Genomic DNA, 222,557 nt, shown 5'->3' with positions numbered 1-222,557 from the left:
GCGGTACGCGCCGGGGTCGGAGCGCACGCCCGTGGCGAGGGCGTCGAACGCTTCGCGCAGACGCTCGTCGGCGTCCGGTGTGTTCATCGGCGCTCCTCGAGCGTGCGTGACAGCGCGGCCATCCCCCGCGACACGTGCACCTTCACCGATCCCGCGGAGATGCCCATCGCGTCGGCGATCTCACTCTCCCGCAGGTCCAGCCAGAATCGGAGCACCAGCGCCTCCCGTTGCCGGGCCGGCAACGCGCGCACCGCGTCCACCAGCGCCTTCTGGTCATCACGCAGCACCGCCCGGTCCTCGCCCGAGGCGACGTGGGGCGGCACCTCGTCGGTACGGGCGGCGTGCTTGCGCACCACCTGCAGGTGGCGGATGCGCATCCGCGTCAGGTTCACCACCACCGAGCGAAGGTAGGTCGCCGCGGCCTCCGGGCTGCGCAGCCGCCGCCACCGGCGGTAGAGCTGGTAGAACGCCTCGGCCACCACGTCCTCGGCGTCGTCGGCGCCCAGCAGGACCGCCAGCCGCACCAGCGACAGGTGATGGGCCTCGAAGAGCACCGCGACGGCGCGTTCCCGGTCGAGCCCGCGCAGGTCGACCGCGGCGTGCACGGCCGTGCCGGTGTCCTTCACCCCGTCACCCCCGCCCTCGACGCGCCCCCGCGGGCGAACCCGGGCGTGAGCGCCGTGGCCACCGCCAGGTTCACGGCGAGCGCGACGACGGCGACGTAGAGCAGTACCGGCCCCACCGCGACGACGGAGGTGTACCCGCCCGCCACCGCGAGGACGGTGCCGGTGACCATGCCGGCCGCCCAGCCTGCGAGCAACGCGGAGCGGTGCCACCAGCCGGAGAAGAGCCCGAGCACGACCGCGGGGAAGGTCTGCAGGATCCAGATTCCGCCCAGCAGCTGCAGGTTGATCGCGTCCTGCTCGCGCAGCCCGAAGACGAACGCGAGGGCGGCGACCTTCGCCAGCAGCGACACCCAGCGCGCCACCCGCACCTCGTGCTTCGGGGTGGCGTCCGGGTGGAAGAACTCGACGTAGACGTTGCGGGTGAACAGCGCGGCGACCGCGACCGACATCACCGCGGCCGGCACCAGGGCGCCCACCGCGAGGGCCCCGAACACCGCGCCGCTGGCCAGCTCCGGCAGCAGCTCCCGGATCAGCAGCGGCACGGCGACCTCGGCGTTGCCCAGCGGTGCGGCGACGCCCGCGGCCAGCGCCGCGATCCCGAGCAGCCCGAACAGGCCGAGCACGAACGTCCAGGCGGGCATGGCGACGGCGCTGCGGCGCAGCGTGTCCGGCCCGGCGGCGGCGAAAGCGGCGGTGAGCACGTGCGGGTACATCGGCAGGGCCAGCGCGGATCCCAGCGCCAACGTGGCGAACGCCGGATGCAGCGCCGGGTCGAGCAGCAGGCCACCGCCCGTGCCCAGCTCGCGCTCGGCCCCGTCGAACACGGCCGGGAACCCGCCGAGACGGCCGAGCGCCACGCCCACCACCCCGAACGCGGCCCCGAACACGAGCACCCCCTTGACGATCGAGATCACCGCGGGCGCTCGCAGACCGCTGCGGAACGTCGCGCCGGCGAGGACCGCGAACACGGCGGTCAGGGCCAGGTCCCCGGCCGGGCCCTGCGGGTAGAGCCCACCGGCGTCGAGGACGGCGCGCACGCCGAGGAGCTGCAAGGCGATGTAGGGCATGGTCGCGAGCACCCCGGTGAGCGCGACCACGAGCATCAGCGCCGGCGAGTCGTACCGCGCGCGGACCCAGTCGGCCACCGTCACCGCGCCGGTGCGCCGCGCCGCGGTCCACAGCCGGGGCAGCAGCACGAACAGCACGGGGCAGAGGATCACCGTGTACGCGAGCGGGAAGAAGCCCAGCGCACCCGTGCCGTACGCGAGGCCGGGCACCGCGGCGAACGTGTAGGCGGTGAAGATCGAGCCGCCGAGCAGGAACCATGTGACACCGGTGCCGAACCCGCGGTCGGCCAGCGCCCACCCCGCGAGGTGGGGCAGCACGTCGCGGCGGTGGAACCAGCGCGCCGCGAACGCCAGAACCGACGTCCCGCCGAGCACGGCGATGAACGCGGAGGTGGCCAGCGGCTCGTCCATGGCCCCCACACCTCATCAGGCCGTACCCCCGGTGTCCACACGCCGTTGGGATCTCGTGCCGCTCGTCTGTCAACCGTCGGCGGTGCTCGGGCAACCAATGCTTCGTAGTCGCGGCGAGGGCGCCGCGGAGGGTGCGAGGAGAGCTGATGTTGGAAAGACTGGAACGGGTGCTCGGGCCGGGAGGGGCGGCATGACGCTGCGCGAGGCACGAGCGCGGCTGAACCCGCGCTCGGTGCTGATCTGGACGGCGATCGCGGTCGTCAGTGCTGTGGCCTGGGGCGTCCTCGCAGTCGCCCGCGGCGAGAACGTCTCCGCCATCTGGCTGGTGGCGGCCGCGCTCGGCTCCTACGCGATCGCCTACCGCTTCTACGCGCGGTTCATCGTCAGACGCGTCCTGCGGGCCGACGACAACCGCGCCACCCCTGCCGAGCGGCTGGACAACGGCACGGACTTCCAGCCCATGGACCGGCGCGTGCTGTTCGGCCACCACTTCGCCGCGATCGCAGGCGCGGGCCCGCTGGTCGGACCGGTGTTGGCCGCGCAGATGGGCTACCTCCCCGGCACGATCTGGATCATCTTCGGGGTCATCTTCGCCGGCGCCGTGCAGGACATGGTGACCCTGTTCTTCTCGATGCGGCGCAACGGGCGCAGTCTCGGGCAGATGGCGCGCGACGAGATCGGCGTGGTCGGCGGCATCGCGGCGCTGGTGGCCGTGTTCGCGATCATGATCATCCTGCTCGCGGTGCTCGCGCTCGTCGTCGTCAACGCGCTGGCGCACTCGCCGTGGGGCACGTTCTCCATCGCCATGACGATCCCCATCGCGCTGTTCATGGGCTTCTACATGCGCAGCATCCGGCCGGGCCGGGTCGTCGAGACCAGCGTCATCGGTGTGGCGCTGCTCCTGATCGCGATCATCGCGGGCGGCTGGGTGCAGAACTCGAGCTGGGCCGACGCGTTCACGCTCGAGCCCACGACGCTCGTGTTCTGCCTGATCGTCTACGGGTTCGCGGCGTCGGTGCTGCCGGTGTGGATGCTGCTCGCCCCGCGCGACTACCTCTCCACGTTCATGAAGATCGGCACGATCGGGCTGCTCGCGCTCGGCGTCGTGTTCACGGCCCCGGTCATGAACACCCAGGCGTTCACCGAGTTCGCGTTCACCGGCGCGGGCCCGGTGTTCGCAGGCTCGCTGTTCCCGTTCGTGTTCATCACGATCGCGTGCGGCGCGCTCTCCGGCTTCCACGCGCTGGTGGCCTCCGGCACCACGCCGAAGCTGATCCAGAAGGAGTCGCAGGTCCGGCTCATCGGCTACGGCGCGATGCTCATGGAGTCCTTCGTCGCGATCATGGCGTTGATCGCCGCCTCGATCCTCGACCCCGGCCTCTACTTCGCGATGAACGCCCCCGCCGGCGTCCTCGGCAGCACCGTGGAGTCGGCTTCCGAGGCGGTGAACAACCTCGGGTTCACGATCACGCCGGAGGCGCTCGCCGGGGCGGCGGCCGCCGTGCAGGAGAGCACGCTCGTCGCGCGGACCGGTGGCGCACCCACGCTCGCCGTGGGCATGTCGGAGATCTTCTCCGGCGTCTTCGGCGGCGACGCGATGAAGGCGTTCTGGTACCACTTCGCGATCATGTTCGAGGCGCTGTTCATCCTCACGACGGTGGACGCGGGCACCCGCGTCGGGCGCTACATGCTGCAGGACACCCTCGGCAACGTCTACAAGCCGTTCTCGGACGTCAACTGGAAGCCGGGGCTGTGGCTCACCAGCGCCGTGGTCGTCGGCGCGTGGGGGTACTTCCTCTACGTCGGCGTCACCGACCCGCTGGGCGGGATCAACCAGCTCTTCCCGCTGTTCGGCATCGCGAACCAGCTGCTCGCGGCCATCGCGCTCACCGTGTGCACGACCATCTTGATCAAGTCGGGGCGCGCGAAGTACGCCTGGGTGACGTTGGTCCCGCTCGCCTGGGACGCGGCCGTGACGCTCGTCGCGAGCTGGCAGAAGGTGTTCTCGCCCGACCCGAAGCTCGGCTTCTTCGCCCAGCGCGCGCGCTACGCGGACGCGCTGTCCCGTGGTGAGGTGCTCGGCCCGGCCAAGGACATCGACGACATGCGGGCCGTGGTCGTGAACTCGACCGTGGACGGGGTGCTGTCGATCCTGTTCGCGGTCCTGATCATCATCGTGATCGCGAACGCGATGCTGGTCTGGTACCGGGCCCTGACCACGTCCGAACCGCTGCCGAGCACCGAGGCACCCGCGGAACCGTCGCAGATCGTGGCGCCCGCGGGGCTCATCGCCACGGCGGAGGAGAAGCGGGCGCTGGCTGCGGCGGGCGAACGGACATGAGCACGCTCGTCCGCGCCTGGCGCGGCGTGCACTGGTACCTGCGCGAGCTCACCGGCGAGACGCAGTACGAGCGCTACCTGGAGCGGCACGCCCGCGAGCACCCGGACGCGCCGAAGCTCTCGAGGAAGGAATTCGAGAGAAGAAGGATCGCAGCAGCAGACGCGAAACCAGGCAGCCGCTGCTGCTGACGCCCCACCCATCCCGCACCTTGGAGCCTTACTGCTGTCCCAGGCGCCAAAAACTGCAGTATGGCTCCAAGGTGCGGTCTTCGGTGGCTACAGCGCTTTGAGCTCCTCCGTCACTTCGCTCACGCTCTTCTTCGCGTCGCCGAAGAGCATCGACGTGTTGTCCGCGTAGAAGAGCGGGTTGTCGATGCCGGCGAAGCCGCTGCTCATCGAGCGCTTGAGCACGATGACGTTGCGGCTCTCGTCCACGTTGAGGATCGGCATCCCGTGGATCGGCGAGCTCGGGTCGGTGCGGGCCGCCGGGTTCGTGACGTCGTTCGCCCCGATCACCAGCGTGACGTCGGTGCGGGCGAACTCGCCGTTGATGTCGTCCATCTCCTTGAGCGCGTCGTAGGAGACGTCGGCCTCGGCCAGCAGCACGTTCATGTGCCCCGGCATCCGCCCGGCCACCGGGTGGATGGCGTACTTGACCTCCACGCCCTTGGACTCGAGCAGCTTCGCCATGTCCTTGACGGCGTGCTGCGCCTGCGCGACCGCCATCCCGTAACCGGGCACGACGATCACCTGCGACGCGTAGGCCATCTGGATCGCCGCGTCGGCCGCGGACATCGACTTGACGGTGCGCTCGACGCCGTCGTCCGTGCCGGGCACAGTGGCGGTGCCGCCGAAGCCGCCGGCCACGATCGCCGGGATCGAGCGGTTCATCGCCTTGGCCATCAGGTTGGTCAGGATCGAACCGGACGCGCCGACGATCATGCCGGCGACGATCATCGCGGTGTTGTCGAGCGCGAGGCCCGCCGCCGCGGCCGACAACCCGGTCAACGCGTTGAGCAGCGAGATCACCACGGGCATGTCGGCGCCGCCGATCGGCAGCACCACCAGCACGCCGAGCACCGCGGCCAGCACCAGCAGGCCGATGATCCAGATCTGCGGCGCTCCGCCCAGCCCGGCCACCACGGCGCACGCGACCGCACCCAGCAGCAGCAGGCCGTTGACCGGCTGCTGCGCCTTCCCGAGCCCGATCGGACGGCCGGGCAGGATCTCCTGCAGCTTGCCGAACGCGATCAGCGAACCCCAGAACGAGATCGAGCCGATGATCGCCGCGAAGAGGGACGCCACGACGACGTGCCCCGGCTCCGTGGAGAACCCCCCGGTGCTGCGGAACTCCGACCACGCGATCAGCGCCACCGCGCCGCCACCGACGCCGTTGAACAGCGCCACCATCTGCGGCATCGCCGTCATCTTCACCTGACGCGCGGACGGCACACCCAATGCCGTACCGATCACCAACCCGACGATGATCAGCAGCCAGTTGTGCTCGACCTGCAGCAACGTGGCGACCACGGCGAGCGCCATGCCGGCCGCCGCGATGAGGTTGCCGCGCACCGCCGTCTTCGGGCCGGTGAGACCCATGAGGCCGTAGATGAACATCGCGAACGCGATGATGTAGAGGATCGGGACCAGGACGTCCATCACGAGCCCTTCCCGTTCGACGCGATCTTCTCGGCGGGCGGCGACTGCGGCTTGGCCTTGAACATCGCCAGCATGCGGTCGGTGACGAGGAAGCCGCCGATCACGTTGATCATGCCGAACACGATGGCGACGACCAGGATGATCGCGTCGACCACCGACGGGTTCTCCAGGTGCCCGAGCACGATCAGCCCACCGAGCAGCACGATCCCGTGGATCGCGTTGGTGCCCGACATCAGCGGGGTGTGCAGGGTGTTGGGCACCTTCGAGATCACGGCGAAGCCGACGAAGCCGGCCAGCACCAGGATCGCGAGGTTCGCCAGCAGACCGGTCTCCATCACTTCTCCCCTCGGGTGACGCACGACTTCGCGAGCACCTCGTCGTCCCAGTCCGGGGCGAGCGCGCCCGACTCGTCGAGCATCAGCTCCAGCAGCGCCGACACGTTCCGCGCGTACAGCTCCGACGCGTGCTCCGGCATCGTGGCCGCAAGGTTCAGCGGCGCCGCGATCGTGACGTCGTGCTTGACGACGACCTCGCCCGGCTCGGTGAGCTCGCAGTTGCCGCCGCTCTCCCCGGCCATGTCGACGACCACGCTCCCGGCCCGCATGCCCTCCACCGCCGCCGCGGTGACGAGCGTCGGCGCCGTGCGGCCCGGCACGTTCGCCGTGGTGATGACGACGTCGAAGCCGGTGATCGCTTCCTCGAGGCGCTTCTGCTGCTCGGCGCGCTCGTCGGCGGTCAGCTCACGCGCGTAGCCGCCCTCGCCGACGGCCTCGATGCCGAGATCGAGCCACTGCGCACCGAGCGAGCGCACCTGGTCGGCCACCTCGGGTCGCACGTCGTAGCCGGTGGTGCGGGCGCCGAGCCGCTTCGCCGTGGCGAGGGCCTGCAGCCCCGCCACCCCGACCCCCAGGATCAGGGCCTGAGCGGGCTTCACCGTTCCCGCAGCGGTCGTCAGCATCGGGAAGAACCGCGTGGACCGCTCCGCTGCCAGCAGCACCGCCTTGTAACCGGCGACGTTGGCCTGCGACGACAGCGCGTCCATCGACTGGGCACGGGAGATCCGGGGCACGGCCTCCATCGCGAAGCCCTGCACACCCGCCTCGCGCAGTGCCGCGACCGTGTCGGGAGACGTGAGCGGGGCGAGGAAGCCGATCAGGGTGGCGCCGCTGCGCAGCCGGCCGATCTGCTCGCTCGTCGGCGGCGTCACCGTCACGACCACGTCGCAGCCCCACGGATCCCCGACCGTGGCGCCCGCGTTCGTGAACAGCGCGTCCGGGATCAAGGCCCCGTCGCCGGCCCCGGCCTCGACCACGACCTCCACGCCCCGCGACCGGAGTTTCTCGACGACCTTGGGCACCAGGGCGACACGGCGCTCTCCAGCGGCAGACTCGCGCGGCACCCCGACGGCCGTCCGCCGCGGTACTGTGGATTCTGTATTCACAAGACCGGACTCTAGCCCAGCAAGCGCCCACTGAGGCGACGAGTGTGACGCGGGCGTGAATCGGGACCGATCCAGGCGCGCGGAGCCGGGGTCAGAGCGGGAGCGTCAGGATCCGCGGGCCGTCCTCCATGATCGCCACACTGTGCTCCCAGTGCACCGCACGGCTGCCGTCGGCCGTGACCACGGTCCAGCCGTCCTCGAGCTCACGGGTCTCCGGGTCGCCCGCAGTGAGCATCGGCTCCACGGCCAGCGCCATCCCCGGAACCAGCCTCGGGCCCTGGCCCGGCTCGCCGAAGTTGGGGAGGAACGGATCCATGTGCATCGAGGTACCGATGCCGTGCCCGCCGTACTCGGCCACGATGCCGTACTCCACGCCGTCCTGCTCACCGGCCGCCTCGCAGGCCCGCTGCACGGCGTGGGAGATGTCGGAGAGCCGGCCACCGGCCTGCACTGCGGCGATCCCGGCGTGCAGCGCCGCCTCGCACGCCGCCGACAACGCGAGATCCGCGGCGGACACGGATCCGACCGGGATCGTGACCGCGGCGTCGCCGTGCCACCCCTCGAGGATCGCGCCGCAGTCGACCGAGATCAGGTCGCCGTCGGCCAGGACGTGGGCGGCGTTCGGGATGCCGTGCACGATCTGCTCGTTCACCGATGCGCAGATCGAGGCCGGGTAGCCGTGGTAGCCGAGGAACGAGGGCACCGCTCCCGCCTCCCGGATGGTCTGCTCGGCGACCGCGTCCAGGTCGGCGGTGCTGACGCCCGGCCGCGTCTCCTTGATGACGGCCGCCAGCGTGCGCGCCACCAGGCCGCCCGCGGCGCGCATCGCCTCGAGCTCGCCCGGCGTCTTCAGCTCGATGTCCCGCCCGCGCCACCGGGCGATGATCCCGCGCACGCCCCCGCGCCCCCCGGTCATCGCACGGCCTCGCTGCGCTCGGCCGGCGCTTCCCGCAAGGGCTGTGACATTGATTCGCTCGCAAGCTCGCTCATCGCGACCGGAGCGCGTCGGCCACGCGGTCGGTGATCTGCTCCACGGACCCGACGGCGTCGATCGTGATCAGCCGGTCGCCGTAGTGCGCGAGCAGCGGGGCGGTCTCGTCGCGGTAGACCTGCTGGCGCCGCCGGATGACGTCCTCGGTGTCGTCGTTGCGGCCGCGGCCGAGGAGCCGCTGCACCAGCTCCTCCTCCGGCACCTGGAACTCGACGACCGAGTCGATGGCCTCCCCGCGCTCGGTGAGCAGCTGCTCGAGCGACGAGGCCTGGCTCAGGTTGCGCGGGAAGCCGTCGAGGATGAAGCCCTTGCCGGCGTCGTCCTCGGCGAGGCGCTCACGCACCATGGCGACCGTGACCGCGTCCGGAACGAGGTCACCGGCGTCCATGTACCGCTTGGCCTCGAGCCCGAGCGGCGTCTCCGCACCCGACTGGAGGTTGGCACGGAACAGGTCACCCGTGGAGATGTGGGGAATGTCCAGACGCTCCGCGAGACGCACCGCCTGGGTGCCCTTGCCCGCGCCTGGTGGACCGACCAGAACGAGACGCACGCGACACCGACCTCCTGAACTCGACACCCGAACCGAACACGACCGACCGATCCCAGAACGCTAACGCAGGAAGCCGTCGTACTTGCGCTGCATGAGCTGGCTCTCGATCTGTTTGACGGTGTCGAGGCCCACACCAACCATGATCAGCACGGCTGTGCCCCCGAAGGGGAAGTTCTGGTTCTGGCCCGAGCCGGTGATGCCGAGGAAGAAGTTCGGCAGCACGGCGACGATGCCGAGGTACAGCGAGCCGGGGAGCGTGATGCGCGAGAGGACGAACTGCAGGTACTCGGCGGTGGGCCGACCGGGCCGGATGCCCGGGATGAAGCCCCCGAACTTCTTCATCTCGTCGGCACGTTCCTCGGGGTTGAACGTGATGCCGACGTAGAAGTACGTGAAGAAAATGATCAGCGCGATGTACAGGAGAATGTGCACCCAGCTCGACTGGTCGACCAGATAGGTCTGCACGAACTGCTGGAAGCCGCCGCCACTGGTGCCGGCGAGCCGCGAGACGAGGTCCGGCAGGTACAGCAACGACGAACCGAAGATCACCGGGATGACGCCGGCCTGGTTGACCTTCAGCGGCAGGTAGGTGGACGTGCCGCCGTACATGCGACGACCCACCATGCGCTTCGCGTACTGCACCGGGATGCGGCGCTGGCCCTGCTCGACGAACACGACGCTCGCGATGATGGCCAGCCCGAAGAAGCAGATGCCGGCGAAGACGAGCCCGCCCTGCTGGAGGATGTTGGCGCCCTCGGCCGGGATGCGCGCCGCGATCGAGGCGAAGATCAGCAGCGACATGCCGTTGCCGATGCCGCGCTCGGTGACCTGCTCGCCCAGCCACATGATGATCGCCGTGCCCGCCGTCATCACGATGACGATGACCGACAGCTGCCAGATCGTGGATTCGGGGATCACCGGCAGGGAGCAGTTCGCGAACAGCTGGCCGCGATCGGCGAGCGCGACGATGCCGGTGGCCTGCAGGATGGCGAGCGCGATCGTGAGGTAGCGGGTGTACTGGGTCAGCTTGTTCTGACCCGACTGCCCTTCCTTCTTCAGCTGCTCGAACCGCGGGATGACAACGGTGAGCAGCTGGACGATGATGCTCGCCGTGATGTAGGGCATGATGCCCAAGGCGAAGATCGACAGCTGGAGGAGCGCGCCGCCGGAGAACAGGTTGATCAGCGAGTAGACGCTCGAGTTGTCACTCTGCTCCACCTGATCCAGGCACTGCTGGATGTTCGGGTAGGAGACACCGGGCGACGGGATCATCGCCCCGAGCCGGTATACCGCCACGATGCCGAGCGTGAAGAGGATCTTCTTCCGCAGGTCCGGCGTGGTCAGTGCCGATCGCAAAGCGCTGAGCACTCGGTGATCCTCCTGTACTGGTGGCCCGGTCCACTCCGAACCCGTTGGTCGCGAGCGGACGCGACGCCCGCCCGGCGGTCACCTGACGGCAACGGGATCCGGGCGGAACCGACTCTAACAGCGGCCCTCCGACCCGCACGGCACGGACCGGCGTGGACACACGCCGGTCCGCACCGAACGGACAGGGCCTACTAGAGCTCCGTGACCGTGCCGCCGGCGGCCGTGATCTTGTCACGGGCACTGCCGGAGAACGCGTGCGCGGTGACGGTGAGCGTGACACCGTCCAGGTCGCCGGTGCCGAGCACCTTGACGAGCTGGTTGCGCCGGACCGCGCCGGCCGCGACCAGGTCGTCCGGGCCCACCGTGCCACCCTGCGGGAACAGCTGGGCGAGGTCGCCCACGTTCACCACCTGGTACTCCACACGGAACCGGTTCTTGAAGCCCTTGAGCTTCGGAAGCCGCATGTGCAGCGGCATCTGGCCACCCTCGAAGGCGGGCGAGACCGTCTTGCGAGCCTTCGTTCCCTTGGTGCCGCGCCCGGCGGTCTTGCCGCGCTTGCCGCCCTCACCGCGTCCGACGCGGGTCTTGGCGGTCTTGGAGCCCGGCGCGGGGCGAAGGTGGTGGATCTTGATCGTGGGCTCGGTCATGATGAGCTCACCTCCTCGACCGTCACCAGGTGGCGAACGGTCTTGATCATCCCGCGGATCTGCGGGTTGTCGTCCCGCTCGACCTGCTGGCGGATCTTGCGCAACCCGAGCGAGAGCAGGGTGGCGCGCTGGTTCTGCTTGCAGCCGATGGTGCTGCGGACCTGCGTGATGACGAGCTTGGCCATCACGACCTCGCACCCTGGGCCGCGGCCGCCCGGGCACGCAGCATGTGGGCCGGGGCGACGTCCTCGAGCGGCAGGCCGCGACGGGCCGCCACCTCCTCGGGACGCTGGATCTGCTTCAGCGCGTCCACCGTGGCGTGCACGATGTTGATCGCGTTGTCGCTGCCCAGCGACTTCGAGAGGATGTCGTGGATGCCGGCGCACTCCAGCACGGCGCGCACCGGACCGCCGGCGATGACACCGGTACCGGGGCTCGCCGGGCGCAGCAGCACGACGCCGGCAGCGGCCTCGCCCTGCACGCGGTGCACGATCGTGCCGCCGATGCGGGGGATGCGGAAGAAGTTCTTCTTCGCCTCCTCCACGCCCTTGGCGATCGCGGCCGGCACCTCCTTGGCCTTGCCGTAGCCGACACCGACCATGCCGTCGCCGTCGCCGACGATCATCAGCGCGGTGAAGCTGAAGCGCCGGCCGCCCTTGACGACCTTGGCCACGCGGTTGATCGTGACCAGTCGCTCGATGTACGGGGTCTTGTCCTGGGCCGCCCCGCCACGGCCTCCGTCCCGGCGGTCCCGGCGGTCGCGGTTGTCGCCGCTGCCCCCGGGGCCTCCGCCGTCACGCCGTGCGCGTCCCGGCATCAGACGTTCCCTTCAGTACTCGTGGTCCGACCCTGAGAGCAGGTCGTCCGTTCGGTGATCATCAGAACTCCAGCCCACCTTCGCGGGCGGCGTCGGCAAGCGCCGCGATGCGACCGTGGTAGTCGTAGCCACCCCGGTCGAAGACCACGGCGGTGACGCCGGCCTCGCGGCCACGGGCGGCGAGCAACTCGCCGACCTTCGCCGCGCGGGCCTTCTTGTCGCCGTCCAGCGCGCGGACGTCGGCCTCGAGCGTCGAGGCCGCCGCAAGGGTGCGGCCCGCGACGTCGTCGACGAGCTGCACCACGATGTTGCGGGCGCTGCGGTGGACTGCGAGGCGCGGCCGCTCGGCACTGCCGATGACCTTCTTGCGCAGCCGGGTGTGCCGACGGGAGCGTGCGGCACGGCGCTTGGCCGACACCTGGGAAGCAGTGCGCTTCCGGGCGTTGGCGGAAATCGTCTCGGCCATGATCACTTACCCGTCTTTCCGACCTTGCGACGGACGTTCTCGCCCGCGTACCGCACACCCTTGCCCTTGTACGGCTCGGGCTTGCGGATCTTGCGGATGTTCGCCGCGGTCTCGCCGACCAGCTGCTTCTCGATGCCGCTCACCGAGAACCGGGTGGGCGACTCCACCGCGAAGGTGATGCCCTCCGGCGGCTCGATGACCACCGGGTGGCTGAAGCCCAGCGCGAACTCGAGGTTCGAACCCTTCAGCGCGACGCGGTAACCGACGCCGTGGATCTCCAGCCGCTTCTCGTAGCCGGAGGTCACGCCGACGACCAGGTTGTTGACGAGCGTGCGCGACAGACCGTGGTAGGCCTTGCTCTTGCGCTCGTCGTCCGGACGGTTCACGACGATGCTGCCGTCGTCCCCGCGCTCGACCGTGATCGGTTCGATCACGGTGTGCGACAGGGTGCCCTTCGGACCCTTGACGACCACTGTGCGACCGTCGATGGTGACGTCCACCCCGGACGGCACGGTGACGGGAAGCTTCCCGATACGGGACATGTCTCCTACCCCCTCACCAGACGTAGGCGAGGACTTCCCCGCCCACGCCGTTCTTCTTGGCCTGCTGATCGGTCTGCAGACCGCTCGACGTCGAGATGATCGCGACGCCGAGGCCACCGAGGACCCGGGGCAGGTTCGTGTTCTTGGCGTACACCCGCAGGCCGGGCTTCGAGACTCGTCGCAGACCGGCGATGCTGCGCTCACGGTTGCGCCCGTACTTCAGCTCGACGACCAGGGACTGGCCGACGGTGGCGTCCTCGACGTGGTGCGCGGCGATGTAGCCCTCCTTCTGGAGGATCTCCGCGATCGCCACCTTCAGCTTGGAGTGCGGCATGACCACCTGGTCGTGGTAGGCCGAATTGGCGTTGCGCAGACGCGTGAGCATGTCTGCGATGGGGTCGGTCATCGTCATGTGACGTCACTGCTTTCCCACCGTGGTTCCCCTCGCGGGGCCTGCAGTGTTCAGAGGGGGTGGCTTACCAGCTGCTCTTGTGGACGCCCGGCAGCTGACCGGCGTGCGCCATCTCGCGCACGCAGATCCGGCAGAGACCGAACTTGCGCAGGACGGCGCGCGGCCGCCCGCACTTCTGGCAGCGGGTGTACCCGCGGACCGCAAACTTCGGCTTGCTCGCGGCCTTGATTCTCAGAGCCTTCTTGGCCATCTCACGCCTCCTTGAACGGGAAACCGAGCTTGCGCAGCAGCGCCCGGCCTTCCTCGTCGTTCGTGGCCGTGGTGACGACCGTGATATCCATGCCGCGAGGCCGGTCGATCGTGTCCGGGTCGATCTCGTGGAACATCGACTGCTCGGTCAACCCGAAGGTGTAGTTGCCCCGGCCGTCGAACTGCGTGGGCGCGAGCCCGCGGAAGTCGCGGATGCGGGGCAGCGCGATCGTCAGCAGACGGTCGAGGAACTCCCACATGCGGTCGCCGCGCAGGGTCACCTTCGCCCCGATGGGCATGCCCTCGCGCAGCTTGAACTGGGCGATGGACTTGGTGGCCCGGCGGACCTGCGGCTTCTGGCCGGTGATCGTGGCCAGGTCGCGCACGGCGCCGTCGATCAGCTTGCCGTCGCGGGCGGCGTCGCCGACGCCCATGTTGACGACGACCTTCACGACGCCGGGGACCTGCATGACGTTGGCGAAGGAGAACTGCTCACGCAGCTCGCCCTTGATCTCGTCGGCGTAGCGCTGCTTGAGGCGGGGCGCGACGCGCTCGGCAGCCACATCGGTGGGTGCGGTCATTACAGCTCCTTCCCGGAACGCCGGGAGATCCGGACGCGCTTGCCCTCGTCCGTGACCTTCTTGCCGACGCGCGTGGGCTTGCCGTCGCCGTCGACCAGCATCACGTTCGAGACGTGGATGGCGGCCTCGGTGGTGACGATCCCGCCGGACTGCGCACCGCGCTGGTTCTGCGTGACCCGGGTGTGCTTCTTGATCCGGTTCACGCCCTCGACCAGAACACGGTCCTTGTCCGGGTAGGACTGGATGACCTTGCCCTTGGCGCCCTTGTCCTTGCCGGCGATCACCTGCACGGTGTCGCCCTTCTTGATCTTCATGTCAGAGCACCTCCGGGGCGAGGGAGATGATCCGCATGAACCGCTTGTCGCGCAGCTCACGACCGACCGGGCCGAAGATGCGGGTCCCTCGCGGCTCGTTGTTGTCCCGGATCAGCACAGCCGCGTTCTCGTCGAACCGGATGTAGCTGCCGTCCGGGCGCCGCCGCTCCTTGACGGTGCGCACGATGACGGCCTTGACCACGTCACCGCGCTTCACCCCGGCGGCCGGGATCGCGTCCTTCACCGTGGCGACGATGATGTCGCCGATGCCTGCGTACCGGCGTCCCGAGCCACCCAGCACCCGGATGCACAGGATCTCCTTGGCACCGGTGTTGTCGGCGACACGCAGCCGCGACTCCTGCTGGATCACTTCGCCTTCTCCACGATCTCCACCAGCCGCCACCGCTTGGTGGCAGACAGCGGGCGGGTCTCCATCAGCCGGACGCGGTCACCGACGCCGGCCGTGTTGGCCTCGTCGTGCGCCTTCACCTTGCTCGTCCGGCGGATGACCTTGCCGTACATGCGGTGCTTCACGCGGTCCTCGAGAGTGACCACGATCGTCTTGTCCATCTTGTCGGAGACGACGAGGCCCTCACGGACCTTGCGCTCCGCACGCTCCACCGTCTTCGGCGGCGTGTTACCCGTCTCGCTCATGCCGCGCCCTCGTCACTCTCATCGGGGGCGGCCGAGAGGCCCAGCTCGCGCTCACGCATGATCGTGTAGATCCGCGCGATGTCGTGCCGGACGGTACGCAGCCGCCGGTTGTTGTCCATCTGCCCGGTGGCCATCTGGAACCGGAGGTTGAACAGCTCCTCCTTGGCCTCCCGCACGCGGAGCACGAGCTCCTCGTCGGAGAGCTCACGCAGCTCGGCGGCGTTCGTCGTCGACGCGGCCATCAGATGTCACCACCCTCACGGGTCACGATCCGGCACTTCATCGGCAGCTTGTGGATCGCGCGGCGCAGTGCCTCGCGGGCCGTCTGCTCGTTCGGGTAGCTCATCTCGAACAGAACCCGGCCGGGCTTGATGTTGGCCACCCACTTCTCCGGCGAGCCCTTGCCGGAACCCATGCGGGTCTCGGCCGGCTTCTTCGTCAGGGGGCGGTCCGGGAACACGTTGATCCAGACCTTGCCGCCACGACGGATGTGCCGGTTGATGGCGATACGGGCGGACTCGATCTGCCGGTTGGTGATGTAGGCAGGCTCGAGCGCCTGGATCCCGAAGTCACCGAACGACACGCGAGTGCCGCCGGTGGCCAGGCCGGTGCGGTGCGGGCGGTGCTGCTTGCGGTGCTTGACCTTGCGGGGGATCAGCATGGCTCAGCTCCCCCCACCCTGCTCGGGCTCCGCCGTGGCGGTGGCGGTGCCGGTGGCGGTGGCCGTGCCGATGGACTGCTCGGCTGCGGCGCGGCCGGCCTCGGTGCCGCCCGAACCCGTGGTGCCCGAGGCACCCGAGCGGCGCCGCTGCGGGCGCTCCCGGCGGGGACGGTCGGGAGCCGCAGCGGCAGGAGCGCCTTCACGGCGTCCGCCGACCACGTCGCCCTTGTAGATCCACACCTTCACGCCGATACGGCCGAACGTGGTGCGGGCCTCGAACAGGCCGTAGTCGATGTCGGCGCGCAGCGTGTGCAGCGGCACCCGACCCTCGCGGTAGAACTCCGAGCGCGACATCTCGGCGCCACCCAGGCGGCCCGAGCACTGCACGCGGATGCCCTTCACCTGCGGCGAGCGCATGGCCGACTGCATGGCCTTGCGCATCGCGCGGCGGAAGGCCACACGGTTGGACAGCTGCTCGGCCACGCCCTGCGCGACGAGCTGCGCGTCCGACTCGGAGTTCTTGACCTCGAGGATGTTGAGCTGGACCTGCTTCTTGGTCAGCTTCTCGAGCTGGCCGCGAATGCGGTCGGCCTCGGCGCCACGGCGGCCGATCACGATGCCCGGACGGGCCGTGTGGATGTCCACACGCACGCGGTCCCGGGTGCGCTCGATCTCGACCTTGGAGATGCCGGCCCGCTCCATGCCCTTGGAGAGCATGCGGCGGATCTCGACGTCCTCCTTGACGTACTCGGCGTACTGCTTGTCGGCGTACCAGCGCGACTTCCAGTCGGTGGTGATCCCGAGCCGGAAGCCGTGCGGGTTGATCTTCTGACCCATTACCGGGCCCTCCCCTTCGCACCGCGAGCGCCCCTGCCGGCCTTCTTCGCATCCGGCTGGGACTCGACCTCGACGGTGATGTGGCTCGTGCGCTTGCGGATCCGGTACGCGCGGCCCTGGGCCCGCGGTCGGATGCGCTTGAGCGTCGGGCCCTCGTCGGCGTAGGCCGCGGCCACCACGAGGGTGTCGCGATCCAGGTCGAGGTTGTTCTCCGCGTTGGCCGCAGCGCTCGCCACGACCTTGAACAGCGGCTCCGCCGCGGCCTGCGGCGAGAACCGCAGGATGTCCAGAGCCTCCTGCACCGACCGGTCCTTGATCAGCGCAACGACGCGCCGAACCTTGGTCGGCGACATGTGCACGTACCGCGCCACCGCACGCGCTCGAGCTGGCTCGAGCGCGGCAGGGCTCTGGCTGGTTGTCTCAGCCATGTCTCTCCACCCTTCCTAGTCGCTACTCGGTTGCCAGCTCAGCGCCTACGCGCCTTGCGGTCGTCCTTGATGTGGCCCCGGAAGGTCCGCGTGGGTGCGAACTCCCCCAGCTTGTGGCCCACCATCGAGTCCGACACGAAGACCGGCACGTGCTTGCGGCCGTCGTGCACCGCAATCGTGTGGCCGATCATGTCGGGGATGATCGTGGACCGACGGGACCAGGTCCTGATGACGGTCTTCTTGCCCGACTCGTTGAGGACGTCCACCTTCTTGAGCAGGTGGTCATCCACGAACGGGCCCTTCTTCAGGCTGCGCGGCATCTTTTACCTCCCTGCTCAGCGCTTCTTGCCGGTGCGACGCCGGCGGACGATCAACTTGTCGGACGGCTTGGTGCGGCGGGTGCGCCCCTCGGGCTTGCCCGCGGGGTTGACCGGGTGGCGACCACCGGAGGTCTTGCCCTCACCACCACCGTGCGGGTGGTCGACCGGGTTCATGGCGACACCGCGGACGGTCGGGCGCTTGCCCTTCCACCGCATGCGGCCCGCCTTACCCCAGTTGATGTTGGAGTGGTCGGCGTTGCCCACCTCGCCGACGGTGGCGCGGCAGCGCACGTCGACGTTGCGGATCTCGCCCGACGGCATGCGCAGCTGCGCGTAGGGGCCGTCCTTGGCCACCAGCTGCACGCCCGAGCCGGCCGACCGCGCGATCTTCGCGCCGCCGCCGGGGCGGAGCTCGATCGCGTGGATCACGGTGCCGGTCGGGATGTTGCGCAGCGGCAGGTTGTTGCCGACCTTGATGTCGGCACGGGGACCGGCCTCCACCTTGTCGCCCTGCTTCAGCCGGGCAGGCGCGAGGATGTAGCGCTTCTCGCCGTCGGCGTAGTGCAGCAGCGCGATGCGGCTGGTGCGGTTCGGGTCGTACTCGATGTGCGCGACGGTGGCCGGAACGCCGTCCTTGTCGTTGCGCCGGAAGTCGATCAGCCGGTAGGCGCGCTTGTGCCCACCGCCCTGGTGCCGGGTGGTGACCCGCCCGTGCACGTTGCGGCCGCCCTTGCTGTGCAGGGGGCGGACCAGCGACTTCTCGGGCGTCGAGCGCGTGATCTCGGCGAAGTCCGAGACGCTCGAACCGCGGCGACCCGGGGTCGTCGGCTTGTACTTACGGATGCCCATATGTGTCGTCAGCCCCTCAGCTCGCCCGGCCGCCGAACACGTCGATCGTCCGGCTCTCCGCGGAGAGCGTGACGATGGCGCGCTTGGTGTCCTTGCGCTTGCCGTAGCCGGTGCGGGCGCGCTTGCGCTTGCCGGGGCGGTTCAGCGTGTTGACGCTGAGCACCTTGACCCCGAACACCTTCTCCACGGCGATCTTGATCTCGGTCTTGTTCGCGTGCGGTGCCACGACGAAGGTGTACTGGCGCTCCTCGAGCAGCCCGTAGCTCTTCTCCGACACCACCGGCGCGAGCAGGACGTCGCGCGGGTCGGGGATCACTTGTCAGCCTCCTTGCGCTGCGACGGCGGGGCCTGGAAACCCGCCGCCTCCGCTGCCTCGGCGGAGGCGAACCACACCTCGGCCTCGGTGCGGGCGTAGAACGAGCTGCCCGGCACGTGATAGAGCATCGAGTCGGCGTTGCCCTTCACGGGGAAGCCCTCGGGCTGCGACCCGTCGGCCAACGGCGCGTGGCTCTGCGGCCCGTGCGGACCCTCGGCCGGCGCGCTCTCGGCCGCCACCTCGCTCTCGCGGGCGATGGCCTTGGCGACCGCCGCCTTCGGCGTGGCGATCGGGCCGGCGAGGAACGCGTCGAGCGCCTCGCGCGTGAAGACCACCGAATCGTTGACCAGCACGTCGTAGGTGTTCAGCTGGTCGGGCGTGATCAGGTGCACCGTCGGCAGGTTGCGCAGCGAGACCCAGCTGGTCTCGTCGTCGCGACCGACCACCACGAGCACACGCAGCGCGACGTCGCCGGTGACGGCCTCGATCGCCTTGCGGGCGGCCTTCGTGGACGGCGTGTCGCCGGTGACCAGCTCGGAGACGACGTGGACCAGCCCGGCACGGGCGCGGTCCGACAGGGCGCCCCGCAGTGCGGCGGCCTTCATCTTCTTCGGGGTCTTCTGGGTGTAGTCGCGCGGCGTGGGGCCGTGCACGACACCACCGCCGGCGAACTGCGGGGCGCGCGTGGAGCCCTGGCGCGCCCGGCCGGTGCCCTTCTGGCGGTACGGCTTCTTGCCGCCGCCGCGGACCTCGCCGCGCGTCTTCGTGTCGTGCGTGCCCTGGCGGGCCGCGGCCTGCTGGGCCACGACCACCTGGTGCATCAACGGCACGTTGGCCGTGACGTCGAAGACGTGCGCGGGCAGCTCGACCGAGCCGCCCTTCTTCCCCTCGGGGGACAGGACATCGACCTTGCTCACTGCACACCACCCTTCGCAGCCGTCTTCACCAGCAGCAGGCCTCCACGCGGACCGGGGACGGCGCCCTTGATCAGCAGCAGGCCGTTGTCGGAGTCGACGCGGTGCACCTTGAGGCCCTGCGTGGTGGTGCGCACGTTGCCCATGCGCCCAGCCATCCGCACGCCCTTGAACACCCGGCCAGGGGTGGCACAGCCACCGATGGAACCCGGCGAGCGGTGCTTGCGCTGCGTGCCGTGGCTGGCACCGAGGCCGTGGAAACCGTGGCGCTTCATGACGCCCGCGGTGCCCTTGCCCTTGCTCGTGCCCACGACGTCGACGACCGCGCCCGCGTCGAACACCTCGGCGCTGACCTCCTGGCCGACGGTGTACTCGCCGGCGTCGGACGTGCGCAGCTCGACCAGGTGCCGGCGCGGCGTGGCGCCGGCCTTGGCGAAGTGCCCTGTGCGCGGCTTGTTCACCTTGCGCGGGTCGATCGCGCCGTAGGCGAGCTGCACCGCCCTGTAGCCATCGGTCTCCGGCGTGCGGACCTGCGTCACCACGTTCGGGCCCACCTGGACCACGGTGACCGGGACCACCCGGTTGTTCTCGTCGAAGACCTGGGTCATCCCGAGCTTCGTGCCCAGGATTCCGGTGATCTTTGATTCCGTCATCGGTCCAAGCCCTACTGGATGTTGACGTCGACGCTGGCCGGCAGGTCGATGCGCATGAGCGCGTCGACCGTCTTGGGCGTCGGGTCGAGGATGTCGATCAGCCGCTTGTGGGTGCGCATCTCGAAGTGCTCGCGCGAGTCCTTGTACTTGTGCGGCGATCGGATGACGCAGTAGATGTTCTTCTCCGTCGGCAGTGGCACCGGCCCGACGACCCGAGCCCCCGTGCGCGTGACCGTCTCGACGATCTTGCGCGCGGAGGCGTCGATGGCCTCGTGGTCATAGGCCTTGAGCCTGATGCGGATCTTTTGTCCCGCCATGGTCGTCGGTCGTCCTCTTCTTCCTGCCGCTCATGTACGCGAGTCCGGGGTGGTGCACGCACGAGGAGCCCGATTCCGGTCTCACCCGTGGTGGCTCCGGTCCACGAGGTCGGGTGTGTCGCGTCCTGACCTCATACCGGTCCCCGGGCCATTTGCGTCCCCCCGGAGGGGTGGCTGTGCTCAGGGGCTGTACTTCCAGGGCTCCGCGCGGGCGCGGCGCACTCGAACGCTCGATCCAGGGGACCGAAAAGTCCGGGCGCGCCGCAGCCCTACGCGCAACCCGTCAAGGATGCCATACCGCAGTACGACGTCCTCAACCGGGGCCTGCTACTTGTTGATCTTCGTAACCTGACCGGCGCCCACGGTCCGGCCGCCCTCACGGATGGCGAGCTGCAGGCCCTCCTCCATGGCGATCGGCTGGATCAGCTGGACGCTGATCGCGGTGTTGTCGCCGGGCATGACCATCTCGGTGCCCTGCGGCAGCGTCACAACGCCGGTCACGTCCGTGGTCCGGAAGTAGAACTGCGGACGGTAGTTGTTGAAGAACGGCGTGTGCCGGCCACCCTCGTCCTTGGACAGGATGTAGACCTGCGCCTCGAACTCGGTGTGCGGGGTGATCGAGTTCGGCTTCACGACGACCTGGCCGCGCTCGACGTCCTCGCGCTTGATGCCGCGGAGCAGCAGACCGACGTTCTCGCCCGCGCGACCCTCGTCGAGGATCTTGCGGAACATCTCGACACCGGTGACGGTGGTCGAGGTCGACTTCTCGCGGATGCCGACGATCTCGACGGTCTCGTTCACCTTCACGATGCCGCGCTCGACCCGACCGGTGACCACGGTGCCGCGGCCGGTGATCGTGAAGACGTCCTCGACGGGCATGAGGAACGGCTTCTCGGTGTCGCGCTCCGGCTCCGGGACGGCCTCGTCGACCGCATCCATGAGCTCGAGGATGTTCTTGCTCCACTCGGCGTCGCCCTCGAGGGCCTTGAGCGCCGAGACGCGGACGATCGGCAGGTCGTCGCCGGGGTAGTCCTGCGAGGAGAGCAGCTCGCGAACCTCGAGCTCGACGAGCTCGAGGATCTCCTCGTCGTCGACCATGTCGGCCTTGTTGAGCGCCACGACGATGTAGGGCACGCCCACCTGACGGGCGAGCAGCACGTGCTCACGCGTCTGCGGCATCGGGCCGTCGGTCGCGGCGACCACCAGGATCGCGCCGTCCATCTGGGCGGCACCGGTGATCATGTTCTTGATGTAGTCGGCGTGACCGGGGCAGTCGACGTGTGCGTAGTGCCGCTTCTCGGTCTGGTACTCGACGTGCGCGATCGAGATCGTGATACCGCGCTGGCGCTCTTCCGGCGCCTTGTCGATCATGTCGAACGCCGACGCCTCGTTCAGCTTCGGGAACTTGTCGTGCAGAACCTTGGTGATTGCCGCCGTCAGCGTGGTCTTGCCGTGGTCGATGTGACCGATCGTGCCGATGTTGACGTGCGGCTTGGTCCGCTCGAACTTCGCCTTCGCCACTGGGGGATCCTCCTGGACTGGTGTTCTTGTCCGCCGTGCTGACGGCAGGTCGGTGGGTGGTACGGGCCGCGGACGCTACCGGTCCGCGGCTCGCGCCTCTTACTCGCCCGTGGCCTTGGCGATGATTTCCTTGGCCACGTTGGTCGGGACTTCCGCGTAGGAGTCGAAGACCATCGTGTAGTTCGCCCGGCCCTGGGTCCGCGACCGCAGGTCGCCGACGTAGCCGAACATCTCCGAGAGCGGCACCAGCGCCTTGACGATGCGCGCACCGGACCGCTCCTCCATGGCCTGGATCTGGCCACGGCGGGAGTTGAGGTCGCCGATCACGTCACCCATGTAGTCCTCGGGCGTGGTGACCTCGACGGCCATCATCGGCTCGAGCAGCGCCGGGGAGGCCTTGCGTGCGGCCTCCTTGAGCGCCATCGAGCCGGCGACCTTGAACGCCATCTCGGAGGAGTCGACCTCGTGGTACTGACCGTCGAGCAGCGTCAGCTTGATACCGACCAGCGGATACCCGGCCACGACGCCGTACTGCATGGCGTCCTGGGCGCCTGCGTCGACCGAGGGGATGTACTCCCGCGGGACGCGACCGCCCGTGACCTTGTTCTCGAACTCGTACAGCGCGCCGTCGCTCGCCGACGTGTCGAGCGGCTCGAGCTTGATGATGACGCGGGCGAACTGGCCCGAGCCACCGGTCTGCTTCTTGTGCGTGTACTCGTGCTTGGCGACCGTGTTGCGGATCGTCTCGCGGTAGGCCACCTGCGGCTTGCCGATGTTGGCCTCGACCTTGAAGTCGCTCTTCATGCGGTTGACCAGCACCTCGAGGTGCAGCTCACCCATGCCGGCGAGGATGGTCTGGCCGGTGTCGTCGTCCAGGCTGACCTGGAACGTCGGGTCCTCCTCGGCCAGCTTCTGGATCGCCGTGGAGAGCTTCTCCTGGTCGGCCTTGGTCTTGGGCTCGACCGCCACCTGGATGACCGGCTCCGGGAAGGTCATCGACTCCAGCACGATCGGCGCCTGCCCGTCGGACAGGGTGTCGCCGGTGGTGGTGTCCTTCAGCCCGATGACCGCGTAGATGTGGCCGACCATGGCCTCATCGACCGGGTTCTCCTTGTTGGCGTGCATCTGGAAGATCTTCCCGATGCGCTCCTTGCGGTCCTTGGTCGAGTTGACGACCTGGGAGCCCGCGGCGACCCGGCCCGAGTACACCCGGATGTAGGTCAGCTTGCCGAAGAACGGGTGCGTCGAGATCTTGAAGGCCAGCGCCGAGAACGGCTCGCTCTTCTCCGGCTTGCGGCTGGCCGGGGTCTCTCCGTCGGTGAGGAAGCCCTCCACCGGCGGCAGGTCGATCGGCGACGGCAAGTAGTCGATCACGGCGTCGAGCAGGGGCTGCACACCCTTGTTCTTGAACGCCGAACCGCACAGCACCGGGTAGGCACTGCGGTTGTTCACGATCGCCCGGATACCGAGCTTGATCTCCTCGATCGAGAGCTCCTCGCCACCGAGGTAGCGCTCCATCAGGTCGTCGTCGGTCTCGGCGACGGCCTCGACGAGCGCCGTGCGGTACTCCTCGGCCCGCTCGCGCAGGTCGGCCGGGATCTCCTCGACCGTGTAGTCCTCACCGATCTTGACCTCGCCGCGCCAGGTGAGCGCGCGCATCCCGATGAGGTCGACGACGCCGATGAACTCGCTCTCGGAGCCGATGGGCAGCTGGATCGGCAGCGGCTTGGCACCCAGGCGCTCCTGGATGGTGCGCACGGTGAAGTAGAAGTCCGCGCCCAGCTTGTCCATCTTGTTGACGAAACAGATGCGGGGGACGTCGTACTTCGTGGCCTGCCGCCAGACCTGCTCGGACTGCGGCTCCACGCCTTCCTTGCCGTCGAAGACCGCGACCGCGCCATCGAGCACCCGCAGGTTGCGCTCCACCTCGACGGTGAAGTCGACGTGCCCGGGGGTGTCGATCAGGTTGATCTGGTGGTCTTTCCAGAAGCAGGTGGTGGCGGCCGACGTGATCGTGATGCCGCGCTTCTGCTCCTCCTCCATCCAGTCCATGGTGGCGGCGCCGTCGTGCACCTCACCGATCTTGTAGTTGATCCCGGTGTAGTACAGGATCCGCTCGGTGGTGGTGGTCTTGCCGGCGTCGATGTGCGCCATGATGCCGATGTTTCGGACCTTGCTCAGGTCCGTCAGCACGTCGCGTGCCACAGTTCAGCTCTCCTGAGTCATTGGCGCGGACGGTCGGCCCGTCACCAGCGGTAGTGGGCGAAGGCCTTGTTGGACTCCGCCATCTTGTGCATGTCCTCGCGCCGCTTGACGGCGGCGCCCAGTCCGTTGCTCGCGTCGAGCAGCTCGTTCATCAACCGGTCGACCATCGTCTTCTCGCGGCGCTGGCCGGCGTAGGACACGAGCCAGCGCAGGGCGAGGGTGGTCTGCCGGACGGCGCGCACCTCGACGGGGACCTGGTAGGTGGCACCACCGACGCGGCGGCTCTTCACCTCGAGAGCCGGCTTCACGTTGTCCATGGCGCGCTTGAGCGTGACGACCGGGTCGGTGCCGGTCTTCTCCCGAGTGCCCTCGAGCGCTGCGTAGACGATGCGCTCGGCCAGCGAGCGCTTGCCGTCCTGCAGCACCTTGTTCACCAGCTGGGTGACCAGCGGCGAGCTGTAGACCGGGTCCGAGACCAGCGGGCGCTTCGGCGCCGCTCCCTTACGGGGCATCAGCTCTTCTCCTTCTTCGCGCCGTAGCGGCTGCGGGACTGCTTGCGGTTGCGGACTCCCTGGGTGTCCAGCGAACCGCGAATGATCTTGTAGCGCACGCCGGGCAGGTCCTTCACCCGGCCACCACGCACCAGCACGATCGAGTGCTCCTGGAGGTTGTGCCCCTCACCCGGGATGTAGGCCGTGACCTCGATCTCGCTGGAGAGCCGCACGCGCGCGACCTTGCGCAGCGCCGAGTTGGGCTTCTTCGGCGTGGTGGTGTACACCCGGGTGCACACGCCGCGCCGCTGCGGGCTCCCCTTGAGCGCTGCGGTCTTGGTCTTGCCGACCTTGTCCTGACGGCCCTTGCGGACCAGCTGCTGGATCGTGGGCATGAACCGTCTGCTTCTTCCCGTCGGTGTACTTCGTGTCTGGTGCGTTCGTGCTCGTGGTGCTCGGTTTGTGGTGCTCGGCGTGCTTCCGGTGCTGGTGCGAGCGCCTGCGGCCCACCCCCGAGGTCGGGCGTGTCCCGCCATCGGACGTACTGCTCCCTGGCACCGGAGATGAGATCGGGGACCTCACGGGGACCTGGGCCCACGCGCCCCACGAGCCGTTCCTGCACCGGAGTGCGGGAGCAGCGGCCACAGGGCACACGGATCGGCCCGACCGCGGCCGAGCGCAAGACAACAGGGTACCCGCCCCGCCGAAGGGGGGTCAAAACGGGTCCTGGTCAGCGGCTGTCGGTACCGGGCAGCGTGCCCGAAGCCCGCCGCGCCCGCAAGAGGACGCGCCCGTTTACCGCGTGACAGGTTCCGCTCGTCGCAGCCGCGGAGCTCACACCCGCGAACGCTCCTCGCCCGTCCCCGGCAGGTTACCGTGCGGTAATGCGGTTGCCTCGCGCTGTCGTCCGGGGGGTCACCCGTGTGATCGTGCGCCCATTGCTCTCCCCTCGCCTCCCGCTCGGCGTACGGCGACCGCTGCTGGACACCACCGGCTACCTCGCTCCCGCCCCGCGCGGTACCCGGCGCAGCACGGGTCCCCTGGGTGGCGTGCCGACCGAGCGGGTGGTCGCGCGGGGTGCCCGCGGACCGCACCAGGTGCTGTACGTGCACGGCGGCGGCTACCAGCTCGGCTCACCCACCTCGCACCGCGGGCTCGCCGCGCACCTGAGCCGCGCCGCCGGCGCCCCCGTGCACCTGCCGCACTACCGGCGGGCCCCTGAGCACCCCTACCCCGCGGCCGTGGACGACGTGGCCGCCGCGTACCGCGCCCTGCGTGCGGCAGGCCACCCTGCCCAACGCATCGCGGTGGCCGGCGATTCCGCCGGCGGCGGCCTGGTCATGGCGCTCCTGCTGCGGCTGCGCGACGCGGGCGAGGAGCTTCCGGGGTCCATCGGGCTGATCTCGCCGTGGCTCGACCTCGACCTCTCCTCCCCGCTGCTGCACGCCAACGCGGCCACCGACGCGATGCTGGACCCCGGCTGGCTCACCGACGCCGCGGCCGCCTACCGCGGTCCGGTAGACCCGGACGACCTGCGTCCCCTGCAGGCCGATCCCGGCGGGTTCCCGCCGGTGCACGTCGTCGCCGGGGCCGAGGAGGTGCTCGTCGGCGACTCCGACGCGCTCGTCGAGCGGATCCGGGCCGCCGCGGGCACGGTCACGTACCGGCGCGTGGAGCACATGTGGCACGCCTTCCCCGCGTTCCCCGGGATGCTGCGCGAGGCCGACGAGGCCATCGCCGAGCTGGGGGCGGCCATCCGCCGGGACTGCGGTGACCGCCTTCCGCGGGTGGCGGTCGTGGGCGCCGGGTTCGGTGGGATCGGGATGGGCATGGCGCTGCGCGCCGCCGGGTGGACCGACCCCGCCGAGCTGACGATCCTCGACCGCGCGGAGGGCGTCGGCGGCGTCTGGCGCGCGAACACCTACCCGGGCGCCGCGTGCGACGTCCCCTCGCACCTCTACTCGTTCGCCGGTGCGCCCGGGATCGAGTGGAGCCGCCGGTACGCGCCGCAGTCCGAGATCCTGCGGTACCTGGAACGCCTCACGCACGAGCACGGCCTCACCGAGCACCTGAGGCTCGGCACCGAGGTCACCGAGGCGCGCTGGGACGACGCGCGGGCCGTCTGGCAGCTCTCGCTCGCCGGAGGGGAGGCGCTCGAGGCGGACGTGCTGGTCCCGGCGTGCGGCCAGCTCTCCCGCCCCGTCCGCCCGGCGGTCCCCGGGCTCGACCGCTTCCCTGGTCCCGTCTTCCATTCCGCGGAGTGGGACCACGACATCGACCTGGCCGGACGGCGGGTCGCCGTCGTCGGAACGGGCGCGAGCGCGATCCAGTTCGTGCCGGCCATCACGGACCGGGTCGCGATGCTGACGTTGTTCCAACGTTCCGCGCCCCACGTCGTCCCGAAGCCGGACCGGACCTACCGCGGGCGCCGCCGGCCACGGATCGTCCGAACGGCCGCCCGCGCGGTCTGGCACGTCTTCTACGAGGCGGGCGCGATCGGCCTGACCTCCCTGCGCGCCGCGGCGCTGCCGTTCCGCCTCGTGTCCGACGGGCTGCGGCGCGCCCAGGTCACCGACCCCGACCTGCGCGCCCGCCTCAGGCCGGACCACGTGATCGGCTGCAAGCGCATCTCGACCTCGTCGGACTACTACCCCGCACTCACCCGGCCCCACGTCGAGGTCGTCACCGCGCCGATCACGGAGGTCACAGCCACCGGCGTGCGCACGGCGGACGATGCCGAGCACCCGGCCGACGTGATCGTCCTCGGCACCGGATTCGCCTCCACCGAGTTCCTCGCGCCCATGAAGGTGCTCGGCCGCGGCGAGCGTGAGCTCTCCGAGCAGTGGCGCGACGGCGCGAGCGCTCACCTCGGCATGGCGGTGCCCGGCTTCCCGAACCTCTTCCTGCTCTACGGCCCGAACACCAACCTCGGCTCGGGCTCGATCGTCCACATGCTCGAGTGCCAGATCCGCTACGTCCGGCAGGCCGTCGAGCTACTGCGCGACGGCCGGCGCACCCTGGTGGTGCGGCCGGACGTCGCCGACCGGTTCGACGCCGAGGTGCAGCGGCGCCTGTCCCGGTCGGTCTGGACGGGCTGCCGCAGCTGGTACCGCACGGCGAGCGGCCGGATCGTCAACAACTGGCCCGGCACGATGCGCGAGTACGCGAAGCGCACGCGAACGCTGGACGTATCGGAGTACCGCACCACCTGATGCGCTGACCAGCTGTACGGGAATGCGAACGGGGCCGGATACCTCCACGGGAGAGAGGTGTCCGGCCCCGTTCAGGGCATCGGGTGTCCGGACCCGGAAGGCCGTCGCCCCCCGGTCCGGATTGCTTCTACCTAGCGGTAGTCGCGCCCGAAGTCGTAGTCGTCCAGCGGCACCGCGGCACCGGTGCCGGTGCCGAACACGTCGGGGCTGTAGTAGCCGTCGTCGTAGCTCGGCAGCGCGTAGGCGGCCGCGCGGGCCTCCTCCGTGGGCTGGACCTGGATGTTCCGGTACCGGTTGATACCGGTGCCGGCCGGGATCAGCTTGCCGATGATCACGTTCTCCTTGAGCCCGACGAGCTTGTCGCGCTTTCCGTTGATCGCGGCATCGGTGAGGATCCGGGTGGTCTCCTGGAACGAGGCCGCGGACAGCCACGACTCCGTGGCCAGCGAGGCCTTCGTGATCCCCATCAGCACCGGGCGGCCGGACGCGGGCTCGTTGCCCTCGGCCACGACGCGCCGGTTCTGCGCCTCGAAGTCGGCCCGCTCGGCGAGCGCGCCGGGCAGGAACTCCGTGGCACCCGAGTCGATGATCGTGACCCGGCGCAGCATCTGCCGGATGATCACCTCGATGTGCTTGTCGTGGATGTCCACGCTCTGCGTGCGGTACACCTTCTGCACCTCACGCACGAGGTGCAGCTGCACCTCGCGCGGGCCCATGACGCGCAGCACCTCGTGCGGGTCGGCCGTGCCCTCCAGGAGCAGCTGGCCCACGTGCACGTGGTCGCCGTCCTGCAGCGGCCGCTCCTGACCGTCGGCGACGGTCATGGCGAGCCACTGCCGCTTCGACAGCTTCTCGTAGACGATCTCCTCGCCACCGTCGTCCGGTGTGAGGGTGATCTTCCAGAAGCGGTCGCCGTCGTCGATGGCGATACGGCCGTCCACGTCGGCGATCGGCGCCTTGCCCTTCGGCACGCGAGCCTCGAACAGCTCGGTGACGCGGGGCAGACCGGTGGTGATGTCGTCGCCGGCGACGCCGCCCTGGTGGAACGTGCGCATCGTCAGCTGGGTGCCGGGCTCGCCGATCGACTGCGCCGCGACGATGCCGACGGCCTCGCCGACGTCCACCAGCTTGCCGGTGGCCATCGAGCGGCCGTAGCACATGCCGCAGATGCCGGTGGCGGACGCGCAGGTGAGCGCGCTGCGCACCTTGATCTGCTTGATGCCCGCGGCGACGAGCGCGTCGAGCGCCGGGTCGCCGAGGTCGTCGCCACGCCGGACGATGATCTCGCCGTCGGGACCGGTGACCTCCTCGCCGGAGGTGCGCGCGTACACCGAGGTGCGCAGGTAGCGGTGGGCGATCCGGCTGCCGCCGGTGCCCTCCTCGGTGACCGGCATCGTGATGCTGCGCTCGGTGCCGCAGTCGACCTCGCGGACGATGACGTCCTGCGACACGTCCACCAGACGACGGGTCAGGTAGCCCGAGTCGGCAGTACGCAGCGCGGTGTCCGCCAGACCCTTTCGGGTGCCGTGGGTGGAGATGAAGTACTCCACCACCGACAGGCCCTCACGGAAGTTGGCCTTGATCGGACGGGGGATGTACTCGCCCTTCGGGTTGGCCACCAGACCACGCATACCGGCGAGCTGCCGGACCTGGGTCATGTTGCCCGCCGCGCCCGACTTCACGATCGTCGGGATCGGGTTGTCCTCGGGGAAGTTCTCCTCCATGGCCCGGGCGACCTCTTCGGACGCCTGGGTCCAGATCTTGACCATCTCGTCGTTGCGCTCCTGGTGGGACAGGGCGCCCCGCTGGTAGCGCTTGTTGATCTGGTCGGCCTTGGCCTCGTAGCCGTCGAGGATCTGCTGCTTGTTCGGCGGCACGACGACGTCGGAGATGGCGAGGGTGACGCCGGAGCGCGTGGCCCAGTAGAAGCCCGCCTCCTTGAGGCGGTCCAGGACCTGCGCCACCTCGGTCATCGAGTACCGCTCGGCCAGGTCGTTGATGATCGCGGCCTGGCGCTTCTTCGGGAGCGGCTCGTTGACGAACGGGTAGTCCACCGGGAGCAGGTCGTTGAACAGCACCCGCCCCAGCGTGGTCTCCGCCAGCCACGGGGAGCCGGGCTCCCAGCCGTCGGCGCTCAGCCGAGCGGCGACGTCGACGGGCGGCGCCCCCTCGGAGAGCCGGATCTTGATCGGCGCCTGCAGGTGGAGCACCTTGCGGTCGTAGGCCATGATCGCCTCGGACAGCGAGGAGTACACGTTGCCCGCACCGTGGGCCTCGTCGCGCTGCCGGCTCAGATGGTACAGCCCGGTGACCATGTCCAGACGGGGCATGGCCAGCGGACGACCCGACGCCGGCGACAGGATGTTGTTGCTCGAGAGCATCAGCACCCGGGCCTCGGACTGCGCCTCGGCCGACAGCGGCAGGTGCACCGCCATCTGGTCACCGTCGAAGTCGGCGTTGAACGCCTCGCAGACCAGCGGGTGCAGCTGGATGGCCTTGCCCTCCACCAGCTGCGGCTCGAAGGCCTGGATGCCGAGGCGGTGCAGGGTCGGCGCGCGGTTGAGCAGCACCGGGTGCTCGGAGATGACCTCTTCGAGCACGTCCCACACCTGCGAGCGGCCACGCTCGACCATGCGCTTCGCGGACTTGATGTTCTGCGCGTGGTTGAGGTCGACCAGCCGCTTCATCACGAACGGCTTGAACAGCTCCAGCGCCATGCCCTTGGGCAGGCCGCACTGGTGCAGCTTGAGCTGCGGGCCGACCACGATGACCGAACGGCCCGAGTAGTCGACGCGCTTGCCGAGCAGGTTCTGGCGGAACCGGCCCTGCTTGCCCTTGAGCAGGTCGGACAGCGACTTGAGCGGGCGGTTGCCCGGACCCGTGACCGGCCGGCCGCGGCGGCCGTTGTCGAACAGCGCGTCGACGGCCTCCTGCAGCATCCGCTTCTCGTTGTTGACGATGATCTCGGGCGCGCCGAGGTCGATCAGTCGCTTGAGGCGGTTGTTGCGGTTGATGACCCGGCGGTACAGGTCGTTCAGGTCCGAGGTGGCGAAGCGGCCACCGTCGAGCTGCACCATCGGGCGCAGGTCCGGCGGGATGACCGGGACGCAGTCCAGCACCATGCCCATCGGGCTGTTGCCGGTCATCTGGAACGCCGCCACGACCTTGAGCCGCTTGAGCGCGCGCAGCTTCTTCTGGCCCTTGCCGCTGCGGATGGTCTCCCGCAGGTTCTCGGCCTCGGCCGGGATGTCGAAGTTCTGCAGCAGGGTCTGGATCGCCTCGGCGCCCATCGCCCCGGTGAAGTAGTCGCCGTAGCGGTCGTAGAGCTCCCGGTAGAGGCCCTCGTCCGCGATCAGCTGCTGCACGTCGAGCTTGGTGAAGGTGGTCCAGATCTCGTCGAGCCGGTCCAGCTCGCGCTGGGCGCGGTCGCGGAGCTGGCGCATCTCGCGCTCGCCGCCCTCCTTGACCTTGCGGCGGACGTCGCTCTTGGCGCCCTCCGCCTCCAGCTCGGCGATGTCGGCCTCGAGCTTCTGGGCCCGGGCCTCCAGGTCGGCGTCACGGCGGTTCTCGACCCGCTTGCGCTCCACGCTCATCTCGTTCTCGAGCGTGGACAGGTCGGTGTGCCGCAGGTCCTTGTTCACCGACGTGATGACGTAGGCCGCGAAGTAAATGATCTTCTCGAGGTCCTTGGGAGCCAGGTCGAGCAGGTAGCCCAGCCGGCTCGGGACGCCCTTGAAGTACCAGATGTGCGTGACCGGGGCGGCCAGCTCGATGTGGCCCATCCGCTCACGACGCACCTTGGCGCGCGTGACCTCCACGCCGCAGCGCTCGCAGATGATGCCCTTGAACCGGACGCGCTTGTACTTGCCGCAGTAGCACTCCCAGTCGCGGGTGGGACCGAAGATCTTCTCGCAGAAGAGCCCGTCCTTCTCCGGCTTCAGGGTGCGGTAGTTGATGGTCTCCGGCTTCTTTACCTCGCCGTGCGACCACTGACGAATGTCCTCGGCGGTGGCCAGGCCGATGCGAAGCTCGTCGAAGAAGTTGACGTCGAGCAAATTCGTGTCCTTCGTTCGTATCTCGGCTTCGGGCGTGATCAGTTGACGACGTCGTCGACGGTCATCGAGTCGGACCCGGGGCGGCTGGACAGGTTGATGCCCAGGTTCGCCGCGGCCCGCTCGAGGTCCTCGTCGTCGGTGTCGCGCATCTCGATCGCCGCGCCGTCGCTGGAGAGCACCTCGACGTTCAGGCACAGCGACTGGAGCTCCTTGAGGAGCACCTTGAACGACTCCGGGATGCCGGGCTCGGGGATGTTCTCGCCCTTGACGATGGCCTCGTACACCTTCACGCGGCCCACCACGTCGTCGGACTTGATGGTGAGCAGCTCCTGCAGGGTGTAGGCAGCGCCGTACGCCTGCATGGCCCAGCACTCCATCTCGCCGAACCGCTGGCCGCCGAACTGGGCCTTACCGCCCAGGGGCTGCTGCGTGATCATCGAGTACGGGCCCGTGGAACGCGCGTGGATCTTGTCGTCCACGAGGTGCGCCAGCTTCAGGATGTACATGTAGCCGACGGCCACCGGGAACGGGTACGGCTCGCCCGAACGCCCGTCCAGCAGCGTGGCCTTGCCGTCGGGACCGACCATGCGCTCGCCGTCCCGGTTGGGCAGCGTGGAGCCGAGCAGCCCGGTGATCTCGTGCTCCTTGGCGCCGTCGAAGACCGGGGTGGCGGTCTTCGTGCCGCCGGGCACGGAGTGCAGCTCCTCGGGCATCTTCGACGCCCACTCCGGCTTGCCGTCGATCTCCCAGCCGGACTTGGCGATCCACCCGAGGTGGGTCTCCAGCACCTGGCCGATGTTCATCCGTCGCGGCACACCGTGCGTGTTCAGGATGATGTCGACGGGGGTGCCGTCCTCCATGAACGGCATGTCCTCGGCCGGGAGGATCTTGCCGATGACGCCCTTGTTGCCGTGGCGGCCGGCGAGCTTGTCGCCGTCCTGGATCTTGCGCTTCTGCGCCACGTAGACGCGGACCAGCTCGTTGACGCCCGGCGCCAGCTCGTCCTCGTCGTCGCGGGAGAAGACGCGGATGCCGATGACCTTGCCGTTCTCACCGTGCGGCACCTTCAGCGAGGTGTCGCGCACCTCGCGCGCCTTCTCACCGAAGATCGCGCGGAGCAGGCGCTCCTCCGGGGTGAGCTCGGTCTCGCCCTTGGGCGTGACCTTGCCGACCAGGATGTCGCCCGGCTGCACCTCGGCACCGATGCGGATGATGCCGCGCTCGTCGAGGTCGGCGAGGACCTCCTCGGAGACGTTCGGGATGTCCCGGGTGATCTCCTCGGCGCCCAGCTTGGTGTCGCGGGCGTCGATCTCGTGCTCCTCGATGTGGATCGACGTGAGCACGTCGTCCTGCACCAGGCGCTGCGAGAGGATGATCGCGTCCTCGTAGTTGTGGCCCTCCCACGGCATGATCGCCACGAGCAGGTTCTTGCCCAGGGCCATCTCGCCGTTCTCGGTGCACGGCCCGTCCGCGATGACCTGGCCGACCTCGACGCGCTGACCCTCGTCGACGATCGGCTTCTGGTTGTTGGACGTGCCCTGGTTGGAGCGGCGGAACTTGTTGAGCCGGTAGGTGGTGCGCGTGCCGTCGTCGGCCATGACGGTGACGAAGTCGGCGCACAGCTCCTCGACGACACCGGCCTTGTCGGCCACCAGCACGTCGCCGGCGTCGACCGCGGCACGCAGCTCCATGCCCGTGCCGACCAGCGGCGACTCGCTGCGCAGCAGCGGCACCGACTGGCGCTGCATGTTGGCGCCCATCAGGGCGCGGTTGGCGTCGTCGTGCTCGAGGAACGGGATGAGCGCGGTGGCCACCGACACCATCTGCCGCGGCGACACGTCGATGTAGTCGACGCCCGTGGGCAGGATGAGGTCGACCTCGCCGCCCTTGCGGCGGACGAGGACGCGGTCCTCGGTGAAGGAGCCGTCGTCGTTCAGCGGCGCGTTGGCCTGCGCGACGACGAAGCGGTCCTCCTCGTCGGCGGTGAGGTAGTCGATGTCGTCGGTGACCCGGCCCTCGACGACCCTGCGGTACGGCGTCTGGATGAAGCCGAACGGGTTGACCTGCGCGAACGTGGACAGCGAACCGATCAGGCCGATGTTGGGGCCTTCAGGGGTCTCGATCGGGCACATCCGGCCGTAGTGGCTGGGGTGCACGTCGCGGACCTCGAAGCCGGCCCGCTCACGGGACAGACCACCCGGGCCCAGCGCGTTCAGGCGGCGCTTGTGGGTGAGCCCGGCCAGCGGGTTGTGCTGGTCCATGAACTGCGACAGCTGCGACGTGCCGAAGAACTCCTTGATCGCCGCCACCACGGGGCGGATGTTGATCAGGGTCTGCGGCGTGATCGCCTCGACGTCCTGCGTGGTCATCCGCTCGCGGACGACGCGCTCCATCCGGGACAGGCCGACGCGGACCTGGTTCTGGATGAGCTCGCCGACCGTGCGGATGCGCCGGTTGCCGAAGTGGTCGATGTCGTCGGTCTCGACGGGGATCTCGACCCCGCCGTTGCCCTCGGCGTCGGCGCCCGAGTTCATCATCGTCTCGCCGGCGTGCAGCCGGACGAGGTACTCGATGGTGGTGGCGACGTCTTCCTCGGTGAGCGTGCCCACCGACTTGTCGACCGTCAGGCCCAGCTTCTTGTTGGCCTTGTACCGGCCGACCTTCGCCAGGTCGTAGCGCTTGTCCTTGAAGAACAGGTTCTCAAGCAGCGTCTGGGCGCTCTCACGGGTGGGCGGCTCGCCCGGGCGCAGCTTGCGGTAGATGTCGAGCAGCGCCTCGTCCTGCCCCGCGGTGTGGTCCTTCTCGAGCGTCGCCATGATCGTCTCGGAGAACCCGAAACGCTCCTGGATCTGCTCGGCGGACCACCCCAGGGCCTTGAGCAGCACGGTGACCGGCTGCCGGCGCTTGCGGTCGATGCGCACACCCACGGTGTCGCGCTTGTCGACGTCGAACTCCAGCCACGCACCCCGGCTCGGGATGATCTTGACCGAGTAGACGTCCTTCTCGGTCGTCTTGTCGATCGCGTGGTCGAAGTAGACGCCCGGCGAGCGGACGAGCTGGGAGACGACGACACGCTCGGTGCCGTTGATGATGAACGTGCCCTTGCTCGTCATCACCGGGAAGTCACCCATGAACACCGTCTGGCTCTTGATCTCGCCGGTGGTGTTGTTGGTGAACTCCGCGGTGACGAACAGCGGGGCGCCGTAGGTCATGTCCTTGTCGCGACACTCCTCCTCCGAGGCCTTGACCTCGTCGAAGCGGGGGTCGGAGAAGGACAGCGACATCGAGCCCGAGAAGTCCTCGATCGGCGAGATCTCCGTGAGGATCTCCTCGAGACCGCCAACCGGGTTCTCGTCGCCGGCATCGATCCGCCGCTGGAACCAGGCCTCGTTGCCGACCAGCCACTCGAACGACTGGATCTGCACGTCGAGGAGGTCGGGGACCGCGAGGGGCTCACGGATCTTCGCGAAGGTGACCCGGGTGGGAGCTCCGGGGAAGCTCGGGTTCGCCGTGACGGCAGCGGGCGCGGGGGTGGCGAGGGGGCTGGTGGCGCGGGACGAAGCCAAGATGCGTCCTTCCGAGAACTGCGCTCTCGTCTGGCGGGCACCGGCTTCCGCGCGCTACCGTCTGCTCGTCCGCCCCGGGCGGGAGGTCCGGGGCGAGCGGGCCGACGGATGCGGGATCCGGCGCACGCCGTCTGTTGTCGTGGCGCAGCCACCGCCGGCGGCACGCGAGCCGCGGAGGGGAACTCCCTAGCGGGAGAGGACTCCTCTGAGCGCGCGCGAAGCTGGACGAGGGCAGCGCAAAGAGGCAGTCTAGCTGCAAATGCAGCCGCTGTCGAGACAGGTCGCCGAGACAACCATCGAGACCTAAGGGTGACTTGACGCGCGCATCCCGTCAAGACTCTACGCGCCGGTAAGTGGTCCTTTTCGCGGGACGAACGGTCCGCGCCTGCTGTTCCAGGGGCTGATCCACCGTCCGCCGCCCGGATCGGACCCGTCCGGAGGACCGCCCATCGGGCGCTCGCCACGCCGCAAGCTCACGTCCGCATCACACGGGCGTCGCCGCCCGGGTTCCGCTCGCGGGCTCGGACCGCGCCTTGACACCGTCTCACGGCCGAGCCGACGATCAGCCGGCGGGGCGGACGGGATCGAACCGGCCTGGCGGGCCGCCCGTTCCAAGGGCCGGCAAGCCCGCCGCAGCGCAGCGGAGGCAATCGAACACGGAGGACGAGGATGTCCGGCTACGACGATCGGCCCTGGCTCGCCCGCTACGACGAGGGCCGGCCGCACGACCTGGTGGCCGAGCACGGCGACGCGCTCGCGATGTTCCGCGCGGCGGTGGCGCGCAACCCCGACGGCGACGCCCTGCGCTACTTCGACGGCCGGATCACGCTGCGCGAGCTCGACGAGCTCACCGACGCGTTCGCCGTGGGCCTGCGCGACACGGGCCTGGAGGCCGGTGACCGGGTCGCGCTGTACCTGCAGAACGTCCCGCAGTTCGTCATCGCGCTCGTCGGCACCTGGAAGGCGGGCGGCATCGCCGTCTCGATCAACCCGATGAACCGGGAGCGCGAGCTCGCGTTGCTGCTCTCCGACTCGGGCGCGCGCGTGCTGGTGTGCCTGCAGGGCCTGTACCGCGACGTCGCCGCGCACGTCGTCGGGAGCACCGGCGTGCAGACGGTCGTGACGACGTCCGAGCTCGAGTACCGGACCCGTGACGACCCGCGGGCGTTCGGCGACACCGGCGGCGCGGCGCGCGGGAGCGAAGCGGAGGCCGTCGAACACGACATGGCCTCGCTCATCGCGCGTTTCCGCGGCCAGATGCCCCCTCCCGTGTCGTTCGCCCCCGACGACACGGCGGTGCTCACCTACACGTCGGGGACCACCGGCCCGCCGAAGGGTGCGATGAACACGCACGGCAACGTCGTGTTCAACAGCCAGACCTACCGGGAGCTGTGCGAGCTGGGGCCCGACGACGTCGTGCTCGGCGTCGCCCCGCTGTTCCACATCACGGGGATGATCGGCCACGTCGGCGTCGCCCTGTTGCTGGGAGTTCCGCTGGTGCTGTTCCACCGGTTCGAGCCCGCAATGGCGCTCGAGACGATCCGCTCCGAGCGCCCGACGTTCACGGTCGGATCGATCACCGTGTTCATCGCGCTCATGAACGCCCCGGACGCGCAGGCGGACGACCTCGCCTCGCTGACCAAGATCTGGTCGGGCGGCGCGCCGATCCCCCCGTCGACCGTCACGGCGTTCTCCGCGACGTTCGGCCAGTACATCCACAACATCTACGGGCTCACCGAGACCACCTCGCCCTCCCACGGGGTGCCGGCGCACGCGCAGGCCCCGGTGGACGAGGCGTCCGGCGCGCTGTCGGTCGGCGTACCCGTCTTCAACACCGTGTCGCGCATCGTCGACGACGACGGGCAGGACCTGCCGCCGGGTGAGGTCGGCGAGATCGTCACGTCGGGCCCGCAGATCGTGTCGGGCTACTGGAACAAGCCGGAGGAGACGGCGCGGGCCATTCCCGGCGGCGCCCTGCACACCGGCGACGTCGGCTACATGGACGAGGCCGGCTGGTTCTACATCGTCGACCGGAAGAAGGACCAGATCAACGCCGGCGGCTACAAGGTCTGGCCGCGTGAGGTCGAGGACGTGCTCTACGAGCACGGGGCCGTGCGCGAGGCCGCGGTCGTCGGGGTGCCCGACGCCTACCGCGGCGAGACGGTGAAGGCGTTCGTCAGCCTCCGCCCCGGTCGCACCGCCGACGAGGCGGAGCTGGTCGCGTTCTGCAAGGAGCGGATGGCGGCCTACAAGTACCCGCGGCAGGTCGAGTTCCTCGACGAGATCCCGAAGACGGTGACCGGCAAGCTGCTGCGCCGCGAGCTGCGCGCCCGCGAGCAGCAGGCCTAGTCCTGGGTCCCGGCGGAAGCCCAAGATCCGAACTATCGGTTGCTCATTGTCGTGACGACAGCAATGGGCAACCGATACTGCGGATCTTGACGCGGCAACGCCGAAGGGCGGCACCCGAACCCGGGTGCCGCCCTCCGTGCTGCGCTGGCGCGGGTTGTCAGCTCAGGCTGACCTTGGCGCCGGCGTCCTCGAGCTTGGTCTTGGCGGCGTCGGCCGCGTCCTTGGCCACGCCCTCGAGGATCGGCTTCGGGGCGCTCTCGACGAGGTCCTTGGCCTCCTTCAGGCCCAGGCCCGAGACGAGCTCGCGGACGACCTTGATGACCTGGATCTTCTTGTCGCCGGCGGCGTCGAGGACGACGTTGAACTCGTCCTTCTCCTCGGCGGCCGGGGCGGCGTCGGCGGCGGGGCCGGCAGCGGCCACGGCGACCGGGGCGGCCGCGGTGACGTCGAAGGTCTCCTCGAACTTCTTCACGAACTCCGAGAGCTCGATGAGGGTGAGGTCCTTGAAGGCCTCGAGCAGCTCGTCGGTGGACAGCTTCGCCATGGTGGTGCCTCTCTGGGGGTGGTGCTGAGCAGTGGGGTGGGGTCAGCTCTCGGCGTCGGCCGAGGCCTCGGTGGTGTCGGGGGCGGCCTCCGCGGCGGCGGCGGGGGCGGGCTCGCCGCCCTCCTCCGCGCGCTTGTCGGCCAGCGCCTGGGTCATCCGGGCCACCTGCGACGCCGGGGCGGCGAACAGGCCTGCGGCCTTCGCCATGGTGCCCTTCATCGCGCCGGCCAGCTTGGACAGCAGGACCTCGCGGGACTCCAGGTTGGCGAGCTGGTTGACCTCTGCGACGGTCAGCGCGCGACCGTCCATGTAGCCGCCCTTGATCACCAGGCCCGCGTTGGTCTTGGAGAAGTCGCGCAGGGCCTTGGCGGCGTCGACGGGCTCACCGGTGATGAACGTGATCGCCGTGGGGCCGACGAGCAGCTGCTCGAGCCCCTCGACTCCTGCGTCCTCAGCGGCCCGCTTGACCAGCGTGTTCTTGGCGACGCGGTAGTTCGCGCCGTCGCCGAGCGACCGGCGCAGCGTCGTCAGCTGGGCCATGGTGAGACCGCGGTACTCGGTGACCACCGAGGCGGACGCGCCCCGGAAGTGCTGGGCGATCTCCTCGACCGCCGCGACCTTGTCGGGTCGGGCCATCCTCGCCTCCTCTCGTCGTGGTCGGTCTTTCATGTCGGGGTGGATCCACTTGCGGTTCGCAACCACCGACGACCTCGGAAACGACGAACGCCCCGGCGCAGGAGCGCACGGGGCGTAGCAGGCGCGAAATCCGAGCGCCTCGCGATGACCTCGTCCTCCTGCGCGGGCCGCCCGCGGATGCGGGGCCTTCGTACGCCCGGCGATCACTCGCCGCGCGCAGACCTGCGGTCTTCGGTGGAACCGTCGTCCAGGATACGGCACCTCGTCCCGGGCCCGACCGGGGGCCTCGGGTCAGAGGGGCGTGACCGTGGCGATCTTCCAGCGGCCGTCGACCTTCTCGCCGGTCACGGTGAGTCGGCCGGCTGCCGCGAGCTGCTGGGATTCGGCGTCCGGGGCGGCGCGCGTGGCCTGTTGGTCGACGAACGCGACCATCACGGCGCGGTCCGCGGTGAGCTCCTTGACCGCCGACATGGTGACGGTCGCCGACACCACGGCTTGCTGCTCCGGGGCCCGTGCGCGGACCTCGGCGAAGAGGCGGTCGAACTCCGCCGCGAACTCGGGGGTGATCGCGGCGCGGGCGGCGTTCTCGTTCTCGTCGAGGCGGGCGAAGTCGAACGAGTACACGGTCTCGATCGCGTCGGCGAGCTGCCCCGACGCCTCCGCCGTGGCGCCGACGTCGACGAGCGCCAGGTTGGTGGCCGCGGGGGTACCCCGCAGCCGCGCGTCGAGGACGCCGAACACCGCGGCTGCCGCGGCGAGCACCACGAGCGCGGCGACGAGCAGGGGCACGGCGTGGCGGCGCAGCGCGGCGGTGATGCCTGCGGGCTCCTCGGCAGCCTCGTCGGGTGTGCTCGCCGGCTCCGCGCCCGCGTCGACGTCCGCCTCCTCCGGCTCGTCCTCGCTCTGCTCGGGGGCCGGCTCCGGGGCCGGACGCGCCTTCCGCGTCGGGACGGCGCCTGCGCCGGAACGCTTGCCGGACGGGGTCGGTGCGGCGCCTGCGGGCTCGCGCTCCGCATCGGGACGGGCGCCGCGCGCGGGCTCGGCCGGCGCGGTCGTCGGGATCGCCGCCGTGGTCTCGGTGGCGCCGGCGGTCTGCTCGTCGGTGAGCCCGGCCGGGCGGGCCGGAGCGTCGGGACGGGCGGCGGCGGGCGCCAGGCCCGCCACGCGCGGGCGGCGGGCCGGGGACGTGCGGGGGCGGGGAGTACGGGGACGGGGCGGCATCGCGGTCACCTCCGGGGCTCCTGTGTCGGCTGATCTCTCAGTTCGGGGTACCGCTGTTCGGGGTGCGCACCGGGGCCACCCGGCTCGCCTTCCAGCCGTCGTCGGTGCGGGTCATCTCCAGTTCCAACCGCTGGCGGGTCATCACCGGGTCCTGCCCCTCCGGGCGGACCTCCACGTCGAGCCCGACGAGGACGCGCGCGATACCGGCCCGCACGTCGAGCTCGGCGACCGCCGCGTCCTTGACGGTGGCGACGGTGACGCGCCGCGCCTGCGTGACGACCTGCTCGTATTCGGCGCGGTGGGCGCGGAACTCGTCGAGGAGCGTGCCGGTGGAGGTCTGCTCCCACAGGTCGAGCCCGGCCGCGACGTTGGTGTGGTCCAGGCTGTTGAGGTTGATCGCGGCCTGGCGCCCGTCCACGAGCGCGGCCTCCCGCTGCGCCGCCAGTTCGAGGCCCTCGTCCCCGAGCGCGAGCACGAAGCGTCCGCCGAAGAACAGTGCGACCACCGCGGCGAGCGCCACCAGCGCGGCGAGCGCGGTGACCGGCGTGAGCGCCGGGCGACGCCGTGCCGCGGACTTACCGGACTTCTCGGAATCCTCGGTGCGGTCTTTCTCGTCGAGAACGGTCATGCGGCTCTCCGTCGGGGGTCGGGTCGCGCGGGACGTTCGCGTCTCGGGTGGGTCAACCGAGCAGGATCTGGGCGAGGGAGCTGAGCGGCGGCGCCGCGACGGCCCGGTCCTGCTCGGCGGGCACCGTTCCGGCGGGCAGCCCTTCCTCCGGGGGACCCGACGGGGCGTCGGCCGGTGGCATCGGGGTCTGCGCTCGTGGCACATTCTGCGCGCCACGCACGTTGATCTCGCTGCCGGGGGGCTCCGCGCAGTAGGCCTCCCGGTTCTGCGACACCTCCTCGACGTCGTTGCCGGCACGGCGGTCGGTGCTCTCGTACCCGCGCGTGCAGGCGTAGGGGTCGAACAGGTTGATCGCGAGCCCCAGGTGCACCGAGGCGTCGCCCGGGGCCACCGTGTAGGTGTTGGCGGCGACACCTGGGTAGGTCACGAGCAGCTGCTGGAGCCCGTCCTGGCGCGGCTGCGCCACTCGGGAGACGGTGAGCAGGTCTGCGACGAGCTGCCCGATCTCGCTGCCACTGTCGCGCAGCAGCGCCCGGACCTCGGTGGAGGCCTCGGGACCGGTCTCGATCAGCCGGCGCAGGTCGGGGTCGGACTCGGCCAGTTGGTCGGCGAGCAGCGCGAGATCGCTGCTGAAGCTCTTGAACGAGCCGGACACCTCGTTCTGCGTGGTGAGCACGGTGCGCCCGTCCTGGATCAGCCGCACGGTCTGCGGCAACGCCTCGACGGCGTCCTCGGTGAACAGGTCGGTGGTGTCGAGCAGCTTCTGCAGCGGCTGCGCGGTGTCGGCGAACCCGACGCCGAGCTCGTCCACGACGGTCCGCAGCGAGTCCAGCGGCACCGAGCGGACGAAGTCGTCCAGGCTCACGACCAGCTCCTCCACCGGCACGGGCGTGGTGGTCCGCGACACCGGCACCACCGATCCGGCCTGCAGGTACGGCTCGCCGTCGCTGGTCGGCTGCAGGTCCACGTACTGCTCGCCGATCGCGGAGAGGTTGCGCACGGCCGCGTCGACGTCGGCGGGGATCGCCGGCGCGTCCTTGCGGATGTCCAGCTGCACCTCGACGCCCTCCGGCGTGAGGCTCAGCGGCCCGACGCGGCCGACGCTCACGCCGCGGTAGGCCACGTCGGCACCGGTGAAGATGCCGCCCGACGCTGCGAGCTGCACGCGCACCGGGTAGGTGGTCATGCCGAACAGGTCACCGAAGCCCGCGTAGCGGAACCCCGCGTAGCCCACTCCGGCGATCGTGACCACCAGGAACGCCACCAACTGCAGCCGGACGATCTTGGTGATCATCGGTCACCTCCGAACAGGCCGCCCAGCAGACCGCCGCCCTCGTCCTCGTCCTCATCCTCGGGACCCGACGTCGGCGCGGACGTCCGGTCCTCCGGCGGTATGGGCGAGCCGGAGCTCGGCTGCGGCTCGACCTCCCCCGGCAGCGGCAGCAGGTCACCCTCGCCGAGCAGCGGGAAGTCCGGCAGTGACGGGCTCGTCGGCCCGAGGAGCGGACCGAGCAGCTGCGAGGTGGGCGGCAGCAGCCCCGGCAGCCCGTCCGGGCCGGGGAAGGGCTGCCCGGAGCGCGCGAGGTTCTCGAGGACGTGGGACAGGTCGAGGTCGGCCTTGACGTACAGGTTGGCGTAGTCGCCCCCGAACGCCTCGACGGAGTTGTCGGTGAACGGGAATGTCGGCAGCAGCGGCAGCGCGTCGACCAGGTCGGGCCCGGCCTCGGTCAGCTTCGCGAGGACCGGCCGCAGCGCCTCGAGGTCGGCCACCACGTCGGCCTGGCTGCGGTTGACGACGTCGGTGGCCACGCCGGAGAGCCGGTCGAGCGACTGCAGCAGGTCGACCAGCTTGCCGCGCTGGGCCTCCAGCTCGCGCAGGCCCGGGGACAGGTCCTCCAGCACCGTGCTGATCTGCTCGCGCCGGTCCTTCAGCGTGCCGCTGAGACGGTTGATCTCGTCCAGGGCGCGGGTGATCTCGGACTTGCGGTCGTCGAGCGCGCCGACCAGCGTGTCGAGGTCGTCGAGCAGGGCGCGGATCTCGGTCTCGTTCCCGGTGAGCGCCTGGTTCAGCTCGTTCGCGATGGTGCGGATCTGCGCGATTCCACCGCCGTTGAGCAGCAGCGACAGGGCGCCGAGCACCTCCTCGACCTCGGCGGCGCGCCCCGTGCGCAGCAGCGGGATCGTGGCACCGTCGGCGATGCGGCCGGCCGCGGCGTTCTCCGGCGCCAGCAGCTCCACGAACTTCTCGCCGAGCAGGCTCGTGGTGCGCACGCGGGCCCGCGCGTCGGGCGGCAGCGCGACGTCGCCGTTGACGAGCACGGTGACCTGGGCCGTCCAGTCCGGGCCGACGGCGATGTCGCTGACCGTGCCCACCGGAACGTCGGCGACCTTCACCAGCGACTGCGGCACGAGGTCGACGACGTCGGTGAACTCGATGGTGAGCTGGTACGGGTCGTCGCCGAGATCGGCGCCACCGGGCAGCTCGACGCCGCGCAGGCCCCCGCTCAGCACGCCGCACCCGCTGGTCAGCAGCGCCGCGGCGGTGGCGACGGCGGCCAGGCGGACCGGCAACCGGCGGCTCACGAGCCACCCCCGAACAGGCCGGACAGGCCGCCGCGCTCGCGTTCGGGCTCGTCGTCCCCGGACGGTTCGTCCGCGTCCCCGGACTCCGTCGGCTCCGCGGAACCGGTGGCCTCGTCGCCCTCCGCGGGCCGGGACGTCGCGCCCGGCTCGGTGGACTCGGCGCTCGCGGGCGGCTCCTCCCCCGTGCCCGGACCCACCGGCAGGCCGGGCAGTCCGGGCAGGCCGGGCTGCCCCGGCGCGGCGGGTTCGGTCGGCAGCGCCAGGCCCGGCACGGGCGGCGGCTTCCCGCTCTGCAGTGCGGTGATCACCTCGGCGGGGCTCGGCAGCGGCAGCGCGCCGTCCAGGACGGGCGCGAGCTTCCCGCACGCGGTGGACAGGCCCTGCGGCAGCCCGTCCGGGGTGCCGCGGCGCACCAGCTCGCAGACCAGCACCGGGACCGGCAGGGTCAGCTCGTTGATGTTCGCCCTGGTGTCGAGGGTGCCGGACGCGCCGTTGTAGGCCAGCGCGAGGTTGCCGAGCGCGGCGGGAGCGACGTCGAGGACCTCCTCGAGCGCGTCGCGCTGGTCGACCAGCACGGCGGTGACGTCGGTGAGCCGGTCGACGTTGGACCCCACGAGCTCGCGGTTGTCCCGGACGAAGTCGGCCACCTCGCCGAGCGCGATCGACAGCTCGCGCACCGCGGTGCCCAGGTCGCCCCGCTCCTCGGCGAGGAACCCGGCGACGTCCTCCAGCCGCCCGTTGAACTCGCGCACCTCGTCGTCGTTCGCGGCGAGCGTCGAGACGAAGGACTGCAGCTCGGTGACGGTGCCGAAGAGGTCTTCGCGGGAGTCGGCGAGGGTGCCGGACAGCTCACCGAGGTTGTGGATCGTGTCGTTGAGCGCCTGGCCGTTGCCGCCGAGGTTCGCGGCGCCGACGTCGAGGGCGTCGGACAGCACCCCGTCGGCGTTGAGACCGTTGGGTCCGAGTGCGTCGGCGAGCTCGTCCGCGGTGCGGGCGAGATCGTCGACGCCGAGCGGTACGGCGGTGCGCTCGAGCGGGATCACGGCCCCGTCCTGCAGCTCCGCACCACCCGAGTAGGTGGGCGTGAGCTGCACGTAGCGGCCGGTGACCAGGCTCGGGGAGATCACGACGGCCCGGGCGTCGGCCGGGAGTCTCAGGTCCGGGTCGTCGATGCGCATCTCGACCCGCACGCGGGTGCCCTCCGGCGCCACCTCCACGATGTCGCCCACGGGCACGCCCAGCACCCGCACCGAGTTGTCCTCGAACACCCCGGTGGCGGAGGTGAAGTAGGCCGTGACCATCTTCGACGGACCCTGCAGCACGACGTAGAGCCCGCTCGCCACCAGCACGGCGATCACCGCGACGAGGCCGGTGAACTGCAACTGGCGGCGGTCGGTGGTGGTGAGCGGCATCAGCAGCCCCCCGGGTTGATGGGACCGAGGGTCGGTGGGACCAGCGCGCAGACGTAGTTGTCGAACCACTCGCCGCTGCCGGTCGCGTTGGTGAAGTAGCGCAGGAACACGGACAGGTCCCCGACTCCCTTGCCGAGCGAGTCCTTGTTGCGTTGCAGCAGCGCGGCCACCCGGTCCAGTTGCTCCAGCGTGGGTCGCAGCTGCTCGCGGTTGTCGGCCACCAGCCCGCGCAGCTGCTCGGACAGCGCGATCGTGCCGTCGAGCAGCCTGCTGATCGCCTCGCGACGGCGCTGGAGCTCGGCGAGCAGCAGGTTGCCGTCCTTCAGCAGCTTCTCGACCTCGGCATTGCGGTCGGCGAGCACCGCGGAGAGCTCGTGGGTGCCGGCCAGCAGTGTGCGGATCTCCTCGTCACGACTGGCGATGGTGGTGGACAGTCGCGACAGGCCGTCGAGAGCGCCCCGCACCTCCGGCGGGGTGTCGCGGAAGGTCTCGGAAAGAGTACCCAGGCTCCGCGCGAGCTGGTCGGTGTCGAGCGCGTCGAGCGTGCCCGACAGCCCGTCGAACGCCTCCACCACGTCGAACGGCGACGCCGTGCGCTCCAGCGGGATCGGCCGGTCCGGGTCGAGCTGCTCGTCGCCCTGCGGATCGAGGGCCAGCCTCTTCGCGCCCAGCAGGGTGCGGATCTCGATCGACGCCGACGTGCGGTCGCCGACCCACGCCTCGTCCACCGTGAACGTGACGAGCACGCGGTCCCCCGCCAGCTCGACGGAGTCGACGCGCCCGGCCTCGACACCGGCCACGGTGACCATGTCGCCGTCGGCGAGGCCCGCGGCCTCGGCGAACTCCGCGCTGTACGTGCTGCCGCCGCCGAAGATCGCCGGCCCGTTGAAGGCCAACCCCGTGACCAGCGCGATCGCCAGCAGGCCGATGATCGCGATGGACACAGGGCTGCGGGTGCCGGGCATCAGCCGCCACCACCCTGGGACAGGTCGGGCAGGCGCAGCTCCGGCAGCGGCAGCTCGGGCAGCGGCCCGCCGTCGGGCAGGCTCGGCGGGATCCCGCCGAGCAGCTCGGGCCGCTCGTCCTGCACGCCGTTCGGGTCCGAGCCGCAGCGCGGCGCCGAGCTGGTGAAAGCCGGGATCTCGAAGGCAGGGAGGTAGGGATCCAACCCGATCTCGCCGGACAGCCCGCAGAGGTAGAAGTTGAACCAGCTCCCGTAGCTGCCGGCGCGCGTGACGGTCTGGAGCTTGCCGGGCAGGTTCTGGATCGTCTGCTCGAGCTCCTCGTCCTGCGCGTTCAGGTTCTCCGACAGGTCGCCCAGCAGCCCGATGTCGTCGCGCAGCGGGGGCCGCGCGTCGGCGAGGAAGCCGGCCGTCACGTCCGTGAGCTCGCCGACCGACACGATCGCCTCCCCGATCGGCTCGCGGTCCTCGGACAGCCCGGAGACGAGCGCCTGCAGCGAGCTGATCAGCTCCGACAGCTGCCCGTCGCGGGCGTTGACCGTCTCGAGCACCGCGTTCAGGTTGTCGATGACCTGACCGATCACCTCGTCGCGGTCGGCGATCGTGTTGGTCAACGAGGCCGTGCTGGCGAGCAGGCTCTTCACCGTGCCGCCCTGCCCCTGCAGAACCTGGATGATCTCGAAGGAGAGCTGGTTGACCTGCTCCGGGTCGAGCGCGGTGAACAGCGGCTTGAACCCGTTGAACAGCACGGTCAGGTTGAGCGGGGGCCGGGTGCGCTCCACCGGGATGGAGCCGCCCTCGGGCAGCTGCTCCCCCGTCGGTCCCGCACCCTGCTCCAGCGCGAGGTAGCGCTGCCCGATGAGGTTGCGGTAGAGGATCGAGGCGTTCGCGGTGGCGGGCAGCGGCTGGTCCCGGGCCACGCTGAACTCCACCTCGGCGAGACGCCGGTCCACGATCCGCACGTCGTCCACGCTGCCGACGACGACACCGGCGATCCGGACGTCGTCGCCGCGCAGCAAGCCGCTGGCGTCGGTGAACCGGGCGGTGTAGGTGGTGCGCTCGCCACCGGAGGCGTTGGCGATGGTCAGGGCGAGCACGGTGGTGGCCATTGCCACGACCACCGCCAGCGTCAGGAACTTGACCAGCGGGCCGAACGGGATCCGGGTCATGTCACCGTCACCTCGGTCCCCCGGTACAGCGGACCCACGAGCATCGTGCTCCACGCCGGCACCGCGTCGGGCGACGTGCCGTCCTGGACGGCGAGCAGCTCGGCGACCATCTGCTGCTCACCAGGGGAGTTCGGCACGCCCATGCCGGTGCCGCCGAAGGACGTCGGCACCGCGTCGAAATCCTCCGCGTCGCCGTACAGGGTGCCGATCGACGGGTTGTCGTGCGGCTTCGTCCCGTCCTCGAACGGGCCGTCGGGGGGCTGCTCGGGGCTCAGCTCCATGATCGGGTAGCAGCGCGGACCACGGTCGTCGAGGTAGCGCGGCTCGTCCTGGTCCGGCACGTACTTGCCCTGGTTGGCGACGATCTCGAGCGTGACGCGCAGCCCGGGCCGGTCGCTGCCGGCACCGAACGCCTCGTCGAGCCGAGGCACCAGACCCGCGACCTGGTCGAGCAGGCACGGGAACTCCGGGGAGTACCGCGCGAGGGTCTCGAGCGTCGGGCGGGCCGAGTCGGCGAGCCCGATGATGTTCTCGCCGTTGGCGTCGAGGAAGCCGCGCAGGTCGTCCGAGGCCCCGGTGAGGCCGGTCAGCAGCTCGCGCAGCTGCTCACGCTGCTCGACGACCGTGCGGCTGGTGACGGTGAAGTCCTCCAGCGCGTCGAGCAGGTCGGGCGCCGCCTCGTCGAGGTTGCCGGAGAAGTCGGCGAGCTGGGTGATGTCCTCCTGCAGGTCCGGGATCGCCGGGCGGAGCCCGCCGGTCAGCTCCTGCAGCCGCACCAGCGTCTCGCCCAGGTCCTCGCCCCGCCCGGCCAGCGCCTGCGACAGCGCCCCGAGGGTGGTGGCCAGGTCCTGCGGCTCCACGGCGGTGAGCAGCGGCAACAACCCGTCCAGCACACGCTCCACCTCGCGGGCGGCGTCGCTGCGGTCCATCGGGATGACGTCACCGGCCGCCAGCGGGGCCGACCGCGATGCCGACTGCGGCCCGTCGGGCAGCACGAGCGAGACGTACCGCTCGCCGAACAGGGTCTTGGGGATCAGCCGCGCCGAGACGTCGGCGGGGATCTGCCCGACCTTGTCCGGGTCGATGCGCAGCTCGACGGTGGCGGCGTCGCCGTCGGTGCTCACCGACTCGACCTCGCCGACGTTCAGGCCGCGCACCTTCACGTCGGCGCGCTCGCCGAGCTGGTTGCCCACCCGCTCGACCTGCAGCGTGACCGGCACGCCGGCGTCGAACGCGCCGGCGTACTCGCCGACGGCGAGGCCGCTCAGGGCGAGCAGCACGACCACGAACAGCAGCCCCTGCAGACGACGCTTGATCATCCGGAAACCCTCACCGACGTCTCGGTGCCGTACAGGACCAGCGTGAGGAAGAAGTCCATGATCGCCGTGCTCACGATCGACAGCCGCACCGAGCGGCCCACCGCGATCCCGACGCCCGAGGGGCCGCCCCGCGCCGTGTAGCCGTAGTGGCAGTGGATCAAGATGACCATGATCGCGAACACGATCACCTTGAGGTAGGAGTAGAGGACGTCGCTCACCGGCAGGAACAGGTTGAAGTAGTGGTCGTACGTGCCGCCGGGCAGCTGGTTGATCACCGTGACGTTCAGCCGCGACGCGACGAAGCTCGCCAGCAGGCCGATCGTGTACATCGGGATGATCGCGATGACGCCCGCGATCACGCGCGTGGTGATGAGGAACGGCACGCTGGGCACCGCCATCACCTCCAGCGCGTCGATCTCCTCCGAGATCCGCATCGCGCCGAGCTGCGCCGTGAACCCGGCGCCGAGCGTGGCCGTCAGTGCTGCCGCGGCCACCAGCGGGGCGATGTCGCGGGTGTTGAAGTACGCGGTGATGAAGCCGGTGAGCGCCTCGACGCCGAGCGAGTCGAGGGCGCGGAAGCCCTGCAGGCCCACCAGGGAGCCGACGAACAGCGACAGCGACAGCATCACGCCCGCCGTGCCGAGGATGACGATCAGCGCGCCGGACCCGAAGCTGACCTCGGCGAGCAGCCGGCCGATCTCGCCCCGGTAGCGGCGCAGGGTGCGCGGCGTCCAGGCGATGGCGCGGGCGTAGAGCGAGAGCTGGTCGCCCAGCTCCTCCAGCGCGTTCAGCGGCACCTCCGCCAACCGCCGCGCACGACCGCTGCGCAGTGCCACGTCACGACCCCTTCGGCGGGACGAGCTCGAGGTACAGGCCCGTCAGCACCAGGTTGATCAGGAACACCAGCACGAAGGAGATGACCACCGACTGGTTCACCGCGTCCCCGACGCCCTTCGGCCCCGGCGGCGGGTTGAGCCCCCGGTAGGCCGCCACGACACCTGCCGTGAAACCGAAGAGGAACGCCTTGAGCTCGCTCACGACGATGTCGGACACCTGGGCCACGGCCGAGAAGCTGGCGATGTACGCGCCCGGCGTGCCGCCCTGCACGATGACGTTGAAGAAGTAGCCGCCGCCGACGCCCACCACGCTCGCCAGCCCGTTGAGCACCACCGCCGTCGTGGCCATCGCGAGCACCCGCGGCACGACGAGGCGCTGGATCGGCGAGATCCCGAGCACCTTCATGGCGTCGATCTCCTCGCGGATCGTCCGCGCGCCCAGGTCGGCGCAGACCGCGCTGCCGCCGGCCCCGGCGATCAGCAGCGCGGTGACGATCGGGGCGGCCTGCTGCACGATCGCGAGCACCGCGCCGGCGCCGGTCTGGCTCTGCGCGCCGAACTGGCGGGTGAGCTCGGCCAGCAGCAGCGCGATCGTGGCGCCGAACGGGATCGTGAACAGCGCCGTCGGCAGCGCCGAGACCTTCGTGACGAACCAGGTCTGCTCGATGTACTCACGCAGCTGGAACGGCGGCTTGAACGACGTGCGCACGATGTCGATGGCGAGCGCGAACAGCCTGCCGACCGGCGTCAGCGCACGGGTGATCGGGGCGGGAGAGGTCATCGACTACCTCAGCGCCTGCGCCAGCGGGGGCGGGACGCGGGTGAGGGCCGCAAGGACTGGGTGGCGTCGTAGCCGGGGTCGTACCCCTGCAGGTCGGTGACTTCGGGAGCGGCGTAGGCCATGCCCGCGGACCTCTTCGGTGGCAGGCCCGGCTTCTGGATCGGGCCGGTCGGCGGCTCGTACGGGAGCGGGTCCTCGGCGTAGCTGTCCCGGATGGCCTGCTGCGCCGCGGGCGGCAGCGTGTGCAGCATCTGCAGCACCCGGTCGCGGCGGCGGCCGACCGCCATGCGCTCCCCGACACCCGGGCTGGGCTGGAGCTGGGGCTTGAGCGCCGGCAGCCCTTCCAGCTGGCCCGCCTCCTCCATCTCCCGGGCGGCCTGCGCTGCGTCCTTCTCCTCCGCCATGCCGATCGGGCCCTGCGTGCGACCGTTGAGGAACTGCGCCACCGCCGGCTCCTCCGACGTCAACAGCACCTCGCGCGGGCCGAACATCGCCAGGCGCTTGCGGTAGAGCATGCCGATGTTGTCCGGCACGGTCTGCGCGGTGTTGATGTCGTGGGTGACGATCAGGAACGTCGCGTCCGTCTGGGCGTTCAGGTCGACGATCAGCTGGTTGATGTAGGCCGTGCGCACCGGGTCGAGTCCCGAGTCCGGCTCGTCGAACAGGATGATCTCGGGCTCGAGCACCAGCGCCCGCGCCAGGCCGGCACGCTTGCGCATGCCGCCGGAGATCTCGCCGGGCAGCTTCATCTCGTCGCCGGTGAGCCCGACCAGCGCCATCTTCTCGTCGACGATGTCGCGGATCTCCGACTCCGACTTCGAGGTGTGCTCGCGCAGCGGGAAGGCGATGTTGTCGTAGAGGTTCATCGAGCCGAACAGCGCGCCGTCCTGGAACAGCACGCCGAACAGCTTGCGCAGCTCGTAGAGCCGCGACTCCGAGCAGCGCACCAGGTCGGTGTCGTGGATGACGATCGACCCCCGCTCGGGCTTGAGCAGGCCGATCAGAGTCTTGAGGAACACCGACTTGCCCGTGCCCGAGGGCCCGAGCAGCACCGAGACCTCGCCGGGCGGCAGTGTCAGGGACACGTCGGACCAGATGTTGGCGCGCCCGAAGGACTTCGAGAGCCCTTCGACCTTCACCTCTACGCCCGCCACCAAGGCCTCCCGAACCGTTCCGAGGGGCTCGCCGGCACTGCCAACGCTCGGGCGGCCGGCTGCCCACAACCGCACAACGACATCCCGTGGGGCGGGTTACTCGCGAGTTAGGTTCGGATCGGAAGTTGCTCCGAATGGAGCGGAGCGCGTCACCCAGGCGTAGTACGCAGCTCGCTCTCCGTCCGAGGGTCGCGCGCGAGAGTGCCGGTTCCCGGCGGGATCGCGGTGGGAGGCGCGCCCCGATCGTGGGCCGGTGATCAGCGCCCCGGAACCGCGGGCGGCGGGGGCGGCGCCGGTGCCGAGGGCGGCTGCGGGTCCACGGGCAAGGCGGCTCCAGGGGGCAGCTCGCCGTCGCACGCCGCTGCGGCGGCTCGGTAGACGGACGAGAACGGGTCGATGCCCCCGGCACCGGGTTCCAGCTGCAGCCGGCCGTCCTCGGTCACGGTGCCGTCCGGGAAACCGGGCAGGCCGTGGGCGCGCATGCACGCGACGTAGCCGTCGACCGGATCGGCGGTCGCCTCCGGGGCCACGGCCGAGGCCGTGACCGTCAGGATCGTGGTCGCGGCTGCGACGACGGCGATGGTGCGGGCGGGTGTGGTCATGCTCGATCCTCCGTTCGGTGGGAGGGCCATCAGAGCGTCCGGCCGGTTTCGGCGCGGGAACGGCGGTTGTGACCCCACCGCAACCCGGCACCCGGGATGCTGCAGACGTGCGCGTGCTGATCGTCGAGGACCACGAGGAACTCGCCGGGACCCTGGCCACCGGGCTGGCCCGCGAGGGCATGGCCGTCGACGTCGCGCTGGACGGCGGCACCGCGCTCTACCGGGCCGGGATCCACGACTACGACGTCATCGTCCTGGATCGCGACCTGCCCGGTGTGCACGGCGACGAGGTCTGCCGGTCCCTCGCCGCCCGACGGTGCGACGCGCGGGTGCTCATGCTGACCGCGGCCGGCACCATCGCCGACCGCGTGGCGGGCCTGGGGCTCGGCGCCGACGACTACCTGCCCAAGCCCTTCGCCTTCGCCGAGCTGGTGGCCCGGATCCGCGCGCTGGGCCGGCGGTTGCAGCCGGCACTGCCGCCGGTGCTGGAGCACGCGGGTCTCCGGCTGGACACGGCCCGCCGGGTGGCCACCCGCGACGGGCGGCGTCTGGGGCTGAGCCCCAAGGAGTTCGCCGTGCTGGAGCTGCTGCTGTCCGCGGACGGCGCCGTCGTGTCCGCCGAACGCCTCCTGGAGAAGGCGTGGGACGAGGCCGCCGACCCGTTCACGCAGTCGGTGAAGGTGACCGTGAGCCGGTTGCGCCGCAAGCTCGGGGACCCGCCGCTGATCGAGACGGTGCCACAGGCCGGGTACCGGCTCTGATGCCGCCGGCGCCCGGGCGGCCCACCGGTACCGTCCGGCTCCGGATCACCGTGCTCTACACCGGGCTGTTCCTGACGACCGGGATCCTGCTCGTCGTGCTCGTGTACGTGCTGGCCGCGCACGCGCCACTGCCCGAGATCCCGCCCGCACCGTCCCCGCCCCCCGCGCCGCCGGCACCCGACGGGAGCGGCGCGATCCCGCAGCCCCCGGCGCCCCCGCCGACCGCGGCCGTTCCCGAGGGCCGGATCGGCGGGCAGCGCACGATCGACGTGCAGCGGCTCCTGGTCAGTTCGGTGCTCGCGCTCGCGGTCATGGGCGTGGCCTCCCTGGCGCTGGGCTGGCTGGTCGCCGGGCGCGTGCTCCGCCCGCTCGCCACGATGACGGCCACCGTGCGGCGGATCTCCGCGGACGACCTCGACCGGCGGCTCGCCGCCACCGGCCCCGACGACGAGCTGAAGGAGCTGGCCGACACCTTCGACGGCCTGCTGGATCGGTTGGAGCGCGCGTTCACCGCGCAGCGGCGGTTCGTCGCCGACGCCTCCCACGAGCTGCGCACGCCGTTGACGCTGCAACGCACCACGATCGAGGTGGCACTGGGCGACCCGGGAGCGACGTCCGGCTCCCTGCGCGACACGCTGCGACGGCTGCTCGCCTCCGGTGAGCACCAGAACCGCATCATCGAGGCCCTGCTCACCCTGGCGCGCAGCCAGCAGGGCCTCGACCACCGGGAGGAGGTCGACCTGGCTGCCGTGACGCGGACCGCGCTGGACGCCGACCGCGAGTCACCCGCGATCCGCATCGACGCCGCACTCGCCCCCGCCACCGTCGCCGGCGATCCGGAGCTGCTCGCACGGCTGGTCGTCAACCTGCTCTCCAACGCCGAGCGTCACAACGTGCCCGGCGGCTGGGTGCGCGTCTCGACCTCGAGCGGGCGGGACCGCGTGGTGCTGACCGTGACCAACAGCGGTCCGGCCGTCCCGCCCGGGCGGGCTGCGGACCTGCTCGAGCCGTTCCGCAGGCTCGGCCCGGCGCGCACCGGGGACCGCGGGCTGGGGCTCGGGTTGTCCATCGTCGCCGCGATCACCCGTGCGCACGGCGGCGCGATCGACCTGCACCCGCGCCGGGAGGGCGGGCTGCAGGTGCGGGTCACCCTGCCCTCGAGCGCCGCCGGCTGACGGGACGTCCGGCGGGTGCAGGTCCTCGACGTGGAGGCGCGCGTCCCGCCTCGACCGGGGGTCGCGGTCAGGTCCCGGGCGACACGGCCGCGGCGAGCGCCGCGACGCGGGCCGTGCGCTGTCCGCGACGCCAGCACAGCACCCAGCGCACCGAAGGCGAGCCCGGCGCGAACGGCACCATGGCCAGGCTCGGGCGGGCGAAGTAGTCCGCGGCGTGCGCGGCCAGCGGGCAGACCCCTTCACCTGCGGCGATGAGCGCCATGAGGTCCAGCAGGGTGGCGGCGGTGCGGTCGGGCTCCCGCCGGTACGGCGCGGCGCGGCGGCCGGCCCGGAAGACGGTCTCGCCGTCGAGGTCGGGCAACGCCACCGTTTCCCGCGCCGCCAGGCGGTGCGCCCGCGCCATCGCGAGCACGGCGGGCTCGCGGTACACCTCGGGGCCCTCCTCGAACCCGTCCTCGTCGACCGGCGCGTTCGTGACGGCGACGTCCACGTCCCCGGCGCGCAACAGGTCCAGCGGGTCGGTGAAGCCGGTCTCGCGGAACACGACCTCGACACCGGGGTGCCGCGCCCGGAAGCGGGCGAAGGCGCCCGCGGCGAGCTCCGCCACCGCCGGCGCCTCCAGCCCGACGGCGAGCGTGCCGGTGACCCCGCGTCCCGCGGCGACCGCCGCGGCCACGCCCTTCTCGATGCGGTCGTGGCCGGCGCGGACGTCCGTGTAGAGCGCGGCGCCGACCGGGGTGAGGGCGACGCGCCGGCTCGTGCGCTCGAACAGGGAGACGCCGAACCGCCGCTCCAGCTTCGCGATCGTCTGGCTGACGCGGGCCTGGGAGACGAGCAACCGCTCCGCCGTACGCCCGAAGTGCAGCTCCTCGGCGAGGGTCAGGAAGATCTCGATCTCCCGGCGTTCCATAACTCTCAGATTATCAGTCCATGCTGACCCCGTCATTGTTCCCGCAGGTCAACGCGCAGATAGTCGAGGCATGACGAACTTCCTCTCACCCGGCGATCAGGGCTACGACACCGGGCGCACCGGCTACAACCTCGCTGTCGACCACAAGCCCGAGGTGGTCGTGCCCGCAGCCTCCGTCGACGACGTCGTCGCTGCGATCCGCTACGCCACCACGCGCGGCCTCGGCGTGGCCGTGCAGGCGACCGGCCACGGGCCCTCCCGCAGCGCCGACGGCAGCGTCCTGATCAACACCTCCCGGATGGACGGCATCACGATCGACCCCGTCGCCCGCACGGCGCGGGTCGAGGCGGGCGTCCGCGGGAGTGCGCTGGTCCGCGCGGCCGCCGAGCACGGTCTGGCCCCGCTGAACGGTTCGTCGCCCGAGGTCGGAGTGGTCTCCTACCACCTCGGCGGCGGCATCGGGATGCTCGGACGCAGCCTCGGCTGGGCCGTGGACCACGTCCGCGCACTCGAGGTCGTCACCGCCGACGGCGTGCTGCGCCGGGCGAGCGCCACCGAGGAGACCGAGCTGTTCTGGGCGTTGCGCGGGGGCGGCAAGGGCACGCTCGGCGTCGTGGTCGCGATCGAGATCGACCTGCACCCGGTGGCACGGCTGTACGGGGGTGGCATGCACTTCGCCGCCACCGACGCCGAGCGCGTCCTCACCACCTGGGCGGAGTGGGCGCGCACCGCGCCCGAATCGATGGGCTCGTCGGTGCTGTTGATCCGGATGCCGGACCTGCCCGTCCTGCCCGACGCGCTGCGCGGCCGGTACGTCGTCCACCTCCGGTTCGCGTTCACCGGCAGCGCCGAGGAAGGGACGCGGCTGGTGCGGCCGTTCCGCGACCTCGTGGGCGGTGGCCGGCCGATGAGTGACACCGTCGTGGAGATGCCGTACTCGGCTGTCGGGTCGATCCACGCCGAGCCGACGACACCGGTGCCGTTCCACGCCCGCAACACCATGCTCGCGTCCCTCGACGCCGCCGCCGTGGCGGAGCTGCTGCGCCATGCGGGGCCCGACGCGGACGCGCCGCACCTGGTCGAGTTGCGGTTGATGGGCGGGGCGCTCGCCCGGCCCGGGGCGGTGCCGAGCGCGCTCGCCCGCCGCGACGGCGCCTTCGTGCTGTACGCGGGCGCGACCGCGGAACCCGAGCGGGTCCCTGCGGTGCACGCGGCCTACGACCGGCTGTTCACGGCGATGGCGCCGTGGAGCACCGGCGGGGCCTGCGTGAACTTCCTGTCCGGGCCGGACGTGACCGCCGCGCAGCTCGCCACCGCCTACCTACCGGCCGATGTCGACCGGCTCGCCGCGGTCAAGCGCGCCGTCGACCCCGGCGACGTGTTCCGCACCCATCACGGGCGCGCAGACCGACCCGGCGCGATGTAGTGATCACCTGCTGTGGTGCTCAGCCCGGCGCCCCCGCCGTGGCCAGCTGCGCCGAATCCTCCGTGTGGAAGCGCTCCTCGAGGGCTTCCGGGCTCGCGTCGACATCGATGACGCGCAGGTCGGCACCCCGCGCCGACTCGATCGCACCCAGCCGGCGGCCGAGCTTGTCCATCGCGTACTCGGCCATCTCGTTGAGGTCGATCGCGAACGGCGGAGGACCGGAGGCCGGGTCAGCGCAGTTGATGTCAAACGTGCCGGTGACCACGCCCATCGCGGGCACCAGCAGCTCCTGCATCCGCTCGTCGACGGCGTCCCAGAGCGCGTCGTCGGCGGCGACGTGGCGGCGGCAGGTGAAGGTGCCCCAGGCCATGTGCCGGCGCTCGTCGTCGCCGATGTGCTTGATGATCCTCTGCATCCCGGGGAGGATCCCGCGGCTCGCACAGATCTTCTGCCACGAGAAGTAGCCGGTGAGGGCGAGCGTGCCCTCCACGATGTGGTTGTAGGTCACCGACGCGCGGATCTGGTTGCGCGGCGACGGGTCCTGCGCGAGCGCCTGCAGGCTCTCCGGCAGCTCCTTGGTGAAGATCTGCAGGTAGTGCTCGTTGGCGGCGATGTAGGGGTGCAGGTCCTCGGTGAGGCCGACGGCGTCGAACCACCGGCGGAAGGCCTCGGTGTGCTTGGCCTCCTCGTACACGAACTGCGTCAGGTACATCTCGTCGCCCAGCCGGCCCTCCGCGGCCATCGCGCCCAGGAACGGCTGCAGGTCCTGCGTGACCGACTCCTCGCCCGCCATGAACTGCGCGGCGAGCGAGCAGGTCCACCAGCGCTCGTCGTCGGTCATCGCCGCGACGTCGCGCGCGTCCTGGCTCAGGTCGATCTCGGCCGGGTTCCACTGACGGCCGTTGCCCTTGCTGAACAGCCGCATCGGGAACGAGTCGAAGTTCAGCCCGCGCGGGCGCAGGCTGGTGAAACCGGTGCGTGCGGACATCGTCGTCCTCCTGGGTTCAGAAGCGGATCAGGCCACGGATGTTGCGGCCCTCGCGCATGTCCTGGTAGCCGGTGTTGATCTCCTCGAGGGAGTACTCCCGGGTGATCAGCTCCTGCAGCTTGAGCTGGCCGAGGTTGTGCATCTCCAGCAGGCGCGGCACGTCGTGCTGGCCGTTGGAGCTGCCGAACAGCGCGCCGCGCACCTGCTTCTCGTAGAGCGTGAGCTCCAGCAGCGACATCGACACGGTGTCCTCTCCGGGGTGGCCCAGCGCCGTGACGACCACGCGCCCGCGCTTGCCGACCAGTTGCAGCGCCGGCTGCAGCTGGGCCCCTTCCGCCACGCTCGTCGTCAGGATCGCGGCGTCCGCGAGCTGGCCGCGGGTGATGCTCGAGACGGTGTTCCACGCCTCGTCCATGCTCGCGGCCACGTGCGTGGCGCCCAGCTCGAGCGCCTTCTCGCGCTTGAACTCGACCGGGTCGACCGCCACGACGTGGCGGCAACCGGCGATCCGGGCGCCCTGCACCGCGTTCGCACCGATCCCACCGATCCCCACGACGACGGCAGTGTCACCCGCGCGCAGCTCCGCGGTGCGCACCGCCGAGCCGAAGCCCGTGGTGACACCGCAGCCGACGAGCGCGGCCAGGTGCAGCGGGAACCCCTCGTCGATCTTCACGACGGACTTGACCGGCACCACCGTGTGCTTCGCGAACGTGCCGAGCAGGCACATCTGCCCGACGTCCTCGCCGCGGGCGTGGAACCGGTAGGTGCCGTCGAGCTGCGGGCCCAGCGTCGCACCCGCGCCGTCGTCGCACAGCGCCGTGTAGCCGCGCACGCAGTAGCTGCAGCGCCCGCAGCTGGGCAGGAACGTCATGACCACCGGATCGCCGACCGCCACCTCGGTGACCCCCGGCCCGACCTCCACGACACGGCCGGCGCCCTCGTGGCCGCCGACCATCGGGTACGCCACCGGCATGTCGCCGGTGACCAGGTGCTCGTCGGAGTGGCACAGCCCGCTCGCCGCGAGCTCCACCAGCACCTCGCCCGCACGCGGCGCGTCGAGCTCGACCTCCTCGACCTCCCACTTGCCGCCGAGTTCCCAGAGCACCGCTGCCATGGTCTTCATGGGGCCAGCATGACGACGATCACGCCCGGCCACAGCGGGCCGCGGGTTCCAGCGCTGGCCCGCAGGTGCCAGCCCCGGAAGTTCAGGAAAGCCACATTCCTGTCCTGCACGTTCATGAATGTGGCTTTCCTGAACCGTCGGCGGGGACCGGGAGCTCCAGGTGGGCCACCAGGCCGCCGCCCTCCCTCGGAGCCAGCCGCAGCTGGCCGTCCATCGCCGCCACCAGCGCTTCGACGATCCAGAGCCCCAGCCCGGCCGTGCCACGCCGCTCCCCCAGCGCCACGCCCTTGGCCGTGACCACCCCCTCCTGGCCCGGAGGCAGGCCGGGACCCCGGTCGCGGACCTCCGCGACGAGCCGGCCGTCGACGTGGCGCAGGTCCAGCTCGACGGCGGCGCTCCCGCTGTGGCGGGCGGCGTTCTCGACCAGGTTGGTCAGCACGCGGCGCAGCCGCTGCGGGTCGCAGCGCACCGCGGCGTCCGGCGGCTCGACGTGGGACACCCGGCGTTGCGGGGCGACACCCGCCGCGTCGAGCACGGCGACGGCCAACTCCCCCAACCGCACCGGACGCTCGCGCACCCGCCCGAGCGGGCTGCCCTCCTGCACGGCGACGTCGGCGAGGCCGTCGAGCATGTCCCGCAGGTGCACGGCGTGCTCGGCGAGCAGTGCGGTCGCGGCGTCCCGGGAAGCGCCGGCGAGCCGGCCGGCGGCCAGGTCGGCGGTCAGGGCCGTGAGCGACGCGACCGGCGTGCGGAACTCGTGCAGCACCACGCGCACGCCGTCGAGGCGCGCCTGCTGGGCGGCGAGCAGCCGCGAGCGCAGGTCCCGCTCCTCCAGGAACGCCTCGTGCTCGGCCCGTGCGCGCGCCCGCGATTCGGCGGCCGCCTCCAACTGGCGCTCCAGCATCCGCAGCAACACCCCGACGAGGACGGCCGCCGCGACGAGGTAGCCGGTCCACCAGGCCCCGGCCAGCCACCGGTCGAGCACCGAGACGTGCGGGTCGGAGCCCGCGAGGGCCGCGACCGTGAACCCGGCGCCCACGGCCAGCGCGCCCAGGCGGCCCAGGACGACCCCGCCCCGCACGGCCCCGGCGATCACCACCAGCGGCAGGATCGCCACCATCACACTGTCGGCTCCGCCGGTGAAACCGCAGGCCACCAGGGCGAGCACCGCGTCGAACGACGTCGCGAGGCGCGGCGGGACCGGGTGCCTCCCGCGCCACTCGGCCGCGGCGAGCACCAGTGCGTAGAGCAGCGTCGCGGCGACGAGCGCGCCGAGCGCCGCCGCACGGCCGCGCGCGATCCCCGGCTCCACGAGCAGCGCCGCGCCGACCGAGCAGACGACGAGCAGCCGGATGACGACGGCCGTGCGCTCCTCGAGGACCTGCAGGGCCGATCGCGGGCCGTCGGTGTGCACGGCGCCAGCATCTCCCACCGCAGCCCCGCGGTCGGCGCACGCGCCGGTGCTCGTCGCGGTGGTGGCGCAACTCCCGAGCGCCACCGGTTGCGCGGCCGCTGCGGGCCGGCGCGGTGCGCACCCGCGTGTCGACGCGGCTCCGCACCGCACCCACGGGCGGCCGCCGTTAGAGTCCCGACCCGTGCGCGACGGCCGGTACGTCGTGGTCATCGTCGACGACCACGCCCTGTTCTCGCAGGGCCTCGCGCTGCTGCTCGAGTCGCGGGCGGGCGACACGTTCGTGGTGGCGGGCGCGACCACCGCGGGCGAGGACGCGGTGGCGCTGGTCGGCCGGGAGGCCGCCGACATCGCGATCATCGACCTCGCCCTCCCCCCGCTCGGTGGCGTGGAGACCATCCGGCGCGTCACCGCGGCCTACCCCCGCACCCGGGTGCTCGCGCTCTCCGGGACCGAGGACCTCGGTCTGGCCACCGCCGCGCTGCGGGCGGGGGCGGCCGGTTTCCTGGGCAAGTCGGCCGACCCCGAGGTGCTCGTCGCGCCCCTGCTGACGATCGCGGCGGGTGTCCGGGTGGTGCACTCCGACCTGCTCGACGCCCTGCTGGCGGCCGGGGACCGCGCCGGCGACGGAGTGCTCGAGCGCCTGGACGAGCGCGAGCTGCAGCTGTGGGCGCTGCTCGCCCGCGGCCTGGAGACGAGTGAGATCGCCAAGCCGATGCTCGTCTCCGAGCGGACGGCGAAGCGGATGATCGCGAGCCTGCTGCACAAGCTGGGCGCCGCCAACCGCATCGAGGCCGCCGCGCTGGCCGGCCGCTACGGCCTGTTGGACGAGCAGCCCCACCGGGGCCGCTGAACCGGCTCGCACACCGACATCGCCGACGACGAGTTCGGTGTGCCGTGGCCCGCGCGGGCCGTCGGTGGCCCGGCGGAGGGGTCGCCTGCCGCGTCGTCGTCGGCCAGACTCCCGGCGTCGACGACGAGAGGGGCCGGCATGACGGCGTTCACCGACGAGGCCGAGGTCTACGAGTTCCTCGGTGGCGTCTTCCGGCAGGGGATGCAGGATCCGGCGCTGGTGGAGAAGTTGCGCCCGACGGGGATCGTGCTCCGGATCACCTACACGGACCCGGACGCCGTGCTGACGGTCGACATGCCGAACACGCAGCTCCACGAAGGCGCGGGCACCGGGCCCGAGCCGAACGTCGAGCTGTTCATGACCGCCGACACCGGCAACCGCTTCTGGCTGGGCAAGGTGATCCTCCCGGTCGCGCTGGCGAAGGGGCAGGTCCGCGCCAAGGGGCCGGTCGCGAAGCTGCTCACTGTGCTGCCGGTGGCGAAGAGCATGTTCGGCCCCTACCGGGAGCAGTTGCAGGCTGCGGGCCGAACGGACCTCCTCGACGCCTGATGCCCGGAGCAACTCACCCGTACGGGTGGTCTGTGCGTCGCCCGAACGGATCGTGGTGATACTCCGAACTGTGGACACAGTGTGGCTCGACGTCCAGATGTGGACCGGCCTGCGTGGCAACTTCCACCCCTTCAAGGACGTGGCCTGCGAGGTGGGCGACCCGCCCCCGGCCATCGCGGGCGAGTGGCAGCAGTGGGCCGACTCCTACCTGAGCGCCGTCGCCCAGCAGGAGGCCTGGCAGCCCGGGCGGTACGCCTACAGCGCGGAGCGGCGCGACGACGACGGCCACATCCTCGAGGTCCTGACCCGGGGCCAGTGGGAGTGGAGCACGAACCGGGCGATCTGAGCCGGGCCACCTCGTAGGATCGGCCTGCTGACGCAGGGCCGATCCGCGGGGGGTGGCATGGACCGGAACGGGATCGAGCGCCGGATCGGCGCCCCCAGCTTCGGACGGTTGCTGGGCGACTGGCGCCCACCGGACGGGAGAGGGCTGGCCGGCGCGCTGTCGGAACGGATCCGGCTGCTCGTGCTCGACGGCCGGCTCCCGCTGCAGACGCGGCTGCCCGCCGAACGCGAGCTCGCGGTGGCCCTCGCGGTGAGCCGCACGACGGTGGCCACCGCCTACGACACCCTCCGGCAGGTCGGTGCCCTGCACAGCAGGCGCGGTGCCGGCAGCTGGACCCGCCTGCCCGAGGGGCCGTCCCACGACGCGAGCACCTCACCGTTCTCCCCGCACGGTGACAGCACGCTCCACGACCTCGCCCACGCCGCGCTGCCCGCGCCCTCGGACGCCATGCGTCGGGCGACGGCGGCCGCCGTCCAGGACCTGGACGCACACCTCGCGGGCCACGGGTACGACCTCCTCGGCCAGTGGGCGCTGCGCGCCGCCGTCGCCGAGCGCTACACCGCCCGTGGCCTCCCCACGCGGCCCGACCAGGTGCTCGTCACGGCGGGAGCGGTGCACGCCATCACTCTCGCGCTCACACTGCTCGCCGGGCCCGGGGACCGCGTGCTCGTGGAGCACCCCACCTACCCGAACGCACTCGGCGCGCTGGCCGGCCGCGGCGCCCGAGCCGTCCCGGTGCCGATGGCGCCCGGCCCCGGAGGCAGCAGCCGCTGGGACCTGGAGCTGCTCACCGCTGCCGTGCGCGATGCCGCGCCGCGGCTCGCCTACGTGATCCCGGACTTCCAGAACCCCACCGGCGCCCTGCTCGCCGACGCCGACCGCGCCCGGCTCGTCGAGCTCTCCCGCCGGACCGGCACCACGTTGCTGGTGGACGAGACGCTCGCCGAGCTCCCGCTCGACGGGCAGGTGGTCACCCCCCTCGCCGCGCACGGTGCGGCCGACTCGCCGCTCGTGCTGAGCGTCGGGTCGGCGAGCAAGACGTTCTGGGGCGGGCTGCGGGTGGGATGGATACGCACGTCCGCGCCCATGGTGCGCCGTCTCGCCGCAACCCGGGCGAGCGTCGACCTGGGCGGCCCGGTGCTCGAACAGCTCGTGACCGCGCGCCTGATGGCAGAGACAACGGCGGTCGCGGAGGCCCGGCGCCCCGAGCTGGCTGCTGCCCGCGACCACCTGCTCGGGCGACTCGCCCGCACCTTCCCGCACTGGAGCCCCTCTCGGCCGGGGGGTGGGCTGAGCCTGTGGGTCGACCTCGGGCGCGGCGTCTCCAGCCGGTTGACCGCCGCGGCCCGGCGCCACGACGTGCAGCTCGCGGCCGGCCCGCGGTTCGGCCTGGACGGCGCCTTCGAGCACTACCTGCGGCTGCCGTTCACGCTGCGGCAGGACCGGATGGTCGAGGCGCTGGACCGCCTGGCAGCGGCCTGGGGCGACCTCGACCGCCTCGGCCTCGGCGCAGAGACCGAGCCGAGCGCCGTGGCCTGACCGCGCGCAGGACGGACCGCCGGGCAGTCAGAACTGACTGTAGGGTGCGCGACGACGAGCATGGGAGGGCGCGTGGAGCACCGGAACGGTCCGCTGGCCGGGCTGAAGGTCGTGGAACTGGCCGGGATCGGGCCCGGCCCGCACGCCGCGATGATCCTCGCCGACCTCGGCGCCGACGTCGTCCGCGTCGATCGGCCGTCCGGCGGCCTCCAGCTGGGCACGACCGGCGCGCCCGACCCGACGCTGCGCGGACGGCGCCGGGTGGCGGCCGACCTCAAGGACGCTGCGGGACGCGAGACCGTCCTGCGGCTCGTCGAGCACGCCGACGTGCTGCTCGAGGGCTACCGCCCGGGCGTCACCGAACGGCTCGGCGTCGGCCCCGCCGAGTGCCACGCCCGCAACCCGCGCCTGGTGTACGCGCGGATGACCGGGTGGGGTCAGGACGGGCCGCTGGCCGCCCGCGCCGGCCACGACATCAACTACATCTCGCTCACCGGTGCGCTGCACGCGATCGGGCGCGCCGGCGAGCGACCGGTGCCGCCGCTGAACCTCGTCGGCGACTTCGGCGGCGGGTCGATGCTGCTCGTCACGGGCGTGCTCGCCGCGTTGTGGGAGGCGCAGCGCTCCGGTCAGGGGCAGGTCGTCGACGCCGCGATGGTCGATGGCGCGTCTCTGCTCGTGCAGATGGTGTGGGGCATGCGCGGGCAGGGCGCCTGGAGCGACGGCCGCGGGGAGAACCTCCTCGACGGCCACGCCCCGTTCTACGACACCTACACCTGCTCCGACGGCCGCCACGTCGCCATCGGCCCGCTCGAACCGCAGTTCTACGCGGCGCTGCTCTCCGGGCTCGGCCTCGACGGCGAGGACCTGCCCGCGCAGTACGACCGGGCGGGTTGGCCCACGCTGCGAGCCCGGTTCACCGAGGTCTTCGCCTCGCGCACCCGGGACGAGTGGGCGCAGGTGTTCGCCGACTCCGACGCCTGCGTCACACCCGTCCTGGCCTTCAGCGAGGTGCCCGGACACCCGCACCTCGCGGCCCGGGACACCGTCGTCGAACGGGACGGCGTCGCGCAGGCCGCCCCGGCCCCCCGGTTCTCCCGCACCCCGGCGACGGTCCCGCCCGCCCCCACCGATCCGGAGACGGTCGACCAGGTCCTCACCGACTGGACCCGCTGACGAGCGAGTCGAGCCCCCACACCCGCGAGCCGCGGCCCCACACCCACGAGTCGCGGCCCCACACCCGCGAGTCGGGGTCCACCACCCGCGAGTCGCGGCCCCACACCCGCGAGTCGCGGCCCCACACCCACGAGCCGCGGCCCCACACCCACGAGTCGCGGCCCTACGCTCACAGGTCGAGGCCGATGACTCGCGAGTCGGGGTTTGGCGCCCGCGATTCGGGCCTTCGGCACCGGGAGTCGCGATTTGAATGGGCCGACCCACGTGATCACCGGGATCGGGATGTGAGCTGCATCAGGGGGTTGCCGAATCGGTCACGGCAGCGCCGCTCCCGCACGGCGCATGCTGGCCGGGAGGCGACCCGCGGTGATCGATCCGATCGGTACCTGGGTGCGGACGCTGCGACAGCGGCGTACTTGTCGGAATGATCACGGCCTGGTGATCGGTCCGAGAAGTGCGTAAGTGCTGCCGCGACGGCGGCCAGGCACTTCTCGCAGTGATCACCATTCGGCATCCCCGACGGATTCGGCAACGCGCTCGCGGTCGGACCGCTCGTCCCCACCGCGCTCGGGGCGGTAGATCGCGCGCACCACCACCCGACTCACGCCCATCACGACCCGACTCGCACCCAGCGTGACGACGCGCGGCTCGCGGCCCCCACGCCGCGACCCGCAGGGGAGGCAGCACGACTCACGGTTCCCACGCCGCGACCCGCGAGAGGTGCGGCGCGACCCGCGAGGGCCCGACTCGCGGTTCCCACGCCGCGATCCGCGGGGAGTGCGGCACGACCCACGGGGGCGGCCCGACTCGCGGTTCCCACAGCGCGACTCACGGTTCCCACGCCGCGACCCGCAGGGAGTGCGGCGCGACCCGCAAGGGCGCGACTCGCGGTTCTCACGGCGCGACTCGCGGCGAGTGCGGCACGACCCGCGGGGAGTGCGGCGCGACCCGCGGGGAGTGCGGCGCGACTCGCGGTTCCCACAGCGCGACTCGCGGGGGGGCGGCGCGACTCGCGGTTCTCACGGCGCGACTCGCGGGGAGGTGCGGCGCGACTCGCGGGGGGTGCGACTCCGGGGGCTGCAGGTCCGGACACGACGAAGCCCCCGGCGCGGTGCGCCGGGGGCCTCGTGCGGGCGTGCGTCAGGCGGACGGGGTTTCGTCCACCAGCAGGTTGCGCGTGCGGTTCGGGTCGACCGGGATGCCCGGGCCCATGGTCGTGGAGACCGTGATCTTCTTCACGTAGCGGCCCTTGGCGGCCGACGGCTTGGCCCGCAGGATCTCGTCGAGGGCGGCGCCGTAGTTCTCCACCAGCTTGTCGGTGTCGAACGAGGCCTTGCCGATGACGAGGTGCAGGTTGGCCTGCTTGTCCACGCGGAAGTTGATCTTACCGCCCTTGATGTCCTGGACCGCCTTGGTGACGTCCGGGGTGACGGTGCCGGTCTTCGGGTTCGGCATCAGGCCACGCGGGCCCAGGATGCGCGCGATCCGGCCGACCTTGGCCATCTGGTCCGGCGTGGCGATCGCCGCGTCGAAGTCCAGCCAACCGCCCTGAATGCGCTCGATGAGGTCCTCGGTGCCGACCACGTCAGCGCCTGCGGCCTCGGCCTCGGCGGCCTTGTCACCGGTGGCGAACACGATGACGCGCGCCGTCTTGCCGGTGCCGTGAGGCAGGTTCACGGTGCCGCGGACCATCTGGTCGGCCTTGCGGGGGTCCACGCCGAGCCGCATCGCGACCTCGACGGTGGCGTCCATCCTCGCGCTGGACGTGTCCTTCGCCAGACCGGCGGCCTCGAGCGGGGTGTAGAGCCGCTCCTGGTCGATCTTCTCGGCGGCCTGGCGGTACGCCTTGCTGCGCTGTGCCATTGCTCTGTCCTCTGTTCCGGATCAGGTCGTGGTAGGAGCCGCGCCCGGCTCTCCCACGCGAACGTGCGGCTGTATCAGCCGTTGACGGTGATGCCCATCGACCGGGCGGTGCCGGCGATGATCTTCGCGGCCTGGTCGAGGTCGCTGGCGTTGAGGTCGCGCATCTTGGTCTCCGCGATCTGGCGCACCTGCTCCATGCTCACGGACGCGACCTTCTTGATGTGCGGCTCGCCGCTGCCCTTGTCCACCCCGGCCGCCTTGAGCAGCAGCTTCGCGGCGGGCGGCGTCTTGAGCTCGAACGTGAACGAGCGGTCCTCGAACACCGAGATCTCGACGGGCACCACGTCGCCGCGCTGCGACTCCGTGGCGGCGTTGTAGGCCTTGCAGAACTCCATGATGTTGACGCCGTGCTGGCCGAGCGCGGGGCCGACCGGCGGAGCGGGCGTCGCGGCGCCCGCCTTGATCTGGAGCTTGATGATCGCGGAAAGCTTCCGCTTCTTGGGAGGCATGTCTATTCCCTGTCGTGGTTGTGCGCGCCGCGGCCCTGCCTGCCGCAGCGGGGGTCAGATCTTCGAGACTTGACTGAAAGCCAGCTCGACGGGGGTCTCGCGGCCGAAGATCGAGACGAGCACCTTGAGCTTCTGGGCGTCGACGTTGACCTCGTTGATGGTGGCCGGGAGGGTGGCGAACGGACCGTCCATCACCGTGACCGACTCGCCGACCTCGAAGTCCACCTCGACGGTGGCCTTGCCTGCGGCCCCGGTACCGGAATCGGCCTTGGTGCCGCCACCGGCGCCCGCCGCGGGCTTCGGCTCGACCCGCGGGAGCAGGAACTTGATGACCTCGTCGTGCGTCAGCGGGGACGGACGCGAGGTGGCGCCCACGAACCCGGTGACGCCGGGCGTGTTGCGGACCGCGCCCCACGACTGGTCGTTGAGCTCCATCCGCACCAGGATGTAGCCGGGCAGCACCTTGCGCTGCACCTGCTTGCGCTGCCCGTTCTTGATCTCGGTGACCTCTTCGGTGGGCACCTCGACCTGGAAGATGTAGTCCTCGACGTCGAGCGTCTGCACGCGCGTCTCGAGGTTGGTCTTCACCTTGTTCTCGTAGCCGGCGTAGGAGTGCACGACGTACCAGTCGCCGGGTGCGCGCCGCAGCGCCGCGCGCATCTCCTCGATCGGGTCGGCCTCGGCCTCGGGCTCTGCGGTGTCCGCAGCGCCCTCGCCCGCCTCGTCGGCGTCGGTCTCGTCGGTGTCGCCCTCGTCGGAGTCAGCCTCGTCGGTGTCGCCCTCGTCGGCGTCGCCCTCGTCGGCGTCGGCCTCGTCGTCGGCCGCCTCGTCGGCGTCACTGTCGACCGCCTCGTCGGCGTCGGCCGCGTCGACGGACGCGTGCTCGGCGGCTTCGGCCGCGGACTGCTCCTCGATGCCCTGCTCGGCTTCCGCCGTGGCATCGAGCTGGTCGGCCTCGCGCTCGGTCACGTGCCTCTCGCTTCCTTCGTCGTGTGGTGCGTGCCGGTGGTCACGTGCCGAACAGGAACAGCACACCCTGCGCGAACACAAGGTCCAGCAGCCAGACCAGCGCGACCATGAACGACACGAAGACCAGCACGACGATCGTGTAGGTGACCTGCTGCTTGCGGGTGGGCCAGATGACCTTCCGCAGCTCGGCGACCACCTCGCGCAGGAACCGTGCGATCCGGCTGAACAACGACACGCGTGCCGGCCGGGCCTCGCGGACCGCGGACCGCCCACCCCTGCCGTCGCCGGTGGGCGCCGGGCCGGAACGCCGACCTCGACGGTCGGCGGCGGTGCTCGGGCGTTCCCGCCCGTCGCCGCTCGCCTCGCGTTCCTCAGTCACGCCGCATCCTCCAGCTCACCCGCGGCTCGGCCGCCGTTCGTTCCTCACGTCTCGATCCAGCACATCCTGCAGTGGCAGGGGTGACAGGACTTGAACCTGCAACCTGCGGTTTTGGAGACCGCTGCTCTGCCAATTGAGCTACACCCCTAGACCAATCCCCGCCCGGAACTCCCGGTCCACGGACGGAGGGACACATCGCGGAGCGACGTACCCAGCCTGTCCGAGTGTACGGCACCTCGTGGCGGCTCCCGACACGGCACACCCCGCACGCCCCCGGGTCCGGGCGACGACTGCTGGGGGCAGGATGCCAGACATGGCTTCGAGCACCTCGACCACCTCGCCCGTCCCCGCCGGCCGCGGCCGGATCTCCGCTCGGATCGGCGGCATCGCCGAGTCCGCGACCATGGCGGTCGACGCGAAGGCGAAGGCGCTCAAGGCCGCGGGCCGGCCCGTCATCGGCTTCGGAGCGGGCGAGCCGGACTTCCCGACCCCCGCGCCCATCGTCGCCGCCGCCGAGGCCGCCTGCGCCGACCCGCGCAACCACCGCTACACCCCCGCGGCCGGCCTCCCCGAGCTGCGGGATGCGATCGCCGCGAAGACCCGTCGCGACTCCGGCCTCGACCTCGCGCGCGAGCAGGTGCTCGTGACCAACGGCGGCAAGCAGGCCGTCTACCAGGCGTTCGCCACATTGCTCGACCCCGGCGACGAGGTGCTGCTGCCCGCCCCCTACTGGACCACCTACCCCGAGGCGATCGCCCTCGCGAGTGGCGTCCCGGTGCAGGTCACCTGCGGACCCGAGGCCGGCTTCCTGCCCTCGGTCGCCCAGCTCGACGCGGCGCTCACCGAGCGCACCAAGGTGCTCGTCTGGTGCTCGCCCTCCAACCCGACGGGCGCCGTGGCCTCCCGCGAGCTCACCGAGGAGATCGGGCGCTGGGCCGTCGAGAACGGCGTCTGGGTGGTCACCGACGAGATCTACGAGCACCTCGTGTACGACGGCGCCGAGGCGGTCTCGATGCCGGTGGTCGTGCCCGAACTGGCAGACCGCTGCGTGGTGCTCAACGGAGTGGCGAAGACGTACGCGATGACCGGGTGGCGGGTCGGCTGGCTCGCCGGCCCCACCGACGTCGTCACCGCCGCCACCAACCTGCAGTCGCACCTGTCGTCCAACGTCTGCAACGTGGCGCAGCGGGCGGCGCTGGCGGCCGTGTCGGGGTCGCTGGACGCGGTCGTCGACATGCGCACGGCCTTCGACCGCAGGCGGCGCGCGATGGTCGAGTTGCTGCGGGCGATTCCGGGTGTCGACTGCCCCACACCGCGCGGCGCGTTCTACGCCTACGCCTCCGTGCAGGAGCTGCTGGGCCGGGAGCTGCGGGGCGCGCGCCCGCAGACGAGTGTGGAGCTGGCGGCGGCCGTGCTGGAGCACGCCGAGGTCGCCGTGGTGCCCGGCGAGGCGTTCGGCACCCCCGGGTTCTTCCGGCTCTCCTACGCCCTCGGCGACGACGACCTGCGCACCGGCGTGGAGCGGATGGGCGCGCTACTGGCCGAGGCGCGCTGACCCACGGCCGGGCCCGTCGCACGGGCCCGGCCGCGTCGGATCACTTGTCGAGATCGGCGAGCGCCACGAGCGCCGCGGCCCGGGTGGCGTACTTCCACTTCCCCAGGTCTCCGACGGTCTTGATGCCGAGCGCCTTGAGCGCCTCGTCGTGCTTCTCCGTGAGCCCCTCGAGGGCGGACGGCGGCGCCTTGAGAACCTCGGCCGCCGACTTGTCCTCCCACGCCTTGTCCACGAGCTTGCCGAACTGCATGTCGCGATCCTTCCGTGTCGCCGAACCTGCCACTGGCAGGATCGACCCGACCGCCACTGCGGGCAAGCGGAGAGCCCGACACCACCTGGTCGGTTTCGTCCGGCGGCAGGGTGAGCGCGGTCGGAGGACGCGAGAAGACCATCGCGGGCTCCGGGGAGGGGCCGGATCAGCCGGCGGGGGTGGACCCCGATCCGAGTGCGACCTCGGCCACGGCACGGCCCAGGACCGTCTTGCCCTCGAACGCCGCGGTGATGGCGACCTTCGCGATGCGTTCGCCCTCGTCGGTGTCGGTGATCGCGGTGACCTTGCCGCTGAGTTCCACCAGTGCACCCTCGTCGTCGTCGGGCACGACCACGGGGCGGGTGAAACGCACGCCGTAGCTGCGCACCGCGGCCGGGTCGTCGACCCAGCCGGTGACGAGCCGCCCGGCCAGCGCCATCGTGAGCATGCCGTGCGCGATGACGCCCGGCAGACCGACGCCGGTGGCGACGCGGTCGCTCCAGTGGATCGGGTTGAAGTCCCCCGAAGCCCCCGCGTAGCGGACGAGGTCGGCGCGGGTGACGCGCACGGACAGCGGCGGCAACTCGGTGCCGACCGCGGTCATGACGTCTCCTCCGCCGCGGTGACGAGCAGGAGGCGGGTGGTGGCCACCGGCTCGCCCGCGGTGTCGGCGACCTCACAGCGCAGGGTCAGCATGTGGCTGCCGCCGCGGGTCCTGAGGTCCTCGACGTGGACGGTGGTGACCAGGTCGTCACCGCCGTGGATCGGGCGCCGCAGGGTGATGGACTGGTCGCCGTGCACCATGCGCGAGTAGTCCCACCCGAAATCGGGGTCGCGCAGGAACGCCTCGATCGCCGGCATGGTGAACGTCACCGCGAAGGTGGGCGGCGCGACGACGTCGGGATGGCCGGCCGCACGGGCCGCCTCGACGTCCCGGCAGACGGAAGCGCCCTCGCCGATGGCGAGGGCGAACTCCCGGATCTTCTCGCGGCCGACCCGGTACGGGGCCGTCGGTGGCAGCGCCGTGCCGACGTAGGCCGTGTTCGGCACGCTCAGCGCGTCTCGCGGTGCTCGCGATGCGTGCCGCAGTTCGGGCAGAACTTCTTGATCGCGAGCCGGTCGGGATCGTTGCGCCGGTTCTTCTTGGTGATGTAGTTACGGTGCTTGCACTGCTCGCACGCCAACGTGATCTTCGGCCGAACGTCGGTGGCCTTGGCCATCGCGGGTGCCTCCTGCTGTGTATCTCTTGAGTCTGGTAGCGGTGGCCGGACTTGAACCGGCGACACAGCGATTATGAGCCGCTTGCTCTACCGACTGAGCTACACCGCTTCGCGTAGCTGACGACGCCAGCTCGCCGAGCCCCTTTACGGAATCGAACCGTAGACCTTCTCCTTACCATGGAGACGCTCTGCCGACTGAGCTAAAGGGGCGGCAGGCCGAGCGGACGGTCACTCCCGCACGGCCGCAGACGATGCTACACAACCCCGTGACCGGGGTGCGCAGGGGACCCGGTCACCAGCTCGACTTGCGCACCCCCGGCAGGTAGCCCTCGTGCGCGAGCAGCCGCACCCGGACCCGGGAGACCCCGAAGGCGCGCAGGTAGCCGCGGGGACGGCCGTCGACGGAGTCGCGGTTGCGCACGCGGGTGGGGCTCGCGTCCCGTGGTTGGCGAGCCAACTCGCGCTGCGCGTCGGCCTGCTGCTCCGGTGTCGACGCGGGCCGGGCGATGATCGCCTTCAGCTCCGCGCGCCGCTCCGCGTGGCGCGCCACCACCGCCTTCCGGTGCTCGTTGCGCGCGATCTTCCCCTTCGTGGCCATCAGACCTTCCCCCCTCGGGCCCTGATCCGCGCGACCGCGGCGGCGACACCGATCCGGTCGATCGTGCGGATCGCGTCGGCGGTCACGCGCAGCCGCACGTACCGCCCCTCCTGCGCGAACCAGTAGCGCTTGGACTGGATGTTCGGGTCCCACCGGCGGCTCGTGCGGCGGTGGGAGTGCGAGACGGACTTGCCGAACCCGGGCTCGGCCCCGGTGAGCTGGCAGCGCCGGGACACCTCAGCCCCTCCCGGCGCGCGGGTAGGGCAGCAGCGCCATCTCGCGGGCGTTGCGGATGGCGACGGCGACGCGCCGCTGCTGCTGGGGCGTCAGGCCGGTCACCCTGCGGGCGCGGATCTTGCCGCGGTCGGAGACGAACGTGCGCAGGAACGTCACGTCCTTCCAGTCGACCTCGGTGATCCCCTTCACGTGCAGCGGGTTGGCCCGGCGCTTGAGCGTCCGCCGCTCCCGGTCGGGCATCAGCGCTCCTCGCGGAACTCGACGTGGCGCCGGATCGCCGCGTCGTACTTGCGCAGCACCATCCGGTCCGGGTCGTTGCGCCGGTTCTTGCGGGTGACGTACGTGGTGCCGGTGCCCGCGGTCGACCGCAGCTTCACGATCGGCCGCACATCGGTGCGAGACATGGACCCTCCTCAGTAACGACATCCATTTTCATCTAGGGTAGCCCAGACCGACCGAGGAGGACCACGTGACCCGACCAGAGCTGCTGGTGCTCACCGGGCTGCACGAGCCCGGCGTGGAGGCCACCGCCGCCCGGATCAGAGCGCTCGACCCGGACGTCGCCGTGCTGCACCACGACCTGCGCGACATCGGCGCCGGCCGGGTGCGCCGGCGCCTGCGCCACGGCAACCGGGACGAGCACACGGTGCTGGAGCTGGCCCACGGCTGCGTCTCGTGCACCCTGCGCGAGGACCTGCTGCCGCAGCTGCACGCGCTCGCCGGCCCGGGCGGGCCGCGCCGCATCGTGCTGCACCTCGACCCCGCGCTGGAGCCCGAGCAGGTCTGCTGGTCGCTGCTGCACGTGCTCGTCGACGGCGCGCCGATCATCGACCGCGTGGACCTGCGGGGCGTGCTCACCTGCGTGGACGCGGGCACCTGGCTCGACGACGCCACCGGCGACGCCGCTCTGCCCGAGCGGGGGCTGGCCGAGCTGCCCGACGACGAGCGCACGGTGGCGCAGGTCGCCGTCGGCCAGGCCGAGTTCGCCGACCTGCTGGTGCACACCGGCACGGCGGACGCGTGGCAGCTCGCGCGCACCGACGCGGTGCTGGCCCGGCTCGCGCCCTCGGCGCAGCGGGTGCACCTGGCCGGGCTCGACGAGCGGGCGTTGCTCGCCGACCTGCCGCCGTCCGCACGCCGGGGCCGTCCCGACGACGTGCACGCGCCGCTGCTGCGCGGGCAGCCCTCGCTCGCCCGCGACTGCGGGGTGCAGTTGCTCGTCCTGGCCGCGCGCCGCCCCTTCCACCCCGAGCGCCTGCACGAGGCGATGGACGTACTGCTCGACGGCGTCGTGCGCACCCGTGGGCGGATCTGGCTCGCCACGCGGCCGGACGCCGTGCTGTGGCTGGAGTCGGCCGGCGGCGGGCTGCAGATCGGGCACGCGGGCGAGTGGCTCGACGGCGCGGACGACCAGGTGTGGGCGGCGGCGTCCCCGGAACGGCGGGCGCTGGCGTCGCTGGGTTGGCACCCGCGGTTCGGTGACCGGGCGCAGGACCTCGTCGTGCTCGTCCACGACTCCGACCCGGCCGAGGTCGAGGAGCAGCTCACCGGCGCCCTGCTGACCGACGCCGAGCTCGCCGCGGGCGAGGAGGCCTGGCGCACCCTGCCCGACCCCTTCGGCTGGTGGCACACCGATCCCTGCGGGACCCCGGCCGGACTGCCGGCCGCCCCCGCGCAGACCGAGCAGGAGGAACACTGATGGCCGTCCCGAAGCGCCGCACGTCGCGCTCGAACACCCGCAGCCGCCGCGCGCAGTGGAAGGCGACCCCACCGGACCTGGTCCCGGTGACGATCGCCGGCCGCCGCCACCTCGTCCCCCGCCGCCTGGTGCGGGCCTACCAGCGCGGGCTGCTGACGCCGGAGTGACCGCCGCCGACCGGTGATCCGCACGAGCCGTGCTTTACGACCGCCGTGAGGTGCGCCCCGCCGCGCCGGGCGCAGCTCAGGGCGCCGTAAGGGGGGAGCCCGATCCCTTACCCCGCGCCGGGCCTCAGGACGACGTGAACGTCCGATGCCGGGATCCGGCCCTCAGGCCGAACCTGGTCGCATGTTCACCGACGCCTCGACGCTGTCCGTCCAGTCCGAGTCCCACCGTGCCGACCTGCTGGCCGACGCCGAGAACTTCCGGCTCGCCCGGCTGGTGCGCCGGGCCGGGCGCCGCGGGCGGGCGTCGCCGGTGCCGGAGCCCGCACCACCGGGGCCCGATCGCCCAGAGCGCACTGTTGCACCCCGCAACGACGACGCGGAACGTCGGTACGCCGTGCCACGATGACCGGCGTGGCGCGGTTGGGGGTCGGCATCGAGCTGGTGGGGCGCCGGCACGAGGTGTCGGCACTCTCCGCAGCGCTCGATCGCGCGGCCTCCGGCACACCCACCGGAGTGCTGGTGGCGGGCGACGCCGGGGTGGGCAAGTCCCGGCTGGTCGCCGAGGCGACGGCCCGCGCCGCGGCCGCCGGCTTCACCGTGCTGGTCGGCCGTTGCCTCGACACCGCCGAGTCCGCCCTGCCGTACCTGCCGTTCACAGAGATCGTCGGCACCCTGGCGGCCACGCATCCCACGCTGGTCACCGAGCACGTCGCGCTGCGCCACCTGCTGCCCGGTGGGTTCGCCCGCGCGGGCACCACCGGCGAGTGGCGCGACCTCGGCCAGCTGCAGGTGTTCGACGCCGTGCTGTCCGTGCTCCACGAGCTCGGCGCGGCCGCACCCGTGCTCCTCGTCCTGGAGGACCTGCACTGGGCCGATCGCTCCAGCCGCGATCTGCTCGTCTTCCTGCTGTCGCGGTTGCGGGGGCAGCGCCTGGTCGTGCTCGCCACCTACCGCAGCGACGACCTGCACCGGCGCCACCCGCTGCGGCCCGTGCTGTCGGAGCTGGTCCGGCTGCCCGCGGTCGAGCGCATCCAGCTCGACCCGCTCGACCGGCACGAGGCGCTCGAGCTCGTGCGCCGCCTCGCCGACGGCAGCCTCGCCGAGCCGGTGCTGCACAACGTGGCGCGCCGCAGCGAGGGCAACGCGTTCTTCGCCGAGGAGCTGGTCAGCGCGGCCGGCGACGGGCTGCCGCACGGCCTGGTCGAGGTGCTGGTAGCGCGCATCGAGGGGCTCGCGCCCGCCACCCAGCGGGTGCTGCGCATCGCCTCGGTCGCCGGGCGGCGGGTGAGCCATCCGCGCCTGGCCGCGGTGTCCGGTCTCCCGGTCGACGAACTGGAACAGGCGCTGCGCGAGGCCGTCGCGCACCACGTGCTGGTGGCCGCGGAGCACGATCCGAGGGCGGCCGGCGCCGACGACGCCTACGCCTTCCGCCACGCGTTGCTGCGCGAGGCCATCTACCACGAGCTGCTGCCCGGCGAGCGCAGCCGCCTGCACGCCGCCTACGCCGCGCTGCTCGCGGTCCCCGGCGGCACCGGCCCGCGCGGTGTCGCGGAGCCGGGGCTCGCGGCCGAGCTCGCCCACCACGCGATGGCGGGCCACGACCTGGCACTGGCGCTGGCCGCGTCCGTGCAGGCCTCCTCGGAGGCGGCCGACCGCGAAGCACCCGCCGAGGTGCTGCTGCACGCCGAACGGGCCCTCGAGCTGTGGTCGGCGGTGCCCGACGCCGCGGCGGTGGCCGGTGTCGGCGAGGGCATGCTCACGCGCTGGGCGGCATGGGGCGCGAGCAGCACCGGCGATCCCGACCGCGGCATCGCGCTGGGCCGACGCGCGCTCGAGCTGGTCGACGAGCGCCAGGACCCCGGACTGAGCTCGGCGATCGGGCGCCGCTACGCGCTGCGCCTGCTCGACCTCGCCGGTCACGAGCAGGAGGCCCTCGCCGCGGCCCGGCACGCGGTGGGGCTCATCGCCCACGAGCCGGCGTCGGCCGAGCAGGCTTGGGCACACGCCGTGCTGGCCCGGGTGCTGAGCAAGTTCGACCACTTCGCCGAGGCCGTGGCCGAGGCGGAGGCCACGCTCCGGGTGGCCCGCCAGGTTCCGGCCGATCCCGACGGCGACGCCCACGCCGCCAGGGCCGACGCCCTCGTCACCCTCGCCGTCTGCGCCGAGTACGGCGGCGATCCGGAGCGCGCCCGGGAGCTCCTGGCCGAGGCGAAGCCGCTGGCGAGGCGGTCCGGCGACCTCTCCGTGGAGCTGCGCGCCTTCTACGCGGTCGGCATCTCGTTGCTCGACGAGGGCAGGCTCGCGGAGGCCGCGGCCGAGTTCGCGGCGGGTGGCGAGCGCGCCGACGCCACCGGCACCACGTGGAGCGCCTACGGCCTCGAGCTGCGGGTGGCGCACGTGCTGAGCCGCTACATGCACGGTGAGTGGGACACCGCGGAGGCCGCAGCCGAGATCGCGGGGGGCTCGGTGTCGGCCACCGTGGCGTTCCGGCTCGCGGCCGCGGGGCTGCTCACCACGGTCGGGCGCGGCCGGTTCGCGGCAGCGCGGCGCCGCCTGGCCGAGCTGCGCGAGTCGGCCCCCGTCGACGAGCAGGTGATCATGCTGGTGGGGCAGTCGGGCGCGGAGGCCGCCCTGTGGCAGGGCCGCCCCGACGAGGCGGCCCGCTGCGTCCGCGACGCGGTGGCGGGGCTGAACACCGGTGCCTACTCCGATCTCGCCCCGCACCTGGGCCGCATCATGCTCGGCGCGCTGGGGGCCGCCGCTCACGCCGACATGGCCGCAGCCGGCTCGCAACCCCACGACGAGGCCGTCGCGGCGGCGCGGGAGATGGTGCGCATCGCCGAGGAGGCCGCCGAACGCGGGTTGCCGCGGGCCGGGCGGCTCGGGCCCGAGGGGCGCGCGTGGCTCACCCGGGCGCGGGCGGAGCTCACCCGCCTGGCCGGCCCGGCCGACCCGGGCGTGTGGCGGGAGGTCGCCGCGGCCTTCACCTACGAGACCGACGCCCACGGCGACGGCGACGCACTCGTGGGCTACCGCCAGGCGCACGCGATGTGGCGGGGCGCGGAGGCCGCGCTGGCCGCCGGTGCGGCGCACGCGCTGGTCGGGCCCGACCTGCACCGGGCCCGTGCCACGGCGCTGGCCCTCGGCGCCGCACCGCTGGCGGGCGCGCTGGAACAGCTGGGACAGCGGGCGGGTGTGGTCTGGGAGGACACGGCGCGCCCGGAGCCCGTCGGGCCCGATCCGCTCACCCCGCGGGAGCGCTCCGTGCTGGCGATCGTCGCGCAGGGGCACACCAACCGGCAGGTGGGCGCCGAGCTGTTCATCAGCGAGAAGACGGTGAGCGTGCACCTGTCGCGGGTGATGGCGAAGCTCGGGGCGAGCAGCCGCACCGAGGCCGTCAGCCTCGCCTACGCCCGCGGGCTGCTGGCCCCGACGGACCGCGAACTGGCGCGTTCGGACCCTTGAGCCCTACCTCGGGGTAACTAGGGTGGTTGTGATCGGGACCACCCCACCACGAGGAGGCTCGGCGATGGCGCCGACGGGCACGAGCACCGAGGACAGCACCTGGACCGGGCGGCCGGACCTGTCCGACATCCCGAACTTCTGGACGGCCCCGATCGCGGAGCGCGCGGCCGCCTTCGCCGCTCTGCGCGAGCGGGAGCCGGTGCCGTTCTACGAGGAACCGGAGAGCGGCTTCACCCGCGGTCCCGGGTTCTGGGCGCTCACGCGCCTCGACGACCTCACCGAGGCCAGCCGCACCCCGTCGGTGTTCACGTCCGGCAAGGGCGCCACGAACGTGGCGGACATGCCGCCGGAGTTCCTCGAGTTCTACGGCTCGATGATCAACATGGACGACCCGCGGCACGCCCGGCTGCGGCGCATCGTGTCCCGCGGGTTCACGCCGAAGCGGCTGGCCGGGCTCACCGAGGAGGTGCAGCGCACGGCGCGCACCATCGTCGACGACGTGATCGACGCCGGTGGGTGCGACGCGGTCACGGCGATCTCGGCCCGGCTTCCGTTGAAGATCGTGTGCGACATGATGGGCGTGCCGGCGAGCCGGTACGAGTTCGTGTTCGACCGCTCGAACATCATCCTGGGCGCCAGCGACCCGGAGTACGTGCCCGACGCGGACAACATCGTGGCCGCGCTGCTGCAGGCCGGGCACGAGCTGGCCGAACTGATGCGCGACCTCGGCAGGCACCGCATCGAGAACCCCACCGACGACGTCACGTCCGCGCTGGTGAACGCGGAGGTCGACGGTGAACGGCTCACCCCCGACGAGCTCGCGAGCTTCTTCATCCTGCTCGTCGTGGCCGGCAACGAGACCACGCGCAACGCGATCAGCTGGGGCCTGCACCTGCTCACCGAGCACCCGGAGCAGCGGGCCGTGTGGCTCGCCGACCTCGACGGTGTCACCCCCACCGCGGTGGAGGAGATCGTCCGTTGGGCGTCACCGGTGATCTACATGCGCCGCACGCTGGCCACCGACGCCGTGCTCGGCGGGCAGCAGATGCGCGAGGGCGACAAGGTCGCGCTGTACTACTGGGCAGCCAACCGGGACCCTGCGCACTTCCGCGACCCCGACGCGTTCGACGTGCGCCGCTCCCCCAACCCGCACGTCGGCTTCGGGGGTGCGGGCCCGCACTTCTGCCTCGGCGCCCACCTGGCCCGCCGGGAGATGACGGTGATGTTCCGCGAGCTGCTCACCCGGGTGCCCGACATCGCGGCCACCGCGCCGCCGCGGCGCCTGCAGTCGATGTTCATCAACGGGGTCAAGAGCCTGCCGGTGACCTTCACGCCCGGCGGTTCCCGGTGACGGCCGCGTCCCTGGACTACCCCGAGGTGCCGGTCGGCGCGTTGCTCGCCGGCGCGGCGCGGCGCTTCGGCCCGCGCACGGCCGTGCACTACTACGGCCGCGAGCTGACGTTCGCGCAGCTGCAGGAGCGCGCCGCGGCGTTCGCGAACGCCCTGATCGCGGCCGGGATCGGACGCGGCGACGTCGTCGCGATCCACCTGCCGAACTGCCCGCAGTACCCGATCGCCTACTACGGCACCCTGCTCGCGGGCGCCACGTTCTCGCCCGCCAACCCCTTGCTGCCACCCGCCGATCTCGCCGCACAGCTCGCCGACTGCGGCGCGGCAGCCGCCGTGACCTGGGGCCCGGCCGCGCCGACGCTGGCCACGGTGCGCGACCGCACCGCCGTGCGGCTCGTGCTGGTCACCGACCGCGCGCAGGCGCTCGACCCGACGCACCGGGTCGATCTCGACGCCGTACCCGGCGGGCAGGACTTCGAGGAGTTCCACGCCGGAGCCCCGACCACGCCTCCGGACGTGGCGATCGACGTGCGCCACGACCTCGCGCACCTGGCGTACACCGGCGGTACGACCGGACGCTCGAAGGGTGTGCAGCTCCCGCACCGCAACGTGGTGGTCAACTCGCTGCAGTACGCCTGTGGGGGCAGCGGCTCTGTGCCTGCCCGCGACGACGCGGGCGGCGTGGTGCTCGACCAGGTCGCGCCGGCCGAGGAGCACCCCGTACGGCTGGGCACCGGGGTCGCCATCAACCTCACCCCGTGGTTCCACGCCATGGGCACGATCGGCGGGCTGAACGTCCCGATGCTCGCCGGCAGCACCATCGTGCTGCACGACCGGTTCGACCCGACGGCCTACCTCGCCGACGCCGAACGCTTCGCGGTCACCGGTATGGGCGGCGCGCCGCCGCTCTACGGCGCCCTCGTCCGGCACCCGGACTTCGCCACCCGCGACCTGTCGCACGTCCGCGGCATCTCCTCGGGGGCGGCTCCGCTCCCGGTCGAGCTGATCCAGGCGCTGCAGCGCCGGTTCGGCGACGACGTCGTGATCAGCGAGGGTTACGGCCTCACCGAGGTGACGATGGGCGCCACGATCGGCCCCGGCGCCCGCTCGGCGGTGCGCAAGGTGGGCACCGTCGGGGTGCCCGTGCCCGACACCGAGGTCCGCATCGTCGACCCGGCGGGCACCGATCTCGCACCGCTGCCCACCGGCGAGCCGGGCGAGGTGTGCATCCGCGGCCCCCAGGTCATGACGGGGTACCGCAACCGGCCCGAGGAGAACGCAGCCGTGCTCGTCGACGGGTGGCTTCGCACCGGCGACATCGGCGTCCTCGACGAGGACGGCTACCTCTCCATCGTCGACCGCAAGAAGGACATGCTGCTCTACAAGGGCTACAACGTGTACCCGCGGGAGCTGGAGGAGCTGCTCTTCGCGCAGCCCGGTGTCACCGGCGCCGCCGTGGTCGGGCGGCCGGATGCGCTGGTCGGGGAGCTGCCGGTGGCGTTCGTCGTGGCCGCAGGCCTCGCGGACGGGGACGGGACCGCGCTGATGGACGCCGTGAACGCCCAGGTGCTGCCCTACAAGCGGTTGCGGGAGCTGCACCTGGTGGACGAGATCCCGGTCTCGGCGGCGGGGAAGGTCCTCAAGCGGGCTCTGCGCGACCAGCTCAGCGGCGCACGCTAACGACCGGGTAACGGGCTGCGATACCCCGGGCATGTCCGCCCCTGCAGTCCTCCCCCGTTCCTCCGCACAGGCCCGCGGACGCAGGGCCGTGCGGATGCGCATCGGCGTCGAGGTCGTCGGTCGGGTCGGCAGCCTCGTCGCGCTGACCGCCCTGCTCGTGCTGGCGGCCACCGCCGGGGCGCTCGCCGACGGTGTCCCGGCCGGCGACGCGACGGTGACGGCAACGTACGAGCGGTAGTCACCCGGCGACCGGCCACGCCTGCGTCAGGCGGCGTCCTGCTGCGGGATCGGCGCCTTGAGCACGTGGTCGACCAGGCGCATGACGAGCTGCTCGCCACCCAGGCGGTACCCGAACTCCTCCCAGGTGAGCAGCTCGCGGGAGAGCAGCTCTCCGACGGGGCCGGGGTACAGGCGGGTGGCGCGGAACGCCGCCGCCCGCAGCCGCATCTTCTCGTGATGGTCCATCGGCGCGGGATCCATGTCGGACTCACCTCCAGCGTTGCGGTTCGACGCTCGGCGGTGAGGCGCGACCGTGGGGGCACCCATCGTGACCCGGCCACCACGACCATCCGGAACATCGAGTGACCGATGTCTCACCAGCCTTCCCGACACGCAGAGCGGCAAACGGACGGGTTCCGCACGGGCCGCGCGCGGCCGTAGCGTCGGGTCCATGGTGACCCCGGCCCCTTCCACCCTGCGCACCCGCGACGTCCTGTGGGCGGACGTCGAGGACGTCTACGCCGCGATCCTCACCCACCCGTTCCTGACCGGGCTGGCCGACGGCACGCTGCCGCGCGAGTCCTTCCGCCACTACATCGTGCAGGACGCGCACTACCTGCGGGGATACGCGCGGGCGCTCGCGATCTGCGCCGCGAAGGCGCCCGACGAGGACGGCACGGTGATGTTCGCCGAGCACGCCGCGTCGGCGATCGCGGCCGAGCGCGACCTGCACGCGGCGCTGATGGGCGAGCTGGGCTCGTCGCCGGAGGAGGCCGCCCTGGAGCCGGTGGCCCCCACCACGCAGGCCTACGTCAGCTACCTGCTCGCCACCGGCTACGGCGGGTCCTTCGCCGAAGCGCTGGGCGCGGTGCTGCCGTGCTACTGGATCTACGCGCGCGTCGGCGACGAACTGCTGGCCCGCAGCTCACCCGACCCGCTCTACGCCCGGTGGATCGCCACGTACGGCAGCGAGGAGTTCCAGGCGGTCGTCGATTCGGTGCTGGACCTGACCGACCGCGTCGGTGCGACGCTGTCCGACGGGGAGAACGAGCTACTGCGCCGGCACTTCCGCCGGACCTCGACGTATGAGTGGATGTTCTGGGACGCCGGGTACCGCCGGGAGACCTGGCCCGTCTAGCGCTGGTCGAGCCGGTCGGGGATGAGCACGTGCAGGACGAACCCGACCACGGCGACCACGATGGCCCCGAAGAACGCCGCGCCGAAGCCGCCGACGGTGAACGGCAGCCCGATGCCCTCGGCGATGTAGCCGACGAGCAGGAACAGCAGGGCGTTGACGACCAGCCCGATCAGGCCGAGCGTCAGGATGTAGAACGGGCAGCCGACCACCTTGATCAGTGGCTTCAGCACGGCGTTGACCAGCCCGAAGATGAGCGCGACGACGACGAGCGTGCCGATCCGCGAGCTGGTGGTGCCGGCCGTGTTGTCGATCCCGGGGACGATCAGGGTGGCGATCCACAGGCTGACGGCGACCACCACCACCCGGATCGTGAGCGCGAGCGCGTTCGACACGGCTCAGCCCACCAGCGCCTGGTTGACCAGCGACCGGAGCTGGGGGCGGATCGGGTACGCGCTCGAGGGCATGAGCTGCGTGAAGAACATCGCGGTGACCTCCGCAACGGGATCGACGTAGAACGCGGTGCTCGCGAGCCCGCCCCAGGCGAACTCGCCGTCGTGGGTGACGGATTTGCCCGCGGCGGCGTCGGTGACCACGGACACCCCGAGCCCGAACCCGACGCCGCGGAACGTCGACTCGGCGTGCAGGGGCCTGCCGAACGTCTCGAGGTCGGCGCCGCCGGGCAGGTGGTTGCGCGTCATGTAGGCGACGGTGTGCGGGCCGAGCAGCCGGGCGCCGTCGAGCTCGCCACCGCGGGCGAGCATCTGGGTGAAGCGGTGGTAGTCGGCCGCGGTGGAGATCAGACCGCCGCCACCGGAGAGGAAGCTGGGCTCGCGCGTGGCGGCGTCACCCATCGCACCGTTGCGCAGCAACCCGCCCGCCGGGTTGACCACGTACAGCGCGGCGAGCCGGTCGAGGTTCTCGGGCCGGGCCCAGAACGCCGTGTCGTCCATCCCGAGCGGTCCGAACACCTCGTCGGACAGGAACGCGTCGAGCGACTTGCCGGAGGCGACCTCGACGACGCGGCCGAGCACGTCGGTGGCCACCGAGTAGTTCCACTCGCTGCCCGGCTGGAACATCAGGGGCAGGCCCGCCCAGGCCGCGCAGGCACCTGCCAGGTCCATCCCACGAGGTGTCCCGAACTCGAAACCCTTGGCCCGGTACACCTCGTCGACGGCGTGGGCGTGGTGCCAGCCGTAGGTCAGGCCCGCGGTGTGGGTGAGCAGGTGCCAGATGCGCACCGGCTCGACGGCCGGCACGGTGCTCGGGTTGGCCGCCGACCCGGCAGCGTAGACGCGGGCGTCGGCGAACTCCGGGATGAAGCGCGACACCGGGTCGGTGAGCTCGAACGCGCCGCGCTCGTAGAGCATCAGCGCGGCCACCGAGGTGATCGGCTTGGTCATCGAGTAGATGCGCCACATCGTGTCGTCCACGACCGGCCGCTGCGCCTCGACGTCGGCGAGCCCGTAGTGCTCGAGCAGCGCCACCCGCCCGCGCCGCGCGACCGCGACCGTCCAGCCGGCGAGCTTCCCGTCGTCGACGTACCGGCGGAAATGCGAGCCGACCCGCTGCAACCGATCCGCGTCGAACCCGACCTCGCCCGGTTCCACGTCCACCTCGAGCTTCGCCACGTCATCGACCCTACCGCCGGTGATCGCCGCCGCGCGGCCGTGAGTGGATACGAGTGCGGGAGCACGCGTATCCACTCACGACCCCGGAGGGGCGAAACCGCGGGCGGCGTCGTCGACCACGAGGACCCAGTCCGACTCCTGCGGCGGGGCGAACTCCACCGACGCCCCGCGTTCCGCCGGTCCGGCGTCGGTCGCGGTGCCCGTGCGCGGGTCGAACCACCACGCGCGCAGCTCGCCGCCCGTGAGCACCGTGGTGTCGACCGTGAACGCCGCCCCCTCGGTGGCGTAGGCCATCAGGTAGGAGCCCTCGGAGTCCCGCGTGGCGCGCACGCCCTCGCCGTCGACGACCGACTGGTCGGGGATCCGCGTGAGGTAGGGCCGCGACTCCACGAGCGCGCGCACGTGCCGCATCTGCTGCCCCGCCGGGAAGTCGAGCGCGTCGGTCCACGTGCCCCGGGCGCCGAGCGATGCGTCCCCGTCCTCGGTGAGGAACTGCCAGACCGCGTGGTGGCCGTAGGTGTGCCCGGCCGCGCCGCCGAACACGCTCCAATAGGCGTTGCGGCGCACGTCCTCCTCCGTGGAGAAGCCGTCCTCGGGCTTCCAGCAGATCGGGTGGTCCTCGTAGATCGACTCGCCGTCGAGGAACGGTTTGGGCGGCGTGCGCGCGTAGTTGCCCTCGATCAGCCCGAGCAGGTTGTCCCAGCGCCGGCAGTGCCCGCCCTGCAGCATGTTGAACGAGAGCCACTCGTCGTCGTGGAACCACTCGGCAGAGGTCTGGTCGCCGCGCGGGTGGTAGGTCATCAGCAGGCCCGTGTAGTCGGCACGGCCGTTGGCGCCGACCGCCACACCCTCGGCGAGCGCGCGCCAGACGTCCTCCACACCGTCGGCGCCGGAGTCCCCACCCATGATCCACACGACCCGGTCGCCGTAGCGGGCCCCGAGGAACTCGCCGTACGACCCGGCGTTCTCCGTGGTGACGAGCTCGCCCGCCTGCGTGTCGGCCCATACCGGCAGCAGCCCGATCCGCAGGCCGCGCTGGGCGGCGGCGTCGATCACGAAGTCGACGTGGTCCCAGTAGTCGTCCCCGGAGTCGCTCACCGCAGGTGTCATCCCGTCGGCGAGGGGATCGTGCCCGTACCGGTTCGGGCCCGGGCCGCCTGCCTGCGGGAACACCGCCACCGCCTGGATCACGGTGAACCCCTGCGCCGCCCGGGCGTCGAGGTAGCGCTCGACCTCGCCGCGGTCGAGGTTGACGAAGATGCTCCACGCGGTGTCGGCGAGCCAGAAGAACGGCGTGCCGTCGGCGTGGACGAAGAACCGCCCGTCGTCGCTGACCTGCACCGGTGGCAGCGCCTGGGGCGCCGGGCGCTCCTGCTCGGGCCCGGACGGTGCGCCGAGGACGGCGGCGAGCAGCGCGGACACCAACGTCATTCCCGCAGCGCGCATCCCCCGATCCTGCGACGCCCGCTGCGGCCGGTGTGCCGGTTTCGCGAAGATCGACCCGATCGGGCCCGCCGCCGGCGCGGGTGCGGCAGGGTGGGGCCGGTGGAGCCCACGCTGAGCGCCGTCGTCGTCCCCGTGCCCGAGGCCGAGCCGCGGGTGGGGGCTCTGCGTGCGGAATCGGACCCGTCAGCCGCACTCGGCGTGCCGGCGCACGTCACGATCATGTTCCCGTTCCTGCCCCCGGCACGTCTCGACGACGGCGCGCGGGCCGCCCTGGGCGCCGTGCTCGCCGGGGCACCCGCGTTCGACGTGGCGTTCGAGCGGGTCGCCTGGTTCGACGAGGACGTCGTGTGGTGGGCGCCGGAGCCGGCGGACCCGTTCGTGGCGCTGACCCGGGCGGTGTCCGCGCGGTTCGGGCTGCAGCCCTACGAGGGCGTCCACGGCGACGACGTGACGCCGCACCTCACGATCGCGCACTGGGCGCCGCTGCCACGGCTGCGGGCCGCGGCGGCCGAGGTCGCGGCCGGGCCGCCGCTGCGGGCGACGGTGCGCTCGGCGGTGCTGATGACCGGGTCGCGGGAGCCCGGATCCTGGACGACGGTGGCCGAGCTCCCGTTGGGCGGGGGATGATCCGCCGGTGACGGTGTCGCGAGGCGCCGGGCAACCGCCGGCTGCGGCCGTCCTGCCGGGCGATGTCGAGGTCCTGCACGCCCTCCTGCGCAGGAGGCAGCGCGGCGACCGGGCGGACGGGCACCGGATCGCGCTCGTCGTGGCCGGTGGCGGGATGCGCGGCGCGTACGCGGGCGGCATGGTGCACGCGCTCGACGACGCCGGGCTCGGCGGCTGCTTCGACGTCGTCTACGGCAGCTCGGCCGGGGCGTTCGTCGGCACCGGGCTGCTGCTGGGCAGCGGCCGGGGTTCGGCGGCGATCTTCTACGAGGACATGGCGTGCCGGGCGTTCATCGACCCGCGCCGCTTCCCACGCAGGCCGCTGGTGTCGCTGGACCACCTCCTCGACGACGTCCTCGTCCACTCGAAGCCGCTGGACTGGGACCGGCTGCGCGACTCGCCCGTGCCACTGCGCGTGGTCGCCACCGCGCTCGACGACCTGACGCCCCACGTGCTCGAACCGCGCACGTCGCGGGAGTGGAAGCTCGCGCTGCGGGCCACGGCGTCGATCCCGCTGCTCGCCGGGCCCGCCGTGGAGCTGCACGGCGCCCGCTGGATCGACGGGTCGGTGAGCGATCCCCTGCCGGTGCTGCGCGCCCTCGACGACGGCGCCACGCACGTGCTGGCCCTCGTCACGCGCACGGCCACGGAGCTGCGCAGGGGCGCCCCCACCGGGGGCCCTGCCCGCTGGGCCCGCGCACTGGACCGGCTCTCCCCCGGGCTCGGGCGGATGGCGCAGGGGGACCACCGGCACGCGCCCGCGCTCGCGGTGCTCGACGACGCCGCGCACCCGTCGCGGGGCGGGGCGCACCTGCTCGCGCTCGTGCCGGAACGTGACGAGGGGGTGCAGGGCCTGACCGTCGACCCCGCACGCGTCGCACGGGCGGCCCGCGCCGGCTACGCCGCGGCCGCCGACGCGCTGCAGCGCGCGCAGGCGGGTGCTTGACCGGCTCCCCCGGCGCCAGGAGGGTGATCGGATGGACGCCGACGTCATCGTGGTGGGTGCCGGCCTCGCCGGTCTGGTCGCCACCGCGGAGCTGGCCGACGCCGGCGCCACCGTGCTGCTGCTCGACCAGGAACCGGAGGCGAGCCTCGGCGGGCAGGCGTTCTGGTCGTTCGGCGGGCTGTTCCTCGTCGACTCGCCCGAGCAGCGCCGGATGGGCGTGCACGACTCCCTCGACCTCGCGATGCAGGACTGGCTCGGCACCGCGGGCTTCGACCGCGGCGTCGACGACCCGGCGGGCGAGGACTTCTGGGGGCGCCAGTGGGCCACCGCGTACCTGGACTTCGCGTCCGGACAGATGCGCGCCTGGCTGCACGGGATGGGAGTGCGCTGGTTCCCGGTCGTCGGCTGGGCCGAGCGCGGCGGTCACCTCGCCGACGGGCACGGCAACTCGGTGCCGCGCTTCCACGTCACCTGGGGCACCGGTCCGGGAGTCGTCGCACCGTTCGAGCGCCGCGTGCGCGAGGCCGTCTCGGCGGGCCGGGCCGGGCTGCGATTCCGCCACCGCGTCGACGGCCTGTCCGTCACCGACGGCGTGGTCGACGGCGTCCACGGCACGGTGCTCGAACCGAGCACGGCCGCGCGGGGGACGGCCAGCTCGCGCACCCCGGCCGGCGAGTTCGCGCTGCGCGCGCAGGCCGTGATCGTCACGTCCGGCGGGATCGGCGGCGACCACGACCTCGTGCGCGCCAACTGGCCGTCCCGCCTCGGTTCCCCGCCGAAGAACATGATCTCCGGGGTGCCCGCGCACGTCGACGGGCGGATGCTCGGCATCACCGAGCAGGCGGGCGGCCGCGTGGTCAACCGGGACCGGATGTGGCACTACACCGAGGGCGTGCGCAACTGGGACCCGATCTGGGCGCAGCACGGCATCCGGATCCTCGCCGGGCCCTCCTCGCTGTGGTTCGACGCCAGGGGACGCCGGTTCCCGGCACCGTGCTTCCCCGGCTTCGACACCCTCGCGACGCTGGAGGCGATCACGGCCAGTGGCTACGACCACTCCTGGTTCGTGCTCACCCAGAAGATCATCGAAAAGGAGTTCGCGCTGTCGGGTTCCGAGCAGAACCCCGACCTCACCGGCAAGGACCTGCGCAAGGTGCTCACCCGTGTCCGGCAGCGCACCGCGCCGGCCCCGGTCGAGGCGTTCAAGGAGCACGGCGCGGACTTCGTCGTGGCCGACACCCTGCCCGAGCTCGTGGCCGGCATGAACAGGCTGACCGAGGAGCCCCTCCTCGACCTCGCCGACCTGCAGCGCCAGATCGTGGCCCGCGACCGCGAGATCGACCACCCGTTCACGAAGGACCTGCAGGTCACCGCCCTGCACGGGGCGCGGCGCTACCGCGGTGACCGGCTGGTCCGCACCGCCGCCCCGCACAAGATCCTCGACCCGCGCAACGGGCCGCTGATCGCGGTGCAGCTGCACGTCCTCACCCGCAAGACCCTCGGCGGCCTGCAGACCGACCTGTCCGGGCGGGTGCTGCGCGCGGACACCACCCCGTTCCCCGGCCTCTACGCCGCCGGCGAGGTCGCGGGCTTCGGCGGTGGGGGCGTGCACGGCTACCGCTCCCTGGAGGGCACCTTCCTGGGCGGCTGCCTGTTCTCGGGGCGCCGAGCCGGTCGGGCCGCGGCACTCGCGCTCTGAGCCCCGATCGGCTCGGACGGGCGCGCCGGCTCACCCGGCTCGGGTCCGGCCCTCGAGCGCGACACACGCGCACCCGGACCCCGACTCGCGGAGTGGGGGGAGCGGCCCGGTCCTGTCGGGCCTGGCCCGAGCGTCCGGCAGGATCGGGGCGTGGACGAGCAGGCGGTGTCCCGGGCCTCGCGACGGTTCTGGGCGCTCGGCGCCGAGGTGCTCGACCTGGGCGGCGCCGTCGCGGTCCGGAACCCGGCCGCTCCCGGGCACCCGTTGGGCACCTTCCTGTGCGAGGTGCGCACGGCCGACCCTGCGGCTGCGCTCGCCGAGCTCGCCCGGCGGACGGGCGCGCCGTGCCGCCGCGTGCTCGTCGACCCGGACACCCCGCCCGCCGCCGAGGCGCAGCTCGCCCTGCACGGCTGGCGGCTCGACATCGTGCTGCAGCTCGTCCTGCCCGCCGACGACGCGGTGGCGGCCCCGACGGAGAGGGCGCGCCCGGTCACCGACGACGACGGGTGGGCGCACGTCCAGCGGCTGTTCCGGATCGACCACCTCGAGGAGGACGCGCGCCTCGCCCGGCCGGCCCGGTCCGAGGCGGACACCGCCGCCGCGGTGGCGCTGCGCCGCTGCCTCGGCGTCACCTACCTGCTCGCCGAGCGCTCCGGCCAGGTCGCCGGTTGCATAGCCGCCTGGCCCGGCGACGAGGGGATCGGGATGGTCGAGGACGTGTTCGTGCACCCGGACCACCGGCGTCTGGGGGTGGCCACCGACCTGCTCCGGCACGCCGTCGGGCACGCGAGGGCCCACGGCGCGGGCCCCGTGCTCATCGGCGCGGAGGTGGACGACACCCCCAAGCACCTCTACGCGTGGTTCGGCTTCCGCCCGACGGCCGTGGCCCGCGCCTACGAGGCCCCGCCGACCTGGCCATGATCGTTGCGAGGGTCGATCGACGAACGCGGAGCCGCGGCTACGAGCGGACGGCGTGCGCGTCCAGCTCGGCGGCCACCCGCGCCAGGACCGTGGACAGGACCGTGAGCGTGCCGTCGAGATCGCCGGGGCGCTCGAGCGAGTGGTCGGCGCCCGGCACCTCGAGGACCGCGGCCCCGGTGGCGCCCGCCGCCGCTGCGTCCCAGTACGGATCGGCGGTGCCCCCGATCAGCAGGGTGCGCGCGGCCGCGCGGGCGGCGGCCCGCCGCACGTCCTCGATGCCCAGCAGGGGCGAGAGCCAGATTCCCGCCATCCCCCGCTCCGCGGCGGCGGGCAGCGCGAGGGAACCGAGCGACTTGCCGATGACGAGGTCGCGTGCGGGATCGGCCGTGGCGAGGACGTCGGCGGCGGCAGCGCGCACGGCCGCGTGGTCGGCCGGGTCGAAGCCGGGCACGCGCTCCCAGTGCAGTGTGCGCACCGACCAGCCACGGCTGCGCAGCAACAGGCGCGTGTAGTAGAGCAGCGGGGCCTGTGGCCCGTAGCCACGACCGGGCAGCAGGGTCGCCACGGGCGCGTCGGGCGCAGCCCGCTCCGTCTCGACGGCGGCCATCCTCGAAGAGTGGCACAACCGCACCGGTCTGCACAGGGACCTGATCACCTACTGTCGGGTCAGTGGCTCCTCGGCGCGCACGGGTCGGCGTCTCGATCGTCTTCCTCGTCTGCGGCGCCGCCTTCGCCACCTGGGCCGCGCGCGTGCCCGCCGCCCAGGAACGGCTCGGCCTGAGCGAGGGCGCACTCGCGCTCGGCCTGTTCGGGCTCGCGGCCGGATCCGTGCTGGCGATGCTCGCGGCGGGCCCGATCATCACGGTGATCGGGAGCAGGCGGACCAGCATCGCCGGCGCCGCCGTGGTGTGCGCCGCGCTGCCCGGCGTCGCCGCGGCGCCCGACCTCGGCCTGTTCGTCGCCGCCCTGGCCGTGCTGGGGGTGGGGAACAGCCTGCTGGACGTCGCCATGAACGCGCACGCCGCGCGCGTCGAGGACGCCTACGGACGGCCGATCTTCGCGAGCTTCCACGCCTACTGGAACGTGGGCGGGCTGGCCGGTTCCGGGCTCGCTGCCTGGCTGGCGGCGGCGGGCGTGCCGATCGGCGTCCACTTCCCGGTCGCCGCGGTCGTGCTGCTCGTGGTCGCCCTGGCGGCCACCCGGGCGTTCCTGCCCGGGACCGACCCCGGCGCGGACGGTCCGGCGTTCTCCCTGCCCGGCCGCGCGCTCGTCCCGCTGGGTGTGATCGCGTTCTGCGGCTTCCTCGCGGAGGGCACGGTGAACGACTGGAGCGCGGTGCTGCTCGCGGCGGAGACGGGAGCGTCCGGATCCGTCGCGTCGCTCGGCTACTTCGCGTTCTCCATCACGATGATCGGCGTCCGGCTGGCCGCGGACCGGTTCGTGGCGCGGGCCGGCGCGGTGGCCGTGACCCGGATCGCGGCAGCCGTCACCGTGGGGGGCTTCGCGATCGTGGTCCTCGCTCCCGCACCCGCCGTGGGCATCGTCGGCTTCGCCGTGGTCGGGCTGGGCGTGTCGGCCGTGGTGCCCGTGGCGTGGAGCGTGGCAGCCCGGAAGGAGCCGGAGGCGCCGGGGCGGGCCATCGCCGCGGTCGCGACGTGCGGCTACCTCGGCTTCCTCGTCGGCCCCGTCCTCGTCGGCGCCCTCGCCTCCGCGGTCGGGCTGCGTGCCGCGGTGGCCGTGGCGGGTGCCGTGATGGTGCTCGTGCTCCTCCTCGCTCCCGCCCTGCGCCTCCCGACGGGCCTCACGGCTCGAGACCGAGCTTCATCCCCTCGTGCGAGGCCATGAAGCCGAGGCGCTCGTAGAACCGGTGGGCCGAGGTCCGGCTCTTGTCGGTGGTGAGCTGGACGAGCGCGCACCCGCGGCGGCGCGCCTCCTCGATCGCCCAGCCGATCATCCACGCCCCGACACCTTCGCTCCGGAGGTCCTGGTGCACCCGGACCGCCTCGATCTGCGCGCGCCACGCGCCACGCCGCGCCAGACCCGGCAGGAAGCTGAGCTGCAGGGTGCCGACCGGGCGCGTGCCGTCCGCGGCGACGAGGAGCAGCTGCCCCGGGTCGGCCGTGATCGCGTCGAACGCCTCCCGGTACGGGCGTAGCACCTCGGGCGAGGTCGAGCGTCGCGAGATCCGGCATGCATGCGATCTTGCCCGCCCGCGCTCAGTGCCAGTACTCGTTGCGCCGCCACAGCATGGCGGCCAGCATCAGCGGGAACATGATCACATGCCCTGCGGTCATCAGGGCCGGCCCGGACAGGACGCCGAACCAGTACGGCACCAGCAGGGCCACGAAGGGCAGGAACATCACGGCCGACATCTCGGCGATCCGCGGCCACGAGTGCCGGCGGATCCCCATCCAGAGCGCCATCGGGAGCGTCATGTTCGTGGCCATCACGAGCGCGTGCACGTCCGCCCACACCACCCACCCGGCGGGCCAGAGCGGGGCGAGCGCCACCATCCCGATGAGCATGGCGGCGACCATCTCGAGGTAGTGCCCGGTGAACCGGGCGAGCTTGCGGGTCGTCGAGCGGGTGGTGGGTTCGACGGTCGTCATGGCGGTGGCCTCCTCGGCGTGTTCTGTCGAGGAGGAGGGTCGCGCCGGAACGCGCCCGTGCCCCGTGCCGGAGGTCATGGACCGGGGTCACCTCCGGGCATGACCACGCCGTCACAGCAGGTCGAGCGCCCGGGCGCGCAGCGCCGCCTGCGTGCGGTCGCGGGCGCCGAGCTTGGCCAGCACGTTCGTCACGTGGTTCTTCACCGTGCCCTCCGCGAGGAACAGCGCGGCGGCGATCTCCCGGTTGCTGCGGCCGTCGGCCAGCAGCCGCAGCACCTCCAGCTCGCGCTCCGACAGCGGCACCACCAGCGGCTGCGGCCGCGGCTGCGGCGCCGCGTCGGGGAGCTGGGCGAACCGGGCCACGACCTTCGCCGCCACCGAGGGCTGCAGCACCGACTCACCCCGGGCCGCGGCCAGCACGGCCTCGACCAGCCGCGCCGAGGAGACGTCCTTGAGCAGGTAGCCCACCGCGCCCGCGCGCAGCGCCGCGAACACGTCCTCGTCGTCGTCGAAGGTCGTCAGCGCGATGACGCGGACGCCGGGCTGCTCGACGCGCAGCCGCCGCGTGGCCGCGATGCCGTCGAGCACGGGCATGCGCAGGTCCATCAGCACGACGTCGGGGGCGAGCTCGGCGGACGCCCGCAGCGCCGCGTCGCCGTCCCCCGCCTCGCCGACCACCTCGATGCCGTCGTGGACCGCCAGGAGCGTTGCCAGCGCCTCGCGGAACAACGCCTGGTCGTCGACCAGCAGGACCCGCACCGCGCTCACCCCGGCACCTCCATGCGCACCGTGCAGCCCGCTCCCGGCGCCGACTCCACCTGCAGCCGGCCGCCGAGGTTCGCGGCCCGCTCCCGCAGGCCCAGCAGGCCGAACCCGTTCGCCGCCCCGTCGTCGGCGCCCTTCCCGTCGTCCCGGACCTCGACGCCGACCACGCCGTCCGCGTAGCCGAGCACGAGACCGGCGCGGGTGGCACCGGCGTGCTTGCGCACGTTCGTCAGTCCCTCCTGCGCGGCGCGGAACAGCGCTTCCCTGGCCTCGTCGGGCACCGCGCGCTCGACACCGCGCACGGTGAGCTCGGTGGGGATGCCCGCGGCGGAGGTCTCCTCGGCCAGTGCCCGCAGCGCGTCGCACAGCGGCGGCAGCGGCCGCGGCTCCCGCAGCGCGCTCACCGACCGCCGCACCTCGGCCAGCGCCTCCTCGGACTGCTGCTGCGCTTTGGCGAGCACGGCGTCGGCCCGCTCGACGTCGGTGCGCAACACCGCACGCGCGGCCTTGACCTGCATCTGGACGACCGTGAGCACGTGGCCGAGCCCGTCGTGGATGTCGCGCGCCACGCGGTTGCGCTCCTGTGCCGTCGCCAGCCGCTCCGCCTGCGACGCGTAGTCACGCAGTTGCTCGTGCGCCGCGGCCAGTGCGCGCCGGGTCTCCTGCTCCCGGCGCAGCAGCTCGGTGACGACCGCCGCGAACAGCACCGACGCCAGCAGGCCGGAGCCCTCGCGCAGCGCCTCCTCCCACGGCATCCCGGCGTGCAGGAACGGCACGAGCGCGACCACCACGGCGGTGCCCGGGAGCGGGAGCAGCAGCGCGCACTGGCACACCAGCGCGACGATCAGCAGCGTGGCGCCGACGCCCGGGTCGTGGGCGAAGACGGCGACGGCGAGGGCCAGCTGGACGACGACGTAGGCGACGGCCCACCCGAGCCCGCCCCGCCTGCGCACCCGGAGGAAGCCCGCCGTGCCCAGCGCCGTGAACACCCCGCCGAGCAGCAGCAGCGGAACCGGGTCCGCCGAGCCGAGGGACCCGAGCACCAGCGCGAGGTACGCGCCGACGGTCAGCACCGCGAGAGCGCGGTTCACCGGGACCTCACGCGGTCACTGTGGGGTGTCCTCGGCCGCCGGTCAACGGCGTCCGCTGCTCCGCTGTCCGCGTGACCACCGCCTGGCCACCACCCGGCGGCCGCTACCGGACGGCCGGTCCGCGGAGCAGTCCCTCGAGATCGCGCTCGCCGTCGCGGGTCTGGGCGCCGTGGGCCAGCCCTCCGCGGATCAACCGCTCGGCCGCGGGGCGCACGATCTGGCCCGCCCAGGCGTCGTGTTCACGCAGGAAGCCCTCGGACAGGTCCTCGGGGAGGATGGCGCGCTTGGCCGCGGCGACCACGCCGTCGGGCAGTGCGGCGATGTTGCGGGCGAGGCGGTCGACGACGTCGTCGAGCTCGTCGGCGGGGACGGCCCGGTTGACCCAGCCGTAGCGTTCGGCGGTCTCCGCGTCGTACAGGTCCGCGCCGAGCACCGCCTCCAACGCGCGGTTGCGGCCGATCCGGGCCGCGAGGTACTGGGTGCCCCCGCCACCGGGGACGATGCCCATGAGGGCCTCGATCTGGCCGATCCCGGCGCGGCCGATCGCCGCGAACGCCATGTCCGCGGCCGCGACGAACTCCGCCCCTCCGCCGCGCGCCAGACCGGCGAGCTTGACGACGGTCACCTGGGGCTGGTGCCGCAACAGCTCCCCGAGGGCCTGGAAGACGTTGAGGCCTTCGGGCACGTCGGCCGCGAGTCCGTCGAAGGCGTCCGGCGCGTCGACGAGGGACATGTCGACGTGCGCGATGAAGAAGTCGGGGTCCGCGCTGTCGAACACGATCACCCGGGCCGAGTTGTCGTCCCGCAGCGCTGCCAGCAGGTGCCGGAGCTCGGACATGAGTGCGACGTCCAGGACGTTGACGGGCGGGTTGTCGAGCGTGACCCGGACGATGCCGGCCTCCTGGCTCACGCGCAGGGTCGTGTAGGCGACGTGGTGCATGGAGAGAACTCCGATTCGTATCCGGCAGGCATCTAGGTTCCTGATGTATACCTAGACTCTGGCGCCGCACTGCGGACGTCAAGAACGCACTTTCGACATCCCAGGGATCACGGGGGATACCGACATGGCCGCTCCGGACACCGACAGCGGGATCGTCTACCGGTCCGACTGCCCCAGCCGCCCGATCCTCGACCAGATCGCCGACAAGTGGTCGATGATGGTGATGGCCGTCCTCGACAGGCCCCGCAGGTTCAACGACATCAAGCGCCGCCTCGAGGGCGTGACCCAGCGGGTCCTCACCCAGACCCTGCGCCGCCTGGAACGCAACGGGATGATCAGGCGGCGGGTGCTGCCGACCTCACCGGTCGGGGTCGAGTACTCCCTCACCCCGCTCGGCGAATCCCTGCGGCAGCCGTTCGGTCATCTCTACGGCTGGACGGTCAGCCACTCCGACGAGATCCGGAACTGCCAGGAGAGCTACGACCGGCAGCGCGGCGCCGAGCAGTCGTAGCGTTGCGTCCACGGCGGTCACAACCGTGCGACGAGCGAGTCGGGGCCTCCAGCCCGCGAGACGCGGCCACCGACCCGCGAGTCGCGGCCACCTACCCGCGAGTCGGGCCTCCTACCCCGCGAGTCGGGGCCTCCTACCCGCGAGTTGGGGTTTGACTGCGCGGGTGTCGCGTTCCGGGCGGCGCGAGCCGGAACCTGGGTGCGTGATCGTCGATCGGGTGCAACAGCGGCGACATGATGCCGCCTCTGCACCCGGCACCGGCGCGGGGATCGACGCCTGCCTGCACGTCGTCCGGGACGACTTCGGCGCCACCGCCGCCGACGGCGTGGCGAAGGACGTCGTGTCCGCCCCGGCCCGCGGGGCCACCGAACCGCAGTACCCCGCCGGACACGTCCCCTCGCGCACCGACCTGCGCGCCACCCGGTAACTGGGTGATCGGCAACATCGGCTCGCCGATCACCGTTCAGGCCATGGCCGACCGCAGCAACCTCTCCCGCCGGACCTTCATCCGGCACTCACCGCCGAGACCTGCATGCCGCCCATGCGCTGGGCCCTCGGGCAGCGGGTCATGAGCGCCCGTCGCCTCCTGGAGACGTCCGACCGGTCGATCGAGCAGATCGCCGCTGCGACCGGCTTCGGCGCGGGCGCGAACCTCCGCCACATCTTCCGCAGGAGGACGGGCTTCACCCCGACCGCCTACCGGAGATCGAATGCTGCCCAGGGTGCCCGGTGAACGGTCCGCACGGTCCGGCGCAAACAGTGCCGCACAACGCGCTGGGGCACCCCTCAGAGCGGCAGTATCGGGGCCGCGCTCGGACTGCCACCGGGGGCGGGGTCAACCTGACCAAGATTGCCACAGCCAGCGTAAACGAGTGCCACCGGACACAACGGGCCTGTTAGCGTTCACTCAGTCGCTCGGGTCCGCCTTGGCCCGGGCCTGACTTTTCTGCTCCGCCCGGTGTCGGGGTGGCGGTAGGGGCGTGTGTCCCGTCCCACCGCAGTCCTGGATGCCCTCCGGCGGGCCACGGGTCGCACTTTCTGCAGTACTCAGGCGCCGGCGACCCCGGGTGGCCCGCCCCGCCGGGCGGCCACGAAGGACGCTCGCATGTCCCGAGCCGCAAACGGCTACCGTCCTCTGCTGCGCACTCCCGGTGCTGCTGCCTTCTTCCTCGCCGCCGCTGCCGGCCGCGTCGGCATCGCCATGACGGGCCTGGGCCTGGTCTGGCTGCTCCACGCCCGAACCGGCTCGTACACGACAGCAGGCTTCGCCAGTGCCGGATTCGCTCTCGCCGAAGCGCTGATCGGGCCACATCTGGCCCGATACATCGACCGGTTCGGTCAAACCCGCATGCTGCCGGTCCACCTCCTCGCCCACGGCGCCGCCATCGTCGGTGTCCTGGTGTCGGCCACCCCCACTGCGACGATCATCTTTGCGACCTGCGCCGGTGCGGTGCTCCCGCAACTCGGTGCTCTGTCCGCAGCCCGCTGGGCCCACCTGCTGCGCGGGGAACGAGCCGATGAGCTACCCAGCGCCTTCTCCCTGGAATCGCTCGCCAACGCCACCGCCTTCCTGTTCGGGCCCGTTCTGGTCACTGCGCTCGGCGCCGCCGGGGACACCGCGCTGGCCAGCGGTATCGCTGCTTCCCTGATCCTCTGCGGAGGAGCGGCGCTGGCCGCCCAGCGGCGCACCGCGCCCCCGCCTGCTGACCGGAGCGTTGACAGCTCTCGCCAGGAAACGGCGTCGCTGCTGCGGCCGGCCTTCCTCCTCCTGGCCCTGCTGAACCTGGCCATAGGGCTGCATTTCGGAACCATGGGGGTCGCGATCACTGCCTTCACGATCGGCCAGGGCGTGCCCGATGCGGCTGCGCTGATCGTCGCGGCCTCCGGCCTCAGCGGGCTGCTCTCCGGCTGGCTCTACGGACTGCGACGGCACAAGACCCCTGCGCGCCGGCAACTCGTCATCGCATCGGCGTACCTGACCGGCGCGGCGCTCCTGCTCCCACTCGCACCGTCCGCGGTGTGGCTCGGCGCCGCCGTGGTGCTCACGGAGGCCGCCGTACCCCCCGCGCTCGTCCTGCTGAGCGTGCTGACCGTGAGAGTCGTCGGACCAGCAGCCCTCACGCAAGCTTTCACCTGGGGCAACTCGGCTAGCGCGACAGGCTCGGCGCTGGCTGCCTCTCTCGCCGGCCGGGTGAGCGACACGTGGGGCCCTTCCGCAGCGCTCGCACAGGCCCCATTGGCTGCCCTCCTCACCCTCTCCCTCGCCCTCACCTTCTGCGGCGCCGTCCGAGGGCGGGGGTGAGCGCAGGGCCCGCGATCGCAGCCCTCGTCGAGGTGCCGCTTCGCCTCCGCCGGTCGGCTCCCGTCGAGCCACGCCGCGGCGGACGGGGCACCGGGCAGACGAGAACCTGAGAGGCGACATCCCGCAGCACGGAAGATGGTTCTCGGATACCGAACCAGCAGGCTCATCAACGCTCGCGCAGTGAGCCGAAGACCTTCGCCAGCTCCGCGTAGGACTCCCGGGGGTCTTCCCCCAGCGCGGTCTTCTGCGCCCGGGTCGACGGATCGGCGACCACCTCGAACGCGTCCGCTTCGACACCGTCGAGCGCCGCGCGCACCACGTCGGCCGGATCGCCCTTCGGGATGTCGTGGCCCGCCAGCATGTCGGTGTCGGTGGCGGAGAAGTGCAGCGACGTCACCAGTGTCCGCTGCCCGGCCAGCTCGTGGCGCAACGCGTTGCTCATGTTCCAGTTGGCGGCCTTCGAGACCGCGTAGCCGCTGTTGCCCGGGACCGCGGCCCATGAGGCGATGGACGACGCGACATTGAGGAAGGCGCCGCCGCCGTTGGCCGCCAGGACGGGTGCGAACGCGCGGACGACGGTCAGCGCGCCCCAGAAGTTCACGTCCATCTCCGCCCGGACCGCGTCCAGGTCGCCGAGCAGGGTGGCGCCGAGGAACAGCCCGGCATTGTTCACCAGGAGGTCGACGTCGGCCGCCGCCTCGGCCGCGACCGCCACCGAGTGTGGGTCCGTGACGTCGAGAGCGAGGGGGTGCACGCCCTCGAGCGTGATCGAATCCGGGTTGCGGGCGGTCGCGTAGACCTTCGCCCCGCGAGCGAGCAGCTCGCGCACGAAGTGGTGGCCGAGGCCGCGGCCTGCGCCCGTGACGAGCGCCGTGGCGTGGGAGATCCGCATCCGGGGAACCTATAAGTTCACGCTGGTGTGAAGTTCAAGTACCGAGACGGAGATCACGATGCGCATCGGTGAGGCCGCCAAGCGTGCGGGTGTCAGCGCCCGCGCGCTCCGCTACTACGAGGAGGAAGGCCTGATCGAGCCGGCCCGCTCTTCGGGCGGGCACCGGACGTACTCCGAGGCCGTCGTCGAGCAGGTGCTCTTCATCCGCTGCCTGCAGGCGGCCGGGCTGCCCGGCCGGACCATTCTGACCCTGCTGCCGTCGGTGGACACCGGCTTCACCACACCCGACATGGTGCACCGGCTGCGCACCGAGCGCGACCGGATGTCGGCGCAGATCGTGTCCATGGTCGAGGCCCGGGAGCGGCTCGACGAGCTGATCGCGGACGCGGTGCGGTGCACCGTCACCGACCACCCACGGCCCGTGACGGGCCGTCCAGGTTCGCGATGATCCGCTCGACGATGCCGCCGCTTCAGCGCGGGCCCGATGACCTCGAGCTCGGAGTCGGTGAGCGCGTCGAGGAAGTGCTGCCGGACGGCCGCGACGTGCGCGGGAGCCGCAGCGACGATGGCCGTGCGGCCCGCGTCGGTGAGCCGTACCAGTGACAGCGCGAGTGAGAGCCGTTCGGACCTGCCACCCAACCGCCTCAGACCAGGCAGAACGTTTGCGACAGCCCTCCGGCGCCAGGTATGCGGACCACCAGCTCGGCGCGCAGAGCCGCCGCATCCTCGCCTGTGGACCTGGTCCACGGACAGCCGGTCACGGCCGATGCGAGCTGGACCAGTCGGACAGACGAGAACGGCCCCCGACCCGCGTCTCCGCTGGTCAGGGGCCGTTACCCCGGGTGTGGCAGGTGAAGGATTCGAACCTTCGTAGGCTAAGCCGACGGATTTACAGTGGAGCGCCAACCCTGCCCACTCTTGGCCCCTGACCTGCACAAACGTCAGCAACCGAGCATCTGGCCAGCTGCGTCTTGCCACGCATTTGCCGCGCGGCAGCCTCATTTCCCGGTCGGTGCTCACCCAACGAGCCGTCTCTGCGGCCCCCTCCGATGCGGCTGTGACCCTTTCAAGGGGAGCCGTCCCGTCGACGTGATCACGCCCCCCGACCTGGCGGAGGCTCGAAGCAGGAGCCCGCACAACTTTGTTCCCGGCGCGGCCACGAGGTCCAGTAGAGACCGTATCTAGTACTGCAACGGCAGTCGATCAGTCCGGTGGTCGCTCGCCGCGGCGGCGGTAGTGGCAGTCGCGGGCCTGGTGCTGGTGTGCGCGTCGCCACACCGCGCTGCGCGGTTCGAGCGAGAATTTGCAAGTTTTTGACCATGCAGTCGACAACGTATCCTGGGGCGCATGGCGCGCCCCCGTAAGTTCGTCGAACGTGACGTCATCAGCAGTGCCAACGAGGTGTTCGTCGTGAACGGCCTCGCCGGCACGACCCTGGACGATCTGGTGCAGGCGACCGGGCTGGGGAAGCAGAGCCTCTACAACGCGTTCGGCGGAAAGCGGGAGCTGTTCCTGCGGGCGCTCTCGGAGGATCGCGAAGAGGCGGCGCGGGCCGTCTCGGAAGCGCTCCAGCACGGCGACGCGTCCCCGCTGGAGGGGATCCGGGGCCACATGCTGCGCATGGCGATCGAGTTCAGCCGCAGCGACAGTCGGGTCTCACTCGCCACGCGTGCTCTCGTCGAGTCGACCGGCGAGCAGGATCAGCTCTCGACGGTCACCAGGGCCGGCATCGAGGAGCTCGCCGGGATCTACGCACACTGCCTTGAGGACGCCCAGCAGAACGGCGATCTCCCGGCGGACGCGAACCTGCCGTCGCTGGCGATGTACTTCGTCGCCGTCACCCGGGGGATGGAGTTGCTCGGCCGAGCGGGGGTCGGTCGTGCCGCACTCACCGCTGTCGCGCTCGACGCACTTCGCGTGCTCCCTGGCCGGGCGGACGCGGATCTCGCGCAGGCATAGAGCCCCCACCGCTCCCCTCCGCTACCCATGGCGTCGGTCACACCTCTGACCTAGTTATTGCCTTCTTGGTCAAAAATTGGTTTTATTGACCAGCTAGACAAAAACTAAGGGAAGAGTGATCATGAACGTGCTGAAGGACAAGGTCGCTGTCGTGACCGGCGGAAATGCAGGCATCGGCCGGGCGATCGCACGCGCGTACCACGCCGAGGGCGCGCGGGTGTTCGTCACCGGTCGCCGCCAGACACAGCTCGACGAGGTCGAGGCCGAACTCGGTCCCCAGGTCACTGGGATCCGCTGCGACGTGGACCGGCTCGACGATCTCGACAGCCTCTACACGACGGTCGCCGACCAGGCCGGCCACATCGACGTCCTGGTCGCTAACGCCGGGATCGGGGTTGCCGCCCCGCTCGGGGAGATCACCGAGGAACAAGTCGACGCCATGCTCACCACCAACGTCAAGGGCCCACTGTTCACCCTGCAGAAGGCGCTGCCGCTGCTGTCCCCGGGAGCGTCGATCATCTTCACCGGATCGTCGGACGCCACCCGACCGCAACCGGCCCTGCCCGTCTACGGGGCGACTAAGGCCGCGCTCCGCAACCTGGTCCGCGGATTCGCTCACGGCGCCGGGGCGGGCGGATACCGCATCAACATGCTCTCGCCCGGCGGCACCCGCACCCAGGGCCTGATCGACCTGATCCCTGCCGACGTTCTCGCCGCCGCCGCGGCGGCGAGCCCCCTCGGCCGCCTGGCCGAGCCCGAGGAGATCGCCGCCGCAGCTGTCTTCCTCGCCTCGGACGCCTCCAGCTACCTCAACGGCTCCGAACTCGCCGTCGATGGCGGCAGCGCACAGATCTAGAAGACTTGGGCCGACGAAGTCGGTGTGATCGAGTCAAGTTCGGGTTCATGCGGCAAGTTCGGCGTCCTGGGTGAGCTTGTCGAGGGCGCGTTCGTAGTCGCGGGCGGCGGTGCGCAGCGCGCTGCTCGACGGTGGGTCGGGGTCGGTGAGCTGGGCGAGTCCGGGTTGCAGGATCCGGGTCTGTAGGTGGGTGATCAGCATGGCGTGGTGCAGGCCGCGGTTGGTGACCCGGTAGCGGTGACTGCGTGGGACGCGGGTGATGAGTCCGTGAGCGCGCAGGCGGCGCAGGTCGTAGCTGATCTGGCCTGTGCTGATCTGGTCGGGCTCTCGGCCGAGGAGCCCGGCGAGCAGGCCTCGCAGATCACGGTTGAGGAACCCGTTCGGGAGCAGCCGGAACACCAGCAGCGCCTGGAGCAGGCCGTGGGCGCGGCGGTCACCCAGGCGTAGCCCGGCGATGCGGTGAACGCCTCGGCGGCGCGGATCGGGTTGTGGCTGAGTCGTTGGACGCTGAGCAGGCGCCTGTTGGCGGAGAAGCCGATCTCCCGTAGTTCGGGCAGATGAGTCAGCCGTTTCTTGATCCCGAAGTCGCCAGGGTTGTTGATCGTGGTCTCGGTCCGCAGCGCCCGTCCTTCCTTGTGATACTGCTTGATCTTGGTGTTCTTGTAGTCGATGTGCACGCTGGGTGTAACCCCGTTGGTGATCACCCGGGTGCGGAACCGTCCCGGAGTGGCCCGCGGACCGCGCCGCATCAGCCGGCGGTCGAAGATCAGGCTGACCTGGTCGGGACGTCCGGCGTCGAGGTTGTCGCGGATGACCTGTTCGAAAAACACCCGTCCCGACACCGGCCGATCCAGCACCTGGGTCAAGGAGAACTCCGCCTGCAGCACGGAGAGCTCATAGCGGTAGCCCGCGGCCCGGTCCGCGTCGGTGAACGCGCTGGGCAGCATCGCCAGCCACTTGTCGAGCAGCGCCTGGATCTGGACGGGTCCGAGACAATCGCAGATCGCCTGCGGAGCGGCCGGGTCCTCGCAGGTCGCGAACCCGTTGTCCAGCGCGGTGTGCCCGATCCCGGCCTTGGCTGCCTGGCGTTTGGCCCAACGTGATGGCGGAGCCAGCAGCGGGCGGTGCGATACGGATCTTCACGGTCCCGGCCTGCGCCCCGGACCCGCACGGCAGCCCTGCGAGTTGCTCCAGGCTCGTGGGCCCGCCAGACCCGGCTGCTCCTCCGGAGGGACCCCGAGGCCCAGGTGGCCCTGCCGGACCTTGCGGACCGGCCGCGCCTCCGCTTCGACTCCAGGAGATGGCCGTCTCGTGCGTCCAGCCACGGCGTCCGTCACAGCGTCCCCTATTGGCCGGATCGATCACCCGCAGGACACCGGTCCGGTCGTTGACACAACCGTTGATCACGTCCTTCGAGGAGCGAGACCCGGCTCCGTATGCAGTACCGACAGCGACTGCCCCGAGGATCACCGCCGTTGCACCGACCACCAAAACCCGGCGCGACCGCCACCAGGCCCGCTCGGCTGTGGTCGATTCGGGTGTCGGCGGCGTCGTCACGCTCGCCACTATCACTCCCGCGCTCCTGCTCTCGCAGAGGAGCCGCCCCAGCACCAGAACGCTGCGCGCAGTGCTTTACGGCTGGTCGTTCAACACCTGCTGCCGCGCCGCCGGCCCGCCGCCGACAGACCTGGCCCGTGCCGAGCAGTGGATCGCGGCGAACACCCGCCCTGTAGAGCATCTTGCCGATCCGGCGGTTCTCCGGCCTGCGCTCGATGCGCTCGCGCTCCGCATGGACGGCAAGCCGGCAGCAGCATCCACAGTGAGCCGCAAGCGGGCGGTCTTCTTCAACTCCGTCGAGTACGCCGTCGAGCTTGGACGCCTCCCCGGCATTCTGCCGGCCGCTCGTGGAGCCGCTCAGGCACCAGGCGTGAGCCGAGGGAACTCAAGCACCGCGGGGCGGACGAGGTGCGGGTCGTGCCATCACCGCCGGAGCTGACCGCGATCCTCCGCGAACACCTCGAGGAGCACGGCACGACGACTGACGGTCGGCTCTTCCGGGTGTTCGTGGCGGGCCGCTCTCGGAGAGCCTCTACGGCCGCGTGTGGGCAGCGGCACGGGCAGCGGCACTGAGCCCAGAGGAGGTGACGTCGCCTCTCGCGCGACGGCCCTACGACCTCCGACACGCCGCCGTGTCGACGTGGCTCAACGCGACAGGCGATCCGACGCGCGTCGCGGAGTGGGCGGGCCACAGCGTGAACGTCCTGCTACGCGTGTACGCCAAGTGCATCGCCGGCCAGGACGATGCCGTGCGCCGTCGGGTAGAGGCAGCGCTCCGTGCGGGGGCGTGAAGATCGGTCCGTGAATGGTCCGTGGACAGCCGCGACGGGCCGGACACCGTCGGACACGGCCGGACAGACGAGAACGACCCCTGACCCGCGTCTCCGCTGGTCAGGGGCCGTTACCCCGGGTGTGGCAGGTGAAGGATTCGAACCTTCGTAGGCTAAGCCGACGGATTTACAGTCCGCTCCCTTTGGCCACTCGGGCAACCTGCCGGGGTGCGCCGTGGCGCGGGAACGAGGATACGACAGCGACCGAGCGGGCCCCGAGGGGGCCCGGTCGACGAGGAGGCACACGGTGGCAGACCCGTCGTTCGACGTGGTGAGCAAGGTCGACCGGCAGGAGGTCGACAACGCCCTCAACCAGGCCGCGAAGGAGCTCTCCCAGCGGTTCGACTTCCGCGGCACCGGCACTTCGATCGCCTGGGCCGGCGAGGAGGCCGTGACGATCGAGTCCGAGACCGAGGAGCGGGCACTGGCCGCGGTCGAGGTGTTCAAGGAGAAGCTGATCAAGCGCAACATCTCGCTGAAGGCGTTCGAGGTCGGCGAGCCCGCCGTCTCGGGCAAGACCTACAAGGTCAGCGGCAAGATCCTGCAGGGCATCGAGCAGGACAAGGCCAAGGAGATCAGCAAGGCCATCCGGGACGAGAAGCTCAAGGGCGTCCAGGCGCAGATCCAGGGCGACCAGCTGCGGGTCTCGGGGAAGAAGAAGGACGACCTGCAGGCCGTGATCGCGCTGCTGAAGGGCAGGGACTTCGGCGTCGCGCTGCAGTTCACCAATTATCGGTAGGCGTCGACGGGCGTCGCAGGTGTTGCGCGTGGGGTGCTGATCGTCCAGCAACCATCCCGCCCCGGAGGCCGCACTTTCCAGCTCGACGATCAGCAACGCCTGAACGCGGCAGGACCGGGGTGCTCCGATTCACGCCTCGTGAGGACCAGAGGGCCGTCCTCGGTGATGGCCACCGTGTGCTCGGAGTGGGCCGTGCGCGAGCCGTCGGCCGACCGGATCGTCCAGCCGTCGGCGTCGTAGACGATCCGGTCGGTGGTGCGGGCGAACCAGGGTTCGAGCGCGAGGGTCAGGCCCGGTCGGAGCGTGAGTCCGCGGCCTGCCCGGCCCCTGTTCGAGACGTGGGGGTCCTCGTGCATGGTGCGCCCGAGGCCGTGGCCGCCGAACTCGTTGTTGACCGGGTAGCCGTGGTCGCGGGCCACCGCCCAGATCGCCGCCGAGATGTCACCCAGGCGGCTGCCCGGCTGCGCCACCTGGATCGCCGCCTCCAGCGCCTCCTCGGTGGCGCGGACGATCCGCAGGTCCTCCTCGGCAGCAGTGCCGACGACCACCGTGTGCGCCGAGTCGGCCACCCAGCCGTCGATGCTGACGGCGAGGTCCGCGGTGAGCACGTCGCCGTCGCGCAGCGTGTAGTCGTGGGGCAAACCGTGCAGGACGGCGTCGTTCACCGCCAGGCAGATGACGTTGCGGAACGGGCCCTTCCCGAAGGACGGCGCGTAGTCCCAGTAGCACGACTGCGCCCCGCGCCGTTCGATCATGCCGCGCACGTGGTGCTCCAGGTCGAGGAGATTGACGCCCACGTCAGCGAGCCGGCTGACCTCGGAGAGCACCTCGGCGACGAAGCGCCCGGTCACGTGCATGCGCTCGATCTCCGCACGCGTCTTCAGTTCGATCACGAGTACCTCACGTCACCAGAAGCGGTATAGTTATACCGAACGTAGCACGGACGCTGTCACGCCGACCGGACGCGGTCCGCGTGGTGGCGCAGGGCAACGAACGGCACTTTCGTCGCTACCTAGTCGACGAAAGTGCCGTTCGTCCGGCGGCCATTCCCACGCACAACGCCGCGCGGCGAGCGTGTGCCTCCGCGCGAGGGTTGCACGGACGAACCGGGCGCCCCAAGGTGTTCCCGTGCGGCTGGAGAACATCGTGTGGGACGCCCGTGACCCTCGTTCGCTCGGCCGGTTCTGGGCCGGTGCGCTCGACGCCCGGCCGATCACCGACGAGAACGACGGCTTCGAGGCGCGGTTGACGCTCTCCGGCGACGCCTTCCTCGACCTGTGCTTCCAGCGGGTCGCCGACCCGTCCTCGTCGCCGGCACGCCTGCATCCCGACCTGCGAGGCGGTGCGGACCAGCGCGAGGTGGTCGAGCGCCTGCTGGGCCTGGGCGCCGCGTACGCCGACGTCGGCCAGGGTGACGTGCCCTGGGTGGTGCTCGCCGACCTCGAAGGCAACGCGTTCTGCGTGATGGAGGAGCGCGAGGTCTACCGCGACACCGGACCGATCGCGGCGCTGCCCCTGGACAGCGCGGATCCCGGCCGGGACGCGCGCTTCTGGGCCGAGATCACCGGCTGGGTGCCGGGACGCGGGATGCCCGGAGCGGCGACGCTGCGGCACCCGTCCGGGGCCGGGCCGTTGCTCGAACTGTGCCCCGAGCCCGAGCCGAAGTTGGGGAAGAACGGGCTGCACCTCGACGTGCGCCGCGAAGCCGGCGAGGGCGACCCCACCGAGCGTCTCGTCGCGCTGGGCGCGCGCAGGATCAGCGAGCCCGGCGAGTACCCCTGGCTCCAGTTCGTGGATCCTTCCGGCAACGAGTTCTGCGTGCTCCCCGCGCCGTAGCGGGCGGCACGCCGCGGGGGGAGCACGGTGGGACGCACGATCGGACGCCGCGCGCTACTGGGTATGGCGGCGCTCCTGCCGCTGTCGGGTTGCGCGAACGCCACGGCCCCGGCTCCCCTGCCGCCCCCGCCCGCCGCTGCGCCACCGGATCTCGGGCCCCTCACCGAGCTGGAGCGGAAGTTCGACGCGCGGCTGGGCGTGTACGCCCTCGACACCGGCAGTGGTGCTGCCATCGCGCACCGGGCGGACGAGCGCTTCGCGTTCTGCTCGACGTTCAAGGGGCTCGCCGCGGCCGCCGTGCTGCACCGCAACCCGCTCTCGCACCTCGACACCGCGGTGACCTACGGCGAGGGTGACCTGTTGAAGAGCGCGGTCGTCACCCGGGAGAACGTGGCCACGGGGATGACGATCGGGCAGCTGTGCGACGCAGCGGTCCGCTACAGCGACGGCACCGCCGGGAACCTCCTGCTCCGCGACCTCGGCGGTCCGGCCGAGCTCACCGCATACACACGCGGCCTCGGCGACACGGTCACCCGCATGGACCGGGTGGAGCCCCACATCGTGGAGGCCACGCCCGGCGATCCCCGCGACACGAGCTCTCCGCGGGCGTTGGGCACGGACTACCAGCGGATCGTCCTGGACGACACCCTCCCGGCCGAGAAGCGCGAATACCTGAGCGATCTGCTGGTGCGCAACACCACCGGCGCCGACCGCATCCGCGCCGCCGTTCCGCAGGGCTGGACGGTGGCCGACAAGACCGGCACGGGCGACTACGGCACGCTCAACGACATCGCGGTCGTGTGGCCCCCGGACCGCGCACCGCTCGTCGTCGCCGTCATGTCCAGCAAGGCGCTCCCGGACGCGGAGTACGACGAGGCGGTGATCGCCGAGGCGGCCGCGTTCGTCCTGGCCACCCTGACGTGAGCCGGGTCGGCGGTCCGGTCACGTGCTGATCGGCGCCTCCCTCCGGCGGCAGGCGTGGGCGTAGGCGACGGGTGTCATGCCGATCGCCGCGGTGAAGTCGCGGATGAAATGGCTCTGGTCGAAGTAGCCGAGCTCGGCCGCCACCTCCGCCCACGGGCGGTGCTGCTCGCGGGCGAGCACGGCGGCTGCCTCGTGCAGCCGGTAGCGACGCAGCACCCACTTCGGGCTGACCCCGACGTAGCGCTGGAACAGCCGCTGCAGCGTGCGCGGCGCGATGCCGAACATCTCGGTGACGTCCTCGACCCGCGCGATCGTGCGGTCGTGCAGCAGCGCGGCGACGATCCGCTGGACGAACGCCACCTGCGGGTCGGGCGGCGGCCACCGCTCCCGCAGGAACGCCTCGACGAGCGCGACGCGGTGGTCGAGGCCCGCGGGCGTCATCTGCTCGGCGAGCGCCGCGGCGGGCGGGCCCCACAGCTGCTCGGCGGGCAGCACGGCGCCGGTGATGTCGGACAGCGGCCTGCCGAGGAAGGGCAGGAACCCGCCGGGACGGAACTTGATCCCGAACACCCCGCCCACGCCGCGGTAGGCGTAGGTGAACCGGTCGCGCCCGATCCCGGACACGGTGAGCCGGCCACGGTCCAGCACCACGTTGACGCAGGGGTGCGGCAACAGCGTGATCGAGGCCTCGCGCCCGGGCGGCAGCTCCCACGAGACGACCCAGTAGCGCTCCACGAGGCCGGCGAGTTCGGCCGCCGGCGGATACCGGTCGAGCGTGAACCGCTCGACGGGCTCACCGAACGCCGCGCGCACGCCGAGCACGCCGTACTCGCTGGTGGTGGCGATTCCCGGTTCCGTCGGCACGCCACCAAGGATGCCGCGCGGGTCCGACGGTTTCACCGCCGGCGCAGGTGCATCTCCTCCAGCCGCCGGATGCGCTCACCCAACGGGGGGTGCGTGGAGAACAGGCGGCTCAGGTGCTCGCCGGCACGGAAGGGGCTGGCGATCATCAAGTGCGACTGCGACACGAGCTGCGGGTCGGGCGGCAGCGGTGCGAGCTGCGTGCCGCGTTCCAGCTTGCGCAGGGCCGAGGCGAGCGCGAGCGGGTCACCGGTGAGCGCAGCGCCGCTCGCGTCGGCCTGGAACTCCCGCGACCGGCTCACCGACATCTGGACGACGCCGGCCGCGACCGGCCCCAGCAGGGCGATCAGCAGCATGGCCAGCGGGTTGGGTCGCTCCTCGTCGCCGCCACCGAACAGCCCGGCGAACATCGCGATGTTGGCCAGGAAGCTGACCATCGACGCGAGGGCGCCGGCGACGGAGGAGATCAGGATGTCGCGGTTGTAGACGTGGGACAGCTCGTGGCCGAGCACCGCGCGCAGCTCCCGCTCGTCGAGCATCTGCAGCAGGCCGGTGGTGGCGCAGACCGCCGCGTGCCGCGGGCTGCGACCGGTGGCGAACGCGTTGGGCGCCGCGGTGGGGCTGACGTAGAGGCGCGGCATCGGCTGGCGCGCCGTCCGGGAGAGCTCGCGCACGATGCGGTACATCACGGGATGCTCGGCCTCGGTGATGGGACGGGCGTGCATCGCCCGCAGCGCCAGCTTGTCGGAGTTGAAGTACGCGTACCCGTTGACGCCCAGCGCCACCAGCAGTGCGATCACCAGACCGCCACGACCGAACAGCGAGCCGACGAGCAGCACGAGAGCGCTCAGACCACCCAGCAGCAGCGCCGTCTTCAGCCCGTTCATCGACTTGTGCACGTCGGGTCCTTCCTCCCCCGAACGCTTCAACGAGCAACCACTCTGTCGTGTTCCGGGCGCGGCGCGGGCCGGTCGCGGCGCGGGCCGGGCGTGGGCCGGTGCAGGATGCCTGCCATGGTCACCGACGTCCGCACCGAGATCACCGACCGCGTCGCCGTGCTCACCCTGTCGAACCCCGAGCGGCGCAACGCGATGAACCTCGAGCTGTCCGCGAAGCTCGTCGACGCTCTGCGCAGCGCGGCGGCCGACGACGCCGTGGGCGCGGTCGTCATCACCGGCGAGGACCCCGCCTTCTGCGCGGGCGGCGACCTCTCCGAGCTCGCCACGGCCGACCCGGAGACGCTGCGCACGGTCTACAGCGGGTTCCTCGCCGTCGCCGACTTCCCGCTGCCCACGATCGCGGCCGTCAACGGTGCGGCCGTCGGCGCAGGCCTGAACCTCGCGCTCGCTTGCGACCTGCGCCTCGCCGGGCCTCGGGCCCGGTTCGACGCCCGGTTCCTCCCGCTCGGCCTGCACCCCGGCGGCGGCTACACCTGGATGGCGCACCGGGTGCTGGGAGCGCAGGGGGCCGCCGCGCTGACGCTGTTCGGGGAGGTCGTGGACGCCGCCGAGGCGGAGCGGATCGGGCTGGTGCACCGCGTCACCGAGGACGTGGTGACCGCCGCCGTCGAGCTCGCCGGCCGGGCCGCGGCCGCGCCGCGCAACCTCGTACGCACCACGAAGGCCACGTTGCGGCTGACCGCGGGGATGGCGACCCAGGCCGAAGCCGTGGAGGTGGAGGTGCGCGCCCAGGCCGAGTCGGTGCGCTCGCCCGAGTTCGCCGAACGTCTCGCCGAACTGCAGTCGAGGATCAGCGGGTCCGGCCGTTGACGGCGGGTTGCAGGAAGACGAAGGGCGCGGTGTGACGTGGACCGGGGTAGAACGACACCCGGGCTTAGCGCGAGCTAACCTCGAAGAGAGATCCGTGGCACGCCCCGTCGACCCGAGGACCGACCTCGAATGACTTCTGACACCGCCGTCGACCAGGTTCCGACATCGTCCGACGGCGGACGCGAGGTGCAGCAGCGCGACCGCGTCGTCATCCGGTTCGCCGGCGACTCCGGCGACGGCATGCAGCTCACCGGTGACCGGTTCACCTCCGAGACCGCGGCGTTCGGCAACGACCTGTCGACGCTGCCCAACTTCCCCGCCGAGATCCGGGCGCCTGCCGGCACCCTTCCCGGCGTGTCGTCGTTCCAACTGCACTTCGCGAACTACGACATCCTCACCCCGGGCGACCGCCCCGACGTGCTGGTGGCGATGAACCCGGCCGCACTCAAGGCCAACATCGCCGACCTGCCCGCCGGCGGCATCCTGATCATCAACACCGACGAGTTCACGAAGCGGAACCTCACGAAGGTCGGCTACGAGGCCAACCCGCTCGAGGACGACTCGCTCGACCAGTACTCGGTGTTCCCGGTCGCGATGGCCACGCTCACGCGCGGGGCGCTGGAGGAGACCGGGCTGTCGAAGAAGGACGCGGAGCGGGCGAAGAACATGTTCGCCCTCGGCCTGCTGTCCTGGATGTACCACCGGCCGCACGAGGGCACCGAGCGGTTCCTGCGGGAGAAGTTCGCGCGCCGCCCCGACCTGGCCGAGGCCAACATCCTGGCCTACAAGGCGGGCCACGCCTACGGCGAGACCACCGAAGCCTTCGCGGTCACCTACGAGGTGGCGCCGGCCAAGCTCGACGTCGGCACCTACCGCCAGATCACCGGCAACACCGCGCTCGCCTACGGGATCGTCACGGCCGGGCAGGTCACCGGCCTGCCGGTGTTCCTCGGCTCGTACCCGATCACGCCGGCGTCGGACATCCTGCACGAGCTGTCCAAGCACAAGTCGTTCGGCGTCACCACGTTCCAGGCCGAGGACGAGATCGCCGGCGTCGGCGCGGCGCTGGGCGCGGCGTTCGGCGGCGCGCTGGGCGTCACCACCACGTCGGGACCGGGCATCTCGCTGAAGTCGGAGACCATCGGCCTCGCGGTGGCGCTGGAGCTTCCGCTGCTGGTGGTGGACGTGCAGCGCGGCGGGCCCTCCACCGGGCTGCCCACCAAGACCGAGCAGGCCGACCTGCTGCAGGCGATGTTCGGCCGCAACGGCGAGGCGCCGCTGCCGCTGATCGCGCCGCGCTCGCCGGGCGACTGCTTCCAGGCCGCGCTGGAGGCCGTGCAGATGGCGGTCACCTACCGCACGCCGGTGATCCTGCTGTCCGACGGTTCGCTGGCCAACGGGTCGGAGCCGTGGAAGGTGCCGGACGCCTCGACGCTGCCGACGGTCGACCCGGGCTTCGCCACAGAACCCAACGCGCCCGACGGCTCCGACGAGTTCTGGCCGTACCTGCGCGACGACGACACGCTCGCCCGCCCGTGGGCCGTGCCCGGCACGCCCGGGCTCGAGCACCGCATCGGAGGCCTGGAGAAGGCCGACGGCCGCGGCGCGATCTCCTACGACCCGGACAACCACGACCGCATGGTCCGGCTGCGCGCCGCCAAGATCGATGGCATCCCGGTGCCGGACCTCGAGGTGGACGACCCGGACGGCGACGCCGAGCTCCTCGTCCTGGGGTGGGGCTCCACGTACGGCCCGATCGGCGCCGGCGCCCGCCGCGTCCGCGCGCTGGGACACAGCGTGGCGCAGGCACACCTGCGGCACCTCAACCCGATGCCCGCCAACCTCGGCGAGGTACTCGCCCGCTACCGCACCGTGCTGGTGCCCGAGATGAACCTCGGGCAGCTGTCGTTGCTGCTGCGGGCCCGCTACCTCGTCGACGTCAAGAGCTACACCAAGGTCTCCGGCCTGCCGTTCAAGGCCGAAGAGCTGCAGGACCTGTTCCTGGACTACCTCAACGGGGTGCGAGCATGACCGCGATCGACCTCGGGCTGCCCCAGCTGGGCGGCCTCGACGGGGTTCCGACCACCGAAGCCAAGCAGACCGCCAAGGACTTCACCTCCGACCAGGAGGTGCGTTGGTGCCCCGGCTGCGGTGACTACGCCGTGCTGGCCGCCGTGCGCCAGTTCCTCCCCACCCTGGGGATCAAGCGTGAGAACACCGTGTTCGTCTCGGGCATCGGGTGCAGCTCGCGGTTCCCGTACTACCTCAACACCTACGGCATGCACTCGATCCACGGGCGCGCCCCGGCGATCGCCACCGGCCTGGCCGTCACCCGGCCGGACCTGTCGGTGTGGGTCGTCACGGGCGACGGCGACGCCCTCTCGATCGGCGGCAACCACCTGATCCACGCCCTGCGCCGCAACGTCAACCTCAAGATCCTGCTGTTCAACAACCGGATCTACGGGCTGACCAAGGGCCAGTACTCGCCCACCAGCGAGCAGGGCAAGGTCACCAAGTCCACGCCGATGGGCTCGGTCGACCATCCGTTCAACCCCATCTCGCTGGCGCTGGGCGCCGAGGCCTCCTTCATCGGCCGGGCGCTGGACTCCGACCGCAAGGGCCTCACCGCGGTCCTCGGCGCGGCCGCCGCCCACCGCGGCAGCGCACTCGTGGAGATCTTCCAGGACTGCCCGATCTTCAACGACGGCAGCTTCGACGTCCTGCGCAAGGGCGAGGACGCCGCCGAGCGCGTGATCCCGGTGCACCACGGCGAGCCGATCCGCTTCGGCCCGGAGGCCGAGGACGGGCTGGGCAGCTACGCCGTCGTGCGCGAGGGCTTCGGGCTCACCGTGGCGAAGGTCGACGAGGTCGACGCCGACCAGATCGTGGTGCACGACGCCACCGACCTGAACCTGTCGTTCGCCCTCTCCCGCCTGTCCGACCAGGACCTCAACCACACCGTCACCGGCATCTTCCGCAACACCGACCGCGTCACCTACGACGACGCGACCCGCGCCCAGGTGGCCGAGGCCACCGCCACGGGCACGGCGGACCTGCAGGCGATGCTGAACGGCCGCGACACCTGGACGATCGCGGGCTGATCCCGAGCCACTCCGCACACCGGGTGGTCACTTCGCATAGGGCGGGCCTTGTGCGAAGTGACCACTGGATGTGCGGAGTGCGGCTCAGCGGCCGTTGTCGGGGGGCGGCGCGTCTGCGGGGCCTGGCTGTCTCGGGATCTCCGCTGCCGACCGCTTCGCGTCTCCGATGCCCCATCGGTCCAGGGCGCCTGCCGCGGCCGAGCCCGTGTGGCGGCGCCGGACGTCGTCGCGGTGCGTGTCCAGGTTGGCCAGGGCCGGCTCCACAGGGGACGGCGGCGCGGCCGGCGGGGTGGCCGCAGCGTGCTTCGCCACGGGTTCGGGGGCCCAGCGCGCCATCGGCGTGACCGGCGGGGGCGGTACCGGCGGCGGGCGGCGCGGCGTCCGGACGAACAGGAGCCACGTCACGCCCGACCCCGCGACGAACGAGACCGCGCACAGGACCCAGACCTGCCCGAACACTGCGCCCACGCTGTTCCCCCTACCGGATGCTGATCTCGACGCGACGGCTTCGCGCCACGGTGTCGAGCGGCCGCTCGGCGGCGTGGCCCCGGGTCGCGATCCGGTCGCCCGCCACGCCGGCCGCCTCCAGCGCACCGGCGACGACGTCCGCCCGCCGCTCGGAGAGCAGCCGCGCGGTCTCCAGCCCGCCCGGGGTGTCCGCGGCGTGGCCCTCGACCAGCACGGGCGCATCCGGGAGCGCGGAGAGCAGCCGGGCCACCTCCTGCACGGCCACGGTCGCCGGCTCGGTGAGCTCCGCCGAGTCGGCGGCGAACGGGATCGGGCGGTCGGCGAGCGCTGCGGCGATCCGCGTGTGCTCGGCGGCGGGGCCGTGGTCGGCAGGGGTGGGCCGGGCTCCGGGCGCGGCCGCCACGGTGGTCAGGCCTGCGACCGCACCACCGTCCGCACCGGGAGCGGCCGCGTGGCGCGACGGACCGGCGACGGGCGAGCCGTCGACCACGAGGACACCGACAGCTGCCAGCGCGGCGGGCACGGCTAGCAGGGCGACGCCCCACCACACCCAACGCCCGACGGGCCGAGCACCACGCACGGCCACGGCGCCCCCAGTGTGCTGTTCCGGACGCGCCTACGGTGCCACGGGCGCGGCCCGCTCACCAGTGGAGCCGGGTTCTCAGCCGGTGCGGTCGACCACGTAACTCGTGAGCGACGACAGGGCATCCGTGGCCGGGCAGGCCGGCAGCTTGCCCAGCTCGGACCGCGCGTCCGCGGCCTGGCCTGCGAGGACGTCGCGCGCCCTGGCCAGACCCTCGCCGCGGCGCAGGAGATCCAGCGCCTCGTCGACCTCGGCGTCGTCGGTGATGGGCTGCGCCAGCAGGACGCGCAGGCGGTCGGCGCCGGCGCCGCTCTCCTGCAGCGCGTAGAGCATCGGCAGGGTGAGCACGCCCTCGCGCAGATCGGTGCCCGGCGTCTTGCCCGAGCTGTCCGACGGTGAGGCGATGTCGATGATGTCGTCGGAGATCTGGAACGCGGTGCCGATGGTGGCGCCGAAGCAGCGCAACGCCTCCACGTGCTCCGGCGGGCAGCCGGAGAACATCCCCCCGTAGCGGCCGGAGGTGGCGATCAACGACCCCGTCTTCTCGGCGATGACGGTGAGGTAGTGCTGCACCGGGTCCTCGTCGGTGCGAGGGCCGCGGGTCTCGCGCATCTGGCCGGTGACCAGCGCGGCGAACGTCTCGGCGATGATCCGCACGGCATCCGGGCCGAGGTCGGCCACGAGCCGGGAGGCGTGGGCGAACAGGAAGTCGCCGGTGAGGATGGCGACGCTGTTGTCCCAGCGCGAGTTGGCGCTCTCCGCTCCCCGGCGCATCGTGGCCGAGTCCATGACGTCGTCGTGGTAGAGCGTGGCCAGGTGGATCATCTCGACGACCGCCGCCGCCGTGAACACGGCGTCGTCCTCTGGCCGCGGCCCGATCTGGGCCGCGAGCAGCGTGAACAGCGGCCGGAACCGCTTGCCCCCGGCTTCGATCAGGTGCAGCGACGTCTCCGTGACGAACTGGTAGTCGCTGTACACCTCCCGGTGCAGCAGGTCCTCCACGCGGGAGAGCCCCGCCTCCGTGGCAGAGGCGAGCCCAGGGTCTCCGAGCTCGACGCCCGCAATTGCGTTCGCGTTCACGTCCCCCAGCTTTTCACGCTCTTCAGCCGACGAATCCGCCGCCACCGGCCCAGTCCAGGGCCAGCGTCGGCACGATCCCGAGCAACAGGGTGACGATGACGCCGAGCGTGATCGCCGCGGTGGTGAACGCGCCCGGCACCGAGACGGTGGGGCCGTCGGCCGCCGGCTCGCTGAAGTACATCAGCACGATCACCCGGATGTAGAAGAACGCCGCCACCGCGCTCGCGATCAGCGCGATCACCACCAGCGGCGCCATGCCGTCGCCCAGTGCCGCGGAGAACACGGCGAACTTCGCCGTGAACCCGCTGGTCAGCGGGATACCGGCGAGGGCGAGCAGCAAGAAGGTCATCACGCCGGCCACGACCGGCGAACGCTTGGCGAGCCCGGCCCATTGCGAGAGGTGGGTGGCCTCGCCGTCCGCGTCGCGGACGAGGCTGATCACGCCGAACACGGCGAGCGTCGTGAAGCCGTAGGCCAGCAGGTAGAACAGCGTGCCCGACACGCCCTGCTCGGTGACCGCGATCGCGCCGAGCAGCAGGAAGCCCGCGTGGGCCACGGAGGAGTACGCGACCATGCGCTTGATGTCGGTCTGGGTGAGACCGATCACAGCGCCGATCGCCATGGAGACGATCGCGATGGCCCACAGCACGCCACGCCACTCCCAGCGCATGTCACCGAAGGCGACGTGCAGGACCCGCAGGATCCCGCCGAACGCGGCCACCTTGGTGCAGGACCCCATGAACGCGGTGACGGGTGTGGGCGCGCCCTGGTACACGTCCGGGGTCCAGGTGTGGAACGGGCCGACCGACCCCTTGAACATCAGGCCGATCACGAGCAGAGCGAGCCCGCCCAGCAGCAGCGCGTCGGATCGCACGGAACCCACGGCGGCTTCGGCGATCTCCGGGAACCGCACCGTGCCGGCGTAGCCGTAGATCAGCGCGAGCCCGTAGAGGAAGAACGCCGAGGCGAACGCGCCGAGCAGGAAGTACTTGACCGCCGCTTCCTGGGAGAGGAGCCGGCGCCTGCGGGCGAGACCGCACATCAGGTACAGCGGCAGCGACAGCACCTCGAGCGCGATGAACATCGTGAGCAGGTCGTTCGCCGCGACGAAGGTCATCATCCCGCCGAGCGCGAACAGCGTGAACGGGAAGACCTCGGTCTGCATGGTCGGCGCGAGGCCGGGCGTGCCGTAGGAGCGGTCCTCCGGCGGCTCGGTGAGGTCGCTGGTGCCACCTCCGACGGCGGCGCGCGAGGCCGCCGAGGCGAGGAAGGCCCCGCCCGGCTCGACGGAGCGGTCGGCGATCAGCAGCACGCTGGCCAGCCCGAGGGCGAGCAGCGTGCCCCACAGGAACAGCGTCGGCCGGTCGATCGCCAGCGACTCGGTCAGCGTGGTGACCGCTTGCGGCCCGCTGCCGGCGTACAGGCCCAGCGCGAGGCCTGCGCCACCGAGCGCGGCGATCGACAACGCCACCTGGGCAGGCCAGCGCTGGTGGCGCGGCAGGAATGCCTCGACGAGCACGGCGAGGCACGCCGCGCCGAGCACGATGATCAGCGGCGCGATCGCCGCGTAATCGATCGGGGGCACCGTGATGGCGCCTTGGGCGAGCGGGGTCACCGGGACATTCCTCCCACGGGGTCGGACAGGCCCACCTCGGTCAGGGTGGCCGTCACCGACGGGTTGATGACGTCGAGCACCGGCCCGGGGAAGAAGCCGAGCACGAGGATGAGCACGATCAGCGGCGTCAGCACGGCGATCTCACGGCCGGACAGGTCCGGGAACGCGCCCTTCTTCGCCGCGGCCTCCGGAGCGAGCATGGTGCCCGGACCCCCTGCACCGCGCGGAGCGCCAGCGGAGCGCGCATCAGCAGAGCCGAGCGCGCCGAGGACGGCCGCTCCGCGCACCGGGCCCTGCATCGTCTGCTGGTACACCCACAGCACGTACAGCGCCGCGAAGATGATCCCGACGGTGGCCAGGATCGTGAAGACCGGCTGCCGCGGGAACGAGCCCAGGAGCACCAGGAACTCGCTGACGAAAGAGTTGGTGCCCGGGAGCGCGAGCGAGGCGAGCCCTGCGAGCAGGAACGTGCCTGCGAGCAGCGGGGCGAGCTTGTGCACGCCTCCGTAGTCGCTGATGAGCCGGGAACCGCCGCGGGCGATCAGCATGCCGAGCACGATGAACAGCATCCCGGTGGTGATCCCGTGGTTGACCATGTAGAGCGTGGCCCCGGAGAACGCCTGGGTGGAGAACGCGAAGATGCCCAGCGCGATGAACCCGAAGTGGGCGATCGAGGTGTAGGTGACGAACCTCTTGAGGTCGCTCTGCGCCACGGCCAGGAGCGCCGCGTACAGGATCCCGATCACCGCGAGCGTGAGCACCAGCGGTGCGAGCCGCTGCGATGCCAGCGGGAACAGCGGCAGGCAGTAGCGCAGGAAGCCGAACGTGCCCACCTTGTCCAGCACGCCGACGAGCAGCACGCCCGCCCCGACCGGGGCCTCGGCACCGGCGTCGGGCAGCCAGGTGTGGAACGGCACGAGCGGCGCCTTGATCGCGAACGCCACGAAGAAGCCGAGGAACAGCCAGATCTGCGTGGACTCGGGCACCGACGCCGCCATCGCCTGCAGCTCGGTCCAGGTGAACGTGCCCTCGCCCAGCTGCTCCCCGCTCACCACGAACAGCCCGATCACCGAGGCCAGCATGATCAGCCCACCGAGGAGCGAGTACAGGAAGAACTTCACCGCCGCGTACTGCCGACGGGGCCCGCCGAAGCGCCCGATGAGGAAGTACATCGGGATCAGCATGGCCTCGAAGAACACGTAGAACAGGAACACGTCGGTGGCGGCGAACACGCCGACCAGCAGGCCCTGGGTGGCCAGCAGCAGCGCGAAGAACCCGGACACCGTGCGGCCCTCGGGGAGCTTCTCCTCCCACGAGAACGCCAGCACGATCGGCACCAGCACCGCGATCAGCGCCAGCATCACCAGGGCGATGCCGTCGATGCCGAGGGCGAAGCGGGTGCCGAAGGCCGGGATCCACGGCACGGACAGCTCGAGCTGGAACCGCGTGCCCTCGGCGGCGGCCGCCACCGAGTAGGAGAACCAGGTGATCGCGGTGAGCACGAGCGACGCGAGCGCGAACCCCATCGCGGTGAGCTTCGCGGTGCCCGGGCTGTTCTTCATGGGCGCCACGACGAGTGCGCCGACCAGCGGCAGCACCAGCAGGATCAACAGGAGCACGTTGCCTCCGGTCATGCGAACCGCACCGCCAAGAGCGCCGCGACGACGAGCACGCCGCCGCCGAGCATGGAGAGCGCGTAGGAGCGGACGAACCCGGTCTGCATCTTGCGCAGCCGGCCCGAGCTGCCGCCGAGCAGGGCCGCCGTGCCGTTGACCACGCCGTCGACCCCGCGGTTGTCGAAGTAGACCAGCGCCCGCGAGAGCCAGGTGCCGGGCCGCGCGATGAGCGCCTCGTTGATCGCGTTGGCGTACAGGTCGCGGCGGGCCGCGCGCACGGGCAGCGACACCGGCTCCGGCCGCTCCACCGGCGTGCGCCGGCGTCCGACGGTGAGCCAGGCGATCAGCACGCCGAGCGCCGAGACCCCGACGACCAGGTACGGCACGACCGAGTGCCCGAGGACGCCGCCGTGCGGCTCCTCCAGCTCACCCAGCGAGGGCGCGAGCCAGTCGACGAGCAGGTGCCCGTTGGACAGGACGAAGCCCGCCCCGACCGAGCCGAGCGCCAGCACGATCATCGGGATCGTCATCACGGCCGGCGACTCGTGCGGGTGGTAGTCGCGCCCGTCGGTGCTCTTCAGCTCCTCCCAGCGCTTCTCGCCGAAGAAGGTCATGAACATCAGCCGGGTCATGTAGAAGGCGGTGAGCCCGGCGGCCAGGGTGGCCGCACCTCCGAACACCCAGCCCTGCCAGCCCGGCTGTCCGAACGCCGCGGCGATGATCTCGTCCTTGGAGAAGTAGCCGGACAGGAACGGGAAGCCGATGAGCGCCAGGTAGCCCAGCCCGAACGTCACGAACGTGACCGGCATGTAGCGGTAGAGCCCGCCGAAGCGCCGCATGTCGACGTCGTCGTTCATCGCGTGCATCACCGACCCGGCGCCGAGGAACAGCCCGGCCTTGAAGAAGCCGTGGGTGAGCAGGTGGAAGATGCCGAGCGCGTAACCGGCCGGGCCGAGCCCGACGGCCAGGATCATGTAGCCGATCTGGCTCACCGTGGAGTACGCGAGCACCTTCTTGATGTCGTCGTAGGCGCAGCCGATGATCGCGCCGATCAGCAGCGTGATCACTCCGACGAGCGCCACGACGAGGCGCCCGGTCTCGGTGAGGTCGTAGATCGGGTGCGTTCTCGCGATCAGGTAGACGCCCGCGGTGACCATCGTGGCCGCGTGGATCAGCGCGGAGACCGGAGTGGGGCCCTCCATCGCGTCCGGCAGCCAGGACTGCAGCGGGAACTGGCCCGACTTGCCACAGGCGCCCAGCAGCAGCAGCACCGTGATCGCGATGATCGTGCCGCCGTCGACCTCGCCGATCCGGGCGAAGACCTCGCTGTACTGCAACGTGCCCAGGTTGGTCCAGAGCAGGAAGATCGCGATGGCCAGCCCGACGTCACCGACCCGGTTCATCAGGAACGCCTTCTTCGCCGCGGTGGCGGCGGACGGGCGGTCCTGGTAGTAGCCGATCAGCAGGTAGGACGCCAGGCCGACGCCCTCCCAGCCCAGGTAGAGCATCACGAAGTTGTTGCCGAGGACGAGCAGCAGCATCGCCGCGACGAACAGGTTCAGCTGCGCGAAGAAGCGCCGCCTGCCCGGGTCGTGGCTCATGTAGCCGATCGAGTAGAGGTGGATGAGGCCACCGACGCCCGTGATGAGCAGGACGAACGTCAACGACAGCGGGTCGAGCCGGAGGCCGAAGTCGACGCTGAGGTCACCGACGCCGATCCACTCGAACAGCGACAGCTCCCGGGTGCGCTCCTCGGGGGCGAGCCCCGCGGTCTCCAGGAAGATCAGCAGGCCGACGGCGAACGAGGCGACCACCGTGAGCAGGCCGAGCCAGTGGCCCCAGGAATCGGCGCGGCGGCCTGCGACGAACAGCACGAGCGCCCCGGCAGCGGGGAGCACGAACAGCAGCCAGGCCAGCGAGGCCGTACCAGCGGCGGTGCCGACGTGCGGCAACTCGGCGGCGAGTGCACCGACGACCGATGTCGGAGTCACCGGGTCACCTCGGGTCGCCGGCTATGGCGGGGGCTGAGCACGGGGAGCACTCCTTGTAGGTCAGTACTTGAGCAGGTTCGCGTCGTCGACCGACGCCGTCCTGCGGGTACGGAAGATCGACATGATGATCGCGAGGCCGACGACGACCTCTGCCGCGGCCACCACCATCACGAAGAACGCCATGACCTGGCCGTCGAGCTCGCCGTTGATCCGGGCGAACGTGACGAGCGAGAGGTTCACCGCGTTGAGCATCAGCTCGATGCACATGAACACGACGATCGCGTTGCGCCGCACCAGCACGCCGACGGCGCCGATGGAGAACAACAGCGCCGAGAGCAGCAGGTAGTAGGTGGGGGTCACCGGTGGTCCTCGTGGGTGTCGTCGTCGAGGGTCTCCCCGGCGGTGGCCGTACCGCCGGTGAGCGCGCGCGCGTCCGTCCGGGGCTCGTCCTCGACCTCGCGTACCGGCGTGGCGTCGAGGATGGCCGAGATCGACTCCGGGGCGATCGACCCATCGGGCAACACGGCCGGGACGGCGACCGAGTTGCCGGTGGCGAAGACGCCGGGGCCGGGCAACGGGGAGATCCGGTCGTGCTCGCCGCGCAGGCGCGCCTCCACGGTGGCCCGCTGGCCACGCTTGGCGTGCCCCTTGCTCTGGGCGTAGGCGAGCACCATCGCGCCGAGCGCCGCCGTGATCAGCAGCGCCGAGGTGAGCTCGAACGCGAACAGGTAGTCGGTGAAGATCAGCGTCCCGAGCCCGGTGACGTTGGCGCTCGAGCCCGCACCCCCCGCGGCCAGACCGACCGGGGTGACCGCGGTGAGCGAGCGCCCGACGGTGGCCACCAGCAGCACGGCCAGCCCGACACCGAGCGCCAGCGCAGCGAGCCGCTGGCCGCGCAGCACCTCGACCACCGAGTCGGAGCTGTCCCGGCCCACCAGCATCAGCACGAACAGGAACAGCATCATGATCGCGCCGGTGTAGACGATGATCTGCACGAAGCCGAGGAACGGCGCCTGCTGGACGATGTAGAGCACCGCCAGGCACAGCATCGTGCCCACCAGCGCGAGCGCCGAGTGCACCGCGTTGCGGGCGAACACCATGCCGAGCGCGCCGAGCAGGGCGAGCGGGCCGATGATCCAGAAGACGACGGCCTCACCGGTGCTGACGACGTCCGGCGCCGGCGCGGCCTGGGCGAGGAGATCGAGAGTCACTTGACCTGCTCCCCCACCGGGTCGTTCTCGTCACGCTCGCCGGCAGCCGCCTTGAGCGAGAGCACCGGCCCCTGCACGTAGTAGTCCTGCTCGTTGTCACCGAGTCGCATCGGGTGCGGCGGCTGCTCCATACCCGGCAGCAGCGGCGCCATCAGCTGCTCCTTGGTGTAGATCAGGTCCTGCCGGTTGTCGTCGGCCATCTCGTAGAAGTTGGTCATCGTGAGCGACCGGGTGGGGCAGGCCTCGATGCACAGGCCGCAGCCGATGCAGCGCAGGTAGTTGATCTGGTAGATCGCGCCGTAGCGCTCACCGGGCGAGAAGCGGGCCTCCTCGGTGTTGTCCCCGCCCTCGACGTAGATCGCGTCGGCCGGGCAGGCCCAGGCGCACAGCTCGCAGCCCACGCACTTCTCCAGCCCGTCCGGGTGGCGGTTGAGCTGGTGACGCCCGTGCCAGCGCGGTGCGGCCGGCGGGAAGTCCTCGGGGTACTCCTCGGTGACGACCTTCTTGAACATCGTCCCGAAGGTGACGCCGAAGCCCTTGAAGAAGTCGAACATCTACTCGGTCTCCTTCCCGCTGAGGGCGGGCGTCCGCGGCTCCTCGGCGCTCTCCGCCAGCCGGGAGCGCAGCTTGTGCCGGGAGGGGGTGGGCACGGCCAGGTCCAGTGGTGGCACCGGGTAGTCCGAGGCGAGCTCCACCGGCGCCGGGCCCTCCACCTTGCGGTCGGGCACCAGGAACGCCACCAGCAGTACCACCGCCAGCGCGATCCCCAGGCCGATCAGCAACGCGCTGACGTCGCCACCGGTGGAACGCCAGGTGCGGATCGCGAAGATCGCCAGGATCCACAGCAGGCTGCCCGGTACCAGTACCTTCCAGCCCAGGCGCATGAACTGGTCGTAACGCATCCGCGGCAGCGTGCCGCGCAACCAGATGAACATGAACAGGAAGATCAGCGTCTTGATCAGGAAGGCCACCATCTGCAGCCACCCGTTGCTGTTCAGGAACGACAGCGGCCACGGCCACTGCCCGCCGCCCAGGAAGAGCGTGGTGGCCATCGCGGAGACCGTGACCATGTTGACGTACTCGGCGAGGAAGAACAGCGCGAACTTCAGCGACGAGTACTCGGTGTGGAACCCGCCCACCAGCTCCGACTCCGCCTCCGGCAGGTCGAACGGCGCGCGGTTGGTCTCCCCGACCATCGCGATCACGAAGACCACGAAGCTCGGTGCCAGCAGCAGCAGGTACCAGCCGCTCGCCTGCGCGGCCACGATGTCGGCGGTGGACAGGGACCCCGCGTAGAGGATCACACCCACGATCGACAGGCCCAGCGCGATCTCGTAGGAGATCACCTGCGCCGCGCTGCGCAGCGCCGCCAGCAGCGGGTACGGCGAGCCCGACGCCCAGCCGCCCAGCACGATCCCGTAGACGCCGATCGAGGAGCAGGCCAACACCACCAGCACGCCGACCGGCAGGTCCACCAGCTGCAGCACCGTGGGCTCGCCGAAGATCGAGACCTCGCCGCCGAACGGGATCACCGAGAACGCCACGAAGGCCGGGATCGTGGAGATGACCGGGGCGATGAAGTACACCCGCTTGTCGGCCATCGTCGGCATGATGTCTTCCTTGAAGGCGAGCTTGAGCCCGTCTGCCAAGGACTGCAGCCAGCCGCCGGGGCCGGTGCGGTTGGGGCCCGGACGCTGCTGCATCCGGCCCACCACCTTGCGCTCCCAGTTGATCATGAAGAGCGTGAGCACCACGCCGATCGCGAACAGCGCCACGACCTTCAGGATCACCAGCCAGAGCGGGTCGTCGGCCAGCAGCTCCTGCGTGCGGGTCATCCCCTCGGGAGCCTGCGCCAACAGGTTCATGCCGTCACCCCCACCACGTCGCCGTGCCCGGCGCCGAGGACGCTCCGGACCCGCGAGTCACCCGAGTTGCCCGGCAGCCACACGACGCCGTCGGGCAGGTCGGCCAGCGCCACCGGCAGCGTGATCGCGCCCCGGTCGGTGCGCACCGTGGCCGGCGCGCCCTCCGTGACGCCCAGCCGCTCGGCCGTGGCCGCGTTCACCCGGACGTACGCCGAGCGGGCCGTGCCGGCCAGTGCCGGCTCGCCCGTCGCGAGCGTCGACTCGTCGATCAGCTGGCGCCAGGTCGCGAGCACGGCCTGCCCGAACCCGGGCCGCAGCGGCTCGGTGGCCGGCACCGACGGAGCGGCCGGTGCGGCACCCGTCCGGTTGCCGAGCCGGTCCAGCTCGCCCCCGGCGGCCGCCGGCGTCTGCGTGAACAGGTCGATGTCCATCTCGACGGCGAGCGTGTCGAGCACGCGGCAGTCCGGGAGCACACCGCTGGCGTCCAGGGCCGGGCCGAACGCGCGCCGGCGCCCCTCCCAGTTGAGGTAGCTCCCGGCCCGCTGGACGTCCGGCGCCACCGGCAGCACCACGTCGGCGAGCTCGGTGACCACCGAGGTGTGCAGCTCGAGACTCACCAGGAACCCGACCTCGCGCAGGGCGGCCAGGGCGGCCGCCGGGTCGGCGAGGTCGTTCGGGTCGACGCCACCGACGACCAGCGCCGCCAGCTCGCCGGTGGCGGCGGCGGTGAGGATCTCGTCGGTGTCGCGGCCCGGGGTGGTGGGCAGCGCGCCGGCCGCGAGGCCCCACGTCTGCTCCACCTCGGCGCGGGCGGCGGCGTCGGCCACCGGGCGGCCACCGGGCAGCAGCGTGGGCACGGCACCCGCATCGAGCGCGCCGCGGTCGCCCGCGCGCCGCGGCACCCAGCCGATCGCGGCACCGGTGCGCGCCCCGAGGGCGGCCACGGCCGAGTACAGGCCGGGGACCTCGGCGGCACGCTCGCCGACGAGGACGACGCCCCCGCCGGTGAGGGCCTCGAGGACGTCGGCCGGCAGGTCGGCCAGGACCGCGGCCTCGGCGCCGGGCACCGCCGGGATGAGGTTGTCCTTCGCTGCCGGGGACGCGGCGCCGGTGTCGCGCGAGGTGCGCTCGACCGCCGGGGTGGTCCACTGGCCGAGGTGGAACACGCGCTGGCCGTGCTTGCGGGCCGCCTTGCGCAGCCGCAGGTAGACGACCGGCGCCTCCTCCTCGGGCTCCAGCGCCACGCAGAGCACCGCGGGCGCCGCCTCGAGGCGGGTGTAGCTGAGGGTCTCGGGGCCCTTCCCGACCACGTGCGAGGCCAGGAAGTCCAGCTCCTCCGCCGAGTGGGCGCGAGCCCGGAAGTCGACGTCGTTGGTGCCTGCGGCGACGCGCGCGAACTTGCCGTACGCGTAGGCGTCCTCCACGGTCAGCCGCCCGCCCGCGAGCACCCCGATCCCCTGCTCACGTGCGGCGAGCAGGCCCTGCGCGGCGACCGACAGGGCCTCGGTCCACGAGGTCTCCTCCAGCTCGCCGCCCGCGCCGCGGATCATCGGCCGGGTGATGCGCCCCTTCGAGGAGAGGTAGCGGAACGCGAAGCGGGTCTTGTCGTCGATCCACTCCTCGTTGACCTCGGGGTCGTTGCCCGACAGGCGGCGCATGACCGTGCCGCGACGGGTGTCGATGCGCAGCGCGGCGCCGCTCGAGGTGTGCTCGTCGACGCCGGGCGTGGACACCAGGTCGAACGGGCGCGAGCGGAACCGGTAGGCGGCGCTGGTGAGCGCACCCACCGGGCAGATCTGGATGGTGTTGCCGGAGAAGTAGCTCTGGAACGGCTTGTCCTGGGCCACCCCGACCTGCTGGTTCGAGCCGCGCTCCAGCAGGTCGATGAACGGGTCGCCGCCGATCTCCTCGGAGAAGCGGGTGCAGCGCTGGCACAGGACGCAGCGCTCGCGGTCCAGCAGGACCTGCGACGAGATCGGGAGCGGCTTCTCGAAGACCCGCTTCGTCTCGATGAACCGGGAGTCCGTGCGCCCGGTGCTCATCGCCTGGTTCTGCAGGGGGCACTCGCCGCCCTTGTCGCAGATGGGGCAGTCGAGGGGGTGATTGATGAGCAGGAGCTCCATCACCCCCTCCTGGGCCTTCTTGGCCACCGGGGAGGAGTGCTGGGTCTTGACGACCATGCCGTCCGCCACCGTCATGGTGCAGCTGGCCTGCGGCTTCGGCATCGGCCGGCCGCCCATCTCCACCTCGACCAGGCACTGCCGGCAGGCACCTGCGGGGTCGAGCAGCGGGTGGTCGCAGAACCGCGGCACGATGATCCCGAGCCGCTCGCAGGCGCGGATCAGCAGCTCCCCCTTGGGCGCTTCCACCTCCTGCCCGTCGATAGTGAGGCGCACGTACCCCTCCGGCACGGGGCGCGCCTCCTTCTTCTCCTCAGGGGCGATCGTCATGCCTGGGCTCCAACCAGATCGTCCAGCTGCTCCGGACGTCCCACCGCGGGCTGCTCCGCGATGAGGTCCAGGAACTCCTGGCGGAAGTACTTGATGGCGCTCGTGATCGGGCTGGTGGCGCCGTCACCGAGGGCGCAGAACGAGCGGCCGAGGATGTTGTCGCAGACGTCGAGCATCGTCTCGACGTCCGCCTCGGTGCCCTCGCCGTGCACCATCCGCTCGAGGATCTGCACCAGCCAGTACGTGCCTTCGCGGCAGGGCGTGCACTTGCCGCACGACTCGTGCTTGTAGAACTCGGTCCACTTCATGACCGCCCACGGCACCGACACGGTCTCGTTGAAGACCTGCACGGCCGTGGTGCCGAGCATCGAGCCGGCGGCCGCGGCACCCTCGAAGTCCAGCGGCACGTCGAGGTGCTCCGCGGTGAAGATCGGGGTGGACGAGCCGCCCGGCGTCCAGAACTTGAGCGGGACCCCGCCCTTCATGCCGCCGGCCAGTTCGAGCAGCTGGCGCAGCGTGATGCCCAGCGGTGCCTCGTACTGGCCGGGCCGCTCGACGTGTCCCGACACCGAGTAGATCTTCGGCCCGGGGCTCTTCTCGGAGCCCATCGACCGGAACCAGTCGCTGCCGCCCATCACGATCGCGGGAACCGAGGCGATGGTCTCCACGTTGTTCACCACAGTCGGCGAGGCGTAGAGCCCCGACGTGGCCGGGAAGGGAGGCTTGAGGCGAGGTTGACCGCGACGACCCTCGAGCGAGTCGAGCAGCGCCGTCTCCTCGCCGCAGATGTAGGCACCCGCACCGGCGTGCACCACGATGTCGAGGTCGAAGCCCGAGCCCAGGACGTCCTTGCCGAGGTAGCCCTTGGCGTAGGCCTCCTCGACTGCCCGGCGCACGCGGCGGATGCAGTGCAGGGCCTCACCGCGCACGTAGATCGCGCAGAAGTTCGCGCGGATCGCGTAGCTGGTGATGATGCAGCCCTCCACCAGGGAGTGCGGGTCGGCCATCATCGTGGGGATGTCCTTGCAGGTACCCGGCTCGCCCTCGTCGGCGTTGATCACCAGGTACTTGGGCTTGGCCCCCGGGCCGGTGGCGCCCTGCGGGATGAAGCTCCACTTCATGCCCGTGGGGAAGCCCGCGCCGCCGCGGCCGCGCAGCCCGGAGTCCTTCACCAGCTGGATGAGCTGGTCGGGGTGGGCGGTGAGCGCGTGGCGCAGGGCCTGGTAGCCCTCCAGCTGCTCGTAGGTGTCGATCGACCACGAGCGCGGCGACTGCCAGCGCCTCGTGAGCACCGGCGTGAGTTGGTCCACCATCACTTCTTCTCCGGCAGTGCGGGAAACGCGGGCGGGTTGTCGGGCATCGACGGGGCCGTCCAGCCACGCTCGGAGGCCAGCAGCGCGCCGCGCACCGACTCCGGCGCGATCGACGGCCCCTCGGCGCTCGTGGGCAGGTCGGGGAAGATCCCGGCGAGCTCCAGCTCCACCGTGCGGAAGTCGGTGAGCGGTGCACCGCGGGTGGGGGCCGGCTTCTCGCCCCGCGCCAATGCGTCCACCAGTGCCTCCGCCGACTCCGGCGTCTGGTTGTCGTAGTACTCGTAGTTGACCTGCAGCACCGGCCCGAGGTCGCAGGCCGCGAGGCACTCGGCGTGCTCGAGCGTGAGCGAGCCTTCCGCGCCGGGCTCGCCCGCGGTGCCCTCGTGCCCGACCCCGAGCTTCTCCTGCAGGCGCGCGTAGATGTCGTCGCCGCCCAAGGTGGCGCACAGCGTGTTGGTGCAGACGCTCACGAGGTGCTGGCCGCACGGCGTGCGCTTGTACATCGTGTAGAAGGTGGCGACCGCCGAGACCTCGGCGGTGGTCAGCTCCAGCGCCTCGGCGCAGTACCGGATGCCGTCCTGGCTGACGTGGCCCTCCACCGACTGCACCAGGTGCAGCAGCGGGAGCAGCGCCGAGCGCGACTGCGGGTACTGCGCGATGATCTCCTTGGTGCGCTGCCGGGTGACCTCGTCGAAGATCGGCGAGACCGGCCCGCCCTCGGAGACGACCGGCTCGAACTGCACCTCTTCCGGCCCGGTGATCGGGCCGTAGGACTCCGGCGTGCCTTCTGGCAGGGTCACCGGTCCACACCTCCCATGACGGGGTCGATCGAGGCGACGGCCGCGATGACGTCGGCGACCATGCCGCCCTCGCTCATCGCGGGCATCGTCTGCAGGTTCACGAAGCTGGGGTCGCGCACGTGCACGCGCACCGGGCGGGTGCCTCCGTCGGACACCAGGTGGTAGCCCAGCTCCCCGCGCGGCGACTCGATCGCCGTGTAGGCCTGACCGGCCGGCACCGAGAAGCCCTCGGTGACCAGCTTGAAGTGGTGGATCAGCGACTCCATCGACTGACCCATGATCTTGCGGACGTGCTCGAGGCTGTTGCCCATGCCGTCGGACGCCACGGACAGCTGCGCGGGCCAGGCGATCTTGCGGTCCTGGACCATCACCGGGCCCGGCTCCATCTTGGCCACGGCCTGTTCGATGATCTTGAGCGACTCGTGCATCTCCGCGACGCGCAGCCGGTAGCGGGCGTAGCAGTCGGCCTCGGTGGCCACCGGGACCTCGAAGTCGTACTCCTCGTAGCCGCAGTACGGCTCGATCTTGCGCAGGTCCCACGCCAGGCCCGCGGAACGCAGGATCGGGCCGGTGGCGCCGAGCGCGAGGCAGCCGTCCACCGGCAGGTAGCCGACACCCTCGAGACGCTGGCGCCAGATCGGCTGGCCGGTGAGCAGGTTGTCGTAGTCCGGCAAGCGCTTGCGCATCAGCGCGACGAACTCGGTGACCTTCTCCGCCCAGCCCTCCGGGAGGTCCTGGGCCAGCCCGCCGGGCCGGACGAACGCGTGGTTCATGCGCAGACCGGTGAGGAACTCGAGCAGGTGCAGCACCTCCTCGCGCTCGCGGAACCCGGCCGTCATGCCGGTGAGCGCGCCGAGCTCCATGCCGCCGGTGGCGAGACAGACCAGGTGCGAGCCGATGCGGTTGATCTCCATCAGCAGCACCCGGGCCACCGTGGCGCGCTGCGGCACCTCCGCCCCGAGCAGCTTCTCCACCGCGAGGCAGTAGCCGACCTCGTTGAAGATCGGCGCCAGGTAGTCCATGCGCGTCACGAACGTGACGCCCTGGGTCCAGGTGCGGTACTCGCAGTTCTTCTCGATGCCGGTGTGCAGGTAGCCGATCACCGAGCGGGCCTGCTGCACCGTCTCGCCCTCGAGCTCCAGCACCAGGCGCAGCACGCCGTGCGTGGACGGGTGCTGCGGACCCATGTTGATGACGATGCGGTCGTCGTGCTCCTCGTCGAGGAGCGTGTCCCAGTCGCCACCGGTGACCGTGTAGACGGTGCCCTCGGTGGTCTCCCTGCTCGAAGCCGGGGAGTAGGCGTCCTGACTCATGTGTATGCCCGCCTCTGGTCGGGCGGAGGGATCTCCGCGCCCTTGTACTCCACCGGGATGCCGCCGAGGGGGTAGTCCTTGCGCTGCGGGTGGCCGTCCCAGTCGTCCGGCATGAGGATCCGGGTGAGCGCCGGGTGGCCGTCGAAGACGATCCCGAACATGTCCCAGGCCTCGCGCTCCTGCCAGTCGGCCGTGGGGTAGACCTCCACGACGCTCGGCACGTGCGCGTCGTCGACGTCCACGGCCACCTCGAGGCGGATCCGGCGGCGGAAGGTCATCGACGTCAGGTGGTAGACGACGTGCAACCGCTGCGGCACGCCCTCCCCGTAGTCGACGCCGGAGACCGAGGAGCACAGCTCGAAGCGCAGGTACTCCTCGTCGCGCAGGGTGCGGCAGAGCTCGAGGATCCGCTCCCGCTGCACGTAGAACGTGATCTCGCCGCGGTCGATCGTGATCTGCTGCACCGCGCCGCGCGGGATGCCGCGTTCGGCCATCGCGTCGGCGAGGTCGTCGGCGAACTCGTCGAACCAGCCGCCGAAGGGCCGCTCGGCCGGGGCCGGCACGTGGCCCGGCAGCCGCAGGCCGCCGAAGCCGGAGGTGTCGCCCGAGCCGGAGACGCCGAACATGCCGCGGCGGTCGCGGGTGGGCGCGATGCGGGTGCCGCCCTCCGGCGTGCCCTGCTCGTCGCCGTCGGTGTCGGAAGGCGCGTCGATCGGCGCGTCGGTCTGCTCGACCTCGCCGCCCTTGGCGTCCTGCGCGCCGCGGGCCCGCTGCTCGGCGGCGTCGGGCCCGCTCTGCTGCGCGGAGGATCCCGCGGTGCCGGTGGCCGGCGCGGGGTCGGTGTTCTCAGCGCCGTTGTTCTGGTCAGGCATGATCCGTCACTTCTTCGCGTACTTGATCGAGGACGGGACCAGCTCGGTCTTGTGGCCGCTCTCGGCCAGCTCGGCAGCCCGTGCGGATCCGAGCGGCTCGTCCATGATCTTGGCGTGGATCTTGAGGATCGCGTCCATCAGCATCTCCGGCCGGGGCGGGCAGCCGGGCAGGTACATGTCGACCGGCACCACGTGGTCGACGCCCTGGACGATCGCGTAGTTGTTGAACATCCCGCCCGACGAGGCGCAGACGCCCATCGCGAGCACCCAACGGGGCTCGGGCATCTGGTCGTAGATCTGGCGCAGGACGGGCGCCATCTTGTTGCTCACCCGGCCGGCGACGATCATCAGGTCGGCCTGGCGCGGCGAGGCGCGGAAGACCTCCATCCCGAAGCGGGCGAGGTCGTAGCGGGGCGCGCCGGTGGTCATCATCTCGATGGCGCAGCAGGCGAGCCCGAACGTGGCGGGCCACAGCGACGACTTGCGCGTCCAGTTGACCAGCTTCTCGACGCTGGTCAGCAGTACGCCGCTGGGCAGGTTCTCTTCGAGACCCATCTCAGTTCCAATCCAGCCCGCCGCGCCGCCACACGTAGATGTAGGCGAAGCCGACCGTGACGATGAACAGCACGATCTCCACCAGCCCGAACAGGCCCAGCGCGTTGGCGCTCACCGCGAACGGGTAGAGGAAGACCATCTCGATGTCGAACAGGATGAACAGCATCGCCGTGAGGTAGTAGGCGACCGGCATCCGGCCGCCGCCCACGACGGGCTGGGGCGAGGGCTCGATGCCGCACTCGTAGGCGTCGAGCTTGGCCCGGTTGTAGCGGCGCGGGCCGACGTACGGCGCAGCCGTCACCGAGAACAGGGCGAACGCACCTGCCAGGGCGAACAGCAGCACCAGCGGGAGGTAGGGGTCGAGCATCCGTTCTGCCCTCGTCAGTCGTCGTCTCGTGAATCGCGCTATTTGATTCCGCCGGGACCTTAAGTCGGGCGGATAGCCCGACCGGACCCAGGCAAGCCTTACTACAGGCTCGGTGTGAGCCTGGTCATCGCGGTGATGACGCGGTCGCTGACCCCACCGTCGTGCGGGTCGTAGAGGTTGGCGAGGAGCTTGAGGATGAACCGCATGAGCGTGGTGCGCGGCAGCCCGTACTTCGTGGCCGTCGCCATGATCGTCGGGTTGCCGATCAGCTTCGAGAAGATGTTGCCGATGCGGTAGTAGCCGCCCAGCGCCTGGCTCATCGCCGCCGGGTAGCCCGCCAGCGCCGCCTCCGCGGACGAGCCGGAACGGGCGTGCGCCTGCACCGCGCAGCGCGCCGCGATCGCCGCGGACTCCATCGCGTAGGCGATGCCCTCCCCGTTGAACGGGTTGACCATCCCGCCCGCGTCGCCGACCAGCAGCAGACCGGGCCGGTAGTGCGGGATCCGGTTGAAGCCCATCGGCAGCGCGGCACCACCGACGGTGCCCACCGCGTTCTCGTCGCGGTAGCCCCACTCCTCCGGAGTGCCGTCCAGCCACGACTTCAGCAGCGCGCGGTAGTCGGTGGAGCCGTAGGCCTTGGACGTGGAGAGGATGCCCAGCCCGACGTTGGACGTGCCGTCGCCCATCCCGAAGATCCAGCCGTAGCCGGGCAGCAGCTTCGGGTTCGCCGCGTCGGAGCGGTCCCACAGCTCGAGATGGCTCTCGAGGTGGTCGTCATGGGTGCGCGGCGACTCGTAGTAGCGGCGCACGGCCACGCCCATCGGCCGGTCGTCGCGCTTGGCCATCCCGAGCGAGAGGGCCAGGCGGGCGCTCACGCCGTCGCAGGCCAGGGTGAGCGGCGCCCGGTAGGACACCGGCCGCTTCTCCTTGCCCTTGCCGACGGTGCCGCGCACGCCCACGACCCGGCCGCTGCGCTCGTCGGTGATGGCCTCGGTGACGGTGGTGTCCTCGTGCAGGCGGGCGCCCAGCTTCTCGGCGTGCCGGACGAGCAGCTCGTCGAAGTCCTGACGGGGGCGCACCGCGCCGTAGTCCGGGAAGCTCGCCAGGGTGGGCCAGGGCAGCTCCAGGGTGACGCCGCCGCCGACGACCCGCAGGCCCTTGTTGTGCAGCCAGCCGTTCTCCTGCGTGCAGTCGATGCCGAGGTCGATCAGCTGCTTCATGCCTCGCGGGGTGAAGCCGTCACCGCACACCTTGGGGCGCGGGAACGTCGACTTCTCCAGGAGCAGGACGTCGAGCCCCGCCCTTGCGAGGTATGAGGCAGCGGTGGATCCGGCGGGTCCGGCGCCGACGACGATGACGTCGGCGTCCGCTGTGGTGGGTTCGGGCGCAGCCATGCGGCTCCTTGTGAACGGATTCACGAAGTCGGGGCCGAGTCTAAACACCCTGGTCGAGTGACGTCCGGTCAGGTTGGCTGTCGTGGTGGAGATCCGGAGATTCTGCGAGGTCGACCGGCCGGCGCTGCGCGCCCTCTTCGGCCGTGCGGGCGAGGGCGCCCCGACCGCGTCGCTGTGGGGGCACGAGGAGTCCGAGGCGGCCATCTACCTCACGCCGTACATGGATCTGGAGCCGGAGTCGCTGTTCGTCGCGGTCGTGGACGGGGAACTCGTCGGCTACCTGACCGGCTCCCTCGGCACCGCGGTCCCGCCGGAGAACGCCCGGATGGAGCGCGCGATCCGCGAACACCGCCTGCTCCTGCGCCGCCGGTCCGCGGCCTTCTTCGCACGCAGCCTGCGCGACGTGGCGGGGGCGACCGTGCGCCGGCAACCGGCCGCCGGGGAGCTCCACGACCCGCGCTGGCCCGCCCACCTGCACATCAACCTGTTGCCGCAGGCCCGCGGCACCGGCGCCGCGGCCGGACTGATGGACGCGTGGTCGGCCCGGCTGCGCGAGACCGGCACCCCCGGCTGCTACCTGCAGACGCTCGTGGAGAACCGGCGTGCGACCCGCTTCTTCGAGCGCGTGGGCTTCGTCGCCCACGGCCCCGCACCCGCGGTCCCCGGCCTGCGGTACGAGGGCGGGAGGGTGCACCAGCTGACGATGGTCCGGCCGGCCGCGTGATGATCGTTGCGAGATCGACGCGACGACCAGTGATCGGTCCGAGCCGCGCGCCAGGTCGCATCGGGAGCGATGACGTGCGGCTCGCGATGGTCAACCGCTGCTGCGAGGCGGGCCGGCCCGGTGGCGCCGGGCGTCAGGCGCGGGTGGCCCGGTGCAGGGCGACGGCGCCGAAGGTGAGGTTGCGCCACGCGACGCCGGTCCAGCCGGCCTTCGTGATGCGGCGGGCGAGGTCGGGTTGCGCCGGCCAGTCCCGGATCGACTCGCCCAGGTAGGTGTAGGCCTCCGGGTTGCTCGACACCCGGCGGGCGATCGCGGGCAGCACGTGCTCCAGACCGACGTGGTAGGCCGCGCGGAAGGGCGCCACCGTCGGCCGGCTGAACTCGCAGACCACGAGCCGTCCGCCCGGCCGCGTGACGCGCGCGAGCTCGGCGAGCGCGCGGTCGGTGTCGGCGACGTTGCGAAGGCCGAACGAGATCGTCGCCGCGTCGAAGGCGCCGTCGCGGAACGGCAGGTGCAGCGCGTCGGCCGCGACCTTGGGCACGTCGCGGTGGGCGCCCGCCTGCAGCATGCCCAGCGAGAAGTCGGCGGCCACGCACCACGCCCCCGACCGGCGCAGCTCCACCGTCGAGACGACCGTGCCGGCGGCGAGGTCCAGCGCCCGCTCTCCCGGCCGCAGCCCGAGCGCCTCCCGGGTGAGCCGGCGCCACCGCCGGTCCTGCCCGGCCGACAGCACGGTGTTGGTGATGTCGTAGCGCCGCGCGACGCCGTCGAACATCGCGGCGACGTCGGTGGGGTCCTTGTCGAGGTCGGCCCGGCTCACGGACAGGACGCTACGCGGTGCGTGCGGCACGACCGTCCCGGCGGCCACCGAGCCCGCCACCGGCGTCAGGCCACGGCCAGCATCCCCAGCATCCCCGCCACCGACGCCGGCCACCCGAACTGCTCGGCCCGGGCCCGGGCCGCCGCCCGCCGGCTCCCCTCGTCGGCCGCGAGCAGCGTGGTGACGCCCGCGGCGAAGGCGTCGGGCCGGTCCAGCGCGGCGGCCCCGGACGGCCCGACGATCTCCGGCAGCGCCGAGGACGCCGAGACGACGACCGGGGTGCCGCTGGCCAGTGCCTCCAGCGCCGAGAGGCCGAACGTCTCGTGCGGGCCGGGGGCGAGGGAGACGTCGGCCGAGGCCAGCAGCGTGGCGAGCCGGGTGCGGTCGGGCACGAAGCCGAGGAAGGTGACCGGCAGCCCGCCGGCCCGCCGTTCCAGGGCGGCACGGCGCGGCCCGTCCCCCGCGACGACGAGCCGCACCCGTTGCCCGGCCGCGCGCAGGGCCGCCACCGTGTCGATGCTGCGCTCGGGGTGCTTCTCCGGGGAGAGCCGCCCGCAGTGCACGAGGAGGGTGTCGGCGCCGTCGGCGAGACCCCGGCGCACGTCCGGGTCGTGGTGCAGGGGCGAGAACGTCGCGAGGTCGACGCCGAGCGGCACCTGGGCGACGTTGCGGGCACCGATCCGATCGAACTCGGCCCGCGCGAACGACGTGGTGCACACCACGGTGTCGTAGGCGGCGGCCATGCGGGCATTGGCCGCATCGGCCACGTTCCGCGCCACCGGGCCCGGCAGCAGGAATTGCGTCAGCAGCCGGTCGAGGCGCTCGTGGGAGATCACGACGCTCGGCACGCCGCGGCGGGTGGCCCAGGCCCCGAGCCCGCGCAGGGTCAGGCGGTCGGACACCTCGATGGCGTCGGGGCGCAGCCGCTCCAGCAGCCGCTGCACCCGCCACGGGTCGACGGCCCGGTAGCCACCGGTGCCGGGCAGGCGGGGCGCCGCGATCGTGACGCGCCGGATCCCGCTGGGCAACGACTCGTCGGCGAACCGTGGGCCGGGCACCACGAGGACCACCTCGTGCCCCTGGGCCCCGTAGCCGGCGCCGAGGTGGTGCAGTGCCGTGCGCAGGCCCCCCGAGCGGGGCCCGTAGAAGTTGGCGAGCTGGACGATCCGCACGTCATGCTGCCGCGGCCGTGGCGCCGATGACCTCGCCGTAGTGCGCGAGCAGCTCGTCGCACACCGTCGACCAGGTGCGGCGCAGCACCGACGGGCGCGCGGCCGCCCCGAACCGGCGCCGCAGCGCCGGGTCGGCCAGCGCCCGCACCGCCGCGACGAAGTCGGCGTCCGCCGCCACCGACGCCGGGTCGTCGGGCGCCGCGCCGTCGGGGTGCGGCGGCACGAGGAACCCCGTCCGTCCCGGCAGCACCAGGTCACGCGGGCCTCCGGCGTCCGGCGCCACCACCGGCAGCCCCGACGCGAGCGCCTCCTGCACGGCCTGGCAGAACGTCTCCGACGGCCCCGTGTGCACGAAGACGTCCAGCGACGCGTAGATCCGGGCCAGCTCGTCGCCCTCGCGGAAGCCCAGGAACGCCGCCCCCGGCAGCGCCGCCCGCAACCGTTCCTCACTGGGCCCGCCGCCCACGACGACCAGCCGGGTGCCCGGCAACCCGGCCAGCGCCCCGAGCCGCTCCACCTGCTTCTCCGGCGCGAGGCGTCCGACGTAGCCGACCAGCAGCTCGCCGCCGGGAGCCAGCTCCGCACGCAACCGCGCGTCGCGCTTGGAGGGGGTGAACCGGCGCGTGTCGACGCCGCGCGCCCACTGGTGCACCCGCGGCACCCCGCGCGCCCGCAGCGCCTCGGTGGCCCAGCTCGACGGCGCGAGCGTGCGGTCGGCCTGCCCGTGCAGCCGGCAGGTCCAGCGCCAGGCCGCGCGGGCGGTGAGGCCGAGGCCGTAGGAGGAGGCGAACCCGGCCACGTCGGTCTGGTAGATCGCGACGGTCGGGATCCCGAGCCGCCGCGCCGCGGCGAGCCCGCGGTACCCGACGACGAACGGGGCCGCGAGGTGCACGACGTCCGGCGCGAAGTCGCGCAGGGCCGTCAACACCCGCCTGCTCGGCACCCCGACCGGCATCGAGGAGACCACCGGCAGGTCCACGGCCGGGATCCGCACCACAGGGGCGCCCGCGTACTCGGTGGGGCCGTCCAAGCCGGGGGCGATGACCAGCACGTCGTGCCCGGCGCGGGTCAGGTGCTCGACGACCCGGAGCACCGAGTTGGTGACGCCGTTGACCACGGGGAGGAAGCACTCGGACACGATGGCGACGCGCACGGGGGCACCGTGCTCCCGCCGGTGAGCGAGGCGGTGGCGCTTCTCCGAACGCGGGACCAACAGCCCGTGTCGGTCGCACAGTTGGCCCGGTGATCCATGGCACGTCACCTGGGAGACGCACCCGGGACACCGGGGCCGGTGACGCTCGGGCCGTATGACCGTCCAGCAGCACGCGAGCGCACCCGCGCCTGGGCTCCCGGTGGAGCCGGGCATGCTGTCCCGGGCCCTCGAAGTGGCCGGGCGGCTCGCCAACGATGCGGCCGAGGTGATCACGGCGACCGCCGGTCGCGACCACCACAGCGGTGCCGCGCACAAGTCCAGCCCCTTCGACTGGGTCACCGACACCGACCGGACCCTGGAGCGCCACACGCGCCGGGTGCTGGCCGCGGAGTTCCCGGACATCCCCGTGGTCGGGGAGGAGTACGGCGCCGACGCGGGCGCCGACGCGGCCCGGTACCGGTGGGTCGTCGACCCCGTGGACGGCACGGCGAACTACGTCGCGGGCTTCCCGTGGTGCGCCTACAGTCTCGCGCTGGTGGACACCGCCGGACCGGTCGTGGGGGTGATCGCCGACCCGAGCCGGGCCCAGATCTACGCCGCCGCCCGCGGTCGAGGGGTGCGGGCGAACGGCGTGCCGGTTCGGGTCGTCCCCCGGTCGCCGACCGGCGGGCTGGTCTGCACGGAGCTCGGCCCCGCCCGCGCCGCGAGGTTCACGCCCGAGGCCACCGCGGCCCACACGGGGATCCGCGCGCTCGGTTCCTCGGCGCTCGCGATCACGCAGGTGGCACTGGGGCACGCCGTCGCGGCCGTGCTGGAGGGGTACCAGGAATGGGACGTCGCCGGGGCGGTGTGCCTGGCGGCCGAAGCGGGGGCACTCGTCGTCGACGGCGACGGGCGACCCGACCCCCTGCCGGAAGGCGCGATGATCGTGGCAGTGCCCGGCGCGCTGGATGCCGTCCTCGGCTGGTGGGGCGCGACTACCTGACCTGGTGCGACACCGACACGCTGCGCCCCTGATCACCAGTTGGGCGCACGGACGGCGAGATGTCGCCGCCGTGGCACCGAACCGACGATCATGCCTGCGACACAGCGCGACATGCGCGCACCCAGACCCCGACTCGCGGGCGAGGGATCAGCGGCGACGGCGGCGCAGCCAGTAGGCGAGCGGGCCCAGCACCGCCCACACCCCGACGACGATGAGCGCCAGCGGCAGCACGCCGTCCAGCGCGCTGCGGCCGGCCACGCGCACGAGCTCCGGGTCGGTGACGTCGTACTGGACGGCCACCGACTCCCCGGCCTGCAGCCCCCACGGGTAGAAGACCCCGCGCTCGGGCACGACGGCCTCGCCGTTGGCGACGGTGAAGCGGACCAGCGTGCGCTGGAACGAGGAGCCCTCCAGCACCTCGGCCTGGGCGACGGCCGGGTTGGCGGCGATGGCGCGGTCGCTCAGCACGGCGCCGGACAGCGCCAGCACCGCGAGGACCGTGGCGAGCACCGCGATCCCGGCCACGATCTCGGGCAACCGAGTGGTGACGAAACGTCCGAACGGACGCAGCAGCGAGGCCAGTTCGTCGATCGCGCGGGTGCGCGTGGTGCCCGTCGTCACGCACCCCACCCTATTGCCCCTGGTCGCGCTGCCGGTGTGGCCGGTACCTCCCGGGCCGGACGCGCATCTCGGCGCGCTGCCTCCTACTCTCGGAAAGGTGACGATCGCCGCGCTACCGACCGGGTTGGGCGTGCGGACCAGGCCCCTCGACGACCCGGGCCGGCTGCTCGACCTGCTCCCCGACGACCGCAACCCGCTGAGCTGGGTGCGCGCCGCGGACGGGCTCGTCGGATGGGGCGAGGTCGCCCGCATCACGGTCGCAGGCCCCGACCGGTTCGCCGAGGCGGATGCGTGGTGGAGCTCGTTCACCGAGAGGCTCGACGTCCACGACGAGGTCGGTGCCCCCGGCTCCGGGCCGGTCGCGTTCGCCAGCTTCACATTCGCCGACGACTCGCCGGGCTCGGTCCTCGTCGTCCCGCGGGTACTGGTGGCGCGCCGCGACGGGGTCGCGTGGATCACGGAGTTCTCGCACGGCGACGGTCCTTCCGCGGTGCGGGCCGTGAGCCCGGTCCGCCCCAGCGGCACGCTGCGCTTCGCCGACGGCCGGTTGCCGGTGGCCGGGTACCGCCGTGCCGTGGCGGAGGCGGTCCGCCGGATGCGGGCGGGCGAGCTGGACAAGGCCGCGATCGCGCACGATCTGCTCGCCGTCGGCGATGCCCCGCTCGACGCCCGGTTCCTGCTCGGGGGCCTGGCGGAGCGCTACCCGACCTGCTGGTCCTACTCCGTCGACGGGCTGGTCGGGGCCACCCCCGAGATGCTGGTGCGCCGTACCGCAGGCACCGTGTCGTCCCGGGTGCTGGCGGGCACCATCTGGCCGGGCGAGAGCGACGACCTTCCCGGCCAGCTGCTGGGCTCGGCGAAGGACCGCCACGAGCACGCGTTGGCCGTCGACTCGTTGGCCGCCGCGCTGCGCCCGCTGTGCACCGAGCTCACGGTCCCGCAGACGCCGTCGGTCATCGCGCTGCCGAACGTCTCGCACCTGGCCAGCGACGTGCACGGCACCCTGGACCCGCAGGCTCCCACGTCGCTCCTGCAGCTGGCCGCGGCCGTGCACCCGACGGCGGCGGTGGGCGGCACACCCCGCGACGCCGCGGTCGCGCTCATCGCCGAGCTGGAGGGCATGGACCGCGGCCGCTACGCGGGCCCAGTGGGCTGGGTGGACGGCAACGGCGACGGCGAGCTGGGCATCGCCCTGCGGTGCGCCCAGCTGGACGGGCCGGTCGCCCGGCTGTTCGCCGGCTGCGGCATCGTCGCCGACTCCGATCCCGACACGGAGGTGCGGGAGGCCGCGGCGAAGATGGTGCCCATCCGGGACGCCCTGGAGGACGCGGACATCCCACCGGCGCGAGCCTGAGCCCGCGGGCGGGCCGAGGTCACCGCAGCCGGGCGATGACGGGTCGCAGGCGTGCGGCCAGCTCGTCGGCGGCCTCATCGGAATCAGGTGCGTGCCCGGTCACCGCGGCGGTGAGCTGCGGCAGCACCACGGGTGCGAACGCCGCGGCGAACAGCACCACGAGCACAGCAGCTGGGTCCAGCTCGGGTGCCAGCTCTCCACGCTCCTGGCGCAGCCGCATCCCCTCGATCATGTCCTGGAAGAACGCGGGCGCCGTGGCCTCCGCGTCGTCCCCTACAGGTGAGAGCGCCTCCCAGACCAGCAGGCGCGCCCACTCGCGCTGGGCGACGTTCTGGCGCAGGAACGCCGCGACGACCTCGTCCAGCGGCATGTCCGGGTCGGCCAGCCGGTCGCTCCCCTGCCGCCCCTGCCGGGTCAGCTCCTGGTAGAGCCCGGCCTTGCCGTCGAAGTAGTACGAGATCAGCTGGGCGTTCACCCCGGCTCGCCGGGCGATGGCCGAGGTCCGTGCACCGGCGAAGCCCCGCTCTGCGAACTCGGCGAGGGCCGCCTCGAGGATCAGCCTGCGACTGCGCTCCGCGTCCCGCTGTCGTGCGTCGGCGCTCGGCGCCCTGCGTGCTCCCACGTGAGGAGGGTAGCCGAGTACAGCTGAGTCATCCATCCACCGAAGCTAGTCATTCATCTGATTGACAAATTGCGGGCAGCCGCGCACCCTTCCGGCATGACCACGAAGCAACTGCCCGGTGTCGTCATCGCGGGGGGCGGGGTCGGCGGACTCTGCCTCGCCCACGGGTTGCGCCGCGCAGGCGTCCCCGTACGGGTGCTCGAGCGCACCCGGTGCCGCACCGACTGGCTCCAGGGCTACCGCATCCACATCGACCCACAGGGATCCGCGGCGCTGTCCGCGTGCCTGAGCCCAGCAGCCTGGGCGTCGTTCTGCGCCGCGGTCTCGGACGAGACCCCCGGATTCGCGTTCCGCACCGAGACCCTCGCCCCGCTGCTCGAGATCGCCCACGTCGACGGCAGCGAGCCCGACCCCGCCCGCCGTCATCACGGCATCAGCCGCATCGCCCTGCGCGAGGCCCTCCTCACCGACCTCGACGACGTGGTCGAGCACGGCCGCACCGTCACCGGCTACACGGTGCGCGACGGCCGCGTCGCCGTGCGGCTGCACGACGGCGACCACGTCGCCGCCGACCTGCTCGTCGGCGCCGACGGCGCGAACTCCCGGGTGCGGGCCCAGCTCGCCCCGGACGCCCACCGCGTCGACACCGGCGTGGTCGCGATCGCCGGCAAGCACCGCCTCGGACCTGGCACCGACCTGCCCGACGAGCTGCTCCGCAGCCCGGTCAGCGTGCTCCCGCGCCGCCGCGGATTCCTGTTCAGCGCGGTCTGGCGGGGCGACCGCGCGGCGCCCGTCGCCCCACCCGCGGACGCCCCACCCGGGTTCCTGCTCGACACCACCAGCGACTACGTGTTCTGGGCCTACGCCGACACGGCCGCGACCTTCCCCGAGCACGACACGCTCGTCGGGCTGCCCGGTGAGCAGCTCCAGGCGCTGGTGGGCGAGCAGATCGTCATGTGGTCGCCGCACCTGCGACGGCTCGTCGCCGGGTCCGAACCCGACACCGTGCGCCCGGTGCGGATGCGCAGCGCCGCCCGGCCCGCGCCCTGGCCCAGCGGCCCGGTGACCCTGCTCGGCGACGCCATCCACAACATGACGCCGATGGCCGGGATCGGCGCGAACACCGCGCTGCGCGACGCGGCGTCGCTCACGCGCCAGATCTCGCGCGCGGCGGGTGCGGACGCGGTGTCCCTGTGCGCGGCCGTGGGCGAGTACGAGCGCGAGATGTTCGAGTACGGCTTCCGCGCAGTCGCCGCCTCCCACCGCAACGCCGCCCTGGCCGGCAGCCACAGCCGCATCCGCCGCGGAGTCGTGCGCGCCGCCCTCCGGCTGGCCGACCGCATCCCACCCGTCAAGAACCGCATCCTGGAGGCCATGTCATGACACCGACCGACAGCCGCCGACCCCTGCTGTGGCCGGCGACCACCACGATCGTCTAACTGCTGCTCAACGGGGCCCAGGTCTTCGAGACCCTCGCGGTGGTGCCGGTGTGGGCCGGTGACGCACCCGGCTCGATGGCGCCTGCTGCGCGGCCCGCACGCGCTCGACCTCAAGGCGTTCTGGATCGTGTTCCACACCCTGCACGAGCTGACGTTCGTCCTGGCGATCGTCTTCTGCCGGCGCATCGCACCGGTGCGCCGGCTGCGCCCGCCCCGCACTGAGCAGACGACGGCCGCTACCGAGCACGGCTCGGCGCCCCCCTCACGGTGCCGAGCCACCCCCGGGCTCCCCCACCGCCATCCGGCGTCGGGCCCGCGCCACGTACCAGACGTTCCACCCGATCAGGCAGGCGAACGCGGCGAGCGAGAGCACGGTGCTCAGCCCGACCATCACGGGGACGGGCAGCAGGTACACCAGCGGCACCCGGACCAGCGCCTCGGCGAGCAGGCCGAACCCCCAGACCGCGGACGTGAGCCGCACGCCGCGCCGGACCTGCGGGTCGTCGCGGTACTGCTGCGTCAGCGCCGCAGCCCGGTGCGGCGCGAAGCTCTGCATCGCGGCCAGCGTCAGCGGCGTGCCCCACACGCTGGTGAGCAGGAACACCAGCGCCACCGAACCGGTGGTGATCGAGTCCTTCAGCAGCAGGAACCGGGCGTCACCGCTGACCAGCGACAGGACCAGCCCGAGGCCGAACACCACGAGCATGACGGTGGCGAACAGGTTGAGCCGCCGCCGACGTGCCGCATCCCAGCCGATGCGCAGCGCGGCGGCACCGGAGGCGGCCAGCAACGCGGGCCAGTCGGCCACGCCGAGCAGGTGCAGTCCGTAGTAGGTGGCCAGCGGCAGACCGACGTCCAGCGCGAGGCCGCGGATCATCACCGCGGGACGGAACTCGAGGGCGTCGGACGCAGCCATCGGAGCCTCCTTCGGCGTGACGGCCGGCGGCGTGGTCAACCTGCCGCCAGGTCGGCGTCGTCGATCCAGGACCCGTGGAACCCGGAGGGGACTCCGCGCGGCAGCGTCACCGCGGCCACCGCCGGCCCGGCCACGTCCGTGGCGTCGAGCACGAGCAGCTGGGAGGCGCTGCCGTCGCGGCGGGTGGTGATGGACATGAGCCAGCCGTCGTCCTCGGCGCGGTCGGAGGCGGCGGAGGGCACGAAGACGGCCTCGCCGGCCACGGTGTCGGGGCCCAGGTCGTGTTCGGTGCGAGTGCCGTGCGCGGCGTCGAACTTGACGATCCCCGCACGATCCGACCCGTCGGCCACGGCGTAGCGGTAGCGGGCCTCCCGCCCGACGCGCGCGTCGTCGACGGTGGGGAACTCGACCGCGCGGTCGTCCAGCGCCGTCTCGCCGACCGTGCCGGTGGCCGGGTCGAGCACCCAGCGGTGCAGCCGCGCGGTGCCGGTGGCCGCGGCGGCGGCAGCAGGTCCGGCCGGGTCGGACCCGAGGCCGCCCCACATGGCCACGGCGTCGGGCGCGCTGTAGCGGGCGGCGTCGAGGACCACGCGACCGGCTGCGTCGGTGTGGGCGTTGCCGACGTGGAAGACGTAGTTCGGCTCCACGTCGAACCAGCGCACCTCGCCCGGCCGGTCCAGCGGCATCACGCCGAGCCGGGCGCCGTACCCGTCGTCCCAGCCGAACGGCATGCCCTTCCCCAGCAGCGGCGACTGGAACGTCATCGGCAGGTCGAGGAAGAGCGCGTGCCGGTCGGTGATCGCGAAGTCGTGCATCATCGTGGGGCCGGGCACCGCGATCTCGGCGCTGGTCACGAGCTCGCCGTCGGCGGAGAGACGGTGGTAGGTGAGGAACGGCGGGCGGACGCCGTAGCCGAAGAAGTGCAGCTCGCCGGTCACCGGGTCGGCCTTGGGGTGGGCCGTCATGGCCGTGGTGAGCCTGCCGCCGAAATCGTCGGGGCCGACGGTGTCCAGGTCGGGTGTCAGCACGTGCGGGAAGCTGCTCTCGACCAGAGCCATGATCCGGCCGGCGTGCTCGATCACGTGCGTGTTCGCGTGACCGACGCTGTGGTCGAACGTGCCGTCGGCCCGTACCGCCGGCTTCCCCTCCAGCCTCGCAGTCCGCACCCAGCGGTTGCGGTACCACTGCGCCCGCCCCTCGCGCAGCCGCACACCGTGCACCATGCCGTGCCCGGTGAACCAGTGCGCGGACACCTCGCCAGGCAGCGGGTTGGGCCCGTTGCGCAGGTAGCGGCCGGTGAGCTCGCGAGGCAGCACCCCTTCCACGGGCAGCTCCGTGGCCTCGATCTCGTCGGCGACGGGCGCACGGTGACCCATGAGGTGGGCAGGAGCGGTACTGGTCATGCGATCACTTCCCTCTCCGGAGACGCGCCCAGCCTGCACGTGTCGATACCGACATGTCAATACCGACATTCCATCTTCGACAGGTAAGGTGCTGGCATGTCGTTGCCGTACGCCCTGCTCGGGCTGCTCGCCGTCGAACCGCGCAGCGGGTACGAGCTCACGAAGGAGTTCTCCGGCCCTCTCGGCCAGTACGCCTGGCAGGCCGGGCACACGAGCATCTACCCGGAGCTGAACAAGCTGGCGGAGCGCGGGCTGGTGGAGGTCACCGAGGAGGGGGCACGCGGGAGCCGTACCTACTCCGTGACGCCCGCGGGCTACACCGAGCTGCGCTCCTGGATGCTCACCCCCCCGCAGGGGACGAAGGTGCGCAACCAGCAGGTGCTGCGGATGTTCCTGATCTCCGCGCTGGAGCCCGGGGACGCGCTCGCCATGCTGCGCAGGATCGCCGCGTACACGGCGGCGGAGGCCACGGAACTGCGCGAGATCATGGAGCAGGCTCCGCCGGAGATCCCCGAGGGCCCCGACGGGTTCGGCTACCTGGCCGCGGAGTACGGGTTGCGCCAGTACGACGCGACCCACGGCTGGGCCCGGTGGGCGATCGAGAAGCTGGAGGCCCGGGCCGGCGCCGAACCGGCCTGAGGCTCAGAGCGCCTCGGCCACCGCGGCGTCCACGGCCGCGCGCAGCAGCGCGTGCCCCTCCCGCAGCTCCCGCCGCCCGGCGCGCACCTCGACGACGCGCAGGCCGGGAGCCGGGGCGAGCGCCTCGGCGATATCCGCGCCGTCCACGCGCGCGTACGCCGTGCCGGTGGCGGCGCACAGTGCGGCCACGTCGACCCCGTGCGGTGTGCCGAAGACCCGCTCGAACGCGGCCTCGTGCGCCGGCGCGCCCTGTTCCAGCAGGCCGAAGATGCCGCCGCCGTCGTCGTTCAGCACGACGATCGTGAGATCGGGGCGCGGTTCGTCCGGGCCGATCACGAGGCCGGTGGTGTCGTGCAGCAGGGTGAGATCGCCCAGCAGCGCGTACGCCGGGCCGTCGTGCACCAGCGCCGCTCCGCTCGCGGTGGAGACCGTGCCGTCGATGCCCGCGACACCGCGGTTGGACAGCACGCTCAGGCCGCGGCGGGGAACGGCGCCCAGCGCGACGTCGCGCACCGGGTTGGACGATCCGAGCAGCAGCTGGGCCCCGTCGGGCAGCGCGGCGACCAGCGCGCGGGCCAGCCGGAGCCCACCCGGTGCGGACGGTTCGTCGAGGGCCTTGTCCAGGGCACGCGCGGCCGCGGCGTCGGCGAGGTGCCAGCGGCGCACCCACGCCGGATCGGGAGTCAGCGGCGGCAGGGCGCCGATGGCGCGGACGCTGCCCGCGACGTCCGTCCACGGCATCCCGTGCGGATCGGCGAGCACGTGCACCTCGACGTCCGAGGCGGCGAGCAGGTTCTGCACGGGACGGTGCAGCGTCGGCCGGCCCGCCACGACCACCTGCACCGGGCGCAGCGGCGCCGCCGCCGGGGCGCCGAGCAGCCACGGGCCGGTGCGCAGCGCGGCGGGCCACGCCGCCGACGCCGGTTCGGCGATCACCGGGACCGGGAGGTCGAGCAGGCCGTCCGGGGCACCGTGCCCGGCGATGACGATCGTGGGAGCGGACTGGTCCAGCGGCAGCGGGTCCGCCTGGCGGGCGACGCGCGGCAACGCCGTCCACGGGCCGCCGCCCGCGCGGCCCTCCGGCGCCTCGCCGGTCCCGTCGGGCACGAGCGGCGCGGCGAAGGGCAGGTTCAGGTGCACCGGACCGGGCGGGCCGCCGGTGACACCCGTGGCGGCTGCGACGGCCCGGTCGACGAACGAGCGCCAGCGGCCGTGCTCGCCGCCCGCGACCCCACCGTGCACGGCCAGGCGCACGGCGCCGCCGAACAGGCCGGTCTGGGCGATGGTCTGGCTGGCGCCGGTCCCGATCATCTCCGCCGGCCGGTCGGCGCTGAGCACGAGCAGCGGCACCCCGGCGTGGGAGGCCTCCAGCACCGCGGGGTGCAGGTTGGCCACCGCCGTGCCCGACGTCGTGCACACCGGAACGGGACGTCCCGACCGCAGCGCGAGCCCGAGCGCGAGGAACCCTGCGGTGCGTTCGTCGATGCGCACGTGCAGCCGCAGGCGCCCGGCGACGTCGGCGGCGTGCAGCGCGAACGACAGCGGCGCGTTGCGTGAACCGGGGCACAGCACGGCGTCGGTGACGCCGCAGCGGACCAGCTCGTCGACGACGACGCGGGCGTGCATCGTCGACGGGTTCACGGCCGGAGCCTACGTGGGGATGACCTCGAAGGCGGCGGCGAGGCGGGCTCCGGGCAGCCGGGCGCCGTCGGCTTCGGCGTTGCCGCGCAGGAACTGCTCGGGGTCGGCCATCGGCCCGCCGAGCGCCTCGAGGTAGGCGCGGTGCGCCCGCAGGGACGCGACGCCGCGGTCGAACGCCTCCTCGACGTCCACCGCGTGCGTGCTCTGCGGCGAGGCCAGCACGAGCACCTCGCGCACCGCGCTCCAGGGCTCGCCGACCTCGGGGAAGAGCCAACGGTTGGCCGCGTCGCGGACGGCGTCGACGGTGGCCTGCCCGACCACCCGGTGGTCGGCCATGTTGTAGTACCCGCCGGGGAACGTGTCGTGGTGGTTCACGGTGATCACCACCTCCGGCCGGTGCCGCCGGATCGCGGCCGCGATGTCGCGCCGCAGCGGCACGCTGTAGGTGACCAGGCCGTCCGGGTGATCGAGGAACTCCACGGTGCTGACCCCCACCTCGGCGGCCGCCGCCCGCTGCTCGGCCTCCCGCAGCGGCCCGCACTCGGCGGGTGGCAGCGTGTCGATGCCCGCCTCGCCGCTGGTGACCAGCAGGTACGCGACCTCACGGCCCTGCGCAGTCCACCGCGCGATGGCGGCTGCACCGCCGTACTCGAGGTCGCCGGGGTGGGCGACGACCGCGAGCGCGCGCGCGAAGCCTTCCGGGTAGGGCTGGAAATCCGGCTGGTGGTTCTCGACCATGGTGTGATCCTGCCCTCTCCGTCCAGGGGCGGGTCACCCCTTCTCGGCACCCGCGGTCAGACCTTCGGTGAGCAGCCGCTCGCTCGCGAAGAACACCACGATGATCGGGACCGTGATCACGACGGACCCCGCCATCAGCACGGTGGTCGGGATCTCGATGCTGCCGGCGAGCTGGGACAGCCCGAGCGACACCGTCCACCGGTCGCGCTCCTCGATCAGGAACAGCAGCGCGAACAGGAACTCGTTCCACGCGATCATGAAGATGAACAGCGCGTTCGCGATGATCGCCGGCATCGCCAGCGGCAGGCTGACCCGGCGCATGACGCCCAGCCGGGTGCAGCCGTCGATCGCGGCGGCCTCCTCGAGGCTCACCGGCACCGTGTCGAAGTAGTTGCGCAACATGTAGATCGACACGGCCACGACCTGCGAGATGTAGACGATCAGCAGGCCGAGGAGCGTCCCGCGCAGGCCGATCCGGGTGAAGAACACGAACAGCGGCACGGCGAGCAGGATCGGCGGGAACAGGTAGACCGCCAGGAACAGCACGCTGACCTGCCGGTGGCCGAAGAACCGCAGGCGGCTCACCGCATAGGCGCCGGGCAGCGCGATCAGCAGGGTGAGCGCCACGGTCCCGAGCGCGACGAGGGCGCTGTTCGCCATGAAGTCCAGGAAGCCCTGCCCGCCCGCGGACGGCGGGGCGACCACGCTCGCGTAGCTGTCGAGGTCCACCTCGGACGGGGGCAGCCAGAGCGCCCCCGGGTCCTGCAGCACCCGGTCCAGCGGGCGCAGCGACAGCAGGACCATGTAGTAGAACGGGAACACCGTGATGACCAGCAGGAACAGGATCATCACGACGCGGAGCACGCCGAACACCCGGGTCTCGACGGTGTCGCGGCTCCACCCCCGCCCGTCCGCCATCACGAACGCTCCTCGCGCGGTGCGAGCCGCCACAGGTAGAGCCCGACGAGGACCGCGAGGATCGCGGCGAGCACCAGAGCCTGGGCCGCCGCCTCCCCGATGTTGCCGCGCGCGGTGAGGGAGTTGAACACCGACACCGCGACGACCTCGGTTCCTGCGCCCCCGCCGGTGAGCAGGTAGATGTCGTCGAAGCTGTTGAAGGTCCAGATGAACCGCAGCACCGCCAGCACGGCGATCGTGGGCATCAGCTGCGGGAGCAGCACGTGGCGGAAGCGCTGGGTGAGCGTGGCGCCGTCCACCCGGGCGGCCTCCTCCAGCACGGCGGGAACGGCCTGCAGGCGTGCCGTGAGGAACAGGAACGCGAACGGGAACGAGCGCCACGCCTCGAACGCGATCACCGTGAGCAGCGCCGTCGGCACCCCGAACGTGAGCCCGAAGAGCGACACCTCGCTGCTGCGCTGCGAGAGGAACGCGATCGGCTCGTCCCAGCCCAGCAGCCGGGTGCCCCAGTGGTTGGTCACCCCGAACTGCGGGTTGAGCATCGTGGTCCACGCGAACGTCACCGCGACGATCGGCGCCACGTAGGGCAGCAACATCAGCGCCCGGACGAACCCGCGCCCGCGGAACGGCCTGCGCAGCGCGAGCGCCGCGGCGAGCCCGATCCCGATCGCGCCGGCCGTGCCGAGCACCGAGTAGGCGAGCGTGGTGGCCAGCGCGCTCCAGAACGACGGCGCGCCGAACACGTTGTCGAAGTTCCCCAGCGTGAATTCGCCGAACAGGCCCGCGCTGCGCAGGTTCAGCAGCCGGAGCCGCTGGAACGCCAGCAGCACCGTCCACAGGATGGGGACGACCACCATCACCACGACGACGACCAGCGTCGGGGAGATCAGCGCGAGCCCCGCGCGGGCGTCCGCACTCGCCAGCGTGCGGCGATCGCGGCGTTCCCGGCCGGTGCCGGGCGGCGGCGCGGCGGGCGCCCGGACAGCGCCGGACGTCACCGGAGCGAGTCCTGGATCGCGCGCAGCGCGTCGGCGGCCTGCTGCGCGGCGCCCTGCGCATCGGTGCCACCGCTCGTGACCTCGGCGACGGCGGCGGGTACCGGCAGCTCGCCGAGCGAGGCACCGATCAGATCGCCCTGGCCCTGGGTGATGCCCCAGCGGGTGAAGTCCTCCGGGCCGGTGGACAGCGCGTCCAGTACGTCCTGCGGGTAGAACTGCGACAGCGGCCCTTCGGTGTCGACGCCCACGGGCAGCGTCTCCCAGGTGTCGACGTAGTCGGTGGCGCCGGGCGCGCTCCCGGTGCGCGCCGGGAACTTGCCCTCCGGGGCGAACGCCAGCCAGTCGAGGTAGCCGTCGCTCAGCATGAACTGCACGAACTGCTGCGCGGGCCCGGCTGCGGCGTCGGCCGTGATCGCCCACGAGATCACTTCGCCGAACTGGGCGGGCTCGGTGCCGTCGGGCCCCTGCAGGCCGGTGACGATCGCGGTGTTGCCGGCCAGGAAGGACGCGTCGTTCGCGCATTCCGGGCAGCTGGGCATGGCGTCGTTGCGCAGCCCGGCGAGTTCGTCGAGCAGGAACGTCGACCACACCGCCATCGCGGACTGCCCGGCGAAGTACGCGGCCCGCACCGTGTCGACGTCCTGGGTACCCGGCACCGAGTAGTCGGTGATCAGCCGACGGTAGAAGTCGAACGCGGCCACGCACTGCGGGCTGTCGATCGTGATCTCGCCTGCGCCGTCCACCATCTGGCAGCCGTTGGCCAGCGCGATGTGCTCGAAGGTCTGCTGGGTGAACGCGTCACCCGGGGCGGTGGCGCCGACGAAGCCCGCCACCTGCTCGGAGTGGAGTGCCTGCGCGGCACCGAGGATCGTGTCGTAGGTGGTGGGGGCCGGTAGGCCGGCGGCGTCGAACAGGTCGCGGCGGTAGTACAGCAGCTGCGACCACGCCTCGCTGGGCACCGCGAGCTGCTCCTCGCCCTCCCGGGTCAGCTCCAGCGCGGTGGGGTTCCAGGTCTGCGGACCCAGCGCGTCGACGACCGCGGCCGTCGCCTCGCTGTTCACCAGGTCGTTCGTGGCCAGAGTCCGGACCGACGCCAGCGGGATCGAGCCGATCACGTCCGGCAGGTCGCCCGCCGCCGCCGACGCCGTGAGCGTCTGGTTGAACTGGTCCTCCTCCACACCCACGAGCTCGACCCGGACCCCGGTCTGCTGGGTGAACCGGTCGATGATCGCCTGCGTGGCGGCCACGCGGTCGGGCAGCGTGTCGGCGGTCCAGACGGTGATCGTGCCGGTGTCGGCCGCGTCGCCGCCCCCGCCGCCGCACGCGGGCACGAGCAGGAGCGCCACGAGCCCGAAAGCCGCTCCGACGCGGGGGTTCATGGCTCTCATGGCTGGCTCCCCATCGCTCGCGCGGCCGAGTGCGAGACAGTGAACCCCCGAGCGTCCTGATCCACAACCGCTGTGCGGGTCGCGACGAGTCATGGATCCGATGCCTCGACCCCACGCCTTTGCCGGCGCGATACGAGTCGCACGCCAGGGCCCTCACCGCGCTCTTGTACTTCTCGCACGCCGGCTCGGCGCCATGATCGCCAGGAGTGGCGTGAGGGCGACAGATCTGTCGCCCTCACACCATTTCTGCTGATCATGGCCGTCGCACGTCCCACTGAACGCCCGTTTCGTGATCAGGGGAAGATCCAACCCCGCTGACGTCTACGTCGTCATGGAATCTCCTGTGGGCGGGCCGTTCCCGGCTCGCGACCACCGCCTCACACCCCGCCCCTGGCCTTCCGCGCAGTCGGCCGGGTTCCCCCCTGCTCCTGCACGTCGGCGAGATGGCCGGCCGGGTTGGCAGAACTGCCGAATATCGTGGTTGGGTGGGCGGCCGTTCCCGGCGCGGGCCCAGGCCCGTTCCGGACGAGCCCGTCCCTGCTGGGTGCGTGCGCACCTTGCGGTGGTCCCGATCCACCCCCTACCGGTGATCACCGGAGCGGGTCGGAGGCGTGTTCGCCTCTCGTGATCGGCGGGATCGGGACATGCGCTGCACCGGGAGCCAGTCGCCGAATCGGTCAGGCCCGCACCGCGGCCACTGCGTCGATGCCGGTCGGGCGCGGCCCGCGGTGATCGATCTGATCAGCACCTGGGTGCGGGTGCTGCGACGGTGGAGTACGTGTCGGAGTGATCAGGGCCGGGTGATCGGTGCGAGCAGTGCGTGGGTGCTGTCGCGGCGACGTCAGGTACTTCTCGCAGCGATCACCACCCGCATCCGCGGGCCCGATTCGGCAACGATCCGGTGTGGCTGATGTCCCTGATCCGCCGATCAAGGTGGTTGTCGAAGGGGTCGGGAACGGCACCGCAGCCAGTCGAGTGGCACTCGGCGGTGACGGGCTCGTCCAGGACAGGCCTGGGCCGGGTCGGGTACGGCCGCCCGGACGACCACGATATTCGTGGCTTGTGCCCAACCCGAGCTACGAGGCAGGGCCACGGGGAGGTGCAGCGGCAACACCTCGCGGTGCAGGGCCGAGGCGTGCCCACGCACCCCGTGTCCGCACGCACCTGTCGACGGGTCGCGGGGCCGGAGCAGGAGGCCGTAGGCGCAGACGGGGTGCCTGCCTGGCGTTCCGGTGATCGCGGCCGGGCCGGTAGCGTAGGCCCGTCATGCCAGCAACACTCCAGGCCACCGGCCTCGCCGCCGGTCACGGCGCCCGCGTCCTGTTCTCCGGTCTCGACCTGATCGTCGCGCCCGGCGACGTGGTCGGCCTCGTCGGCGCCAACGGTGCCGGCAAGTCCACCTTGCTGCGGCTCCTGGCCGGCGAGCAGGACCCGGAGGAGGGCAAGGTCCTCCTCAGCCCGCCCGACGCCACGGTCGGGCACCTGCCGCAGGAACCGGACCGCAGGCCCGGTGAGACGGTGGCCGCGTTCCTCGCGCGACGCACCGGCGTGGCCGACGCGCAGGTCGCCATGGACGCCGCGGCGGAGGCTCTCGGCGCCGGCGCCCCCGGCGTCGACGACCTCTACGCCACCGCGCTCGACCGCTGGCTCTCCCTCGGGGGCGCCGACCTGGACGAGCGCGCCGGCGAGGTGTCCGCGGAAATCGGGCTCGGTATCTCCCTCGACGCGGAGATGGCCTCGCTGTCCGGCGGGCAGGCCGCGCGCGCCGGGCTCGCCGCGCTGCTGCTCTCGCGCTACGACGTGCTGTTGCTCGACGAGCCCACCAACGACCTCGACCTCGACGGCCTGGCGCGCCTCGAGCGGTTCGTGCAGGGGCTGCGCTCGCCTGCGGTGATCGTGAGCCACGACCGGGAGTTCCTCGCCCGCACGGTCACCCGGATCCTCGAGCTGGACCTCGCGCAGCAGCAGGTCGGCGTATATGACGGCGGCTACGACTCCTACCTCGCCGAGCGTGAGGTCGCGCGCCGGCACGCGCGCGAGGCGTACGAGGAGTACGACGACAAGCTCTCCGGGCTCAAGGAGCGCGCGCAGACGCAGCGCAACTGGATGGCGCAGGGCGTGCGCAACGCACGGCGCAAGTCCACCGACAACGACAAGATCGGCCGCAAGTTCCGGGCCGAGTCCAGCGAGAAGCAGGCCGCGAAGGCGCGGCAGACGCAGCGGATGATCGAGCGCCTCGACGTCGTCGACGAGCCGCGCAAGGAGTGGGAGCTGCGGATGACGATCGCCGCCGCTCCGCGATCCGGCGCCGTGGTGGCTTCGGCGACCGGCGCCGTCGTCCGTCGCGGCTCGTTCGTGCTCGGCCCGGTGGACGCGCAGGTCGACTGGGCCGACCGCGTCGTCATCACCGGCGCGAACGGATCCGGCAAGACCACCCTGCTCGGGGCGCTGCTGGGCCGGATCCCGGTCGACTCCGGGAGCGCCGGGCTCGGCTCGGGCGTGCGGGTCGGCGAGATCGACCAGGCCCGCGGCCTGTTCCTCGGCCCGGAGCCGCTCGCCCGCGCGTTCGGCGACGCGGTGCCGGAGTGGGCCGAGTCCGAGATCCGCACGTTGCTGGCGAAGTTCGGGCTCACGGGCGAGCACGTGCCACGCCCGGCCGCGTCGCTCTCCCCCGGCGAGCGCACCCGCGCCGCGCTGGCGCTGCTGCAGGCGCGGGAGGTGAACCTGCTGGTGCTCGACGAGCCGACCAACCACCTCGACCTGCCGGCGATCGAGCAGCTGGAGCAGGCCCTCGACTCGTTCCCCGGCACGCTCCTGCTGGTGACCCACGACCGGAGGATGCTGGAAAGCGTGCGCACGACACGCCGCTGGCGGGTGGAGAAAGGCCGCCTCACCGAGGCCTGATCCGAACGAACGGCACTCCCGTCGCTACCTAGCCGACGAGAGTGCCGCTCGTCCCGTCGGTCAGCTCGGGCGGGTCGGCGGGCTCTGCGTCTTGCTCGCGTCCCGCTCCACCTTCTCGCCCAGGGCCTCGTCCACTCGCTTGAGCGCCTCCGGGTCCAGGCGTACGCCGCTGGCCTCGACGTTGTCGGCCACCTGCGCGGGGCGGCTCGCGCCGATGATCGCGCTCGCGACGTTGTCGTTCTGCAGCACCCACGCCACGGCGAGCTGGGCCATCGAGAGGCCGAGGTCGGAGGCGACCGGCTGGAGCGCCTGCACGCGGGTGAGCGTGTCGTCGTCCATCCACCGCTTGATCATGTTGGCGCCACCCTTCTCGTCGGTGGCACGAGAACCCGCAGGCGGCGCGGCACCCGGCTGGTACTTGCCGGTGAGCACGCCCTGCGCGATCGGGGAGAAGACGATCTGGCTGACGCCCAGCTCCTCCGAGGCCGGCACGACCTCGCCCTCGATCACCCGCCACAGCATCGAGTACTGGGGCTGGTTGGACACGAGGCGGAAGCCGAGCTCCTGCGCGAGTGCCTGGCCGTCGCGCAGCTGCGCCGCGGTCCATTCGCTCACACCGATGTAGAGCGCCTTGCCGGAGCGGACGACGTCGGCGAACGCCTGCATCGTCTCCTCGAGCGGTGTCTCCACGTCGAAGCGGTGGGCCTGGTAGAGGTCGACGTAGTCGGTCTGCAGCCGGCGCAGGCTGCCGTCGATCGACTCCATGATGTGCTTGCGGGAGAGCCCCGAGTCGTTCGGGCCCTTCGGGCCGGTGGGCCAGAAGACCTTCGTGAGGATCTCCAGCGACGCGCGCCGCTCGCCCTTCAGCGCCTCACCGAGCACGGTCTCGGCGGCGCCGTTCGCGTAGGCGTCCGCGGTGTCGAACGTGGTGATCCCGGCGTCGAGGGCGGCGCGCACGCACGCGGTGGCAGCGTCGTTCTCGACCTGCGAGCCGTGGGTGAGCCAGTTGCCGTAGGTGATCTCGGAGACCTTGAGGCCGGAGCGGCCGAGGTAGCGGTGTTCCACGTGCGAACAGTAGCCCCGGACGGACTACTTGTCAGATGAGTGGACGAGTCAGGTCGTTCGCGGCGCGCAGCACCGGTCGGCACGCCAACGCCGCCACGTCCACATCAGCGCCCGTCACCGTGAAGACGTGGCTCCCGCCGGCGACGAGCGTGACCATGCCGGAGTCGACCCGCGCCGCGGCGTCGAGCCGGTCCGGGAACAGGCACAGGTCCTTGACCAGCGCCGTCGCTGTGACGCGCACGTCGCCGCCGTCGACCTCCACGGTGACGGCGTCGGCCGTGGGCACCAGCTCCAGCTCGGGGTCCTCCCGGAAGTACCAGAACGTGTCCGCGCCGACCTGGAGGAACTCCGCCGCAGGGTCGTCGGGGGTGGCGAGCGCGGTCGGCAGCGGCACCGTCACCGCGCTGCGGGCACCGACCGTGACGGGCAGCGTCTCGCTCGCGAGCACCGCGCTCCCGGTGCCGGTGCGCCGCCGGGCGACGGTGAGCTGCGCCGACCACTCCCGCGGCGAGTCGTTGTGCACCACGAGCACCGGCACCCCGTCGCGGGGCTGGACGGTGACGAGCGTGTCGGCGTAGACGCGGCGCAGCACGTACCAGAGCGGCTTGCGGATGCCGTGGCCGTCGACCGCCGCCCAGGAGATCACCGGCCAGTTGTCGTTGAGCTGCCAGACCACCGAGCCCGTGTTATGCGGGAACAGGCTGCGGAAGTGCTCGATGCCGAAGCCCACGGCGCGGGCCTGGTTGAGCTGCGTGGACCAATGCCACTCGTCGATGTCACGCCAGCGCGGCAGGTGCGCGCCGAGCCCGCGCTCCAGCTTGCCGTTGCCGTCGGCGGCCTTCTGGTGCACGAGCATCTGCGGGCCGTACGGGTCGAGCGGCTCGTCGTGCACCACGGACGTCAGCGTCGACCAGGCGGGCGGACCCTGGAACCCGAACTCGGCGGCGAAGCGGGGCTCGTGGTCGCGGTAGACGGCGTAGTCGACCTGGTTCCACACGTCCCAGAGGTGCATGGTTGCGCTGCGCGCGTCGTTCGGGTGCAGGAACGGGCTGAACGAGTACGGGCTGCCGGGCGAGTACGGCGTGCGCGGGTCGAGCTCGGCGACGATCCCCGGCAGCACGTCCATGTAGTAGCCCGCGCCCCAGGACCGGCCGGCGAGCGGACGGCGCCACCCCCACTCCGCGTAGCCCCAGATGTTCTCGTTGCAGCCGTTCCACAGTGCCAGGCTCGCGTGCTGCGACAGCCGCGTGACGGCCTCCCGCGCCTCCGCCTCGACCTCGCCGCGCAGCGGCTCCTCCTCGGCGTACGCGGCGCAGGCGAACAGGAAGTCCTGCCAGACCAGCACACCCAGCTCGTCGCAGGCGCGGTAGAAGTGCTCGCTCTCGTAGATCCCGCCGCCCCACACGCGCAGCAGGTTCATGCCCGCGTCGACGGCGTCGGTGACGCCGCGCCGGTAGGTCTCCGACGTGAGGCGGGTGACGAACGCGTCGTCGGGGATCCAGTTGGCGCCGCGGACGTACACCGGCTCGCCGTTGACCGCGATCGTGAACGGCTCGCCGTGCTCGTCGGGGGCGACGTCGAGCGTCACCGTGCGGAAACCGACGCGGCCGTCCCAGGTGTCCGCGACACCGCCTGCGCCGCTCACCTCCACGCCGACGGGGTAGAGCGGCTGCTCGCCGTGCCCGCGCGCCCACCACCGCCGCACGTCCTCGACAACGGCGGTGACCAGCACCGACGTCTGTCCGGCCGGGACGGTGGCGGTGGCGGTGGCCTCACCGATCTGCACGGTGACGGTGGCCGCCGCGGTGCCGGGAGCGTCGGTCCAGGCCAGCTCGACGTGCGCGTCCAGCACACCGCGCTCGCCGTCGACGCTCGCCAGGGGGCGCACCGAGGCGATGCGCACGTCGCTCCAGGACTCGATGCGGATCGGCTTCCAGACCCCGACGCCGGCGACGTCCGGGCCCCAGTCCCAGCCGTAGTTGCTCGCCATCTTGCGGATGGCGTTGTACGGGTGCTGGTTGACGTACGGCCGCGGCCCGATCTCCTGCGACAGCCGCTCCGCGGCGTCCACCGGGGCGGCGAACGCGATCACGAGCTCGTTCGTGCCGGCCTGCAGGACACCGGTGACGTCGAAGCGGTGCGTGCGGTGCTGGTTGGCGGTTCGGCCCAGCTCCGTGCCGTTGAGGGAGACGGTGGCGATCGTGTCGAGGCCCTCGGCGACCAGCTCCTGACGCGCCGCGCCGTCGGGCTTCCAGCCGAACTCGGCCCGGTAGGTCCAGTCGGTGCGCCCGATCCAGGCGAGCGCGCTCTCGTTGTCGCCGTCGAAGACGTCCGGGACGACGCCCGCGGCCATGAGGTCGGTGTGCACCTCACCCGGCACCGTCGCGGGCTGCGCGGACCGCAGCGCGGCGAGCTCGGCCGGAACGGGCCCGGCCCCGGCCTGCACGGCCCAGTCGACACCGCAGCCGCTGGTCAGCCCCACGTGCCGCAGTGAGTTGGAGGCCTCGTGGACGTTGCCGAGATCGTCGCGCATCACGGGGCGGACGCTACTCAACCGGTTCACCTCGAACAAGGAGCGGACACGACCGCGGGGCGGCCCCGCCGACCGAGTGGTGCCGGCGGGACCGCCCCGCGGGACGATCGTGGGTTTACGGGTCAGGCCTGCGGCTGCTCCGACTGCTCCGGCTGCTCCTGGACTCCGATGGCGAACCGCAGCTCCTGCTCGCCATCGGCACCGGCCACCGGCTGCACGTCGAGCACCTTGTCCTCCAGGACCTGCGCCACGACGGGCTCGAGGAAGACGCTCACCCCGTCGCCTGCCAGCACGACGTCGTCGGTGCCGGGCTGACCCGCGAGGGACAGCTCCAGTCCCTGCTCGGGGTCGGGGGCCGAGATGCGCAGCCCGCCTCCGTCGGGCAGCTCGGCATCAGTGGTCAGTGTCTTGATGGCTTCGGCCGCGACATCGGTGATTGCCAACATGCCGCGCCACGGTAGGCGTGCCCGGCGCGGCTCGCACGGTGGGGTGGGTCAGCCGAAGGTGTCCGGGTCGGGACCGAGCCGCGTGCCGTTGTCGAGCTCGTCGATCGTCGCGACGTCGTCGGCGCTGAGCTCGAAGTCGAACACCTCGATGTTCTCGCGGATCCGCGACGGCGTGACCGACTTCGGGAACACGATGTTGTCCAGCTGGATGTGCCAGCGCAGCACGATCTGCGCGGGGCTCTTCCCGTACTTCTCGGCGAGCGAGACGAGCCGCTCGTCCTGCAGCAGCTCACGGCCCTTGCCGATCGGGCTCCAGGCCTCGGTCGCGATGCCGTGCTCGCGGTGGTAGGCACGCAGCTGCTCCTGCGCCAGCAGCGGGTGCAGCTCGATCTGGTTCACGGCCGGCACGGTGCCCGTCTCGGCCGCCAGCCGCTCGAGGTGCGGCACCTGGAAGTTCGAGACGCCGATCGAGCGCGCCCTGCCGTCGGACGCGATCTTCTCGAAGGCGCGCCACGTCTCCACGTAGAGGTCGGCCTGCGGCCGCGGCCAGTGGATCAGGAAGAGGTCGACGTACTCGAGGCCCAGCTTCTCCAGGCTCTCGTCGAGCGCGGTGATGGCCTCGTCGTAGCCGTGCCGGGGGTTGTTGAGCTTGGTGGTGACGAACACCTCCTCGCGCGACAGCCCGGACTCCCGGACCGCCTGCCCGACGCCCTCCTCGTTGCCGTACCCCTGCGCGGTGTCGATGTGGCGGTAGCCGGCATCGAACGCCGCGCGCACGACCCCGGCCGTCTCGCTCGGCTCGATCTGGAAGACGCCGAACCCGAACTGCGGGATCTGCACGCCGTTGTTGAGACGGATGTTCGGTACCTGCGACATGGTGCCTGTCTACCCGGCGCGGAGGTGGTACTACCGGCGAGGTAGGTCACCCACCCGAGCGGCCGCGCGGGGGGTCAGGAAAGTGGCTTTCCTGAACTCTCGCCGGAGGCGGGGGGTGGGGGTAGGGGCTTGGGTGCATCGTGGCCGTGGCCATGGCCATGTCCGTGGCCCGTCGTCGCCCCGGGCATCGGGTCGCCCGCCCGCAGCGGTGCTCCGTGGAAGCGGCCCTCGTGCGCGATGATCGGCCGCTGGTCGCCCGCCAGCTCCGGGTGCTTCGCCTCCAGCCGCTGGCGCCGGTCCCACTGGCGCCGCAAGCCGGTGACGTACTCCCGGCTGCCCTCGTGCGTGCCGCGCCACGTCTGCGGCATCTGCTCCTTCGCCAGACCGGCGTTCGCCTGGCCCAGGAGGCTGGGGCCGGCCGGGATCTTCTGGCTGCTGCCGCCGCACGCCGGGCAGCCCGGCGCGGGTGCGTCGAGCGGGACGAGCCGCTCGAACCGCTCGCCGCACTCGCAGCGGTAGACGTAGATCGGCATCTGCTACCAGTTCTCGACGGACTTCGTGAGGATGTCGGCGATGTCGTCCTCTGTGGGGGTCCGCGGGCAGGTGGCGAGCAGCCGCTGCTGCTTCATCGTGCCGGGGACCAGGTCGGGCACGTCGGCCTCGGTGTAGCCGACACCGCCGATGCCGTTCGGGATCCCGATGTCGCGCATCAGCGAGACCAGCACCGACGGGAGCTGCTCGCGCGCGTCGTTGACCTTGTCCGCCCGCGGGTCGAGCATCGCCGCGGCCCTCAGGTGCCGGTCGGGGGCGCTGTCGAAGGAGAACCGGAACGCCTCCGGCGCCGTCAGCGACACGGACTGGCCGTGCGGCACCATCGGCTCCTCCTGCGGGTAGCCGACGGGCCGGTAGTCCTTCACCATCCCGGCGATCGGGTAGGCGTTGGCGTGCGGGATGTGCACGCCGGAGTTGCCGAAGCCCATGCCGGCGAACGTCGCGGCCATCATCATGTTCGACCGCGCCTCGACGTCGTCGGCGCCGCGGTGCACCGCGTCCCGGAACGACTGCGCGAGCAGCGCCATCGACTTCTCGCACCACAGGTCCGACACCGGGTTCGAGCCGCAGTAGGTGACCCGTTCCTCGGGCTTCTTGCGGTCGAAGGTGGTGTACCAGCGCGCCGTGTACGACTCGAGCGCGTGGCAGACGATGTCCATCCCGGACGCCGCCGTGACCTCGGGCGGCAGCGACATGGTCAGCAGCGGGTCGATCACCGCGAGGGTGGGCCGCAGCCGCCAGTGGCTGATCCCGGTCTTGACCTTCATCGACAGGATGTCCAGCACGCACATGGCCGTGGACTCCGAGCCGGTGCCGGCCGTGGTCGGGATGGCGACGAGCGGCTTGAGCTGCCCGGGCGGCGTCTTCGCGCCCCCGATCGGCTTGTTGATGTAGTCCATCAGCTCGCCGGGGTGGCTGGTGAGCAGGTTGATGGCCTTGGCCGTGTCGATCGCCGACCCGCCCCCGACCGCCACGAAGCCGTCCCACGGACCCTGGGCACGGGCGTACTCGGTGGCCTTGTTCATCGAGTCGTCGGTGGGCTCGACGTGGACGCCGTCGAAGATCTCCGCCTGGATGTCGTAGCGGCGCAGGTTGTCGGCGATGCGCTCGGGGATGCCGATGGCGTGGATGCCCGGGTCGGTGACGATCAGCACCCGCCGCACGCCATAGCCCGACATCTCGAAACCGACCTCGTCGGAGGCGCCCGCACCGAACTTCAGCGGCGGCGCGCCCCAGGTGAAGATGGTTTCCTCGGTGAGATCGACATCGGTCATGTGTAGGAGCCCTCCGGTGCGACCCGTAGCTGGTGGATCTGCTCGGCGTCGTGGCCGAACACCATCGTGGCGCCGGTCTGTTCCTGGATGCCGCGCAGCTTCTCCACCGAGGAGTAGAAGTCCTCGAGGTTGTTGACGATGGCGGCCGGAGTGGCGGGCGGCCCGTAGCTCTCGCCCATGTACACCGCGTCGGAGGTGAAGATCATCGTGCCCGAGTCGGGCAGGTCCACCTGCATCGACATGGTGCCGACGGTGTGGCCGGGCGTCTCGATCAGCCGCACGCCGGGGAGGAAGTCGGTGTCGCCGCTGACGGTCTCGAACGCGAGGCCCTCGTAGTCGGTCTTGAGGTGCGCGCCGGTGAACAGGCCCTCGAACCCGAACGCGAAGTCCTTCTCCCGCTGGTTGCAGACCAGCTTCGCGTTCGTGTCCTTGAACATCTGCGCGTTGCCCGCGTGGTCGAAGTGCAGGTGCGACAGGACGACGTAGTCGATCTCGTCGAGGCCCACGCCCATCTGGTGGAGCCGGGAGTCGAGGTACTCCTCCTCGCTCACGTGGTCGTAGGGGAAGAAGTCCTGCAGCCCCGTCGGGCCCCAGCGCTCCTCCCAGTCACGCGGGCAGCTCGTGTCCCACAGCAGCTTGCCCTCGTCGGTCTCCACCAGCACGCAGTGGCTGGGGACGTCGACCCAGGGCGCCGGGCCGTCCTTGTGGTTGCGGTCGGTGATCGAGCGTCCCGGCTTGAGCAACAGCCAGGTCAAGTCGGCCGTCATCGCTCCGCAGGGGATCACGCTCACCTTGTTCGCGGTCGCCATCATGATCCTCTCGACACTGAGGGAGGGATCTCCTGACGGTGGCACCCCGGGTCTGAACCGTCAAACTGTGCGCACTGATCGATGGATCAGGTGAGCCCGCGCACCACGTCCTCCGCCACGCCGAACATCGACCGGGCGCTGCGGCCGTCGTGGAACTCGCCGATCGCGGTCATCTCCCAGGCCGCGCCCGCCCGGCGCAGGACGCTCATCACCACTCCGGTGCGCGGCGCCGACTCGGTCAGGTCGAACCGGACGATCTCGGACCCGGACGCGAGGTCGACCAGCCGGCAGTACGCCCCCGCCACGGCCGTGAACTCCTGCCCTTGGAACGAGTTCACGACGAACACGATCGCCGCAATGCTGTCCGGCAGCCCTGCGAGGTCCACCGTGATCGTCTCGTCGTCACCCGCCCCGTGCCCGGTGAGGTTGTCGCCGGAGTGCTGCACCGTGGCGCCGAGGGCCTGTTTGCTCATGAACCAGACGGCGTCGGCCTTTCGCCCGTCGGTGCCGACGAGGATCGCCGAGGCGTCCAGGTCGACGCTTCGCCCGCGCGCCGCCGGGTCCCAGCCCAGACCCATCGCGACGCGGCGCAGCGCCGGGGCACCACCCTTGGTCAGGGAGACGGTCTGGCGCTTCTCGAGCGACACCCTGCCCTTGTCGAGGGTGACCTTCGACGTCTGCACGGGCGCCGGTTCGTCGTCGACGGTGATGCCGAAGTCGGTGGCGATGCCCGCCAGCCCGGAGGCGTACCCCTGCCCCACCGCGCGCACCTTCCACTGCCGGTCACGGCGGTAGACCTCCACGCACAGCAGCGCCGTCTCGGCACCGAGCCCGCCGGGCTCGAACACGGCCACCGGCTCGCCACCCACCGCGACGTCCAGGCGCAGCGCCCCGAGGGCGCCGAACGTGCCCGTGTCGAGGCTCGCGGTGACGACGACCTTCTCGACCTCCGGGTCCACGGCCGTGGGCTCGATGTCCACGCCGTCCGGGCGGTACCGGACACCGGGCGCCTCGGGCTGGTTGTAGAAGACGAAGTCGGCGTCGCCGCGCACCTTCCCCGACGACGCGACCAGCAGCGCGGAGACGTCCACCGTGGCACCGGCGGAGACGCGCACCGCGACCGGACCGGGCGGGAGCGGGGCGTTCGCGCCCTTCGCGAGGGTGTGCACCCCGCCGATACTGCCAGCGGATCATGGCAGCCTGGTCCCATGGCCAGATACGAGTACCGGGTCCTGCAGCTGCGCGAGAGCATGATCGGCGGGAAGCTCTCCGCCGACAAGCTGGAGAACCTGCTGAACGACGAGGCGCAGCAGGGCTGGCAGCTGAAGGCGATCACGTCCACCGAGGTGAAGGGCCGGATCGGCCCCGGCGGGGTGGACGGGCTGCTCGTGACGCTGGAGCGCCCCACCGCCTGACGACCTACGGCACGATCAGGTCCAGCAGCCCACCCGGTCTCATCGGCCGGTCGTCTTCCTGCGGATTCAGCCGCGGCTGCCTCGCGCCACCGCATGACCAGGGTTCGACGACGTCCTTCGTGCCCGCTCCACCGGCCCGTCGACCAGCCAGGTCGACGGGCCGCGGCGCCGACCTGGCTGGTCGGTCGCAGTCGAGCTCCGGTCAGTGGTTCGAGGGGCGGTGGACGCCAGGATCCAGCTCGTTCACCCGCCGACGACGGGCGCGCAGCATTCGATCTCCCAGGAGGAGACGACCACCGCCATGCGGATGCTTCCGTTCAGGCCGGGGTCGGGTCGAGGGTGACCGGGTGGGGTACAACCCACGAATACCGTGGTCGTCCGGGCGGCCGTTCCCGACTAGCCCAGGCCCGTTCTGGACGAGTCCGTCGCGGCCGGGTGCCCGCTCGACTGGCTGTGGTGCCGTTGTCGAACCCCTCCGAAGCGGCCTTGATCAGTAGACCAGGGACATGAGCTGCACCCCTGCGGCGCATGTCCCGATCCCGCCGATCATGACGCTGAACACGCCCCGAATCCCGACCACCCCACCGACGGGCAGGAGCAGGGGGACCCGGCCGACTGCGCCGAAGGCCAGGGCGGGTGCGAGGCAGTGGTCTCGAGCCGGGAACGGCGCGCCCATAGGAGATTTCACGGGCGCCATGATCAGCGAAAGTGGTGCCACAGCGACAGATCTGTCGCCCTCACACCACTCCTGGCGATCATGACGGCCAGCCGGCGCGCGAGAAGTACATGAGCGAGCCGGGAGGAGCCCAACATACGACTCGCATCCGCGCCGGGAACCGACGAGCGCGCCGCACGTCCGGACTGCGGCGCTGATCGTTGCGAGATCGAGCTGTTCGCCCTCGACAGGGCGCTGAGGTCGACCTCGGACCGATCACGCGCCGATGATCCTTCCGAGATCACGCTGATCGCCCCTCGAAGGGCGATCAGCTGGATCTCGGAACGATCTAGGTCGAGCACGCCTCCCGGTCAGCACCGGTCGACGAGAGGGCCGTTCGTCGGTGCCGTCACTCCTTGTGGAGCTTGTCCTGCGCGGTGCCGGCCGCCTTCTCCACCGGGTTCGGGACGTCGGTCGTGCCGTACATGCGCGCGTCGGGACGCGTGGGCGGGGGCATCGGCGCCGTCGTCGTCGGGCCCTCGTGATAGCTGAACTTGCCCTTGCCGTCGGGCGTCGGACCGGAGGCCCAGCTGCCCTCGGCCGCCGCCGCGCCGTCGCTGAAGTTCTGGTACTGGTAGGAGACCGCCTGGTGCTCCTTGGACAGCGGGAAGTTGCTCGGGGTCGGGAGCGTCTCGTAGCCCTCCTCCTGCAGCTCCCGGGCCGCGGCGATCCACTGGTTCTGGTGCATGTTGTCGCGGGCGAGCAGGAACGACAGCAGGTCGCGCACCCCGGCGTCGTCGGTCATGTGGTAGAGCCGCGCCACCTGGATCCGCCCCTGCATCTCCGCGTTGGCGTTGGACGTGAAGTCCGCCAACAGGTTGCCGCTGGCGGTGATGTAGGTGCCCTGCCACGGGTTGCCGTTGCTGTCGACGGGACGTGCACCCGCGCCTGCGACGATCGCGTGCTGCACGTCCGTGCCGCCCACGATCGCGGCCACCGTCGGGTCGTCCTGCACCGCGTCGCTCGTGATGCCCAGCGGCGCCTTCTCCAGCAGCTGGGCGATCATGGTGGCCAGCATCTCGACGTGCCCGATCTCCTCCGAGGCGATGCCGAACACCAGGTCGCGGTACTTGCCGGGCAGGTGCATGTTCCAGCCCTGGAACATGTACTGCATCGCCACGGTGATCTCGCCGTACTGCCCCCCGAGCACCTCCTGCAGCTTGCGGGCGTAAACGGCATCCGGCTTGTCCGGCGTGGACTTGAACTGCAGTTCCTGGCGGTGGAGGAACATCCGTACTCCTCTTGGGCTCGGCGATGTCGCTCGCGCGGGGTCACCGTCGCGCTGCTCCCGAAACCGGTCGTCCGGGAGCCTGTCCCCGGGAGGCCACGGGCGTCGAGGCGTGGACGTGGTGCTGCCGGGGTAGCCGGAACCGGAGATCCGGCCCACGAGCCGCGGAACGAGGAGGCGAACCCCGATGCGCCACCGCGCACTCCGGTGAGCGGGCTGGACGCGCAGTGGCAGCGGGCGCTCCTCGCGCTGCTGAAGCGCTCCCACCTGCTCACCGGCGATTCGATCGCGCCCACCCTCGACGAGGTCCTCGCCCCGCTGCAACTGCGCCCCGAGCTGCACCTCGTCGACCACGAGCAGCTCGAGCTCCGGCCGCTGCGTCCCGACGCAGGGGCCGCGGTCCGGGTCGATGACACGACGCCCGGCCGGGCGTACCAGCTGGGAGCGGTGCTGGGCGAGCACGACGGGGACGGCCACCGCGTGCTCTGGGTCCCGCTGGTCGACGGCGCCGAGCGGCTCGGGCTGCTCCGGGTGCGCCTCGCACCCGACGCCCCGGACCCCGACGCGCGGCTGCGGGCGCTGTGCGTCGTCTTCAGCGACACCGTCGCCCACATCCTCGTGTCGAAGCTCCAGCAGAGCGACCTGCTCGTCACGACGCGACGCCGGCAGCCGATGTCGGTGGCGGGGGAGCTGCTGTGGCAGCTGCTGCCGCCGCTGACCGTCGGCACCGACTCGCTGGCGCTCGCCGCCGTGCTCGAGCCCGCCTACGACGTCAGCGGCGATGCGTTCGACTACGCGGTCGGGGCCACGGATGCCTACTTCGCGATCTTCGACTCGTCCGGCCACGACCTGAGCGCGGGCCTCACCACCTCGGTCGCGCTCGCCGCCTCGCGCACGGCACGCCGCGAGAACCACGACCTCGCGGGCGTGGCCGGGCGCGTCGACGCCGCCCTCACCGAGCAGTTCAGCGACCACCGCTTCGTCACCGCCGTGCTGGCCCGGCTCGACGTCGACACGGGGCGGCTGCGCTACCTCGTCGCCGGGCACCCGGCCCCGGTGCTGGTCCGCGCCGGCCGGGCGGTGCGCACGCTGGAGGGCGCGCGGCGCATGCCGCTCGGGCGTCTCGCGTCGCTGGCACCGCAGACCACCGAACCGGCCGAGGAGTTCCTGGAGCCGGGCGACCTGGTGCTCCTCTACAGCGACGGCGTGGAGGAGGCCCGCGACGCCGACGGCGAGGAGTTCGGCCTCGACCGGCTGATCGCGCTCACCGAGCACGCGGCGGCCGGCGGCCTCCCCGCCCCGGAGACGCTGCGCAGGCTCGCCCACGCCGTGCGCGAGCACCGCGGCGCCGAACTGCGCGACGACGCCACGCTCGTGCTGGTGCAGTGGTCGGGCCGCGCAGCCGCGCGGCTGCTGCCGCGGCCGGCACCCCGCCCGGACGGTGCTCCCGCATAGGCTCGGTCCCGTGGACACCGCTGCCCCGTCGGAGTTGTTCGATCCCGCCGCGTGGCGGCCGGTCGACGGTTTCGACTTCGCCGACATCACCTACCACCGCGCCGTCGACACCGGAGCCGTGCGCATCGCGTTCGACCGGCCGGAGGTGCGCAACGCGTTCCGCCCCGGCACCGTCGACGAGCTGTACCGCGCGCTCGACCACGCCCGCCAGACCCCCGACGTCGGCTGCGTGCTGCTCACGGGCAACGGGCCGTCACCCAAGGACGGCGGCTGGGCGTTCTGCTCCGGCGGCGACCAGCGCATCCGGGGCCGCACCGGCTACCAGTACGCGTCGGGCGAGACCGCCGAGACGGTCGACCCGGCCCGCGCCGGCAGGCTGCACATCCTCGAGTGCCAGCGCCTCATCCGGTTCATGCCGAAGGTCGTGATCGCGGTGGTGCCGGGGTGGGCCGCGGGTGGCGGGCACTCGCTGCACGTCGTCTGCGACATGACGCTGGCCAGTGCCGAGCACGGCCGTTTCAAGCAGACCGACGCCGACGTCGGCTCCTTCGACGGCGGCTTCGGTTCGGCGTACCTCGCGCGGCAGGTGGGTCAGAAGGTCGCCCGCGAGATCTTCTTCCTCGGACGCGAGTACTCCGCGCAGGACGCGCACCGGATGGGCACGGTCAACGCGGTCGTCCCGCACGCCGATCTGGAGAAGGTCGCCCTCGAGTGGGCGAGGGAGGTCAACGGCAAGTCGCCCACGGCGCAGCGGATGCTCAAGTACGCCTTCAACCTGATCGACGACGGGCTGGTCGGGCAGCAGCTGTTCGCCGGCGAGGCCACGCGCCTGGCGTACATGACCGACGAGGCCGTCGAGGGCCGGGACGCGTTCCTGCAGAAGCGCGACCCCGACTGGGCGGCCTACCCGTGGCACTACTGACCCCGCCCGCGAGCCTGCGCCGCGGGTACACGGGTCTCGCGCTCCGCCACGAGGCCGTGCGATGAGTCGCCTGCGGGTGCTGCCCGTGGACGGCTCGCCCGCCGCAACCCGCGCGCTCGTCGCCGCCGTGGGTGCCGCCCTCGACGGCGGCCCGGCCGTGCTGCCGCTCGGGCCCGGCGACCCGGCCGCCACCGCCGAGCCCGGCCCCGCCGCGGCGCTCGTGATCGCCACCTCCGGCTCCACGGGCGACGCCAAGCACGTGGTGCTCTCCGCCGCCGCGCTGCGGGCGTCCGCGCTGGCCACCGCGGCACGGCTCGGCGGGTCCGCGCGCTGGCTGCTCGCGTTGCCGGCGCAGCACGTCGCGGGGGTGCAGGTGGTGGTCCGGTCCCTGCTCGCGGGTGCGCCGCCCGTCGTGCAGGACCTGCGCGCCGGGTTCCGGCCCGAGGATTTCGCCGCCGCGACGCGCAAGCTGGGCACCGGACGGTGCTGCACCAGCCTCGTGCCCACCCAGCTCGCCCGGATCCTCGACGCCGGTGGCGCCGCCCTCGACGCGCTGCGCGGCTACGACGCCGTGCTCGTCGGCGGGGCCGCGCTCGCCGCTGCGTTGCGCGAGCGCGCGCGTGACGCGGGCGTCGCGGTCGTCACGACGTACGGGATGAGCGAAACGGCAGGCGGCTGCGTCTACGACGGGAGCCCCCTCGACGGCGTGCGCGTCGCGCTGGACGCGGGAGGCCGCATCCGGCTCGGCGGTGCCACGCTCGCCGACGGCTACCTCGACGCCCCCGCGCTCACCGCAGCTGCCTTCGCCGACGGGTGGTTCCGCACGAGCGACCTCGGGCGCTGGCACGAGGGGCACCTCGAGGTGCTCGGCCGCGCCGACGACGTGATCGTCACAGGTGGGGAGAACGTCGCTCCCGCCGCGGTGGAGCGCGTGCTGGCGGCCCAGGCCGGGATCACCGCCGCGTGCGTGGTCGGGATCCCGGACCCCGAGTGGGGCCGGCTCGTGGCGGCCGTCGTCGTACCGGAGGGGGACGACCCGGCGCGCCCACTCGACCCCGCACTCGCCGAGCGACTCCGGGCCGCGGTCCGGGCGGAACTCGGCCGTGCGGCCGTGCCCCGGCTCCTGCGCGCCGTGCCCGCGATCCCGCTGCGGGGCATCGGGAAGCCCGACCGCACGGCTGCTGCCCAGATCCTCACTCGTCCACACCACCGTGACGGGTGACTTCGGACTACACCTCATCGGGGCGCTCACTCTGCGTTGATTGACCCCGCCCGTCTCATCCGTTGTGCTCCGTCCCGGACAGGTACTCCCGTCACAGGCGCACCAGGGGGACGCATGAGGTGGGCAACGGCGACCGCGGTGCTGGGCATCGCGGGCAGCCTCGCCCTCGGCACGGTCGGGCCCGCCGCGGCCGCCGATCCGCCGCCCTCGTGGCCCGCGGACCTTCCGGCCGGTGAGGCCGCGGGCATCGCATTCGACGGCACGGCGGCCCGCCTCGATCCGCGGACGGCGTTCCCCGCCGCGACCGAGGGGGGCGCCGACGAGCGGGCCGCGCCCGAGACGACGGTGCGCCCGACCGGCCTGCTGACGTTCCCCGCGCGCCGGCTGGAGCACGCCACGAACCGGGTCGTCGCGGCGGTCGACGCCGACGTCCCGCCCGGGGCGACCGCCACCGTCGACGTCCGGACCCGCCGCAGCAGCGGCGGCTGGACGGAGTGGGTACCCGCCGCGACGGACGGGACCGAGCGGGTGGTGGCCCTCCCCGTCGCCGGCACCGAGGTGCAGGGCCGGCTGGTACTCGCGGGCGACCCGGCCGCCGGGCCCGTCGTCCGCTCGGTGACCCTCACCGCCCATCCGGCTCCACCGGGCCACACCGAGGGTGAGGAGGCGGCGGAGGCGCTCTCCTACCGCGTGTTCGCCACGCGGGAAGGGCTCGTCGGCGGCACCACCGCGAACGGGCACGTCATCCGCCCGCGCGACCACTTCGCCGCGTTGCCCTCGCGCCGTGCGCTCTCCCCGCGCGGCAGCAGCGACTACACGGTGAAGGTGTGCGCGCGGACGGGGCGCTGCGCCTTCGCCCCGGTCTGGGACGTGGGGCCGTGGAACACCCGCGACGACTACTGGAACCCGCCCTCCCGGCGCCAGGAGTGGCGCGACCTGCCCCGAGGCGTGCCGCAGGCGCAGGCCGCGCACCAGGACGGGTACAACGGCGGGCGCGACCAGTACGGCCGGCGGGTGGCCAACCCGTCGGGCATCGACCTGGGCGACGGCCTGTTCTGGGACGCGCTGGGTCTGAAGGACAACGCCTGGGTCACCGTGGACTACCTGTGGACGGGCACCGAACGGCTGTCCCGGGTCGACGTGGACACCGATGTGCTCGCGGCCCCCGACGCGGCCGCCGAGGTCGTCGGGGTCGCCGTGGAGCACGCCGCCGTGCCCGTGACGTGCGTGCTGGAGGACGGCGACGACCGGTGGCTGCGCATCGGGACCGACCAGTACCTCGAGGCCTCGGCGGTCCCCGACCTGGAGCAGGCCGTGGCCTGCGGCAGGCCATGACACGCATCCGCGCCGCGACATGCGTGCATCGAGACCCCGACTCGCGGGAGGAACGCCCCCCTCCCCCCGCGAGTCGGGCTCTGGGTGCACGCGTGTCGCGGGCGGGCCACGAGACTCCCGGCGAGGCGGATACGGCCGCGGGATAACGTTCCTGCGTGGCCACGCTCGCGCAGTGGGTGGAGGGTGCTCGACCGCGCACCCTGCCGACCGCCCTCTCCCCCGTCATCGCCGGCACCGGAGCGGCGATGGGGCACGGTGTCATCGCCCCCGGACGCGCGGTGCTGGCGCTGCTCGTCGCCGTGTCGCTGATGATCGGCGTCAACTACGCCAACGACTACTCCGACGGCATCCGCGGCACCGACGACGAGCGGGTGGGGCCGCTGCGGCTGGTGGGCTCCCGCCTCGCCGCGCCGTCCACCGTGCGGGCCGCCGCGATCGCGAGCCTCGCGATCGCCGGGCTGGCGGGGCTGACGCTGGTCTCGCTCACGCAGCAGTGGTGGCTGATCGCGGTCGGGGCGCTCTGCATCGTCGCCGCCTGGTTCTACACCGGTGGCTCCCACCCCTACGGGTACCTCGGCCTGGGCGAGATCGCCGTCTTCGTGTTCTACGGGCTCGTCGGCGTGCTCGGCACCGTGTACACCCAGAGCGGGCCGCCGGGGGCGCTCGCCGTGGTCACCGCGGTCGGGGTGGGCATGCTCACCAGCGCCGTACTCGTGGCCAACAACCTGCGCGACATCCCCACCGACACCGCCGTGGGCAAGCGCACGCTGGCGGTCTTCCTCGGCGACCGCGACACCCGCCGCCTCTACGCCGGGATGATGCTGCTGCCGTTCCTGCTGTCGGCGGGCGCCGGGCTGCGCAGCTGGTCGATGCTGATCGCGCTGCTGGCCGTGCCGTTCGCCGTGGTGCCCGTCCGGGACGTCCTGCGCGGCGCCGAGGGCACCGACCTGATCCGCGTGCTGGCCCAGACCGGCGTGCTGCTGCTCGCCTGGTCAGTGCTGACCGCGGTCGGCCTCGCGGTCGGCCGGTTCGTCTGACGCGGCTCCGTCCGATGCGTCTGGGTGTTCGGTGTCTGGGTGTTCGGTGTCTGCGTGTTCGGCGCCCGCGGGGACGTCCCCGCGCAGCCGCGCCCGCAGCGCCTCCCGCTCCTGCGCACGCCGCTCGCGCGCGACGTGCAGCGCACCGTCCAGGCGGCTGCGCAGCCCGCGGAACAGCACCATCGACAGCGGTAGAGCGACGATCAGCGCCACGAGCAGCGCGATGAGCATCGGCACTCCCGCCAGCAGCAGCAGCGCCGCCACCACGGCGACCAGCGCCACGCGGGCGCCCGTGTAGAGCCCGACGGTGGCAGCCAGCCCCGGCTGCCCGGTGGTCGGAGTGCGCGAGGACATGCCCCGAGGGTACGACCGTGGCCGACGCCCCGGTCGCGGGAGTGCGATGCCCGCGTGTCCGGTTCGTCCTTTAAGAGCCCTTTACCTCCGGACAACCGTTCGAGTACCCGGGGTCCGAGGTGTCACGATGACCCGGAAACATCCTCGCTCTGGGAGGTCATGCATGTCGACCACGGTCCACGCCGGCAGCACCGAACGACTGCTCACTCCCGGTGAGGTGGCCGCGCTCTTCCGGGTCGACCCGAAGACCGTCACGCGCTGGGCCTCCGCCGGGCGGATCGGCTCGATCCGCACCCCGGGCGGCCACCGGCGCTTCCGCGAGTCCGAGGTGCGCAGCATGCTGGCCGACCTCACGAGCGAGGCCACCCTGCCGCCCGCCCGTCCCTGAGTCGCCTCCGCTCACAGCACCGGGCCGGACTTCACCCCGACGCCGCACGTCCTCGGCTAACCTCGACGTCGGAGGTGGTTCGACAATGCTTTTCCTCATCGCATTCGTCGGCGCCGCGATCATCGCTCTGGTGCTGTGGAAGGCGATGAACTCCGGCGCCGTCGAGTTCCCGCAGCCACAGCGGCAACGGCCGGTGGTCCGCCCGGGCCGGCCGGCCCGGGTCAGCGGCCCCGACGACGATCCCGACTTCTTGCGTCAACTCGACGAGAAGGTCCGCAGGCGCGACGAGCCGCCCGGCTCCTGAGGGCGGTGCCCGCCACCCTCAGGCGGGCACACCCTCGAACGCGTCGGCCACGGAGGCCGCCAGTTCCAGCAGCGCCAAGCGCGTGTGGGGTTCGAGGCGGTCGAGGTCGACCTCCGCCCCCTCCTCGAGGTGTGCGTCGAACGGCACACGCACCACGGTGCGACACCGTGCCGCGAAGTGCTCGCCCACCTTGGCGAGGTCCACGCCGCCCGCCGAGCGGTGCACGCAGTTGATCACCGCGACGGCGTTCCGCACCAGGTCACCGTGGCCGTGCGCGTCGAGCCAGTCCATGGTTCCCGACGCGCTGCGCGCCCCGTCGATCGAACCGGACGACACGATGATCAGCTGATCCGCGAGCCCGAGCACCCCGTACATCGCCGAGTGCATGAGGCCGGTACCGCAGTCGGTGAGCACGATGTTGTAGAAGTGCTCCAGCAGGGTGACCGTGCGTCGGTAGTCGTCCTCGCTGAACGCCTCCGACACCGCCGGGTCCTGCTCGCTCGCGAGGACCTCCAGCCGCGACGTGCCCTGGGAGGTGTAGGCCCGTACGTCGGTGTAGCGGCGCACGCGTTGCGCGTCGCGCAGCAGGTTGCGCACGGTGGCACTGGTCTCGAGCGGGATCTTCTGGCTCAACGTGCCCCGGTCGGGGTTCGCGTCCACCGCCACCACGCGGTCGCCGCGCAGGGACGCGAACGTGGCACCCAGCGTGGCCGTGACCGTGGTCTTGCCGACGCCGCCCTTGAGGCTCAAGATCGCGATCTTGTGGCAGCCGATCAGCGGCTGGTTGACGCGGGCGGTGAGCTCCCGCTTGCGCACGTCGGCAGGGCTCTCGCCCGGGTTGATCATCCGCCTCGACGCCACGTAGACGAACCGGCGCCACCCGGACTGCGGCGGGCGCCGGCTGGGACGCAGCACGCGCGCCGTGGCCAGGTCGGTGGGTCGCTGCCCCGAATCCTCGGCACGGGCATGGGCACCGCGCGCATGCGCACTGCGGGCGCGCTGAGCCTCCTGCGCGGCGACAGCGCCGGGGTCGGTCCAGCGGGCGGTACCGCGCGGAGGGGTGCGCGGCTCAGCCGCCGTTGGTTCGTCGGCCGCCGGTTCCTCGCCCGCCGTCCGCCCCGCCGCCGGCAGAGCGCCCCCGTTGTCGCCGACCTGCCCGGCCGGCACGGGGCGGGCAAGCGACGGCTCGAGGTCGCGTGCCGCCGCGGCGGGCCGTACGGACTCGAGGTCCGGCTGCCGCCGCGGCGCGGGCGGATCGGCTGGGGCGACCTGCGCGGCGGCGGCCCCCGCAGGGGATGCACCCCACCGTTCACGCACGTAGCGGCCCACCGAGCCGTCCGGGTAGTCCTGCTCGTTCCCGGATTCACGCTCTGTCATCAATGCATCCCGCCGAACCCGTTGAGTCGACCGTTGAACCCCCACACGGACGCCGACGGTAGTCGGATGTGTGCCCGCGGTCGAGGCGCGGTCGGGTGGCACCACGTCACGCGGTGTCAGCCCACCCCGGCGTACGAGTGCAGACCGGCGACGACCATGTTGATGAAGAACAGGTTGAAGAGAATCGTAGCGAAGCCGGCCACGTTGACCCACGCCGCCCGACCGGTGCGCCAGCCCGCCGTCGCCCTGGCGTGGAGGTACGCCGCGTAGATCACCCAGGAGACGAACGCGACGGTCTCTTTCGGGTCCCACCCCCAGAAGCGTCCCCAGGCGGCTTCCGCCCAGATCGCCCCGGTGATGATCGCGAACGTGAACAGCGGGAACGCGACGATCGTGACGCGGTAGGCGAGCCGGTCGAGCGCGTCGGCGGTGGGCAGCTTCTCGGTGGCCTTCGGCAGCGCGTCGGTGAGACGCAGCAGGTACAGCAGGCTCGCGACGCCCGCCACGAGCAGCAGGCCCGAGGAGATGCTGATCGTGCTGACGTGGATGCTCATCCAGTAGGAACGCAGCGGCGGCACCACGGGCCCGGCGGGCGCGTAGAGCACCGAGTCGGCCAGCAGCATCAGGACCATCACCAGCAGCAGCACGAACGGCCCGGCCGGGCGCGACGCCGGTGCGCGGCGGAGTACGACCAACCAGGTGACGACCGCGGCGAGGCAGATCGCCGAGAGGAACTCGTACATGTTGCCCAGGGGCCACCGCTCGGCGGCCATGCCACGGGTCACGATCGACGCGGTGTGCAGCAGCGCGCCCAGCACGACCAGCGCCACGCCCATCCGGCCGAACCGCTCGGCCCGGCTTCGGCGAGGCGCCTGCGCAGCGTCCGGGGTCGTGTCGGTCCCGGTCTCCGGGCCACCCGCGCCCACCAGCACGGACGTCTTCGCCCGGCCGGCTGCGAACTCCACAGCGTGCAGGACCATCGCGAACGCGTAGATCGCGGCGGCCGCCACGAAGAGGCGGTCGCTGTAGAGGGCGAGTTCCGCGAGCATCAGCTCTCCTCGGATCGTGCGGTGATCGGTTCGTCGAGCAGGTCCGCGCGCATGCGGTCGAACTCCTCGCCGTAGCCGGCCCGGTCCGTGCGGGCCAACCCGCCGAGTTCCACGGCCGTGCGGTCGCCGTCATCGGTCGGGGTGAGCCGCACCCAGAACCGGCGCCTGCGGATCGTCAGCGACAGCCCGAGCCCCGCGAGCAGGAGCACGGCGAAGACCAGCACGGCCTGCTGCCCCGGGTCGTAGCTGACCTGCAGGTAGGCCCAGTCCTCCACGCTGTCGAAGCGCACCACGGTGCCGTCGTCCAGCGTGAGCGACTGCCCCGGTACGAGGTTGGCGCGGGCCACCTGCTGGAGCTCGCCCGACTCGACCATCTTCTGGTCGACCTGGAAGATCGACTGACCGCGGCCGTCGTCGAGGCCGAGGTCGCCGCGCAGCACGTCGACGGCGACCTCGGGGGCGAGCAACCCGGGGAACACCGACGTGACGACCTTGCCACCGGAGCTCGTAGGGGCGAACAGCCCGGTGATCGCGAGCTGGGACTCCCGGCGCTGCGCCTCGTCGGTGACACCGGGCGGCTCGAACTTCGTGGCGCCCTCGGACAGCATCGTGGCCTGGTCGACCGGTCGCCACTGGATCCCGCCGGTGCGCTGCTGCCCGTCGGGGAACGTGACGGTGAACTGCGGCGCGTACCCGTGGCCGAGCAGGTAGACCCGGTGGCCGTCGAGCCGCAGCGGGTGGTTGACCTCCAGCTCGTGGGTCCGCCACTCGTCGAAGCGGCCCGCCTCGACGTCCTCGGCGCTCTGGTAGGAGAGCGTGCCGTGGAACCGCTCGGCCTGCCCGCTCGGCTGGAACTCGGCCTCGAAGTCGTCGAGCCGGATGCAGAACGGGGTGAGGCCGGTGCCGTCGACGTTCAGACCGGCGCGGAACGAGTCGTAGCCGAGGATGCCGGTGTTGCAGAACTGGCCGCCCCCGGACATGACGATGACCTGGCCCTCGTAGCCGACGAGCTTGCCGGCGCCGAAGCCGACCAGCAGGCCGATGAGGCTCAGGTGGAACAGCAGGTTGCCGGCCTCGCGCAGGTAGCCCTTCTCCGCGGAGATCGTGCGTCCCGCCCCGTCGGACCGCTCGACCCGGCGCCACCCGCGCAGCCGGGCCCGCACGCGCTCGGTGGCCTCGTCGAGGCCTGCGTCGAGCGTGGCCGCGCCGTGGTGCGGCATCCGGGCCAGGTTGCGCGGCGTGGCGACCGGCTCGGCGCGCAGCACCACGGCGTGCTCGAGGGTCCGCGGGAGGACGCAGCCGACCAGCGAGACCATCAGCAGCAGGTAGATCGCGGCGAACCACGGCGCGGCGAAGACGTCGAAGAACCCGAGGCGGTCGAGCGTGGGCGCGAGCCAGGGGTAGTCGGCGAAGTACTGGTCGACGAGCTGCTGGTTGAGCGAGCGCTGCGGCAGCAGGGCGCCGGGAAGCGCAGCGAGCGCGAGCAGGAACAGCAGCACGAGCGCCGTGCGCATCGAGGTGAGCCCGCGCCAGCCGTTGCGCACCACAGCCCACACCGCCGCGAGTCGGCGCCCAGACCCCCGCGAGTCGGGGTCCTGCTGCGCGGGTGTCGCGGTATCGGTGGGCGCGGCCATCGCTACAGCACCGGGACGAAGCCGGCGACGGACACCTGCATCCGGGCGAGCAGGGCACCCCATGCCCCGGTGAGGAGCAGGACCCCGACGGCCACCATGAGCACCCCGCCGATGATCTGGATCGTGCGGGTGTGACGGCGCAGCCATCCCAGCGCACGGACGGCGCGCGCGGCGCCCAGCGCGATCAGCACGAACGGCAGCCCGAGCCCGGCGCAGTAGGCCAGCGTGAGCACGACGCCGCGCAGCGAGCCGCCACCGGTGCCCGCGGCCACCGCCACGACGCCCGCGAGCGTCGGGCCGATGCACGGCACCCACCCCAGGCCGAACACCGCACCCAGCAGCGGCGCGCCCCAGACGCCGGCGCGCGGCACCCAGTGCACGCGCCGCTCGCGTTGCAACAGCGGGACCAGCCCGACGAACGCCAGCCCCATCACGATCATGACGACGCCGCCTGCCCGCTGCAGCACGGCCTCGTTGGTGACGAGCACGTCGGACAGCCAGACGACGCCGGTGAGGATCGCGCCGAAGACCACGGTGAAACCGGCCACGAACAGGACGGCCGCCCCGGCCACCCGCCACTTCCCCGTGCGCCGCTCCCCTGCCTGCGCGAGCGTGGCGGGCGGGGCGTCGGCACCGACGAGACCCGCCAGGTAGGCGAGGTAGCCGGGCACGAGCGGGACCACGCACGGCGACGCGAAGCTCACGGCGCCCGCCAGCACGGCCACGGCGGCCGCGACCAGCAGCGGGCCGGAGACGGCGAGCGCGGTCGAGGGGTCCATCGCTCATGAGAGTAGGCCGCGTGCTATCAGGCCCTCGCACCGGGTTCTACAACGTGTAGTCGATCGCCCGCCACCGCGATGACCTCGCGACACACGTACATCTGGCGCCCGACTCGCGGGGGTGAGCGCGCGACTCGCGGGGTGTGGGCGCGACTCGCGGGGGTGAGGGCGCGACTCGCGGGAACTCCGCGAGTCGGGGTGTGGCCGTGGGCGAGTCGGGGTGTAGGTGTAGGTGCAGCCGTGTCGCTGGGTCAGACGGTGGCGGGTGGCTCGGCCTGCAGGCGCTGCACCACCGGGATCAGCTCGGCCACCCGGATCTTCTTCAAGTAGACCGCCGCCACCCGCTGCTGCTTGTCGAACACGATCGTCGACGGGACGACGTTGCGCGGGTAGCCCGACAGGCCGGCCAGCGCGCGGGCAGGCGGGTCGAAGATCGAGTCGAAGGTGATGCCGCGGTTGCGGACGAAGTCGACCGCGTCCTGCCGGGCGTCCCGCACGTCGACCCCGAGGACCACCGCGCCGGTCTCCTCGCCGATGAACTGCAGGTCGGGCATCTCCTCGCGGCACGGGCCGCACCACGAACCCCAGATGTTGAACACCACGACCTTCCCGGCGTGGTCCGCCAGCCCGATCGTGGTGCCCTCGTGCAGCAGGCTCTCGCCGGTGATGCCGTCGACCGTGCCCCGGCTCTCCGGGGGGTCGTAGAAGATCTCGGTCTGGCCGCCGGGAGCGACGAACTGGAAATCCCCGCCGGTGGCCACTGCTTCCTGCGTGCCCGAGCAGCCCGCGAGGAGCAGCGCGACGAGGGCGAGGGCCGCGGCCCGCAGCCGGTTCATGCGCCCGTCTGGCCGGGGTCGCTGGCGCCGGCCGGTTCGGTGTAGCGCAGCTGCGTGAGCTCGGTGCCGCTGAACACCAGCGACGTCACCGACGCCAACGCGCACTGCCGGCGCCGCGGGTCGTGCCACAGCCGTTGCCCGGTGACGAAGCGACGCAGCGTCCAGATCGGCAGCTGGTGCGACACGCACACCGCCTCGTGACCCTCGGCCAGGTCCCGCGCGCGGTGTACGGCGGCGAGCATCCGATGCGCGATCCGCAGGTAGGGCTCGCCCCACGAGGGGGTGAACGGGTCGCGCAGCAGTGGCCAGTACCGCGGGCTGCGCAGCGCCCCGCCGCCGACGGAGACGGTCTTGCCCTCGAAGCTGTTCTCCGCTTCGAGCAGGCCGTCGTCCGTGCGCACCTCGACGCCGTGCGCGGCGGCGAGCGGCGCAGCCGTCTCCTGAGCGCGCTGCAGCGGCGAGGCGAGCACGGCCGTGACGTCCACCTCGGCGAGCGCCTTCGCCACGATCTCGGCCTGGTTGCGGCCGTTCTCCGACAGGTGGAATCCGGGCAGCCGGCCGTAGAGGATGCCGGTGGGGTTGTGCACCTCACCGTGGCGCAGCAGGTGCACCACGGTGCGCGCGGGGGGCATCGGATCGCTCATTGCGACGCCTCCGCCGGAGGCGTCGCCGTCGCCGCGGCCTGCGCGGCGGCCGGGAGCGCGTCGGCGATGGCCTGCCAGGCGTCGTCGTTCAGGGCGGCCGAGACGAACCAGGCCTCGAACGCGCTCGGCGGCGCGTAGACGCCCCGGTCCAGCAGCGCGTGGAAGAAGGCCGGGAACCGCCAGGTGGCTGCGGCCTGCGCGCCTGCGTAGTCGTGCACCTCGTCCTCGGTGAAGAACACCGAGAGCAGGTTGCCCGCGAGCTGGACGCGGTGTGGCACGCCCGCGGCGCGCAGCGCGTCGCCGATGAGCCCGCCCAGCCGGGCGGCGTTGGCGTCCAGCGCGGCGTAGACGGCGGCGTCGGCGTGGCGCAGCGTCGCCAACCCGGCGGCGACGGCGACGGGGTTCCCGGAGAGCGTGCCGGCCTGGTAGACGGGCCCGGCCGGTGCGAGGTGGGCCATGTGCGCTGCCGACCCGCCGAACGCCGCGGCGGGCAGACCACCGGACATGACCTTGCCGAACGTGTAGAGGTCCCCGGCCACCCCGTCGAGGCCGAACCAGCCGGCCGGGGAGACCCGGAACCCGGTCATCACCTCGTCCACCACGAGCAGCGCACCGGCCGCGTGGCAGATCTCGCGCAGGCCCGCGTTGAAGCCGGGACGCGGTGCGATCGCGCCCATGTTGCCGGCTGCGGCCTCGGTGATGACGCAAGCGATCTCGTCGCCGCGCTCGGCGAAGACCGCGCGCACGGCGTCGAGGTCGTTGTAGGGCAGGACGACCGTGTCGGCGGCCTGCGCGCCCGTGACACCGGGGCTGGTGGGCAGGCCCAGCGTGGCCACACCGGAGCCCGCCTGCGCGAGCAGCGCGTCGACGTGGCCGTGGTAGCAGCCGGCGAACTTGACGATCACGCGCCGGCCGGTGATGCCGCGTGCGAGCCGGATGGCGCTCATCGTGGCCTCGGTGCCGGAGTTCACCAACCGGACCTGCTCGACGGGCGCGACCCGCCCGATGATCTCCTCGGCCAGGTCGACCTCGGCGGGCGTCGGCGCTCCGAACGACAGGCCGTGGACGGCGGCGGCACGCACGGCGTCGACCACCGCGGGGTGCGCGTGCCCGAGGATCATGGGTCCCCACGAGCTGACCAGGTCGACGTAAGTGCGGTCGTCGGCATCGGTGAGCCAGGGACCGGTGGCCGAGACGAGGAACCGCGGGGTGCCCCCCACCGAGGTGAACGCCCGGACCGGTGAGTTCACCCCGCCCGGGATCGCAGCGGACGCCCGCTCGAACAGGCGCCGGGAGGCGTCGGTGCGATCGGCGGTGTCGAGGCCAGAGGGGATCGGCGAGCTACCCACGCCCGCCAGTCTCACATCCTGGGTCGGGGACCCGCGGAGCGGGATCAGGCGCGGGCGCCGCGGATGTAGCGGCTCGGCTCCGCCAGGTACAGGATGATCGTGCCTCCGACGGAGCAGGCGACGACCACGAGGATCAGCAACAGGCTGGCGGTGTCGCCGGAGAGCCCGGTGAGCGTGCCCGCCAGCATGATCAGCGTGAACCCGGCAGTCATGATCGTCAGAATGATGCGCGCCCAGTTCCGGCCGAGGAACGCCAGCACGGCGAACAGCACGTAGAGCAGGGCCAGCCCCAGGATGAGGCCGGCGACGGCCCGGATGCCGGCGATGAAGGTCTCGGTCGTGAGCCCGACCTCCTGCATCTGCTCCTCGAAGTTCAGCTCCGGGGGGAAGACGCTCGGGTCGATCGGCACCGCCAGCAACAACGCCCCGCTCGCGAGGAACGGCAGCGCGCTGATGATCAGCAGTACCAGCGAGAGGACCATGATGCCGGGGCGCTTCGCGGGAGCGGCGTCACCGGGGTCGAGACCGGCCGGCCCTCCGTACGGGCTCTGACCCTTGTCGCCGTACTGGGGCCCGTACGCCGGCTGGCCGTAGTCGGCCGGCTGGCCGTACTGGCCCGCATACGGGTTGTACGGCGGCTGCTGCCCGTACTGAGCGGGCTGGCCGTACTGCCCCGGTTGGCCGTACTGACCGGGCTGGCCGTACGCGCCCGGCTGGCCGTAGGCGGGCTGCCCGCCGTACTGCCCCGGCTGGGCGTACGGGTTGTACTGCGCCGGCTGGCCGTAGCCGCTGGGCTGACCGGGCGCCTGCTGCTGCCCGTACGAGCCCGGCTCACCTGCGTCGCCCGGCTGCTGTGGCTCCGGCCCGCGCTCGGGGGATCCGGAGCCGTCGTCCGGCTGCTGGGCCCCGCGCTGCGGGTCCGACGGGGTACTCACGGCGTCACCGTAGATCCGGACATCCTTCGCTGTCCACGCGGCGCGTCACCGCTTGTGGTGGATGTCCTCCGACATCCGGACGAGCGCGTAGTAGAACTCGAGGGTGACCCGGAAGAGGATCAGGAAGAACAGCACGCCGATCCCGCCGGCGATCAGCGCGACCAGACCGGGACCCACCCCCTGCATGAACCCCCCGATCAGGCCCGCGATGTAGAACAGGGCCAGCAGGACCATCCCGACGATGTAGAGAATCTTCACCACTGCCGGGGTGGCGAAGGTGTTGAAGTCGAAGTCGAAGAGCGCGGCGAGCGGGCTCTTGGCCTGCCCCTGCGGCCCTCCGACCGGCCCCGTGGGTGGTTGGCCGTACCCACCGGGCTGCTGTCCCGGCTGCGGGTAGCCGCCCCAGCCGGGCGGGGGCTGCTGTCCGTACCCGCCCTGGTAGGGCGGCTGCTGCTGGGCGCCGGACCACCCCTGCTGCCCGGGCTGGTACTCCCCGGGTGTCCCGGACTCGTTGCTCATGCGGTCCTCCAGCTGATCAAGGTGGGCGCGATCGTATCCTCCCGCCCTGCCCGCGCCCGGGTGCGGTTCACGACCAGGCGATCACTCCGTGGCGAGCCGGGTGGCCACCTCGGTGGCCCAGTAGGTCAGCACGATGTCGGCGCCGGCCCGGCGGATGGCGGTGAGCGTCTCCAGGACGGTGCGGTCCCGCTCGATCCACCCGTTCGCGGCAGCGGCCTCGATCATCGCGTACTCACCCGACACCTGGTAGGCGGCCACCGGGACGTCCGCGACCTCGGCGACCGCGCGCAGCACGTCGAGGTAGGCCATCGCGGGCTTGACCATCACCGCGTCGGCGCCCTCCTCGAGATCCAGCGCCAACTCGCGCAGCGACTCGCGCACGTTGGCGCCGTCCTGCTGGTAGGTCTTGCGGTCCCCGGTCAGCTGCGACTCCACGGCCTGGCGGAACGGCCCGTAGAACGCCGAGGTGTACTTCGCCGTGTAGGCGAGGATGCCGGTGTCGACGTGACCGGCGGCGTCGAGCGCCTCGCGGATCACGCCCACCTGCCCGTCCATCATCCCGCTGGGGCCCAGCAGGTGCGCCCCCGCCTCGGCCTGCGCCACCGCCATGTCCGCGTAGACGGCCAGCGTGGCGTCGTTGTCGACCCGGCCCTCGGCATCGAGCACCCCGCAGTGACCGTGGTCGGTGAACTCGTCGAGGCAGGTGTCGGCCATGATCACGGTGGCGTCCCCGACCTCGGCACGCACGTCCCGCAGCGCCACGTTGAGCACGCCGTCCGGGTCGCAGGCGGCCGAGCCCGTGGCGTCGTAGCGGGTGGGCACCCCGAACAGCATCAGCCCGCCGACCCCGGCCTGCACCGCCTCGACCGCGGCCTTGCGCAGCGAGTCACGGGTGTGCTGGACCACGCCCGGCATCGAGGCGATCGGCACCGGCTCCGCGGCGCCCTCCTTGACGAACATCGGCAGTACCAGGTGCCGAGGCCGCAGGTCGGTTTCGGCAACGAGCCGCCGCAGGGCCGGGGTGCTACGCAACCGCCGAGGCCGGTGGGTGGGAAACGCCATGTGCCCAGCCTACGACCGGCCACCTGAACAACACCTTGGAGCCTCACTGCTGCTCGTCGTCGCGAAAAACAGCAGTAAGGCTCCAAGGTGTGCGCTGTCAGTGCGCGCTTGTCAGCGGCGGCGGGCCTTCACCTTGCGCGGCGGGGGCAGGGCGCCCTCCGCGCGGAGCTTCGCCGCGTGTGCCGCCAGGGCGTCCACCAGCGCGGGGACCCTCGCCTCCGTGGGCTGGACGTCGACGCGCAGGCCGAACTCCCGGGCGGTCTCGGCCGTCTGCGGGCCGATGCACGCCACGATCGTGCGGGCGTGCGGCTTTCCGGCGATGCCCACGAGGTTGCGCACCGTGGACGACGAGGTGAAGCACACCGCGTCGAACCCGCCGGTCTTGATCGCCTCGCGGATCGGGGCGGGCGGCGGCGCCGCGCGCACCGTGCGGTACGCGGTGACGTCGTCGATCTCCCAGCCCCGGTCGCGCAGGCCGGCCGCGAGGGTCTCGGTGGCGATGTCGGCCCGCGGGAGCAGCACGCGGTCCACCGGGTCGAGCACGTCGTCGTAGGGCGGGAAGATGCCGAGCAGGCCCTCGGACGAGGACTCCTGCGCCTCGTCGACCGACGGCACGAGCTCGGGGTTGATGCCGAAGCTGCGCACCTTCTCGGCCGTGGCCGCCCCGACGCACGCGATCTTGACGCCGGAGAACGCGCGGGCGTCGAGCCCGAACTCCGCGAACTTCTCCCACACCGCGCGCACCGCGTTGGTGGAGGTGAACACCACCCACTGGTAGCGGCCGTCGACGAGCCCCTTGACGGCGCGCTCCATCTGCGTGGGCGAGCGCGGGGGCTCCACGGCGATGGTGGGCACCTCCTCGGCGGAGGCCCCGTGCACGCCGAGGCGGTCGCTCATCGCGCCGGCCTGGTCCTTGGTGCGCGGCACGAGCACCCGCCACCCGTAGAGCGCGCGGGACTCCCACCACGACAGCTCGGCGCGCAGCCCGACCTCGGCGCCCACCGTGACGACGAGCGGGCCCTCCATCTCGGCGCCCGCGGACGCCATCGTGGCGAGGGTGCCCTGCACCGTCTTCTGGGTGGTGTAGGTACCCCCCGAGGTGACGGCCACCGGGGTCTGCGCGGCCACACCGTGCTCGGTGAGCGACGACGCCACCTCGGACAGGTGCGACGCGGTGGCGTGCAACACGATCGTGCCCGGCGCCGCGGCCAGACGTGGCCAGTCCACGCCGGAGCGGACGTCGGCCTCGATGTGCGCCGAGCCCAGCGGCACCCCGGCGTAGGCCGGCACCGCCGTGCCCGCCGGGATACCCGGCAGGACGTCGAAGGGTACGTCGGCGGCGGCGACCGCGATGGCCTCCTGCACGACGGAGTCGAGGGTCAGCGGGTCACCGCTGACGAGCCGGGCGACACTGCGCCCGGTACGCGCCTCGGTGACGAGGTCCTTCGCGACGTCGGAGGGTTGGCCGACGGCGGGCCGTACCTCGGCGCCGTCGGCGACCAGCGCCAGCACCGACTCCGGAACGTCCGCGTCGGTGACGACGAGGGGCGCGCCCGCGAGGGCCTCCCGCGCGCGAACGGTCAACAGCCCGGGGTCGCCGGGGCCGCTGCCCACGAAGGCGACCCGACCCGGGTTGGGCGTAGGTGTCATCTCGGAACTCCCGATCCAGCGTTTCTCGGGAGGGCGGCGAGGCCCCCCATGTCGAGCAGCTCCGCGGCCAGTGCCGCCCCGAGCTTCTCGGCGTCGTCCATGTCTCCGGTGACGGAGGCGCGCAGCAGCGCCCCGTCGGTGGTACCGACCACCGCACGCAGCGAGACCTGGTCGATGACGTGCCCGTCGTCGTCCAGATCCGACACCACGTCGGCGAGCGCGCCGATCGGCGCGCTGCAGCCGGCTTCGAGCGTTGAGAGGACCGCGCGCTCGGCGACGACGGCCGCGCGGGTGGCGGTGTCGTCGAGAACGGCGGCCAGCGACCGTGCGAGCTCCAGGTCGTCGACCCGGCACTCCACGGCCAGCGCACCCTGAGCGGGTGCGGGGAGCATCTGCAGCGGGTCGAGCAGTTCGGTTGCGTCGTCCCGCCGCCCCAGCCTGATCAGCCCGGCGGCCGCCACGACCACGGCGTCGAGCTCACCCGAGCGCACCTTTCCGATCCGCGTGTCGACGTTGCCGCGGATCGGGAGGACCTCGAAGCCGAGGCCGAGCGCCTCGAGCTGGGCCTTGCGCCGCGGAGAGCCGGTGCCGATCCGCGCGCCCGACGGCAGCTCGCCGAGCACCATCCCGTCGCGCGCGACGAGCGCGTCGCGCGGGTCCTCCCGCTGCGGGACCGCCGCGAGGTGCAGCCGCGGGTCGGGCGCGGTGGGAAGGTCCTTGTAGGAGTGCACGGCGACGTCGATCTCGCCGCGCGCCAGCGCCTCCCGCAGCGCCGACACGAACACCCCGACGCCGAGCTCCGCGACGGGCGCGGACGACCGGTCGCCGGAGGTGCTGATCTGCACCAGCTCGCACGCGTGGCCCGCCGCCTCCAGACGCTCCGCGACGAGCCCGGTCTGGGCCGTCGCGAGCGCGCTGGGGCGGGTGCCGATCCGCAATGTCATCGGTCTCGCTCCTCGGCGACCGGGCCGGTGGCGGCGCCGGTCGGGCTGTCGGTGCGGGCTTCGAGCGCGGCGATGACGTCACCGCTGCGCTGCATGGCCACTGCCGCCGGTGTCTGCGGGTCGAGCTCGAACAGCGCCCGCAGCGCGGCGGCGTAGCTGTCGCCGTCGGGCCCCTCGGCCAACCGCTTGACCTGCACGGTGGGTGTGTGCAGCAGCTTGTCGACCACCCGGCGGACGCTGCGGCCGAACTCCTCGCGCACACGGGTGTCGATCTCGGGCAGCCGCGAGTCCAGCCGCAGCAGCTCGGCGTCGATCACCTCGGACGCCCGCCGCCGCAGCGCGGTGACGGTGGGGGTGACCTCGGCGGAGCGCTGCGCGGCGAGGTAGGCCTGGGCCTCGTCGGCCACCAGCGCCTGGGCGGCCGCGACGGCGGACCCGCGCTCGTCGTCGGCGAGCCTGCGCTGCAGGGCGACCAGGTCGATCACCGAGACACCGGGCAACGCGGCCACACCGGGGTCGACGTCACGGGGCAGGCCGAGGTCGCACACCGCGAGCGGGCGGCCCGCGCGACCGGCGACGGCCGCGGCCACGGACTCGAGCTCGACGACCGTGCCGACGGCGCCGGTGCACGCGACCAGCAGGTCGGCGGTGGCCAGCTCGCGGTCGAGCGCGTCGAGCCCGCCGCCCCGGGCGGGTGTGCCCTGGGCGCTGGTGTTCTCGGCCAGTCGCTCCGCGCGGTCGACCGACCGGTTGAGCACCACGATCTCCGCGGCACCCGCCCGGCGCAGGTGGGCGGCCGCGAGGGCCCCCATCGCCCCGGCACCGACGATCACCGCGCGGCGGCCGGCGAGATCGCCGCCCAACGCGGCGGTGGCGTCGGCGAGTGCCTCGGACACGACGGAGGCACCCGCGGTGTCGATGCCGGTACTGGCGTGCACCCGCTTGCCGACCCGCAGCGCCTGCTGGGCCAGCTCGTGCAGGACGCGCCCGACGGTGCCGGCCGCGTCGGCCGTGCTGTAGGCCGTGCGCAGCTGCCCGAGGATCTGGGCCTCGCCCACGACCATCGAGTCGAGCCCGGAGGACACCGCGAAGAGGTGCTGCACGGCCGAGCCCGCGTAGTGCACGTAGACGTGCTCGGTGAGCTCGGCGAGCGGCATCCCGGCGTGCCGGGCGAGCACGGCGGAGACGTCGGCGAGCCCGCCGTGGAACGCGTCGACGACGGAGTAGACCTCGATGCGGTTGCACGTGGACAGCAGCACTGCCTCGGAGACGTGCGGGGCGTGCAGCAGCTCGTCGAGCAGCTTCGGCACCTCGGTGTCCCCGACCGCGGCGCGCTCGAGCACCTGCACCGGCGCGCTGCGGTGCGAGATCCCCACCACGAGAACACTCATCGCAGCAACCCTTCCGACCCGTTCACCGCGTGCCCGTTCGTGGCCGGCGGAACCTCCGCGGCTGCCACGTTCTTGCGCGCGACGTGGAACGCGAGGATCTGCAGCTCCACGGCGAGGTCGACCTTGCGGACCTCGACCTCCCCCGGCACCTGCAGCACGACGGGGGCGAAGTTGAGGATGCAGCGCACGCCCGCCTCGACCAGCAGGTCGCACACGCTCTGCGCGACCTGGGCGGGTGTGGCGATCATGCCGATGGTGACGCCGCGGTCCGCGCAGACCTGCGGGATCTCGCGGACGTGCTCGACGAGGATCCCGTTGATGTGGATGCCGACGAGGTCGGGGTCGACGTCGAAGAGCGCGGCCACCGGGAACCCGCGGCCGCCGAAGCCGCCGTAGCCGGCGAGCGCGTGGCCGAGGTTGCCGATGCCGACGAGCGCGACGGCCTGGCGGTGGTTGAGCCCGAGGGTGCGCTCGAGCTGGTGCACCAGCGCCGCGACCTCGTAGCCGACGCCGCGGATGCCGTAGGACCCGATGTAGGACAGGTCCTTGCGCAGCTTCGCCGGGTTGACCCCGGTGGCGCCGGCGAGCTCGTCGCTCGACACCGTCTCCGCGCCCTCCTCGGCCAGCTCACCGAGCTTGCGGAGGTAGACCGCGAGCCGGGCGACACTGGCCTCCGGGATGGACCGCACCCCGGCGGTGGCATCCTCGGAGCCGGCCTGCGGCGGCTTCGTCACGCTCACGTCTCCTCGATGGTGCTGTGCGATGGTGCTTGCTGGGACGCACGTCAGCGGGGCCGCGCACCCAGGAACCGGATGTACCTAGCCGAATACCCGGGTTCGGGTGTTGACGGCGACTGGAATACACGGTAGCCGCTTGTGAAGGCACGCACAAAGTTGCGATCTTGAGCCGGAGCGTGCTCAACCGACCGCCCTCCGTCCCCCGACCGGTGATCGCTACACGGCTGCCGCTCGTCGCGCTCGCACCCCTCGAAGCAGGCAGGATCGGCCCCGCCGGCCGTCCACGCTCACGCGACGGAGAAGAGGACGGTGGGCCAACCGGACGCGCCGTCGGGCACCGGGTCGGCGGTGACCTCGGTCTGCGTCACACCGTTCGCGTCGGTGGCCCTGCTCTGCATCGTGTGGCTGCCGGGCCCGAGGTCGAAGTCGGCGCGCCACATCCGCCACGTGTCCCCGCCGACGTCGGTGGCCAGCTCCGCCTCGCGCCACGCCCCGCCGTCCACCCGCACCTCGACCCGGCCGATGCCGTCCGGCTGGGACCAGGCGATCCCGGCTGCGGTGACGCGGCCTGCCGGGAGGGACGCGAAGCCGCGGGGGCGGTCGATCCGCGACTGGGTCTTGATCGGACCCCGCTCCGACCACCCGCGCCTGAGCCAGTACCCGGCCTTCGCGGCGAACGTCGTGAGCTCCATGTCGACGATCCACTTCGTCGCGGAGACGTACCCGTAGAGGCCGGGCACGACCATCCGCACCGGGAACCCGTGCTCGGGCGGCAGCGCCTCGCCGTTCATGGCGATCGCCAGCAGCGCGCCGCGGTCGGGCTCCATCAGCACGTCCACCGGCGTGCCGGTGTACCAGCCGTCGACGCTCGTGGAGAACGCCTGGTCGGCGCCGGGACGCACGCCCGCCTCCCGCAGCAGCTCGCGCAGGTCGACGCCGACGAAGTTCGCCGTGGAGATCAGGTCGCCGCCCACCGGGTTCGAGACGCACGCCATCGTGATCGTGCGCTCGACCAGCGGCCGGCGCAGCAGGTCGTCGAAGGTGAGCTCCATCTCGTTCTCGACCATGCCGTGGATCCGCATGGACCAGCCGTCCGCCGTCTCGTCGGGGATGCGCAGGGCCACGTCGATCCGGTAGAAGTCGGCGTTCGGGGTGAGGAAGGAAGGCGTGCCCAGCTCCGGGAACGCCGCGGTCGGCGGGATCGCCGGGGCCCGCTCGACGGGCAGGGCGGCGAGCCGGGCGGTGACCGCCTGCCGGGAGTCGGCCGCCCCGCGTCCGAGCAGCGCACCGCCCGCGGCGGCCACGACCGATCCCAGGGCCACGGCCACCGACGACCGGACGAGCAGCGCGCGGCGGGTGAGGCCGTCGGACGCGCTTGCCGGGCCGTCCCCGGGCGGCAGCGCGCGTGCGTGCAACCAGCGGAAGACGCCGATGCCGACCGCCATGGCCACCGTCGGGGCGAGCACGTCGAGCGGTGCGAAGGACGGCGCGAACAGCACCGCGCCGAAGCCGAGCAGCCCCAGCACCGCGACCACCACGACCCCCGGCTCGGGACGGCGGCGCGACGCGAGGCCCGCCAGCGCGGCGACGGCCGCGAGCACCACGGCCATGCCGGCCAGCAGCACCGGCTTGTCGGCCGTGCCGAACGCGGCTTTCGCGAACTCGGTGAGCCGGTGCGGCGAGAACCGGATCACGGTGTCGCCGACGGCGAGGTAGGGCGACGACGCCGGCGACAGCAGGCCCGCCACGAGTTGCCCCGCCGCCGGCGCCGCCGCCACGGACAGGACCCCGATGAGCGCGGCCCAGCCGCGCGGGATGCGGGTCTCCGCGGTGGGCTCGGGCCGGTCGGGCAGCTCGGTGGTGCGCACACACCGAGTTTCACCCCGGAACCCGCCGCGGTCGGGCCGGAAGGTGTGACGATCCGAGAACGGCGCGCGGCCCGTCACCCCATGATCGGCCCGAGCAGCACATCAGCGCCGCCGGGAGCGTGCTGCCGGATCGGGCCGGCGGATGCCGGATGGTGATCGCTGCGAGAAGCACCTGACCGTCGCCGCGCCAGCACCCACGCACTGCTCGGACCGATCACCAGGCTGCGATCACACCGACAAGTACGCCACTGACGCAGCGTCCGCCCCCAGGTACTGATCAGATCGATCACCGCGGGCCGCGCCCCGACCAGCAGCGCGGCGCGGGGGCTGCCATGACCGGTCCGAGCAGTACGCCACCGCCTCCGCGACGACGGTGGCGCACGACTCGCACCGATCACGCTGCCGGACGCCCATCGAGAAGCACCTCAGCGCGGTCCCCGCAGCCGCCACGGACGGCTCGCATCGATCACTGCTCGGCGACCGAGCCGGTCGCCGCGTCCCACACCGACTTCCTCGTCCCACACCGATTTCCTCGTCGCCACACCGACTTCCTCGTCGCCACACCGACTGCAGTCGGTGTGGGAGCACCACTCTCGGTGTGTGGCGGCCGCGGTCAGTGCAGGGCCGCGCGGAGGCGAGCCTCCTCGACCCGCCAGAAGCCGTGCTCCCGGCCGTCCACCTCGATCACCGGGACGCGGTCGCCGTACTCGGCGCGCAGCACCGGGTCGGAGTCGACGTCCACCGCGGTCCACCCCGCCCCGACGTCGGCGCAGATGCGCGCGACCTCGGCCTCGGCGGTGGTGCACAGGCCGCAGCCGGCGCGGGTGTAGACGGTGACCCGCGGCGTGCCGGCCGTCACGACGGGTTCACCAGCTGGCGCCGGGCCACCTTGCCCGTGGGGGTGCGGGGCAGCGCGTCGGCGAACTCCACGACCGCCGGCACCTTGAACCGGGCCAGCCGCTCCTCGCAGTGGGCGCGGACCTCCTCCTCGGACAGGTCGGCGTCCTCGGCCCGCACGAGAACGGCCTTGACCGCCTCGCCCGTGCGCTCGTCGGGCACGCCGACGACCGCGGCCTCCGCCACGCCCGGCAGCTCGGCCAGCACCTGCTCCACCTCCCGCGGGTAGACGTTGAACCCGTTGACGATGACCAGGTCCGACGAGCGGTCCACCAGGTGCAGATCGCCGTCGGCGTCGAGGAACCCGACGTCGGCGGTGCGGAACCAGCCCTCGGCGTCCGGGCCGCCGGAGCCGTCGGGCCAGTAGCCGGAGAAGAGGTTGGCCCCGCGCACCGCGACGAGCCCGGTGTCGTGCGCCGGGTCGCTCACGTCCTCGTCGATGTCCTCCGGGTCCGGGTCGGCCACGGCGTCGATCGGCCTGCCCTCGACGTCGACGAGGCGCAGCTCGACGCCCGGCAGCGCGCGGCCCACGGATCCCGGCTTGGGTGGGCCGTCCGCGGCGTTGGTGGTGATCACCGGGCCGCCCTCGGTGAGCCCGTAGCCCTCGTAGATCGCCAGCCCGGTGGCCGCGCGGAAGTCCTCGAGCCACTGCGGTGGCAGCGGCGCGCCGCCGGAGGTGCACAGTCGCAGGCCAGCGGTGGCGGCGCGCAGCTCATCGGCCGGCAGCTCGAGCATGGCCCGGAACATCGACGGCACGCCGGCCAGCCCGCTCACGCGCTGCTGCACGAGCACCTCGGCGACGTGCGACGGGTCGAACCGCTCCGTGATCACGACGGTGGCGGCCGCCCAGCAGGCCTGCAGGAACCCCGCGGCCAGGCCGAAGACGTGGAAGAGCGGCAGGGAGAGCAGCACCCGGTCCGCCGGCAGCACCGGTGCCGGGCGCAGCGCGGCGGTCTGGGCGCGGTTGGCCAGCACCGCCCGGTGGGAGAGGCGGACCCCGCGGGGACGCCCGGTCGTGCCCGACGTGTAGATCAGCAGAGCGATCTCCTCGCCGCCCGCGCCGCGGTCGGTGGCCGGCCCGGGAGCACGTGCGGCGAGGTCGGGTGGCGGGAGGACGGCGGCGCCCGACGCCGCCGCGCAGCGCTCGGTGGACTCGTCACCCTCCGCGGCCACGACGAGGACCGGCCTGCAGTCGTCGAGCACGAACTCGAGCTCGCGCACCACCCCCACCGGACCGAACGGGACGACGACCGCCCCCGCCCGCAGCGCGCCGAGCACGGCCACGCAGAACGCCGCCCCGTTGCCGAGCCGGACCAGCACGCGCTCGCCCGGCACGACCCCGGCGCCGGAGAGCCGGGCCGCCTCGGCGGAGACCGCCCCGTCGACCTCCGCCCACGTGAGGGTGATTGCGCTGGTCACGTCGATGATCGCGGCATGATCGGGCGCGACACGCGCCGCGTCCGCCACCAGATCGCCCACGTGGGTCCGTGCCCCGCCCTGCGGGCTGCCGGTCGGGATGTCCACTGTTCTCCCCGGGTTGGCGGTGCGCGCGATGCCTCCGCGGCCGAGTCTGGCACGAACCGGGCGACGCGGCGCCTGCGACGCTCGGCGCATGACGCACCCCGTCGCGCCACGGCGACACGCGGGTCCTCGGGGCGTTGACCGCGTGTAGTCGGCCGCTCACCGGAAGACGGTCACGGCGAACGGTGGTGCGTGCTTCGCCACACCGGGCCGGCCGTATGCTCCGCCGCTACAGCCAACTCAACGGCCGACCCACGAGATCGTCGCGAAGCTCACCCGAGGGAGTGGCATGCAGCTTGTTGCCGCCGGCGCACCACGGGCCGATCCGCCGCACCACACCGCACCCCGCAGGGTGTCGACGCGGCCCCCTGACCTCCGACGCGGTTGCAGGGCCCGCCGGGATCCATGACCCGACCCGTACGACAGCCTCGGCTGCTCCCCACCGAGACCGCCCGTCCACCGGCGGGTCGAGAGGTAGAGATGCCCCCGACCACTGCTCCCCGAGTCGGTCCACCCGGTCCTCCGCCGCGAGAAGCCGTCACCGGCCACCCGCTCCCCCGGCCGCGGCAGAGCCCGGCAGAGTCCGCGCCCGCTCCGCCCGCGGAGCCGGCGCACGCCGCCCCGCAGGCCGCCCCCGACGCGCCGCAGCACGAGGAGGGCGGAGCGTGGGCGCTGGTCAAGGCCGCGCAGGACGGCGACATGCTCGCGTTCGGCGAACTGTTCGACCGCTACTACGACGTCGTCTTCCGCTACGTGCTCTTCCGCACGGGTGACCGCACCCTCGCCGAGGACCTCACCCAGGAGACGTTCGTCAGAGCGCTGCGGCGGATCTCCTCGGTCAGCTACCAGGGTCGCGACATCGGTGCGTGGTTCGTCACCATCGCGCGCAACCTGATCTTCGATCACGTGAAGTCCAGCCGCTACCGGCTGGAGCAGACCACCAGCGAGATCATCGAGCTCTCCCCGAGCACCGGCGGCCCCGAGCAGAAGGTGCTCGACCTCGCCACCAACGACGAGCTGCTGCGCTGCGTACGCAAGTTGAACCCCGACCAGCAGGAATGCATCCAGCTCCGCTTCCTGCAGGGCCTGTCCGTGGCCGAAACGGCCGAGATCATGGACCGCAACGAGGGGGCCGTCAAGGCCCTCCAGCACCGAGCGGTCCGCCGGCTCGCCCAGCTGCTACCGGAGGGCCTCCGATGACCCCGCGGTACATCGTCACCTACGCCCAGCGCGTTACGGGTGCGACGAACGAACGACTCGATGCGGTGAACGGTCTCCGACCCGTAACCAGACGCTCCACGGCTCGTTGTACGGCTGAACGTCGCGCCGCGCACGACCAGGGTGCGGGGACTGACAGCGCAGGGATGCAGTGAGGACGGCCAACATGCCCGCCGGACAGGGCAAGGACGCAGAGCGGTTCGCCGCCGCCGTGGAGTCGGGGACACCCCTCGGCGCCGCAGGCGACGACGATCTCGCACGGGAGCTCGAGATCGTGGCGATGCTGCGGTCCCGGGGAGCGGAGTTCTCGCCGGACGCCGAGACCAAGGCGCGCGCGAAGCAGCGCCTCATGGCCGTGCTCGCGGAGCAGGGCGGTCCGCAGCCGGGCCCTCGTCCGGCGCCGCAGAACCCGCCTCATCACGGGGTGGCCCCGCCCACCTCCGCGGAACGCACGGCGCCCCTGGGCCGTCTCGTCGACCCTGCCGGCCCGGAGAGGCAGCACGACGTCGACCCCGCGGCCCGGACCACCCGGATCGCGCCCGTGACGGCGCGGATGGACGTCACCGGGTCCGAGAGCGCCGCCGGCGACACCCCGGACGCCCCGGACGATGAGGACGCGCCGACGGCCGCCACGCACCAGCCTGCGCCGCGCGCGGGCCGGCGGGCCCGGCACAGCACCACCAACCGCCCCGCGGGCCGCGCCGGAGCGTCCAAGCGGCCCGCCGCCGGGAGCCTGCGCCGACGCGCGCTCCTCGTCGGCTCGGCCGCGATGGCCGCGATGATCGCGATCGCCAGTGGGGGGATCTTCGCCAGCCAGAACGCGCTGCCCGGCGACAATCTCTACGCGGTCAAGCGCGCCGCGGAGTCGGCCGGTCTCGCGCTCGCCTTCGACGATGCCAGCCGGGCGCAGCGCCAGCTCGACATCGCCGCCGCCCGACTGTCCGAGGTGGAGCGGCTCAGCGCCCTCGAGCCGCAGGCCGCGCCCGCGCCCGAGGTGTTCACGAGGGTGATGGACGAGTTCGACGTCGCCACCGACGAGGGCTCGCAACTGCTCCTCGAGTCGGCAGGGCCCGACGCCACGAGCACCGCCCAGGACGACCTGCGCACGTGGGCGTCCGAGCAGTCGGAGCGGCTCAGCGAGATCGGGCCGGATCTGCCCGCCGCGGCCGAGGCGGACGAGTCGATCGAGCTGCTCGACCGGCTGCTCGGCCGCACCGGGTCCGCGGACGCGTCCGGCTCCTGCGACGGCGAGGAGTGCACGGCCCGCCGTGGTGCGGAGACGACCTCCCCGGAGTCCGACGAGGCCGACGCGAGCAAGGACGCGACGTCCACGCCGGACGAGAGCGACGAGACCGGAACCCGCGAGACGGACGAGCCGTCCCGCACACCGAGCGACGCCTCCACCGGCCGGGAGCCCGGCCTGCTGCCCGACCTCCTCCCGGACGCCGAGCGCGAGGGCGACGCCGACAAGTCCAGCACCAGCAAGAACGAGGACGAGGACAGCACGTCGACCTCCGAGCCCGAGTCCGACGACGAGGGTTCGGAGGGCGACGTCTCGGTGCCGCTCCCGCTGCTTCCCCCGGTGACGCTCCCGCCGCTGCTCCCGGGGATGCCCGGGATCACCATCGGCTGATCCGCACACGACGTCGAGGGCCGCCGCGGATGTGCTTCCCGCGGCGGCCCTCGCGTCTTCGGATGCCTCCCGTCGCCGAACCGGGGCCGTCACGTCGGCGGGCCCCAGTAGGCTGAGGCGAGAAGACCCACGGAGGCCCGCAGGTGGTTGGAGAGCAAGAGCCCCGCGAACCGTTGACACCCACCCGCTCCGGGGAGCTGAGCGGGGCCACGGAGACGCCGGGTGTGGTCGAGTCGGCCACCGCCACCGATCCCGCGCTCAGAGCCGGCGAAGCGGCTGCGGCCGCGGCGGTCGCCGCGGGGGACAGCGGCCCTCCCGACGTGCCGCTCACCGACCTCACGGCCGCCGCGTTCTTCGACGTCGACAACACGATGATGATCGGCGCCTCGATCTTCCACTTCGCCCGCGGCCTGGCCGCGCGCAAGTTCTTCACCACCTCCGACCTGCTCGGATTCGCGTGGCAGCAGCTGCGGTTCCGCATCGGCGGGCGCGAGACCAGCTACTCCACCACCACCGGGCGCGACACCGCGTTGTCGTTCGTCGCGGGCCGGCCGGTCGCCGAGATCACCGCGCTCGGCGAGGAGATCTACGACGAGCTGATGGCCGACCGCATCTGGGCCGGCACCCGCGCGCTCGCCCAGATGCACCTGGACGCAGGGCAGCGGGTCTGGCTGGTCACCGCCACCCCGGTCGAGCTCGCTCTCATCATCGCCCGCAGGCTCGGGCTCACCGGCGCCCTGGGCACGGTGGCGGAGAGCGTCGACGGCCACTACACCGGCCGACTGGTCGGCGAGATCCTGCACGGTCCGGCGAAAGCCCACGCCGTGCGCGCGCTCGCGGTCACCGAGGGCCTGGACCTGCGCCGCTGCACCGCCTACTCCGACTCGGTCAACGACGTGCCGATGCTCTCCGCGGTCGGCACGGCGGTAGCCGTCAACCCCGACGCCGACCTGCGCGACGTGGCGAAGGAACGTGGCTGGCAGGTGCGCGACTTCCGCACCGGCCGCAAGGCCGCGAGGATCGGCGTGCCTTCGGTACTGGGGGCAGGGGCGATCGCAGGAGCGGTGGCAGCCGGCCTGGCCGCCCGCAAACGCTAGCCCCGCACCACCCCGGGGGGCGTGTCAGCCCAAAAAAGTGCTCCTGCGTTGGCTCAGCAGGCGGTAGAGCGTGTGCTGGATCGTCTCCCGGACCTGGTCGGTCAGGTTGAACACCGTCATCGGGTCGTCCGCCTCGGCCGGGTCGATCGAGTCGGTGCGGATCGGCTCGCCGAACTCGATGTACCACTTCGACGGCAGCGGAACGAGCCCCACCGGCCCGAACGCCGGGAACAACGGTGTGACCGGGAAGTAGGGCGCCCCGAACAGCCGCGCGAGCGGCTTGATCTCGCCGATCTTCGGATAGATCTCCTCCGCGCCCACGATCGAACACGGGATGATCGGGACTCCTGTGCGCAGCGCGGCCGAGACGAACCCGCCGCGGCCGAAGCGCTGCAGCTTGTACCGGTCGCGGAACGGCTTGCCGATGCCCTTGAACCCCTCCGGCCACACACCGACCAGCTCGCCGGACGCCATCAGCCGCTGCGCGTCCGGGGTGCACGCGAGCGTGCTGCCCTGCTTGCGGGCGAGCGGGCCCACCACGGGCAGGCGGAACATCAGGTCGGCCCCGAGCATCCGCAGGTGCCGATGGGCGGGGTGGTCGTCGTGCAGCGCGACGGACGTCATCAAGGAGTCCAGCGGCAGGGTGCCGGAGTGGTTGGCCACGACCAGGGCGCCGCCGACATCGGGCACGTGGTCCATGCCGATGGTCTCCACGCGGAACCAGTTGCGGTACAGCGGGCGCAGCGCCGGGATGATCACGTTGTCGGTGAGCTCGCTGTCGAAGCCGAACTCGTCGACGGCGTAGTCGCCCTCGAGCCGCCTGCGCAGGAACGCCAGCGACGCGGCGAGCGCCTCCTCCCACGCCGCCGGGCCGGTGTCCGCCGCATCCTCGCCCTCGGCGGGCGGCACGGCATCGTCCTCGCGCATGTCGTCCTCGGGTTTCCCGGCGTCGGACGCCCATCCCTCGTCGGCGCGCAAGGGGATCACCTGCGCTCCGCTCGCCTCCGCCCTCTCGACGAGCGCGGCGTCGACGTCCGGGCGCACGGCGCGGCGTCGCGGCGTCATCGCAGCACCCTCGCGGCGGCGAGCACGCCGCGTTCCACAGCGGCGAACCGATCGGGGTCGACGACGGGGCGCAACGCGCGTCCGCGGACGTAGTCGTCGAAGGCCTGCACGGTGGTCCAGCGCGGTGTGAACCCGAACTGCCGGCGGAGCCGTCCGTTGTCGACCACGCGCCCGAAGTTGAGCAGCCGCATCTGCTCCGGGGAGAAGTCGACCAGGCGCGCACTGCGGAACAACCGGCTCACGGGTCCGACGGCGAGGCTCGGCACCGGGAGCGGCACCCGGCCGGCGCGGCGGATCGCCTGCGACAGCAGCAGCACGCCGTCGGCCGCGACGTTGAAGACGCCCGGCACGTCCTCGCTGGCCGCCTTCTCCAGCACGGCGAGCCCGTCCTCCTCGTGCACCAGCTGCACGCGCGCGTCGTAGCCGAGGACGATCGGCACGGCGGGCAGCGCGAAGTAGCGGGTGAAGACGGTGTCGATGCGTGGGCCGATGAAGTTGGCGAACCGCAGGGTGGTGACCGAGACGTCGGGCCGCCGGCGGGCGAACCCCCGCAGGTAGCCCTCGATCTCGATGGCGTCCTTGGCGTAGCCGCCGGGCGGCAGGTCCTTCGGGGTCATCGTCTCGGTGAACAGCGCCGGATCGCGCGAGCTCGAGCCGTAGACGGCGGTGGTGGACTTGAGCACCATCCGCTGGACCGACGGCGCCTTCTGGCACGCCGCCAGCAGCTGCATCGTGCCGATGACGTTCATCTCCTTCATCGCCACGCGACCACCGGACGAGCCGGGGTTGGCGGTGAGCGACGCGTGGACGACGGTGTCGACCGACGCGGTGGAGATGACCTTCGAGATCAGCGGGTTGCGGATGTCGGCGCGCACGAACTCCGCGCGCCCCATCCGGCGCAGCAGGTCACGGGGAGGGGGCACGGTGTCCACACCCAGCACCCGCTCGATGTCCGGGTTGGCGGCCAGGCGCGCAGCGAGGTGACCACCGAGGAAGCGGCTGACCCCGGTGACGAGGACGACGGAAGGAGGCACGGGCCTACCCCAGGAATGCGATCGGATGCAGCGAGTGACCGATGGTAGCCCGCTCCGGCGCCGGTGTGGGGCCGGAGCGCACCTCCTGTGGGCGGGTCCACCGCGGGCAAGCGCATACCGCTCGGCCGCGGGGCCACGCGCTCCGTGCGCCCCGCAGACCGCAGCGGCCTACGTGCGGCGGCCTGCATGCCGAGGCCTACTTGCCGAGCTTGCGACGCTGCACGCGGGTCTTGCGGAGGAGCTTGCGGTGCTTCTTCTTCGACATCCGCTTGCGGCGCTTCTTGATGACGGAGCCCATGTGTGGCGGCCCTTCCTGTCGGAACGCGACCCGGGGACGGGCCGCTGTGGTGCGGCGAGGTGCGACCGGCCGGGCGCTCGCGACGAGCGCGCGCGGGCCGGGCGATGACCGGGGGCCCACTCTACCGGGGCGTTCCCCGCAGCTCCCCGCCCCCCGCGCTCTCGGCGACGCCGGAAGCCTCGGCGAGCCCGCCGGAGCGAAAGGCGGAGGCCATTGATCTAGCCCGCGTCGAAGTAGGCGCTGCGCAGGTACTCCTCCACCGCGCTCTTCGGCACGCGGAACGAGCGCCCGACGCGGGCGGCGGGCAGCTCACCGCCGTGCACGAGCCGGTAGACGGTCATCTTGGAGACCCGCATCATGGCCGCGACCTCGGCCACCGTGAGGAACTGCACCTGGGCGAGGTGGATCTCCGAGGGCTCGGACGCCATCCGATCACCGCTTTCCTGGGTCGCACCGGTCGTGCCCGGACTCCGCGCCGGGCACGGCGACGATGTTCCGGATGAGCTTAGCGGTGCAGGTGTGACGGGATCGAGGGGATGGCTGCGCTCAAGGGTGATTCAGCCCCGCGCGTCAGGGTGACGCTCCTCGCCCGATCGGTGCACGCCGCCCGGAACCGGGGTCAACGGGCCGCGCGGCCCAGCTCCACGGAGCGGTCCCGCGCAGCCTCGATCGCCGCGATCAGCGCAGCCCGCACCCCGTGCCGCTCCAGCTCCCGGATCGCGGCGATGGTGGTGCCCGCCGGGGACGTCACCGCCTCGCGCAGGAGCACGGGGTGGTCGCTGGACTCGCGCAACATCCGCGCCGCACCGAACGCCGACTGCACGATGAGGTCGGCCGCAACGGAACGCGGCAGGCCGAGCAGGATCCCGGCGTCGATCATCGCCTCGACCAGGAAGAAGAAGTACGCCGGGCCGGAGCCCGACAGCGCCGTCACCGCGTCCTGCTGCGACTCGGGCAGACGCACGACCCGCCCGACGGAAGCGAGCATCTTCTCCACGACGGCGAGCTGGTCGTCCGTGGCGTGGGTGCCGGCGGAGATCGCGCTCATCGCTTCTCCCACGAGCATCGGGGTGTTCGGCATGACCCGCACGACCGGTGTGCCGGCCGGCAGGGCGCCCTCGAACAGCGCGGTGGGAAGCCCGGCGCACAACGACACCACCAGCGTGCCCGGGCGCAGCGCCGGCGCCAGCTCGGCGAGCACGGGTGTGATGTCCTGGGGCTTGACGGCCAGCACCACGATGTCCGAGCGCGCAGCCGCACCCGCGACGTCCAGCGCCGCGATGCCCAGCCGCGCGCTCAGCTCCGCGGCACGCTCCGGGTGCCGCTCGGTGAACACCAGCTCGTCGGTGCTCCGCCCACCGGCGAGCAGCCCCGCCAGCAGCGCCTCCCCGATCTTCCCCGCTCCGAGGACCGCGATCCGCGTCATGGCCGACAACGGTAGTCGCCCCTCCCCGGACCGGTTCAGCGGCCGAGGGGGGACAGCGCCAGCTGGCGGGCCTGGCAGACCAGCCGTCCCGCGGAGTCGACGACCGTGACGTCCTCGTCGAACCACCCGCCCACCACCGAGGCCGATCGCGCCTCGATGCGCAGCCAGCCCGGCGCCGGGCGGGCGCGGAGCAGCGCCGTCAGCTGGACGGTGGGGGCCCAGCCCACGCGGCCGCTCACGTTGAACACGGTGGGCGCCATGATGTCGCCCGCGAGCAGGGCGAACAGGACGTCCGTCGGTTCGCCGCGGGGGCGGGCCCACCCGCGCAGCACGGGCGGGCCGTGCTCCCCGCGGGCGAACGCGAACGTGGCCGTGTCGTAGCGCAGGTCGCACACGTCGGCGAGGGTGGTGACGCGTTCGTCGGTGGCCGGGTCGGTGGCGTCCGCGCCGGGCTCGGGAGCCACGTCGGGGAGGTCCTTCCAGTGCGGGTCGTCCCCGGGCAGCCGGCCCGCGGTCACCGTGGAGGCGAGCATCGTCCGCCCGCTCTGGTGCATCCGCACCGAGACCACCGACACCGTGCGCCCGACCTTGAGCACCTCGGTCTCCAGCTCGACCGGACCGGCGTCGGGGGCGCGCAGGAAGTCCGCCGCCACGGCGAGCGGGTCGGGCGCCGCACCGGGCGCCTCGGCCTCCACGCGCGCCAGGCCCGCGCGCGCCAGCAGCACCATCAGCAGGCCGCCGTGGGCCTTGGTGCCGATCGTCCAGCGCGAGCCCAGCTCGGCGCCGTACCGGCCGCCTCCGAGCGGCGTCACGGAGATGGCGTCCCGGAACGGGGCGTCGGAGGCGGTCGTCATCGCGGAACCCTCGCTCGACGGCATCCGAAAGACGTATCACCGCGGGCGTCCACCACCCAGCCCTGCCCGGTGTGACGTCTGCTACCGGGCGGCGGGCAGCGGTGCCGGGTGCGCGGTGGGCTGCAGGTGCAGCCGGGCGAACAGCAGCGACTCCGCGAGCAGCGCGATGCGCTCGGGCCGGGTGCGGCACCGGCGCGTGCTGATCTCGACGACGACCACCCCGCCGAAACCGGACCCGGCGAGCCGCTCGCAGACCTCCGCGCACGGCTGGCTGCCCCGGCCCGGGACGAGGTGCTCGTCGCGCGGGGCGCCGCTGCCGTCGGTGAGGTGCACGTGCGTGAGGGCGTCGCCCATCCGGTCGAGCATGGCGAGCGCGTCGCTGCCGGCGGCTGCGGTGTGCGAGAGGTCGAGCGTGTAGTGCGCGTGACCGACGTCGGTGGGGTCGAACCCGGGGCTGTAGGGCACCGTGCGCACACCGGAGCGGACGATCGGGAACATGTTCTCGACGGCGAGCGCGACGCCCGCGTGCTCACCGGCCCGGGCGACCTCGTCGGCGAACTGCGCGGCGTAGCGGCGCTGCCAGCGGAACGGGGGGTGCAGGACCACGGTGCGGCACCCCAGGGTGGCCGCTGCGGCGACCGAGCGCCGGATCCGGCCGATCGGGTCGGCGCTCCACACCCGCTGCGTGACGGCGAGGCAGGGGGCGTGCACGGCCAGCACCGGCACGTCGTAGCGCTCGGCGAGGCCGGCCACGGCCGCGACGTCCTGGCTGATCGGGTCCGTCCAGACCATCAGCTCGACGCCGTCGTACCCGAGCTCGCCTGCCAGCTCGAAGGCCGCCTTCGCCGACTCGGGGTAGACCGAGGCGGTGGACAGGGCGACCGGTGGGGCCGGCCGCAGCCCGGGCGGCACGAATCATCTCCCCAATAGCACGAGGATGGCCGGGGAGACCGTGAGGAGCAGGCCGACGAGCACGGCGAACAGCGTGGTGCGCAGATCACTGCTGCGCAGCAGCGCGCGCACGATCACGACGAGCCCCACGGTGACCAGTACCGCGGCGGCCAGCGCGACGACGGGCAGGTCGCGCCACAGGAAGCGGAACCCGACCCACAGGGCGGCGCCACCGATCGCGCCCCCGATCCACTGTGCGATGACCGCGGGCCACGACGGGCCGCCGTCCTGCTCCTCCGGCGCATCCGCGGCCGCCGAGCGACGCTTCGCCCCCGGCTCCGGCTCGTCGTCCTGGGGGGCGAAGAAGCCGGTGGGCTCCTCGTCGAAGCGCCGGCCACCGAGCCCGGCCGGGTAGTCGTCCGGTCCGGGGTCGTCCTCGTCGTCGAAGCTCAGCGGCGCCGCCGCCTGCGTGGGCGGCCCCCCGTCGGCAGCGCCGCCCCGCCTGCCGTCGGTACGGGCGCGGTGCCACGACTCGGCGCCCGCCGGCGCGCCACCGACCATCGTGGGCGGCCCGCCCTGATCGTCGCCCTCGGGCCCGTCGAACTCGTCCGGCGCCCCGTCCGGTTCGGCCCGCCGGCGCTGCGGGATCCGGGTGGTGCGGGCCGGGTCGGGTGCGGCACGGCGCACCTGCGGCATCTGCTCCGTGGGCCGTTCCGGCTCCACCGCGGGACGGTCGGGTGCCGCGGCACGGCGCCGGGGCTGCTCGGCCTGTGGGGAGTCCCAGGAACGCGGTTCCTGGGGCCGGGCCTCGCGCCCGTTGGCCCCCGTCTCCGACGCACGCGGCTCCCAGGTCGGAGCATCCACGGACCCCCGCGCCGGCGGCGGCGCCGCCCGCTGCGGCTCGCGCTCCTGCTCCTCGGGGGCACGGCGGGAGGCGCGCTCCCGGACCGGCGGGCCCGGGTACCGGACCTCGCGTGCGGGCTTGTCCCGCGGCGGTTGGGCCGGCTGCGCGTCCCAGCGGGCCTCGTCGGCGGGCGGTGCGGCGGGCGCGGGGTCCCACGGGTCCGCATCCCACTCGTCGGCGCCCCAGTCGCCCTGGTCACGCCGAGCGGGGTCGCCCTGCCCTGCGGCGCGCTGCCCCGGGTCGTACTGCGCCTGGTCGTACTGCGCCGGGTCGTGCTGCCCCCGGTCGTACTGCGCCGGGTCGTACTGCGCCTGGTCCTGCTGCCCCGGGGCGCGCTGCCCGCGGTCGTGCTGAGCCTGGTCGTACTGAGCCGGGGCGTGCTGCGCGGGGTCTTGCTGCGCGGACGCCCAGGGCGCCGAGTCCCACGGCTCCGCGTCCCGACGCTCGGGCTCCGCGTCCCAGGCCGGCGTCCTCGCCGCCCGTCTCGGGCCGCTGGGCTCGCGCTGCGGGGGCGGTGCGGGAGCACCCGCAGCGGGTGCGCCGGGATCCGCCTGCGGCGCGGAACGCCACTCGGCGGGATCCGCGGCGGGAGCGCCCTGCGCGTCCTGCGCACCCTCGTCCGGCTCGTCCGGCTCCCGCCGGCGACGCCGACGGCCGGTCGCATTGGCGTCGCCGTGCGCTGCGAGCAGCTCGGCGACTGTGCGCTGGCGGGGGTGGTCGGTCTCGGAGCTCATCCAGTACACCGTGCCTCGTACGACGTCAAGCGTCCAAGTCCGTCCGGCGCGTCCTGCGCCGAGCGGTCGATCTGGGCCGTCCCATCGAGCGCATCGAGCCTCCGGAGGATCACTCCTTCGCGCAGCGCCCACGGGCAGATCTCGAGCTGCGGGATCCGTAGGGCCCGCATGGTGGCCTCCGCGATGAGCGCACCGGCCACGAGCTGGTGCGCCCGGCTGGGGCTGACTCCCTCGAGCTCGGCCAGGTCGCCCGAGGACATGCGCGTGATGAATGCGGCCAGCTGACGCAGGCCGACGTCGGTGAGCGCGCGCCGCACCCGCGGGCCCGCCCCGGAGGGGGCCGCGCCGGTGAGCCGGGCCAGCGACCGGAAGGTCTTGGACGTGCCGACCGCCAGCTCGGCGCTCCCGGCGCGCCGCAGCTCGCGTGCCACCGGCGCCAGGCGCTCGTCGAGGTGCTCGCGCAGCGCGTCGATGTCCTGACGGCCCGGTGGGTCCGTGCGGAACCACTCGCGCGTGAGCCGGGCGGCGCCCAGCGGCAGGGACGCGGCCACGTCGGGGAACTCGTCACGCCCTGCGGCCAGCTCGAGCGACCCGCCACCGATGTCGAGCACCAGCATGCGGCCGGCCGACCAGCCGTACCAGCGGCGGACGGCGAGGAAGGTGTAGCGGGCCTCGTCCTCACCGGGGAGCACCTGCAGCGACACACCGGTGCGCTCGCGCACGCGCGCCAGCACCGCCGCGGAGTTGGTGGCGTCGCGCAGGGCGGACGTGGCGAACGCCAGCAGGTCGTCGCAGTCGGCGGCGGTGGCGGCCGCGCCGGCGCGGTGCACCGCCGCGACCAGCGCGTCGGAGCCTGCCGGGGTGAGCGCTCCCGAGTCGTCGAGGTGCTCGATGATCCGCAGCTCGGTCTTGTCCGATGTCATCGGCGTGGGGTGCCCACCGCGGTACGCGTCCACCACGAGGAGGTGGACGGTATTGGAACCGACGTCGAGCACACCGAGGCGCACGCGACCAGATTACTGCCCAGGCGTGATGCTCTCGTGACCGAACCGGTCACAGCGCACCATCCGACCACCCCGACCAGCGCAAACGCGTTCCAGATCAGATTCTGGGGCGGCACCGCGAGGAGCGCAGCGCCTGGTGGGGCCTCGGCGCCCGACGCGCCACCCCGCAGCCCGAGTTCGGGCAAGCTGGACGGGGACACACGCACCCCGACCCCTCCAGGAGATCGACGATGCGCTTCCGCCTCCGCAGGGCCCTCCGGCTCGGCCCCGTCCGCCTGAACTTCACCGAACGCGGCTTCAGCTCCTGGGGATTCCAGGTGGGGCGGTGGACGTGGAACAACCGGACCCGCCGCCACACCGTCGACACCCCGGGTCCCGGCTACCTGCAGTCCCGCGGCCGGCGGCGCCGCTGACCACCGGGCTCGAGCTCCTCAGGCCTCGAACTTGTATCCCAACCCGCGGACCGTCACCAGGTGGCGGGGGGCCGACGGGTCGGACTCGACCTTGGAGCGCAGACGCTTGACGTGCACGTCCAGCGTCTTGGTGTCGCCCACGTAGTCGGCGCCCCAGACCCGGTCGATCAGCTGGCCCCGCGTGAGCACGCGGCCGACGTTGCGCAGGAGGTACTCGAGCAGGTCGAACTCCTTGAGCGGCAGCGCCACGTCCGAGCCGCTCACCGACACGACGTGCCTCTCGACGTCCATCCGCACCGGGCCGGCCTCGAGCACGCCGGGCAGCCCGTCGGCCTCGGGTCCGGCCTCACCGCCACGACGCAGCACGGCCCGGACGCGCGCGATGAGCTCCCGCGCCGAGTACGGCTTCGTCACGTAGTCGTCGGCGCCCAGTTCGAGCCCGACCACCTTGTCGATCTCGCTGTCGCGGGCCGTCACCATGATCACCGGGACGGCGGAGCGACCTCGCAGTGCCTTGCAGACGTCGGTGCCGCTCATGCCGGGGAGCATGAGGTCGAGCAGCACGATGTCGGCGCCGTTGCGGTCGTACTCCTCGAGCGCGTCCTGGCCGGTGGCGGCGACGGCGGTGGTGAAGCCCTCCTTGCGGAGCAAGAAGGCGAGCGGGTCGGCGAACGACTCCTCGTCCTCGACGATGAGCACCCTTGTCACTGGATCTCCTCACTTCACCCGACGCGGTCGGGCACTTCGACGGGGCGGCTCGTGGGGTCAGCCGGCCCATGATCGGGTCGTGCGTCGGGCACTGCGTCGGGCCCAGAAGTCTCGACGTCGGGTTCGACGTGCAGGGGAAGGCGCATGGTGAACGTCGAGCCGGTGCCCGGGCTGCTCCACAGCCGCACCTCGCCGCCGTGGTTGGCGAGGACGTGCTTGACGATCGCCAGGCCGAGCCCGGTGCCGCCGGTGGCGCGGGAGCGCGCCGGGTCGACGCGGAAGAAGCGCTCGAACACCCGCTTCTGGTGCTCGGGGGCGATGCCGATGCCGCGGTCGGTGACGGCGACCTCCACCCAGTCCCCGCAGCGCCGTCGCGTCACCGACACCGACGCGTCGGTGGGCGAGTACGCGATCGCGTTCTCGACGAGGTTGGACAGGGCGGTGACCAGCAGCGTCAGGTCACCGTCGACCTCGAGGCCGGTGGGTCGGTCGACGATGATCTCGATCTCCGCCGACTCGGCGGACAGCCGCGACCGGGCCAGCGCCTCCTGCACCACCTCGTCGACGTCCACCACCTGCAGTTCGGGCAGCCGTTCGGCCCCGGTGAGCCGTGACAGCGCGATGAGCTCGGTGACGAGGTTGCCGAGCCGGGTGGCCTCGTTGAGGATCTTGGTGCCGAACCGGCGGACCTCGACCGGGTCGTCGGCGGCGTCGAGCACGGCCTCGGCCAGCAGCCCGACCGCGCCGACGGGGGTCTTCAGCTCGTGGCTCACGTTCGCCACGAAGTCGCGCCGCGTGGCCTCCAGGCGCACCGACTCCGAGGTGTCGGCCGCCTCGACCATGCTGAAGCCGTCGCCCAGGGGGCGCACGTGGGCCTGCACGGCCGCGGGTTGGCGGCCGCGGCGGTCGAGCGGGGAGAGGTCGACGTCCACCGTGGCGCCCGAGCGCAGCACCTGGTGGCTGGCGGCGGCGGCCCTCGCGTCGGGCAGGCCACCTCGGACCACGCCGAGCTCGGACGCCCGTTGGTTGTGCACCACGACGTCGCCGCCGGTGTCGAGGACCGCGAAGCCTTCGTCGGCCGAGCGGAACACCCGCTGGAGCAGGTCGGCCATCTGTGGACCGAGCACGGGGTCGTCCGGCGCCGGGGCGGGGTCAGCGCGCCCGCGCCCCCATCGGAGGCCGAGCACCAGACCGAGCGCGAGCGCCACGGCCGCGATCGCCACGCAGAGCAGCGCGTTCACAGTGGCATGGTAGGCAGGCCGACCACCTCGAAGGCCAGCCCAGGAGGCCCGTCGTGACGCGCCTGACGTCGTAGAACGGCACTGTTCCCCGGTCGTTCACGCTCAGTTCACCCGAGCCGGTGACACGAGCGGGCGACGTCGCCACAGAAGGTGACACCGGGGAACGCCTCGAGGCCCGCAAGCCCGCCGGGGCGAAGCGGAGGCCATCGGACACAGCTACCGACCCTGCGCCGCCACCGCGGCCGCCGCCGTGGCCGCCGCCTCCGGGTCGAGGTACGTACCGCCCCGCACCGTCGGGCGCAGCTCGTCGTCGAGCTCGTAGCGCAGCGGGATCCCGGTCGGGATGTTCAGGCCGACGATCTCCTCGTCGGAGACCCCGTCGAGGTGCTTCACGAGCGCGCGGAGCGAGTTGCCGTGCGCGGCGAGCAGCACGACCTTCCCGGAGCGCAGGTCGGGCACGACGGTCTGCTCCCAGTACGGCAGGAACCGCGCGACGACGTCTGCGAGGCACTCGGTGCGCGGCACCTCACCGGACGCGTAGCGGGGGTCACCGTCCTGGTCGAACTCCGAGCCCGGGTCGATCGGCGGCGGCGGGACGTCGTAGGAACGACGCCACTGCATGAACTGCTCCTCACCGAACTGCTCCAGCGTCTGCTTCTTGTCCTTGCCCTGCAGCGCGCCGTAGTGCCGCTCGTTCAGCCGCCAGTCCCGGCGAACCGGGATCCAGTGCCGGTCACACGCGTCCAGCGCGAGGTTGGCCGTGGAGATCGCCCGGCGCAGCACCGACGTGTGCACCACGTCGGGCAGCAGCTCGGCCTCGCGCATCAGCTCACCGCCGCGGCGGGCCTCCTGCTCGCCGGTCTCGGACAGCGGCACGTCCACCCAACCGGTGAACAGGTTCTCCGCGTTCCACACGCTCTGCCCGTGTCGCAGCAGCACCAGGGTTCCCATGGCTGCAACTCTGCCAGGCCCACCCGATCCGCCGATCGACCCCGTCAACCGATCACCGTGAGACTGCGCAGCGACGACTCGAGCACGCCACCGTGACCAGCCCACTCGCCGGCGAGCGTGGTGCCGGTGACGACCACGGTCGCCCCGGCGTGCACCGACAGCAGCTGGACGTTGCGCAGCGCCAGCCCGCTGCCCGGGTCGTCGAACGTGCCCCCGAGCAGCTGCGCCCTCGACCCGTCGGCCAGCGTGATGCCCTCGTCCGCCGTGGGCCGGTAGTGCGGCAGGCCGGTCAGCTCCTGCCGCGCGCTCGCGACCGTGGTGGGCAGGTCGGCGCCGGCAGGCAGGACGATCACGTTGATGTTCGCGCGGAACCGCCCGCCCGCCGAGCCGACCGGCAGCGGATCCGCGAAGATCACGGCCGTGTCCTGCGTGCCGCTCGTGTCCACGGACCAGCCCGGCGGCGGGACCAGCGAGAACCGGCCCGAAGCGTCGCTGAAGGCCGCGCTGTCCGGACGTCCCACGGCGGCCGGCGCCGGAGACGGCGTCCCGGCCACCTCGACGGCACACCCCGCCGCGACGAGCCCGGCGACCAGCACCAGGGCCACCCGGATCATCGCCGTCCGCATGCGCCCATCGTCCGCCTGCATCCGATCAGGCCGGCGGGCGGCCCGAACGGGTCAGCGCGTCGGCGAGGGACACCGAGCCGTCGACGCCGAGCCCACCGAGCACGGCACGGCAGATCTCGCCCAGCTGCCCGACCTGCTCGGGGGTGAGCCGGTCGAACAGGTGCCGGCGCACGGTGTGCACGTGCCCCGGGGCCGCGTCGGCGAGCGCCTCGAACCCCTCCTCGGTGAGCTGCGCGAACGTGCTGCGCCGATCGTCGGGGCAGGGTTTGCGCCGCACCCAGCCCTTGCGCTCCAGGCGCGCCACCGCGTGCGAGAGCCTGCTCTGCGAGCTCTGGGTGATGGCCGCCAGCTCGCTCATGCGCAGCGTGCGCTCCGGAACCTCGGACAGCATCGCGAGGATCTGGTAGTAGGCGTGCGGCATCTCGGCATCGCGCTGCAGCTGGCGGTCCAGGGCGCCCTCCAGGAGCGAGGTGGCCGCCACGTAGGCGAGCCACACCTCCTGCTCCTCGTCCTCCAGCCACCGGGTCTCGTCGCCGTTCACGTGCCCCAGGATACGCGCTGAAACTTGAGCATTCATGCGTCCGCTTGTACCGTGGCAGTTGAACGCTCAATCATCGGAGGAGACATGCCCGTCCAGCGGCTCAACCACGCTGTGCTCTACGTCCGCGACGTCGACCGCAGCGTCGCCTTCTACACCGACACGCTCGGGTTCCGGGCCGTCAACGCGATGCCGGGGCGGGCCGCGTTCCTCCAGGCGGCGGGCTCGGCCAACGATCACGACCTCGCCCTGTTCGCGATCGGCACCGCCGCGGGCGACTCCACGGCCGGACGCGCCACCGTCGGCCTGTACCACCTCGCATGGGAGGTCGACACGCTCACCGAGCTCCGCCGCCTCGCCGACGTGCTGCGCGAGCACGGTGCGCTCGTCGGCGCCTCCGACCACGGCACGACGAAGGCGCTCTACGCCCACGACCCGGACGGCCTGGAGTTCGAGGTGTGCTGGCTGGTGCCCGCCGACCGGATCCCCGCCGACGTCGCGGTCACGACCGCCCCGCTCGACCTCGAGGCCGAGATCGCCCGGTACGGCGCCACCACCCTCGGCGGTGTCGGCGTCTCCAGCTAGAGGCGGCGACCTCGAACGTTCATCGGGTCGTTCCGGACCGCGACCACCGCGCCCGCGCACCCCCTCTCCGCCACCCGTCGACCGGGTGCGCGGGGCAAATCCCGGGGCGTGACCGACACGGGGGACGCGAGCACCCCTCGGCCAGGCCTGCCGCGGCTCCTCCCCGTGGCCCTGCTTCGTAGCCCGGGTTGCGGTGGGCGCGCCGTCCCCGGCTCGACACGTCCTGCCCCACCTCATACCCGGGTCCCACGCGCAGTGGGACCGGCGCCGAGCGTGGGGCAGTGGTCGCGAGCCGGGAACGGCGCGCCCACGGGAGATCCCATGGTTACATCGACATGAGGGCTGTCGGAGCTCGCGGTGAGAGCCCTGACGTCGATCTGATCATGCGTTCCGGGACGCGGGGCGGCCCTGATCAGCCAGGGCGGTGCCACGGAGACAGATCCGGGTGTTGCCGCATCGGGCCTGCCGCTTCCGGATGGTGATCGCTGCGAGAAGCACCTGACCGTCGCCGCGACAACATCCACGCACTGCTCGGACCGATCACCATGCCGTGATCACTCCGACAAGTACATCACCGTCGCAGCGACCGCACCCAGGTACTGATCAGATCGATCACCGCGCACCGCGCCCCGACCAGCAGCGGCGATAACGGGCGGATGGTCGTGATCGATCGACGCAGCGCTCGCGGTGCGGGCCTGACCGATCCGGCAACCGGCTCGACTTGTCGCCCCCACACCACTCCTGGCGAGCAGCGCGGAGCTAGAAGCCGGTCGCGTCCATCCGGTAGCCGTCGCGCGCCGAGAAGCGGGCGGTGACGCTGAACCGGTCGGCGCGGACCAGTGTCTGGCGCCACTCGACGGGCCGCTCGCCGGCGCAGCCGAGCCGGTCGATGACGAAGGCGGCGACGTCGGGCGGGATGCCGAGCAGCTCGCGCTCGGCGGGCCCGGGAACGGTCGCCCGCACGCGCTCGCTGCCGCCCGTGACGTGGACGCCGCACCGGGCCGCGTAGACCGTGTAGAGCGCTGTACGCCCGAAATCGACGTCCAGCAGCGGTGCGGCGAGCCGCTCCGGCAGCCACACGCGGTCGACGGCGAGCGGCTCGGCGTCGGCGAAGCGCAAGCGCTCCAGGTGCACCAGCGGGGTCGATTCCTCCAGGCCCAGCCGCGCGGCCACCACACCGTCGGCGCGCACGTCGAGGGTGCGCACCACGCTGCGTTGCACCCGCCCGGTGGCCTCGACCGCGGAGAACAGGCTGAAGATCTCCCCCAGGGGCTGCTCGATCTCCGCGGGCTCCGCGCGCCGCGGTGTACGCCCGCGCCCGGCGATGACCAGCCCTTCCTCCCGCAGCCGGCGCATCGCCTCCCGCACGGTGTGGCGGCTGACGCCGTACTCCGCGACGAGTGCGAGTTCGCCGGGGAAGGCGTCGGCGAACTCGTCGTGCTCGAGCCGGTGGCGCAGGTCGTGCAGCAACTGCGTCCAGAGGGGCTCGACGGCGAGCCGGTCGAGGGTGCGCGCGGTCATCGAGAACTCATCGATCGGTCCCGGGGAGAGGCGGGGCGGTGGGTGCGTCGGGCGCTGCCGCGGCCACCGGGATCGAGACGACGGGCGCTAGCAGGCCGGGAAAAGACGACAGCGCCGGTCGTCGACCGAGAGCTGATCGGCCCCGATCAGGCACACGCAGAACGCGTGGCGCTGCGGGACGACGGCCGGGACCACACCGCCAGTGCACCAGAGGCCAAGGCCACGGGCAACCAGATGTGGCGCGATCGGCCCGCGGCAGCCGTGATGCACGGCCCGGGAGGACCACCTCGACGAGGCGGCGGACGCGAGCGGGTCGAATGCAGGTGCGCGCGGGCGGGTCGGCCACGATGCTGGCAGCGTGGGCGAGCTGGGCGACGTGGTGTTCGACTGCCGGGATCCGGCACCGCTGGCGCGTTTCTGGGCCGCCGCGCTCGACGGATACCGGGTGGCCCCCTACGACGAGGCCGAGCTGGCGCGGCTGCAGGCCCTGGGCGTCGACGGCCCCGAGGACGACCCGTCCGTCCTGGTCGAGCCCGCCTCCGGAGCGGGCCCGCGGCTGTGGTTCACCCGCGTCCCCGAGCCGAAGACGGTGAAGAACCGCGTGCACCTGGACCTGCGCGCCGCCGATGTCGCCATCGAGGCCGCAAGGCTCGTCGGGCTCGGCGCGAGGGAGGTCGCGCGCGTCGAGGACTGGATCGTGCTGGCCGACCCGGAGGGCGGGGAGTTCTGCGTCCAGCCCCCGCGGCAGGCGCAGTATCGCGATCACGGCGAAATTCCGGCCGTCGCCGAACCGCCCCGTGGCTAAGGTCCTGATCATGCCCAGGACCCACCACTACGCGGTCTCCGTCTCGTGGACGGGGAACCGCGGCAACGGCACCAGCGGCTACCGCGACTTCGACCGCGATCACACCATCGCCGCCGACGGCCCGCCGCGCATCCTCGGCAGCTCCGACCCGGCGTTCCGGGGGGACGCCTCGCGGTGGAACCCCGAGCAGCTGCTGGTGGCGTCGCTGTCGGAGTGCCACATGCTCTGGTACCTGCACCTGTGCGCCGACGCGGGCGCGGTCGTCACCAACTACACCGACGACGCGCGCGGCACGATGGCCGAGGACGGCGCGGGCGGGCGCTTCACCGAGGTCACGCTCGCGCCGCGGGTCACCGTCGCCGAGAGCCGCATGGTCGACACCGCGCTCGCTCTCCACGAGGCCGCCCACGAGCGCTGCTTCATCGCGAACTCCGTGAACTTCCCCGTGCGGCACGAGCCGACGGTGATCGCGGCGGCCTGACGGAGGGCTCAGCCCACCACCATCGAACCGACCCAGTACTCCACGAACCTGCCGTCCTCGACGCGCAGGATGTCGTTGCCGAGGAACGTCACCGCGGCACCGTCCTGCCGACCGTGGCCACGCCACCGGCCGGCCACCAGGTCGCCCCGCGCGAACGGGCCGACCTCGATGGCGAAGCTCAGCGGCGCCAGCATGGCGTGGGTCTGCCGGATCGTCTCGGCGAGCTGGGCCGGCCCGTGCACGTCGTGGTCGGGCCAGTGCCCGACGAACGCGTCACCGACCAGCTCGGACACGCGCTCCACGTGCCCGGCCCAGAGCTCGTCGATCCACCGACGGTAGAGCTCGTCCGGTTCCATGGCACCGACTGTCTCAGGCGAGGGCGGGCCCCGCCTTGGACGTCGGGGAACTCGACCCGGGTGGTGCCGGGTCCTCCACGTCCGACTCTGCGCCGAACCGCAGGACGAGCGCGGCCTGGACGGTCGCGTGCTTCTCCAGGAAGGCCCGCTCATCCAACCGCTTGCGCCGCAGCCAGCCGGTGACCTCGTCGTTGCACTTGCTCGCGTTGCACGAGGCGCAGGCGGGAGCGATGTTGTCGAGCGTGTAGCGGCCGCCGCGCGAGATCGGCAGCACGCAGTCGCGTTGCAGCGACACGCCGGTCGCCCCGCAGTACGCGCAGCCGTCCCAGGCCGTGAGGAGCGCCTCCCACTGCTCGGCGCTGAGGTCGTGCTCGACAGCGGCCATGCGGCGCCTGCGCCGACGCGCGTACCGCCCCTGACGACTCCTCCCGGATGGCACGGCCGAGACGATATCCGGTCGTCGGCCCGCGGTTCCGAATTCGCCCCGGCAGGCCCCGATGACTTTCCGCCCGTCCCCGGGTCCACCCCGGCATGAGCGACGCAACCGATCGCCGGGTCATCGCCTGGTGCAGCGTGTCCATCGACGGCTACTCCTCCGGTCCGGAGGGGCCGGCCAAGGACACATGGCTCTACCGGCACGCCCTCGACGACGCCACCGCCGAACACTTCGAAGGCATCTGGCGCGGTTGCTCGTCAGCGCTGGTCGGGAAGAACAACTACCTCGGCTTCCACGCCGTGTGGCCCGCGATCACCCGCGATCCTGCGACCGACCACCGCACGCGCGCTCTGGGCCGTTGGCTCGACGACGTGGACAAGGCCGTCGTCTCGACGACGCTCACCGAGACCCCGTGGTCGAACTCCCGAGTCTTCCCCGACAGCCACTCCGCCGTCGACGCGCTCCGGGCGGAGGAGGGCACGAACGTCCTCGTCATGAACAGCGCCACGCTCATCCAGTCGCTGCTGCGCGAGGACCTGGTCGACGACCTCCGTCTCGCGGTCGTGCCGGTCATGCTCGGCGGCGGGCTGCGGCTGCTCCCCGACGACGCCGCAGGCTCCTGGAGCCTCGCATCGACAACGGTCCTGGCGCACGGCGCGGTCTCGCTGCACTACCGGCGCGAGCGGTGACCGGACCGTCCACGACCGGCTGTCATGCCCTCCACGACGGGTGAGGTTGACCTGATCACCGGTTCAACCCCGACGATCAGTGCATGGACTTCGACGTCGATGCGTTCCTCGCGCAACCCCTCACCGCTCGGGTCGCGACGCCCACGCCGACGGTGCGGCCCACGTGGTTCCTCTGGGAGGACGGCGCGTTCTGGATCCTGACCGGGCCGTGGGCCCGGCTGCGCGACCACGTGCGGGCTGATCCACGGTTGGCCGTCGTCGTCGACACCTGCGACCTCACCTCCGGGTCGGTGCGGCAGGTCATCGCATGCGGAAGGGGCCAGATCGTCGAGTTCGACGTGGCCCGGGGACGCCGGAAGTTGGTCCGCTACCTGGGCCACGATGTCGAACGCTGGGACCCGCGGTTCCGGGCGTACCTGTTCGATGATCCGCGCGACCGGGGGCTCGAGTGGGTCCGCATGCGACCGGACCGGATGACCGCATCGGACCTGAGCTACGAGCCGGCCCCGGAGCGCCGCGAGTAGATCACCAGACCCGCGCTCCTGGTCCCCGAGCGGTGTCAGGTCGGCGGAACCCGCGAAACTCGCTCCTGTTGGGGGCTGCCCTCCGGTAGGAGTGCGGCATGAGCCCCGATGAGGAGTGGCCGACCCTGGAACTGATCCGTGCGGCCGTCGACCGGTTCACAGCTCAGATGCCAGGCTGGGCACCTACCGCGGCGTACGGCGTCACGCTCGTTCCGCCGGACGAGGACACCTCCTGGTCGTTCCCCGTGGTCAACGTCGGCTGGCTGCACCGGCTGCCCGCTCTCGTGCTCGGGATGGTCACCGGCCGGCGGACCGGAACCGGGACCTACGAGCTGGCACCGGCCGACCTGCAGAGGGCGGTGGACCTCCTCAGCCCGGCCGAGGCGGCCCTCATGTACCAGCACCCGAACCTGCTCGCCTGGCGAACGATGCTCGAACGCATCGAGTCCGGCGAGAACGGTCGGATCGTCGCGGTCTTCGTCGACTCGCTGGACGACGAGGCCAGCAGCACCTACGACGCGGTGTTCCGCGCGCAGATCGCCCGAGGCGAGTCGTCGGAGCTGTACGCGTGACCAGGGTGGAGGCGAGCACGCATGATCGTTGCGTGGCCGCGCCCACACGGGCGGGCGTCAGTGGCTGGGGAGCCGATCGGTCGAGCCGTCGGTCAGCGCTCGGCCGATCTTCTCCAGGCCACTTCTGACCAGTTCGCCGTACGCATCGTCGCCGAGCGCATCGCTCACGGTCCGGGCCTTGCCGAGGAACTCGTGGGCGCGGTCCGCATCGCCGAGCCGGCGGTGATCGTCGGCCAGGCTCAGGTACAGCGACGGCATGAAACCTCGAACCTGCAACGACTCGTCGTATTCCTGCGCCCGCTCGTCGGTCACGCTGGCAACGGCCGCCAGCGCACGCTCGTCCCACATCAACTCGGCCCGGTCGTCGTCCTGGAGATCGGCCAGGAAGTGCGCGATCACGCAGCGGTGGAAGGCATCTCCCCCACCCTGCTCGACCTCCGTCCAGATCGCCTCCAGGCTCTCCCTGGCAGTTGTTCGATCGCCCGCCTGCCCGCTCTGCACCGCAGCAGTCACGCGGTTCATCACGTCGTCTTCCATTCCCGCCTCTGCCGCCGATGCCGATGACCTGCACTCTCCACCCGGATCCAGGTCGAGGGTCAAGACCAGGAGCTGGGATCCGGCCGTTGCCCTGCCCGGTCGCGGTCTTCACCCTGATGTCGTGCGCGATCTCCCGTTGGTCAGAGCCGGACGTGCGGCCGACGAACGTGGGCTCACTCCCCTGATTCCAGATCCTGCCCGTCGGGCATGGCGCATTCGATACACGGAGTCCGGGGCGGAGCAGCTCCTGGTCGCCGAGACGGACGCTCGGATCGTCGGCGCGGTCTCGATCCGCTGGAACGGTGGGTGCGATCCACCGAACCCCTGGATCTATGGCGGCGAGGTCGAAGGAGCCCGGCGCGGTCGGGGTGTCGGCTCGCTCCTGTGGCGCGAGGCCCATCGGTTGTGCGCGGCTCGTGGTGCATCGGCGGCGAGCCTGGACGTCGACCTGACGAACACGGCGGCGCGCCGGCTGTACGAGCGACTCGGGTACGAGGTCGTCGGTCCGCACGCGCACCGGTGGGTGGCACGGGATCTGGAGACGGGCGCGGTGACCGCCGAAGGTGTTGCTGGTACATGGCTGATGAGGTGCCGTCTCACCGGGCACGGGACGGGCCCCGCGCCGCCGCCTTGACGCGTGATCCGAGCGGAGGGATCAGGAGCCCGCCGCCTCCCGCGCCCGCAGGTCCTTGCGCAGGATCTTCCCCGACGCCGACTTCGGGATCTCCTCGATGAACTCGACCACCCGCACCTTCTTGTGCGGTGCGATCCGCTCCGCCACGAACGTCATCACCTCGTCGGCCTCGAGGTCGGCACCGGCGCTCTGACGCACGATGAAGGCCTTCGGGACCTCCTCGCCCTCCGCGTCGCGGACGCCGATCACCGCGGCGTCGGCGATCTTGTCGTGCGTCAGCAGCAGCGCCTCCAGCTCGGCGGGCGGCACCTGGTAGCCCTTGTACTTGATCAGCTCCTTCACCCGGTCGACGATCGTGAACACGCCGTCCTCGGTGACGGTGGCGACGTCGCCCGTGTGCAGGTAGCCCTCGTCGTCGAGCGTGACGGCGGTGGCTTCCGGGTTGTTGAGGTAGCCGGACATCACGTTCGGGCCCTTGACCCACAGCTCGCCGCGCTCACCGGGCCCGACCTCCTGGCCCGTCTCCGGGTCGACCAGCTTGGACATCACGTTGGGGATGGCGAACCCGCACGTGTTCAGGTCCATGTCGGGCCGGTCGTCGGGCATGCAGTGGCTGACCGGCGACAGCTCCGTCATGCCGTAGCCCTGCAGCACCGTGCACCCGAGGCGCTTGGCGACGGCCTGGCCGAGCTCGGCGTCCAGCGGTGCGGCGCCGGAGAAGACGACATCGACGCACGACAGGTCGTACTGGTCGACGATCGGGTGCTTCGCGAGCGCGACGGCCACCGGCGGGGCGATGTAGACGCGGCTGACGCGGTGCTCGGAGATGACGCGCAGGAACTCGGCCAGGTCGAACTTCGGCATCGTGACCACCGTGGACCGCTGGTGCAGGCCCTGGTTCATCATCACGGTCATCCCGTAGATGTGGAAGAACGGCAGCACCGCGAGGATGCTGGTCTCCGCGCTCACGTCACCCATCCGCGCGATCTGACAGAGGTTCGCCACGAGGTTGCGGTGGGTGAGGATCACGCCCTTGGCCCGGCCGGTGGTGCCCGAGGAGTAGGGCAGCACGGCGGTGTCGGCGCCGGTCACGATCTGGGCGGGCGGCGCGGCCGTGGTGGCGAGCAGGTCACGAAGGCCGGTGTGGCCCTCGGCGGCGTCGAGGACGAGCACCGCGTCGGCGGGCAGCCCGACCTGCGCGACGGCAGCCGTCACGCGGTCGAGGAACGGGGACACCGTGGACACGAGCTTCGCGCCCGAGTCGGCGAGCTGGTGTGCCAGCTCGCCCGGCGTGTACAGCGAGTTGACGCTGGTGACGATCGCGTTCGCGCGCAGGATGCCGTGGAAGACGGCCGCGTAGTAGGGCGTGTTCGGGGCGAACAGCGCCACCACGTCGCCCGCGCCGATCCCACGCTCGGACAGGGCGGCCGCGATCTTGCCCACCATGCCCTCGAGCTCCGCGAAGGTGATCGCCGCACCCGACGGCCCGTCGACGAGCGCCGGCGCGTTCGCGCGCTCCCCGAAGTCGGTGAAGAGGAAGTCGAAGAGCGAGCTGTCGGGGATCTCGACGTCGGCGTACGGGCTGCGGACGGGCATGCGGCGCTCCCTTGCGAACGGCAGTACGGGGACGATACCGCTCGGATGCCGATCGGGTGAGCACTCGCGGCAGCGCCACGACCGGCGGGAACCACCCGAATGGCCTAACTCGGAGGGGTTGTCTTGATCGTCAGCGACTGCCACTGTGAGCGCGCTGGCCCTGGCGAGCCCCACTCGCCCGGCCGGGCCGGTTGCGGCGTCCCCTCGCCGTCGCCGGATGCCACTGGCGTGCGGTGCCCCCGATCGCACGGCCGATGTGGCGGTTCCAGCGGAGTGGCCCGAGTTCATGACTCCCCCTCAGATCCCGGGCCGCTCCGCCCACCACCAGCGAGGATCCTTCCCGGGTCCCGCTGGCCGGGGCGAACAGCGGATGGCGACGGGCGAGCGTGGCCGGCTCCGAGACGGACCTGCCGGCCATCGCCCGGAAGGACTGTCAGACGAGGCCCTGGACGTGGGCGTCGGCATCCGCGGTGACGAACGCGCCGGCGAACTCGTCGCCCAGCGCGGCGCGGACGACTCGTGTGATCCGCTCGACGTCGCCTCGTTCTCCCGGTGGGAGGGGCCCACCCGCGGCTTCCCGGGCGCGGGCTGCGGCGCCGAGCAGCCGCGCGGCGCGCTGGTGGTCACCGGCGAGCGCTTCCGCGCCGGCGAGCCCGTCGAGGGCGCGCGCTGACACGCGGACGTCCCCGCCGGCGAGCGCGGCCGCATGGCCGTCCCGGTGCAGTGCGCGCGCGGCTTCCGCATCGCCGCGGAGTTCCGCGATGAACCCGAGTTCGATCAGGATCACTGCCGCGTTCGCGTGCGCGTCGACCTGGAGATCCCGGTCGAGCCAGTTGCGCAGGTGTGCTTCCGCCGCGTCGAGATCGCCCTCCGCCCGGGCGATCAGCGCGAATCCGACGTCGGCGTGCTCCTCGGCGAACCGGATCGCGTGCTCCGTGGCGAGCCGCCTGCCCTGCTCCGTGAGCGCGCGGGCCTGCTCGTGGTCTCCGGTCAGCAGCGCGATCCGACCGAGGCCGGACGCCCAGAACGACGCCTCGGCCCACAGGCCCAGCTCCTCGGAGATCCGCAGCGCCTTCCGGTGCGAACGCGCGGCCCGGTCGTAGTCGCCGGTGAGCCTGGCCAGGTCGGCGAGGCCCTGCATGGCCATGAGCTGTCCCCACCGGTCGCCGAGGGCGCGGAACATCGCGATGCTCTGCTCGCTGTCGCGAGCGACGGCGGCCAGATCGCCCCTGGCGAGCGCTTGGACGGCGCGGACGCCGAGCGCCGCCGCGGTGCCCCACCGGTCGCCCAGGGCGCGGAACGTGGCCAGCGCGCGGTCCACGAGTTCCTGGCCGAGGCCCATCTCGCCGATGCCGAAGGTCAGCCCGTAGGCGATCACCCACTCGGCGCGCGCCCGCGCATGCGGGTCCTCCACCACGTCGAACGGTTCGAGAGCAGCCTTGACCACAGCGGTGGGTTCGGTGGCCTCGCCGGCACCGAGCGAGATGGCTGCGTTCGCGGCGACGGCCTCGGCGCGCGCCACGGAGGGTGCATCACCGTCGACGGACAGCGCCGCCGTCAATGATCGGCTGCCCTCCTCGAGCCTGCCGCGCAGGACCCAGTACCAGGTCAGCGCATTGACCAGGCGCAGCGCGAGCATCAGATCGCGATCGTGGACCGCGCCCGCGAGCGTGGTGCGCAGGTTGCCTGCCTCGGCGTCCAACCGGTCGAGCCACGCCCGCTGACCGGGCCCGCGCAGCTGCGCCGCCGCACGCTCGGCGAGCGCGGTGTAGTAGCGGCCGTGGCGCTTCCGCAGCCCTGCCAGCTCGCCGGCGGCACCAGCGCGTTCGCGCCCGTACTCCGCGACCGACTCCAGCAGCCGGTAGCGGTGCCCATCGGCATGCGGGTCGACGGTGACCAGCGAGCGATCCACCAGCCGGGCCAGCACCTCCGGGACGCCGTCCGCCGGCAGGTCCTCCCCGGAGCAGATCTCCTCCACGGCCTCCAGTGCGAAACTCCCGGGGTGCACAGCCACCCGGCGGAGCAGGATCTGCTCGGGCTCGTCGAGCAGATCCCAGCTCCAGTCGATCGTCGCCCGCAGCGTCTGCTGCCGCGGCGGCGAGTCCCGGTAGCCGGAGGCCAGCAGCCGGAACCGGTCGCGGAGCCGCGCGGCGAGCTCTCGCACGCCCAGCGACCGGACCCGCGCGGCCGCGAGCTCGAGCGCCAGCGGGATCCCGTCCAGGCTCCGGCAGATCGCGGCGACGTCCGCGGCGTTGCCGCGATCGAGCACGAACGCGGGCGCCGCGGCGGTCGCGCGGATCTCGAACAACCGCACTGCCGCTGACCGACGCAGGGCCGCGAGGTCGGCGTGCCCCGCGGGTTCGGGCAGGGCCAGGGGCTCGACCACCTGCAGGAGCTCACCGGGGACACGCAGCGGTTCCTGACTGGTCGCCAGGATCCGCAGGCCGGGGGCGGCCGTCAGCAGCCGGGCGGCGAGCCGGGCGACTGGCTCGACCAGACCCTCGCAGTTGTCCAGGATCAGCAGCAGCTGCTTGGCGCCCAGCGCCACGACCAGCGCGTCCACGGGGTCGGCGGACGGCCGGGTGTCGGGACGGACGTCGAGGACCGCCATGAGTGCCCCGGCGAGTGCGGCCGGTCCCTCTGCTGCTCGCCCCCCGAGGGAGGCCAGCTCCACCAACCACACCCCGTCGGGAAAGGTTCCGGCCGGCCCCGCGGCGGTCTCCACCGCCAGCCGCGTCTTCCCGACCCCGCCCGGCCCGGTGAGGGTCACCAACCGTCCCGATGCCAGCAGCGCCCGTGCAGCGGCGACGGCGTCCTCACGGCCGATCAGGTCGGTGAGCGGGGTGGGCAGGTTCGTCGACACCCGGGCCGCCGGCGACGGGCGGGCCGGTGCGTCGAGATCCGGGTCACGCCGCAGGATCGCCTCCTGCAGCGCGGCGAGCTCCGGACCGGGGTCGAGGCCTTGCTCCTCGACCAACCGCGACCGCAGCTGGTGATAGCTGTCGAGGGCTTCGCCCTGCCGGCCCGCTCGGTACAGAGCCCTCATGTGCACCTCGCGCAGCCTCGCGCGCAGCGGATGCCGCGCGACCAGGTCGGTCAGCTCACCGGCCAGCAGGTGGTGCTCACCCAGCTCGAGCCGGGCGGCAGCCTGCTCTTCCAGCACGACCAACCGGGATTCCTCCAGCCCCACGATCGCCCCCCGGGCGAAGGCCTCGCCGGTGAAGTCCGCCAACGCGTCTCCGCGCCACAGCGCCAGCGCGTCGCCCAGCAGCGCCGCCCCGGTCCTCGGGTCGGCGGCCCGCCGCGCCCGCTCGGCCAGGGCGTGGAACTGGTCGGCGTCGACCGAGTCGGCGTCGACCTGCAGCAGGTACCCGCCCTGCCGGTAAGCCACGAGGCCGCGGCCGCCCGGCTCGGCGGCGTCCAGCACCCGTCGCAGCTGCGACACCTTGCCCTGCAGGGTGTTGGCGGGGTTTGCGGGCAGCGCCGCGCCCCAGAGGTCGTCGATCAGCCGCTCGGCGGACACCAGTCGGCCGCGGTGCACCAGCAGGTGGGCCAGCAGCGCGCGGACCTTCAGCTCGGGCAGCGTCACCGGGCGGCCGGCGGCCGTCCACACCGCCAGTGGACCGAGCAGCCCGAAGCGCACACCCAACGGTAACGCGGCTCCGCGGGAGTCGACCGGCAGCCGACCCACAGTCCCGTTCGCCACCGTGGTGCTCAGGACGGGGGCGATCGGGACGGAGGTGCGTGATCAGCGAGCACCGGCTGCGGGTGGTAGTCATCATCGGCAGCGTCCGGCAGGGCAGGTTCGGCCCGACCGCGGCCGGCTGGTTCGCTGCGCAGGCCTGCGAGCGCGATGACGTCGAGGTGGACGTCGTCGACCTCGCCGAGGCGTGGCTGCCCGAGGTGCTCCCCGACGAGCGCGCCTGCCTCCCCGCCCCACAGCCGGTCCAGGACCTCGCCCCGTGGCTGGCTGCGGCCGACGCGTTCGTGGTCGTGACCCCTGAGTACAACCACGGCTACCCGGGGTCGCTCGAGAACGCCATCGACTGGTTCCGGGAGGAGTGGCAGGCGAACGCGGCGGCCGCGGCGCTGCTCGACCAGCTGACCTGGTGGGCGGCCCTGCTGCGCGACAACCGCCCCGGCTCGCGGCCGGACACCCGCGACTCCCCTCCTCGAGGACGGCGCCGATGACCTCCCACGCTGCACCCACGCATGCCCTCCGTGCCGGTCCGCGCGCATGGCTCGGACTGGCCGTGCTCACCCTCACCACCCTGCTCCTCGCCCTCGACGCGAGCGTCCTCTTCCTGGCGCTGCCCCACCTCGGCGCCGACCTGCGGCCCAGCAGCACTCAGCTGCTGTGGATCATGGACATCTACGGCTTCGTGATCGCCGGGTTCCTGGTCACGATGGGTGCTCTCGGCGACCGGATCGGTCGGCGCCGGCTCCTGATGATCGGCGCGGCCGCGTTCACCGCCGCATCGGTGGTCGCCGCGTACTCGACCAGCGCGGAGATGCTGATCGCGACGCGCGCGCTGCTGGGACTCGCCGGCGCGGCGATGATGCCGTCCACGCTCGCGCTGATCAGCACCATGTTCCGCGACCGCAGGCAACGGGGCATGGCCATCGCCGTCTGGATGGCCAGCTTCTCCGGCGGCACGCTCATCGGCCCGGTGGTCGGCGGGGTGCTGCTGGAGACCTTCTGGTGGGGCTCGGTGTTCCTGCTCGGCGTCCCGGTGGTCGTGCTGCTCCTGCTCACCGCGCCGTTCGTGCTCCCGGAGCACCGGGCACCCGGCGCCGGCCGGCTGGACCTGACGAGCGTGGCGCTGTCGCTGGCGGCGATCCTGCCGATCGTCTTCGGGCTCAAGGAGCTGGCCGCCGGCGGGCCGGCGTGGCTGCCGGTGCTCGCGATCGTGGCCGGTGCGGCCGTCGGCACCGCGTTCGTGCGTCGGCAGCGTGCCCTGCCGGACCCGCTGCTGGACGTCGCCCTGTTCGCCGATCGCACCTTCCGGGCCGCGCTGGGCGTGCTGATGATCGGCATGGCGACGGTTGCCGGCAGCTACCTGTTCGTCACCCAGTACCTGCAGCTGGTCGCCGGGTTGTCGCCACTGCAGGCGGGAACGTGGATGGTCCCCGCTGCGGTCGGCGAGATCATCGGCGCCCTCCTCGCCCCGCTGATCGCCCGCCGGGTGCCGCCTGCCTACGTCGTCGGGACCGGGCTGACGGTCTCGGCGGCCGGCTACCTCGTGCTCACCCAGGTCGAGGTCACCACCGGGCTCGCGGTGCTGATGGCCGGCACCGTCGTCGCCTTCATCGGCAGCGCGCCGATGATGGCCCTGAGCATGGACCTGATCGTCGCCTCGGCGCCGCAGGAGAAGTCGGGCCAGGCAGCCGCGATATCGGAGACCAGCGGTGAGTTCGGGGTGTCGGTCGGCATCGCCGTCCTCGGCAGCGTGGGGACCGCCGTCTACCGCAACCACGTCGCCGGGTCCCTGCCCGCCGGCCTCCCGCCCGAGGCCGCCACAGCCGCCGCGGACGGTCTCCCCGCTGCGGTCGCCGCAGCCGGGCAGCTCCCCGACCAGCTCGGCGCCGCGCTGCTCGAACCGGCCCGCGCGGCGTTCACCAGCGGGCTGAACGCCGCCGCCGCCCTCACCGCCGCCCTCACGCTCACCCTCGCCGTCGTCGCCGTGACCGTGCTCCGCCACGTCCGGCCGACCGGCTCCCACTGATGGAAAGGAACATCATGACGACGACAACGGCCGTCACCGTGCTCGGTCTCGGCAACATGGGGTCGGCGATCGCGAAGACGCTCGTCGCCCGCGGCTACCGCACGACGGTCTGGAACCGGACCGCGAGCAAGAACGCACCGCTGGTCGACGCCGGTGCGACGGCGGCTGCGACCGCTGCGGAGGCGGTGACCGCGAGCCCGCTCGTCGTGGCCTGCCTGCTCGACAGCACCGCGGTGGACGAGGTACTGGCATCGGTCGACTCCGCGGTCGCGGGCAAGGTGCTGGTGAACCTCACGAGCGGATCGCCGGCCCAGGCGCGGGCCAACGAGCGCTGGGCCGGTGAGCGCGGTGCGGAGTACCTCGACGGCAAGATCATGGGCGACCCGCCCTACATCGGCACGCCGAACATCATGCTCCCGTTCAGCGGTTCGCCCACCGCGTTCGGAGCCCACGAACCGATGCTGCGCCAGCTGGGCACGGTCGCGTACCACGGTGAGGACGCCGGCGCCGCTGCCGTGGAGTTCATGGCCCAGGTCGCAGTGGGCTACGAGTTCCTCATCGGATTCCTGCACACGCTCCGGCTGGTGCAGGCGGAAGGCGTCGACGTCGCGGGGTTCGCCGAGCGCGTCGCCGGATCACTGGCCGGCTACCCACCGTTGTTGACCTCGTTCGGCAAGGCGGTCAAGAGCGGCGAATACGGACCGGACCTCGGTTCGCTCGACGTCCAGGCCGCGCTGATGGACGACATGATCAGCCATCGGGAGTCCCTCGGTGTGGAAGCCGTGCGGATGCGGGAGGTCAAGGAACTGATGGACCGCCGGATCGCCGACGGTCACGGAGACCAGGGGTTCTCGAGCTTGTTCGAGCTGCTGGCGAAACGTCCCTGATGCGTTGACCGCAGGCACCCGCCGGCATTGATCGTGCGGCGGCGTCAGGACTCGCCATCCAGGCCCGGGCCGCCCCGCCCACCCGCTGGGGCGGGGGCGCGCCGCGCGCGCACGATCCGGCGCACGAGCCAGGCGATCCCGCCGAGCACGGCCAGCACCGGCACGAACGGCACCACGAACCCCACCACCGCTGCCGCAGCCGCGCCGACCGCGGTGAGGCCGGCCCAGCCCGCGGCGAGCCCGTCGAGGAATGCGGGTCCCCCCGGCTCCACCGGCGCGGGGGCAGCCGTTGCGCGCACGTCGACCGTCAACGTCGACAACGCGACCTGATCGCGCAACACACCCAGCCTGCCGGTCAGGGAGTCGAGGTCGGCCTCCCGCCGGGCGAGCTCGGACTCCACGGCCATGACGTCGCTGATCGTCGCGGCCTCGGCGAGCAGCGCCCGCACGCGCGCCACGCTCGCCGTCTGGCTGGCGACGCGCGCGTCGAGGTCGACGATCTCCCCGGTCGCGTCGAGCACCTCGCCGCTGCGGGCGGTGACCTGCCCGAGCGCGCCCACGTCGTCGACCATGCGGTCGAGCGCCTCGGCCGGCACGCGCAGCACCAGCCGGCTGCCCGCGCCCACCGACCGCTCCTCCGCGACGAACCCGCCCGCCACAACCACCGCCGTCCGGATCCGCCGCACCGCGCTCGCCGGCTCCGCCACCTCGACGCCGAGCTCGGCCGTGCGCACGAGCTCGCGCCGGCCCCCCAGCGGTACGACCGCGGCCTGGCCGCCGCTCGCCGGAGGCACGGCGGCCTCCGGGGCGGCGGCATCGCTCGCCGCCGAATCCGATCCGACCGTCGGCGACGATCGTGCGGGCGCCGCCGCGACCTCGCTCACGGCGCGATCCGACCCGCCCGAGGTCTGCTGCACGACCACCAGCGCCGCCACCAGCAGCGCGAGCAGCACGCCCACCCCGATCAGCGCCTTGCGCCGTCCACCGCGCATCGCCTGCACCCCCACCGCCGCCTCCTCGCCCCGGACCCGCCCACAGGACGGACGCGGGCGGCACGCCGGTTGGGCGCAGGCGGTCACGATCGCGTCACGGCGGCCGAGCCGTGCACCAGCGCTGCCGCCACCACGCAGGCGGACGGCTCGCAGCGATCACCGACGCCGAGAAGCACACCAGCGCGGAGCGACCGACCCTGATGCGCGGCTCGTAGTGATCACCCGGCCTCCCGAGCGCAGGCGGCGACATTCGCGTGCCACACCTCGACTCGCGAAGGGCCAGGTCGCGACACACGAACATCCACACCCCGACTCGTGGACGGCGAGAGCGCGACACGCGGCCCTCAGACCCCGACTCGCAGTGAGGATGTAGGGGAGCCCCGCAGCGGTCGTTCTGGCTCACCGACTCGCTGACCGTGGTGTCCTGCGCCCGATCTGCCGGGTGACCGCTG

General features: G+C 72.2%; 227 protein-coding genes, 4 tRNA genes and 2 pseudogenes (1 of these 233 running past the window's edge). 68 read left to right on the top strand and 165 right to left on the bottom strand.

The annotated features are described in order from the left end of the window. The 3 genes in view from CFP66_RS20640 to CFP66_RS20635 are tightly spaced (each overlapping or abutting the next) and all read right to left on the bottom strand, a layout consistent with a single transcriptional unit that may run on beyond the window. Window positions 1–87, bottom strand: partial view of a hypothetical protein gene (locus CFP66_RS20640; RefSeq protein ID WP_094926740.1) — the 5' end (the start) only. The gene continues 201 nt to the left of window position 1, outside the view; only the first 87 of its 288 coding nucleotides appear in the window; the start codon lies at window positions 85–87; the stop codon falls past the left edge of the window. Next, a complete protein-coding gene (locus tag CFP66_RS47280; RefSeq protein ID WP_143517319.1) occupies window positions 84–626 on the bottom strand; it encodes an RNA polymerase sigma factor in 543 nt (180 codons plus the stop codon). The genes CFP66_RS20640 and CFP66_RS47280 overlap by 4 nt, the downstream gene beginning before the upstream one ends. Next, entirely contained in the window at window positions 623–2,104 is a 1,482-nt protein-coding gene (locus CFP66_RS20635) for a sodium:solute symporter (RefSeq protein WP_143517318.1), read from the bottom strand. The genes CFP66_RS47280 and CFP66_RS20635 overlap by 4 nt, the downstream gene beginning before the upstream one ends. A 190-nt stretch (window positions 2,105–2,294) precedes the next feature. On the opposite strand from CFP66_RS20635, the gene CFP66_RS20630 reads away from it, so the two are divergent. Together CFP66_RS20630 and CFP66_RS20625 are read left to right on the top strand one after the other, a co-directional pair. After that, window positions 2,295–4,445, top strand: a complete 2,151-nt coding sequence (locus CFP66_RS20630) for a carbon starvation CstA family protein (RefSeq protein ID WP_094926734.1) — start codon at window positions 2,295–2,297, stop codon at window positions 4,443–4,445. Continuing rightward, window positions 4,442–4,633, top strand: coding sequence for a YbdD/YjiX family protein (locus CFP66_RS20625; protein ID WP_094926731.1), 192 nt, complete (start codon window positions 4,442–4,444; stop codon window positions 4,631–4,633). Before CFP66_RS20630 ends, CFP66_RS20625 begins: the two co-directional genes overlap by 4 nt. Before the next feature lie 87 nt (window positions 4,634–4,720). On the opposite strand, the gene CFP66_RS20620 is transcribed toward CFP66_RS20625, so the two are convergent. The 31 genes and pseudogenes from CFP66_RS20620 to rpsL form a co-directional block, all read right to left on the bottom strand. Then, on the bottom strand, window positions 4,721–6,103 hold the full coding sequence (locus CFP66_RS20620) for an NAD(P)(+) transhydrogenase (Re/Si-specific) subunit beta (protein ID WP_094926728.1): 1,383 nt from the start codon (window positions 6,101–6,103) through the stop codon (window positions 4,721–4,723). Beyond that, window positions 6,103–6,438: an NAD(P) transhydrogenase subunit alpha gene (locus tag CFP66_RS20615; protein WP_094926726.1), complete on the bottom strand. Its 336-nt coding sequence runs from the start codon at window positions 6,436–6,438 to the stop codon at window positions 6,103–6,105. The genes CFP66_RS20620 and CFP66_RS20615 overlap by 1 nt, the downstream gene beginning before the upstream one ends. Beyond that, on the bottom strand, window positions 6,438–7,544 hold the full coding sequence (locus CFP66_RS20610) for a Re/Si-specific NAD(P)(+) transhydrogenase subunit alpha (RefSeq protein WP_094926724.1): 1,107 nt from the start codon (window positions 7,542–7,544) through the stop codon (window positions 6,438–6,440). Before CFP66_RS20610 ends, CFP66_RS20615 begins: the two co-directional genes overlap by 1 nt. 91 nt (window positions 7,545–7,635) lie before the next feature. Beyond that, complete coding sequence (gene map / locus CFP66_RS20605; protein WP_094926722.1) at window positions 7,636–8,460, bottom strand: type I methionyl aminopeptidase; 825 nt, start codon at window positions 8,458–8,460, stop codon at window positions 7,636–7,638. Between the two features lie 70 nt (window positions 8,461–8,530). Next, the gene (locus CFP66_RS20600; protein WP_094926720.1) at window positions 8,531–9,085 is read right to left on the bottom strand and encodes an adenylate kinase; all 555 of its coding nucleotides are present in this window, start codon (window positions 9,083–9,085) and stop codon (window positions 8,531–8,533) included. 60 nt (window positions 9,086–9,145) lie between these two features. After that, the gene (secY, locus tag CFP66_RS20595) at window positions 9,146–10,453 is read right to left on the bottom strand and encodes a preprotein translocase subunit SecY (RefSeq protein ID WP_094926718.1); all 1,308 of its coding nucleotides are present in this window, start codon (window positions 10,451–10,453) and stop codon (window positions 9,146–9,148) included. Window positions 10,454–10,644: 191 nt separating this feature from the next. Beyond that, window positions 10,645–11,100 (bottom strand): 50S ribosomal protein L15, encoded by a 456-nt coding sequence (gene rplO / locus CFP66_RS20590; protein ID WP_094926716.1) that lies wholly within the window; start codon window positions 11,098–11,100, stop codon window positions 10,645–10,647. Then, the gene (gene rpmD, locus CFP66_RS20585; protein WP_094926714.1) at window positions 11,097–11,285 is read right to left on the bottom strand and encodes a 50S ribosomal protein L30; all 189 of its coding nucleotides are present in this window, start codon (window positions 11,283–11,285) and stop codon (window positions 11,097–11,099) included. The genes rplO and rpmD overlap by 4 nt, the downstream gene beginning before the upstream one ends. Continuing rightward, window positions 11,285–11,917, bottom strand: coding sequence for a 30S ribosomal protein S5 (rpsE, locus tag CFP66_RS20580; protein WP_094926712.1), 633 nt, complete (start codon window positions 11,915–11,917; stop codon window positions 11,285–11,287). Before rpsE ends, rpmD begins: the two co-directional genes overlap by 1 nt. A gap of 61 nt (window positions 11,918–11,978) precedes the next feature. After that, a complete protein-coding gene (gene rplR / locus CFP66_RS20575; RefSeq protein ID WP_198961566.1) occupies window positions 11,979–12,383 on the bottom strand; it encodes a 50S ribosomal protein L18 in 405 nt (134 codons plus the stop codon). A 2-nt stretch (window positions 12,384–12,385) separates the two neighbouring features. Beyond that, window positions 12,386–12,925, bottom strand: coding sequence for a 50S ribosomal protein L6 (gene rplF, locus CFP66_RS20570; protein ID WP_094926708.1), 540 nt, complete (start codon window positions 12,923–12,925; stop codon window positions 12,386–12,388). A gap of 13 nt (window positions 12,926–12,938) precedes the next feature. Further along, entirely contained in the window at window positions 12,939–13,337 is a 399-nt protein-coding gene (gene rpsH, locus CFP66_RS20565) for a 30S ribosomal protein S8 (RefSeq protein ID WP_094926706.1), read from the bottom strand. Between the two features lie 64 nt (window positions 13,338–13,401). After that, the gene (locus CFP66_RS20560) at window positions 13,402–13,587 is read right to left on the bottom strand and encodes a type Z 30S ribosomal protein S14 (RefSeq protein WP_094926704.1); all 186 of its coding nucleotides are present in this window, start codon (window positions 13,585–13,587) and stop codon (window positions 13,402–13,404) included. Window position 13,588: 1 nt separating this feature from the next. After that, a complete protein-coding gene (gene rplE / locus CFP66_RS20555; protein ID WP_094926702.1) occupies window positions 13,589–14,167 on the bottom strand; it encodes a 50S ribosomal protein L5 in 579 nt (192 codons plus the stop codon). After that, entirely contained in the window at window positions 14,167–14,481 is a 315-nt protein-coding gene (gene rplX / locus CFP66_RS20550; protein WP_094926700.1) for a 50S ribosomal protein L24, read from the bottom strand. The genes rplE and rplX overlap by 1 nt, the downstream gene beginning before the upstream one ends. 1 nt (window position 14,482) lies before the next feature. Further along, entirely contained in the window at window positions 14,483–14,851 is a 369-nt protein-coding gene (rplN, locus tag CFP66_RS20545) for a 50S ribosomal protein L14 (protein ID WP_094926698.1), read from the bottom strand. Then, complete coding sequence (gene rpsQ / locus CFP66_RS20540) at window positions 14,848–15,135, bottom strand: 30S ribosomal protein S17 (RefSeq protein WP_094926696.1); 288 nt, start codon at window positions 15,133–15,135, stop codon at window positions 14,848–14,850. Before rpsQ ends, rplN begins: the two co-directional genes overlap by 4 nt. Then, a complete protein-coding gene (gene rpmC / locus CFP66_RS20535; protein ID WP_094926694.1) occupies window positions 15,132–15,377 on the bottom strand; it encodes a 50S ribosomal protein L29 in 246 nt (81 codons plus the stop codon). Before rpmC ends, rpsQ begins: the two co-directional genes overlap by 4 nt. Then, window positions 15,377–15,796, bottom strand: a complete 420-nt coding sequence (rplP, locus tag CFP66_RS20530; protein WP_094926692.1) for a 50S ribosomal protein L16 — start codon at window positions 15,794–15,796, stop codon at window positions 15,377–15,379. The genes rpmC and rplP overlap by 1 nt, the downstream gene beginning before the upstream one ends. Window positions 15,797–15,799: 3 nt before the next feature. Next, window positions 15,800–16,633, bottom strand: coding sequence for a 30S ribosomal protein S3 (rpsC, locus tag CFP66_RS20525; RefSeq protein WP_094926690.1), 834 nt, complete (start codon window positions 16,631–16,633; stop codon window positions 15,800–15,802). Continuing rightward, the gene (gene rplV, locus CFP66_RS20520) at window positions 16,633–17,061 is read right to left on the bottom strand and encodes a 50S ribosomal protein L22 (RefSeq protein WP_094926688.1); all 429 of its coding nucleotides are present in this window, start codon (window positions 17,059–17,061) and stop codon (window positions 16,633–16,635) included. The genes rpsC and rplV overlap by 1 nt, the downstream gene beginning before the upstream one ends. A 38-nt stretch (window positions 17,062–17,099) precedes the next feature. After that, window positions 17,100–17,381 (bottom strand): 30S ribosomal protein S19, encoded by a 282-nt coding sequence (rpsS, locus tag CFP66_RS20515; RefSeq protein ID WP_062397841.1) that lies wholly within the window; start codon window positions 17,379–17,381, stop codon window positions 17,100–17,102. 15 nt (window positions 17,382–17,396) lie between these two features. Further along, window positions 17,397–18,230, bottom strand: coding sequence for a 50S ribosomal protein L2 (gene rplB / locus CFP66_RS20510; RefSeq protein WP_094926686.1), 834 nt, complete (start codon window positions 18,228–18,230; stop codon window positions 17,397–17,399). 16 nt (window positions 18,231–18,246) lie between these two features. Next, complete coding sequence (gene rplW, locus CFP66_RS20505) at window positions 18,247–18,546, bottom strand: 50S ribosomal protein L23 (protein WP_094926684.1); 300 nt, start codon at window positions 18,544–18,546, stop codon at window positions 18,247–18,249. Between the two features lie 236 nt (window positions 18,547–18,782). Then, window positions 18,783–19,463: pseudogene (gene rplD, locus CFP66_RS20500) on the bottom strand (50S ribosomal protein L4); the annotation flags it as partial. Beyond that, entirely contained in the window at window positions 19,460–20,113 is a 654-nt protein-coding gene (gene rplC / locus CFP66_RS20495; RefSeq protein ID WP_094926680.1) for a 50S ribosomal protein L3, read from the bottom strand. The gene rplC and the pseudogene rplD, both read right to left, overlap by 4 nt. Window positions 20,114–20,124: 11 nt before the next feature. Beyond that, a complete protein-coding gene (gene rpsJ, locus CFP66_RS20490) occupies window positions 20,125–20,430 on the bottom strand; it encodes a 30S ribosomal protein S10 (protein WP_040804197.1) in 306 nt (101 codons plus the stop codon). 327 nt (window positions 20,431–20,757) lie between these two features. Next, entirely contained in the window at window positions 20,758–21,951 is a 1,194-nt protein-coding gene (tuf, locus tag CFP66_RS20485; RefSeq protein ID WP_094926678.1) for an elongation factor Tu, read from the bottom strand. 99 nt (window positions 21,952–22,050) lie between these two features. Beyond that, window positions 22,051–24,156: an elongation factor G gene (gene fusA, locus CFP66_RS20480; RefSeq protein ID WP_094926676.1), complete on the bottom strand. Its 2,106-nt coding sequence runs from the start codon at window positions 24,154–24,156 to the stop codon at window positions 22,051–22,053. Window positions 24,157–24,197: 41 nt separating this feature from the next. Continuing rightward, a complete protein-coding gene (gene rpsG / locus CFP66_RS20475; protein WP_094926674.1) occupies window positions 24,198–24,668 on the bottom strand; it encodes a 30S ribosomal protein S7 in 471 nt (156 codons plus the stop codon). Further along, window positions 24,668–25,042 carry a 30S ribosomal protein S12 gene (gene rpsL, locus CFP66_RS20470; RefSeq protein WP_094926672.1) on the bottom strand — a complete coding sequence of 125 codons (375 nt, stop codon included), beginning with the start codon at window positions 25,040–25,042 and terminating at the stop codon, window positions 24,668–24,670. Before rpsL ends, rpsG begins: the two co-directional genes overlap by 1 nt. 489 nt (window positions 25,043–25,531) lie before the next feature. Here rpsL and CFP66_RS50360 point away from each other — a divergent pair, with 489 nt between their 5' ends. After that, window positions 25,532–27,859, top strand: coding sequence for an alpha/beta hydrolase fold domain-containing protein (locus tag CFP66_RS50360; protein WP_094926670.1), 2,328 nt, complete (start codon window positions 25,532–25,534; stop codon window positions 27,857–27,859). A 131-nt stretch (window positions 27,860–27,990) separates the two neighbouring features. Here the strand turns inward: CFP66_RS50360 and CFP66_RS20460 are convergent, their stop codons facing one another. Beyond that, window positions 27,991–31,914 carry a DNA-directed RNA polymerase subunit beta' gene (locus CFP66_RS20460; RefSeq protein ID WP_094926668.1) on the bottom strand — a complete coding sequence of 1,308 codons (3,924 nt, stop codon included), beginning with the start codon at window positions 31,912–31,914 and terminating at the stop codon, window positions 27,991–27,993. 38 nt (window positions 31,915–31,952) lie between these two features. After that, window positions 31,953–35,480 carry a DNA-directed RNA polymerase subunit beta gene (locus CFP66_RS20455; protein ID WP_094926666.1) on the bottom strand — a complete coding sequence of 1,176 codons (3,528 nt, stop codon included), beginning with the start codon at window positions 35,478–35,480 and terminating at the stop codon, window positions 31,953–31,955. Between the two features lie 669 nt (window positions 35,481–36,149). Here CFP66_RS20455 and CFP66_RS20450 point away from each other — a divergent pair. Continuing rightward, a complete protein-coding gene (locus tag CFP66_RS20450) occupies window positions 36,150–37,829 on the top strand; it encodes a long-chain fatty acid--CoA ligase (protein WP_094926664.1) in 1,680 nt (559 codons plus the stop codon). A 157-nt stretch (window positions 37,830–37,986) separates the two neighbouring features. On the opposite strand, the gene rplL is transcribed toward CFP66_RS20450, so the two are convergent. The 14 genes from rplL to CFP66_RS20380 all read right to left on the bottom strand — a co-directional run bounded on the left by rplL (window position 37,987) and on the right by CFP66_RS20380 (window position 51,676). Further along, window positions 37,987–38,373: a 50S ribosomal protein L7/L12 gene (gene rplL, locus CFP66_RS20445; protein WP_094926662.1), complete on the bottom strand. Its 387-nt coding sequence runs from the start codon at window positions 38,371–38,373 to the stop codon at window positions 37,987–37,989. A 42-nt stretch (window positions 38,374–38,415) separates the two neighbouring features. Continuing rightward, a complete protein-coding gene (gene rplJ, locus CFP66_RS20440; RefSeq protein ID WP_094926660.1) occupies window positions 38,416–39,009 on the bottom strand; it encodes a 50S ribosomal protein L10 in 594 nt (197 codons plus the stop codon). A 291-nt stretch (window positions 39,010–39,300) separates the two neighbouring features. After that, entirely contained in the window at window positions 39,301–40,230 is a 930-nt protein-coding gene (locus CFP66_RS20435; protein ID WP_143517317.1) for a hypothetical protein, read from the bottom strand. A gap of 37 nt (window positions 40,231–40,267) precedes the next feature. Next, entirely contained in the window at window positions 40,268–40,858 is a 591-nt protein-coding gene (locus tag CFP66_RS20430) for a hypothetical protein (protein ID WP_094926656.1), read from the bottom strand. A 52-nt stretch (window positions 40,859–40,910) separates the two neighbouring features. Beyond that, entirely contained in the window at window positions 40,911–42,152 is a 1,242-nt protein-coding gene (locus tag CFP66_RS20425) for an MCE family protein (protein WP_094926654.1), read from the bottom strand. Then, a complete protein-coding gene (locus CFP66_RS20420; RefSeq protein ID WP_233159569.1) occupies window positions 42,149–43,441 on the bottom strand; it encodes an MCE family protein in 1,293 nt (430 codons plus the stop codon). Before CFP66_RS20420 ends, CFP66_RS20425 begins: the two co-directional genes overlap by 4 nt. Next, window positions 43,438–44,853, bottom strand: a complete 1,416-nt coding sequence (locus CFP66_RS20415; RefSeq protein WP_094926652.1) for an MCE family protein — start codon at window positions 44,851–44,853, stop codon at window positions 43,438–43,440. Before CFP66_RS20415 ends, CFP66_RS20420 begins: the two co-directional genes overlap by 4 nt. Then, a complete protein-coding gene (locus CFP66_RS20410) occupies window positions 44,853–45,818 on the bottom strand; it encodes an MCE family protein (protein WP_094926650.1) in 966 nt (321 codons plus the stop codon). Before CFP66_RS20410 ends, CFP66_RS20415 begins: the two co-directional genes overlap by 1 nt. Next, the gene (locus CFP66_RS20405; RefSeq protein ID WP_094926648.1) at window positions 45,818–46,984 is read right to left on the bottom strand and encodes an MCE family protein; all 1,167 of its coding nucleotides are present in this window, start codon (window positions 46,982–46,984) and stop codon (window positions 45,818–45,820) included. The genes CFP66_RS20410 and CFP66_RS20405 overlap by 1 nt, the downstream gene beginning before the upstream one ends. Further along, window positions 46,981–48,303, bottom strand: a complete 1,323-nt coding sequence (locus tag CFP66_RS20400; protein WP_094926646.1) for an MCE family protein — start codon at window positions 48,301–48,303, stop codon at window positions 46,981–46,983. The genes CFP66_RS20405 and CFP66_RS20400 overlap by 4 nt, the downstream gene beginning before the upstream one ends. Then, a complete protein-coding gene (locus CFP66_RS20395; RefSeq protein WP_094926644.1) occupies window positions 48,300–49,139 on the bottom strand; it encodes an ABC transporter permease in 840 nt (279 codons plus the stop codon). Before CFP66_RS20395 ends, CFP66_RS20400 begins: the two co-directional genes overlap by 4 nt. 1 nt (window position 49,140) lies before the next feature. Further along, window positions 49,141–49,920, bottom strand: a complete 780-nt coding sequence (locus CFP66_RS20390; RefSeq protein ID WP_094926642.1) for an ABC transporter permease — start codon at window positions 49,918–49,920, stop codon at window positions 49,141–49,143. Window positions 49,921–49,928: 8 nt separating this feature from the next. Next, window positions 49,929–51,074 (bottom strand): ABC transporter ATP-binding protein, encoded by a 1,146-nt coding sequence (locus CFP66_RS20385; protein WP_094926640.1) that lies wholly within the window; start codon window positions 51,072–51,074, stop codon window positions 49,929–49,931. A 257-nt stretch (window positions 51,075–51,331) separates the two neighbouring features. After that, a complete protein-coding gene (locus CFP66_RS20380; RefSeq protein ID WP_094926638.1) occupies window positions 51,332–51,676 on the bottom strand; it encodes a hypothetical protein in 345 nt (114 codons plus the stop codon). 107 nt (window positions 51,677–51,783) lie between these two features. Here CFP66_RS20380 and CFP66_RS20375 point away from each other — a divergent pair, with 107 nt between their 5' ends. Both CFP66_RS20375 and CFP66_RS20370 read left to right on the top strand, forming a co-directional pair. After that, a complete protein-coding gene (locus tag CFP66_RS20375; protein WP_094926636.1) occupies window positions 51,784–52,437 on the top strand; it encodes a response regulator transcription factor in 654 nt (217 codons plus the stop codon). Further along, the gene (locus tag CFP66_RS20370) at window positions 52,437–53,612 is read left to right on the top strand and encodes a HAMP domain-containing sensor histidine kinase (RefSeq protein WP_094926634.1); all 1,176 of its coding nucleotides are present in this window, start codon (window positions 52,437–52,439) and stop codon (window positions 53,610–53,612) included. Before CFP66_RS20375 ends, CFP66_RS20370 begins: the two co-directional genes overlap by 1 nt. Window positions 53,613–53,679: 67 nt before the next feature. On the opposite strand, the gene CFP66_RS20365 is transcribed toward CFP66_RS20370, so the two are convergent. Beyond that, window positions 53,680–54,522 carry a LysR family transcriptional regulator gene (locus CFP66_RS20365; RefSeq protein WP_094926632.1) on the bottom strand — a complete coding sequence of 281 codons (843 nt, stop codon included), beginning with the start codon at window positions 54,520–54,522 and terminating at the stop codon, window positions 53,680–53,682. A 70-nt stretch (window positions 54,523–54,592) separates the two neighbouring features. On the opposite strand from CFP66_RS20365, the gene CFP66_RS20360 reads away from it, so the two are divergent. Beyond that, window positions 54,593–55,948 (top strand): FAD-binding oxidoreductase, encoded by a 1,356-nt coding sequence (locus CFP66_RS20360; protein ID WP_094926630.1) that lies wholly within the window; start codon window positions 54,593–54,595, stop codon window positions 55,946–55,948. Window positions 55,949–55,967: 19 nt separating this feature from the next. Here the strand turns inward: CFP66_RS20360 and CFP66_RS20355 are convergent. The 3 genes and pseudogenes from CFP66_RS20355 to CFP66_RS20345 form a co-directional block, all read right to left on the bottom strand. Beyond that, window positions 55,968–56,942, bottom strand: a pseudogene (locus CFP66_RS20355) (R2-like ligand-binding oxidase); the annotation flags it as partial. A gap of 10 nt (window positions 56,943–56,952) precedes the next feature. Next, the gene (locus CFP66_RS20350) at window positions 56,953–58,059 is read right to left on the bottom strand and encodes an NDMA-dependent alcohol dehydrogenase (RefSeq protein ID WP_094926626.1); all 1,107 of its coding nucleotides are present in this window, start codon (window positions 58,057–58,059) and stop codon (window positions 56,953–56,955) included. A gap of 112 nt (window positions 58,060–58,171) precedes the next feature. After that, window positions 58,172–59,473 carry a sensor histidine kinase KdpD gene (locus CFP66_RS20345; protein ID WP_233159567.1) on the bottom strand — a complete coding sequence of 434 codons (1,302 nt, stop codon included), beginning with the start codon at window positions 59,471–59,473 and terminating at the stop codon, window positions 58,172–58,174. 181 nt (window positions 59,474–59,654) lie between these two features. Here CFP66_RS20345 and CFP66_RS20340 point away from each other — a divergent pair, with 181 nt between their 5' ends. The 5 genes from CFP66_RS20340 (at window position 59,655) to CFP66_RS20320 (ending at window position 63,933) form a co-directional block, all read left to right on the top strand. Next, the gene (locus CFP66_RS20340; protein ID WP_094926837.1) at window positions 59,655–60,323 is read left to right on the top strand and encodes a response regulator transcription factor; all 669 of its coding nucleotides are present in this window, start codon (window positions 59,655–59,657) and stop codon (window positions 60,321–60,323) included. Between the two features lie 138 nt (window positions 60,324–60,461). Beyond that, window positions 60,462–60,872: a sterol carrier protein gene (locus tag CFP66_RS20335; protein ID WP_094926622.1), complete on the top strand. Its 411-nt coding sequence runs from the start codon at window positions 60,462–60,464 to the stop codon at window positions 60,870–60,872. 70 nt (window positions 60,873–60,942) lie between these two features. Beyond that, window positions 60,943–61,218: a hypothetical protein gene (locus CFP66_RS20330; protein ID WP_143517316.1), complete on the top strand. Its 276-nt coding sequence runs from the start codon at window positions 60,943–60,945 to the stop codon at window positions 61,216–61,218. A gap of 57 nt (window positions 61,219–61,275) precedes the next feature. Continuing rightward, window positions 61,276–62,757, top strand: coding sequence for a PLP-dependent aminotransferase family protein (locus tag CFP66_RS20325; protein WP_094926618.1), 1,482 nt, complete (start codon window positions 61,276–61,278; stop codon window positions 62,755–62,757). 72 nt (window positions 62,758–62,829) lie between these two features. Beyond that, the gene (locus CFP66_RS20320) at window positions 62,830–63,933 is read left to right on the top strand and encodes a CaiB/BaiF CoA-transferase family protein (protein WP_233159566.1); all 1,104 of its coding nucleotides are present in this window, start codon (window positions 62,830–62,832) and stop codon (window positions 63,931–63,933) included. A gap of 1,140 nt (window positions 63,934–65,073) precedes the next feature. Here the strand turns inward: CFP66_RS20320 and rplA are convergent. From rplA to CFP66_RS20295, 5 genes are all read right to left on the bottom strand, one after another. Next, window positions 65,074–65,796, bottom strand: coding sequence for a 50S ribosomal protein L1 (rplA, locus tag CFP66_RS20315; protein WP_094926614.1), 723 nt, complete (start codon window positions 65,794–65,796; stop codon window positions 65,074–65,076). A gap of 74 nt (window positions 65,797–65,870) precedes the next feature. After that, window positions 65,871–66,305 carry a 50S ribosomal protein L11 gene (gene rplK / locus CFP66_RS20310; protein ID WP_094926612.1) on the bottom strand — a complete coding sequence of 145 codons (435 nt, stop codon included), beginning with the start codon at window positions 66,303–66,305 and terminating at the stop codon, window positions 65,871–65,873. Between the two features lie 54 nt (window positions 66,306–66,359). Further along, a complete protein-coding gene (gene nusG, locus CFP66_RS20305; RefSeq protein ID WP_369805114.1) occupies window positions 66,360–67,274 on the bottom strand; it encodes a transcription termination/antitermination protein NusG in 915 nt (304 codons plus the stop codon). 40 nt (window positions 67,275–67,314) lie between these two features. Further along, entirely contained in the window at window positions 67,315–67,653 is a 339-nt protein-coding gene (gene secE, locus CFP66_RS20300) for a preprotein translocase subunit SecE (protein WP_094926609.1), read from the bottom strand. Window positions 67,654–67,725: 72 nt separating this feature from the next. Next, window positions 67,726–67,801, bottom strand: a tRNA-Trp gene (locus CFP66_RS20295). A 165-nt stretch (window positions 67,802–67,966) separates the two neighbouring features. Between CFP66_RS20295 and CFP66_RS20290 the strand changes: the two genes are divergently transcribed. Next, window positions 67,967–69,208, top strand: a complete 1,242-nt coding sequence (locus CFP66_RS20290) for a pyridoxal phosphate-dependent aminotransferase (RefSeq protein WP_094926607.1) — start codon at window positions 67,967–67,969, stop codon at window positions 69,206–69,208. Window positions 69,209–69,248: 40 nt separating this feature from the next. Here CFP66_RS20290 and CFP66_RS20285 read toward each other — a convergent pair whose 3' ends face one another. From CFP66_RS20285 to rpmG (CFP66_RS20240), 10 genes are all read right to left on the bottom strand, one after another. Next, a complete protein-coding gene (locus CFP66_RS20285; RefSeq protein WP_094926604.1) occupies window positions 69,249–69,458 on the bottom strand; it encodes a hypothetical protein in 210 nt (69 codons plus the stop codon). A 166-nt stretch (window positions 69,459–69,624) separates the two neighbouring features. Continuing rightward, a complete protein-coding gene (locus tag CFP66_RS20280) occupies window positions 69,625–70,062 on the bottom strand; it encodes a MaoC family dehydratase (protein WP_094926602.1) in 438 nt (145 codons plus the stop codon). After that, complete coding sequence (locus CFP66_RS20275; protein WP_198961565.1) at window positions 70,059–70,508, bottom strand: MaoC family dehydratase N-terminal domain-containing protein; 450 nt, start codon at window positions 70,506–70,508, stop codon at window positions 70,059–70,061. Before CFP66_RS20275 ends, CFP66_RS20280 begins: the two co-directional genes overlap by 4 nt. Before the next feature lie 2 nt (window positions 70,509–70,510). Next, complete coding sequence (gene rpmG / locus CFP66_RS20270; protein WP_094926598.1) at window positions 70,511–70,678, bottom strand: 50S ribosomal protein L33; 168 nt, start codon at window positions 70,676–70,678, stop codon at window positions 70,511–70,513. Between the two features lie 33 nt (window positions 70,679–70,711). Beyond that, window positions 70,712–70,787, bottom strand: a tRNA-Met gene (locus CFP66_RS20265). Between the two features lie 28 nt (window positions 70,788–70,815). Further along, window positions 70,816–70,888: transfer RNA gene (locus tag CFP66_RS20260), tRNA-Thr, on the bottom strand. Between the two features lie 82 nt (window positions 70,889–70,970). Then, window positions 70,971–71,276 carry a 30S ribosomal protein S14 gene (rpsN, locus tag CFP66_RS20255; RefSeq protein WP_094926596.1) on the bottom strand — a complete coding sequence of 102 codons (306 nt, stop codon included), beginning with the start codon at window positions 71,274–71,276 and terminating at the stop codon, window positions 70,971–70,973. Continuing rightward, window positions 71,276–71,512: a 50S ribosomal protein L28 gene (gene rpmB / locus CFP66_RS20250; RefSeq protein WP_094926594.1), complete on the bottom strand. Its 237-nt coding sequence runs from the start codon at window positions 71,510–71,512 to the stop codon at window positions 71,276–71,278. Before rpmB ends, rpsN begins: the two co-directional genes overlap by 1 nt. 1 nt (window position 71,513) lies before the next feature. Further along, window positions 71,514–71,753: a 30S ribosomal protein S18 gene (gene rpsR, locus CFP66_RS20245; protein WP_094926591.1), complete on the bottom strand. Its 240-nt coding sequence runs from the start codon at window positions 71,751–71,753 to the stop codon at window positions 71,514–71,516. After that, window positions 71,753–71,917, bottom strand: a complete 165-nt coding sequence (rpmG, locus tag CFP66_RS20240) for a 50S ribosomal protein L33 (RefSeq protein ID WP_094926589.1) — start codon at window positions 71,915–71,917, stop codon at window positions 71,753–71,755. Before rpmG (CFP66_RS20240) ends, rpsR begins: the two co-directional genes overlap by 1 nt. A 65-nt stretch (window positions 71,918–71,982) precedes the next feature. Between rpmG (CFP66_RS20240) and mrf the strand changes: the two genes are divergently transcribed. From mrf to CFP66_RS47275, 7 genes are all read left to right on the top strand, one after another. Next, window positions 71,983–73,212: a ribosome hibernation factor-recruiting GTPase MRF gene (gene mrf / locus CFP66_RS20235; protein WP_094926587.1), complete on the top strand. Its 1,230-nt coding sequence runs from the start codon at window positions 71,983–71,985 to the stop codon at window positions 73,210–73,212. Further along, entirely contained in the window at window positions 73,212–73,379 is a 168-nt protein-coding gene (gene rpmF / locus CFP66_RS20230; RefSeq protein ID WP_094926585.1) for a 50S ribosomal protein L32, read from the top strand. The genes mrf and rpmF overlap by 1 nt, the downstream gene beginning before the upstream one ends. Before the next feature lie 181 nt (window positions 73,380–73,560). Next, window positions 73,561–73,785, top strand: a complete 225-nt coding sequence (locus CFP66_RS20225; RefSeq protein WP_094926583.1) for a hypothetical protein — start codon at window positions 73,561–73,563, stop codon at window positions 73,783–73,785. After that, entirely contained in the window at window positions 73,782–76,844 is a 3,063-nt protein-coding gene (locus tag CFP66_RS20220) for a LuxR family transcriptional regulator (RefSeq protein WP_094926581.1), read from the top strand. The genes CFP66_RS20225 and CFP66_RS20220 overlap by 4 nt, the downstream gene beginning before the upstream one ends. A gap of 64 nt (window positions 76,845–76,908) precedes the next feature. Next, window positions 76,909–78,195: a cytochrome P450 gene (locus CFP66_RS20215; protein ID WP_094926579.1), complete on the top strand. Its 1,287-nt coding sequence runs from the start codon at window positions 76,909–76,911 to the stop codon at window positions 78,193–78,195. Beyond that, window positions 78,192–79,874 carry a class I adenylate-forming enzyme family protein gene (locus tag CFP66_RS20210; protein WP_094926577.1) on the top strand — a complete coding sequence of 561 codons (1,683 nt, stop codon included), beginning with the start codon at window positions 78,192–78,194 and terminating at the stop codon, window positions 79,872–79,874. The genes CFP66_RS20215 and CFP66_RS20210 overlap by 4 nt, the downstream gene beginning before the upstream one ends. A gap of 31 nt (window positions 79,875–79,905) precedes the next feature. Beyond that, window positions 79,906–80,112 carry a hypothetical protein gene (locus tag CFP66_RS47275; RefSeq protein ID WP_143517315.1) on the top strand — a complete coding sequence of 69 codons (207 nt, stop codon included), beginning with the start codon at window positions 79,906–79,908 and terminating at the stop codon, window positions 80,110–80,112. A gap of 26 nt (window positions 80,113–80,138) precedes the next feature. Here CFP66_RS47275 and CFP66_RS20205 read toward each other — a convergent pair whose 3' ends face one another. Next, window positions 80,139–80,354, bottom strand: coding sequence for a hypothetical protein (locus CFP66_RS20205; protein ID WP_233159565.1), 216 nt, complete (start codon window positions 80,352–80,354; stop codon window positions 80,139–80,141). Between the two features lie 190 nt (window positions 80,355–80,544). On the opposite strand from CFP66_RS20205, the gene tenA reads away from it, so the two are divergent. Further along, window positions 80,545–81,231, top strand: coding sequence for a thiaminase II (tenA, locus tag CFP66_RS20200; protein WP_094926575.1), 687 nt, complete (start codon window positions 80,545–80,547; stop codon window positions 81,229–81,231). On the opposite strand, the gene CFP66_RS20195 is transcribed toward tenA, so the two are convergent. From CFP66_RS20195 to CFP66_RS20185, 3 genes are all read right to left on the bottom strand, one after another. Beyond that, window positions 81,228–81,623, bottom strand: a complete 396-nt coding sequence (locus CFP66_RS20195) for a phage holin family protein (RefSeq protein WP_094926572.1) — start codon at window positions 81,621–81,623, stop codon at window positions 81,228–81,230. The two genes, tenA and CFP66_RS20195, sit on opposite strands and share 4 nt — an antisense overlap. A gap of 3 nt (window positions 81,624–81,626) precedes the next feature. Further along, entirely contained in the window at window positions 81,627–82,859 is a 1,233-nt protein-coding gene (locus CFP66_RS20190; protein ID WP_094926570.1) for a serine hydrolase, read from the bottom strand. Window positions 82,860–82,934: 75 nt separating this feature from the next. Continuing rightward, a complete protein-coding gene (locus CFP66_RS20185) occupies window positions 82,935–84,305 on the bottom strand; it encodes a glycoside hydrolase family 140 protein (protein ID WP_094926568.1) in 1,371 nt (456 codons plus the stop codon). A gap of 99 nt (window positions 84,306–84,404) precedes the next feature. Between CFP66_RS20185 and CFP66_RS20180 the strand changes: the two genes are divergently transcribed. The 4 genes from CFP66_RS20180 (at window position 84,405) to CFP66_RS20165 (ending at window position 88,537) form a co-directional block, all read left to right on the top strand. After that, window positions 84,405–84,932: a 2'-5' RNA ligase family protein gene (locus CFP66_RS20180; RefSeq protein WP_094926834.1), complete on the top strand. Its 528-nt coding sequence runs from the start codon at window positions 84,405–84,407 to the stop codon at window positions 84,930–84,932. Between the two features lie 7 nt (window positions 84,933–84,939). After that, on the top strand, window positions 84,940–85,917 hold the full coding sequence (locus CFP66_RS20175; RefSeq protein ID WP_094926566.1) for a patatin-like phospholipase family protein: 978 nt from the start codon (window positions 84,940–84,942) through the stop codon (window positions 85,915–85,917). A 31-nt stretch (window positions 85,918–85,948) separates the two neighbouring features. Continuing rightward, window positions 85,949–87,616, top strand: a complete 1,668-nt coding sequence (locus tag CFP66_RS20170; RefSeq protein ID WP_094926564.1) for an FAD-binding dehydrogenase — start codon at window positions 85,949–85,951, stop codon at window positions 87,614–87,616. Between the two features lie 150 nt (window positions 87,617–87,766). Beyond that, window positions 87,767–88,537: a GNAT family N-acetyltransferase gene (locus CFP66_RS20165; protein WP_158228158.1), complete on the top strand. Its 771-nt coding sequence runs from the start codon at window positions 87,767–87,769 to the stop codon at window positions 88,535–88,537. A 37-nt stretch (window positions 88,538–88,574) separates the two neighbouring features. Here the strand turns inward: CFP66_RS20165 and CFP66_RS20160 are convergent, their stop codons facing one another. After that, a complete protein-coding gene (locus CFP66_RS20160; protein ID WP_094926560.1) occupies window positions 88,575–89,144 on the bottom strand; it encodes a hypothetical protein in 570 nt (189 codons plus the stop codon). Between the two features lie 62 nt (window positions 89,145–89,206). On the opposite strand from CFP66_RS20160, the gene CFP66_RS20155 reads away from it, so the two are divergent. Next, a complete protein-coding gene (locus tag CFP66_RS20155) occupies window positions 89,207–90,382 on the top strand; it encodes an MFS transporter (RefSeq protein ID WP_094926558.1) in 1,176 nt (391 codons plus the stop codon). Here the strand turns inward: CFP66_RS20155 and CFP66_RS20150 are convergent. The 5 genes from CFP66_RS20150 to CFP66_RS20130 all read right to left on the bottom strand — a co-directional run bounded on the left by CFP66_RS20150 (window position 90,339) and on the right by CFP66_RS20130 (window position 93,942). Then, window positions 90,339–90,722, bottom strand: a complete 384-nt coding sequence (locus CFP66_RS20150) for a GNAT family N-acetyltransferase (RefSeq protein ID WP_094926556.1) — start codon at window positions 90,720–90,722, stop codon at window positions 90,339–90,341. The two genes, CFP66_RS20155 and CFP66_RS20150, sit on opposite strands and share 44 nt — an antisense overlap. Before the next feature lie 31 nt (window positions 90,723–90,753). Then, a complete protein-coding gene (locus CFP66_RS20145; RefSeq protein ID WP_094926554.1) occupies window positions 90,754–91,146 on the bottom strand; it encodes a hypothetical protein in 393 nt (130 codons plus the stop codon). Window positions 91,147–91,257: 111 nt separating this feature from the next. Further along, a complete protein-coding gene (locus CFP66_RS20140) occupies window positions 91,258–91,914 on the bottom strand; it encodes a response regulator transcription factor (protein ID WP_094926552.1) in 657 nt (218 codons plus the stop codon). Continuing rightward, window positions 91,911–93,002 (bottom strand): sensor histidine kinase, encoded by a 1,092-nt coding sequence (locus CFP66_RS20135; protein WP_094926550.1) that lies wholly within the window; start codon window positions 93,000–93,002, stop codon window positions 91,911–91,913. The genes CFP66_RS20140 and CFP66_RS20135 overlap by 4 nt, the downstream gene beginning before the upstream one ends. Before the next feature lie 103 nt (window positions 93,003–93,105). After that, window positions 93,106–93,942 carry an enoyl-CoA hydratase/isomerase family protein gene (locus CFP66_RS20130; RefSeq protein WP_094926548.1) on the bottom strand — a complete coding sequence of 279 codons (837 nt, stop codon included), beginning with the start codon at window positions 93,940–93,942 and terminating at the stop codon, window positions 93,106–93,108. A 124-nt stretch (window positions 93,943–94,066) separates the two neighbouring features. On the opposite strand from CFP66_RS20130, the gene CFP66_RS20125 reads away from it, so the two are divergent. The 4 genes from CFP66_RS20125 to CFP66_RS20110 all read left to right on the top strand — a co-directional run bounded on the left by CFP66_RS20125 (window position 94,067) and on the right by CFP66_RS20110 (window position 96,755). Continuing rightward, window positions 94,067–94,453 carry a helix-turn-helix domain-containing protein gene (locus CFP66_RS20125; protein ID WP_094926546.1) on the top strand — a complete coding sequence of 129 codons (387 nt, stop codon included), beginning with the start codon at window positions 94,067–94,069 and terminating at the stop codon, window positions 94,451–94,453. A 202-nt stretch (window positions 94,454–94,655) separates the two neighbouring features. After that, entirely contained in the window at window positions 94,656–94,880 is a 225-nt protein-coding gene (locus CFP66_RS20120; protein ID WP_094926544.1) for a hypothetical protein, read from the top strand. Next, window positions 94,881–95,186, top strand: coding sequence for a helix-turn-helix domain-containing protein (locus tag CFP66_RS20115; RefSeq protein WP_255413881.1), 306 nt, complete (start codon window positions 94,881–94,883; stop codon window positions 95,184–95,186). 372 nt (window positions 95,187–95,558) lie between these two features. Next, window positions 95,559–96,755, top strand: a complete 1,197-nt coding sequence (locus CFP66_RS20110; RefSeq protein WP_094926540.1) for an MFS transporter — start codon at window positions 95,559–95,561, stop codon at window positions 96,753–96,755. 166 nt (window positions 96,756–96,921) lie between these two features. Here the strand turns inward: CFP66_RS20110 and CFP66_RS20105 are convergent, their stop codons facing one another. Then, window positions 96,922–97,647: an SDR family oxidoreductase gene (locus CFP66_RS20105; RefSeq protein ID WP_094926538.1), complete on the bottom strand. Its 726-nt coding sequence runs from the start codon at window positions 97,645–97,647 to the stop codon at window positions 96,922–96,924. A 58-nt stretch (window positions 97,648–97,705) separates the two neighbouring features. Between CFP66_RS20105 and CFP66_RS20100 the strand changes: the two genes are divergently transcribed. The 4 genes from CFP66_RS20100 (at window position 97,706) to CFP66_RS20085 (ending at window position 100,462) form a co-directional block, all read left to right on the top strand. Continuing rightward, window positions 97,706–98,095, top strand: coding sequence for a MerR family transcriptional regulator (locus CFP66_RS20100; protein ID WP_094926535.1), 390 nt, complete (start codon window positions 97,706–97,708; stop codon window positions 98,093–98,095). Next, entirely contained in the window at window positions 98,092–98,250 is a 159-nt protein-coding gene (locus CFP66_RS47965) for a hypothetical protein (protein ID WP_158228157.1), read from the top strand. Before CFP66_RS20100 ends, CFP66_RS47965 begins: the two co-directional genes overlap by 4 nt. Before the next feature lie 744 nt (window positions 98,251–98,994). Further along, window positions 98,995–99,606 (top strand): TetR/AcrR family transcriptional regulator, encoded by a 612-nt coding sequence (locus CFP66_RS20090; RefSeq protein WP_094926533.1) that lies wholly within the window; start codon window positions 98,995–98,997, stop codon window positions 99,604–99,606. Window positions 99,607–99,727: 121 nt separating this feature from the next. Continuing rightward, a complete protein-coding gene (locus CFP66_RS20085) occupies window positions 99,728–100,462 on the top strand; it encodes an SDR family NAD(P)-dependent oxidoreductase (protein ID WP_094926833.1) in 735 nt (244 codons plus the stop codon). Between the two features lie 45 nt (window positions 100,463–100,507). On the opposite strand, the gene CFP66_RS48580 is transcribed toward CFP66_RS20085, so the two are convergent. The 3 genes from CFP66_RS48580 to CFP66_RS20070 all read right to left on the bottom strand — a co-directional run bounded on the left by CFP66_RS48580 (window position 100,508) and on the right by CFP66_RS20070 (window position 103,014). After that, window positions 100,508–100,663: a hypothetical protein gene (locus CFP66_RS48580; protein ID WP_198961564.1), complete on the bottom strand. Its 156-nt coding sequence runs from the start codon at window positions 100,661–100,663 to the stop codon at window positions 100,508–100,510. Beyond that, window positions 100,657–101,409 (bottom strand): hypothetical protein, encoded by a 753-nt coding sequence (locus tag CFP66_RS20080; RefSeq protein WP_198961563.1) that lies wholly within the window; start codon window positions 101,407–101,409, stop codon window positions 100,657–100,659. The genes CFP66_RS48580 and CFP66_RS20080 overlap by 7 nt, the downstream gene beginning before the upstream one ends. A 1,523-nt stretch (window positions 101,410–102,932) precedes the next feature. Continuing rightward, window positions 102,933–103,014, bottom strand: a tRNA-Tyr gene (locus CFP66_RS20070). A gap of 82 nt (window positions 103,015–103,096) precedes the next feature. Between CFP66_RS20070 and CFP66_RS20065 the strand changes: the two genes are divergently transcribed. Then, the gene (locus CFP66_RS20065; RefSeq protein ID WP_094926531.1) at window positions 103,097–103,588 is read left to right on the top strand and encodes a YajQ family cyclic di-GMP-binding protein; all 492 of its coding nucleotides are present in this window, start codon (window positions 103,097–103,099) and stop codon (window positions 103,586–103,588) included. Between the two features lie 89 nt (window positions 103,589–103,677). Here the strand turns inward: CFP66_RS20065 and map (CFP66_RS20060) are convergent, their stop codons facing one another. Further along, window positions 103,678–104,481: a type I methionyl aminopeptidase gene (map, locus tag CFP66_RS20060; RefSeq protein ID WP_094926528.1), complete on the bottom strand. Its 804-nt coding sequence runs from the start codon at window positions 104,479–104,481 to the stop codon at window positions 103,678–103,680. A gap of 235 nt (window positions 104,482–104,716) precedes the next feature. On the opposite strand from map (CFP66_RS20060), the gene CFP66_RS20055 reads away from it, so the two are divergent. After that, entirely contained in the window at window positions 104,717–105,424 is a 708-nt protein-coding gene (locus CFP66_RS20055; protein ID WP_094926526.1) for a VOC family protein, read from the top strand. A gap of 63 nt (window positions 105,425–105,487) precedes the next feature. Further along, complete coding sequence (gene bla, locus CFP66_RS20050) at window positions 105,488–106,348, top strand: class A beta-lactamase (RefSeq protein ID WP_094926524.1); 861 nt, start codon at window positions 105,488–105,490, stop codon at window positions 106,346–106,348. A gap of 18 nt (window positions 106,349–106,366) precedes the next feature. Here the strand turns inward: bla and CFP66_RS20045 are convergent, their stop codons facing one another. Next, window positions 106,367–107,212, bottom strand: coding sequence for an AraC family transcriptional regulator (locus CFP66_RS20045; RefSeq protein ID WP_143517313.1), 846 nt, complete (start codon window positions 107,210–107,212; stop codon window positions 106,367–106,369). Between the two features lie 32 nt (window positions 107,213–107,244). Beyond that, complete coding sequence (htpX, locus tag CFP66_RS20040) at window positions 107,245–108,108, bottom strand: zinc metalloprotease HtpX (protein ID WP_094926520.1); 864 nt, start codon at window positions 108,106–108,108, stop codon at window positions 107,245–107,247. Window positions 108,109–108,222: 114 nt separating this feature from the next. Between htpX and CFP66_RS20035 the strand changes: the two genes are divergently transcribed. The 3 genes from CFP66_RS20035 (at window position 108,223) to CFP66_RS20025 (ending at window position 112,079) form a co-directional block, all read left to right on the top strand. Next, window positions 108,223–108,978, top strand: a complete 756-nt coding sequence (locus CFP66_RS20035) for an enoyl-CoA hydratase (RefSeq protein ID WP_094926518.1) — start codon at window positions 108,223–108,225, stop codon at window positions 108,976–108,978. Between the two features lie 129 nt (window positions 108,979–109,107). After that, a complete protein-coding gene (locus CFP66_RS20030) occupies window positions 109,108–111,009 on the top strand; it encodes a 2-oxoacid:acceptor oxidoreductase subunit alpha (protein ID WP_094926516.1) in 1,902 nt (633 codons plus the stop codon). Beyond that, on the top strand, window positions 111,006–112,079 hold the full coding sequence (locus tag CFP66_RS20025; protein WP_094926514.1) for a 2-oxoacid:ferredoxin oxidoreductase subunit beta: 1,074 nt from the start codon (window positions 111,006–111,008) through the stop codon (window positions 112,077–112,079). The genes CFP66_RS20030 and CFP66_RS20025 overlap by 4 nt, the downstream gene beginning before the upstream one ends. 84 nt (window positions 112,080–112,163) lie before the next feature. On the opposite strand, the gene CFP66_RS20020 is transcribed toward CFP66_RS20025, so the two are convergent. The 18 genes from CFP66_RS20020 to CFP66_RS19935 all read right to left on the bottom strand — a co-directional run bounded on the left by CFP66_RS20020 (window position 112,164) and on the right by CFP66_RS19935 (window position 131,572). Further along, window positions 112,164–112,547 (bottom strand): hypothetical protein, encoded by a 384-nt coding sequence (locus CFP66_RS20020; RefSeq protein ID WP_143517312.1) that lies wholly within the window; start codon window positions 112,545–112,547, stop codon window positions 112,164–112,166. A gap of 10 nt (window positions 112,548–112,557) precedes the next feature. Continuing rightward, the gene (locus tag CFP66_RS20015) at window positions 112,558–113,133 is read right to left on the bottom strand and encodes an OmpA family protein (RefSeq protein WP_094926509.1); all 576 of its coding nucleotides are present in this window, start codon (window positions 113,131–113,133) and stop codon (window positions 112,558–112,560) included. Between the two features lie 75 nt (window positions 113,134–113,208). Then, on the bottom strand, window positions 113,209–114,210 hold the full coding sequence (locus CFP66_RS20010) for a polyprenyl synthetase family protein (protein WP_094926505.1): 1,002 nt from the start codon (window positions 114,208–114,210) through the stop codon (window positions 113,209–113,211). Between the two features lie 22 nt (window positions 114,211–114,232). After that, the gene (gene nuoN / locus CFP66_RS20005; protein ID WP_094926502.1) at window positions 114,233–115,825 is read right to left on the bottom strand and encodes an NADH-quinone oxidoreductase subunit NuoN; all 1,593 of its coding nucleotides are present in this window, start codon (window positions 115,823–115,825) and stop codon (window positions 114,233–114,235) included. Continuing rightward, on the bottom strand, window positions 115,822–117,459 hold the full coding sequence (locus CFP66_RS20000) for an NADH-quinone oxidoreductase subunit M (protein WP_094926500.1): 1,638 nt from the start codon (window positions 117,457–117,459) through the stop codon (window positions 115,822–115,824). Before CFP66_RS20000 ends, nuoN begins: the two co-directional genes overlap by 4 nt. After that, a complete protein-coding gene (gene nuoL, locus CFP66_RS19995) occupies window positions 117,456–119,393 on the bottom strand; it encodes an NADH-quinone oxidoreductase subunit L (RefSeq protein ID WP_094926832.1) in 1,938 nt (645 codons plus the stop codon). The genes CFP66_RS20000 and nuoL overlap by 4 nt, the downstream gene beginning before the upstream one ends. Before the next feature lie 99 nt (window positions 119,394–119,492). Beyond that, window positions 119,493–119,792: an NADH-quinone oxidoreductase subunit NuoK gene (gene nuoK / locus CFP66_RS19990; protein ID WP_075953419.1), complete on the bottom strand. Its 300-nt coding sequence runs from the start codon at window positions 119,790–119,792 to the stop codon at window positions 119,493–119,495. After that, complete coding sequence (locus CFP66_RS19985) at window positions 119,789–120,643, bottom strand: NADH-quinone oxidoreductase subunit J (RefSeq protein ID WP_094926498.1); 855 nt, start codon at window positions 120,641–120,643, stop codon at window positions 119,789–119,791. The genes nuoK and CFP66_RS19985 overlap by 4 nt, the downstream gene beginning before the upstream one ends. Beyond that, a complete protein-coding gene (nuoI, locus tag CFP66_RS19980; RefSeq protein WP_094926496.1) occupies window positions 120,640–121,197 on the bottom strand; it encodes an NADH-quinone oxidoreductase subunit NuoI in 558 nt (185 codons plus the stop codon). The genes CFP66_RS19985 and nuoI overlap by 4 nt, the downstream gene beginning before the upstream one ends. Then, window positions 121,198–122,478 carry an NADH-quinone oxidoreductase subunit NuoH gene (nuoH, locus tag CFP66_RS19975; RefSeq protein ID WP_094926831.1) on the bottom strand — a complete coding sequence of 427 codons (1,281 nt, stop codon included), beginning with the start codon at window positions 122,476–122,478 and terminating at the stop codon, window positions 121,198–121,200. A gap of 26 nt (window positions 122,479–122,504) precedes the next feature. Beyond that, a complete protein-coding gene (locus CFP66_RS19970; RefSeq protein ID WP_094926494.1) occupies window positions 122,505–124,958 on the bottom strand; it encodes an NADH-quinone oxidoreductase subunit G in 2,454 nt (817 codons plus the stop codon). After that, window positions 124,955–126,271: an NADH-quinone oxidoreductase subunit NuoF gene (gene nuoF, locus CFP66_RS19965; RefSeq protein ID WP_094926829.1), complete on the bottom strand. Its 1,317-nt coding sequence runs from the start codon at window positions 126,269–126,271 to the stop codon at window positions 124,955–124,957. The genes CFP66_RS19970 and nuoF overlap by 4 nt, the downstream gene beginning before the upstream one ends. Further along, window positions 126,271–127,071 carry an NADH-quinone oxidoreductase subunit NuoE gene (nuoE, locus tag CFP66_RS19960; protein ID WP_094926491.1) on the bottom strand — a complete coding sequence of 267 codons (801 nt, stop codon included), beginning with the start codon at window positions 127,069–127,071 and terminating at the stop codon, window positions 126,271–126,273. Before nuoE ends, nuoF begins: the two co-directional genes overlap by 1 nt. Then, the gene (locus tag CFP66_RS19955; RefSeq protein WP_094926490.1) at window positions 127,068–128,384 is read right to left on the bottom strand and encodes an NADH-quinone oxidoreductase subunit D; all 1,317 of its coding nucleotides are present in this window, start codon (window positions 128,382–128,384) and stop codon (window positions 127,068–127,070) included. Before CFP66_RS19955 ends, nuoE begins: the two co-directional genes overlap by 4 nt. Next, the gene (locus CFP66_RS19950; RefSeq protein ID WP_233159564.1) at window positions 128,381–129,256 is read right to left on the bottom strand and encodes an NADH-quinone oxidoreductase subunit C; all 876 of its coding nucleotides are present in this window, start codon (window positions 129,254–129,256) and stop codon (window positions 128,381–128,383) included. Before CFP66_RS19950 ends, CFP66_RS19955 begins: the two co-directional genes overlap by 4 nt. Window positions 129,257–129,262: 6 nt before the next feature. Continuing rightward, complete coding sequence (locus tag CFP66_RS19945; RefSeq protein ID WP_094926488.1) at window positions 129,263–129,811, bottom strand: NADH-quinone oxidoreductase subunit B family protein; 549 nt, start codon at window positions 129,809–129,811, stop codon at window positions 129,263–129,265. Window position 129,812: 1 nt separating this feature from the next. Continuing rightward, entirely contained in the window at window positions 129,813–130,178 is a 366-nt protein-coding gene (locus CFP66_RS19940) for an NADH-quinone oxidoreductase subunit A (protein ID WP_094926486.1), read from the bottom strand. A 101-nt stretch (window positions 130,179–130,279) separates the two neighbouring features. Continuing rightward, a complete protein-coding gene (locus CFP66_RS19935) occupies window positions 130,280–131,572 on the bottom strand; it encodes a geranylgeranyl reductase family protein (protein ID WP_094926484.1) in 1,293 nt (430 codons plus the stop codon). 85 nt (window positions 131,573–131,657) lie between these two features. Here CFP66_RS19935 and CFP66_RS19930 point away from each other — a divergent pair, with 85 nt between their 5' ends. Continuing rightward, the gene (locus tag CFP66_RS19930) at window positions 131,658–132,296 is read left to right on the top strand and encodes a GNAT family N-acetyltransferase (protein ID WP_094926828.1); all 639 of its coding nucleotides are present in this window, start codon (window positions 131,658–131,660) and stop codon (window positions 132,294–132,296) included. 133 nt (window positions 132,297–132,429) lie between these two features. Here the strand turns inward: CFP66_RS19930 and CFP66_RS19925 are convergent, their stop codons facing one another. The 3 genes from CFP66_RS19925 to CFP66_RS19915 form a co-directional block, all read right to left on the bottom strand. Beyond that, entirely contained in the window at window positions 132,430–133,116 is a 687-nt protein-coding gene (locus tag CFP66_RS19925) for a demethylmenaquinone methyltransferase (protein WP_094926827.1), read from the bottom strand. 65 nt (window positions 133,117–133,181) lie between these two features. Continuing rightward, window positions 133,182–134,288, bottom strand: coding sequence for a glycosyltransferase (locus CFP66_RS19920; protein WP_094926482.1), 1,107 nt, complete (start codon window positions 134,286–134,288; stop codon window positions 133,182–133,184). 1 nt (window position 134,289) lies between these two features. Then, entirely contained in the window at window positions 134,290–135,441 is a 1,152-nt protein-coding gene (locus CFP66_RS19915) for a glycosyltransferase family 1 protein (RefSeq protein WP_094926826.1), read from the bottom strand. 154 nt (window positions 135,442–135,595) lie between these two features. Here CFP66_RS19915 and CFP66_RS19910 point away from each other — a divergent pair, with 154 nt between their 5' ends. Then, the gene (locus CFP66_RS19910) at window positions 135,596–136,426 is read left to right on the top strand and encodes an inositol monophosphatase (RefSeq protein WP_198961562.1); all 831 of its coding nucleotides are present in this window, start codon (window positions 135,596–135,598) and stop codon (window positions 136,424–136,426) included. 147 nt (window positions 136,427–136,573) lie between these two features. Here CFP66_RS19910 and CFP66_RS19905 read toward each other — a convergent pair whose 3' ends face one another. Beyond that, window positions 136,574–137,047: a DUF3592 domain-containing protein gene (locus CFP66_RS19905; protein ID WP_233159563.1), complete on the bottom strand. Its 474-nt coding sequence runs from the start codon at window positions 137,045–137,047 to the stop codon at window positions 136,574–136,576. Window positions 137,048–137,144: 97 nt separating this feature from the next. Here CFP66_RS19905 and CFP66_RS19900 point away from each other — a divergent pair, with 97 nt between their 5' ends. Further along, a complete protein-coding gene (locus tag CFP66_RS19900; RefSeq protein ID WP_233159562.1) occupies window positions 137,145–138,401 on the top strand; it encodes an isochorismate synthase MenF in 1,257 nt (418 codons plus the stop codon). A 19-nt stretch (window positions 138,402–138,420) separates the two neighbouring features. Here the strand turns inward: CFP66_RS19900 and CFP66_RS19895 are convergent, their stop codons facing one another. Beyond that, complete coding sequence (locus CFP66_RS19895; protein ID WP_158228156.1) at window positions 138,421–139,023, bottom strand: TetR/AcrR family transcriptional regulator; 603 nt, start codon at window positions 139,021–139,023, stop codon at window positions 138,421–138,423. Window positions 139,024–139,119: 96 nt separating this feature from the next. Here CFP66_RS19895 and CFP66_RS19890 point away from each other — a divergent pair, with 96 nt between their 5' ends. Beyond that, window positions 139,120–140,406: an NAD(P)/FAD-dependent oxidoreductase gene (locus CFP66_RS19890; RefSeq protein WP_094926471.1), complete on the top strand. Its 1,287-nt coding sequence runs from the start codon at window positions 139,120–139,122 to the stop codon at window positions 140,404–140,406. 318 nt (window positions 140,407–140,724) lie between these two features. Here the strand turns inward: CFP66_RS19890 and CFP66_RS19885 are convergent, their stop codons facing one another. Continuing rightward, window positions 140,725–141,378 (bottom strand): VC0807 family protein, encoded by a 654-nt coding sequence (locus CFP66_RS19885; RefSeq protein WP_094926469.1) that lies wholly within the window; start codon window positions 141,376–141,378, stop codon window positions 140,725–140,727. A 35-nt stretch (window positions 141,379–141,413) separates the two neighbouring features. Beyond that, the gene (locus CFP66_RS19880; protein WP_094926466.1) at window positions 141,414–142,781 is read right to left on the bottom strand and encodes a carotenoid oxygenase family protein; all 1,368 of its coding nucleotides are present in this window, start codon (window positions 142,779–142,781) and stop codon (window positions 141,414–141,416) included. Window positions 142,782–142,877: 96 nt separating this feature from the next. Between CFP66_RS19880 and CFP66_RS19875 the strand changes: the two genes are divergently transcribed. Then, a complete protein-coding gene (locus CFP66_RS19875) occupies window positions 142,878–143,420 on the top strand; it encodes a PadR family transcriptional regulator (protein WP_094926464.1) in 543 nt (180 codons plus the stop codon). Between the two features lie 3 nt (window positions 143,421–143,423). Here CFP66_RS19875 and menD read toward each other — a convergent pair whose 3' ends face one another. The 5 genes from menD to CFP66_RS19850 are packed head-to-tail and all read right to left on the bottom strand — an operon-like array spanning window position 143,424 to window position 149,103. Next, the gene (gene menD, locus CFP66_RS19870; protein WP_094926461.1) at window positions 143,424–145,061 is read right to left on the bottom strand and encodes a 2-succinyl-5-enolpyruvyl-6-hydroxy-3-cyclohexene-1-carboxylic-acid synthase; all 1,638 of its coding nucleotides are present in this window, start codon (window positions 145,059–145,061) and stop codon (window positions 143,424–143,426) included. 9 nt (window positions 145,062–145,070) lie between these two features. Further along, window positions 145,071–145,799 carry a PIG-L deacetylase family protein gene (locus tag CFP66_RS19865; RefSeq protein WP_094926458.1) on the bottom strand — a complete coding sequence of 243 codons (729 nt, stop codon included), beginning with the start codon at window positions 145,797–145,799 and terminating at the stop codon, window positions 145,071–145,073. Between the two features lie 33 nt (window positions 145,800–145,832). Then, window positions 145,833–146,717 carry a carbohydrate ABC transporter permease gene (locus CFP66_RS19860; RefSeq protein WP_094926456.1) on the bottom strand — a complete coding sequence of 295 codons (885 nt, stop codon included), beginning with the start codon at window positions 146,715–146,717 and terminating at the stop codon, window positions 145,833–145,835. Then, window positions 146,717–147,715 carry a carbohydrate ABC transporter permease gene (locus CFP66_RS19855; protein WP_198961561.1) on the bottom strand — a complete coding sequence of 333 codons (999 nt, stop codon included), beginning with the start codon at window positions 147,713–147,715 and terminating at the stop codon, window positions 146,717–146,719. Before CFP66_RS19855 ends, CFP66_RS19860 begins: the two co-directional genes overlap by 1 nt. Continuing rightward, window positions 147,712–149,103: an ABC transporter substrate-binding protein gene (locus tag CFP66_RS19850; RefSeq protein ID WP_198961560.1), complete on the bottom strand. Its 1,392-nt coding sequence runs from the start codon at window positions 149,101–149,103 to the stop codon at window positions 147,712–147,714. Before CFP66_RS19850 ends, CFP66_RS19855 begins: the two co-directional genes overlap by 4 nt. Window positions 149,104–150,369: 1,266 nt before the next feature. On the opposite strand from CFP66_RS19850, the gene CFP66_RS19845 reads away from it, so the two are divergent. Next, the gene (locus CFP66_RS19845; protein WP_094926451.1) at window positions 150,370–152,007 is read left to right on the top strand and encodes an ABC-F family ATP-binding cassette domain-containing protein; all 1,638 of its coding nucleotides are present in this window, start codon (window positions 150,370–150,372) and stop codon (window positions 152,005–152,007) included. Window positions 152,008–152,067: 60 nt separating this feature from the next. Here the strand turns inward: CFP66_RS19845 and CFP66_RS19840 are convergent, their stop codons facing one another. From CFP66_RS19840 to CFP66_RS19805, 8 genes are all read right to left on the bottom strand, one after another. Further along, window positions 152,068–153,072, bottom strand: coding sequence for an aldo/keto reductase family protein (locus CFP66_RS19840; protein WP_094926449.1), 1,005 nt, complete (start codon window positions 153,070–153,072; stop codon window positions 152,068–152,070). A gap of 31 nt (window positions 153,073–153,103) precedes the next feature. Beyond that, the gene (locus tag CFP66_RS19835; RefSeq protein WP_094926447.1) at window positions 153,104–155,605 is read right to left on the bottom strand and encodes a glycoside hydrolase family 2 protein; all 2,502 of its coding nucleotides are present in this window, start codon (window positions 155,603–155,605) and stop codon (window positions 153,104–153,106) included. Between the two features lie 122 nt (window positions 155,606–155,727). Beyond that, window positions 155,728–156,051, bottom strand: a complete 324-nt coding sequence (locus CFP66_RS19830; RefSeq protein ID WP_094926445.1) for an adhesin — start codon at window positions 156,049–156,051, stop codon at window positions 155,728–155,730. A 48-nt stretch (window positions 156,052–156,099) separates the two neighbouring features. Continuing rightward, a complete protein-coding gene (locus CFP66_RS19825; protein ID WP_094926443.1) occupies window positions 156,100–156,927 on the bottom strand; it encodes an aldo/keto reductase in 828 nt (275 codons plus the stop codon). Between the two features lie 74 nt (window positions 156,928–157,001). Next, on the bottom strand, window positions 157,002–157,460 hold the full coding sequence (locus CFP66_RS19820; protein WP_094926441.1) for an FmdB family zinc ribbon protein: 459 nt from the start codon (window positions 157,458–157,460) through the stop codon (window positions 157,002–157,004). 3 nt (window positions 157,461–157,463) lie between these two features. Then, window positions 157,464–158,753 carry a hydroxyacid-oxoacid transhydrogenase gene (locus CFP66_RS19815; protein ID WP_094926439.1) on the bottom strand — a complete coding sequence of 430 codons (1,290 nt, stop codon included), beginning with the start codon at window positions 158,751–158,753 and terminating at the stop codon, window positions 157,464–157,466. After that, window positions 158,750–159,520, bottom strand: a complete 771-nt coding sequence (locus tag CFP66_RS19810) for an N-acyl homoserine lactonase family protein (RefSeq protein ID WP_233159561.1) — start codon at window positions 159,518–159,520, stop codon at window positions 158,750–158,752. The genes CFP66_RS19815 and CFP66_RS19810 overlap by 4 nt, the downstream gene beginning before the upstream one ends. Before the next feature lie 128 nt (window positions 159,521–159,648). Continuing rightward, window positions 159,649–160,731 carry a TerD family protein gene (locus tag CFP66_RS19805; protein ID WP_094926433.1) on the bottom strand — a complete coding sequence of 361 codons (1,083 nt, stop codon included), beginning with the start codon at window positions 160,729–160,731 and terminating at the stop codon, window positions 159,649–159,651. A gap of 39 nt (window positions 160,732–160,770) precedes the next feature. On the opposite strand from CFP66_RS19805, the gene CFP66_RS19800 reads away from it, so the two are divergent. Further along, the gene (locus tag CFP66_RS19800) at window positions 160,771–160,977 is read left to right on the top strand and encodes a DUF4177 domain-containing protein (RefSeq protein WP_094926430.1); all 207 of its coding nucleotides are present in this window, start codon (window positions 160,771–160,773) and stop codon (window positions 160,975–160,977) included. A 490-nt stretch (window positions 160,978–161,467) separates the two neighbouring features. Here CFP66_RS19800 and CFP66_RS19795 read toward each other — a convergent pair whose 3' ends face one another. Together CFP66_RS19795 and CFP66_RS19790 are read right to left on the bottom strand one after the other, a co-directional pair. Beyond that, window positions 161,468–161,665 carry a hypothetical protein gene (locus CFP66_RS19795; RefSeq protein ID WP_143517310.1) on the bottom strand — a complete coding sequence of 66 codons (198 nt, stop codon included), beginning with the start codon at window positions 161,663–161,665 and terminating at the stop codon, window positions 161,468–161,470. Between the two features lie 376 nt (window positions 161,666–162,041). Further along, entirely contained in the window at window positions 162,042–162,923 is an 882-nt protein-coding gene (locus tag CFP66_RS19790; RefSeq protein ID WP_094926424.1) for a manganese catalase family protein, read from the bottom strand. A gap of 204 nt (window positions 162,924–163,127) precedes the next feature. Between CFP66_RS19790 and CFP66_RS19785 the strand changes: the two genes are divergently transcribed. From CFP66_RS19785 to CFP66_RS19765, 5 genes are all read left to right on the top strand, one after another. After that, window positions 163,128–164,375: a PP2C family protein-serine/threonine phosphatase gene (locus CFP66_RS19785; RefSeq protein WP_094926422.1), complete on the top strand. Its 1,248-nt coding sequence runs from the start codon at window positions 163,128–163,130 to the stop codon at window positions 164,373–164,375. A gap of 10 nt (window positions 164,376–164,385) precedes the next feature. Then, entirely contained in the window at window positions 164,386–165,297 is a 912-nt protein-coding gene (locus CFP66_RS19780; protein ID WP_094926420.1) for a 1,4-dihydroxy-2-naphthoyl-CoA synthase, read from the top strand. Between the two features lie 61 nt (window positions 165,298–165,358). Beyond that, window positions 165,359–166,519, top strand: a complete 1,161-nt coding sequence (menE, locus tag CFP66_RS19775) for an o-succinylbenzoate--CoA ligase (protein ID WP_094926418.1) — start codon at window positions 165,359–165,361, stop codon at window positions 166,517–166,519. A gap of 114 nt (window positions 166,520–166,633) precedes the next feature. Beyond that, complete coding sequence (locus CFP66_RS19770) at window positions 166,634–167,854, top strand: hypothetical protein (RefSeq protein ID WP_143517309.1); 1,221 nt, start codon at window positions 166,634–166,636, stop codon at window positions 167,852–167,854. A gap of 155 nt (window positions 167,855–168,009) precedes the next feature. Beyond that, complete coding sequence (locus CFP66_RS19765) at window positions 168,010–168,891, top strand: 1,4-dihydroxy-2-naphthoate polyprenyltransferase (protein ID WP_094926414.1); 882 nt, start codon at window positions 168,010–168,012, stop codon at window positions 168,889–168,891. On the opposite strand, the gene CFP66_RS19760 is transcribed toward CFP66_RS19765, so the two are convergent. Next, window positions 168,847–169,245: a DUF4229 domain-containing protein gene (locus CFP66_RS19760; RefSeq protein WP_094926412.1), complete on the bottom strand. Its 399-nt coding sequence runs from the start codon at window positions 169,243–169,245 to the stop codon at window positions 168,847–168,849. The genes CFP66_RS19765 and CFP66_RS19760 overlap by 45 nt on opposite strands. 163 nt (window positions 169,246–169,408) lie before the next feature. Between CFP66_RS19760 and CFP66_RS19755 the strand changes: the two genes are divergently transcribed. Further along, a complete protein-coding gene (locus CFP66_RS19755) occupies window positions 169,409–169,633 on the top strand; it encodes a BldC family transcriptional regulator (RefSeq protein ID WP_094926410.1) in 225 nt (74 codons plus the stop codon). 85 nt (window positions 169,634–169,718) lie between these two features. After that, entirely contained in the window at window positions 169,719–169,937 is a 219-nt protein-coding gene (locus CFP66_RS19750; RefSeq protein WP_094926408.1) for a hypothetical protein, read from the top strand. A gap of 18 nt (window positions 169,938–169,955) precedes the next feature. On the opposite strand, the gene CFP66_RS19745 is transcribed toward CFP66_RS19750, so the two are convergent. From CFP66_RS19745 to CFP66_RS19665, 17 genes are all read right to left on the bottom strand, one after another. After that, on the bottom strand, window positions 169,956–171,314 hold the full coding sequence (locus CFP66_RS19745) for a MinD/ParA family protein (protein ID WP_094926406.1): 1,359 nt from the start codon (window positions 171,312–171,314) through the stop codon (window positions 169,956–169,958). Between the two features lie 116 nt (window positions 171,315–171,430). After that, entirely contained in the window at window positions 171,431–172,363 is a 933-nt protein-coding gene (gene ccsB / locus CFP66_RS19740) for a c-type cytochrome biogenesis protein CcsB (protein ID WP_198961559.1), read from the bottom strand. Further along, window positions 172,363–173,997, bottom strand: a complete 1,635-nt coding sequence (locus CFP66_RS19735) for a cytochrome c biogenesis protein ResB (RefSeq protein ID WP_094926402.1) — start codon at window positions 173,995–173,997, stop codon at window positions 172,363–172,365. The genes ccsB and CFP66_RS19735 overlap by 1 nt, the downstream gene beginning before the upstream one ends. Window positions 173,998–173,999: 2 nt before the next feature. After that, entirely contained in the window at window positions 174,000–174,776 is a 777-nt protein-coding gene (locus CFP66_RS19730) for a cytochrome c biogenesis CcdA family protein (protein ID WP_094926400.1), read from the bottom strand. 251 nt (window positions 174,777–175,027) lie between these two features. Continuing rightward, window positions 175,028–175,612: a TlpA disulfide reductase family protein gene (locus CFP66_RS19725; protein ID WP_094926398.1), complete on the bottom strand. Its 585-nt coding sequence runs from the start codon at window positions 175,610–175,612 to the stop codon at window positions 175,028–175,030. Then, window positions 175,609–176,244, bottom strand: a complete 636-nt coding sequence (locus tag CFP66_RS19720; RefSeq protein WP_094926824.1) for a histidine phosphatase family protein — start codon at window positions 176,242–176,244, stop codon at window positions 175,609–175,611. Before CFP66_RS19720 ends, CFP66_RS19725 begins: the two co-directional genes overlap by 4 nt. Window positions 176,245–176,252: 8 nt before the next feature. Beyond that, on the bottom strand, window positions 176,253–177,590 hold the full coding sequence (gene hemL, locus CFP66_RS19715; protein WP_198961572.1) for a glutamate-1-semialdehyde 2,1-aminomutase: 1,338 nt from the start codon (window positions 177,588–177,590) through the stop codon (window positions 176,253–176,255). Window positions 177,591–177,649: 59 nt separating this feature from the next. After that, window positions 177,650–178,540, bottom strand: coding sequence for a hypothetical protein (locus CFP66_RS47270; RefSeq protein WP_143517308.1), 891 nt, complete (start codon window positions 178,538–178,540; stop codon window positions 177,650–177,652). A gap of 45 nt (window positions 178,541–178,585) precedes the next feature. After that, complete coding sequence (locus CFP66_RS19705; RefSeq protein WP_094926394.1) at window positions 178,586–179,059, bottom strand: DUF4282 domain-containing protein; 474 nt, start codon at window positions 179,057–179,059, stop codon at window positions 178,586–178,588. An 81-nt stretch (window positions 179,060–179,140) separates the two neighbouring features. Continuing rightward, complete coding sequence (hemB, locus tag CFP66_RS19700; RefSeq protein ID WP_094926392.1) at window positions 179,141–180,121, bottom strand: porphobilinogen synthase; 981 nt, start codon at window positions 180,119–180,121, stop codon at window positions 179,141–179,143. Between the two features lie 111 nt (window positions 180,122–180,232). Next, window positions 180,233–181,771 (bottom strand): bifunctional uroporphyrinogen-III C-methyltransferase/uroporphyrinogen-III synthase, encoded by a 1,539-nt coding sequence (locus CFP66_RS19695; protein ID WP_094926390.1) that lies wholly within the window; start codon window positions 181,769–181,771, stop codon window positions 180,233–180,235. Beyond that, window positions 181,768–182,715 carry a hydroxymethylbilane synthase gene (hemC, locus tag CFP66_RS19690; protein ID WP_094926388.1) on the bottom strand — a complete coding sequence of 316 codons (948 nt, stop codon included), beginning with the start codon at window positions 182,713–182,715 and terminating at the stop codon, window positions 181,768–181,770. Before hemC ends, CFP66_RS19695 begins: the two co-directional genes overlap by 4 nt. Then, on the bottom strand, window positions 182,712–184,106 hold the full coding sequence (locus CFP66_RS19685; protein ID WP_094926386.1) for a glutamyl-tRNA reductase: 1,395 nt from the start codon (window positions 184,104–184,106) through the stop codon (window positions 182,712–182,714). Before CFP66_RS19685 ends, hemC begins: the two co-directional genes overlap by 4 nt. Beyond that, on the bottom strand, window positions 184,103–184,840 hold the full coding sequence (locus CFP66_RS19680) for a redox-sensing transcriptional repressor Rex (protein ID WP_233159559.1): 738 nt from the start codon (window positions 184,838–184,840) through the stop codon (window positions 184,103–184,105). The genes CFP66_RS19685 and CFP66_RS19680 overlap by 4 nt, the downstream gene beginning before the upstream one ends. A 290-nt stretch (window positions 184,841–185,130) precedes the next feature. Then, on the bottom strand, window positions 185,131–186,711 hold the full coding sequence (locus CFP66_RS19675; RefSeq protein ID WP_233159558.1) for a molybdopterin-dependent oxidoreductase: 1,581 nt from the start codon (window positions 186,709–186,711) through the stop codon (window positions 185,131–185,133). A gap of 613 nt (window positions 186,712–187,324) precedes the next feature. After that, on the bottom strand, window positions 187,325–187,570 hold the full coding sequence (locus tag CFP66_RS19670; RefSeq protein ID WP_094926382.1) for a glutaredoxin family protein: 246 nt from the start codon (window positions 187,568–187,570) through the stop codon (window positions 187,325–187,327). After that, complete coding sequence (locus CFP66_RS19665) at window positions 187,567–189,132, bottom strand: AMP-binding protein (protein WP_233159557.1); 1,566 nt, start codon at window positions 189,130–189,132, stop codon at window positions 187,567–187,569. Before CFP66_RS19665 ends, CFP66_RS19670 begins: the two co-directional genes overlap by 4 nt. Window positions 189,133–189,609: 477 nt before the next feature. Between CFP66_RS19665 and CFP66_RS19660 the strand changes: the two genes are divergently transcribed. From CFP66_RS19660 to CFP66_RS19650, 3 genes are all read left to right on the top strand, one after another. Further along, entirely contained in the window at window positions 189,610–190,329 is a 720-nt protein-coding gene (locus CFP66_RS19660) for a sigma-70 family RNA polymerase sigma factor (RefSeq protein WP_094926378.1), read from the top strand. Between the two features lie 184 nt (window positions 190,330–190,513). Beyond that, complete coding sequence (locus CFP66_RS19655; RefSeq protein ID WP_094926376.1) at window positions 190,514–191,980, top strand: DUF5667 domain-containing protein; 1,467 nt, start codon at window positions 190,514–190,516, stop codon at window positions 191,978–191,980. Window positions 191,981–192,204: 224 nt separating this feature from the next. Beyond that, the gene (locus CFP66_RS19650) at window positions 192,205–193,077 is read left to right on the top strand and encodes an HAD family phosphatase (RefSeq protein ID WP_233159583.1); all 873 of its coding nucleotides are present in this window, start codon (window positions 192,205–192,207) and stop codon (window positions 193,075–193,077) included. 24 nt (window positions 193,078–193,101) lie between these two features. On the opposite strand, the gene CFP66_RS19645 is transcribed toward CFP66_RS19650, so the two are convergent. The 9 genes from CFP66_RS19645 to CFP66_RS19605 form a co-directional block, all read right to left on the bottom strand. Further along, on the bottom strand, window positions 193,102–194,142 hold the full coding sequence (locus tag CFP66_RS19645; protein WP_094926372.1) for a lysophospholipid acyltransferase family protein: 1,041 nt from the start codon (window positions 194,140–194,142) through the stop codon (window positions 193,102–193,104). Further along, a complete protein-coding gene (locus tag CFP66_RS19640; protein WP_094926370.1) occupies window positions 194,139–195,176 on the bottom strand; it encodes an NAD-dependent epimerase/dehydratase family protein in 1,038 nt (345 codons plus the stop codon). The genes CFP66_RS19645 and CFP66_RS19640 overlap by 4 nt, the downstream gene beginning before the upstream one ends. Before the next feature lie 196 nt (window positions 195,177–195,372). Then, window positions 195,373–195,474 carry a 30S ribosomal protein bS22 gene (locus tag CFP66_RS19635; RefSeq protein WP_010241351.1) on the bottom strand — a complete coding sequence of 34 codons (102 nt, stop codon included), beginning with the start codon at window positions 195,472–195,474 and terminating at the stop codon, window positions 195,373–195,375. Between the two features lie 218 nt (window positions 195,475–195,692). Beyond that, complete coding sequence (locus tag CFP66_RS19630) at window positions 195,693–195,902, bottom strand: helix-turn-helix domain-containing protein (protein WP_094926368.1); 210 nt, start codon at window positions 195,900–195,902, stop codon at window positions 195,693–195,695. 191 nt (window positions 195,903–196,093) lie between these two features. Then, on the bottom strand, window positions 196,094–196,900 hold the full coding sequence (gene proC, locus CFP66_RS19625; protein ID WP_094926366.1) for a pyrroline-5-carboxylate reductase: 807 nt from the start codon (window positions 196,898–196,900) through the stop codon (window positions 196,094–196,096). Between the two features lie 35 nt (window positions 196,901–196,935). Then, window positions 196,936–197,754: a thioesterase family protein gene (locus tag CFP66_RS19620; RefSeq protein ID WP_094926822.1), complete on the bottom strand. Its 819-nt coding sequence runs from the start codon at window positions 197,752–197,754 to the stop codon at window positions 196,936–196,938. An 81-nt stretch (window positions 197,755–197,835) separates the two neighbouring features. Continuing rightward, window positions 197,836–198,666, bottom strand: a complete 831-nt coding sequence (locus CFP66_RS19615; RefSeq protein WP_094926364.1) for a sugar phosphate isomerase/epimerase — start codon at window positions 198,664–198,666, stop codon at window positions 197,836–197,838. Window positions 198,667–198,669: 3 nt separating this feature from the next. Further along, window positions 198,670–200,283 carry a hypothetical protein gene (locus tag CFP66_RS19610; RefSeq protein ID WP_094926362.1) on the bottom strand — a complete coding sequence of 538 codons (1,614 nt, stop codon included), beginning with the start codon at window positions 200,281–200,283 and terminating at the stop codon, window positions 198,670–198,672. Beyond that, window positions 200,280–201,290: a Ppx/GppA phosphatase family protein gene (locus tag CFP66_RS19605; protein ID WP_094926360.1), complete on the bottom strand. Its 1,011-nt coding sequence runs from the start codon at window positions 201,288–201,290 to the stop codon at window positions 200,280–200,282. Before CFP66_RS19605 ends, CFP66_RS19610 begins: the two co-directional genes overlap by 4 nt. Window positions 201,291–201,517: 227 nt before the next feature. Between CFP66_RS19605 and CFP66_RS19600 the strand changes: the two genes are divergently transcribed. Continuing rightward, complete coding sequence (locus CFP66_RS19600) at window positions 201,518–201,700, top strand: DUF4236 domain-containing protein (protein WP_094926357.1); 183 nt, start codon at window positions 201,518–201,520, stop codon at window positions 201,698–201,700. 18 nt (window positions 201,701–201,718) lie between these two features. Here CFP66_RS19600 and CFP66_RS19595 read toward each other — a convergent pair whose 3' ends face one another. The 5 genes from CFP66_RS19595 to CFP66_RS19575 all read right to left on the bottom strand — a co-directional run bounded on the left by CFP66_RS19595 (window position 201,719) and on the right by CFP66_RS19575 (window position 205,767). Further along, window positions 201,719–202,408, bottom strand: coding sequence for a response regulator transcription factor (locus tag CFP66_RS19595; RefSeq protein WP_094926354.1), 690 nt, complete (start codon window positions 202,406–202,408; stop codon window positions 201,719–201,721). A 14-nt stretch (window positions 202,409–202,422) separates the two neighbouring features. Continuing rightward, window positions 202,423–203,649, bottom strand: coding sequence for a cell wall metabolism sensor histidine kinase WalK (locus CFP66_RS19590; protein ID WP_198961558.1), 1,227 nt, complete (start codon window positions 203,647–203,649; stop codon window positions 202,423–202,425). Window positions 203,650–203,865: 216 nt separating this feature from the next. After that, window positions 203,866–204,600, bottom strand: coding sequence for a phosphoglyceromutase (locus CFP66_RS19585; RefSeq protein WP_094926351.1), 735 nt, complete (start codon window positions 204,598–204,600; stop codon window positions 203,866–203,868). Between the two features lie 44 nt (window positions 204,601–204,644). Beyond that, entirely contained in the window at window positions 204,645–205,226 is a 582-nt protein-coding gene (locus CFP66_RS19580; RefSeq protein WP_094926349.1) for a hypothetical protein, read from the bottom strand. 25 nt (window positions 205,227–205,251) lie between these two features. After that, window positions 205,252–205,767 (bottom strand): MarR family winged helix-turn-helix transcriptional regulator, encoded by a 516-nt coding sequence (locus CFP66_RS19575; protein WP_369805109.1) that lies wholly within the window; start codon window positions 205,765–205,767, stop codon window positions 205,252–205,254. 84 nt (window positions 205,768–205,851) lie between these two features. Here CFP66_RS19575 and CFP66_RS19570 point away from each other — a divergent pair, with 84 nt between their 5' ends. Further along, the gene (locus tag CFP66_RS19570) at window positions 205,852–206,349 is read left to right on the top strand and encodes a VOC family protein (protein ID WP_094926342.1); all 498 of its coding nucleotides are present in this window, start codon (window positions 205,852–205,854) and stop codon (window positions 206,347–206,349) included. Between the two features lie 759 nt (window positions 206,350–207,108). Here the strand turns inward: CFP66_RS19570 and CFP66_RS19565 are convergent. Beyond that, window positions 207,109–207,870, bottom strand: a complete 762-nt coding sequence (locus CFP66_RS19565; protein WP_094926339.1) for a GntR family transcriptional regulator — start codon at window positions 207,868–207,870, stop codon at window positions 207,109–207,111. Between the two features lie 358 nt (window positions 207,871–208,228). On the opposite strand from CFP66_RS19565, the gene CFP66_RS19560 reads away from it, so the two are divergent. After that, window positions 208,229–208,675 (top strand): VOC family protein, encoded by a 447-nt coding sequence (locus CFP66_RS19560; protein ID WP_094926337.1) that lies wholly within the window; start codon window positions 208,229–208,231, stop codon window positions 208,673–208,675. Between the two features lie 10 nt (window positions 208,676–208,685). Next, window positions 208,686–209,156, top strand: a complete 471-nt coding sequence (locus CFP66_RS19555; RefSeq protein WP_094926334.1) for an OsmC family protein — start codon at window positions 208,686–208,688, stop codon at window positions 209,154–209,156. A gap of 8 nt (window positions 209,157–209,164) precedes the next feature. Here CFP66_RS19555 and CFP66_RS19550 read toward each other — a convergent pair whose 3' ends face one another. Both CFP66_RS19550 and CFP66_RS19545 read right to left on the bottom strand, forming a co-directional pair. Then, window positions 209,165–209,512 carry an ester cyclase gene (locus CFP66_RS19550; protein WP_094926332.1) on the bottom strand — a complete coding sequence of 116 codons (348 nt, stop codon included), beginning with the start codon at window positions 209,510–209,512 and terminating at the stop codon, window positions 209,165–209,167. 13 nt (window positions 209,513–209,525) lie between these two features. After that, window positions 209,526–209,897, bottom strand: a complete 372-nt coding sequence (locus CFP66_RS19545; RefSeq protein WP_094926329.1) for an HNH endonuclease — start codon at window positions 209,895–209,897, stop codon at window positions 209,526–209,528. Between the two features lie 146 nt (window positions 209,898–210,043). Here CFP66_RS19545 and CFP66_RS19540 point away from each other — a divergent pair, with 146 nt between their 5' ends. The 3 genes from CFP66_RS19540 (at window position 210,044) to CFP66_RS19530 (ending at window position 211,733) form a co-directional block, all read left to right on the top strand. Further along, the gene (locus CFP66_RS19540; RefSeq protein WP_094926326.1) at window positions 210,044–210,637 is read left to right on the top strand and encodes a dihydrofolate reductase family protein; all 594 of its coding nucleotides are present in this window, start codon (window positions 210,044–210,046) and stop codon (window positions 210,635–210,637) included. Window positions 210,638–210,720: 83 nt separating this feature from the next. Next, window positions 210,721–211,161 (top strand): pyridoxamine 5'-phosphate oxidase family protein, encoded by a 441-nt coding sequence (locus CFP66_RS19535; RefSeq protein WP_094926323.1) that lies wholly within the window; start codon window positions 210,721–210,723, stop codon window positions 211,159–211,161. A gap of 98 nt (window positions 211,162–211,259) precedes the next feature. After that, on the top strand, window positions 211,260–211,733 hold the full coding sequence (locus CFP66_RS19530) for a hypothetical protein (protein ID WP_094926320.1): 474 nt from the start codon (window positions 211,260–211,262) through the stop codon (window positions 211,731–211,733). 57 nt (window positions 211,734–211,790) lie between these two features. Here CFP66_RS19530 and CFP66_RS19525 read toward each other — a convergent pair whose 3' ends face one another. Continuing rightward, window positions 211,791–212,270 carry a hypothetical protein gene (locus CFP66_RS19525; protein WP_094926318.1) on the bottom strand — a complete coding sequence of 160 codons (480 nt, stop codon included), beginning with the start codon at window positions 212,268–212,270 and terminating at the stop codon, window positions 211,791–211,793. 121 nt (window positions 212,271–212,391) lie between these two features. Between CFP66_RS19525 and CFP66_RS50355 the strand changes: the two genes are divergently transcribed. Further along, window positions 212,392–212,904, top strand: a complete 513-nt coding sequence (locus CFP66_RS50355; protein WP_158228155.1) for a GNAT family N-acetyltransferase — start codon at window positions 212,392–212,394, stop codon at window positions 212,902–212,904. A 21-nt stretch (window positions 212,905–212,925) separates the two neighbouring features. Here CFP66_RS50355 and CFP66_RS19515 read toward each other — a convergent pair whose 3' ends face one another. Then, on the bottom strand, window positions 212,926–214,500 hold the full coding sequence (locus CFP66_RS19515; protein ID WP_094926316.1) for an AMP-binding protein: 1,575 nt from the start codon (window positions 214,498–214,500) through the stop codon (window positions 212,926–212,928). 433 nt (window positions 214,501–214,933) lie between these two features. Continuing rightward, window positions 214,934–218,143, bottom strand: a complete 3,210-nt coding sequence (locus CFP66_RS19510; protein ID WP_094926314.1) for a BTAD domain-containing putative transcriptional regulator — start codon at window positions 218,141–218,143, stop codon at window positions 214,934–214,936. A 101-nt stretch (window positions 218,144–218,244) separates the two neighbouring features. Here CFP66_RS19510 and CFP66_RS19505 point away from each other — a divergent pair, with 101 nt between their 5' ends. The 3 genes from CFP66_RS19505 to CFP66_RS19495 are packed head-to-tail and all read left to right on the top strand — an operon-like array spanning window position 218,245 to window position 221,113. Then, window positions 218,245–218,691 (top strand): NADPH-dependent FMN reductase, encoded by a 447-nt coding sequence (locus CFP66_RS19505; RefSeq protein ID WP_369805107.1) that lies wholly within the window; start codon window positions 218,245–218,247, stop codon window positions 218,689–218,691. After that, window positions 218,688–220,226 carry an MFS transporter gene (locus CFP66_RS19500; protein WP_094926312.1) on the top strand — a complete coding sequence of 513 codons (1,539 nt, stop codon included), beginning with the start codon at window positions 218,688–218,690 and terminating at the stop codon, window positions 220,224–220,226. Before CFP66_RS19505 ends, CFP66_RS19500 begins: the two co-directional genes overlap by 4 nt. A 14-nt stretch (window positions 220,227–220,240) precedes the next feature. Next, entirely contained in the window at window positions 220,241–221,113 is an 873-nt protein-coding gene (locus tag CFP66_RS19495; RefSeq protein WP_094926310.1) for an NAD(P)-dependent oxidoreductase, read from the top strand. Between the two features lie 44 nt (window positions 221,114–221,157). Here CFP66_RS19495 and CFP66_RS19490 read toward each other — a convergent pair whose 3' ends face one another. Continuing rightward, a complete protein-coding gene (locus CFP66_RS19490; RefSeq protein WP_094926307.1) occupies window positions 221,158–222,120 on the bottom strand; it encodes a DUF4349 domain-containing protein in 963 nt (320 codons plus the stop codon). Between the last annotated feature and the right edge of the window lie 437 nt (window positions 222,121–222,557).

Origin of the sequence: Pseudonocardia sp. MH-G8, from assembly GCF_002262885.1 — a bacterium.
Taxonomy (GTDB): domain Bacteria; phylum Actinomycetota; class Actinomycetes; order Mycobacteriales; family Pseudonocardiaceae; genus Pseudonocardia.
The sequence above is the reverse complement of the archived record's forward strand: the minus strand, read 5'-3'. Positions and strand labels throughout refer to the sequence as shown.

What these genes read in the sequence shown, in the direction of transcription:
- CFP66_RS19760 (WP_094926412.1), bottom strand. Translation starts at nt 169,245, where the DNA reads ATGTCCTCGCGCACTCCGACCACCGGGCAGCCGGGGCTGGCTGCCACC.
- CFP66_RS19885 (WP_094926469.1), bottom strand. Translation starts at nt 141,378, where the DNA reads ATGGCTGCGTCCGACGCCCTCGAGTTCCGTCCCGCGGTGATGATCCGC.
- CFP66_RS19875 (WP_094926464.1), top strand. Translation starts at nt 142,878, where the DNA reads ATGTCGTTGCCGTACGCCCTGCTCGGGCTGCTCGCCGTCGAACCGCGC.
- CFP66_RS47965 (WP_158228157.1), top strand. Translation starts at nt 98,092, where the DNA reads ATGATCCGCTCGACGATGCCGCCGCTTCAGCGCGGGCCCGATGACCTC.
- CFP66_RS19685 (WP_094926386.1), bottom strand. Translation starts at nt 184,106, where the DNA reads ATGAGTGTTCTCGTGGTGGGGATCTCGCACCGCAGCGCGCCGGTGCAG.
- CFP66_RS20400 (WP_094926646.1), bottom strand. Translation starts at nt 48,303, where the DNA reads ATGATCAAGCGTCGTCTGCAGGGGCTGCTGTTCGTGGTCGTGCTGCTC.
- map (WP_094926722.1), bottom strand. Translation starts at nt 8,460, where the DNA reads ATGACCGGGGGGCGCGGGGGCGTGCGCGGGATCATCGCCCGGTGGCGC.
- CFP66_RS19955 (WP_094926490.1), bottom strand. Translation starts at nt 128,384, where the DNA reads ATGAGTCAGGACGCCTACTCCCCGGCTTCGAGCAGGGAGACCACCGAG.
- rpmD (WP_094926714.1), bottom strand. Translation starts at nt 11,285, where the DNA reads ATGGCCAAGCTCGTCATCACGCAGGTCCGCAGCACCATCGGCTGCAAG.
- CFP66_RS19735 (WP_094926402.1), bottom strand. Translation starts at nt 173,997, where the DNA reads ATGGCCGCGCCCACCGATACCGCGACACCCGCGCAGCAGGACCCCGAC.
- CFP66_RS20030 (WP_094926516.1), top strand. Translation starts at nt 109,108, where the DNA reads ATGACTTCTGACACCGCCGTCGACCAGGTTCCGACATCGTCCGACGGC.
- rplA (WP_094926614.1), bottom strand. Translation starts at nt 65,796, where the DNA reads ATGGCACAGCGCAGCAAGGCGTACCGCCAGGCCGCCGAGAAGATCGAC.
- CFP66_RS19555 (WP_094926334.1), top strand. Translation starts at nt 208,686, where the DNA reads ATGCCCAGGACCCACCACTACGCGGTCTCCGTCTCGTGGACGGGGAAC.
- CFP66_RS20405 (WP_094926648.1), bottom strand. Translation starts at nt 46,984, where the DNA reads ATGACCCGGATCCCGTTCGGCCCGCTGGTCAAGTTCCTGACGCTGGCG.
- CFP66_RS19940 (WP_094926486.1), bottom strand. Translation starts at nt 130,178, where the DNA reads ATGCTCGACCCCTACCTCCCGCTGGTGCTGCTGTTCGCCCTGGCAGGT.
- CFP66_RS19750 (WP_094926408.1), top strand. Translation starts at nt 169,719, where the DNA reads ATGCTTTTCCTCATCGCATTCGTCGGCGCCGCGATCATCGCTCTGGTG.
- CFP66_RS20085 (WP_094926833.1), top strand. Translation starts at nt 99,728, where the DNA reads ATGAACGTGCTGAAGGACAAGGTCGCTGTCGTGACCGGCGGAAATGCA.
- CFP66_RS19890 (WP_094926471.1), top strand. Translation starts at nt 139,120, where the DNA reads ATGACCACGAAGCAACTGCCCGGTGTCGTCATCGCGGGGGGCGGGGTC.
- CFP66_RS20225 (WP_094926583.1), top strand. Translation starts at nt 73,561, where the DNA reads ATGTTCACCGACGCCTCGACGCTGTCCGTCCAGTCCGAGTCCCACCGT.
- CFP66_RS20025 (WP_094926514.1), top strand. Translation starts at nt 111,006, where the DNA reads ATGACCGCGATCGACCTCGGGCTGCCCCAGCTGGGCGGCCTCGACGGG.
- CFP66_RS20410 (WP_094926650.1), bottom strand. Translation starts at nt 45,818, where the DNA reads ATGCCCGGCACCCGCAGCCCTGTGTCCATCGCGATCATCGGCCTGCTG.
- CFP66_RS20105 (WP_094926538.1), bottom strand. Translation starts at nt 97,647, where the DNA reads ATGCGGATCTCCCACGCCACGGCGCTCGTCACGGGCGCAGGCCGCGGC.
- CFP66_RS19770 (WP_143517309.1), top strand. Translation starts at nt 166,634, where the DNA reads ATGAGGTGGGCAACGGCGACCGCGGTGCTGGGCATCGCGGGCAGCCTC.
- CFP66_RS19515 (WP_094926316.1), bottom strand. Translation starts at nt 214,500, where the DNA reads ATGCCCGTCCGCAGCCCGTACGCCGACGTCGAGATCCCCGACAGCTCG.
- CFP66_RS20380 (WP_094926638.1), bottom strand. Translation starts at nt 51,676, where the DNA reads ATGACCACACCCGCCCGCACCATCGCCGTCGTCGCAGCCGCGACCACG.
- rplK (WP_094926612.1), bottom strand. Translation starts at nt 66,305, where the DNA reads ATGCCTCCCAAGAAGCGGAAGCTTTCCGCGATCATCAAGCTCCAGATC.
- CFP66_RS20220 (WP_094926581.1), top strand. Translation starts at nt 73,782, where the DNA reads ATGACCGGCGTGGCGCGGTTGGGGGTCGGCATCGAGCTGGTGGGGCGC.
- CFP66_RS19815 (WP_094926439.1), bottom strand. Translation starts at nt 158,753, where the DNA reads ATGACCGATGTCGATCTCACCGAGGAAACCATCTTCACCTGGGGCGCG.
- CFP66_RS19645 (WP_094926372.1), bottom strand. Translation starts at nt 194,142, where the DNA reads ATGACGCCGCGACGCCGCGCCGTGCGCCCGGACGTCGACGCCGCGCTC.
- rplC (WP_094926680.1), bottom strand. Translation starts at nt 20,113, where the DNA reads ATGACGGAATCAAAGATCACCGGAATCCTGGGCACGAAGCTCGGGATG.
- CFP66_RS19620 (WP_094926822.1), bottom strand. Translation starts at nt 197,754, where the DNA reads ATGACGACCGCCTCCGACGCCCCGTTCCGGGACGCCATCTCCGTGACG.
- CFP66_RS19495 (WP_094926310.1), top strand. Translation starts at nt 220,241, where the DNA reads ATGACGACGACAACGGCCGTCACCGTGCTCGGTCTCGGCAACATGGGG.
- CFP66_RS20635 (WP_143517318.1), bottom strand. Translation starts at nt 2,104, where the DNA reads ATGGACGAGCCGCTGGCCACCTCCGCGTTCATCGCCGTGCTCGGCGGG.
- CFP66_RS20415 (WP_094926652.1), bottom strand. Translation starts at nt 44,853, where the DNA reads ATGCCGCTCACCACCACCGACCGCCGCCAGTTGCAGTTCACCGGCCTC.
- rplL (WP_094926662.1), bottom strand. Translation starts at nt 38,373, where the DNA reads ATGGCGAAGCTGTCCACCGACGAGCTGCTCGAGGCCTTCAAGGACCTC.
- rplP (WP_094926692.1), bottom strand. Translation starts at nt 15,796, where the DNA reads ATGCTGATCCCCCGCAAGGTCAAGCACCGCAAGCAGCACCGCCCGCAC.
- CFP66_RS19865 (WP_094926458.1), bottom strand. Translation starts at nt 145,799, where the DNA reads ATGGTCGAGAACCACCAGCCGGATTTCCAGCCCTACCCGGAAGGCTTC.
- nuoH (WP_094926831.1), bottom strand. Translation starts at nt 122,478, where the DNA reads ATGACCCGCACGCAGGAGCTGCTGGCCGACGACCCGCTCTGGCTGGTG.
- CFP66_RS20145 (WP_094926554.1), bottom strand. Translation starts at nt 91,146, where the DNA reads ATGACGACCGTCGAACCCACCACCCGCTCGACGACCCGCAAGCTCGCC.
- rpsN (WP_094926596.1), bottom strand. Translation starts at nt 71,276, where the DNA reads ATGGCCACGAAGGGGAAGATCGCGCGCAACGAGCACCGGAAGGCGGTG.
- rpsG (WP_094926674.1), bottom strand. Translation starts at nt 24,668, where the DNA reads ATGCCCCGTAAGGGAGCGGCGCCGAAGCGCCCGCTGGTCTCGGACCCG.
- CFP66_RS19835 (WP_094926447.1), bottom strand. Translation starts at nt 155,605, where the DNA reads ATGCGCGACGATCTCGGCAACGTCCACGAGGCCTCCAACTCACTGCGG.
- CFP66_RS19570 (WP_094926342.1), top strand. Translation starts at nt 205,852, where the DNA reads ATGCCCGTCCAGCGGCTCAACCACGCTGTGCTCTACGTCCGCGACGTC.
- CFP66_RS19745 (WP_094926406.1), bottom strand. Translation starts at nt 171,314, where the DNA reads ATGACAGAGCGTGAATCCGGGAACGAGCAGGACTACCCGGACGGCTCG.
- CFP66_RS20170 (WP_094926564.1), top strand. Translation starts at nt 85,949, where the DNA reads ATGGACGCCGACGTCATCGTGGTGGGTGCCGGCCTCGCCGGTCTGGTC.
- CFP66_RS19535 (WP_094926323.1), top strand. Translation starts at nt 210,721, where the DNA reads ATGGACTTCGACGTCGATGCGTTCCTCGCGCAACCCCTCACCGCTCGG.
- CFP66_RS47275 (WP_143517315.1), top strand. Translation starts at nt 79,906, where the DNA reads ATGTCCGCCCCTGCAGTCCTCCCCCGTTCCTCCGCACAGGCCCGCGGA.
- CFP66_RS20185 (WP_094926568.1), bottom strand. Translation starts at nt 84,305, where the DNA reads ATGCGCGCTGCGGGAATGACGTTGGTGTCCGCGCTGCTCGCCGCCGTC.
- rplR (WP_198961566.1), bottom strand. Translation starts at nt 12,383, where the DNA reads ATGGCCGAGACGATTTCCGCCAACGCCCGGAAGCGCACTGCTTCCCAG.
- rpsC (WP_094926690.1), bottom strand. Translation starts at nt 16,633, where the DNA reads ATGGGTCAGAAGATCAACCCGCACGGCTTCCGGCTCGGGATCACCACC.
- CFP66_RS19950 (WP_233159564.1), bottom strand. Translation starts at nt 129,256, where the DNA reads ATGCCTGACCAGAACAACGGCGCTGAGAACACCGACCCCGCGCCGGCC.
- CFP66_RS19565 (WP_094926339.1), bottom strand. Translation starts at nt 207,870, where the DNA reads ATGACCGCGCGCACCCTCGACCGGCTCGCCGTCGAGCCCCTCTGGACG.
- nuoI (WP_094926496.1), bottom strand. Translation starts at nt 121,197, where the DNA reads ATGTTCGACTTCTTCAAGGGCTTCGGCGTCACCTTCGGGACGATGTTC.
- CFP66_RS19730 (WP_094926400.1), bottom strand. Translation starts at nt 174,776, where the DNA reads ATGGACCCCTCGACCGCGCTCGCCGTCTCCGGCCCGCTGCTGGTCGCG.
- CFP66_RS19585 (WP_094926351.1), bottom strand. Translation starts at nt 204,600, where the DNA reads ATGGGAACCCTGGTGCTGCTGCGACACGGGCAGAGCGTGTGGAACGCG.
- CFP66_RS19830 (WP_094926445.1), bottom strand. Translation starts at nt 156,051, where the DNA reads ATGTTGGCAATCACCGATGTCGCGGCCGAAGCCATCAAGACACTGACC.
- tenA (WP_094926575.1), top strand. Translation starts at nt 80,545, where the DNA reads ATGGTGACCCCGGCCCCTTCCACCCTGCGCACCCGCGACGTCCTGTGG.
- CFP66_RS19660 (WP_094926378.1), top strand. Translation starts at nt 189,610, where the DNA reads ATGCCCCCGACCACTGCTCCCCGAGTCGGTCCACCCGGTCCTCCGCCG.
- CFP66_RS19705 (WP_094926394.1), bottom strand. Translation starts at nt 179,059, where the DNA reads ATGAGCAACGAGTCCGGGACACCCGGGGAGTACCAGCCCGGGCAGCAG.
- rplB (WP_094926686.1), bottom strand. Translation starts at nt 18,230, where the DNA reads ATGGGCATCCGTAAGTACAAGCCGACGACCCCGGGTCGCCGCGGTTCG.
- CFP66_RS19860 (WP_094926456.1), bottom strand. Translation starts at nt 146,717, where the DNA reads ATGGCGGACGGGCGGGGGTGGAGCCGCGACACCGTCGAGACCCGGGTG.
- rpsH (WP_094926706.1), bottom strand. Translation starts at nt 13,337, where the DNA reads ATGACGATGACCGACCCCATCGCAGACATGCTCACGCGTCTGCGCAAC.
- rpsS (WP_062397841.1), bottom strand. Translation starts at nt 17,381, where the DNA reads ATGCCGCGCAGCCTGAAGAAGGGCCCGTTCGTGGATGACCACCTGCTC.
- CFP66_RS20290 (WP_094926607.1), top strand. Translation starts at nt 67,967, where the DNA reads ATGGCTTCGAGCACCTCGACCACCTCGCCCGTCCCCGCCGGCCGCGGC.
- CFP66_RS19635 (WP_010241351.1), bottom strand. Translation starts at nt 195,474, where the DNA reads ATGGGCTCCGTCATCAAGAAGCGCCGCAAGCGGATGTCGAAGAAGAAG.
- CFP66_RS19725 (WP_094926398.1), bottom strand. Translation starts at nt 175,612, where the DNA reads ATGAACCGGCTGCGGGCCGCGGCCCTCGCCCTCGTCGCGCTGCTCCTC.
- CFP66_RS19880 (WP_094926466.1), bottom strand. Translation starts at nt 142,781, where the DNA reads ATGACCAGTACCGCTCCTGCCCACCTCATGGGTCACCGTGCGCCCGTC.
- CFP66_RS19500 (WP_094926312.1), top strand. Translation starts at nt 218,688, where the DNA reads ATGACCTCCCACGCTGCACCCACGCATGCCCTCCGTGCCGGTCCGCGC.
- CFP66_RS19800 (WP_094926430.1), top strand. Translation starts at nt 160,771, where the DNA reads ATGGCCAGATACGAGTACCGGGTCCTGCAGCTGCGCGAGAGCATGATC.
- nuoF (WP_094926829.1), bottom strand. Translation starts at nt 126,271, where the DNA reads ATGGTGGACCAACTCACGCCGGTGCTCACGAGGCGCTGGCAGTCGCCG.
- CFP66_RS19540 (WP_094926326.1), top strand. Translation starts at nt 210,044, where the DNA reads ATGAGCGACGCAACCGATCGCCGGGTCATCGCCTGGTGCAGCGTGTCC.
- CFP66_RS19945 (WP_094926488.1), bottom strand. Translation starts at nt 129,811, where the DNA reads ATGGGTCTCGAAGAGAACCTGCCCAGCGGCGTACTGCTGACCAGCGTC.
- CFP66_RS19695 (WP_094926390.1), bottom strand. Translation starts at nt 181,771, where the DNA reads ATGACACCTACGCCCAACCCGGGTCGGGTCGCCTTCGTGGGCAGCGGC.
- CFP66_RS19850 (WP_198961560.1), bottom strand. Translation starts at nt 149,103, where the DNA reads ATGAGAGCCATGAACCCCCGCGTCGGAGCGGCTTTCGGGCTCGTGGCG.
- rpmG (WP_094926598.1), bottom strand. Translation starts at nt 70,678, where the DNA reads ATGGCCAAGGCCACCGACGTTCGGCCGAAGATCACGTTGGCGTGCGAG.
- CFP66_RS20090 (WP_094926533.1), top strand. Translation starts at nt 98,995, where the DNA reads ATGGCGCGCCCCCGTAAGTTCGTCGAACGTGACGTCATCAGCAGTGCC.
- proC (WP_094926366.1), bottom strand. Translation starts at nt 196,900, where the DNA reads ATGACGCGGATCGCGGTCCTCGGAGCGGGGAAGATCGGGGAGGCGCTG.
- CFP66_RS20130 (WP_094926548.1), bottom strand. Translation starts at nt 93,942, where the DNA reads ATGCACCACGTCGCCTACACGACCCTGCGCGTGAGCCAGGAGGCCGGC.
- CFP66_RS19810 (WP_233159561.1), bottom strand. Translation starts at nt 159,520, where the DNA reads ATGACGGCCGACTTGACCTGGCTGTTGCTCAAGCCGGGACGCTCGATC.
- menE (WP_094926418.1), top strand. Translation starts at nt 165,359, where the DNA reads ATGAGTCGCCTGCGGGTGCTGCCCGTGGACGGCTCGCCCGCCGCAACC.
- CFP66_RS20630 (WP_094926734.1), top strand. Translation starts at nt 2,295, where the DNA reads ATGACGCTGCGCGAGGCACGAGCGCGGCTGAACCCGCGCTCGGTGCTG.
- CFP66_RS20370 (WP_094926634.1), top strand. Translation starts at nt 52,437, where the DNA reads ATGCCGCCGGCGCCCGGGCGGCCCACCGGTACCGTCCGGCTCCGGATC.
- CFP66_RS19720 (WP_094926824.1), bottom strand. Translation starts at nt 176,244, where the DNA reads ATGCCCCCCGCGCGCACCGTGGTGCACCTGCTGCGCCACGGTGAGGTG.
- CFP66_RS19825 (WP_094926443.1), bottom strand. Translation starts at nt 156,927, where the DNA reads ATGTCGCAGGTACCGAACATCCGTCTCAACAACGGCGTGCAGATCCCG.
- CFP66_RS19820 (WP_094926441.1), bottom strand. Translation starts at nt 157,460, where the DNA reads ATGCCGATCTACGTCTACCGCTGCGAGTGCGGCGAGCGGTTCGAGCGG.
- CFP66_RS20350 (WP_094926626.1), bottom strand. Translation starts at nt 58,059, where the DNA reads ATGAAGACCATGGCAGCGGTGCTCTGGGAACTCGGCGGCAAGTGGGAG.
- hemC (WP_094926388.1), bottom strand. Translation starts at nt 182,715, where the DNA reads ATGACATTGCGGATCGGCACCCGCCCCAGCGCGCTCGCGACGGCCCAG.
- CFP66_RS19790 (WP_094926424.1), bottom strand. Translation starts at nt 162,923, where the DNA reads ATGTTCCTCCACCGCCAGGAACTGCAGTTCAAGTCCACGCCGGACAAG.
- rpmC (WP_094926694.1), bottom strand. Translation starts at nt 15,377, where the DNA reads ATGGCCGCGTCGACGACGAACGCCGCCGAGCTGCGTGAGCTCTCCGAC.
- rpsL (WP_094926672.1), bottom strand. Translation starts at nt 25,042, where the DNA reads ATGCCCACGATCCAGCAGCTGGTCCGCAAGGGCCGTCAGGACAAGGTC.
- rpmG (WP_094926589.1), bottom strand. Translation starts at nt 71,917, where the DNA reads ATGTCTCGCACCGATGTGCGGCCGATCGTGAAGCTGCGGTCGACCGCG.
- hemB (WP_094926392.1), bottom strand. Translation starts at nt 180,121, where the DNA reads ATGGCGTTTCCCACCCACCGGCCTCGGCGGTTGCGTAGCACCCCGGCC.
- CFP66_RS20365 (WP_094926632.1), bottom strand. Translation starts at nt 54,522, where the DNA reads ATGGAACGCCGGGAGATCGAGATCTTCCTGACCCTCGCCGAGGAGCTG.
- CFP66_RS19525 (WP_094926318.1), bottom strand. Translation starts at nt 212,270, where the DNA reads ATGGAAGACGACGTGATGAACCGCGTGACTGCTGCGGTGCAGAGCGGG.
- CFP66_RS19545 (WP_094926329.1), bottom strand. Translation starts at nt 209,897, where the DNA reads ATGGCCGCTGTCGAGCACGACCTCAGCGCCGAGCAGTGGGAGGCGCTC.
- rplX (WP_094926700.1), bottom strand. Translation starts at nt 14,481, where the DNA reads ATGAAGATCAAGAAGGGCGACACCGTGCAGGTGATCGCCGGCAAGGAC.
- rpsJ (WP_040804197.1), bottom strand. Translation starts at nt 20,430, where the DNA reads ATGGCGGGACAAAAGATCCGCATCAGGCTCAAGGCCTATGACCACGAG.
- CFP66_RS19970 (WP_094926494.1), bottom strand. Translation starts at nt 124,958, where the DNA reads ATGACGATCGCCCCTGAGGAGAAGAAGGAGGCGCGCCCCGTGCCGGAG.
- CFP66_RS19550 (WP_094926332.1), bottom strand. Translation starts at nt 209,512, where the DNA reads ATGGAACCGGACGAGCTCTACCGTCGGTGGATCGACGAGCTCTGGGCC.
- CFP66_RS20435 (WP_143517317.1), bottom strand. Translation starts at nt 40,230, where the DNA reads ATGCCGCCCCGTCCCCGTACTCCCCGCCCCCGCACGTCCCCGGCCCGC.
- CFP66_RS20280 (WP_094926602.1), bottom strand. Translation starts at nt 70,062, where the DNA reads ATGACCGCGGTCGGCACCGAGTTGCCGCCGCTGTCCGTGCGCGTCACC.
- CFP66_RS19600 (WP_094926357.1), top strand. Translation starts at nt 201,518, where the DNA reads ATGCGCTTCCGCCTCCGCAGGGCCCTCCGGCTCGGCCCCGTCCGCCTG.
- CFP66_RS19845 (WP_094926451.1), top strand. Translation starts at nt 150,370, where the DNA reads ATGCCAGCAACACTCCAGGCCACCGGCCTCGCCGCCGGTCACGGCGCC.
- CFP66_RS20000 (WP_094926500.1), bottom strand. Translation starts at nt 117,459, where the DNA reads ATGACCGGAGGCAACGTGCTCCTGTTGATCCTGCTGGTGCTGCCGCTG.
- CFP66_RS19755 (WP_094926410.1), top strand. Translation starts at nt 169,409, where the DNA reads ATGTCGACCACGGTCCACGCCGGCAGCACCGAACGACTGCTCACTCCC.
- bla (WP_094926524.1), top strand. Translation starts at nt 105,488, where the DNA reads ATGGCGGCGCTCCTGCCGCTGTCGGGTTGCGCGAACGCCACGGCCCCG.
- CFP66_RS48580 (WP_198961564.1), bottom strand. Translation starts at nt 100,663, where the DNA reads ATGCTGATCACCCACCTACAGACCCGGATCCTGCAACCCGGACTCGCC.
- CFP66_RS20285 (WP_094926604.1), bottom strand. Translation starts at nt 69,458, where the DNA reads ATGCAGTTCGGCAAGCTCGTGGACAAGGCGTGGGAGGACAAGTCGGCG.
- CFP66_RS20325 (WP_094926618.1), top strand. Translation starts at nt 61,276, where the DNA reads ATGGACCGGAACGGGATCGAGCGCCGGATCGGCGCCCCCAGCTTCGGA.
- CFP66_RS19655 (WP_094926376.1), top strand. Translation starts at nt 190,514, where the DNA reads ATGCCCGCCGGACAGGGCAAGGACGCAGAGCGGTTCGCCGCCGCCGTG.
- CFP66_RS20625 (WP_094926731.1), top strand. Translation starts at nt 4,442, where the DNA reads ATGAGCACGCTCGTCCGCGCCTGGCGCGGCGTGCACTGGTACCTGCGC.
- CFP66_RS20215 (WP_094926579.1), top strand. Translation starts at nt 76,909, where the DNA reads ATGGCGCCGACGGGCACGAGCACCGAGGACAGCACCTGGACCGGGCGG.
- rplV (WP_094926688.1), bottom strand. Translation starts at nt 17,061, where the DNA reads ATGGCTGAGACAACCAGCCAGAGCCCTGCCGCGCTCGAGCCAGCTCGA.
- CFP66_RS20035 (WP_094926518.1), top strand. Translation starts at nt 108,223, where the DNA reads ATGGTCACCGACGTCCGCACCGAGATCACCGACCGCGTCGCCGTGCTC.
- CFP66_RS20390 (WP_094926642.1), bottom strand. Translation starts at nt 49,920, where the DNA reads ATGACCTCTCCCGCCCCGATCACCCGTGCGCTGACGCCGGTCGGCAGG.
- CFP66_RS19610 (WP_094926362.1), bottom strand. Translation starts at nt 200,283, where the DNA reads ATGAGCTCCGAGACCGACCACCCCCGCCAGCGCACAGTCGCCGAGCTG.
- rplJ (WP_094926660.1), bottom strand. Translation starts at nt 39,009, where the DNA reads ATGGCCCGACCCGACAAGGTCGCGGCGGTCGAGGAGATCGCCCAGCAC.
- CFP66_RS20335 (WP_094926622.1), top strand. Translation starts at nt 60,462, where the DNA reads ATGACGGCGTTCACCGACGAGGCCGAGGTCTACGAGTTCCTCGGTGGC.
- CFP66_RS19530 (WP_094926320.1), top strand. Translation starts at nt 211,260, where the DNA reads ATGAGCCCCGATGAGGAGTGGCCGACCCTGGAACTGATCCGTGCGGCC.
- rpsE (WP_094926712.1), bottom strand. Translation starts at nt 11,917, where the DNA reads ATGCCGGGACGCGCACGGCGTGACGGCGGAGGCCCCGGGGGCAGCGGC.
- CFP66_RS20125 (WP_094926546.1), top strand. Translation starts at nt 94,067, where the DNA reads ATGGCCGCTCCGGACACCGACAGCGGGATCGTCTACCGGTCCGACTGC.
- ccsB (WP_198961559.1), bottom strand. Translation starts at nt 172,363, where the DNA reads ATGCTCGCGGAACTCGCCCTCTACAGCGACCGCCTCTTCGTGGCGGCC.
- CFP66_RS19910 (WP_198961562.1), top strand. Translation starts at nt 135,596, where the DNA reads ATGACCGTCCAGCAGCACGCGAGCGCACCCGCGCCTGGGCTCCCGGTG.
- rpsR (WP_094926591.1), bottom strand. Translation starts at nt 71,753, where the DNA reads ATGCCCGACCGGGAGCGGCGGACGCTCAAGCGCCGGGCCAACCCGCTG.
- CFP66_RS20615 (WP_094926726.1), bottom strand. Translation starts at nt 6,438, where the DNA reads ATGGAGACCGGTCTGCTGGCGAACCTCGCGATCCTGGTGCTGGCCGGC.
- CFP66_RS20110 (WP_094926540.1), top strand. Translation starts at nt 95,559, where the DNA reads ATGTCCCGAGCCGCAAACGGCTACCGTCCTCTGCTGCGCACTCCCGGT.
- rpsQ (WP_094926696.1), bottom strand. Translation starts at nt 15,135, where the DNA reads ATGAGCGAGACGGGTAACACGCCGCCGAAGACGGTGGAGCGTGCGGAG.
- CFP66_RS50360 (WP_094926670.1), top strand. Translation starts at nt 25,532, where the DNA reads ATGCGGTTGCCTCGCGCTGTCGTCCGGGGGGTCACCCGTGTGATCGTG.
- CFP66_RS19630 (WP_094926368.1), bottom strand. Translation starts at nt 195,902, where the DNA reads ATGGCGTCCGAGCCCTCGGAGATCCACCTCGCCCAGGTGCAGTTCCTC.
- CFP66_RS20205 (WP_233159565.1), bottom strand. Translation starts at nt 80,354, where the DNA reads ATGGATCCCGCGCCGATGGACCATCACGAGAAGATGCGGCTGCGGGCG.
- rplE (WP_094926702.1), bottom strand. Translation starts at nt 14,167, where the DNA reads ATGACCGCACCCACCGATGTGGCTGCCGAGCGCGTCGCGCCCCGCCTC.
- CFP66_RS20620 (WP_094926728.1), bottom strand. Translation starts at nt 6,103, where the DNA reads ATGGACGTCCTGGTCCCGATCCTCTACATCATCGCGTTCGCGATGTTC.
- CFP66_RS20450 (WP_094926664.1), top strand. Translation starts at nt 36,150, where the DNA reads ATGTCCGGCTACGACGATCGGCCCTGGCTCGCCCGCTACGACGAGGGC.
- CFP66_RS20080 (WP_198961563.1), bottom strand. Translation starts at nt 101,409, where the DNA reads ATGCTGCCCAGCGCGTTCACCGACGCGGACCGGGCCGCGGGCTACCGC.
- CFP66_RS20430 (WP_094926656.1), bottom strand. Translation starts at nt 40,858, where the DNA reads ATGACCGTTCTCGACGAGAAAGACCGCACCGAGGATTCCGAGAAGTCC.
- rpmF (WP_094926585.1), top strand. Translation starts at nt 73,212, where the DNA reads ATGGCCGTCCCGAAGCGCCGCACGTCGCGCTCGAACACCCGCAGCCGC.
- CFP66_RS19580 (WP_094926349.1), bottom strand. Translation starts at nt 205,226, where the DNA reads ATGCGGACGGCGATGATCCGGGTGGCCCTGGTGCTGGTCGCCGGGCTC.
- rplF (WP_094926708.1), bottom strand. Translation starts at nt 12,925, where the DNA reads ATGTCCCGTATCGGGAAGCTTCCCGTCACCGTGCCGTCCGGGGTGGAC.
- rplO (WP_094926716.1), bottom strand. Translation starts at nt 11,100, where the DNA reads ATGACCGAGCCCACGATCAAGATCCACCACCTTCGCCCCGCGCCGGGC.
- CFP66_RS20560 (WP_094926704.1), bottom strand. Translation starts at nt 13,587, where the DNA reads ATGGCCAAGAAGGCTCTGAGAATCAAGGCCGCGAGCAAGCCGAAGTTT.
- CFP66_RS20100 (WP_094926535.1), top strand. Translation starts at nt 97,706, where the DNA reads ATGCGCATCGGTGAGGCCGCCAAGCGTGCGGGTGTCAGCGCCCGCGCG.
- CFP66_RS19935 (WP_094926484.1), bottom strand. Translation starts at nt 131,572, where the DNA reads ATGGCTGCGCCCGAACCCACCACAGCGGACGCCGACGTCATCGTCGTC.
- CFP66_RS20360 (WP_094926630.1), top strand. Translation starts at nt 54,593, where the DNA reads ATGACGAACTTCCTCTCACCCGGCGATCAGGGCTACGACACCGGGCGC.
- CFP66_RS20425 (WP_094926654.1), bottom strand. Translation starts at nt 42,152, where the DNA reads ATGATCACCAAGATCGTCCGGCTGCAGTTGGTGGCGTTCCTGGTGGTC.
- CFP66_RS20160 (WP_094926560.1), bottom strand. Translation starts at nt 89,144, where the DNA reads ATGGCCGCCGTCGAGACGGAGCGGGCTGCGCCCGACGCGCCCGTGGCG.